This window comes from Oceanobacillus longus (genome assembly GCF_042650085.1).
GTDB classification, from domain to species: domain Bacteria; phylum Bacillota; class Bacilli; order Bacillales; family Amphibacillaceae; genus Oceanobacillus; species Oceanobacillus longus.
This window is the reverse complement of record NZ_JBHSAO010000004.1, coordinates 1-179,697: the sequence shown is the minus strand read 5'-3', so window position 1 is coordinate 179,697 and position 179,697 is coordinate 1. Positions and strand designations below refer to the sequence as shown.

General features: G+C 39.4%; 158 protein-coding genes, 23 tRNA genes, 2 rRNA genes, 8 pseudogenes and 3 riboswitches. Of the genes and pseudogenes, 135 read left to right on the top strand and 56 right to left on the bottom strand.

Going from position 1 to position 179,697, the window contains the following annotated elements; all coding sequences use genetic code 11:
* From ACFOUV_RS07585 to ACFOUV_RS07420, 34 genes are all read left to right on the top strand, one after another.
* Positions 1-113: ribosomal RNA gene (locus ACFOUV_RS07585) — 23S ribosomal RNA — on the top strand; the annotation flags it as partial.
* A 72-nt stretch (positions 114-185) separates the two neighbouring features.
* Positions 186-301, top strand: a 5S ribosomal RNA gene (gene rrf / locus ACFOUV_RS07580).
* 132 nt (positions 302-433) lie between these two features.
* Positions 434-508 (top strand) — tRNA-Glu (locus ACFOUV_RS07575).
* A gap of 4 nt (positions 509-512) precedes the next feature.
* Positions 513-588: transfer RNA gene (locus ACFOUV_RS07570), tRNA-Val, on the top strand.
* A gap of 40 nt (positions 589-628) precedes the next feature.
* Positions 629-705 (top strand) — tRNA-Met (locus tag ACFOUV_RS07565).
* Positions 706-827: 122 nt separating this feature from the next.
* Positions 828-904 (top strand) — tRNA-Asp (locus ACFOUV_RS07560).
* A gap of 5 nt (positions 905-909) precedes the next feature.
* Positions 910-985 (top strand) — tRNA-Thr (locus tag ACFOUV_RS07555).
* Positions 986-1,015: 30 nt separating this feature from the next.
* Positions 1,016-1,091, top strand: a tRNA-Lys gene (locus ACFOUV_RS07550).
* A gap of 3 nt (positions 1,092-1,094) precedes the next feature.
* Positions 1,095-1,176: transfer RNA gene (locus ACFOUV_RS07545), tRNA-Leu, on the top strand.
* 99 nt (positions 1,177-1,275) lie between these two features.
* A tRNA-Leu gene (locus ACFOUV_RS07540) sits at positions 1,276-1,364 on the top strand.
* 3 nt (positions 1,365-1,367) lie between these two features.
* Positions 1,368-1,444: transfer RNA gene (locus ACFOUV_RS07535), tRNA-Arg, on the top strand.
* An 8-nt stretch (positions 1,445-1,452) separates the two neighbouring features.
* Positions 1,453-1,529: transfer RNA gene (locus tag ACFOUV_RS07530), tRNA-Pro, on the top strand.
* Between the two features lie 8 nt (positions 1,530-1,537).
* A tRNA-Ala gene (locus tag ACFOUV_RS07525) sits at positions 1,538-1,610 on the top strand.
* A 17-nt stretch (positions 1,611-1,627) separates the two neighbouring features.
* A tRNA-Met gene (locus ACFOUV_RS07520) sits at positions 1,628-1,701 on the top strand.
* A 23-nt stretch (positions 1,702-1,724) separates the two neighbouring features.
* A tRNA-OTHER gene (locus tag ACFOUV_RS07515) sits at positions 1,725-1,794 on the top strand.
* Positions 1,795-1,819: 25 nt separating this feature from the next.
* Positions 1,820-1,893, top strand: a tRNA-Ile gene (locus tag ACFOUV_RS07510).
* 22 nt (positions 1,894-1,915) lie between these two features.
* A tRNA-Ser gene (locus ACFOUV_RS07505) sits at positions 1,916-2,008 on the top strand.
* A 26-nt stretch (positions 2,009-2,034) separates the two neighbouring features.
* Positions 2,035-2,110: transfer RNA gene (locus ACFOUV_RS07500), tRNA-Phe, on the top strand.
* A 16-nt stretch (positions 2,111-2,126) separates the two neighbouring features.
* Positions 2,127-2,212 (top strand) — tRNA-Tyr (locus ACFOUV_RS07495).
* Between the two features lie 28 nt (positions 2,213-2,240).
* Positions 2,241-2,314 (top strand) — tRNA-Gly (locus ACFOUV_RS07490).
* A gap of 14 nt (positions 2,315-2,328) precedes the next feature.
* Positions 2,329-2,402: transfer RNA gene (locus ACFOUV_RS07485), tRNA-Ile, on the top strand.
* 67 nt (positions 2,403-2,469) lie between these two features.
* Positions 2,470-2,543 (top strand) — tRNA-Arg (locus ACFOUV_RS07480).
* A 16-nt stretch (positions 2,544-2,559) separates the two neighbouring features.
* Positions 2,560-2,634 (top strand) — tRNA-Asn (locus ACFOUV_RS07475).
* Positions 2,635-2,636: 2 nt separating this feature from the next.
* A tRNA-Ser gene (locus ACFOUV_RS07470) sits at positions 2,637-2,727 on the top strand.
* 4 nt (positions 2,728-2,731) lie between these two features.
* Positions 2,732-2,806, top strand: a tRNA-Gln gene (locus ACFOUV_RS07465).
* A 773-nt stretch (positions 2,807-3,579) separates the two neighbouring features.
* Entirely contained in the window at positions 3,580-4,350 is a 771-nt protein-coding gene (locus ACFOUV_RS07460) for a gluconate 2-dehydrogenase subunit 3 family protein (protein WP_379496158.1), read from the top strand.
* Positions 4,351-4,513: 163 nt separating this feature from the next.
* Positions 4,514-6,226, top strand: a complete 1,713-nt coding sequence (locus ACFOUV_RS07455) for a GMC family oxidoreductase (protein WP_379496157.1) — start codon at positions 4,514-4,516, stop codon at positions 6,224-6,226.
* Between the two features lie 200 nt (positions 6,227-6,426).
* Entirely contained in the window at positions 6,427-7,413 is a 987-nt protein-coding gene (locus tag ACFOUV_RS07450; protein ID WP_379496156.1) for a LacI family DNA-binding transcriptional regulator, read from the top strand.
* A 37-nt stretch (positions 7,414-7,450) separates the two neighbouring features.
* A complete protein-coding gene (locus ACFOUV_RS07445; RefSeq protein WP_379496155.1) occupies positions 7,451-8,464 on the top strand; it encodes a Gfo/Idh/MocA family protein in 1,014 nt (337 codons plus the stop codon).
* Between the two features lie 158 nt (positions 8,465-8,622).
* On the top strand, positions 8,623-9,429 hold the full coding sequence (locus ACFOUV_RS07440; protein ID WP_379496154.1) for a sugar phosphate isomerase/epimerase family protein: 807 nt from the start codon (positions 8,623-8,625) through the stop codon (positions 9,427-9,429).
* Positions 9,430-9,445: 16 nt separating this feature from the next.
* Positions 9,446-10,438, top strand: a complete 993-nt coding sequence (locus ACFOUV_RS07435) for a Gfo/Idh/MocA family protein (protein ID WP_379496153.1) — start codon at positions 9,446-9,448, stop codon at positions 10,436-10,438.
* 97 nt (positions 10,439-10,535) lie between these two features.
* Entirely contained in the window at positions 10,536-11,513 is a 978-nt protein-coding gene (locus tag ACFOUV_RS07430) for an ABC transporter substrate-binding protein (RefSeq protein ID WP_379496152.1), read from the top strand.
* Positions 11,514-11,663: 150 nt separating this feature from the next.
* Positions 11,664-13,184: a sugar ABC transporter ATP-binding protein gene (locus ACFOUV_RS07425; RefSeq protein WP_379496151.1), complete on the top strand. Its 1,521-nt coding sequence runs from the start codon at positions 11,664-11,666 to the stop codon at positions 13,182-13,184.
* On the top strand, positions 13,181-14,242 hold the full coding sequence (locus tag ACFOUV_RS07420; protein ID WP_379496150.1) for an ABC transporter permease: 1,062 nt from the start codon (positions 13,181-13,183) through the stop codon (positions 14,240-14,242). The genes ACFOUV_RS07425 and ACFOUV_RS07420 overlap by 4 nt, the downstream gene beginning before the upstream one ends.
* Positions 14,243-14,477: 235 nt before the next feature.
* On the opposite strand, the gene ACFOUV_RS07415 is transcribed toward ACFOUV_RS07420, so the two are convergent.
* Both ACFOUV_RS07415 and ACFOUV_RS07410 read right to left on the bottom strand, forming a co-directional pair.
* Complete coding sequence (locus tag ACFOUV_RS07415) at positions 14,478-15,284, bottom strand: glycosyltransferase family 8 protein (protein ID WP_379496149.1); 807 nt, start codon at positions 15,282-15,284, stop codon at positions 14,478-14,480.
* A gap of 290 nt (positions 15,285-15,574) precedes the next feature.
* Complete coding sequence (locus ACFOUV_RS07410; protein WP_379496148.1) at positions 15,575-16,759, bottom strand: spr1629 family repressor/antitoxin; 1,185 nt, start codon at positions 16,757-16,759, stop codon at positions 15,575-15,577.
* A gap of 446 nt (positions 16,760-17,205) precedes the next feature.
* On the opposite strand from ACFOUV_RS07410, the gene ACFOUV_RS07405 reads away from it, so the two are divergent.
* Genes ACFOUV_RS07405 through ACFOUV_RS07395 form a run of 3 tightly spaced genes read left to right on the top strand, consistent with a single transcriptional unit; the run spans position 17,206 to position 20,040 of the window.
* Complete coding sequence (locus ACFOUV_RS07405) at positions 17,206-17,817, top strand: TetR/AcrR family transcriptional regulator (protein WP_379496147.1); 612 nt, start codon at positions 17,206-17,208, stop codon at positions 17,815-17,817.
* A 27-nt stretch (positions 17,818-17,844) separates the two neighbouring features.
* Complete coding sequence (locus ACFOUV_RS07400) at positions 17,845-19,209, top strand: phenylacetate--CoA ligase family protein (protein ID WP_379496146.1); 1,365 nt, start codon at positions 17,845-17,847, stop codon at positions 19,207-19,209.
* Positions 19,210-19,257: 48 nt separating this feature from the next.
* Complete coding sequence (locus ACFOUV_RS07395) at positions 19,258-20,040, top strand: enoyl-CoA hydratase/isomerase family protein (protein WP_379496145.1); 783 nt, start codon at positions 19,258-19,260, stop codon at positions 20,038-20,040.
* A 94-nt stretch (positions 20,041-20,134) separates the two neighbouring features.
* Here the strand turns inward: ACFOUV_RS07395 and ACFOUV_RS07390 are convergent, their stop codons facing one another.
* Positions 20,135-20,743: a TetR/AcrR family transcriptional regulator gene (locus ACFOUV_RS07390; protein WP_379496144.1), complete on the bottom strand. Its 609-nt coding sequence runs from the start codon at positions 20,741-20,743 to the stop codon at positions 20,135-20,137.
* A gap of 230 nt (positions 20,744-20,973) precedes the next feature.
* Here ACFOUV_RS07390 and ACFOUV_RS07385 point away from each other — a divergent pair, with 230 nt between their 5' ends.
* From ACFOUV_RS07385 to ilvA, 5 genes are all read left to right on the top strand, one after another.
* The gene (locus ACFOUV_RS07385) at positions 20,974-21,705 is read left to right on the top strand and encodes a glucose 1-dehydrogenase (protein WP_379496143.1); all 732 of its coding nucleotides are present in this window, start codon (positions 20,974-20,976) and stop codon (positions 21,703-21,705) included.
* Positions 21,706-21,750: 45 nt separating this feature from the next.
* Entirely contained in the window at positions 21,751-22,524 is a 774-nt protein-coding gene (locus ACFOUV_RS07380; RefSeq protein ID WP_379496142.1) for an SDR family NAD(P)-dependent oxidoreductase, read from the top strand.
* Positions 22,525-22,712: 188 nt separating this feature from the next.
* Positions 22,713-22,793 carry a putative holin-like toxin gene (locus tag ACFOUV_RS07375; protein WP_368858654.1) on the top strand — a complete coding sequence of 27 codons (81 nt, stop codon included), beginning with the start codon at positions 22,713-22,715 and terminating at the stop codon, positions 22,791-22,793.
* A 439-nt stretch (positions 22,794-23,232) separates the two neighbouring features.
* Positions 23,233-24,372 carry an N-methyl-L-tryptophan oxidase gene (solA, locus tag ACFOUV_RS07370; protein ID WP_379496141.1) on the top strand — a complete coding sequence of 380 codons (1,140 nt, stop codon included), beginning with the start codon at positions 23,233-23,235 and terminating at the stop codon, positions 24,370-24,372.
* Positions 24,373-24,553: 181 nt separating this feature from the next.
* The gene (ilvA, locus tag ACFOUV_RS07365) at positions 24,554-25,810 is read left to right on the top strand and encodes a threonine ammonia-lyase IlvA (RefSeq protein ID WP_379496140.1); all 1,257 of its coding nucleotides are present in this window, start codon (positions 24,554-24,556) and stop codon (positions 25,808-25,810) included.
* A 207-nt stretch (positions 25,811-26,017) separates the two neighbouring features.
* Here ilvA and ACFOUV_RS07360 read toward each other — a convergent pair whose 3' ends face one another.
* From ACFOUV_RS07360 to yidA, 3 genes are all read right to left on the bottom strand, one after another.
* A complete protein-coding gene (locus tag ACFOUV_RS07360) occupies positions 26,018-26,437 on the bottom strand; it encodes an OsmC family protein (RefSeq protein WP_379496139.1) in 420 nt (139 codons plus the stop codon).
* A 15-nt stretch (positions 26,438-26,452) separates the two neighbouring features.
* The gene (locus ACFOUV_RS07355) at positions 26,453-27,991 is read right to left on the bottom strand and encodes an AbgT family transporter (protein ID WP_379496138.1); all 1,539 of its coding nucleotides are present in this window, start codon (positions 27,989-27,991) and stop codon (positions 26,453-26,455) included.
* A 326-nt stretch (positions 27,992-28,317) separates the two neighbouring features.
* Positions 28,318-29,142 (bottom strand): sugar-phosphatase, encoded by an 825-nt coding sequence (gene yidA, locus ACFOUV_RS07350; protein WP_379496137.1) that lies wholly within the window; start codon positions 29,140-29,142, stop codon positions 28,318-28,320.
* Positions 29,143-29,444: 302 nt separating this feature from the next.
* Here yidA and ACFOUV_RS07345 point away from each other — a divergent pair, with 302 nt between their 5' ends.
* The 8 genes from ACFOUV_RS07345 to ACFOUV_RS07310 all read left to right on the top strand — a co-directional run bounded on the left by ACFOUV_RS07345 (position 29,445) and on the right by ACFOUV_RS07310 (position 36,240).
* Entirely contained in the window at positions 29,445-29,657 is a 213-nt protein-coding gene (locus ACFOUV_RS07345; protein ID WP_379496136.1) for a hypothetical protein, read from the top strand.
* A gap of 88 nt (positions 29,658-29,745) precedes the next feature.
* Complete coding sequence (locus ACFOUV_RS07340) at positions 29,746-30,405, top strand: hypothetical protein (protein ID WP_379496135.1); 660 nt, start codon at positions 29,746-29,748, stop codon at positions 30,403-30,405.
* A 43-nt stretch (positions 30,406-30,448) separates the two neighbouring features.
* Positions 30,449-31,303 carry a hypothetical protein gene (locus ACFOUV_RS07335; RefSeq protein ID WP_379496134.1) on the top strand — a complete coding sequence of 285 codons (855 nt, stop codon included), beginning with the start codon at positions 30,449-30,451 and terminating at the stop codon, positions 31,301-31,303.
* A 404-nt stretch (positions 31,304-31,707) separates the two neighbouring features.
* The gene (locus ACFOUV_RS07330) at positions 31,708-32,190 is read left to right on the top strand and encodes a hypothetical protein (protein WP_379496133.1); all 483 of its coding nucleotides are present in this window, start codon (positions 31,708-31,710) and stop codon (positions 32,188-32,190) included.
* Between the two features lie 112 nt (positions 32,191-32,302).
* Positions 32,303-32,509 carry a hypothetical protein gene (locus tag ACFOUV_RS07325; RefSeq protein WP_379496132.1) on the top strand — a complete coding sequence of 69 codons (207 nt, stop codon included), beginning with the start codon at positions 32,303-32,305 and terminating at the stop codon, positions 32,507-32,509.
* Positions 32,510-32,564: 55 nt separating this feature from the next.
* Positions 32,565-32,714, top strand: a complete 150-nt coding sequence (locus ACFOUV_RS07320; protein WP_379496131.1) for a hypothetical protein — start codon at positions 32,565-32,567, stop codon at positions 32,712-32,714.
* A gap of 751 nt (positions 32,715-33,465) precedes the next feature.
* Positions 33,466-35,007, top strand: coding sequence for an AbgT family transporter (locus tag ACFOUV_RS07315; RefSeq protein WP_379496130.1), 1,542 nt, complete (start codon positions 33,466-33,468; stop codon positions 35,005-35,007).
* A 66-nt stretch (positions 35,008-35,073) separates the two neighbouring features.
* Entirely contained in the window at positions 35,074-36,240 is a 1,167-nt protein-coding gene (locus ACFOUV_RS07310) for an amidohydrolase (RefSeq protein WP_379496129.1), read from the top strand.
* 241 nt (positions 36,241-36,481) lie between these two features.
* Here ACFOUV_RS07310 and tenA read toward each other — a convergent pair whose 3' ends face one another.
* The 4 genes from tenA to ACFOUV_RS07290 all read right to left on the bottom strand — a co-directional run bounded on the left by tenA (position 36,482) and on the right by ACFOUV_RS07290 (position 39,949).
* Positions 36,482-37,171 carry a thiaminase II gene (gene tenA / locus ACFOUV_RS07305; protein WP_379496128.1) on the bottom strand — a complete coding sequence of 230 codons (690 nt, stop codon included), beginning with the start codon at positions 37,169-37,171 and terminating at the stop codon, positions 36,482-36,484.
* Positions 37,172-37,229: 58 nt separating this feature from the next.
* On the bottom strand, positions 37,230-37,589 hold the full coding sequence (locus ACFOUV_RS07300; protein WP_379496127.1) for a Lin0512 family protein: 360 nt from the start codon (positions 37,587-37,589) through the stop codon (positions 37,230-37,232).
* 61 nt (positions 37,590-37,650) lie between these two features.
* A complete protein-coding gene (gene thiM / locus ACFOUV_RS07295) occupies positions 37,651-38,430 on the bottom strand; it encodes a hydroxyethylthiazole kinase (protein ID WP_379496126.1) in 780 nt (259 codons plus the stop codon).
* Between the two features lie 85 nt (positions 38,431-38,515).
* Positions 38,516-38,618, bottom strand: a riboswitch (TPP riboswitch).
* Positions 38,619-38,962: 344 nt separating this feature from the next.
* Complete coding sequence (locus ACFOUV_RS07290) at positions 38,963-39,949, bottom strand: NAD(P)H-quinone oxidoreductase (RefSeq protein WP_379496125.1); 987 nt, start codon at positions 39,947-39,949, stop codon at positions 38,963-38,965.
* A gap of 210 nt (positions 39,950-40,159) precedes the next feature.
* Here ACFOUV_RS07290 and ACFOUV_RS07285 point away from each other — a divergent pair, with 210 nt between their 5' ends.
* Complete coding sequence (locus tag ACFOUV_RS07285; RefSeq protein WP_379496124.1) at positions 40,160-40,498, top strand: DMT family transporter; 339 nt, start codon at positions 40,160-40,162, stop codon at positions 40,496-40,498.
* A 1-nt stretch (position 40,499) separates the two neighbouring features.
* Positions 40,500-40,814: a DMT family transporter gene (locus tag ACFOUV_RS07280; protein WP_379496123.1), complete on the top strand. Its 315-nt coding sequence runs from the start codon at positions 40,500-40,502 to the stop codon at positions 40,812-40,814.
* A 99-nt stretch (positions 40,815-40,913) separates the two neighbouring features.
* On the opposite strand, the gene ACFOUV_RS07275 is transcribed toward ACFOUV_RS07280, so the two are convergent.
* On the bottom strand, positions 40,914-41,840 hold the full coding sequence (locus ACFOUV_RS07275; protein WP_379496122.1) for an EamA family transporter: 927 nt from the start codon (positions 41,838-41,840) through the stop codon (positions 40,914-40,916).
* 269 nt (positions 41,841-42,109) lie between these two features.
* Here ACFOUV_RS07275 and ACFOUV_RS07270 point away from each other — a divergent pair, with 269 nt between their 5' ends.
* Positions 42,110-42,595 carry a hypothetical protein gene (locus ACFOUV_RS07270; protein WP_379496121.1) on the top strand — a complete coding sequence of 162 codons (486 nt, stop codon included), beginning with the start codon at positions 42,110-42,112 and terminating at the stop codon, positions 42,593-42,595.
* Positions 42,596-42,685: 90 nt separating this feature from the next.
* On the opposite strand, the gene ACFOUV_RS07265 is transcribed toward ACFOUV_RS07270, so the two are convergent.
* Positions 42,686-44,464, bottom strand: a complete 1,779-nt coding sequence (locus ACFOUV_RS07265) for a sulfatase-like hydrolase/transferase (RefSeq protein WP_379496120.1) — start codon at positions 44,462-44,464, stop codon at positions 42,686-42,688.
* 237 nt (positions 44,465-44,701) lie between these two features.
* Here ACFOUV_RS07265 and ACFOUV_RS07260 point away from each other — a divergent pair, with 237 nt between their 5' ends.
* The 14 genes from ACFOUV_RS07260 to ACFOUV_RS07195 all read left to right on the top strand — a co-directional run bounded on the left by ACFOUV_RS07260 (position 44,702) and on the right by ACFOUV_RS07195 (position 64,019).
* Entirely contained in the window at positions 44,702-48,103 is a 3,402-nt protein-coding gene (locus ACFOUV_RS07260; protein WP_379496119.1) for a phosphodiester glycosidase family protein, read from the top strand.
* 241 nt (positions 48,104-48,344) lie between these two features.
* Positions 48,345-49,115 carry an SDR family NAD(P)-dependent oxidoreductase gene (locus tag ACFOUV_RS07255; RefSeq protein WP_379496118.1) on the top strand — a complete coding sequence of 257 codons (771 nt, stop codon included), beginning with the start codon at positions 48,345-48,347 and terminating at the stop codon, positions 49,113-49,115.
* A 361-nt stretch (positions 49,116-49,476) separates the two neighbouring features.
* Positions 49,477-49,581: riboswitch (SAM riboswitch) on the top strand.
* A gap of 132 nt (positions 49,582-49,713) precedes the next feature.
* Complete coding sequence (locus tag ACFOUV_RS07250) at positions 49,714-51,324, top strand: sodium:solute symporter family protein (RefSeq protein WP_379496117.1); 1,611 nt, start codon at positions 49,714-49,716, stop codon at positions 51,322-51,324.
* Between the two features lie 356 nt (positions 51,325-51,680).
* Positions 51,681-52,682 (top strand): TRAP transporter substrate-binding protein, encoded by a 1,002-nt coding sequence (locus ACFOUV_RS07245; RefSeq protein ID WP_379496116.1) that lies wholly within the window; start codon positions 51,681-51,683, stop codon positions 52,680-52,682.
* A 33-nt stretch (positions 52,683-52,715) separates the two neighbouring features.
* A complete protein-coding gene (locus tag ACFOUV_RS07240; protein WP_379496115.1) occupies positions 52,716-53,228 on the top strand; it encodes a TRAP transporter small permease in 513 nt (170 codons plus the stop codon).
* The gene (locus tag ACFOUV_RS07235; RefSeq protein WP_379496114.1) at positions 53,225-54,511 is read left to right on the top strand and encodes a TRAP transporter large permease; all 1,287 of its coding nucleotides are present in this window, start codon (positions 53,225-53,227) and stop codon (positions 54,509-54,511) included. Before ACFOUV_RS07240 ends, ACFOUV_RS07235 begins: the two co-directional genes overlap by 4 nt.
* Before the next feature lie 15 nt (positions 54,512-54,526).
* Positions 54,527-55,435, top strand: a complete 909-nt coding sequence (locus ACFOUV_RS07230; RefSeq protein ID WP_379496113.1) for a hydroxymethylglutaryl-CoA lyase — start codon at positions 54,527-54,529, stop codon at positions 55,433-55,435.
* Positions 55,436-55,454: 19 nt separating this feature from the next.
* Positions 55,455-56,675, top strand: coding sequence for a CaiB/BaiF CoA transferase family protein (locus tag ACFOUV_RS07225; protein ID WP_379496112.1), 1,221 nt, complete (start codon positions 55,455-55,457; stop codon positions 56,673-56,675).
* 627 nt (positions 56,676-57,302) lie between these two features.
* Positions 57,303-57,989 carry a hypothetical protein gene (locus tag ACFOUV_RS07220; protein ID WP_379496111.1) on the top strand — a complete coding sequence of 229 codons (687 nt, stop codon included), beginning with the start codon at positions 57,303-57,305 and terminating at the stop codon, positions 57,987-57,989.
* 267 nt (positions 57,990-58,256) lie between these two features.
* Positions 58,257-59,090 (top strand): hypothetical protein, encoded by an 834-nt coding sequence (locus ACFOUV_RS07215; RefSeq protein ID WP_379496110.1) that lies wholly within the window; start codon positions 58,257-58,259, stop codon positions 59,088-59,090.
* 152 nt (positions 59,091-59,242) lie between these two features.
* A complete protein-coding gene (gene trpB / locus ACFOUV_RS07210) occupies positions 59,243-60,409 on the top strand; it encodes a tryptophan synthase subunit beta (protein WP_379496164.1) in 1,167 nt (388 codons plus the stop codon).
* Between the two features lie 145 nt (positions 60,410-60,554).
* Positions 60,555-61,949, top strand: a complete 1,395-nt coding sequence (locus tag ACFOUV_RS07205) for an L-cystine transporter (protein ID WP_379496109.1) — start codon at positions 60,555-60,557, stop codon at positions 61,947-61,949.
* 181 nt (positions 61,950-62,130) lie between these two features.
* Entirely contained in the window at positions 62,131-63,429 is a 1,299-nt protein-coding gene (locus ACFOUV_RS07200) for a M20 family metallo-hydrolase (protein ID WP_379496108.1), read from the top strand.
* A gap of 182 nt (positions 63,430-63,611) precedes the next feature.
* Positions 63,612-64,019 (top strand): VanZ family protein, encoded by a 408-nt coding sequence (locus tag ACFOUV_RS07195; RefSeq protein ID WP_379496107.1) that lies wholly within the window; start codon positions 63,612-63,614, stop codon positions 64,017-64,019.
* Between the two features lie 109 nt (positions 64,020-64,128).
* Here the strand turns inward: ACFOUV_RS07195 and ACFOUV_RS07190 are convergent, their stop codons facing one another.
* The 4 genes from ACFOUV_RS07190 to proC all read right to left on the bottom strand — a co-directional run bounded on the left by ACFOUV_RS07190 (position 64,129) and on the right by proC (position 68,677).
* Entirely contained in the window at positions 64,129-65,175 is a 1,047-nt protein-coding gene (locus ACFOUV_RS07190) for a lactonase family protein (protein WP_379496106.1), read from the bottom strand.
* Positions 65,176-65,336: 161 nt separating this feature from the next.
* Positions 65,337-66,596: a glutamate-5-semialdehyde dehydrogenase gene (locus ACFOUV_RS07185; protein WP_379496105.1), complete on the bottom strand. Its 1,260-nt coding sequence runs from the start codon at positions 66,594-66,596 to the stop codon at positions 65,337-65,339.
* 70 nt (positions 66,597-66,666) lie between these two features.
* Positions 66,667-67,800: a glutamate 5-kinase gene (proB, locus tag ACFOUV_RS07180; RefSeq protein ID WP_379496104.1), complete on the bottom strand. Its 1,134-nt coding sequence runs from the start codon at positions 67,798-67,800 to the stop codon at positions 66,667-66,669.
* A 34-nt stretch (positions 67,801-67,834) separates the two neighbouring features.
* Positions 67,835-68,677: a pyrroline-5-carboxylate reductase gene (gene proC / locus ACFOUV_RS07175; RefSeq protein WP_379496103.1), complete on the bottom strand. Its 843-nt coding sequence runs from the start codon at positions 68,675-68,677 to the stop codon at positions 67,835-67,837.
* Between the two features lie 638 nt (positions 68,678-69,315).
* Between proC and ACFOUV_RS07170 the strand changes: the two genes are divergently transcribed.
* Complete coding sequence (locus ACFOUV_RS07170) at positions 69,316-70,095, top strand: transposase (protein WP_379496102.1); 780 nt, start codon at positions 69,316-69,318, stop codon at positions 70,093-70,095.
* A gap of 91 nt (positions 70,096-70,186) precedes the next feature.
* Here the strand turns inward: ACFOUV_RS07170 and ACFOUV_RS07165 are convergent.
* The 5 genes and pseudogenes from ACFOUV_RS07165 to ACFOUV_RS07145 all read right to left on the bottom strand — a co-directional run bounded on the left by ACFOUV_RS07165 (position 70,187) and on the right by ACFOUV_RS07145 (position 73,969).
* Positions 70,187-70,969 (bottom strand): annotated as a pseudogene (locus ACFOUV_RS07165) (ABC transporter ATP-binding protein).
* Between the two features lie 108 nt (positions 70,970-71,077).
* Positions 71,078-71,800, bottom strand: a complete 723-nt coding sequence (locus ACFOUV_RS07160; protein WP_379496101.1) for an amino acid ABC transporter ATP-binding protein — start codon at positions 71,798-71,800, stop codon at positions 71,078-71,080.
* The gene (locus tag ACFOUV_RS07155) at positions 71,797-72,459 is read right to left on the bottom strand and encodes an amino acid ABC transporter permease (protein ID WP_379496100.1); all 663 of its coding nucleotides are present in this window, start codon (positions 72,457-72,459) and stop codon (positions 71,797-71,799) included. The genes ACFOUV_RS07160 and ACFOUV_RS07155 overlap by 4 nt, the downstream gene beginning before the upstream one ends.
* A gap of 117 nt (positions 72,460-72,576) precedes the next feature.
* Positions 72,577-73,425: a glutamine ABC transporter substrate-binding protein gene (locus tag ACFOUV_RS07150; protein WP_379496099.1), complete on the bottom strand. Its 849-nt coding sequence runs from the start codon at positions 73,423-73,425 to the stop codon at positions 72,577-72,579.
* 289 nt (positions 73,426-73,714) lie between these two features.
* Complete coding sequence (locus ACFOUV_RS07145; RefSeq protein ID WP_379496098.1) at positions 73,715-73,969, bottom strand: GlsB/YeaQ/YmgE family stress response membrane protein; 255 nt, start codon at positions 73,967-73,969, stop codon at positions 73,715-73,717.
* Between the two features lie 383 nt (positions 73,970-74,352).
* Between ACFOUV_RS07145 and dacB the strand changes: the two genes are divergently transcribed.
* A complete protein-coding gene (gene dacB, locus ACFOUV_RS07140; RefSeq protein WP_379496097.1) occupies positions 74,353-75,882 on the top strand; it encodes a D-alanyl-D-alanine carboxypeptidase/D-alanyl-D-alanine endopeptidase in 1,530 nt (509 codons plus the stop codon).
* A 142-nt stretch (positions 75,883-76,024) separates the two neighbouring features.
* On the opposite strand, the gene ACFOUV_RS07135 is transcribed toward dacB, so the two are convergent.
* A complete protein-coding gene (locus tag ACFOUV_RS07135; protein ID WP_379496096.1) occupies positions 76,025-77,473 on the bottom strand; it encodes an alkaline phosphatase PhoX in 1,449 nt (482 codons plus the stop codon).
* A gap of 237 nt (positions 77,474-77,710) precedes the next feature.
* Here ACFOUV_RS07135 and tatA point away from each other — a divergent pair, with 237 nt between their 5' ends.
* From tatA to ACFOUV_RS07110, 5 genes are all read left to right on the top strand, one after another.
* Positions 77,711-77,908, top strand: a complete 198-nt coding sequence (gene tatA, locus ACFOUV_RS07130) for a twin-arginine translocase TatA/TatE family subunit (RefSeq protein WP_379496095.1) — start codon at positions 77,711-77,713, stop codon at positions 77,906-77,908.
* A 129-nt stretch (positions 77,909-78,037) separates the two neighbouring features.
* Positions 78,038-79,771, top strand: coding sequence for a phospho-sugar mutase (locus ACFOUV_RS07125; RefSeq protein WP_379496094.1), 1,734 nt, complete (start codon positions 78,038-78,040; stop codon positions 79,769-79,771).
* Positions 79,772-79,923: 152 nt separating this feature from the next.
* Complete coding sequence (locus ACFOUV_RS07120; RefSeq protein ID WP_379496093.1) at positions 79,924-80,775, top strand: HAD family hydrolase; 852 nt, start codon at positions 79,924-79,926, stop codon at positions 80,773-80,775.
* A gap of 459 nt (positions 80,776-81,234) precedes the next feature.
* Positions 81,235-82,500 carry an alcohol acetyltransferase gene (locus tag ACFOUV_RS07115; RefSeq protein WP_379496092.1) on the top strand — a complete coding sequence of 422 codons (1,266 nt, stop codon included), beginning with the start codon at positions 81,235-81,237 and terminating at the stop codon, positions 82,498-82,500.
* A 5-nt stretch (positions 82,501-82,505) separates the two neighbouring features.
* Positions 82,506-83,219 carry a DUF6320 domain-containing protein gene (locus tag ACFOUV_RS07110; protein WP_379496091.1) on the top strand — a complete coding sequence of 238 codons (714 nt, stop codon included), beginning with the start codon at positions 82,506-82,508 and terminating at the stop codon, positions 83,217-83,219.
* A gap of 288 nt (positions 83,220-83,507) precedes the next feature.
* On the opposite strand, the gene ACFOUV_RS07105 is transcribed toward ACFOUV_RS07110, so the two are convergent.
* Entirely contained in the window at positions 83,508-84,005 is a 498-nt protein-coding gene (locus ACFOUV_RS07105) for a GNAT family N-acetyltransferase (protein ID WP_379496090.1), read from the bottom strand.
* A gap of 381 nt (positions 84,006-84,386) precedes the next feature.
* Between ACFOUV_RS07105 and ACFOUV_RS07100 the strand changes: the two genes are divergently transcribed.
* Genes ACFOUV_RS07100 through ACFOUV_RS07075 form a run of 6 tightly spaced genes read left to right on the top strand, consistent with a single transcriptional unit; the run spans position 84,387 to position 90,675 of the window.
* Positions 84,387-85,214, top strand: coding sequence for a PHP domain-containing protein (locus ACFOUV_RS07100; protein WP_379496089.1), 828 nt, complete (start codon positions 84,387-84,389; stop codon positions 85,212-85,214).
* Positions 85,211-86,005 (top strand): sugar phosphate isomerase/epimerase family protein, encoded by a 795-nt coding sequence (locus tag ACFOUV_RS07095; protein WP_379496088.1) that lies wholly within the window; start codon positions 85,211-85,213, stop codon positions 86,003-86,005. Before ACFOUV_RS07100 ends, ACFOUV_RS07095 begins: the two co-directional genes overlap by 4 nt.
* Positions 86,002-86,787, top strand: a complete 786-nt coding sequence (surE, locus tag ACFOUV_RS07090) for a 5'/3'-nucleotidase SurE (protein ID WP_379496087.1) — start codon at positions 86,002-86,004, stop codon at positions 86,785-86,787. The genes ACFOUV_RS07095 and surE overlap by 4 nt, the downstream gene beginning before the upstream one ends.
* The gene (locus tag ACFOUV_RS07085) at positions 86,788-87,819 is read left to right on the top strand and encodes an ABC transporter substrate-binding protein (protein WP_379496086.1); all 1,032 of its coding nucleotides are present in this window, start codon (positions 86,788-86,790) and stop codon (positions 87,817-87,819) included. It begins immediately after the preceding gene.
* A 31-nt stretch (positions 87,820-87,850) separates the two neighbouring features.
* Entirely contained in the window at positions 87,851-89,590 is a 1,740-nt protein-coding gene (locus tag ACFOUV_RS07080; RefSeq protein WP_379496085.1) for an ABC transporter permease, read from the top strand.
* On the top strand, positions 89,587-90,675 hold the full coding sequence (locus tag ACFOUV_RS07075; protein ID WP_379496084.1) for an ABC transporter ATP-binding protein: 1,089 nt from the start codon (positions 89,587-89,589) through the stop codon (positions 90,673-90,675). Before ACFOUV_RS07080 ends, ACFOUV_RS07075 begins: the two co-directional genes overlap by 4 nt.
* Before the next feature lie 393 nt (positions 90,676-91,068).
* Here the strand turns inward: ACFOUV_RS07075 and ACFOUV_RS07070 are convergent, their stop codons facing one another.
* Together ACFOUV_RS07070 and eutB are read right to left on the bottom strand one after the other, a co-directional pair.
* Positions 91,069-92,685, bottom strand: a complete 1,617-nt coding sequence (locus ACFOUV_RS07070) for a PucR family transcriptional regulator (RefSeq protein WP_379496083.1) — start codon at positions 92,683-92,685, stop codon at positions 91,069-91,071.
* 33 nt (positions 92,686-92,718) lie between these two features.
* Positions 92,719-93,720 carry a hydroxyectoine utilization dehydratase EutB gene (gene eutB, locus ACFOUV_RS07065; protein ID WP_379496082.1) on the bottom strand — a complete coding sequence of 334 codons (1,002 nt, stop codon included), beginning with the start codon at positions 93,718-93,720 and terminating at the stop codon, positions 92,719-92,721.
* A 232-nt stretch (positions 93,721-93,952) separates the two neighbouring features.
* On the opposite strand from eutB, the gene ACFOUV_RS07060 reads away from it, so the two are divergent.
* The 4 genes from ACFOUV_RS07060 to ACFOUV_RS07045 are packed head-to-tail and all read left to right on the top strand — an operon-like array spanning position 93,953 to position 98,570.
* Positions 93,953-95,167, top strand: a complete 1,215-nt coding sequence (locus ACFOUV_RS07060) for a M24 family metallopeptidase (RefSeq protein WP_379496081.1) — start codon at positions 93,953-93,955, stop codon at positions 95,165-95,167.
* Positions 95,154-96,125 (top strand): cyclodeaminase, encoded by a 972-nt coding sequence (locus ACFOUV_RS07055; RefSeq protein WP_379496080.1) that lies wholly within the window; start codon positions 95,154-95,156, stop codon positions 96,123-96,125. The genes ACFOUV_RS07060 and ACFOUV_RS07055 overlap by 14 nt, the downstream gene beginning before the upstream one ends.
* 15 nt (positions 96,126-96,140) lie before the next feature.
* Positions 96,141-97,352 carry a cystathionine gamma-synthase family protein gene (locus tag ACFOUV_RS07050; protein WP_379496079.1) on the top strand — a complete coding sequence of 404 codons (1,212 nt, stop codon included), beginning with the start codon at positions 96,141-96,143 and terminating at the stop codon, positions 97,350-97,352.
* Positions 97,353-97,358: 6 nt separating this feature from the next.
* Positions 97,359-98,570, top strand: a complete 1,212-nt coding sequence (locus ACFOUV_RS07045; protein ID WP_379496078.1) for a M20 metallopeptidase family protein — start codon at positions 97,359-97,361, stop codon at positions 98,568-98,570.
* A 95-nt stretch (positions 98,571-98,665) separates the two neighbouring features.
* On the opposite strand, the gene menC is transcribed toward ACFOUV_RS07045, so the two are convergent.
* On the bottom strand, positions 98,666-99,772 hold the full coding sequence (gene menC, locus ACFOUV_RS07040; RefSeq protein WP_379496077.1) for an o-succinylbenzoate synthase: 1,107 nt from the start codon (positions 99,770-99,772) through the stop codon (positions 98,666-98,668).
* 837 nt (positions 99,773-100,609) lie between these two features.
* Between menC and ACFOUV_RS07035 the strand changes: the two genes are divergently transcribed.
* The 5 genes from ACFOUV_RS07035 to ACFOUV_RS07015 all read left to right on the top strand — a co-directional run bounded on the left by ACFOUV_RS07035 (position 100,610) and on the right by ACFOUV_RS07015 (position 106,401).
* Positions 100,610-101,734: a M20 peptidase aminoacylase family protein gene (locus ACFOUV_RS07035; protein ID WP_379496076.1), complete on the top strand. Its 1,125-nt coding sequence runs from the start codon at positions 100,610-100,612 to the stop codon at positions 101,732-101,734.
* A gap of 156 nt (positions 101,735-101,890) precedes the next feature.
* Positions 101,891-102,991, top strand: coding sequence for a CdaR family transcriptional regulator (locus ACFOUV_RS07030; protein ID WP_379496075.1), 1,101 nt, complete (start codon positions 101,891-101,893; stop codon positions 102,989-102,991).
* A 92-nt stretch (positions 102,992-103,083) separates the two neighbouring features.
* The gene (locus ACFOUV_RS07025; RefSeq protein ID WP_379496074.1) at positions 103,084-104,229 is read left to right on the top strand and encodes a glycerate kinase; all 1,146 of its coding nucleotides are present in this window, start codon (positions 103,084-103,086) and stop codon (positions 104,227-104,229) included.
* Between the two features lie 238 nt (positions 104,230-104,467).
* Complete coding sequence (locus ACFOUV_RS07020; RefSeq protein WP_379496073.1) at positions 104,468-105,448, top strand: Gfo/Idh/MocA family protein; 981 nt, start codon at positions 104,468-104,470, stop codon at positions 105,446-105,448.
* 125 nt (positions 105,449-105,573) lie between these two features.
* The gene (locus ACFOUV_RS07015) at positions 105,574-106,401 is read left to right on the top strand and encodes a mechanosensitive ion channel family protein (RefSeq protein WP_379496072.1); all 828 of its coding nucleotides are present in this window, start codon (positions 105,574-105,576) and stop codon (positions 106,399-106,401) included.
* 107 nt (positions 106,402-106,508) lie between these two features.
* On the opposite strand, the gene ACFOUV_RS07010 is transcribed toward ACFOUV_RS07015, so the two are convergent.
* Complete coding sequence (locus ACFOUV_RS07010; protein ID WP_379496071.1) at positions 106,509-107,288, bottom strand: TSUP family transporter; 780 nt, start codon at positions 107,286-107,288, stop codon at positions 106,509-106,511.
* Between the two features lie 173 nt (positions 107,289-107,461).
* Complete coding sequence (locus ACFOUV_RS07005; protein ID WP_379496070.1) at positions 107,462-109,036, bottom strand: esterase/lipase family protein; 1,575 nt, start codon at positions 109,034-109,036, stop codon at positions 107,462-107,464.
* A gap of 606 nt (positions 109,037-109,642) precedes the next feature.
* On the opposite strand from ACFOUV_RS07005, the gene ACFOUV_RS07000 reads away from it, so the two are divergent.
* The 8 genes from ACFOUV_RS07000 (at position 109,643) to ACFOUV_RS06965 (ending at position 117,565) form a co-directional block, all read left to right on the top strand.
* Positions 109,643-110,185: a TetR/AcrR family transcriptional regulator gene (locus ACFOUV_RS07000; protein ID WP_379496069.1), complete on the top strand. Its 543-nt coding sequence runs from the start codon at positions 109,643-109,645 to the stop codon at positions 110,183-110,185.
* Positions 110,186-110,467: 282 nt separating this feature from the next.
* Positions 110,468-111,346 (top strand): BKACE family enzyme, encoded by an 879-nt coding sequence (locus ACFOUV_RS06995; RefSeq protein ID WP_379496068.1) that lies wholly within the window; start codon positions 110,468-110,470, stop codon positions 111,344-111,346.
* 12 nt (positions 111,347-111,358) lie between these two features.
* The gene (locus ACFOUV_RS06990; protein ID WP_379496067.1) at positions 111,359-112,315 is read left to right on the top strand and encodes a 3-hydroxyacyl-CoA dehydrogenase NAD-binding domain-containing protein; all 957 of its coding nucleotides are present in this window, start codon (positions 111,359-111,361) and stop codon (positions 112,313-112,315) included.
* A gap of 12 nt (positions 112,316-112,327) precedes the next feature.
* Positions 112,328-112,798, top strand: coding sequence for a thioesterase family protein (locus ACFOUV_RS06985; RefSeq protein WP_379496066.1), 471 nt, complete (start codon positions 112,328-112,330; stop codon positions 112,796-112,798).
* Between the two features lie 36 nt (positions 112,799-112,834).
* The gene (locus ACFOUV_RS06980; RefSeq protein ID WP_379496065.1) at positions 112,835-114,031 is read left to right on the top strand and encodes a quaternary amine ABC transporter ATP-binding protein; all 1,197 of its coding nucleotides are present in this window, start codon (positions 112,835-112,837) and stop codon (positions 114,029-114,031) included.
* The gene (locus ACFOUV_RS06975; RefSeq protein WP_379496064.1) at positions 114,028-114,858 is read left to right on the top strand and encodes an ABC transporter permease; all 831 of its coding nucleotides are present in this window, start codon (positions 114,028-114,030) and stop codon (positions 114,856-114,858) included. Before ACFOUV_RS06980 ends, ACFOUV_RS06975 begins: the two co-directional genes overlap by 4 nt.
* A 16-nt stretch (positions 114,859-114,874) precedes the next feature.
* On the top strand, positions 114,875-115,759 hold the full coding sequence (locus tag ACFOUV_RS06970) for a glycine betaine ABC transporter substrate-binding protein (RefSeq protein WP_379496063.1): 885 nt from the start codon (positions 114,875-114,877) through the stop codon (positions 115,757-115,759).
* A gap of 87 nt (positions 115,760-115,846) precedes the next feature.
* Positions 115,847-117,565: a CocE/NonD family hydrolase gene (locus tag ACFOUV_RS06965; RefSeq protein ID WP_379496062.1), complete on the top strand. Its 1,719-nt coding sequence runs from the start codon at positions 115,847-115,849 to the stop codon at positions 117,563-117,565.
* Between the two features lie 336 nt (positions 117,566-117,901).
* On the opposite strand, the gene ACFOUV_RS06960 is transcribed toward ACFOUV_RS06965, so the two are convergent.
* Genes ACFOUV_RS06960 through ACFOUV_RS06945 form a run of 4 tightly spaced genes read right to left on the bottom strand, consistent with a single transcriptional unit; the run spans position 117,902 to position 121,469 of the window.
* Positions 117,902-118,642 (bottom strand): energy-coupling factor transporter transmembrane component T family protein, encoded by a 741-nt coding sequence (locus tag ACFOUV_RS06960; protein WP_379496061.1) that lies wholly within the window; start codon positions 118,640-118,642, stop codon positions 117,902-117,904.
* Positions 118,623-120,287, bottom strand: coding sequence for an ABC transporter ATP-binding protein (locus ACFOUV_RS06955; RefSeq protein WP_379496060.1), 1,665 nt, complete (start codon positions 120,285-120,287; stop codon positions 118,623-118,625). The genes ACFOUV_RS06960 and ACFOUV_RS06955 overlap by 20 nt, the downstream gene beginning before the upstream one ends.
* Entirely contained in the window at positions 120,284-120,862 is a 579-nt protein-coding gene (locus ACFOUV_RS06950; RefSeq protein ID WP_379496059.1) for an ECF transporter S component, read from the bottom strand. The genes ACFOUV_RS06955 and ACFOUV_RS06950 overlap by 4 nt, the downstream gene beginning before the upstream one ends.
* A complete protein-coding gene (locus tag ACFOUV_RS06945) occupies positions 120,855-121,469 on the bottom strand; it encodes a YkoF family thiamine/hydroxymethylpyrimidine-binding protein (RefSeq protein WP_379496058.1) in 615 nt (204 codons plus the stop codon). The genes ACFOUV_RS06950 and ACFOUV_RS06945 overlap by 8 nt, the downstream gene beginning before the upstream one ends.
* 102 nt (positions 121,470-121,571) lie before the next feature.
* A riboswitch (TPP riboswitch) is annotated at positions 121,572-121,679 on the bottom strand.
* 354 nt (positions 121,680-122,033) lie between these two features.
* Between ACFOUV_RS06945 and ACFOUV_RS06940 the strand changes: the two genes are divergently transcribed.
* Complete coding sequence (locus ACFOUV_RS06940) at positions 122,034-123,998, top strand: S8 family serine peptidase (RefSeq protein ID WP_379496057.1); 1,965 nt, start codon at positions 122,034-122,036, stop codon at positions 123,996-123,998.
* Positions 123,999-124,174: 176 nt separating this feature from the next.
* Here ACFOUV_RS06940 and ACFOUV_RS06935 read toward each other — a convergent pair whose 3' ends face one another.
* Positions 124,175-124,495 (bottom strand): hypothetical protein, encoded by a 321-nt coding sequence (locus tag ACFOUV_RS06935; protein ID WP_379496056.1) that lies wholly within the window; start codon positions 124,493-124,495, stop codon positions 124,175-124,177.
* Between the two features lie 175 nt (positions 124,496-124,670).
* Between ACFOUV_RS06935 and purU the strand changes: the two genes are divergently transcribed.
* Positions 124,671-125,570: a formyltetrahydrofolate deformylase gene (gene purU / locus ACFOUV_RS06930; RefSeq protein WP_379496055.1), complete on the top strand. Its 900-nt coding sequence runs from the start codon at positions 124,671-124,673 to the stop codon at positions 125,568-125,570.
* 203 nt (positions 125,571-125,773) lie between these two features.
* Here purU and ACFOUV_RS06925 read toward each other — a convergent pair whose 3' ends face one another.
* From ACFOUV_RS06925 to gvpQ, 11 genes are all read right to left on the bottom strand, one after another.
* Positions 125,774-126,367, bottom strand: coding sequence for a YtxH domain-containing protein (locus ACFOUV_RS06925; RefSeq protein ID WP_379496054.1), 594 nt, complete (start codon positions 126,365-126,367; stop codon positions 125,774-125,776).
* Positions 126,368-126,400: 33 nt separating this feature from the next.
* A complete protein-coding gene (gene gvpJ / locus ACFOUV_RS06920) occupies positions 126,401-126,724 on the bottom strand; it encodes a gas vesicle protein (RefSeq protein ID WP_087972325.1) in 324 nt (107 codons plus the stop codon).
* A 527-nt stretch (positions 126,725-127,251) separates the two neighbouring features.
* Positions 127,252-127,572, bottom strand: coding sequence for a gas vesicle protein K (locus ACFOUV_RS06915; protein ID WP_379496163.1), 321 nt, complete (start codon positions 127,570-127,572; stop codon positions 127,252-127,254).
* On the bottom strand, positions 127,562-127,819 hold the full coding sequence (locus ACFOUV_RS06910; protein WP_379496053.1) for a gas vesicle protein: 258 nt from the start codon (positions 127,817-127,819) through the stop codon (positions 127,562-127,564). Before ACFOUV_RS06910 ends, ACFOUV_RS06915 begins: the two co-directional genes overlap by 11 nt.
* Positions 127,820-127,834: 15 nt before the next feature.
* Positions 127,835-128,671 carry a GvpL/GvpF family gas vesicle protein gene (locus tag ACFOUV_RS06905; protein WP_379496052.1) on the bottom strand — a complete coding sequence of 279 codons (837 nt, stop codon included), beginning with the start codon at positions 128,669-128,671 and terminating at the stop codon, positions 127,835-127,837.
* Positions 128,646-128,903 carry a gas vesicle protein GvpG gene (locus tag ACFOUV_RS06900; RefSeq protein WP_379496051.1) on the bottom strand — a complete coding sequence of 86 codons (258 nt, stop codon included), beginning with the start codon at positions 128,901-128,903 and terminating at the stop codon, positions 128,646-128,648. The genes ACFOUV_RS06905 and ACFOUV_RS06900 overlap by 26 nt, the downstream gene beginning before the upstream one ends.
* Positions 128,900-129,667, bottom strand: a complete 768-nt coding sequence (locus ACFOUV_RS06895; protein WP_379496050.1) for a GvpL/GvpF family gas vesicle protein — start codon at positions 129,665-129,667, stop codon at positions 128,900-128,902. Before ACFOUV_RS06895 ends, ACFOUV_RS06900 begins: the two co-directional genes overlap by 4 nt.
* Before the next feature lie 5 nt (positions 129,668-129,672).
* A complete protein-coding gene (gene gvpN, locus ACFOUV_RS06890) occupies positions 129,673-130,587 on the bottom strand; it encodes a gas vesicle protein GvpN (RefSeq protein WP_379496049.1) in 915 nt (304 codons plus the stop codon).
* Positions 130,588-130,606: 19 nt separating this feature from the next.
* The gene (gene gvpO / locus ACFOUV_RS06885) at positions 130,607-130,873 is read right to left on the bottom strand and encodes a gas vesicle protein GvpO (protein ID WP_379496048.1); all 267 of its coding nucleotides are present in this window, start codon (positions 130,871-130,873) and stop codon (positions 130,607-130,609) included.
* Between the two features lie 71 nt (positions 130,874-130,944).
* Positions 130,945-131,220, bottom strand: coding sequence for a gas vesicle structural protein GvpA (gene gvpA, locus ACFOUV_RS06880; RefSeq protein WP_379496047.1), 276 nt, complete (start codon positions 131,218-131,220; stop codon positions 130,945-130,947).
* A 62-nt stretch (positions 131,221-131,282) separates the two neighbouring features.
* The gene (gene gvpQ, locus ACFOUV_RS06875; RefSeq protein ID WP_379496046.1) at positions 131,283-131,849 is read right to left on the bottom strand and encodes a gas vesicle protein GvpQ; all 567 of its coding nucleotides are present in this window, start codon (positions 131,847-131,849) and stop codon (positions 131,283-131,285) included.
* 338 nt (positions 131,850-132,187) lie between these two features.
* On the opposite strand from gvpQ, the gene glcT reads away from it, so the two are divergent.
* Together glcT and ptsG are read left to right on the top strand one after the other, a co-directional pair.
* Complete coding sequence (glcT, locus tag ACFOUV_RS06870; protein ID WP_379496162.1) at positions 132,188-133,036, top strand: glucose PTS transporter transcription antiterminator GlcT; 849 nt, start codon at positions 132,188-132,190, stop codon at positions 133,034-133,036.
* 195 nt (positions 133,037-133,231) lie between these two features.
* Complete coding sequence (ptsG, locus tag ACFOUV_RS06865; protein WP_379496045.1) at positions 133,232-135,292, top strand: glucose-specific PTS transporter subunit IIBC; 2,061 nt, start codon at positions 133,232-133,234, stop codon at positions 135,290-135,292.
* 99 nt (positions 135,293-135,391) lie between these two features.
* Here ptsG and ACFOUV_RS06860 read toward each other — a convergent pair whose 3' ends face one another.
* The 5 genes from ACFOUV_RS06860 to pdxR form a co-directional block, all read right to left on the bottom strand.
* Complete coding sequence (locus tag ACFOUV_RS06860) at positions 135,392-136,600, bottom strand: CynX/NimT family MFS transporter (protein ID WP_379496044.1); 1,209 nt, start codon at positions 136,598-136,600, stop codon at positions 135,392-135,394.
* A 160-nt stretch (positions 136,601-136,760) separates the two neighbouring features.
* A complete protein-coding gene (locus ACFOUV_RS06855; protein WP_379496161.1) occupies positions 136,761-137,153 on the bottom strand; it encodes a helix-turn-helix domain-containing protein in 393 nt (130 codons plus the stop codon).
* Positions 137,154-137,515: 362 nt separating this feature from the next.
* The gene (locus ACFOUV_RS06850) at positions 137,516-138,964 is read right to left on the bottom strand and encodes a dipeptidase (RefSeq protein ID WP_379496043.1); all 1,449 of its coding nucleotides are present in this window, start codon (positions 138,962-138,964) and stop codon (positions 137,516-137,518) included.
* A gap of 120 nt (positions 138,965-139,084) precedes the next feature.
* Positions 139,085-140,512: an alanine/glycine:cation symporter family protein gene (locus tag ACFOUV_RS06845; protein ID WP_379496160.1), complete on the bottom strand. Its 1,428-nt coding sequence runs from the start codon at positions 140,510-140,512 to the stop codon at positions 139,085-139,087.
* 402 nt (positions 140,513-140,914) lie between these two features.
* Positions 140,915-142,351 (bottom strand): MocR-like pyridoxine biosynthesis transcription factor PdxR, encoded by a 1,437-nt coding sequence (gene pdxR, locus ACFOUV_RS06840; protein WP_379496042.1) that lies wholly within the window; start codon positions 142,349-142,351, stop codon positions 140,915-140,917.
* Between the two features lie 132 nt (positions 142,352-142,483).
* Between pdxR and pdxS the strand changes: the two genes are divergently transcribed.
* The 4 genes from pdxS to ACFOUV_RS06820 all read left to right on the top strand — a co-directional run bounded on the left by pdxS (position 142,484) and on the right by ACFOUV_RS06820 (position 145,415).
* Entirely contained in the window at positions 142,484-143,371 is an 888-nt protein-coding gene (pdxS, locus tag ACFOUV_RS06835) for a pyridoxal 5'-phosphate synthase lyase subunit PdxS (protein WP_379496041.1), read from the top strand.
* An 86-nt stretch (positions 143,372-143,457) separates the two neighbouring features.
* Positions 143,458-144,051: a pyridoxal 5'-phosphate synthase glutaminase subunit PdxT gene (pdxT, locus tag ACFOUV_RS06830; RefSeq protein ID WP_379496159.1), complete on the top strand. Its 594-nt coding sequence runs from the start codon at positions 143,458-143,460 to the stop codon at positions 144,049-144,051.
* 85 nt (positions 144,052-144,136) lie between these two features.
* Complete coding sequence (locus tag ACFOUV_RS06825) at positions 144,137-144,328, top strand: CsbD family protein (RefSeq protein WP_379496040.1); 192 nt, start codon at positions 144,137-144,139, stop codon at positions 144,326-144,328.
* Between the two features lie 187 nt (positions 144,329-144,515).
* On the top strand, positions 144,516-145,415 hold the full coding sequence (locus ACFOUV_RS06820; RefSeq protein WP_379496039.1) for a sulfurtransferase: 900 nt from the start codon (positions 144,516-144,518) through the stop codon (positions 145,413-145,415).
* A gap of 103 nt (positions 145,416-145,518) precedes the next feature.
* On the opposite strand, the gene ACFOUV_RS06815 is transcribed toward ACFOUV_RS06820, so the two are convergent.
* The gene (locus ACFOUV_RS06815; RefSeq protein WP_379496038.1) at positions 145,519-145,779 is read right to left on the bottom strand and encodes a DUF3006 domain-containing protein; all 261 of its coding nucleotides are present in this window, start codon (positions 145,777-145,779) and stop codon (positions 145,519-145,521) included.
* 80 nt (positions 145,780-145,859) lie between these two features.
* Positions 145,860-147,185: an MBL fold metallo-hydrolase gene (locus ACFOUV_RS06810; protein WP_379496037.1), complete on the bottom strand. Its 1,326-nt coding sequence runs from the start codon at positions 147,183-147,185 to the stop codon at positions 145,860-145,862.
* Between the two features lie 257 nt (positions 147,186-147,442).
* On the opposite strand from ACFOUV_RS06810, the gene ACFOUV_RS06805 reads away from it, so the two are divergent.
* From ACFOUV_RS06805 to ACFOUV_RS06790, 4 genes are all read left to right on the top strand, one after another.
* Entirely contained in the window at positions 147,443-147,742 is a 300-nt protein-coding gene (locus ACFOUV_RS06805; RefSeq protein ID WP_379496036.1) for a DUF3006 family protein, read from the top strand.
* Between the two features lie 15 nt (positions 147,743-147,757).
* Positions 147,758-148,333: a transposase gene (locus ACFOUV_RS06800; RefSeq protein ID WP_379496035.1), complete on the top strand. Its 576-nt coding sequence runs from the start codon at positions 147,758-147,760 to the stop codon at positions 148,331-148,333.
* Between the two features lie 119 nt (positions 148,334-148,452).
* Positions 148,453-149,133, top strand: coding sequence for a hypothetical protein (locus ACFOUV_RS06795; RefSeq protein ID WP_379496034.1), 681 nt, complete (start codon positions 148,453-148,455; stop codon positions 149,131-149,133).
* A 14-nt stretch (positions 149,134-149,147) separates the two neighbouring features.
* On the top strand, positions 149,148-149,906 hold the full coding sequence (locus tag ACFOUV_RS06790) for a polyphosphate kinase 2 family protein (protein ID WP_379496033.1): 759 nt from the start codon (positions 149,148-149,150) through the stop codon (positions 149,904-149,906).
* Between the two features lie 75 nt (positions 149,907-149,981).
* Here ACFOUV_RS06790 and coaW read toward each other — a convergent pair whose 3' ends face one another.
* Positions 149,982-150,782 (bottom strand): type II pantothenate kinase, encoded by an 801-nt coding sequence (gene coaW, locus ACFOUV_RS06785; protein ID WP_379496032.1) that lies wholly within the window; start codon positions 150,780-150,782, stop codon positions 149,982-149,984.
* Between the two features lie 204 nt (positions 150,783-150,986).
* Between coaW and ACFOUV_RS06780 the strand changes: the two genes are divergently transcribed.
* The 9 genes and pseudogenes from ACFOUV_RS06780 to ACFOUV_RS06740 form a co-directional block, all read left to right on the top strand.
* Positions 150,987-151,631, top strand: a complete 645-nt coding sequence (locus tag ACFOUV_RS06780) for a 5-bromo-4-chloroindolyl phosphate hydrolysis family protein (RefSeq protein WP_379496031.1) — start codon at positions 150,987-150,989, stop codon at positions 151,629-151,631.
* A complete protein-coding gene (locus ACFOUV_RS06775; protein ID WP_379496030.1) occupies positions 151,628-152,800 on the top strand; it encodes a toxic anion resistance protein in 1,173 nt (390 codons plus the stop codon). The genes ACFOUV_RS06780 and ACFOUV_RS06775 overlap by 4 nt, the downstream gene beginning before the upstream one ends.
* 391 nt (positions 152,801-153,191) lie before the next feature.
* Positions 153,192-154,412: an NRAMP family divalent metal transporter gene (locus tag ACFOUV_RS06770; protein ID WP_379496029.1), complete on the top strand. Its 1,221-nt coding sequence runs from the start codon at positions 153,192-153,194 to the stop codon at positions 154,410-154,412.
* A gap of 70 nt (positions 154,413-154,482) precedes the next feature.
* On the top strand, positions 154,483-155,205 hold the full coding sequence (gene pxpB / locus ACFOUV_RS06765; protein WP_379496028.1) for a 5-oxoprolinase subunit PxpB: 723 nt from the start codon (positions 154,483-154,485) through the stop codon (positions 155,203-155,205).
* 18 nt (positions 155,206-155,223) lie between these two features.
* Positions 155,224-155,988, top strand: coding sequence for a LamB/YcsF family protein (locus ACFOUV_RS06760; protein WP_379496027.1), 765 nt, complete (start codon positions 155,224-155,226; stop codon positions 155,986-155,988).
* Positions 155,989-156,951: a 5-oxoprolinase subunit C family protein gene (locus ACFOUV_RS06755; protein ID WP_379496026.1), complete on the top strand. Its 963-nt coding sequence runs from the start codon at positions 155,989-155,991 to the stop codon at positions 156,949-156,951.
* Between the two features lie 230 nt (positions 156,952-157,181).
* Positions 157,182-158,597 carry a hypothetical protein gene (locus tag ACFOUV_RS06750; RefSeq protein ID WP_379496025.1) on the top strand — a complete coding sequence of 472 codons (1,416 nt, stop codon included), beginning with the start codon at positions 157,182-157,184 and terminating at the stop codon, positions 158,595-158,597.
* 1,029 nt (positions 158,598-159,626) lie between these two features.
* Positions 159,627-160,385 carry a tyrosine-protein phosphatase gene (locus ACFOUV_RS06745; RefSeq protein WP_379496024.1) on the top strand — a complete coding sequence of 253 codons (759 nt, stop codon included), beginning with the start codon at positions 159,627-159,629 and terminating at the stop codon, positions 160,383-160,385.
* 265 nt (positions 160,386-160,650) lie between these two features.
* A pseudogene (locus ACFOUV_RS06740) lies at positions 160,651-161,049 on the top strand (isocitrate lyase/phosphoenolpyruvate mutase family protein); the annotation flags it as partial.
* Between the two features lie 19 nt (positions 161,050-161,068).
* Here ACFOUV_RS06740 and ACFOUV_RS06735 read toward each other — a convergent pair.
* A pseudogene (locus tag ACFOUV_RS06735) lies at positions 161,069-162,096 on the bottom strand (IS3 family transposase).
* A gap of 332 nt (positions 162,097-162,428) precedes the next feature.
* On the opposite strand from ACFOUV_RS06735, the gene ACFOUV_RS06730 reads away from it, so the two are divergent.
* Both ACFOUV_RS06730 and ACFOUV_RS06725 read left to right on the top strand, forming a co-directional pair.
* Positions 162,429-162,575: a hypothetical protein gene (locus tag ACFOUV_RS06730; RefSeq protein WP_379496023.1), complete on the top strand. Its 147-nt coding sequence runs from the start codon at positions 162,429-162,431 to the stop codon at positions 162,573-162,575.
* Between the two features lie 62 nt (positions 162,576-162,637).
* A pseudogene (locus ACFOUV_RS06725) lies at positions 162,638-162,895 on the top strand (zinc-binding dehydrogenase); the annotation flags it as partial.
* 544 nt (positions 162,896-163,439) lie between these two features.
* On the opposite strand, the pseudogene ACFOUV_RS06720 reads toward ACFOUV_RS06725, so the two are convergent.
* Positions 163,440-164,045, bottom strand: a pseudogene (locus ACFOUV_RS06720) (ISL3 family transposase); the annotation flags it as partial.
* Between the two features lie 21 nt (positions 164,046-164,066).
* Positions 164,067-164,669, bottom strand: coding sequence for a helix-turn-helix domain-containing protein (locus ACFOUV_RS06715; RefSeq protein ID WP_379496022.1), 603 nt, complete (start codon positions 164,667-164,669; stop codon positions 164,067-164,069).
* A 297-nt stretch (positions 164,670-164,966) separates the two neighbouring features.
* On the opposite strand from ACFOUV_RS06715, the gene ACFOUV_RS06710 reads away from it, so the two are divergent.
* The 15 genes and pseudogenes from ACFOUV_RS06710 to ACFOUV_RS06640 all read left to right on the top strand — a co-directional run.
* Positions 164,967-165,737, top strand: coding sequence for a GntR family transcriptional regulator (locus ACFOUV_RS06710; protein WP_379496021.1), 771 nt, complete (start codon positions 164,967-164,969; stop codon positions 165,735-165,737).
* 207 nt (positions 165,738-165,944) lie between these two features.
* Positions 165,945-166,217: a chromate transporter gene (locus ACFOUV_RS06705; RefSeq protein ID WP_379496020.1), complete on the top strand. Its 273-nt coding sequence runs from the start codon at positions 165,945-165,947 to the stop codon at positions 166,215-166,217.
* A 207-nt stretch (positions 166,218-166,424) separates the two neighbouring features.
* Positions 166,425-166,601 (top strand): hypothetical protein, encoded by a 177-nt coding sequence (locus tag ACFOUV_RS06700; RefSeq protein WP_379496019.1) that lies wholly within the window; start codon positions 166,425-166,427, stop codon positions 166,599-166,601.
* Between the two features lie 39 nt (positions 166,602-166,640).
* Positions 166,641-166,850: an FAS1-like dehydratase domain-containing protein gene (locus ACFOUV_RS06695; protein ID WP_379496018.1), complete on the top strand. Its 210-nt coding sequence runs from the start codon at positions 166,641-166,643 to the stop codon at positions 166,848-166,850.
* Positions 166,851-167,010: 160 nt separating this feature from the next.
* Positions 167,011-168,213: an acyl-CoA dehydrogenase family protein gene (locus tag ACFOUV_RS06690; RefSeq protein ID WP_379496017.1), complete on the top strand. Its 1,203-nt coding sequence runs from the start codon at positions 167,011-167,013 to the stop codon at positions 168,211-168,213.
* A 726-nt stretch (positions 168,214-168,939) separates the two neighbouring features.
* The gene (locus ACFOUV_RS06685; RefSeq protein ID WP_379496016.1) at positions 168,940-169,980 is read left to right on the top strand and encodes a tripartite tricarboxylate transporter substrate binding protein; all 1,041 of its coding nucleotides are present in this window, start codon (positions 168,940-168,942) and stop codon (positions 169,978-169,980) included.
* 287 nt (positions 169,981-170,267) lie between these two features.
* The gene (locus ACFOUV_RS06680; RefSeq protein ID WP_379496015.1) at positions 170,268-170,717 is read left to right on the top strand and encodes a tripartite tricarboxylate transporter TctB family protein; all 450 of its coding nucleotides are present in this window, start codon (positions 170,268-170,270) and stop codon (positions 170,715-170,717) included.
* Positions 170,718-170,771: 54 nt separating this feature from the next.
* Positions 170,772-172,292 carry a tripartite tricarboxylate transporter permease gene (locus ACFOUV_RS06675; RefSeq protein WP_379496014.1) on the top strand — a complete coding sequence of 507 codons (1,521 nt, stop codon included), beginning with the start codon at positions 170,772-170,774 and terminating at the stop codon, positions 172,290-172,292.
* Between the two features lie 89 nt (positions 172,293-172,381).
* Positions 172,382-172,963, top strand: a complete 582-nt coding sequence (locus ACFOUV_RS06670; RefSeq protein WP_379496013.1) for a chromate transporter — start codon at positions 172,382-172,384, stop codon at positions 172,961-172,963.
* A 17-nt stretch (positions 172,964-172,980) separates the two neighbouring features.
* Entirely contained in the window at positions 172,981-173,520 is a 540-nt protein-coding gene (locus ACFOUV_RS06665) for a chromate transporter (protein ID WP_379496012.1), read from the top strand.
* 299 nt (positions 173,521-173,819) lie between these two features.
* Positions 173,820-174,584: an enoyl-CoA hydratase/isomerase family protein gene (locus ACFOUV_RS06660; protein WP_379496011.1), complete on the top strand. Its 765-nt coding sequence runs from the start codon at positions 173,820-173,822 to the stop codon at positions 174,582-174,584.
* A 267-nt stretch (positions 174,585-174,851) separates the two neighbouring features.
* Positions 174,852-176,972 (top strand): acetate--CoA ligase family protein, encoded by a 2,121-nt coding sequence (locus tag ACFOUV_RS06655; protein ID WP_379496010.1) that lies wholly within the window; start codon positions 174,852-174,854, stop codon positions 176,970-176,972.
* 31 nt (positions 176,973-177,003) lie between these two features.
* Positions 177,004-178,074 (top strand): phosphotransferase family protein, encoded by a 1,071-nt coding sequence (locus ACFOUV_RS06650; RefSeq protein ID WP_379496009.1) that lies wholly within the window; start codon positions 177,004-177,006, stop codon positions 178,072-178,074.
* A 158-nt stretch (positions 178,075-178,232) separates the two neighbouring features.
* A pseudogene (locus tag ACFOUV_RS06645) lies at positions 178,233-178,349 on the top strand (IS4 family transposase); the annotation flags it as partial.
* 293 nt (positions 178,350-178,642) lie between these two features.
* Positions 178,643-178,777 (top strand): annotated as a pseudogene (locus tag ACFOUV_RS06640) (IS256 family transposase); the annotation flags it as partial.
* A 442-nt stretch (positions 178,778-179,219) separates the two neighbouring features.
* Here the strand turns inward: ACFOUV_RS06640 and ACFOUV_RS06635 are convergent.
* Positions 179,220-179,604 (bottom strand): annotated as a pseudogene (locus tag ACFOUV_RS06635) (transposase); the annotation flags it as partial.
* Positions 179,605-179,697 lie beyond the last annotated feature (93 nt).

The following is a 179,697-nucleotide window of genomic DNA, read 5'->3' as shown; positions in this document are numbered from 1 at the left end:
CCATCACTTCGAGTGAGTAAGATCCCTCAGAGACGATGAGGTTGATAGGTTCGAGGTGGAAGCGTGGTGACACGTGGAGCTGACGGATACTAATAGATCGAGGACTTAACTAAATTCTTTTTGATGTCTTGATTCACTCTTATTTAGTTTTTAGGGTATAAGTAATATCTTAATTTAAATAAATGTCTGGTAGCAATAGCGAAGAGGTCACACCTGTTCCCATCTCGAACACAGAAGTTAAGCTCTTCAGCGCCGATGGTAGTTGGGACTTTGTCCCTGCAAGAGTAGGACGCCGCCAGGCATAAGATTATTTCACAGTACCTTAGGTGGTAGCACAACGACGATTCGTCGATTGGTCGTAGATTCGAAATTTAGCTTTCGAATTTACCTGTGGAATTATTTATTTGTTAATAATAATTGGGAAAATTTAACTGGCCCGTTGGTCAAGTGGTTAAGACACCGCCCTTTCACGGCGGTATCACGGGTTCGAATCCCGTACGGGTCACCAACATGGAGGATTAGCTCAGCTGGGAGAGCACCTGCCTTACAAGCAGGGGGTCGCAGGTTCGAGCCCTGCATCCTCCACCATTTTTAAACATTTAGATAAATATTAATTTATCTCCCAAATCGCGGGGTGGAGCAGTCTGGTAGCTCGTTGGGCTCATAACCCAGAGGTCGTAGGTTCAAATCCTGCCCCCGCAACCAAATTATTTCAGGTTTACTACGTTGAATAGACTTCTTTGTTAATTGAAAATCAGTAGTACTTGAAGAGTGCAACCAATTAATTATTCATTAATGGTTAAGTATCATTTTCTTATTCTAAATAAGGTCCGGTAGTTCAGTTGGTTAGAATGCCTGCCTGTCACGCAGGAGGTCGCGGGTTCGAGTCCCGTCCGGACCGCCATATATGCCGGCCTAGCTCAACTGGTAGAGCAACTGACTTGTAATCAGTAGGTTGGGGGTTCAAGTCCTCTGGCCGGCACCATTTTTTTTGTGTTAGTTTAACTCACTTTGTGAGCCATTAGCTCAGTTGGTAGAGCATTTGACTTTTAATCAAAGGGTCGAAGGTTCGAATCCTTCATGGCTCACCATTTGCGGGTGTGGCGGAATTGGCAGACGCGCTAGACTTAGGATCTAGTGTCTTCGGACGTGGGGGTTCAAGTCCCTTCACCCGCATCATTTACTTGCTAATTGAAGAAGTAACTCAGTAGTAGAACATCACCTTGCTAAGGTAGGGATTGCGAGTTTGAATCCCATATTTCGCTCCAAGCCCTTGCCGGGGTGGCGGAACTGGCAGACGCACAGGACTTAAAATCCTGCGGTAGGTGACTACCGTACCGGTTCGATTCCGGTCCTCGGCACCATATGCGCCCGTAGCTCAATTGGATAGAGTACTTGACTACGAATCAAGCGGTTAGAGGTTCGACTCCTCTCGGGCGCACCATTTATTATCGGGAAGTAGCTCAGCTTGGTAGAGCACTTGGTTTGGGACCAAGGGGTCGCAGGTTCGAATCCTGTCTTCCCGACCATTCATTACGGGGCCTTAGCTCAGCTGGGAGAGCGCCTGCCTTGCACGCAGGAGGTCAGCGGTTCGATCCCGCTAGGCTCCATTTGCTTTATTATATTTGGCGGCGTAGCTCAGCTGGCGAGAGCGTACGGTTCATACCCGTGAGGTCGTGGGTTCGATCCCCTCTGCCGCTACTAAAATATATAGTTATAAGATGGCGGTCGTGGCGAAGGGGTTAACGCATGGTTTGCGCTCAGCATTCATGGGTTCAATTCCCATCGGTCGCCCTTTAATATTAAATGATTATAAATTGGACCCTTAGCTCAGTTGGTTAGAGCTATCGGCTCATAACCGATCGGTCGCAGGTTCGAATCCTGCAGGGTCCATTTGAAGTAACGATTATTATGTGGAGGTATACCCAAGTCCGGCTGAAGGGATTGGTCTTGAAAACCAACAGGCGGGTTAAACCGCGCGGGGGTTCGAATCCCTCTACCTCCTCCATACATATTGTTAGCTCATTCTTTCATGGCTTGGTAGCTCAGTCGGTAGAGCAGAGGACTGAAAATCCTTGTGTCGGCGGTTCGATTCCGTCCCGAGCCACCACTTTAGAAATAATTGTGGAGGGATAGCGAAGTTGGCCAAACGCGGCGGACTGTAAATCCGCTCCCTCAGGGTTCGTAGGTTCGAGTCCTACTCCCTCCACCATTTTATATATCATAACTTAACGTTTTATGCGGGTGTAGTTTAGTGGTAAAACCTCAGCCTTCCAAGCTGATGATGAGGGTTCGATTCCCTTCACCCGCTCCATATATTCTTTCTATGGGCCTGTAGCTCAGCTGGTTAGAGCGCACGCCTGATAAGCGTGAGGTCGGTGGTTCGAGTCCACTCAGGCCCATTTCTATAAATCTCTTCTATTTTGGTTCATACTTCATACAATTGTATGTTACTATATAATGTTCATTGTGCCCTTAGCTCAGTAGGATAGAGCAACAGCCTTCTAAGCTGTGGGTCAGAGGTTCGAATCCTCTAGGGCGCACTTAAATACTCACTATTCCACAGTAGCTCAGTGGTAGAGCAATCGGCTGTTAACCGATCGGTCGTAGGTTCGAATCCTACCTGTGGAGCCATTGGAGAAGTACTCAAGTGGCTGAAGAGGCGCCCCTGCTAAGGGTGTAGGTCGTGTAAGCGGCGCGAGAGTTCAAATCTCTCCTTCTCCGCCATTATTGGGCTATAGCCAAGCGGTAAGGCATCGGGTTTTGATCCCGTGTATCCCAGGTTCGAATCCTGGTAGCCCAGCCATTTACATACAAAAATACGAGTTGTCTACCTATAAATAAGAAATAACAGAATGAAAAACAATATATATAAATAGCCACACAAAAGCGCATGGATAATAATATCCATGCGTTTTAAATTTACTTCATTTATGGGAAATTATATAAGTACTTTTGTTTATTAATTTACAAATACTCCCATACCTAAGAAAAGAGTTATTCCTCCCACTATCTTCCACTGATATTCTTACCTTTTGTTAACAAATTGGACTTACACAACATAACTTACCGCTTTGATGCTTCATTTATCGGGGTCTTTTTAATATTGATGAATCTACCATACCTGTAGTATAATCCTCGGCCTTCTATTCACCCGTATAATCTGTAGTGACCCATTTTTATAGAAAAATATAACTATAAATATGTGTCAAGATATTGACAAATTAGCTTAATAGACCTATGCTATAATTAGCGATTATAATATAAATATTAAATTAATTGTAGTTTAATTAACTCTTTCTAAATTACCAACTTAATCGTTTTGAATCTAGCAATTTATATTATTTTTACAGAAATAAAGAGAATCTATTTTTGATAGCTTGATTACACTGTTTGATTAACGCAACCATTATTATTACTGCAATTACTTAACAGAATAAAGAAATATAGTAATCGATCATAATGAGATGAATTTACAAATTCGGGGATAACTACATAATCGCTGGGGATTAAAAATCCATAAGCGATATTTGTCACCTCTCTTTACTTCTAATTTCAAATGAATTGGAGGCTTTTTTTATGTCAACGAATGATGAAAAACAACTTGATGCAAATGGTTCCTCAAGACGTAAATTCCTGAGAAATAGTGGGATTGCTGCTGGGGGAGTGGTTGTTGGTGGAACATTAGGCGGTTTACTTGGATTTAATGATAAAGGTGAACAAGAATCCACCGCGACAGCGACAAAAGAAACACAATCTGCACAGCAGCATGATCAGGCTTTAGAATATTTTAATAATCGAGCGGATTTTGATTTGCTAGGACAGGCAACAGAGCGAATTTTTCCAGAAGATGAAAATGGTCCAGGTGCGATTGGTTTAGGCGTTCCTTACTATATTGATCACCAATTAGCAGGGAAATGGGGAATCAATGCAAAGGATTATAGGCAGGGGCCATTCTTTGAAGGGGAGCTGAACCAAGGCTATCAATCCCAATTAAAATATCATCAAATTTATGACTTAGGAATTGAAGCAATTGAAAAATATAGTCAAGCGACCTTTAATGAAGGATTTACCGCATTAGATGGTGAAAAGCAAGATGAGGTCCTAGTAGCCTTTGAAAATGATGAGGTAGACATACCTGGTATTAAATCAAGTTTCTTCTTTAATATATTACGTCAGTCGACTTTAGAGGGTGCTTATTCGGATCCGCTTTACGGTGGGAATAAAGATATGCAAGGTTGGAAGATGAAAGAGTATCCTGGTGTACAAATGAGTTATTCAGATGAACAAGTGGCATCAAAAGAATTCATTGAAATTAAACCAGCGAGCCTTCATAACACACATAACTAAAGATGCATGGAAAAAATAGAATGCTATAAGAAAGAGATTTCAAACTTGGTAGATAGGAAAGTATAAAACTTCCGCATAAGTACAACTAAAGCATTCGAAAAGGCTTGATGAATGCCAAGTTTTCTAAAGAAAAAATGAACAGCAGGAAAAGGGGTAAATGAATATGGTTACGAAACTACCTAAAACAGATGTTGTAACGGTTGGTGTAGGTTGGACAGGCGGAATTATTGCTGCTGAGGCTAGTAAAGCAGGACTAAAAGTTGTCGGATTAGAACGTGGTGAAAACCGTGGAACGGCAAACTTTGCTATGAAGCATGATGAGCTCCGTTATGCATTACGTGGTGAATTAATGCAAGATTTATCAAGAGAAACGTTAACATTTAGAAATAATAGTGATCAACGTGCATTACCAATGCGTCAATATGGATCCTTCATGTTAGGAAACGGTGTAGGAGGAGCAGGTACACATTGGAACGGAATGACAGACCGTTATAACCCATATGACTTTGAAATCAAATCAAAAACAATTGAAAGATATGGTGAGAGTAAAATTGCGGATGGGCTACTCATCCAGGATTGGGGAATTACCTACGATGAAATGGAGCCGTACTATACGAAGTTTGAAAAGATGGCAGGCATTTCTGCTGACGAGACGCCTCTTCGTGGAGAACGTTCAGAACCCTTCCCAAACCCGGCATTGAAGCATGGTCCAGAGCTTGATTTATTTAAAGAAGCAACGAAAAAGATGGGACTGGATCCTTTTACCATGCCAGCAGCTAATAACTCACAACAATATACAAACCCGGACGGTCAGACTTTAGCAAGTTGTCAAATGAACGGATTCTGTGAACGATTCGGTTGTGAATACGGTGCTAAAGCAAGTCCAAACGTTACGGTTATCCCAGCAGCATTAAAAACTGGGAACTTTGATCTTCGTCCGAATTCTGAAGTTATCGAAGTGTTACATGAAGGTGGGAAAGCAACAGGGGTTATTTATGTCGATACGCGTACAGGCGAAAAATTTGAACAACCCGCAGATATTGTTGCAATAACAAGTTATACGTTTAACAATAATCGCTTGTTACTCAATTCAAAACTTGGAACTCCTTATAACCCTGAAACTGGGAAAGGTACGATTGGCAAGAACTACTGTTACCAAGTAATTGTTGGAACAGATGGATTTTTCGATGATCGCAAGTTCAATACTGCAATTGGGTCTGGTGGCCTAGGTGCAACATTAGATAACTTTAATGCCGATAACTTTGATCATACTGATGTTGACTTTATACATGGTGGAGCAATTATCATGAATCAATCAGGAAAAAGACCGATTGACAACAACCAAGTTCCTCCAGGTACACCAAGATGGGGTAAAGAATTTAAAGAGCAATCATTAAAATACTATAACCGGATGGTGAACGTTCACACATATGGTGCAACTTTACCTCATGTGGATAACTATTTGGATTTAGATCCGACATATAAAGATGTGCACGGTAATCCACTTCTTCGCATGACGTTTGATTTTTCGGAAACTGACCGTAAACGTGGCAAGTTCTTGAACGATAAAACTAAGGAAATCATGCTGGAAATGGGAGCAACACATGTCTCTGAGAATGAATCCGTTGAGCATTATGACATTACAAAATATCAAGCGACACATAATACAGGCGGTGTTATCATGGGAGCTGACCCTGAAACGTCTGCTGTCAATAATTACCTGCAAATGTGGGAAGCGGATAATGTTTTCGTAGTTGGTGGATCAGCATATCCTCACCAAAGTGGTTACAATGCGACGCATACATTAGGAGCACTTGCTTACAGAGCATCAGAAGGAATCATCAAATTTAGTAAAGAAGGCGGCAAACTCGCTTAATAGTGAAAGGAAGCATGGGGACGGTTCTCCTGCTTCCTTTTTTTGTGGAGAGGAAGCAAAAGAACCGTCCCCGTGCTGCATTTCACAAATGCAGTATTTTTTAAATTATCACAAAATTAAATTGACAAATAAATTATTACCTTTTACAATAATAATGTAATCGATTACATTTATTGATTTTATTTGAAAGTAGGAATTACATGGCTAATATTCAACAAATTGCTCAAAAGGCAGGTGTTTCCGTAGCTACGGTTTCAAGAGTATTGAATAATGCGACCTCTGTCACCCAAAAGACAAGAAGTAAGGTAGAAAGTGCAATTAAAGAGTTAAATTATGAACCAAGTATGCTGGGACGCAATTTAAGGAAATCTGAAAGTCGTCTCATGCTCGTCCTTCTGCCTAGCATTTCCAATCCTTTTTATAATGAGATTATCAACGGAATTCAAAACACAGCTATTTCGAATAACTACAACATCCTGCTTTGCGAGACAGATTCCAAGCCGGAACGAGAAAATATTTACTTTAATATGGTCAAAAATAAACTGGCTGACGGCATTATTTCCATGGATCCAACCGTCAATATGCAAAAACTGAATGAGCTTGCCGAAAATCATCCGGTCATTCTATGCAGTGAATACGAAGAAGGTGGATGTATTCCATACGTGACCATTGATAGCGAGCTGGCAGCCTATCAAGCGGTGAAGCATCTGATTAAACTAGGGAATGAGAAAATTGCACTGATTACTTCTGACGAAAAGTTCCTCTATGCAAGACTTCGTAGGGCCGGTTATGAGCGAGCATTAAAAGAGTTCCATCTACCTATTCGAGAGGAATGGATTTACCATACAAAAGAACTGGAATTTCAAAATGGGGTACAGGCGATGCGAATATTGCTTCAGCTGGAAGAAAAACCAACAGCGGTATTTGCGGTTTCGGATACATTAGCAATTGGTGCGTTAAAAGCATTAAACGGTGGATTGAAATTGCCACATCCGATTGCTGTCGTTGGCATTGATAATATCAGTTTTTCCAATATGACCAACCCTACCCTTACAACCATTTCACAGCCGATGTATAAAATGGGTTTACTTGCAGCTGAGATGCTCATGGATCGCATGAAGGGTAAAAAGGTTGAAAGTATGATTTTGGATCATGAACTAATAATTCGTGAGTCGACCATGGGGTAGGAAAACCAAAATTTTGAATAGGAGGGAGGTTTTTGTTGTGGGATTTAATGTAGGAATTATTGGCTGTGGTTCGATTACACGATTCCGTCATGCACCCGAGTACAAAGCCAATCCGTTTGTTGAGGAGATCGTCTTTTATGATCGGAATATTGAAAGGGCAGAAAGCTTAGCTGCAGAATTTGGCGGCCGAGTCGCTGTAAAACTGGATGACCTGCTCACGGACCCGACAATTGTTGCTATTAGTGATTGTTCCTCTAATGAAGCCCATCATATTCATACATCAAAAGCGTTATTAAGTGGAAAGCATGTTTTATGTGAAAAGCCAATAGCTTTAAGTGTGAAGCATGCAGAGGAAATTGCCAGGGCAGAACGAAAATCAGGAAATAAATTAATGGTTGACCATAACCAACGATTTACAAAAGCTCACCAAAAAGCAAAGGAAATCGTAGAGAAAAAAGAGCTAGGGGAAGTACTTACCTTCAAGACAAATTTCGGCCATCAAGGCCCAGAAGAATGGGGAATTACGAAATCGAATGCTACCTGGTTTTTTAAAAAAGAGCGATCTCCCTTTGGTGTTGCCGGAGATTTAGGGATTCATAAGATTGATTTAATTCATTACTTATTGGATGACGAAATTGAGGATGCGCATGCTTTTCATGGGGCGCTTGATAAGGTAGATGAGCACGGAAATCCGATTGAGGTATGTGATAATGTTGTTTGTGTATTAAAAACAAAGAAAGGTCGATTGGGAACAGCATCTTTCTCCTGGACCTATTACGGGAAAGAAGACAACTCTACGACGATCTACTGTCAAAAAGGTATTATTAAAATCTATCATCAAGCCAATTCACAGCTAGTCATTGAAATGAACGATGGCACTGTGACCCATTATGAGTTAGAACAAATCCAAACAAATGACAATCAAACAAATACAGGTGTTATCGATGCTTTTATTGCTTGCATTGTAAATGACGAGACTCCACCTGTAACAAGTCGTGAGGCCATTGCTTCTTTGAAAGTAATTGAAAAGATACTTGATATAGAAGTATAGGAATAAAGTCACGAAAAAATATTCGAAATAATTTGACTTCTACTTGGATTTCTTTTAAGATACTTGTAACGGATTACATTTTAATAATGACAGCAGACTATTTTCAAGTAGACTTCCTTTCGTACTCGTAATCCAATCTAATTGATAGGAGGTTAGGCATGTTTCATCAGCTTGCAATCAATTCGAATACCTATCATGGATATTCCTTAGAAGATGCTGTGAAAGGGGCCAGTGAAGCTGGATTCACTCAAATTGAATTAGCTGCCGTAAAGGATCATACGGCACATGTATTGCCCGATATGACAGAGGATGAGCTCAAAGGAATTAAAGTACTACTTAAAGATTATGGAATGACCTGTGTTGGAATAGGGGCACACAGTAACCTCATGAGAGAAGAGGGAATCACTAACTTAGTTAAAAGTATAGATTTAGCCACTTTCTTTGATTGCCAATATGTTATTACGGCAACAGGTGATGCGCATAACGACTCCGATGTTATTGAAGATGAAAAAAGGTTAGTCGAAAATTTAGAACCTGTACTTAAAAAGTGTGAAGAGTTGGGTAAAACACTAACAATAGAGACCCATGGCAATAATTTTGCGACAGGTCTTACATTAATAAAACTAACTCAGGCCTTAAATAACAGGATAAAAATTAATTACGATACAGCCAATGTTATCTTATACGGGAACGTTTTACCGTATGAAGATTTAGAGTTTTGTGTAGGTGAGATTGAATTTGTTCACTTAAAGGATAAGCTAGGGGCTACGAACGAATGGAATTTCCCAGCGATTGGTGATGGGAATCTTGATTTCAACCGAATTTTTAACATCCTTGAAAAAGGGAATTATCAGGGTCCGATTAGTGTAGAAATTGAGTTTACACCAGCAGGTCCCGAGAGTCTAAGTGAAGTAAACGAAGCTGTAAAACGATCCTTCAACTATCTTAAGAGCATACGAGTTTGAGAGAGTAGGAGGTATTATGAAGACAATAGGACTGGTTGGATTAGGTAATATCGGAAAAACGCATTTAGAGGCATATCGTCATGTCCCCAATGCAAAAGTGATTGCTATTTGTACTAGAAATGGAAGGAAAGATGAATTAACTTCCTTCGATGGGTCGATTGTTTCGGAGTATGAAGAACTCCTTCGTTGTGAAGCGATTGATATTATAGATATTTGTGTACCGACGTTTTTACATGAGGAATATATCACGAAGGCTGCCAGAGCTGGTAAGCATATCTTTTGTGAAAAGCCGTTGACGTTGACGGTGGAAGCAGCGGAGCGGATTTTTCGAGTAACCGAGGAATGTGGTGTACGGTTGTTCGTTGGGCATGTTATCCGATTTTGGCCGGAATACCAAACCATTAAAGCATATAGCGAGACGGATAAATTGAGTAATATTGAAATGGTTCAAATGGGAAGATATGGCCAATTACCTAATTGGAGTAAATGGTTTCAGCATCCGGAAAAAAGCGGGGGAGCTCTATTTGATCTCCATATTCATGATATTGATTTCGTCTATTATTTGCTAGGTAAAGTTGAACGCGTCTATGCAGTAGGGCATCAGAACGAATATGGGGCATGGGACCACATTATGACAACCCTCACATTTAAAAATCAGGCAAAAGCATTTGTTGAAGGATCACAAAAAATGCCGATGGGCTATCCATTTACGATGTCACTGCGAGCACAGGCAGCAAATAGTGCTTTGGAATTCCAACTTAAAGGCGGGGCAAACATTGAGAAAATCAATGAACGCCGATTTGTTTTTTATGAAAGTGATCAGGTATCTGTGGTGAATGATGTCGTACAAGCGGATGCTTTCCAAAATGAATTAGCTTATTTTATCAGTTGCATTGAAAATGATCACGAGAACCACATTATTCCATTGAATGACGTTTTATATATTATCAAATTGCTCCAAGATATTGAAAAATCATTAAAAACAGGGCGTGAAGTTCCTGTCCTGTAATGAACTTTTATCGAATATTGTAAGCGCTTTTATTAATTGAAAGATGGTTTCACGATTTCATTCGTATAGATTTTAAAAATCAAAGGGGGTTTTTTAGTTGAAAAATTTAGTTAAATTGTTTGTTTTCCTTGTATTGATAATGGTACCGGTATTGGTTGCATGTGGAGATTCAGATGATGCATCTGGTGAGGATGGTGGAGAAAGTGATTCTGGCGATAAGTACAAAGTAGGTATTCTGGCACCTGCTGTTACCCATGGTTGGGTGGCTGCGGTTGCATATCATGCAGAATCACGTGCCGAAGAATTATCCGATGATATGGACTACCAAATTCATACAAGTACCAATGCATCCGAAATGACATCACAGCTAGATGACTTAATCACTTGGGGCGCAGAAGCGATTGTAGCATTCCCGCAGTGGGAAGGGATGGAGGTCCCCATTCAACGTGCATTGGATGAAGGAATTGAAGTGGTAAACTTTGATATTGCTATTGATGTCGACGGCGTGTATCGAGTTGCAGGTGACAACTACGATATGGGAGTACAGGGAGCTAACTATGTAGTAGATAAAATTGGTACAGAAGGTGAAGTTGTTATCTTAGAAGTGCCTTCAGCAGGTTCTGTTTCGGAGCTGAGAACGAGTGGTTTTGTTGAAACAATGGAAGAAATTGCACCAGATATGACCCTTCATACCTATGCCACACAGTTTACTAGAGAAGATGGTTTGTCAGATTTTGCTGATATTCTAACAAGTATGGACCATATTGATGCCGTATACTCCTTGGATGATGAAACGTCAATTGGCGCCCTTCAAGCAATCAACGAAGCTGGAAGAACAGACATACAAGTCGTAACAGGCGGTGGCGGTATGCAAGAATATTTCGAAATGATGCCTGAAAATGAAGATATCTGGATTCAATCTGCCCTATACAGCCCAGCTATGGTTAAAGATGCAGTAGATATCGCAGTTGATTTACTAAACGGCGAAGATGTAGAAGCAGAAACGATCATCCCAACAACCGTAGTAGACCGAGAAAACCATGAAGAATTCCTAGACGAAGAGTCCCCGTACTAGACCGGGATTCAACGAAGCGGTAAGGCTGGAAACTAATTAGAGAATAAAAATGGGGTTATGGCGTTTGCTATAGCCTCTTCTTTTCTAAAAACTATTTCTAACTCTAGTACCTACCTAGGCTTGCTATTACAAAAGTATGGATGTGATTACATGAAAATTACGATGGAAAATATACGAAAGTCTTTTGGGAGTAACGATGTCATAAAGGATGTGTCCCTTTCTGTCCAAGGTGGTGAAATTTGCGCATTGCTCGGGGAAAATGGAGCAGGTAAATCCACATTAATGAATATTCTCGGTGGCGTTCATCAATTGGATTCCGGATCGATTTTGGTCGATGGAAAAAAGGTGAACTTCGATACACCTGCCGGGTCACTAGAAGCGGGAATCGCATTTATCCATCAGGAACTGAATTTGATCAATGACTTACCTATTTATGAAAATATGTTTCTCGGTCGGGAAATCAAAACGAAACGAGGAAGCCTTGACCTAAAGCAAATGTATGATCAAACGGCAGAAATGTTTGAGCGGATGAATGTGGATTTGGACCCTGGAAAAATGGTTCGTGACTTGGATTCATCCTATAAACAAATCGTTGAAATCTGCCGTGCGATGATGACAAATGCATCCATCATCATTATGGATGAGCCCACCACATCGTTAACCGATTCAGAAATTGAACGGGTTTTTAAGATGATGGAAACGATGAAGGAGCACAACGTCGGAATCATTTTTATATCTCATAAATTAAATGAGGTAATGCAGGTTTGTAATCGATACCTCGTACTTCGGGATGGAAATTTGGCTGCTGGTGGAAATGTAAGTGATATAACGACAAAAGAGTTGGCGAGTCACATGGTAGGTTACGATGTGAGAACGGAGTCATTACGAAGAGAGAGAGACGCTGAGGAAATTGGGGAAGAAGTCTTGCGAGTGGAAGGGCTGACAGATCAGCAGTCTTTTCGCGATATTAGTTTCTCCATCAAGAGTGGTGAAATTGTTGGTGTGACAGGTCTTCTTGGAGATGGTCGAAGCGAACTTTTTCAAGCAATCTTTGGTGCGGAGAAATTGACATCTGGAAAAATTTACTTAAACGGCAAAGAAGTAAAAATCAAAAGTACGTACCAGGCCATTAAAGAAGGAATTGCGTACCTCCCTCGTAACCGAAAAGAGAATGGAATTATTAAAGATATGAATATTATCGAAAATGCCTCGATTGTTACATGGCCGATGTTTGCAAAGCGGGGAATTATTAATACAGAAAAGCATTGGCAGAAATTTGAGGAGCAGCGCGGTACTTTGCGTTTGAAGATGGGTGAACTGACCGATAGCATTACAAGTCTTTCTGGTGGAAACCAACAAAAGGTTGTTTTATCCAAATGGTTAGCTGCGAATCCAAGAATACTGATTTTAGATAATCCTACGCAGGGTGTCGATGTGGGAGCGAAGGAAGATATTTACGATATTATTTTAAAGCTTGCGGAAGAGAATATTGCCATCATTGTACTATCCAGTGAAGCGCAAGAAATTATCCGCGTATGTGATCGAGCACTTGTCATGTATCATGGCATTATTCAGGGTGAGGTTCAAGGTGAACATCGAAATGAGCATTCGATTATGAGCTTGGCTACTGGTGGGGAGCTTGATTTAGAGAGGAGAGAACAACCATTATGAAACCAGAGTTGGAGAACACACCCCCAATAAAAAAGAAAAAGACTTTTATGGAAAGATTTAAATATAAATGGTCGAATGACCCGCTATTCAGTATATTAATTGCCCTTATCATTATGGTTATTTTACAAACCTTGACATTAGGTTTTGATTACAATTCCGTTGGCGAATGGTTCCAGTCTTGGACAAGTAACTGGATTAATATTCTACGTAACAACGCTGGTGTCGGTATTGTTGCATTAGGGATGACCTTTGTTATTATGACAGGCGGGATTGACTTGGCCGTTGGTTCCACACTGGTTATTACTGGTGCATTTGCGATGTACCTCCTGGATACAGGAAGTGCAGGAATCTTAGGTGCAATCGGTGTATCTGGCGTTCCTGCTATTATTCTTACGATTATTCTAGTGATGGGATTTGGGTATCTATTAGGTGCACTTATTGGTGTGACTATCACAAAAGGAAATGTTCCCCCTTTTATCGCAACATTAGGAGCGATGATGATTTTCAGAAGTGTGACCCAGCATTTTGCACAAGGCTACAACACTTCTGTACCAATGGAATTTTTACAAATATCGAGCCTTAAAATCGGAAATTTCATGATTATGCCCATCTTTTATTGGGCTGTCATTGCTGCTATTCTATACTATGTGTCGAAGCGAACAACCTTTGGAAGGCAAATTATTGCAGTAGGATCGAATGAAAGAGCCGCAAAACTTTCTGGAATTAATGTAAACAAGGTGAAGCTACGTGTGTATGCATTAATGGGACTTCTTGTTTCGGTTGCTGCTATAATTCAAGTGTCACGTATCGGCTCCATGGACTTCTCCAACGCCGGAAGAGGAATGGAAATGGACGCCATCGCAGCAGCCGTTGTCGGTGGAACCAATATGCTAGGTGGACGAGGATTTATCCTTGGCACAGTATATGGAATGCTTATTATTGCGGTAATGAATAACCTACTAAACCTATTCGGAGTACCACCATACTTAAGAGAAGCATTCAAAGGAATAATTGTAATTGTAGCAGTATTACTACAAAGAAAAGAAAAAAATGCATAGAAAAAGGAAGCATGGGGACGGTTCTCCTGCTTCCTTTTTTGTGGAGAGGGGGAGGAATATTCTTACTAGACGCTAATAAAAGTATGTGACATGTAGGTGTATCAAGAATGAAAGAAATAATAGATCGACTCACTGTTCCCCGCCACAAATTGATTTTTGCCAAACAGGACGGAGGGCAGTTTATAGGACAATTATCCCGCTAGAAGCAAAAGAACCGTCCCCGTGCTGCATCCTTTTACCCTAACGCTAATTTTTCATAATGCTTATACAGCGCATGGAATTTCCCAGCATAGTTTTTATGCCAAGGTTTTTTCTTCCCACAAAAATGGATGATGGATGTATATCGGATAATATAATCCATATTTATTTTATTTTTACTGGAAAGCTTGTAATATAGGTAAAACCTTGCATCGAAATTATAGCGTACTTCGTCAATAGTTATGATTTCCTTCGAATATAACCCATTAATAACATCTTGATCCGGTAAAACAAGCCTTTTTTTATTTTCTTCAACGAAACGAAAAATCTCCTGTTCCTTTATTTCCTTCCGCTGTAATTCGAGATTCATTAACAGTACACCTGAATTATAGTATGCTTCGATTTCATATGCCTTCAATCTTAATTTATTAATCTCTTTAGCGGATGTGAAATCATGATAAGCCGCAGCATATAAATGGCCCGTCATATCCATATCATACAATTCTCTGATGCCATTGATTACAAGAATATCAGGGTCAATATATAATATTCTATCTAAATCACTAGGCAGAAACTTATATGCCAGTAATCGATAATACATTTCCTTCGAATAATGTTTTACTACTGGGGCATCAGCAAAATAATTCTCTTGTACCGTTAGTGCTACGAAATCATGCCCATGATCATTTATGTATTTATGGATCATTGAAAGTTCTTTCTCGTTTAAGGTTGAATGCAGCAAATAGACACAAAACACTTCATTTGAATTATTCATAAACAATGATTTCAGCATAACTTTCAATGGGTTAATATAATTTGCATTTAAAGTAACTAAGATATTCACGTAAATCAATCTCCACATCTTTTAATTTCTATTTTATTAATTATATCATGCCGAGAATGATTTATCGTGAATGGAAGCGTTGACGGTAGGAAGCACGGGGACGGTTCTCCTGCTTCCTTTTTTGTGGAGAGGGGGAGGAAAAGAACCGTCCCCGTGCTGCATTTCGTTCGTATTTCCTAATAGGAAAAAAGCAACTACCCTTTACGTCTACTTGTTGAGGCAGTTACTTTTTATACTTTAATAGTTAGTTATCTTCTTTTCATGCGGTGTTTAGTTGTATCGTTCAAATGTTAATAACTCCCGCTCTCACCGACAACAAAATCATAAACCCGTGAATGTCGGTTTTTGACCCTATGCCTCTCAAAAAACGCTTCCTCAATATCAACCAGCTCAGCCAATAGCTTAAGCTCGAACTTCGTGTAACTTAATACATCTTCAACAGAGCGTATTTCTTTTTCAAAAAGAACTTGAAAAGAGCTTCTAATTTTTCCTGGCTTCATGATAATGATTTGATCATCTAATGGCTCGATTTCCTTATAGTTATTTCGATTCAGAGAGGAATTAAAATACCTGTATTGCTGGTAAGACATTCGTTTAAGCGTATATGCTCGGTAAGCCATTGCAGCGATAGATACTTTCCATTTCTTCTTTAATTCAATATAAGCATTTGGATTTGAAATCTTACCGATCGCATCTAAGTCACTTAAAAATTCTTTTTCCGGTAATAGGAAGTTTGTAGCAAATGTGTTTGCTTCTCTTTCTATTTGCTCGTAATCTTTTTTGTTTAAGTCTGTTATATCTATCTTGTAATGTAAAAGCAGGTGTCCTAATTCATGTGCTAAATCAAAGTTACGTCGAACTGCAGATTTTTTCATATTGCCTAAAATGATGAAGGGGATATCGGCATCAGACCATGTGCTACATGCATCAACCGTATCACCGAATGACTTTTCAAAAATGAATGCCCCGTTCTTTTCGATATGAAAGAGCAAGTCTTCATTATGATCATTAGTTAAACCGATTGATTTTCTAGCCTCAGAAGCAATATGTTCAATTATTTTATCCATTTCTATTTGCTCGGCATTATTATTTTTATAGTTAATTGCATCGTCTTTAATTTTTTTTATTCTATTGTTTGGGTAGTTGATCGTTGACGAAAGATAATTGGTTATATGATTTAGGAATTCTAGATAAACGGTTTCCGATTTTGTTTTTTGTCTACTGTTGCGAACTTTGGAGCGATACGCTATATGTTGTTCATTAATTTGACTTGGCAGATCGCTTTTGGAATAAAAATATTTTGGTTGAACATGGAAGTACGTTCTCAACTTGTTAATCGCTTCTAAACTGGGGGAAATATACCCATTTTCATATTGCCAAATAGACTGTTCCGTCACATCTAACTCGCTGGCTAGCTGTCTTCTTGATAGTCCGTGGAGCAATCGTATGTTGGTTAACGTCTCACCAACAAACATGTTGCATTCCTCCTTTATGATTCTGTGTCACTAGCTTTGTCTTCCTCATCAATTACTATACCATAGTCACCGATGGATACTTGTGTCTCGATTTCCTTATCATCTGATTGGAGATATATAAATTTACCGATGAAATCAGTGAACGTCTTGTAAACGGAATCATGTAAGGTTATAAAAGTTATCTAAATGAGCGAATACAGAAAAAAGAAGAACTTTTAATTAGTAGTGCCTATGCTTGGGTTAACCCCCTCTATATTTAAATATATTATAAACTTAAGGCTGCCTATTTAAGTGAAATACTCTTTTTCATTTGATTCAGCGTTTCTCGGAAATAGCAGAAACAGACGCCAAACGTCCCATTGACAAAATTATCATAAATCTTTATTATTTAAATAATCACTCAAGTTAGTCATTACTAACCAATTTATGAAAACGAGGCTGATGATGTGGAGAAACAAAGAAAATTAGCGGCTAGTGATAGGAAAAAGATAGTCATTCGTTCAGCAATTGAAGTTTTTTCAGAATCTAATTATCGGGTGGCAAAGATCACGGATATTGCTAAACGGTCAGGGATTACGGATCCGATGATTTATAAGTTTTTCGCATCGAAGGCTGAGCTTTTTCAAGAGATCCTGAAAATAACCAGTCGGAAAACAATTGAGAATTTCCTGTCGAAGGATTTTTTTACGGAAGAGAAACTACAAACCAAAGCGCAATACCGAAAGGCAATCGAAAATAGTATGTGGACTTATTTTTCAAGTATGGAAACATACAGGCGGGAGTTGAAAATTTATTATCAAGCCATTTCCGAAGTGGATGATACAGATGTAAGGAAGGTATTAATCGATACCTATCAAAATTATGCAACTTTCTATCAATCTGTTTTAAAAGATGGAGAAGCTGAAGATATTTTAGATTTAGACATAGATGCTGAAACCATCTCATGGGATATGATTGGATTTATTATCCATCAAAGCACCTTGTTTTTAATGGATTTTTATAAGGAGGAAGATGCGCGGAAACTTCTTCAAAGCCGCGTGCAGACTTGGATTCCATAAATAAATACATATGATTGGAGAGAGAAAATGAAAAAAATGCGTTTTGTTACAGATTCCTTAAATTATATGAGTCATGATGAAATTGTTCAACACCAAGAAACGAAGCTATTGAAGCAAATGAAATATGTTTATAATAATTCTGAGTTTTACAGAGAGAAATTTAATGAAAACGGTGTGCACCCTCAAGAGATTAGGTCTATAGAGGATTTTCGGAAATTACCAATCATGATGGACAAAGATCAAGAAAGAAAAAGCCAGCAAGAATCCATGGAAAGATATGGTCATCCATTTGGTATGCATTTAAGCTGTTCACCGGATGATGTTGTTTTGACAGCGACGACGAGTGGGACAACGGGCGTACCTACGTTTACCTATACACTTGCACAAAGTGATCAAGACAATATTTCTACCGCTGTTGCTCATATGCTGGAGTATGGAAGAATTACTGCTGGAGACCGTTTATTATTCAACCATGCTTTAGGGGTTTATGCTACATCTGCAGCAATTCCAGGAATTAGACATGCAGGCGTGCTGCCAATTGATGTCGATGTAAGAGCTGGTACGTCGGAGATTCTACGCTATGCGCAATTAACGAAACCGAATGCGGCTATGATGACACCCTCTCTCGCAGAGCATCTAATCCAAAAAGCACCAGAATTGATAGGTAAAACGGTTGGTGAATTAAACTTATCTGCCCTCTATACAGTTGGAGAAATAGCGATTGGCATTCCGGAGGTCAAAAAGAAAATTGAAGATGCATATGGTTGTCGCGTATATGATTGGATTGCACCAACTGCTGGTACAGTCGCCTTTTCATGTGATTCGGATGACTACCATGGGATGCATTGTGTAACACCAGATTTCGATCTATATCCATATGATTTAGTGGACCCTGATACGAAACAAGCACTTGAGATTAAGGACGGCGTCATCGGAGAGGCAATTTATACTTCCTTAGACCGAAAAGCAGTTCCGATGTTAAGAATGGCTTCCGGTGATATTGTCCAAGTATTTACGAATGAGTGTCCGGGCTGTGGATTCAAGGGGTATCGTGTGAAGGTTGTTGGTCGCTCCGATGATATGCTTATTGTGAAAGGGGTCAATGTTTATCCTTCTGCAATTAAAAAAGTGATTAATAATTTCACTCCTCATGTGACTGGTGAAATGCGAATTGTACTAAATGATGCACCACCACGTGTTACACCACCTCTAGTCGTAAAAATGGAACATGGTCTTAATATTGATACGAATGATCTACAAAACTTAGAAGAAAAAATCAAATACGCGCTAAAACACCAAGTACGTATGACGCCAGAAATTATTTGGTGCGCGCCTGGAACATTAGAAAAATCAATGGGGAAAACACCATTATTCGAAAAGAATTATAACTAAAATAAACGGAATTGTTAAATGCTCGTCTTGAAGAGGAGATGTATACGCTTGGAAAAATATGAAACATTAAAGTTAGAAAAAGAGAATGATGTTCTAACTGTTACATTAAACCGTGAGAAAAACGCGAATGCTGTAAACACGAAGATGATTAGAGAATTAATCAAGGTAGCAGATTGGTTAAGAGAAGCGCCAGAAATTAAATTTGTTGTTTTTACAAATCAAGGGAAGATTTTCTCTGCTGGTGCGGACTTATATGAATTATATGATGGTTTGTCAGGGGTTGAGCAAACTTCTGACCAGTTAAGGAGCATGCAAATACTTGGTCAAGAAATGATGCGAAAGCTAGAAAGTATCGAACAAATAACAATTTCAGCGCTTCGTGGTAGTGCATATGGAGCCGGCGTTGCGATTCTGATGACGACTGATTTTCGAATTATGGAAGAGTCAGCTATTTTAAATTTACCAGAAACAAATGTAGGTATTTTTCTAACATGGGGCTGCACGCCAAGGCTCGTGAAAGCAGTTGGAGCTGTCAGAGCCAAGGAATTAATTATGTTATGTGAAGATGTGACTGCAGAGGAAAGCTATTCCATGGGCTTTATTAATAGAGTAGCTGCAGCTGAAAACATAGATGATGAAATCCAGCAATACGTTGAAAAAATTAGAAGCAAAGGTAACCAATCGATTCGAATGACAAAGAAATTAATTCAAGCCACAACAGCAGTTAATTTTGGTGATATCATGATTGGTGAAACAGAGCTCGTTGAGAAAGTATTGGTTTCAGGGGAGACAAAGAACAAGATGAAAGACTTTGTTGAACGGGAAAAATAATCTTTTAATGCGCCCCAGAAGTTAGAATGAAATCTGACTTCGGGGTGTTTTTTCATGGCTAAACATAGTGAGGAATTTATTATTTTTAAGGCATCTACCCCATATTTTTCGTTTCATATTTCCTCAGTGGGTGGTAGCTTATAATCTTAATTAATTCATTTGCCATCTCATGTGGAGGCGTTTTAAAATCGTCTTTTATCCATTTGACGATTAAGCCCCAGACACCGTATGCCCGATAAGTAATAAAATAATCATCATTCATATCTGTCTGTTCGTTTGGAAAGTAGATAATATCGTTTTTATGAAGTTCTATAAACGTATCGATGATTTTATCTTGAAATCCTGGTATCCCTTCTGAATCTTTCCATAGCTTGTAAAAGTCAGCATTGTTTAAAATATGCTCAAAAATAATGACATTGGAGGGAGATAGAGCGTCTACTTTAACAAAACGATTATTTTTATAGGGGAAACGAAATGCTTTGGTCAGGTCAGCTATCTTGTCATCGACTAGTTCCTGTACGAGCTCTTCTTTATCCTGGTAATGACGATAAAATGTTGCCCGATTATAATCCGCTCGATTTACAATGTCTGTAACGGTAATACTTCGGTACGTTTTTTCATTCATTAGCAAGATGAATGCTCGTTTCAGATTACTTTTTGTTCTGCGGATCCGCCGGTCTTCTGCAACATTATTTGATCGCATATACTTCCCTCCAAAGATTTTTATGAATGACGCAACAGTCTGCGTAAATCTGTTGCTTAACGATACAACGGAGTATTTATTAATGATTGAAAATATTTTCTTTACATTTAAACTAATAGTGAGTTCTAAAACAATTCGCTTAATGTAAGCGCAGTCATTACGTTGTAGTTATATTTTACCATCGTTTCACATAGTCTTCCAGCGAATGGGTGATAAAAAGGAGGAGTAATATGAATAGAGTAGAAGATAAGGTAGTTGTTGTTACAGGTGGAGCAAGGGGAATGGGAGCTAGTCATGTAAAAAGGCTGATTGCGGAAGGTGCAAAGGTTGTTGTTACAGACATATTAGAAGAGGACGGAAAGAAACTAGAAAGTGAGATTGGTAAAAACATATTATTTATCAAACATGACGTATCAAATGCATCTGACTGGGAAAATGTCATTGAGAAAGCGGAAGCGAAATTTGGACCGATTAATGTTTTGGTTAACAATGCAGGTATTGATATACCGGAAATAAATTTAGAAGAATACCCAGAAGAAACTTACCGCAAAGTGATTGATGTAAATCAGGTATCTGTTTTTCTAGGAATGAAACATGTCGTGCCATCGATGAAAAAAGCTGGGGGAGGATCGATCGTAAATATTTCCTCGCTTGCTGGAATTGTTGGAGTGAATAAAAAAGTTGCTTATACTGCCTCAAAATTTGCTGTAAGAGGAATGACAAAGGCAGCGGCCCTTGAGCTGGGGGAATATGGAATCCGTGTCAATTCCGTACATCCTGGATTTATCCGGACTCCTATGACGGAAGCCCTTATTAATGATGAATTGGTTAATATGTTTCCACTCAAAAAGGCTGGAGAACCTGAGGAAGTTACCAATCTGGTATTATATCTGGCTTCAGATGAGTCTAGTTATTCGACAGGATCTGAATTTGTGATTGATGGTGGGTTAGGCGCGCAATAATAGAAAGATAAGAGATAAACATCGTATAGAATGGGAGAGTTTTAAATGAGTAGATTAGAAGGAAAAGTAGCCATTATTACAGGTGCAGCAAGTGGTATGGGATTAGCTGGTGCAAAGTTGTTTGCAAATGAAGGAGCAAAAGTAGTTGCAACAGACGTGGTCGGTGATGTACTGGATGAAAGAGTGAAGGAAATTGTTGCGAATGGTGGAGAGGCGATTGCATATCATCTTGATGTATCCCAACCGGATTCGTGGAATGAAGTAGTTGAAAAAACAGTTGAAAAATATGGCAAAATTGATATTCTCGTTAATAATGCTGGTATTCACATGGCAAAAGGTATTTTAGAAGCTGAATTAGATGATTGGAATAAAGTAATGGCAATCAATTCTACTGGTGTATGGTTAGGAATGAAAACAGTTATCCCGCATATGCAACAAAATGGGGGAGGTTCTATTGTTAATACTTCTTCCATTGCAGCTATCGTTGGAGGTGTTGCTGATGCCGGGGGCGCAGCATATAGTGCATCAAAAGGTGCTGTTCGAGCATTAACGAAACACGCAGCCCAATGGTTTGGAACAGACAATATACGTGTAAATTCTGTTCATCCGGGAGCTATTTTTACTGGGATGGTTGAAAAGGCAGGAATTCATTCTCAGGAAGAAATGGGTTCTAATTACGATGGAAAAGCGGCTTTAAAACCATATGCAGGGGAAGCACAAGATATTGCCAATGCGTATTTATATTTAGCATCGGATGAATCAAAATATGTAACAGGTTTAGAATTAGTTGTAGACGGTGGTTGGACAACGAATTCGTAGGAAATCAAGAATCTAGTGTAATGTCAGCTCTCATTTATGGGAGCTGACTTTTTTAATAATGGTATGGTTAAAAATAGGAAAATATGGTCTGTCTATAATAACCGATTATTGTTACAATGATACTTGTACAAGAAGGCTTTCATGGGTGGTGGCTTACTCCCTTTTTTGATGAAAGGGGGTGATGCCTAATGACGGTATATGAATCGCTTGTTCTAATGATTTCATTTGGAACGTTAATCGTTGCATTGCTGTCAAGCCATAAAAAATAACCACCCTGTGAGCCTGGCAAGCAATTAGGGTGGTTATTTCTCGTTCTCTATTGTGAGCCGCCCCCTTGAAGGGCTATTGTATGTGGCCGTTAGTGTATCCGCACTAGCGGTCTCTTTCCATTTTATGCAACTAATCTACATTTATTATACCCGATATCCGTGGAAATGAAAACAGAAGTACCAAAACGGTGCCTGTCACTCCCCGAATTTTGTCGAATGTATCACACGGTGTGGGCAGAGGATTGTTGATCGAAAAAGAGCAGCTGTCGTTGTGTCCGTTTTTAGTAGCCTCAATCCGTTCTCAAATCCCTGCAATCCGTGCTATAGTAATTAAATATTAAGGATTATCGGATAGATAAACGTATTCAATGTGTTCTGAGGTATCCTCACTTTTACCTCAATTTTTACTCGATGATGAAAGACATGGGAGGAAATGGAAATGAGATATGATGTCATTATTATTGGCGCTGGTTCTATGGGAATGGCTGCTGGTTATTATCTAGCTAAAGAAGGAAAGAAAGTTGCGTTAGTTGATTCAAATGACCCGCCACATATAAAGGGTTCCCATCATGGTGAAACACGTCTAATTAGGCATGGCTATGGAGAGGGGGAGAAATACGTCCCATTAGCATTACGTTCACAAGAATTATGGTATGAGTTAGAAAATGAATCCAATCGAAAACTATTTCACAAAACGGGTGTACTAAATATAGGCACTAAAGAATCAACCTTTCTCAAAAATGTAATTCAATCTGCAAAAAGGTACGATTTAAATGCAGAAGTTTTAAATGCTGTTGATATTAATCGTCGATGGGAAGGTTATCATTTAAATGAGGATTTACTTGCTTGTTATGAGCCGAATGCCGGTGTGTTAATGAGTGAAGAGGCAATTCAAGCATATCGCGAACTAGCGATTCAATATGGAGCAGATTTGTTTCTAAATGAAAACGTTGAACGCATAGATATCCAATCTGATCATGTGACAATAGGACTGAAAGATAAACGCTTGCATGGAAACCAATTGATCATTACAGCTGGAAAAGGAACAAATAAAATAACTGCTTTATTTGAGCAAGAACTACCTCTAACCCCTATTAGAAAAACTTTTTCTTGGTTTCAGGCTGCAGAAGAAAAGTATAAAATAGGGTCCTTTCCTGCTTGGTCCTTTGATAATGGGCAAGCGGTTTTCTATGGGTTTCCTTCTATGAATAAATCCGGGCCTAAAATTGGTAGGCATGATGGAGGAATCCCTTTAACAAAGGGAGAAGAACTAGCATCCTTTGGTTCTTATACGGAAGATGAAGAGGATGTAACTGAATTTGCTAAACAAACCATGAGCGAGACATTAATCCATAAGCTGGGAAAAGTGTGTACCTATACAAATAGCCCCGACGGAGATTTTATTATCGATCGTTTCAAAGAATACCCTCATGTAATGATCGCTTGTGGTTTTTCTGGCCATGGTTTCAAATTCAGCAGTGCGATTGGTGAAGTATTAAGTCAAATGGCTATCAAAGGCAATAGTACACAGGATATATCATTTTTTAGTCTAGATCGATTTAAGCAAGGATCGTTTTGAATGGAAAAGAGAGGGCTGTAGAGTCAAGTGACAAAATCACTATATTTATTGAGTCTACAGTTTTCCAATTTATCTGATTATGGTACACTGATAAGAAATAATTGCTATTAGGAAATCAGTATACGTACAACGAAGGCTTTCCTGATGAAAGCCTTCGTTTACTAAGAAAGGATTCTATTTCATGAGTACAAAAGTAAGTCCTATACAAATTAAAGATATTATTGTTGCTAATCAAGTATTAAAAGATGTTGTCATAAAAACGCCGTTGCAGAAAGATCCGATTTTGTCGGAACGGTATGATTGCAATGTTTATTTAAAGAGGGAAGACCTGCAAGTTGTTCGCTCCTTTAAACTAAGGGGAGCCTATCATTTAATGCAAAGTTTATCACAAGAAGAATTAAAAAATGGGGTTGTTTGCGCGAGTGCGGGAAACCATGCCCAAGGTGTTGCCTATTCTTGTATGGCGCTCGGGATTCATGGGACAATATTTATGCCAAGCACGACGCCAAGGCAGAAAGTGAAGTTTGTTGAATCTTTTGGAGGATCCTTTGTAACAATTGAATTAACTGGTGATACCTTTGATGATTCTTACGAAAAAGCAAGGGAATACTGTGATGCTCATGAAATGACTTTTATTCATCCATTCGATGATTACAGAACAATTGCCGGGCAAGGAACAGTAGGCGTTGAAATATTAGACGATATGGAAAAGCCTCTATCCCATATTTTTATGTCTATTGGTGGTGGCGGACTTGTATCTGGAGTTGGCTCCTATATTAAAAGCATTAGCCCGAATACAAAAGTAATCGGTGTAGAACCTGCTGGTGCAGCGTCGATGAAAGCGTCATTTGAACAAAAAAAGGTCGTCAAGTTGGATCATATCGATAAATTTGTAGATGGTGCAAGTGTAGGGCAGGTAGGTCATCTAACGTATGAAACGTGTAAGCAGGTTGTGGATGATATTGCTGTCGTGCCGGAGGGGAAAGTATGCACAACACTGCTGGAACTATATGATAATGCAATTGTCGCAGAACCCGCTGGCGCACTACCAGTTGCAGCATTAGATTATTATAAGGATCAAATTAAAGGAAAAAACATTGTTTGTGTCATTAGTGGTGGAAATAATGATATTGATCGCATGCAGGATATTCAAGAGCGATCCCTTATTTTTGAAGGGTATAAACATTATTTCATCGTTCACTTCCCTCAACGGGCGGGCGCACTTAGAGAATTCATGGCAGATGTCCTTGGAGAAACGGATGATATTACTCGCTTCGAATACACGAAAAAGAATAATCGGGATAAAGGACCTGTCCTTGTTGGAATAGAGCTAAAACAACCAAGCGATTATGAGCCTTTAATCAATCGCATGAATAATAAAGGATTTACTTTTATTGAGATTAATAAAGATCCGAATTTATTCCATTTGTTAATTTAAATGATAGAAAAAGAGACCTGTTTATGGCTAGTAATGGCATAAGCAAGTCTCTTTTTATTTTTGGGGATAAGGAACATGTCACTAAGCCCCTTAATAATGCACTTAAAGAAAGGGGAAGGAAGCATGGGGACGGTTCTCCTGCTTCCTTTTTTGTTTGAGTGGAAGCAAAAGAACCGTCCCCGTGCTTCCACTCTCGAGCATTTTTCGTTAGGCTGATTGTTCTTCGCCATTTAGAATTAGTCGGAAAGAAATTTCTCCACTTAACGAATCGGATACAGAACAATATTTTTCCTCACCTAGATGGATTGCTCGCCATACTTTCTTACTATCAATATCACCATCGATGGTAAACGTCACTTCAATCGCTGTAAATCCTTTTGGTGCTTCTTCCTTTCGAGTGCCATTTGTTTCTATTTCTATTTTATCAACTTTATCGAGATATGGTCTAAGAATCATGGTTACATCAATCCCAATGCAGCCTGCTAATGAGCCTAAAAGCATTTCTGTTGGGGTAGCACCTTTTCCTAAACCGCCGTAAGCTTCTGTCGCGTCCATGTTTATCGCATAGCCTGAATCACCAATCGCTTCAAAGGCACGTCCACCCGTCCATGTTGTTGTTACTTTCATATCTATCATCCTTTCTTAGTACGTTAAGCTTGTCCCAGGGCCAACCGGTATACCTAGTAAATACCATATGACAAAGAAGATTGTCCAGCAAACAAGAATGACAATGGAGTATGGCAGCATCAGGGATATCACTGTTCCGACCCCATTTTTTTTCCCGTACCGCTGTGCAAAAGCAACGACCAGCGGGAAAAATGGCATCAGTGGAGAAATAATATTTGTTGAAGCATCACCAACTCGGTATGCCACCTGGGTTACTTCCGGAGATATCCCCATTTGCATAAACATCGGTACAAATACAGGAGCCATGATCGCCCATTTTGCAGAATCTGCAGCAATAAATAAATTAATTATTGTTGTAATTAGGATCAATGCGACAAGTAGTAGAGCTCCATCTAATTGAATCGCCTCTAATACGTTCGCACCTTTTACCGCGATAATGGTACCTAGATTCGTGTAATTGAAAAATGCGACAAACTGTGCTGCAAAGAAAATCAATACGATAAATCCAGTCATTGTCTCCAATGAATAACTCATTAGATTTGCAACATCTTTATCATTTTTAATCTTTTTTGTAACAATCCCATAAACCGTACCAGGTACTAAGAAGATCAGCATCATCAGGAAGATAATACTGCTCATGAAAGGGGACTCGATCAGACTTCCACCTTCACCTCGAAGTGGAGCATTTTCAGGTATGACAAGAAATGCTATAGCAATGACCGTAATCAAAATAGAGATATTTGCCCAAACTAAGCCTTTCTTTTCCACACTGGAAATTCCGTTTTCATTGTCGATAGGCTCACTGGGTACATATTTTCCTAATTTCGGTTCAATTAGCTTATCTGTGATAATGGTTCCAATGATAACAATTAAGAAAGTAGAAGCAAACATAAAGAACCAGTTATCTGTTGGGTTCACCACATAACCTGCGTCCAAAATTCGTGCAGCTTCTGTAGAAATCCCGCTTAATAATGGATCATTGGTACCTATAACTAAATTCGCTGAGTATCCCCCTGCAACCCCGGCAAAAGCAGCTGAAAGACCTGCCAGAGGATGCCGCTTAAAGCCTAAGAAGATAATAGCTCCCAGTGGTACAAGCACGACATAACCGACAGAAGCAGCAACATTCGATAACACACCCATAAGCACAACGATGGGCGTCACAAATTTCTTTGGAGCTTTCGTAACTGTATTCGTCATTAAAGCATTAATATAGCCACTTTTTTCAGCGACACCAACACCTAACATCGCAACTAATACCGGGCCTAATGCAACAAATGATGTAAAATTGGATACAATACTTGAAAACATATATGCAATACCATCAGAAGTGAGCAAACTGACTGCTCCTACTGTAAGCATTTCCGTTTCCAACGTTTCATTGTTTACCCCTTCAAACGTTACGCTCGTTCCAATCAAATAAAGAATATGAGATAAAATGATAACAATAAAAGTAAACATCATAAAAATGGTTACGGGATGAGGCAACTTATTTCCCTTTTCCTCGACAAAATTTAAAATACGAATGGACTTGGATGTGTTTGTTTTATTCATAGCTGCACCTTCTCGTAAATAGTATATTGCCCAGTATACTTATAAGATATTAAAAGTCTAGAATATTGCCTTAAACGGAAGCACGGGGACGGTTCTCCTGCTTCCGTTTTTGTGTTAAAGGAAGCAAAAGAACCGTCCCCGTGCTTCCATTTGGCTGAATATTGAGACATGTTTTCATATAAAAATAAAAGCTGCAAGAATCGAAGGGATTAACTCTCATCGATTCTCGCAGCTTTTAAAGTTTCACTTTAGTGCTTTATAACAGTGGGAGACTGTCCCATTGGATTCACTATTCCATCTGATGATTGGCAAATGAATTTTGTGTACTACTTAACTAGTAAGGGCTCTAAAACAAGTTTTTCAATTGCATACGCCACTCCGCTTTCATTATTACTCCGAGTTTGAAAATCGGCTGCTGCTTTGATTTCTGGAATGGCGTTATCCATTGCTACGCCACATCCTGCGTACTTAATCATGGATAAATCATTTCCATTATCACCGATACTCATAACTTCCTCTTGTTTAATCCCAAGTTGTTCTGCCAGCTTCTTCACTGCGTTTCCTTTGCTTGCAAGTGGATGAACAAATTCAAGGAAATAGGGTGAGCTTTGAACAATCGTATACTGTTCTTTTAAGTTATCCGGAAGTGCTTCAATGGTTTGATTTAAGCTTTCCTGCTCATCAATAAACATGATTTTCGGCATCGATAGAGTTGTAGGTATGTCGCTCACCTGACGATAACGTAATGGAATTTTATTTAAATACGATTCTAACACCGTAAATTCACTTATATCAGTGTTAGGTGTATAAAGGCCGTCCACATCAAAGAAATGCATTGATGTTTTCAATTCGATACTAAGGTCGTACAGCTTTACTAGATCATCATATCCAAGTGATAATTCAGCTACAACCTCGTTTGTGTGCGTGTCTTGCACAAATGCCCCATTATATGCGATGACAAAGTCGCCCTCTTCTTCTAAGTTTAGTGCTTTAATGTAGCTTCGCATGCCACCAATTGGGCGCCCGGAACAAAGGACAATTTTAATGCCTTGCCTTTTAGCTTCATCTAATGCGTGTTGCACATCTTCTGGTACTTCATGACGGTCATTTAAGAGCGTCCCGTCCATATCTATCGCAATTAATTTATACAATTTTCATTCTCCATTCTTGTGTCTGATACGACCATTATACGACAACAAGGACAATTTGGCATGTGACTAGTTTGGGAGGAAGCATGGGGACGGTTCTTCTGCTTCCAATTTTACGTTTATGGAAGCAAAAGAACCGTCCCCGTGCTTCCCCTTTGTTGCTATTGTGTGGCTAAAATAACGATAGGCTATTTATAAAATCTGGTCAAATTCAATTAATTTTATGTAAACTTCCATTTAATGAGACAGCAGCTTATACGTTTTCTGATAGCAGGAATAAGTTGGTATAGAAAGGAGCTGAACTAATGGCAATTCAGATGACCCCCCAGGAAGTATTTCTTCAGGCTGTGACAAATATGGAAGATTCATTAGCAAACACGTTAAATGCGGTTTCCGTGAATGCTACTCCTCAAGAGCTTGAAAGAATCTTAAAGTTAATTATAAAAAAAGAAATTGTACTAGAGTTTCTTCTAGAGGAATTTCCTATGGATATCCATAACGGGATCCCGCCTGCTTAAGTAAGGGAACGAGTGTTTCTGTCATTGGTTAAGTTAATATGATGAAAGTTAAGCAGGGCTATAGATAGACATGAAAGGAGGTGAAAATATGGCACCACGTGAAAATTTCCTTCGATCTGTAGCAAATATGGAAAATGCATTAGCAAGTGCATTAAATGCGGCTTCAGGAAATTCTACGCCAACTGAACTTGAAAGACTCTTGAAATTGATTATTAAAAAAGAGATTGTTCTAGAGTTTTTGCTGGAAGATGTGTTTCCTCCTAATGGTAATGGAGAATGCCCTTGTAAGTTTCGTTTAGGTATTGCAGGTAACGCTGCTAATGCAATGGTTACAGTAATTAACCCTGATGGAACAACGGGAACGACCTTTACGGGTACGATAAACTTCTCAGCAGTACAATGTTTTACTGGTGGACCAAACTGTAATCCGGCCGTTGATAACTTTAGAATTGCTTTCGAAGATAATGGAAACACCATTAACTTCACACAGGGAAGACGCGGTACGATTGCTTGTGTGGATAATATTGTGGCCACATTACAAGGTGGTACAGCGCAAGCAAGTGGGAATGTACTGGACGGAGACTTTACTGTTGACTTCTCATACACGATCAATCCATTAACTGATATTGCCACTGTTGTAATCACAGCAACTGGCGAGGACGGTACTGTGTTTGAAACAACATTTACTGCTGCTGTTTCTCCGCAAACGTTTATCGGGGATTGTGGCGATACAGTTGGCCCATCCTAGTATTCAGTTTTATTTATTTCATTAAATAGAAAGGAGGATGAACATGGTATTACGAGAAAATTTTATTCAATCTGTAGCAAATATGGAAGATGCATTAACTAATGCGTTAAATGCTGCTTCAGGCAATGCTACGCCGTCTGAACTTGAAAGGCTTTTGAAGTTGATTATTAAAAAGGAGATTGTATTGGAATTTCTATTAGATGAGTTTCCTGATCTTTGTCGTGTTACAACAAGCACGTTTTCCAATACAACACCGATTTTGATCCCTGCGGAGGGCTCGGAGTTCGATGAAGGACCAGCAGCTCCTTATCCTTCATCGGTCAATGTCTCTGGCTTAACAGGCGCAGTCCAAAAAGTAACTGTAACCTTTAATAATTTATCGCACACCTACCCGGCCGATATAAGTGCTCTGCTTGTTGCACCAGATGGTCAGGATACCATTCTCATGTCAACTGCAGGCGGCGGTAACGATATTAATAATGTCACGCTGACTTTTGACGATGATGCACCGACTTTACTTCCAGAATTTGACCAAATTACCTCAGGCACCTATCAACCTACCAACTATGGCGTATTTGACACCTATCCACCTCCAGCACCTACGCCATCAGGAAATACGGAATTGAGTATTTATGATAATACGGCTCCAAACGGAACATGGAACCTATATATTATTGATCAATTTCAAGCCGATGTCGGTGTGATGGCCGGTGGTTGGGAACTGAGTATTACTAGCTGTGAGCCACTTGGCAGTGTTCCAAATGGTGTACCGCAAAGTAACGTAGAAAATGCAGCGCACCAGGTAGAACAAGTTGAATCCAAACCATTGACTGAAGAAGAGCAAAGCCAAAAACAAGAAAAAATAGATTATATTAAAAAGTTGAAAAGTGAACAGTGAATAGGAAAACCAATAAGGGGTTCACTATTCTCACAACAATAGGAGGGTGACTAACCACCTGACCTGTAAAACCACCAGTACCGGTCGGTACATGGTGGTTTTATTTAATTTAAACCAATGCATTGTCTGATATCAATTAAATAGATTCTTTAGCCCTTGGGTTAACCAGTATTGGCCACATTAGGGTTTTATGCAAGATGGGGAATTTGGCAATTCGCCAATAACCCTTTCTTGAATTTTCCCATTTCCACGTTTTTCTATCCTAACTCTGTATTACATCAAGTTCTGATGCTTTGTCTGGACAAAAACCAAAAATTATATTTGTCCATAGGTAGTATGCTTATACAGGTCATTTCAACCAGGCATAAGATGAACTATATGTCACATGAAAGGGGGAAATGAACATGGTCATATACAAAAACAATAGAAAATGCAACTGTGGTAGACACCATCATTCCAAGCATACGTTTTCAGATCATCATCAACATCCGGAACATAAGCATTCGGATCATAAATACGTGGATGGCTGGTATTCAGATCATAAACATTCCTGCGAAGACAGACATGAAAAAGAACATCACAAAAAAGAAAAACCTAAAAAGACTTGCCAGGAAAGTCTTAACGAGTTTATAGCATCGGCTGCTGAGATTGAAAATGCATTGGCAAATGCAATAAATGCAGAGGTTAGTTTGATGAAAAGGCTTTCTTTATCACCGAAAGAAGCCATGAAATTTACGGAGAAACTGGAAAATTTGATTAAGTTGGCAATTAAAAAAGAGATTATACTGGAATTTTTGTTGGAAGAAACGATTGAGGCTTGTAAAGAACATGTTGAATGTAAGAAGTGCTCATCTCATCATTGCAAATGCGACAAAAAAACTTGCTAATAGTCCTTTTAATTAATGAGCCTCTTTTAAGATAAAGTAGGATATGCGCTTATACTGAGACTAAACAAGTAACATACAGTGTACTATCACAACGAAAGGGTGACATACAAAAATGCCACAAGATAATTTTTTGCATGCTGTAGCAAACATGGAGCAGGCTTTAGCGAATGCACTGGATAGTGTTTCCAGTTCAGCTTCGACTACCCCAGATGATTTTTCTCGAATACTAAAACTTATTATTAAAAAGGAAATCGTTCTTGAATTTTTATTGGAAGAATTTCCATTCCCGCAACCACCGGGATCAACACCACCAAGCTGATTGTGAAGAATGCTCTGTATTTTACAACCGTGGATTAATAGACGGAGTTTTATCTGTGCCAGGTGGGAATGACGTAGAGGGTAGGGCTGATCCATTGCGTATAAGCCTCTGTCCATTTAATAATACAGTATCGATGAATTCATTGAAACGTTCGATGAAGACTGCAATCCTGCGACAGACAATGACGATGGCCGTGGAACAATAGATGGAACAGAATACAGCTTCATATTAGATATTGATACAGATGCTGTTACTGGAGAACAAATAGTAACGTTTGTATTTACTAAAGAATAGTTTGCTGCCGGTGTTTTCGTAAATGATTTATCACTTGTACTAGAAAAATTGCGCGAACAGATCCACTTGTTGGAAAGATAATTCGTCTAAAAAAGGGAGGGACTTCTGATAGGAAAATCCTTTTTATGTGTGTGAATTGTATGCGATTTTCAGGGTCAGACCCACCATTTTAAAGCGTAAGTGAAAACATTCTAAGTTTAACCTAGTTAATTGTTTGAACTTATTTTAATGGTGCAAAAGTTGAGTAATAATTAACATGCAAAGGAAAACAAACTTCCTGATTGGTTGTCTTTGTATGCATAAGGGAAATTATGAGCATATCTCGAATTTCAAATCTTTGGATGAGTAATATCGTTCAAGGGTTTGGGGTTCGAGACTTTTTTGGTTGGAACCTGCTTGAAAGTTTATACTAAAAGTGATGGTAGACAAGAGAGACGATTGGTTTAAATAGAAGTTTTTTGAAAAATAATGTAATCGTAATCATGCAAACGGTGTCTGTATTTTAATCTTGAAGTATAGCATAATAATGAAAAAACAGGATTGACTTTAAAAGGATATACTTTTAAAATTGGATAATAATTTAGCGGTTTAACCAATTAAAGCAAGCAATTAAAGCTGAATGTATATTAAATACCAACGTAATTTTGAAATAGAACAACTAGATGGGTGGAGGATTGATTTTGGAAAAGAAAAAGAAGACGAGTTTTGTAGATGAATTTTTAAATAAAGTTGAACTTATAGGAAATAAATTACCGGATCCAATCGTAATTTTTATAAATTTAATGGGTATTATTCTTGTAGCATCCTTTATCGCATCCTTATTTAATTTGAAAGCGACTAATCCCGGAACAGGTGAAGTGGTTGAGGCTGTGAACCTAATTTCCGGTGAGGGCTTAATTCTTATTTTAACGGAGAGCATTAATAATTTTAGTGCATTCCCACCATTAGGCATGGTACTTGTCGTGATGCTAGGTATTGGAATTGCAGAGAAAACAGGTTATTTTGAGACTGTGATGAAACGAGTTATTGAAGTAGCACCACGTAAACTGATCATTCCAACGATGATTTTAGTTGCTATTATTGGAAATGTTGCTGGTGATGCAGCACCTGTCGTTCTGCCGCCGCTTGCTGCTATGGTTATGATGCGGCTTGGTTACCATCCTTTTTCAGGACTTGTGATGGCATATGCTGCATCACTTGGGGCCTTTTCAGCTAACTTCATCGTCGGGATGACAGATGCTTTAGCACTGGCTTTTACGGAACCTGCTGCACAACTTATTGATGAGAGTTATACGGGAAATATTGCGATGAACTATTACTTTATTGCTGCTTCGGCAGTATTGTTATTAATCGTAACCTACTTCGTTACAACAAAATTGACGATACCACGGTTAGGTGCGTATCATGGCGAGCAGATTTCTGAAGAAGATCTAGGTGCAGATGAGAAAAGTGCATTACGCTGGGCCAATAGTTCGTTAGTAATAACGGCTGTAATTTTTATGGCACTTGTCATTCCTGAAAATGGTATTCTTAGAAATCAGGAGACAGGCTCGATTATGAATGATTCACCGTTCATGAATTCGGTTGTTTTCATTATTACGATTTTGTTCTTTGTTCCAGGTTTAGTATATGGGTTGAAGATGAAAACAATTAAGAATTCGAGGGACTTTGGGAATGTGTTAAGTGAATCGATGGCAACAATGGGAAGCTACATTGTTCTCGTGTTTTTTGCAGCTCAGATGCTTGCATACTTTTCATGGAGTAATTTAGGTCCGATTTTAGCGATAAAAGGTGCAGATTTTCTTCAGCAGATGAATTTCACTGGAATACCGTTAATTTTAAGCTTCGTCATTATTGCTGGATTTATCAACTTACTTATTGGTAGTGCCTCTGCAAAATGGGCAATCCTTGCACCTGTATTCGTTCCGCTATTTATGCTTTTAGGCTATGATCCGGCTTTTACACAAATGATTTTCCGGATAGGGGATTCGATTACGAACCCAATTACACCAATGCTTCCATATTTGCCACTATTATTGGCATTTGCGAAAAAGTATGATAAGAATGTTGGCTTAGGTACGCTGCTTTCTAATTTACTACCGTACTCCATCGCTTTTTTCATTGTATGGTCCTTATTTTTGGTTCTTTGGTATTTATTAGGCATCCCAGTCGGTCCAGGCGGTCCTATCTTTTTACAACAGTAACCCAACCCGAATGACGGCTCCCTAGCCGCCAACAATAAGAAATAAATTTTAAATGAGGAGATACGAATGGATATGTTTAAACAAATCGAACAAGTATTACCAGCTGTTATTCAGTGGAGGAGAACGATGCACCAGCATCCAGAGCTTTCTTTTGAGGAGTACTGGACAAGTCAATATATTGAAGATGAACTTCGACAAATGGACAATATCGAATTATCTCGTCCTACGAAAACGAGTGTACTAGGCATTATTAAAGGAAAAAAACCTGGAAAGAAAATTGGGCTGCGAGCGGATATTGATGCATTACCCATTCAAGAAGAACGGGATGACCTTGATTTCGCCTCAACAAAAGAGGGTGTCATGCATGCTTGTGGGCATGATGGACATGCCGCAATGCTTCTTGGAGCGGCACGTGTTTTGTCGCAAAACGTAGACGCAATAAGTGGTGAAATTTATTTGATTTTCCAACATGCGGAGGAAGCACCTCCAGGCGGTGCACAGGAAATGGTTGCGACTGGGCTGTTCAACGACCTTGATTTCGTCTATGGGCAGCATTTATTCACACCGATTCCTATTGGTAAAATTGGAATTACCAAGGGGCCTATCACCTCAAATTCAGATACATTTGATCTCCTCATTAAAGGGAGAGGTGGACATGCATCCCAGCCTGAAGATTCGGTTGACCCGGTTATAATGAGTACGCAGATTATCAATCAATTTCAAACGATTGTATCACGAATGACCTCTCCACTCGATTCTGTCGTTATTTCAACCACACAGTTTCACGCTGGCAGTGCCACGAATATCATCCCAGATACCGCTGCATTACAGGGAAGTGTACGGACGGTCCAACAAGAAACGCGTGAATTGGTAAAAGAAAAAATGGAAAAGGCAGTTGCATCCATATGTGATTTATATGGTGCTGATTACGAGTTTAACTTCCAGTATGGCTATGATGCGGTTGTCAATGATGAGGAGAAAACCGATGCCGTTATCGATATTGCAACCAAGTTATTTGGTGATCGTGTATTCAATTATCCATTAACTATGGGTGGGGAGGATTTCGGTGCATTCTCCAAGATAATACCAGGAACATTCATATTTATTGGAGCAAGAAATGAGGAAAAGTCCTATGATTATCCCCATCACCATCCTAAATTTGCCATCGATGAAGATAGTTTAATCGACGGTGTCAGCATGATGGTTCATGTTGCATTAGAAATGGGGAAATAAAATAGTCAATTCAGAGCTCAGTTCCCTACCCGCTATCAATTTTTCTTTTAACGTCATGGTTTCTTATTAATTAGATAAAAATAGAGATAGGCTTTAATTATTGAAGCCCGTCTCTATTTTTTTATAATATTCGTGTGGATACAGCTAAGGAAATCGCGAATATACGCCTGAAATTCGTGGAATTCCAGTCTGCTCGGCATCTTATTCCAGAAATAATTGATTAATCTAGTCTAGTCTTGCTCTACACAGACGTCTCCAACTTATCCTTTTCCGATAACCATGTTTCAAATGTATACGACATTTCCCAGAATGCAAGTTCATATTCTTTGGCAATGATGAATTGATCTTTAATCTTTTTCTTTTCTGCTTCGCTTGCTTGGTCAGCTAATTCATCCATGAGGTTAATCATTTCCTGTGTTGATTCCTGGAACCAGCTACTAGCATACATGTTCAGCCAATTTTGATAGATTTCTTCGGCCGGTTTTGCATCCTTATATTGCAAGCCGATATCCGCATACAACCAGTAACATGGCAGTATAGCAGCTACAATTTGGGCCAGGCTACCGGATAATGACGCTCGGTACAAATGGGATGTATAGGCATATGCAGTCGGCGCTGGTTTAAAATTTTCTATTTCTTCATTCGTAATATTTAAAATTTCAGCATGTTCCTTGTGTACAGTCAGCTCCGCTTCAGTTGTTTTTTTTGCCTTTTCAGCAAGTCTTGCAGAAACACGAAAGTCATCCGCATGGGCAGCTGCGAAGGCATGGACTTTGCCGTAATGTTTCAAATAATAGATGTCTTGCATAATATAGTTTTTGAACGTTTCCAGCGGTAAATCTCCCTTGACAATCCCTTGTACAAACGGATGATTCAGGCTTAATTCCCAACTTTGCTTTGTTGCTTCTCTCAACGACTCTGAAAAACGCATAAAAAATTCCTCCTCTATTTTTTTCCTAATGATGAATTAGAAAATGGACATTTATTTTTTAATAGCCTACTTCTACTACAGCGTTAACGATGTACATCAAATCGTTTTTATCCTGCTGTTCTTCAAGAAAAATTCCGCTTGTTGTTGCCATGCCGCCGTCCATTACTTCAATGGTGACCGTACCATAGGGAATTAACTTTTTTATTCTATTCTGATCTAATTTTTCCAAATCCTGCGGCAAGCCTAGTTTGACATTTACGATCATCTTATTTAAGTCACCATCCGGCAAAATTTTTCTCATGCCTGGCATGGAATTGGAATGGATTGCATTCAGCACTGCCCGTTCAGCCGCAATATTTACATCCTGTCCGTGCACATCCAACCCTGTTCCTGTTTCAATAAATATGAGATTTTCCATTTTCTTTTCCTTCTTCCTTTATTAAAATAGCTTCAGGAAGGCTCCTTTGATTACGGATGTCCTAACGTTCCTGAATCTGTTTATATCTTTTTACTTTTTCATCCGTTAAGAAATAAAGCTCGTCAAGTAGTGCCAGAATAAATGTTCCAGGCCCCATTGCTTTTTTCATCGCTAATTCCGCTGCAATGCCATAACTTGCCACTGCATATACACCTGCCTGGAATTTGTCATCAGCTACACTTACAAAAGGTCCAATAATTGATGAAAGCAGGCATCCGCTGGCAGTAATGTTTTGTAACATTTCATGGCCATTTTTGCATAAAGCAGTTCGCATGCCATCGGTAATTACGTCTGTTTCGCCGGTTGAAATCACAACTGTATCATATTTTTTTGCCACAGCTTTTGCTATTTCTGGGTCATTTTTTTCAATCATGGAATCTGGTCCCTTTGCTTTTTCCAAAGCGCCTGCCAACACAGCAATTTCTCCGGCATTAGCACGAATTGCTGCAAGCTTTACAGTTGCAAGTATGTCATTAATTATTTCAGTCCGAAAAACTGTCCCACCAACTGCAATGGGGTCAAGAATAACTGGAACCCCTTTCTCATTTGCTGCCTTTCCAGCCTTTAACATTGCCTCGCCACGGTCCTCCGTTAATGTTCCAAGGTTCAACACGACTGCGTCGGCCATCGCTCCATAGTCCTGTGCTTCTCTCGGAGTATGTGACATAGCAGGGGATGCGCCAATTGCGATTAGACCGTTTGCGGCAAAATTACTCGCAACTTCATTCGTAATATTAAAAATAAATGGCTTGTCTTCTCTGATTTTTGCAATAAAATTCATCTGGACATCTCCTCTCTGATAAGTTGAAGAATTAAAAAAACCACCCCAAATGGAGTGGTTGTATATACAAATTCAGTATATGTATACGCCGCCAACTCCACTTCCCTACGCTGGTATTAACCAGTTCAGGTTCAAAGGGATCAAGAAATGAATCTTGTCTCAGCCAAACGGCACCCCTAGTGGATATTTTTAATTATTCTAACTAGAGCTTACTCCATTCTATTATAAAAGTAAAATGATATATGGCAGATGGAAGCACGGGGACGGTTCTCCTGCTTCCTTTTTGATAGTAGGAAGCAAAAGAACCGTCCCCATGCTTCTTATTGGGAGCGATAAAGTAGGACAGATGCCGATTGTATAGGCTCTGAAGATGAAAGCACGTCCACTTCATACTCTCCCAGAACAGCGATTCGCGGATAAAGTTAAATAAATCGCGGTATAAACGCCATATGCGCTGATAAATGTAGACATTCGCGGAATTCCAGTGAAGCAAGTGGAACACACAAGAAAACACACTGAAGAGCAGTGTGTTTTAGCTTGTTGGATCAACTTTTAAAATTATTTTTCCAATGTTTTTATTTTGTTCCATGTGTAAGTGTGCCTGTTGAATATTCTCAAAATCAAATACATGGTCAATTATTGGCTTAAGCTGCTTAGTTTCAAAAAGTTTTAAAGCGCTGGAGGCAAAATCAGCTGTCAGTTCTGCCTTGTACGGATCACTTCTTGGCGTGAGTAATGTGCCTGTCAGCTGAATCCTTTTCGACATCAGTTCTAACAAATTTACTTCTTCTATTTTCGCACCGCCTAGTACGCCAATTAATACCCAGCGTCCGTCTACTTTGATACTGGAGATATTTCCTTTCCAGTAAGATGCACCGATAAAGTCCAAAATCAGATCAACACCTTGCTGATTTGTCGCTTGCAATACTTCCTCAGCAAAATCTTGTTCCTTATAATTGATACAATGATCTGCGCCCAATGAACGGGCAAAATCCAGCTTCTCCTTTGACCCAGCAGTAGTGATGATTTTCGCTTCACAAAGTTGTTTTGCTAGTTGGATTGCTGCTGTTCCGACTCCGCTCCCACCGGCATGAATAAGTACTGTTTCGCCCTCTTTTAACCGTCCTAACCAAAATAACGTTTGATAAGCAGTTAAAAATACTTCTGGAATCGCTGCTGCCTCTTTAAACGATAAGCCTTCCGGAATGACCATCGCCCGCTCAGCAGGCATGACCGCATATTCTGCATAACCCCCGCCATTCACAAGTCCCATTACTCTTGTTCCGACTTCTATTTCTGTTCCCGGACCCGCTTGTTCAACAATGCCGGCAACTTCAATACCCAAATTTGGATTCTTCAAATAACCAGAACGACCTTCGCGATTGACGATGTCCGATCGGTTAACAGCAGCCGACTTTACTTTTATTAACAATTCACCTTCGTGCAGTTCCGGTTTAGGCTGTTCTGTTATTTGTAATTGCTCCGCACCACCTGGTTGTTTTACAGTGATAGCTTTCATATATAGTTTCTCCTCTCCTAAAGTATTCATCCTTCTTCGAGTAAGTGCTATTAAACTACAGGACATGAATTTCCCTTTATTTTAACCTTATCAGAAAAAGATTAAATAAACATAAGAAACGTCTTTATGTAAACCAAAGGCTAGGCGCCCATATGTGCTAAAATAGGGGAGTAACGTAAGATGTTTTCGATCAAAAAGGAGGAATTGCAATTGGCTTGGCTTTATGTTCTTTTTGCTGCAATTGTCGAAGTGTTTTGGGTCATCGGTCTGAAATATTCCGATTCACTAATAGAGTGGATCTGCACAATTATAGTCATTATTCTCAGTTTTTATTTTGTAATTAAAGCATGTGAAAAACTACCAGCCGGTACCGTTTATGCCGTTTTTACAGGATCAGGGGCAGCAGCAATTGTGTTGATCGATTTCATTTTGTTTGGAGCAGAATTTTCGGTGGCAAAGGTTTTCTTTATCGGTTTAATTATAGTGGGTGTTATTGGAATTAAAATGACCACACCAAATGATAAACCTGCAGAACAGGGAGGAGATTAAAATGGCTTGGATTTTCCTTGTTATAGCGAGTTTCGGTGAAATATTTGGAGTTATGAGCATCAATCTTTATCTTCGTAAAAAGTCAATTGGCTGGCTGCTCATGATTATCTTAACGTTTGGCAGCGGATTTGTTTTTCTTTCCCTTGCGATGAGAGATATTCCGCTAGGAACTGCCTATGCGATTTGGACAGGCTTGGGTGCAGCTGGGGCAGTGTTAATGGGTATCTTGTTCTTCAAAGAATCTGCCGGTTGGAAAAGAATCTTCTTTTTACTTTGTATTATAGCTGGTGCTGTGGGGTTGAAAGTACTTGGATGATTTTTTCGGCAATGGCCAGATCCCACTGCTTTGATACGAGAAGCGCATAAAGCGGTGGGGATTGGCACTGGGCACGTTCGCGTGGTTCCCATAGTCTGTCTAATTAACAGACTTTTTCGGTTTGATTATCATATGCCAAATGACTTTTATTTCACCGATTGTGATTGCAAGTAGGATAAGCAAAACACCGAACCATCTGGAAGGTGCGATATATTCGCCCAATCCGATATATGCAACGATTACCGATACTGGAAGCTCAATGGCACCGAGGATTGTTGCTAGGCCTGCAGATATATGTGGGGTGGATATTGCAAACATAAGTGGTGTTAAGATGAGCCCACATAGTGCAAGGCAACCAGCATAGAACCATAAACTTCCACTACTAACTGCATTGACGTTTAGTGTCACATGTGGTGGAAATATAAGAAAGATTAATAGAGCAGCACCTGTAATCATAATCGGCGTCCGAATCGTTGCCGGGACCTCAACAGCTACACGCCCGCTGAATATAACAAATGCGGAATAGGAGAATGCTGCTCCAATTCCGAGTATAAAGCCGAGAAGTGTTATCTCGGTTAGTCCTCCATTAAACGCATCTGCCGCAAATAATACACCGACCAATGTTAGTATGACAGAAAGCATCGTTCGTTTATTTGGCTTTTTTCGGCTGAAAATCCATTCAAATAATACGCCAATCCATACGAATTGAAATAGTAATACAACTGCGAGGGATGCGGGTAAATACTGCATCGAACCGTAATAAAGTACGCTTGTAAGTCCGGTAAAGCTTCCCGCAATCACGAGGGAAAGCACTGTTTTGACGTTAAGTTTTTTAATTGCTTGTGGATGTCGTCTAAGGGCAATAATTCCGATGGTCCAAAGCACGATCAAAGCAATGATGGCCTGTATTACGTTAATTTCACCGAGGGTCCAGCCCGCAGCATAACCTAATTTAATAAATAACGGGTTCAACCCAAAGAAAAATGCTCCTATTAGGAAAACGATGATAGCATGATGACGTTTCATATTAATCCTCCATTATTGTTAAATAACATGGTGTATTTCTCTGTTGTTGGAAGAAAAAAGACCATAAATACTATCATAGCATATTTAATAGGTCTTTGTGGGGGGCAGGATTGATGGAAATAAACGGGTTTTTAGGCGAAAGTAGGTTTGGCAGTAAAATTTTTTCTGTAAAGTACTTTTCTGTTATATTAGTTACTATAGGATTAGAAACAGTATGATGTAACTATTTAGTAAATAATGCGACTAATTTTCTAAGAAGAGGTGAAAAGATGAAAACAAAAAAATTGTATTTCCTATTGGTTAGTGCCTTATTTTTAGTGGTCTTAGCTGCGTGCGGAGGGACCACCGAGAATGATGAAGGAACGGAAACAGAAGAAAGTAAAGCGGATGTAACAGAGGAGTCAGCGGAACAAGAGGATATCGAAAACAACGAAGAGGCAGAAACAGAGGATTTTACCCCGGCTGATGATCAAGATGAAGCGTCCGAATCTGTAGAAGAAGAGGCAGATGAGGAAGGTACCGAATCAGAGAATGGTGATGCTGCACAAGAAACCATCAAAGAAGAAGCAACTTATAGCGGACAAGGAGATCCACATACAATAGAAGTCGAAACAGCAGACGAAACAATCGCATTACAGATAATTGAATTTATGGATGATGATTGGGCATCGTTAGAACCAGGATCACCAATGACCATTGAATACTACGAAAATGAAATGGGCCAGTTAATACTTGTTGATTACACGGTGGAATAAGGGATATGGAAGCATGGGGACGGTTCTCCTGCTTCCTTTTCTTTTTGTTATATAGGAAGCAAAAGAACCGTCCCCGTGCTTCCACCTCAGTCAAGATTCAGGGGATAGTCTTTTTTTCTGTGCTTGTTTTTCGAGGGTTTTGATTAATTTTTGCTGGATAATTTTTGTTTTTGGAGTTGCAAATTGGGGATGAGCTAAGTTTTTCTCCTCAAACGGGTCTTGCGTAACATTGTATAATTCATATTGATCTGGCACAGGATTGGTTTTTGTAGTTGATACCTTAATTGTAGTCTCCGTAGCATCTGAAAGAGATAGAGTGCTTTCTTTTAGATTAACTAGGTCCTCAACATCAGGGGTGCTCCAAAATTGAGGATTATCGAAATAACGAGATAGCTTCCATTTTTCTTCACTATCATTTTCTCCCGTCTTTAATGTGGTGATCAATGTCTCCATATGATTTGGCTGTGTGACGGACTCGTACGATTCACCCTTTTGTGACACTTGATGTAAGCCTCTTGAAAAGTCATCATCTGTCATAAAATAAAGGGCTTCATTTGCACGGGAGAATTCCTGATTACCGTGTATGAGTGGTGTAAGATCTCTACCAACGAATGGGTGCACTTCCGAATGATTCTTTCGAAGTTTGGCTTGAGCCTTTTCGGTAGGAATGTTTGCAAGTGATAATAAAGTCGGAATAACGTCTACATGGCTTGTTAACATAGTTGTTTGTTGTTTTCCAGTAAAGAGCTTTGGGCTATGGATAAGGAAAGGAACATGGATAGACTCCTCATATGCATTATGCCATTTTTGAAACAATCCTCCGTGTGAACCTAATAAATCACCATGATCAGATGTATAAACAATAATTGTATTTTCATTGAAAATTGATTTTTGAAGCGCTTGTAACACTTTAAACACTTCATTATCAACTTCTTTTTGAAGTGAATAATAAAGTTTCCTGAAAAATGGCGTATCCAAAGTGGGCTGCAAGGCTTTTTGATATGTTTTGCGATAGCTTTCCTGTGCTGTTGGTTTCGTTTGTAAAGATTCACCCGCTGTTGGAGCTTGTGTGATATCAGGAACGCTTGGATCAATTTTAAAATCAAAAGTAGGTAACAATTGAGTGAGTAGACCAAACAATGTAATATCGTGAGGGTTAATGAAAGAGGATACGATCAACCAAGGTTCACTCTCTTTGGAATGCCCTTCCTCAAGTTTCTTTAATAAAGAAACCACTTCTTCGGCATAGATAGCATCTCGTCCATCTAGACCAATTCTTGCAGATGAACCTGAATTCCTAGGGTCAGTTCCATGAGGTTCCGGACCCATCCACCCTGAAAAACCATAGGCATCAAGTCGATTTGCACGTGAATAAATTTTCTCGTTTTTATGATCTGGTACACCAGTATGCTTGTTGTAGCTTGATAATGCGTTATGTGTACCTGGAATTAGTATATCCTCATCCGATATATGCCATTTTCCTTTCCAATACGTACGATAACCAGCAGTACGAAAATAGTCTCCCAGAGTCGGAACCGTATTATGGTCAAGCCAAAACACATCCGAATCAAAAGCACCCTTTGCGGCGCCGGTTGTTTGTGTAACACCGTGAAGCGATGGATAATGCCCTGTAAAAAGAGTGGTTCTACTAGGTGAACAAGCGGTACTACCAACATAATGGTTTAAAAAAGACATACTATTTTCACGTAATCGTTCCTGTGCTTTTAAATGGACTCTGCGCCATTCCTTTAATTCATCAGATTCATACGCTGTAGGAAAGCGCTCTTCATCTACAATAATGAAAAGAAAATTTGGTCGATCTCGATTATTTTCTGATATATTAGATTGATTCTTATGTCCTTTTGCCAATGATAATCCCTCCAAAAAAATAAAAAAGATTTTAAACATAATATCCTATGAAAGAATCAGTTGGGAGGTTCCCATCTTATATTAATTATCATCGTTCTATTTCACTATAAAAATTCACAAAATTCATGAATTTATTTAATATAGCTTTGCTAGTATTGGAACTAAAGAATGGATGAAGGGAGGGATTGTACATAGTGTTGCTGCAATCTATTAAAATAAATAGGGAGGGAATTATAAATGAATCGTAAATGGTGGTTGAGTATGGTACTGATTTTTATTTTTTCTTTATTAGCAATTATGCCGGTACATGCAGACAATGAACATAATCCGATAGCAGATGCCCGTTCCGCCTCCTCAGATCGGACAGAACCAGAGATAACGGTTGGAGCCGATGGAAAAACGCTCTTATCGGAAGAAGATACAATTACGATCGGTCCGGGTATTGAATTAACAAGCTTTGAAAGATTTGATGTCCGTGGATGGTTGAACGGTGAAATCATGACAGTTGATTTGTCCAATGAAAATGTTTCAACGGAATTGCTGTTTCCAGGGGTAGTCACAAAGGCAAAAAAAGTTTCCGAAATGGCGCTTGCCTCTGGAGCAGTTGGGGCTGTAAATGGTGATTTCTTTGACATTAATAATACGAAAGCACCTTCAGGAACGATGATTAAAGATGGTAACCTATTGAAGGGTCCACAAGGCTCCCATACGTTAACAGCAGGAGTCGATGATCAAGGAAAAGGACAAATTGCGAATATCTTCCTTGAAGGTACGATTAAGCTTCCCAATGGAGATTCTATGCTTTCAGCCTTCAATCAATCTTCCATTCCAGCAAACGGAATTGGACTGTATACCTCTATATGGGGGCAAGCACAAAGACCAGCAAGTGGGTCTTCTTTATATGAAGTAACTGTCCAAGAAGGAGAAGTAGTTGCTGTATCTGAGGAGCCTGGCAGTGGAGATATCACTGAGAACACCTTTGTATTGGTTGGACGTGAACAAGGGGCTACGCTATTAAAAGAGCTATCCATAGGTGATAAAGTAAACGTGGAATACGCACCAAAAATGGATGAAGATACGTTAATGAATTTTGCAGTAGGTGGAAATGTTAAACTGGTCGAAAATGGACAAGTTCCCCCAACGATTGATGACAGTACAACAGCACCGCGTACAGCTGTTGGTTTTTCAGAAGATGGGAATACGATGATTCTTGGTCTTGTTGACGGTCGTCAAACCGATAGCCGTGGAATGACCTATAAAGAGCTTGGGGAATTGATGAAGGAATATGGTGCATATACTGCCTTAAATATCGATGGTGGTGGCTCATCGACAATGGTCGCACGTCAACCAGGTTATGAAAATGCTGAAGTGGTAAATGAACCATCGGACGGCGTTGAACGCAGTGTACCAAATGGGATTGGCATTTTTGCCGAGGCTGGCAGTGGTGAGCTCACAGCATTTTCAGTTGAAACAGTTTCTGATATGGAAAACAATGATCGTATTTTCCCTGGCTTGAGCAGAACTTTTACTGGACTCGGTTACGATGAAAATTATTCTCCTGTAGAAGTGGGAGAAATATCCTGGCAGGCTTTGCCAGCAGATGTCGGATCTTTTGATGAAAATGGAGTTTTTTATGCGAAGAAAACGGGATCTGCTGTAACGGAAGCACAAATTAAATCTGCAAAAGGAACAAAGGAGATTACCGTACTTGGAGATTTGGACCGGGTCGCGTCTTCAAGTTCCTATCTAGGACTTGAAATGGGCAGAAGCAGCAGTTTTTCTGTTACTGGTTATGATTCTAATGGGTATTCAGCTCCGATTGAAGCACGCGATGACGAGTTGGATTATGATGATTCGGTTATTACAATCGAGGAAAATCAGGATGGGAGCTTTACTGTTGAACCCTTGGAAGATGGGGCATCCACTACCATTTCAGTAACTGTACTGGATAAGGAAATAACTATTCCTGTTACGGTGGGACTTACTTCGATTAATATAGCTAATTTTGAAGATCCAGCTGGATGGAATGTAACAAAGTATCCATCCAATGTCGGTGCATCCATGGAAGTAGTAGAAGGCAGAGAGGGAAATGGCATCCAGGTAAACTATGACTTTTCGACAACTACCGCAACACGGGCAGCCTATTTACAGACATCCCCTCGTCTCGAACTCCCTGGTGATGTTCAGAAAATCGGGTTATGGGTACATGGTGATGGCAATGGTGCATGGCTTCGTACCGTTATTACGGATGCATCCGGCACAAACTATACGTTAACATTAGCAAGTAAGGTAAACTGGACAGGATGGAAATATATTGAAACATCTCTTCCAGAGGGAATAAACTATCCAGCGAAATTATGGCGTATTTATCCGGTGGAAACAGATAGAAATAAGCAGTATTCCGGACAGCTGATTTTTGATGATTTGACTGTTGAAGTTCCACCTTCTGTTGAAATACCAAAAGAAGAAGCACCAGCATCTGATCCATTGATTATCCAAAATGATTCAATAGGCAATGATCGTTGGAAATTTGCAGTGCTTACTGACAGCCAATTTACAGCGGCAGCTCCAAACAGTAATCAAGTAGAAATGGCAAGAGAATCCCTTCGCCAGATTGTCGCCGAAGATCCTGAATTTCTGGTTATCAACGGGGACCTTGTTGATACAGCATGGAAAGAGGATTTTGAGTTTGCAAAACAGATTTTAGAGGAAGAAGTAGGAGATGAGATTCCAATCTACTATATTCCTGGTAACCACGAAATTGCAGGTTCAGGGAATTTGGATAACTTTTTAGAAGTATTTGAGGAAAACCGTTATAGCTTTGACCATAATGGTACAAGATTTATTTTACTGGACACATCAACAGGAAGCTTACGAACGAGTGATTTTGACCAAATGATTGAATTGAAAGAATCTCTGGATGATGCTGCATCGGATCCTACTATTAAAAATGTGACGGTTATCGGTCACCATCCAACACGTGATCCATTACCAACAGAAAATAGTCAGCTATCTGATCGTAAAGAGGCTGATCTGTTGGAAAAATGGCTCACTGAATTCCGTCAAGAATCAAATGGAAAAGGGGCCATGTATATGAGTGGTCATGCCCACACTGTAAATCTGGAACGTGTAGAAGGTGTTCCATATATGGTTACAGGACCTGCTGGGAAGGCTCCTTATGGGGCAGCAGATAATGGCGGTTTCTATTCATGGACATTATTTGGAATCGATCCTACAGCTGTACCTGATAAGTCAAATGGTCCAGACAGAGCAGCAGAGAAAAGCAATGTGAAGGGAACAGAATGGATTCAGGCAGAGGTTCGTCCACTGCTGGGATCAGTCACACTGCACGCACCTGAATCTGTTGCGATCGGTGAAACCATTTCAATTGATGCAACTGGCCATCAAGCTGGAAATCTGGATTTTCCTTTACGCTATCCAGCATCTGTAACTTGGGAAGGAAGCAGTAATGTCTATATTGGCTCCGGAAAAGCAGCTGAACAAGCTGAAAAGTCCGGGAGCTATGCAGCTGTTTTCAATCCAGCAGATGGAAAGCTTCAAACATTGAAAGCTGGAGAAATTACATTAAAAGTAACATCAAATAACGTAAGTGGTGAGCAGCAAATTACGATTCAATAGAAATATATTTTTAATGAAAAAATGAGGAAAGATTGCAAAACATACGAAGCGGGAGGAGAAGATGCTTTCGGGGATATAAATGTTATCCCAAAAAATTGCTATGATTATCGGGGGTACTTATTCCAAAAATAAATTTGGACAATAATCCTGCCTCAGTTTCTCCATGAGCTTTTAATTTGTCCTAGTAATTTATGACTAGTATAATAGGATTGTAAACGTAATCATAGGAGGAGGAATTTAAATGGGTAGATTAGATAATAAAGTTGCAGTAATTACTGGCGGTGCTGGTGGTATAGGTAAGGTAACAGCAGAAAAGTTTTTGAAAGAAGGGGCTAAGGTCGTTTTAGTAGACTTATTCAAAGAGCCATTGGAGGAAGCGAAGAATGAACTTAAATCATTCGGTGAAGTATTAACGATTGAGGCAGATGTCTCCAAAGAAGATGATGTAAAGAAGTACGTTAAAGAGACGGTTGAGCAATTCGGAAAAGTCGACGTTTTCTTTAATAATGCAGGTATTGAAGGGAAAATTGCTCTATTAACTGATTTAGATGTGGAAGATTTTGATAAAGTAATCAATGTAAATGTCCGAGGAGTATTTTTAGGGTTGAAGCATGTATTGCCAGTCATGAGAGAGCAGGGACATGGTAGTGTAATTAACACTTCGTCTGGAGCCGGATTGATGGGTACTCCTAACCAAATTGCATACGGTGCTTCCAAGCACGCGGTGACGGGAATGACTAAAACTGCTGCATTGGAAATTGCAGATGCAAATGTTCGAGTAAATTCGATTCACCCATCACCAGTAAATACGAGAATGATGCGTTCCATTGAAGAAGGAACACTTCCTGGAAAGGGTGCAGAAGCAAAAGAAGCATTTACTCAAATCATCCCACTTGGACGCTACGGAGAGTCGGAAGATATGGCAAATCTGGTTCTGTTCCTTGCTTCAGATGAGAGTGCATTCATCACTGGTTCACAATATCGAATTGACGGTGGACTAGGTGCTAAATAGTTTGATAGATTATTATCTGTAGTATAGGAGTGGAGTATACTAAAGTAGTATATTTCCCTCCTGATTATGAAAGAAGGTTACCATTTCGTTCAATAAGTGGTAACCTTCTTTCTATTTAATTTACTCTTCTATTCTAAACTTCCCGACCTGTTCTCGCCCATAGCGTAATTTTCAACACCTGCTGAAGAAATAGCAAACGGAAATTTCTCCAATGGAAGCGTAGGGACGGTTCTCCTGCTTCCTTTTAGTTATATAGGAAGCAAAAGAACCGTCCTCGTGCTTCCCCGCTTCATATGCGACTAAATAATGATTGACTTTTTGAGCAGAACAGGGTAACTTATATAAAAATACATAAACGTACTTCTTATCAAGAGAGGTGGAGGGAAATGGCCCTTTGATACCTCGGCAGCGGGCTCGTAATGAGTACTGTGCCAATTCCGTCAGACAGTTGTCTGAAAGATAAGAAGAGGACATCGGATATTTCCACCCTCTTCTTATTATAGAAGGGGGTTTTTATTTTGGTTTAACAACCATAAATCTTTATATCTTAAAGTTGAGTATTACAATATGTTTAATAATAAAAAAAGGAGTTGTTAATATGACAGAATACGGTGTGTGGATTATTATTTTAGCAGTAGGATATACGTTTGCACTTATAGTAGCAGGGCAAATTGCAAAGCGGCGATTGACTAAAAAAGACAGTTATTTTGTAGGGAACCGAAATTTTAACAAATGGATTGTTGCATTTTGTATTACTGGATTATTTTCCGGTTCGACATTTATATCGATTCTGGAGCTATCTTACTTAAGTGGTATTTCCGCGATTTGGTATGGGATGGCAGAAATGGTTCAAATCTTTATTATCGCGTTACTGATCATCCGATCTTTCCGGAAAAAAATGCTTGTAACTGTTTCCGGCCTAATTGGTGATAAATTTGGGAGAACAGCAAAAGGGTTATCCGGTGCCATTACTGCATTTGCCTTTCCGATGTGGTCGGTTGCGACTGCGATTGCATTTGCTTCTGCTTTCCATGTATTCACTGGGATTTCCCTGAGTTTGTCTGTAGCCTTTACTGCCATCTTGCTTTTCATTTATTTGCAGGCTGGCGGTATGTGGTCCATTGCCTTTACACAGACAATGAATATGGTTTTGTTTGGCTTGATGATAGCGATCGGCATTATTGCCTTTTTCATTAATCCGGGAATTTCTGGTTTGGCAGCATTGAATTTGGAGCGTCCTGAAATGTTTGATTTTGGAAGCGTTGGTTTGCAAGTAATTGTCGTCTGGTTCGGTACTTTTCTCGTAAATGTCATTCTGGCACAGGCGGCTTTTCAGATGGCACTTTCATCCCGAACACCGGAAGAGGGACAGAAAGGCTTGATTATGGCTGGTTTTATGGCGATTCCTTTTATTGTTGGTGGTGTTCTATTCGGAATATCGGCAGCGGTAGTTGTGCCGAATGCATCGACAGGTCTCATTGCAATTCCGCTGTACCTGATGGAGGTCCTGCCTGCTCCACTCGTAGGTTTATTCTTTCTCGGAGTTTGGGGTTGTGCGCTCGGATGGGGTGGTCCATGCCAGTTCTCGGGTGCAACTAGTTTAGGGCGTGATGTTGGTAGTGCTATCAAGCCGACCGCATCCGGAGATCAACTTATCAAATATACAAAAATATCTTTATTGCTTTTAACCGGACTTATGATCCTATTTGGTTTATTGCGTACAGAGCAATCGGCATGGTGGAATGTGTTTGCCTGGACGATTAGAAACAGTGCAACGTTCGCACCGGTTGTAGCAGCCTTATTCTGGCCAGTCGTGACAAAACGTGCAGTTGTTGCATCCTTGTTTACAGGCTTTACAAGCGGTTTACTGTGGTATTACTTGGGCGGGTGGAATCCCCAAGAGTTTTATATGAATATACATCCCGTTTGGGTCGGAAGTTCCATTAACATCCTAACGATCACATTGGTGACACTTACCGATAACAAATCAGAATGGAATTTTAGAAAAACAGACAGATTTGGCTATTTAGCGTTGACTACAGGTCTCTTATTTACGATTATAAATGTCCTCTATTTTCAGACGTTCTATCAAAATGGATTATTCGGTTTATTTATGTTTGCGGCTATTTTGTGTTATTTTATTGCGGCGATAAGGTTTGTTCGCCCAGCTGAAGCGCGCGCTTTTCGGAGGGAGACTGCTGCGGTTTAATTTAACTGTTGTTGTTTTTTGTTGGTGAAAGGAAATTGATTTATAATAGATGGATTTTTATTGAAGATTTACAACCAAAAGAATAGCAGCTGAAAAATAATAATATAGAAAAAACTAAAGGCTCTCACGTTGTGTATCATGCACAATATGAGAGCCTCTTTTTTAATGCTAGGAAGCACGGGGACGGTTCTCCTGCTTCCTTTTTGTTATATAGGAAGCAAAAGAACCGTCCCCAAGCTTCCGAATTCTGATAGTTTGAAAAATTGTTGTTTACTAAATTGTTTTGCTATGGTATGATTTTTTTAATTTGCTGTTGTCGTTTTTCGACAATATTCGCGTAAAAAGGGGGGTCCATCATGAAGTATTATTTAATTTTTATGCTAACTATTATTGCTCTACTTATTTCAGGATGTGGAGATTCGGTAGCGAGTTCAAAAGAGGAAAAGTTATCACTTGTCTTCGCAACTACGATGGATGATTCAGGTATCGATAAAGATATCAAGGACTTTTTCGGTAATAAAATAACTGAATTGAGTGACGATTCTATGGAGATCGAATTTTTCATGGCTGGTCAATTAGGTGGAGAGCGTGAGGCTTTAGAACAAATGAACATGGGTGAAATTGATATCGGGTACAGCGTATTGCAAGCTGAATTGTATTATCCCGAATATAATGCGATTTCGATTCCCTTTTTATTCCAGGATCTTGATTCAATGAGAGAATTTATGGACGGGAAGGTTGGGGATGAAATCAAAGAAATTGCAAGAGAAGTAGGCGGGATTATTCCAATGGGTCTGCATGGTTATGGTGCGCGTTGGACGACCTCGAATATTCCTTTTTCAAACATTGAGGAATTACAAGGAATGAAAATAAGAATGCCGGAAATTGAGTGGTGGGTGAATGTATGGGCAGAACTGGGAGCACTCCCGACACCAATCGCTGCTACAGAAATTGTATCTGCATTACAGACCGGAACTGTGGATGCACAGGAAAATTTTCTTACTAATATCGCGGGACGTCAAATGTGGGATTATCAGGAATACTTGATGAAAACAGAACATATTCAACTGTTTCAACAATGGCTCGTCAGTGAGGATACATGGGAAAATAAGTTAACTACAGAGCAGCAAGAAATCGTCACGCAAGCAATTGATGAAACCCTCGCCTATGCGGATGAGATTGTTGCAGCTAGTAATGAAGCATTTCTTGAGGAAATCGAAGCAAATGGAATGGAGATTGTTTATCCGGATCAGGAAGAAATGAGAGAAAAAGCACAACCGGCGATTGAGGAAATTATTGAAAATGATCTAGCTCCCGGTGTGTATGAAGAAGTTCAAAAAATCATGAACAAGGAATAGTGTTGCATTCTTTTTATTAGAAGGAGGGAGAACATGCAAAATCTTTATAAGAAAATGATGGCAGGCGTTACATTTATAATTGAACATGTAGCAACAATTTTATTTATTTTATTTTTTATTGTGGTTATTCTGCAAGTGTTCTTCCGATTTGTATTGAATATGCCATTGACCTGGAGTGAAGAAGCCTCTAGATATTTGAATTTATGGTCTGTATTGCTTGGCGCGGCACTTGCAGTCAAATACAAAGATCATTTACGTGTCGATTTAATCGATAACTTGGTAAAAAAATGGCCATACAGGGCACAAGTAGGATTTTATATGTTTACGACGGTTATTTCTGCGCTTGTGGCATTGAGCTTTTTAACTGGGAGTATCAAAATGACGATTGATCGCTGGCACATCCCATTGACGATGGTTCCAATCTCTCAAGGGGTCTTATATTTAGCTTTATTTGTTAGTTCGTTGCTCATGCTTTGGTTCTTTGGGCATCAACTGGTTCGTTACATATTGGATTTCAGGAAAAATGAAGGCGGTGATGTGAAATGATTATGGTTATTATGCTACTTACTCTAGTCGTTGCGCTTATCATCGGTATTCCCGCCGTTTTCTCAATGGGAATCGCTTCACTTACATATTTTGTATTAGATCGCGGACTTTTTGAAATTCCTGATATCTTGATTGCGCAGCGTACCGTTTTTGGGTTGGATAGTTTTACATTATTGGCCATCCCTTTATTCTTATTAGTAGGTAAGGTCATGAATGAATCTAATGTGACGACCCGTTTATTTGATTTTGCAAAAGCCTTGGTAGGTCATCTAAAAGGCGGCATGGGCCAAGTAAACATTTTGGCAAGTGTTATTTTTGCCGGTATGAGTGGATCGGCAACTGCGGATGCTGCAGGACTTGGTTCAGTGGAAATTAAAGCAATGAACGATGCGAATTATCCGAAGAAATTTTCTGCAAGTATTACGGCAGCATCTTCCTTAATTGGACCGATTATTCCACCAAGTATACCTGTTGTCCTTTATGCAATTATTGCGGGTGTATCTGTCAATAAGCTGTTAGTTGCAGGAATTATTCCTGGTATATTGATGGCAGCAGCATTAAGTATTTTTGTAGCCATTCAAGCGACAAGAAATAATTTCCCAACGGAAGCCAGAGCATCGTTGAGAAAAATAGCAAGAACGGCTAAAAAGGCCTTTTTGCCAGTATTAACCCCTGTTATTTTAATTGGTGGTGTGCTTACAGGTGTGTTTACCGCCACAGAAGCAGCGGCTGTTGGAGCATTGTATGCAATTATTTTATCAACGGTTATTTACCGGACGATTTCACTTTCGCATTTATATCAAATTTTTAAAAGTACGATGCGTGATAGTGCGGTAATTATGGTTATTTTAGGAGTAGCTAATATATTTGCCTGGATTCTTATACGGGAGCGAATCCCTGTTACATTTGCCAATACGATTACAGCAATCACAGATAACTACTATCTCGTGATGGGACTCTGTCTCATATTCCTGCTTTTATTAGGAATGTTCCTATCGTCAATTGTTTCCATTACGATCGCAACGCCAGTATTGGTTCCACTGATTATGGAAGTCGGAGGAGATCCATTGCATTTTGGAATCATCATGATCGTGGCTTTAATGATCGGGGAGATTACACCGCCATTTGGCATGGTACTGTTTGCTATTACTAGAGTTGGAGAGTTACCTTATATCGAATTGGTCCGAGGTGTTGTTCCTTATATAATTCCGATTTTAATCATATTAATCGTACTCATTGTTTTCCCATCACTTGTTACATTTTTACCTGACTTATTCTTATAACGAATGGAGATGAACATGTTGGATAATGAAAAAGTACTTCTAACTGATGTTACCGGTAGAGATGGTTTTCAGATGGAAGATTGGGTTGAAACAGAAGATAAAATTAGTATTATCAATGAAATTATAGCTGCTGGAGTGAAGCGAATCGAGGCAACCTCATTCGTTTCACCAAAAGCAGTTCCGCAACTGAAGGACGCGAAAGAGGTAATCAAACATTTGAATCGCGAGAATGTAAGTATTATGACGCTTGTTCCGAATGTAAAAGGTGCGGAGTTCGCATTGGAGTCAGACGTGGATGAAGTCAATGTGGTCGTCTCAGTCAGTGAAACACATAATAGAAAAAACGTAAATAAAACAGTAGATGAATCCATTGAGGGCATTGTTGAAATAAATCGATTAATGAAAACGGGTGGTAAAAAGGTGAATGTCGGTTTAGCTACGACTTTCGGCTGCCCCTTTGAAGGATTATATGACGTGGACCGGGTCACAGAGGTGATCAAAAAATTAACCGCTCAAGGATTGGACAGCTTTATGCTTGCAGATACGACCGGCATGGCAAATCCATTGCAGATTACGAGTTTTGTAAAAGGCGTAAAAGCTGATTTTCCAGATGCGGATTTTAGTTTGCATCTTCATAATACAAGGGGAATGGGACTAGCAAACGTGATTGCTGGTTACGATGCAGGGATCCGAAACTTTGATGCATCACTCGGTGGAATCGGAGGTTGTCCGTTCGCACCAGGTGCTACCGGGAATGTGTGTTTGGAAGATGTTGCGCATATGTTGTATCAGATGAACATTCCGATGGATCCCGATTTGAATCAATTAATAACAGCTTCCAAAAGGTTAGAGAGATTATTGGGCTATAAACTACCGGGACAAGTGATGAAGGCGGGTCTATCAACTGATTTGCATCAAGCATAATAAAGGGGAGATATCATAAATGGCACTAGATAAAATCAAAGAAAAAAAACCCTTAGAAGATATTAAAGTATTGGAATTTGGTTCCTTTATTGCAGGACCTTTTTGTTCGAGGTTAATGGCAGACTTTGGAGCAGAGGTCATAAAGGTTGAATCTCCAAATAATGGGGACGCACTAAGAAATTGGGGATCGTCTAAGTATAAAGGTGAATCATTATGGTGGCCGATTCAAGCAAGAAATAAAAAGTGTATCACCTTAAATTTAAAGGGAAATGAAGGACAGGAAATAGCGAAAAAGTTAGTGAAGGAAGCGGATATCGTCATCGAAAATTTCCGTCCAGGTACGATGGAAAAATGGGGTCTCGGTTATGAAGATCTAAAAGAAATAAATCCTTCTATTATAATGGTACGAATTTCTGGCTTTGGTCAAACGGGTCCATATAAAGATAAAGCTGGATTTGGGAGTGTCGGAGAAGCAATGGGTGGGCTTAAGCACATCACTGGTTATCCGGATCGACCGCCTACTCGTGTTGGGGTTTCGATTGGTGATTCGTTGACAGCAATGTTCGGCGTGATTGGTGCGCTCATGGCACTTCATCATCGCGATCATTCACCAGATAGGCAAGGACAATTAGTTGATACCGCATTATATGAATCTGTTTTTGCGGTAATGGAAAGCAGTTTAACCGAATATATGAAAGTTGGTGCAATCAGAGAACGTACGGGAACGATATTACCAGGTGTTGCACCATCCAATAATTATCCTACTAAATCCGGCAAATGGATTGTGATCGGAGCTAATGCAGATAACATTTTCAAACGACTAACGAAAGTGATGAATATGGAAGAACTATCCGAAGATGAACGATTTTCAAGTCATAATGCACGAGGTAAGAATCAGGAGGTGCTCGATGCGATCATTTCAGACTGGACCGCACAGTATGAGTTAGAAACATTGACACAAATGCTTGATGATGCAGGAGTACCAGCGGGTGGTATTTATAATGCAGAAGATATTGCGAATGACATCCATTATCAGATGCGTGATATGATCTTACAAATTACAGACAAAAAGCTCGGTGAACTCCACATGCCAGGAATTGTACCTAAACTAAGCGAAACCCCTGGATCGGTCGAATGGACAGGCCCCGAGTTAGGTGAACACAATGAAGAAGTATATAAAGGTTTGTTGGGGTACAGTGAAAGAGAGTATGAGGAATTGAAAGCTGGCGGGGTAATTTAGAGGAGAGGAAGCATGGGGACGGTTCTCGTGCTTCCTTTTTTTGAATTATAGAAACGAAGACGGTAATTCTCTAAATAATTTATGCAGAAATGTTTTTTTTTACCAATCTATGATTGCTGGCTACCGTTTAGATTGCGGATTTATAGGGTATTCATTTAATTAATTAAATGTAAATCAAAATAAATCAGCGAGGTGATTAAGCTATGCTTAGACTTTTGCATCAGTGGAGATATAAGTATTATCTGCAACTTGCTAATGATTGCTTGAAAAGAGAAATGAAGGAAAAATTTTTGTTAAAAGCAAGTCACCACCATATGAAATATATTGAGTTGTGAACGAGTACATGCAAGTTGTCTTGGTGTGCCAAATCATAGAAAAAGCATTGCCGAATTATGGCTAGGAAACGAAGAAAGACACGGGACTAGAACAGGCGGGATGATGAACCTGACCCTCTGTCCCAAATAATCCCAGACCCGTAGTCTAAAACAGCGGGTCTGGGATTTTCTTGTACTAATCTCACCATTTCTTTCATACATATAACTTCAGCATCGGTGGGACAGGTCATTTTTCCTAATAAGAGGAAACGTGAAACTGTAAGATAAAAGACGGTGCAAGAGGGGGAACTGCATGAAAGCGTTTGTTAAAACTAAAAAGTTTTGGATTATTACCGGAGGAATTATTGGGTCTATTTTATTATTTTTTATTGCATATGTAATCGGTGAATCCGGTGCTGAGGTTGCTTTGGAAGAAGAGAAGGTCACGCATGAGGAACTGACTTCAAAAATGGAAGAATTAGAAGAAAATGTTACAGAATTAGAAGGACAGATTGCAGATGCAGAATCCACATTAGCAGATACCGAGTCAAAAGTAGCTGGTGAGGAGAAAACATTAAGTGAAAGGCAGGATGAAGTTGAAGAGGCATTGGCCTTAGTAAGTGAAAGGGATGGACTAGTAGATGAACTTACAAGGATTGAAAATGAAGTGGGCAGCAGGCAATCGGATTTGGAAGCATTAGATAGTGATATTTTAAATAAACAAGATGAACTTGCATCTCTGGAGGGACAGATTATCGAAAAATCAGGGGAACCGATTAATTTGCTGGCTGGGGAATGGATTGTAGGATTGGACCTTCCAGCTGCTAGGTATCAAGCAAGCGGCTCTTCCAATTTTGTTGTATACAGTGCGGGTGGCGGACTGGTTGTAAATACAATATTGGGAGATAGTAGTGTTGGAGACGGGGACTATGTATTTTTTGCAAAAGACGGATATAGGATTGAATCTAGCGCGCCGGCTACTTTGACGCCTGTTGAATAAGGAGACAGAAGGGACAGGATCACTTTCCCAGCTTGACTTGAATCTATATAGGAGTGATATAGGATAAATGTAAAATAACCAGCATATTCCTGCCATTGTTATCAGGGATAGGCTGGTTACTGTTTTCTACTATTATAATTGGCCATAGGATACTGCTTATCCATCTTTCTGACGGCTAGTTTAGAAGCCGTATAAGCAACTTTCGTTTGCACCAACTATTTACCGTCCCGAAAGAATGCTAATATACAAGTAAAGGGGATGAATATTTTGAGTTTACAAGTCATCGAATTATTTCATAAAGGCAAAAAAGATAAATCAGAGTTATGTGAAGATTTGTATGTATTTAATCAGCATTTTGTTGCAGTGATTGATGGTGCTACCAATATTTGGGGGAGGTACATTGGGACTAAATCTCCAGGGCGATTAGCGGCTGAAGTCATCAAGGATGCTATCGAGCAGATCGACGATGAAAAATGTACGTTGGAAGAAATGATCAATCACATCAACGCTAATTTACAAAAGGTGTATAAAGAAATTGGTATTTTTGATGAGATAGTGGAAAATCGGACACTTGCCCCAACAGCAAGTGTAGTTATATTTAGCCGCTATTATCAGGAGATTTGGCAAATTGGGGATTGCCAGGCGATGATTGATGGTCGCTTATACCAACATGAAAAAGAGTTGGACAGCATCACCGCCAATGCGAGGTCCCTATTCTTAGAAGCGGAACTGAAAAAAGGTAAAACGATAGAAGAATTACTAGTGAAGGATAGTGGATGGGAGTATATTAAACCGTTAATTCAACAGCAATACTACCTGCAAAATGCGAATGATAGTCAATATAGCTTTGAAGTCGTGGATGGTTTTGAAATTGACCTGAGTAAAGTGAAACGAGTAAAAGTCCCACGTAATGCTAAAGAAATTATCCTTGCATCGGATGGGTATCCATATGTAAAACCCTCTCTAGTGGAATCCGAATCTCTATTAAGTGAGCTGTTGGAAAACGATCCATTATGCTTCCGGCAATACAAGTGTACCAAGGGATTGCAAAAGGGAAATATCTCTTTTGATGACCGGGTATATATACGATTTGGACTTTGAAAAGGAAGCACAGGGACGGTTCTCTTGCTTCCGTAATTAGCAAAATGGAAGCAGAAGAACCGTCCCCGTGCTTCCATCCTTTGAATTATGTAATTATTCATATATAATAGTAAATAGTTTTAGTTATTATAGATTTAGGAGCTGAGGAAATGATGAGTAGAGAGAGTAAAGCTGAGCAAGGATATTTTGGTGAGTTTGGGGGCAGTTTTGTTCCAGATGAACTGAAAGTGGTTTTAGATAAGATTGGAAGTGAATTCCATACATATAAAGAGGATCCTAAATTTTTGGATGAGTATCGTTATTATTTGAAGGAATATGTAGGGCGCGAGAATCCGCTGACGTTTGCAAAGAATCTTACAGATAAGATAGGCGGAGCGAAAATTTATTTAAAACGTGAAGATTTAAACCATACCGGAGCGCACAAAATCAATAACGCACTTGGACAGATTCTTTTGGCAAAACGGATGGGCGCAAAGCGGATTATTGCGGAAACGGGTGCAGGTCAGCATGGGGTTGCAACAGCTACTGCAAGTGCCATGGTTGGATTGCCATGTACGATTTACATGGGCAAGCTGGATACGGAAAGACAAGCTTTGAATGTATTTCGGATGGAATTGCTCGGTGCTGAGGTAGTTGCGGTTGATAAAGGACGCGGGCGATTGAAGGAAGCTGTCGATGAGGCGTTTGCTGACCTTGTCGCTAATCAGGAAGATACCTTTTACTTAATTGGTTCTGCAGTGGGGCCATACCCTTATCCAGAAATGGTGAAATTTTTCCAATCCATTATTAGTGAAGAATCGAAAAAGCAAATTCTCGAAAAAGAAGGCAAGTTGCCGACAGCAGTTGTTGCCTGTACTGGCGGAGGAAGTAATGCGATTGGATCTTTTGCCAATTATTTGGAGGACAAAGAAGTTCGCTTAATTGGGGTAGAACCCGCGGAAGCTCCGTCCATTTCAGAAGGAGTTCCAGCTGTATTTCATGGCTATCGATCAATGACCTTATTAGATGAGGAAGGTAATCCAAAACCAACCAATTCCATCGCAGCAGGTCTTGATTATCAAGGTGTTGGACCAGAACATAGTTATTTAAACGCGACTGGCAGAGGGGAATATGTCACTGCCACAGGTCAGGAAGCATTGGAAGCCTTCCAGCAATTATCTAAAATAGAAGGCATCATCCCAGCACTTGAAAGTTCGCATGCTGTCGCCCATGCAATGAAACTGGCAACAGAATTAACAAAGGATGATGTGATTATCGTTAACCTCTCAGGAAGAGGCGATAAAGATGTTAATCAGGTTTATGAAATGTTGAAGAAGTAATAGATGGTGGAAGCATGGGGACGGTTCTCTTGCTTCCCTTTTTTATTTTAAAATTTCTCTTGTATTTTCCCCAAAACCGATGTATATTATTCAAAGTAAAGTCATAGGAATAATATATATGTTAGAAAATTGGGAGGTTAGTAGAATGGAAGGTTTATTTATACTGGTCAACATTGTTGTATTAGTTGCAATCATTGGTTTATTAATTTATATGCAAAAAAAGCATGTTTCCTTTTCAAAACGCGTTTTTACTGGTATGGGTCTGGGGATTGTACTAGGTGCAATTTTACAAGCGATATACGGAGTAGGTTCTGATGTTCTAGTAGGCACATTGGATTGGTATAGTATCGTTGGTAATGGGTATGTTCGCTTTCTCATGGTGATTGTTGTACCACTTGTGATGGTATCGATTATTCGAGCGATTATTAATCTGGAAAAAACGAAAGAGCTTGGAAAGATGGCTGGCTGGGTTATCGGTATTCTTATTTCTACCACACTGGTAGCAGCATTAGTTGGGATTGGTTCCGCATTTTTATTTGATTTAAATGCAGAACAAATCGAAGCGGGGCAGGCAGAAAGTGATCGTGCAGCTTCACTGGAAGAAAGTTATGCGACGATGGACGGTCAAACGACTCCACAGCGAATATTAAACTTTATTCCTAGCAATATCTTTTTAGATATGACAGGTGAACGTTCCACATCAGTTATTGCTGTTGTTATTTTCTCTATTATTGTTGGGATAGCGGTTCTCGGTGTTCGAAGGAAAGACCCAGAACAGGCTGAAATGTTCCTTAAAATCGTTAATTCGTTCTACGCAATCGTCATGCGAATCGTAACATTAATTTTACGTCTGACTCCTTTTGGTGTATTAGCACTGATGGCTAAAATGGTAGCAAGTACGAATTTTGCCGGAATTATTGAGCTAGGAAAATTTGTCCTTGCATCCTATGTAGCATTAATCGTTATGTTCATTATTCATCTCGTTCTCGTAGGCGTATTTGGTTTAAATCCAATGACTTACTTGAAAAAAGTTATTCCGGTTTTAGGATTTGCATTTACTTCCCGTTCGAGTGCAGGAACAATTCCATTAAACATTCAAGCCCAAAAAGAAGCACTTGGTGTCGATGATGGTACGGCAAATATATCCGCTTCATTTGGCGCAACAATGGGCCAAAATGGCTGTGCAGGGATTTATCCAGCAATGCTTGCGGTGATGATTGCACCAACGGTTGGAATTAATCCATTATCACCCGAATTTATTATTCAGTTAGTGCTGATTACTGCGATTAGCTCATTCGGTGTAGCTGGTGTTGGTGGCGGGGCAACATTTGCGGCAATCATTGTGCTTTCATCCATGGGTCTTCCAGTCGGATTAGCAGGTTTACTCATCTCTGTTGAAGCCATGATCGATATGGGTCGTACTGCGCTTAACGTAAATGGCTCCATGATCTCTGGAACACTAACATCTAAAATCTTAGGTAAATTGAATATGAAAAAATTTAACGACAAAGAAGCAGTAACAGAAAACACAGCAGTCTAAGGAAGCATGGGGACGGTTCTCTTGCTTCCATTTACAGAAAAAGGGAAGCAGGGGGCTAGTCCTCACGCTTCCCTTTTTTCGTATAGAAAGGAAGCAGAAGAACCGTCCCCGTGCTTCCGCAACATATGATAGAATTAGACTTAATATGTATAGAGCTGATATCAAAGGAAAGGAGATTTATATGAATTTTGCAATGAACAATTTTTTGAAAAACTTAATGGATGAATATGATATTGATTTAAATCATTCGGGGGTAAATGGGGAGCGAGTTGCTGCCAGATTAGCTAAACTTTCGCTTATTGGTGTTACTGAAGATGGTGGTATAACACGAATTGGCTATTCGAAGGAAGAGGAAGAGGCGAAGGAATTAGTCATCGGCTGGATGAAAGAAGCTGGCCTATCCGTAAGCAGGGATGGTGCTGGAAATGTTTTTGGGAGATTAGAGGGACAAAAGATTTCTCCTGCTGTCATGTCAGGTTCGCATCTTGATAGTGTACCGAACGGCGGGAACTTTGATGGCCCTTTAGGTGTTCTTGCTGCACTGGAGGTAGTCGAAGCCTGGAAATTAGCAGGGTATACGCCGCCGATTCCATATGAGGTGGTCATTTTTACAGATGAAGAGGGATCGAGATTCAAGACAGGATTAACTGGCAGTCGATCTTTTATGGGAAAAATCACAGAAGAAGAATTAGATTACATAAGAGATGGGAATGGCCAAACATTTGATGAAGTGATTGAGGCCTACGGTAGTGACCGCAAGAGCTATTTAGATGCAGATTATCAATCGGGAAATCTAAAGATGTTTGTGGAAGTCCATATCGAACAAGGGACTGTATTGGAAAAACACAACGAACCAACGGGAATAGTTAAGGGAATAGCGGGCCCTGCTGGATTGGAAGTTTCTTTTAAGGGAAAAGCAGGGCATGCAGGGAATACGCCAATGGAAAATAGAAAAGATCCGGTCATTGCAGCTGGCATGTTTGTCCAGGAAATCGAGTCTCTACCAAGGCAAGTGAGCCAAACAGCGGTAGCAACGGTCGGTAAAATGGATGTTCTACCAAATGGGATCAATGTTATTGCGCAGGAGGTCAACTTAATCGTTGATATTAGGGACATCAACGAAGAAACTCGTGACAAACTCATTAAGCTGATTTATCAAAAGGCTGAGGCCATTGCGGAAAAAAGAGGAATCGAGGTAACGTGGGATATCAATTCGAAAATAAAACCAATGCCTATTTCCCCGGCATTACAGGAAAAACTCGCAACCGTTATGAATAAGCTTGAAATCGCCCCGGTTTACATACCAAGTGGTGCCGCACATGATTCCATGATAATGGGTCAGGAAATCCCGACTGCTATGATTTTCACACGCAGCAAAGATGGTATCAGTCACAATCCAGATGAATGGTCCAGCTTAAATGATTGCGTAAAGACGATACATGTGTTGAAAGAATTTGTTGAATCGGTAATGGAGGAATAGTGTCGAAAGGAAGCATGGGGACGGTTCTCTTGCTTCCATTTACAGAAAAAGGGAAGCAGGGGGCTAGTCCTCACGCTTCCCATTTTTCGTATAGAAAGGAAGCAGAAGAACCGTCCCCGTGCTTCCACATCGTATTGTATCTCTTGATTTTGTCCATAATGGTAAAAAACGGGAGTTGGGCTATGATTTTTTTACTTGTTTTATGGATTGGGTTCATCTTTATTTGTACGTGTACAAGTGATGTTCGTGTGCTGCTTGAAACCTTTGATATAAGTTTCTCCTTTACGCCCACACCTGATTGGGGTAATTTTTTGCGGCTTTATTCTCCATCAAATGTGAGCTTATTTGAGATGGCAGGGCATTTTATATTGTTCTTTGTATTAACTTGCCTCTTGCAGGAAATTTCTAGAGATAAAGGACTTGTTATTGTAACCGCTGTTACCTTTGCTGTTTTTACTGAAGTCCTGCAGATTTTCTTTAGCCGGGGTGCGGATGTATACGATATCGTTGCTGATACGATCGGTGTATTTGTTGCGGTTGGCCTCGTCTCACTTCGATTTGTTTTTTACCGTTACATGGAAAGTGATTAGAAAGCATGGGGACGGTTCTTCTGCTTCCTCATAGAACAAAAAAGGAAGCAAGAGAACCGTCCCCATGCTTCCTTTTGACTTGCGATAAACCGTTACAGCATTTTATTTTTTAAAGGAATTTAAGACAAATAGGCTCTGGAGCAGATATATCTTTCTGTACCAATGTTAACCTACCTGTTTCTTTATCTCTTGAAAACAGGACGAGATTGTTGGATTCCTGATTTGCTGCGATTAGGAATTTTTCTGTGGGATCTAAAACAAAATCTCTCGGCCAGTTTCCCTCTGATGAAGTATTTTCCACGAAACTGAGTTTTCCAGTCTGTTCATCTGTTTTAAATACGGCAATACTATTATGTCCACGGTTTCCAGAATATACGAATTTACCGTCGGATGATACGTGAATGGCACTGCCTTGGTTGTTTTCGGTAAAGTCCTCAGGAATGGCTTTCACCGTTTGTAGGATAGAAAAGCTGCCATTTTCCGGATTATACTTTAACACGATGACACTTGAACTAAATTCAGTTACAAGGTAAGCGATATTTTTAAGTTGTGGATGAAAAGTTAAATGCCTAGGACCACTTCCGGCCGGGACAGCTAACTTAGTTACTTTATTTAATTCACCTTGTTCGCTCACACTATACGTAACTAATAAATCGCTACCCAAGTCTACAGCAACTAAATACTTTCCATCTGGAGTCATACCTGAGTAATGGACATGTGCTTTTTCCTGTCTATGATCTGGGCCACTTCCAGTATGGTTGATTGTTGAAACAGCAGGATTAACGGTTCCCTTTTCCGGATCAATTAAATAGGAATCGACTGTTCCTTTATGGTAGTTGGTACTGAACAAGTAGTGATGCCTCACATCTGTATTGACATGGCAAGGATTTGCACCAGGTGTCATTTGTTTGTTTAAAAGAGTGAGTTGTCCAGTAGTTACGTCAATGGAATAGGAGGCGATACCGCCGTTTTCTTCTTCCTTTGCGACGGAATAAAGAAATTGTTTATCATCTGTTATTTTCAAATATGTTGGGCTTCCTATGTTCGCCGCAATAGTTACATCCGATACCGTTGCTTTCTCTGTATCGAGCTCAAAAGAATAAATACCTTTGCTATCCTTTTTTGTGTAAGTTCCAATATATCCTCTATATTTCATATGTATGTTAGACGCTCCTTTTCAATTATCTTACTCCTAATCTTACCCAACTGTTCAACCTGAAGCAAGTGGAAGCACGGGGGAAGCATGGGGACGGTTCTCTTGCTTCCATCGACAGAAAAAAGGAAGCAGGAGAACCGTCCCCATGCTTCCTTTGCTTTTTATCTTGTTTGGCCGTTGCCGTTCATCATGTATTTGATGGTGGTTAGTGCTGGTAGTCCCATTGGGCCACGTGCGTGTAGCTTTTGTGTGGAAATTCCAATTTCAGCTCCGAAGCCAAGTGCGCTTCCATCGGTAAAACGGGTTGAAGCATTGTGGTACAATGCAGCTGCATCAACAAGTTTCATGAATGTGTCAGCAGTTTCCTTATTTTCTGTAATAATTGCTTCGGAGTGCTTTGTACCATAGGCATCAATGTGATCAATCGCTTCTTCCACATTGTTCACTGTCTTAATAGCGATATCTGTGCTCAAATATTCATTGGCCCAGTCATCTTCTCCTGCTGACACTGCGCCAGGGATAACTTTTACTGCCAACTCATCCCCATGAACGGCAATATTATTTTCTTTCAGTGTCTGTGTCAATGCATCCTTATTTGTGTCCAACCAATCTTTATGAATGATTGCTGTTTCTGCGGCGTTACAAACAGCGGGGCGATCTGTTTTGGCATTAACGAGAATAGCTAAAGCTTTATTCACATCTGCTTCTGCATCAATGTAAATGTGGCAGTTTCCTACACCGGTTTCCAAAACAGGAACAGTAGCATTGTTAACGACTGCTTGTATCAATGAACCACCACCACGAGGAATAAGCACATCGATATGCTTTTTCATCGTGAACAACTGTTGTGTTGCTTCCCGATCGGTACTGGCGATAAATTGAACCGCTTCTTTTGGTATTTTCGTTTGTTCCAAACCACGGTGGATAACGTCGACGATTTGCTTGTTTGAATGAATCGCAGAGGAACCACCTTTTAATACAATTGCGTTTCCAGATTTTAAAGCTAATCCACTCGCATCAACTGTCACATTTGGGCGTGCTTCATAAATCATACCGATCACTCCAAGCGGTACGGTTATCTTTTGAACATTTAATCCGTTATCCAATGTCCAATCAGAGTTCACGATTCCAGTAGGGTCTTCAAGCTTCGCGACGTCACGCAATCCCTGTGCAAACTCTTCCACTCGTTCTTTTGTAAGTGTCAATCGATCCATATATGCGTCATCGTAGCCTTTTTTTCGGCCATTTTCCAGATCCTCTTTATTGGCTGTTAAAATTGTTTCGTATTCAGCATCCAGCACATCAGCCAATGTAAGCAGTGCCGCGTTTTTTTCTTCTGTTGATAGTAAAGATAAAATCTTAGCTGCTTTTTTAGCCAGAATAGCTTGTTCTTCAACGTTCACTTTGTTCATGACTGTCATCAAATTCCTCCTGTGAAATTTTTATCCCATCTTAACGGGCAGTAAGGTTCATCGTGAAAAGAGTTACCCTTTATACCCCAGCTGGCACGGCGGTATCGAGTAGGCAGACGAGTTGTTCACTTTCAATTGCTGCTTTCTCGTACTTTTCCAAATCGATATCTGTCTCATTAATTAACTGATCCAATGCTTTGGAAGAGTAATTCACCACTCCAAGGCCAATTTCGTCACCATTTACATCAAAAATCTTCACCACAGCGCCTTTTCTGAAGCGTCCGTGAACACTGTGTACAGCAGATGGTTCCAAGCTTGTTTGGTTTTCGATAATTGCTTCTGTTGCTGAATGGTTAATGGTTACTTCGCCTTCAGGTCCAGAGTTAAACGCAATCCACTGTTTCTTCTGATTCAGATTTTGCATGTCTTCTTGCGGCTCAAAATAGGTGCCAACCGCATTTTTATAAACAGCGTCGTAAATGATTCCAACCGTACTCGATTTTCCTAAGAAGGAAGGAATTCCGGATGCCATCGTGATTTTGACAGCTTCGATTTTTGATTTCATTCCACCTGTTCCAACAGCGCTACCAGGATCGCCGGCTGATGCTTCGATTTCAGGCGTAATTTCATTTACTTCAAAGAGAAGTTTTGCATCTTCATTTTTACGTGGATCACTATCATAAAGCCCATCAATATCAGATAAAATGATTAATTGATCTGCGTCGATTAGTCCAGCTACTTTTGCTGAAAGTGTATCATTATCCCCAAATTTTAAGAAATCCATTGTAATGGTGTCATTTTCGTTTACAATTGGAACAATTCCTCGATCTAATAGGACATTGATTGTATTTCGAGCATTATTATAGCGATTTTCCTCAGAGAAATCACTACGGGTAATTAATATTTGAGAAGCTACATATCCGTGGGAGATAAAGAGATCGGAATACGTCTCGATCAGTAGACCTTGCCCAATGGATGCAGCAGCTTGTTTTTCAGATAGGGATTCGGGGCGGGTTAGACAGCCAAGCTTACGGTAACCAGCTGCAACCGCTCCTGAGGATACTAGCAATACGTCGTGACCATCGTCCTTTAAGCGAACAACTTCCTCGACTATTTTTTCCAGTTTTCTGCGGCTTAATTCTCCGTTCATACTTGTTAATGAACTACTACCAATTTTGATTACAATGCGTTTCCTGTCTGTATCAGGGGTCATGCCATCACTCCAATTTTATGATTGTTTTCTGCGTTTATTTCTGTAAAGCTAACTTTTTCTCTGGTTCTTTGCTTAATTCTTTTGAGCGAGCCGCTGCACTTTTCACAGCTTCTATAATGGCCATTCCAGCCCCATGTTTATTCAATGCATCCAATCCAGCTGCTGTTGTACCGTTTGGAGACGTAATATTTTCTCTGAGCTCTGTCGGCGTTTCTTTTTGTTCCAGTATCATTTTTGCAGCACCGTAAAGTGTTTGTGCTCCGATTTCTCGTACCAGTTCACGTTCAAATCCAGCCTGGTGGCCAACTTCTTCAATATGTTCCATCAAGTTGTAAAAATATGCCGGGCCACTGCCAGCGATACCAGTGTACATATCCATCATATCTTCATCGATAATATAAGCTTTCCCGATGCATGTCATCAGTTCTTTAGCCAGTAGTACTTGATCCATTGCTACATGCTTCCCAGGGGAGACAGCAGTTGCTGATTCCTGAATCATGCTGGAAGTATTCGGCATAACGCGGATTACTTGTTGGCTATCATTTAAGTTGGCTTCCATATAGGAAGTGGAAATACCAGCCAACACAGAAACGAGTAATTGATCAGCGGTAATTTTCCCGCGTAAATCTTCCATTACGCCATCTATATCTTTCGGTTTCATTGCCAAAATAAAAATATCTATTGTTGAATAGTCCAATTGATCTTTTGTTACTGCTTCAATATTGTATTTGCCTTTTAATTCGTTCAAACGCTCTTGATTGCTTCGGTTTGTAACGATAATTTGCTGAGGTTTCATTTTTCCTGATTGTACAAAACCTGAAATAATTGCTTCTGCCATATTCCCTGCACCTAAAAATGCGATACGTTTATTAATCAAATGAATACGCTCCTATTTATGTTTTCTTTTTTTGAACCAGTTATTAGCGTAACACTCTCAATTTATAGTTCAAGGGTTTTTACACAAGTCGGGTGGATAAAGCCGAAATAGTGATAGTAAGCGTTACCATAAAGAGATATATACCCCACATCCGCGTAGAACCGCTTAAATCCGCTAGCATCGCGAAATATGGAACTTAAGGGAAGCATGGGGACGGTTCTCTTGCTTCCATTTTTTCCCGTGTAAAGGAGAGGAAGCGGAAGAACCGTCCCCATGCTTCCTTATAGAAAAATAGATGAAAAATTTTAAAAATTATTATATGATAGATGTAGTCCAGTGTCATTACTTAAGCGTGCAAATAAGTCAGGTTTCTTCTATTATAATGGAGAAAATTCGTAAGTGATTTTAGCTGCTTATTCCACATTTTTTCTAATATTCACCTATGAAATCTCCGTAAAAATCATTCATCAAGTTTATCTTCGTAAACTCATTGCAAGAACACTCCGATTTCTTCATTTATTTAAACTTCAAACACACGACTATAGCAATTATGCTGATTTTTTCCGTCTTAATAATTTTTGTGCTAGGAGGAAGCAAAAGAACCGTCCCCGTGCTTCCTCCAAGAGGGGGGATTTGAGATGCCGCGTGGGGCTAGGAAAAGAAGTATTAGTGGGATATATCACGTTATGTTGAGAGGTGCTAATAAGCAGGAAATTTTCCATGATGATGGGGACTGTTTTAAGTTTATGGATATTGTTGAGCGATACAAAATAAAATCTGCTATGCGTATTTATGCGTGGTGTTTAATGGGAAATCATGTACATCTATTATTAAAAGAAGGTAATGAGGACATTTCGAATACGATGAAGCGAATAGGAGTAAGCTTTGTCTCGTCCTATAATTTAAAGTATAAGACAGTCGGCCATCTTTTTCAGGATCGGTTCAGAAGTGAAATAGTGGAGTCGGATAGGTCCTTATTAAGAGTCGTAAGGTATATCCACCAAAACCCGGTGAAAGCAGGCATGGCTCATCGGGTAGATGGGTGGAGGTGGAGTAGCTGCATGGAGTACTATGGTAATTCTTCGGATACAAGAAACTTGGTGGATCGTGATTTTGTACTAAGTAAGTTTTCGACTTATTTAACGGTTGCTAGGGAAAAGTTTCGAGAATATAATGAACGAGAAAGTAATGACGAATCTCTGGATCAGCGATTTGAAGAGAGAAGAAGATTAACAGATGAAGAAGCGAGCCGGCTAATTAAAGAACTGTTAGGCGAATTCGAGATAGCACAAGTGAAAAGTTTACCGAGATTAAAACGAAAGGAAACATTGCAGAAAGTAAAACAAATCAAAGGACTAACACAACGCCAAGCAGCAAGAATACTAGGAATATCAGCTAACATCATATTCAAAGCATGAAAGGAAAAATGGAAGCATGGGGACGGTTCTCTTGCTTCCGATTTTTTTGTGTAAAGAAGAGGAAGCAGAAGAACCGTCCCCATGCTTCCACCTAGTCGCGGAGGGTTATCCATGGACGTTGATGATGCCATTCTACTTGGACGTTTCTGTTAAAGAAGTGTGATAAGCGTTCATTAGTAAGCACTTCCTGTCTCGCCCCTTTATCAAAGATTTCTCCCTGGTGCAATAGAAGTGTATTTGTAAAAATAGGTAGGATTTCTTCAATATGATGGGTTACGAATATAATTGTAGGTGCATTTTCTTGAGTTGCGAGCATGTTTATGGTCACCATTAACTCTTCACGAGAGATGAAATCAAGTCCATTGGTAGGTTCATCGAGGATTAACAGGTCCGGAGAAGCCATTAATCCTCGTGCAATAAGAAGCTTCTGTTTTTCACCTTGCGAACATGTTTGATACGTACGACCTTCTAAGTGGCTGCAACCGAGATTTTCCATTATATGTATTGCTTTTTGAACGTCTTCATTCGTTGGATTTTCATACAATCCGATTGAAGCATATTTTCCACTAACAACAATAGTCTCCGTATATGCTGTATCGACTATTTTCTCCTGGAGCGAGGAACTGACCCAACCAATCGATTTCCTTAATTCTCTAATATCGGTTTTTCCAAATGGATGGCCAAGTACGCTGATTTTTCCTCATGTTGGCCATATGTAACCATTGAGCATATTAAGTAATGAAGTTTTTCCGGACCCATTTAATCCAAGGACGGCCCAGTGCTCACCACTGAATACTTTCCAGTCCACATTAGATAGAATGGTCTTGTCCTGTCTTTTCCATGAAACATTCTGCAAATCTATAATCGGCTTCATCTATTCCTCTCCTTAACTATTAATGGAACGCAAGTGGAAGCACAGGGACGGTTCTCTTGCTTCTTTTTGCACAAAAAAACGGAAGCAGGAGAACCGTCCCCATGCTTCCTATAAGATCTTGTTTAAGAATTCTTTGGTTCGTTCTGATTGTGGGTTTGTAAAAATTTGCTCCGGATCGCCCTGTTCAACAATGACGCCATCGTCCATAAACAGGACTCTGTCTCCTACTTCTTTTGCAAATCCCATTTCATGTGTGACGACGACCATTGTCATTCCTTCCAGTGCAAGTTGCTTCATTACTTCGAGCACCTCACCGACGAGTTCAGGATCTAAAGCGGAGGTTGGTTCGTCAAACAGCATCATTTTTGGCTCCATCGCAAGTGCTCTAGCGATGGCCACACGCTGCTGTTGCCCGCCAGATAGTTGGGATGGGAATTGTTCCGCTTTATCTGATAAACCAACTTTTTCTAGTAGTTTCAATCCGCGTGCTCTGGATTCTTTTTCCGAAAGTTTACGCACCTTTTGTGGAGCGAGCATAATATTTTCAATCACATTTTTATGTGGAAATAGATTAAATTGCTGAAACACCATCCCAATTTCTGTTCGTACCATATTAATATCTGTCTTTGAATCACTTAAATTATGACCATCAACAACGACATCTCCACTTGTAATGGACTCCAGCATATTCAGACAACGGAGAAACGTACTTTTCCCCGAACCACTCGGACCAATGACACAAACAACTTCCTGTGGCTCGATATGGCAATCGATTCCTTTCAGCACTTCATTGTTGCCAAACTTTTTATGTAAATCTTTTACCTTAATCATTTTATATCCAACCTTCTTTCAACAATGCGCAAGACAAAGGATAACGTCAGTGTAATAGCCAAATAGAAAACGGCAACCATTGTATAAATTTCTACTGCATTAAAATAGTTCGACGCAACCAATCTACCTTGAAACATAAGTTCCGGAACGAGAATAACAGATAATAACGACGTATCTTTTATACTGATAATAAACTGATTACCAAGTGGTGGAATCATCCGCTTAAAAGCTTGTGGCCATACAATGTAGCGCATCGCTTGACCATGACTTAACCCGAGTGAACGTCCGGCTTCCATTTGCCCTTTTTCAATAGACTGAACGGATCCACGAACAATTTCTGCAATGTAAGCACCTGAATTCAATGCGATGACAAGGATACCTGCTGTCACGGATTCCATATTATAATTCGTAATTAAGGGAAGAGCAAAAAATATCCAAATCGCCTGAACCAATACAGGAGTTCCGCGAATAACTTCAACGTATAAGGAAGCAATTCCGTATATAATTTTATTTTTGGCAATTCGCCCAAATCCAAAAATACCACCTAAAACAAACCCAATCAACAGGCCTATTACCGAAATTAACAGGGTATAATAAAGTCCAGTCCCTAACTGTGGTAAAAATTCAATAACTCCTACCCAATCAAATCTTCCTTCCATTGTTCCACCTCACATAATGAAGCTAAGGATTATCAAAGAAACAATGATAATCCTTAGCTTTTTCATTTTCTTAGAAGATTACCTCTCGTTGTGTATACATTTTACTTGCGAAAATACTTATTCTGTTGGTTCTCCAAACCATTTTGAATAGATTTCATCATAGGTGCCATTTTCTCTTAAACTAGCTAATGCCTCATTGATAGCAGTGACAAGATCTTCCTCACCTTTCGTAATCGCGATACCATAATCCTCAGCCTGGTACAAATCTCCAATTACCTTCAAACTACCTTCACCTTGAGTTTGAATATAGTAGTTAACGTTCGGTGCATCATAGAGAATCGCATCCGAGCTGCCATTTTCTACAGAAAGATAAGCTTGATCCAATTGCTCGTATTGATTTGCCTCAGCACTCTCAATATTCTCTTCAATATAAGATGCACTTGTTGAACCTAATCGAGTGGCAACTGTTTTTCCTTCAAGATCTTCTATTCCATTAATATCTTCATTATCACTTGCGACTCCGATAGCCAAACCGGATTCATAGTAAGGATCACTGTAATCGATTGCCTTTTTACGATCTTCTGTAATACTGATTCCAGCAATAGCGATGTCGAATTGCCCAGTTTGCAATCCTGGGATAATTCCATCAAAATTCGTTGTTTCTAATTCGATTTCAAATCCAGCTTCTTCTGCAATCGCATGAATCAAATCAATATCAAATCCTGTATATTCACCGTCTTCCATAAATTCAAATGGAACAAATGAAGTATCACTTACTACCGTGTATGTATCTTCTAACTCTGACCCTGTTGATGCTTCAGTGCTTTCTGTACTCTCTGAGCTTTCTGCACCCTCTGTATCTTCGGTGGTATCTGTTTCTTCCTCCGACCCACATGCAGCCAACAGAAGAATAAGCATGATAGAAATAAATACAGTAACCTGTGTTTTCCAATTTCTCTTTCTCATTTAATATCCCCCTCGTATAAAAATTTACTTGTTAGAATATAGCAACAACTACAATGTTAACAAAGATGGCACTTTTTAGAAAATTTAATATTAAACTAAATACTTGGATATAAACGCATAAAGTGGGGTTTTGGGACTTATGTCAGTCATATGCTTAGAAATATGCTGAATTACTAGTATTTCATGATGATTCTGTCGATTTGAACGAAAGCGTGAGAAAGCAAAGGGACGGTTCTCCTGCTTCCATTTTACAATCATTTGGAAGTGTAGAACCGTCCCCATACTTTATTTAAGCGCTTTTTCGCATAGCTTTCATAATTAGACTTACGATGAAAATAAGAACAATTGCACCAATTAATGCTGGAATAATGAAGAAGTCTCCAATTTCAGGTCCCCAACTTCCTAAGAGTGCAGAACCTAGCCAAGCACCAATAAAACCTGCAATAATATTACCAATAATTCCACCTGGTATATCCTTTCCAACGATCAGACTCGCGATCCAACCTAGAATACCACCAATAATTAAACTCCAAATAAATCCCATGATTATCTCTCTCCTTTTTATCGTGATGTATTATACTGTATTACCTATTTATCAAATTTTTAAACTTAAATGGGGAATTTGTTGATTGAATCAGCGAAACGAGGGAATAATGGTGCCTGTTGCTTACTACTTATCGTATGAAATGAATGGGAGGCGGTGAATATGGACTGGTTGTTAGGCGTCCATAGGGGATAGAGCAGAGGGAGCAACACACCTCATGCTCAGAAGATAACTTGCTCGAATCCTGGGAAGGAAGCACCAGAACCGTCCCCGTGCTTCCGTTTGCTTCTGAGTAGATAGAAGGATTTAATAGAAGAATGCTTTTTTCGCCCTATTTTACTGTATAATATAAATATTCAAAATATGAAGGGTGTGACATGTTCATGAAGTTAAAGTCTCGGATGAAACAAGGAGCATTATTGGTTGTAATTGCAGTTCTTGTAGGATTCTCCTTTATAGGACAGGAAGAAGCACTATTTGTAAATGCATCCGAAGAAATTACAGAAACAGAATTCGCAGAAAATGCTACGTTGGAGGAAAAATTGGCTGTCCTTCTAGAGAATGATCAGTTGGATGGAACGGTAACTGGCGTAAGCGTGAAGCATGCGGATAGTGGTGAATTGCTTTTTTCACAGGACGGAAATATTCGTCTGCACCCGGCATCCAACATGAAATTAATTACATCAGCAGCGGCTTTAGATACACTAGGTGCAGATTATCGATTCAGCACGGAGGTGTTAACGGATGGTGCGCAAAAAGGAAATATACTACATGGGGATTTGTACATAAAAGGTAAAGGTGATCCGACATTATTGAAAATAGATTTTGATCAATTTGCAACAGATTTGAAGGACCAAGGGATTAGCAAAGTTAAAGGTGATCTCGTAGGTGATGACACCTGGTATGATGATGTTCGTCTCTCCGAAGATCTAAATTGGTCGGATGAGCCCTTTTATACAGGTGCACAGATTTCTGCATTAACGCTTTCACCAAATGACGATTATGACGCTGGAACAGTTATTATCCAGGTCAGCACAAAAGAGGAAGTCGGTGGAAAAGCAGAGGTGACAGTGAGTCCGGAAACCGACTATGTGACAATAGAAAACAACACCGAAATGGTACCCGCAGGTGAGAGGAAAGATATTTCCATTGAACGGGAACATGGATCGAATAAAATTATAATAGAGGGAACGATGCCAGTAGATGGCTCTAATTCACGCTCATGGGTCTCCGTATGGGAACCGACGGGATATGCAACGGATGTATTTCGGAAAGCATTAGAAGAACAAGGCATTACATTCATTGGAAAGTCAGAGGAGAGATTCGAAGCAACTCCGGTCGATGCAACCGTACTTACCTCCAAGAAATCTATGCCACTGGAGGAATTACTGATTCCATTTATGAAATTAAGCAACAATGGCCATGGGGAAGTCTTAACGAAAGAAATGGGAAAAGTTGTCCATAACGAAGGAAGCTGGGACAAGGGCATTGAAGTGATGGAAGAAGTCATAACAGAGCTTGGTGTAAACCCAGATACGATCTTGCTTCGCGACGGATCGGGAATGTCGCATAAAAATATGATTCCAGCAAATGACCTTGCACAGCTGCTTTACACAGCACAGGAAAAGAGCTGGTTTCCAGTATTCCAACATGCTTTGCCAATTGCAGGAGAGCCGGAACGTTTCGTTGGCGGGACATTGCGTAATCGCATGACCTCAGAACCGACTAAAAGCAATGTCACAGCAAAAACAGGCTCACTAACTGGAGTATCTACACTTTCTGGCTATGTAACAACAGCCGATGGTGAGAACTTGATTTTTTCCATCATGATCAATAACTACCTCGGCTCAACTAGGAATATACAAGCAGTGGAAGATAGCATAGCAACAACACTCGCAAGACACGAATTTTAGCATATAGAAGCATAGGCGGAAGCACGGGGACGGTTCTCCTGCTTCCTTTTTTTGTGCTTAGAGGAAGCAAAAGAACCGTCCCTATGCTTCCTTCCACGTACAAAAAAAGAGCTCGATGATGAGCTCTTTTCAATGATTCTCTTTAAATGATTGGCATGCCATGGCGCTGATAGGCAGCCGCTTCGAGATATGACATTCCTTGAACTTCAGCAAATGCTGCAAGGTTTTCCGGGATTTTAGGTTCATAGTTTTTCGGTGGTGCTGCATGACCCATTCTACGCTGATTTCCAGAATTTCTGCGTGCAAATGGCCCCCAGATCGCAAGGGTTAAGCCTGGCGATTGGATATTTATGAAAAATGTTTTGCCATCAGGAGAGAAGGTAGGTCCGGCCAACTCAGAGTTATTCAACATATTTTCGGCAAAGACGTATGTTTCTCCTTCTGGCGTGATTCCTATAATGCGGTCCGTCCCATTGCCATCTTCGGCAATCCATAAATCTCCCCATGGAGTGATGGTAATGTTATCCGGCGATTCTAGATCATTCGAATTCGTTGACTCATAGAAAAGCTCTAATGTATTTGTCGCAGGAATATAACGATAAACCGTTCCTAGATTTTCACTGCCGCCAGATGTATCGGAAAACCAGAACACACCGCCTACAAAATGGCAGCCTTCCAATCGTGAGAACTGGATACAACCTTGTTGCCTTGCTTCGAGAGTAGGTTTTTCGGGGTTCACATCTTTCCAAACGATTCCAAATTTTTGCCCGGAGTAAAAATTGCTCGCCTCATCCGAACTCAATTCTTCAAAGGCAGCAGCCTGTAGTTTGCCACCTTTTTGTAACGAACCAATCTTTTGACTGCGATCTACTGGAATATAACGATAGAAATAACTCGGACCAGCATCTTCTGTCAAATAGACGATTCCCGTTGCAGGGTCAACATCCACAGCCTCGTGCGAGAATGCGCCCATTTCTCGGATTGGCGTTTTTGACAGGTTACTTTCTGGATCAAGAGGATCGACTTCAAAAACATAGCCATGTCCTTCCTCAAGTGTCTCTTCACAAGTTAGCCAAGTCCCCCATGGAGTGGCACCGCCTGCGCAATTCCGAATGGTACCTGCAGAGGTAACGTATTCCTCTTGTACTTTACGGTTTGCACCTATGAGAAGTGCCGTGGTCCCACCGGTATTATCTTTATCATAAGGATTTTTACCAATTACAGGGTTGCTCGTGTCAGTAGATAATTCGTGATTACGTACGAGAAGTGTTGAATTTTTAGGTCCGTTGAATGCGGCCATGCCATCGAACATCGACGGGATTGGACGGCCATCCGAAAGTTTTCCGCCTTCTTCAGAGATAATCCGGTATTGAAATCCTCTTGGAAGCTTGAAGACTCCGCCAGTATCATCTATCAAAGGCCCATAACCACTAAGTACACCTTTTGAATTCGCTGACGATTTTGCTGAGGCTGCTAATGCGCTATTTCCACCGAGGGAAAGGATACCTGTTGCTCCTAGTGCAATTGTTGCCGTGCTCATTCCGCCGACCTTCAAAAACTTACGCCTGTCCATATTCGATTTCTCATTCATGGAATTCCCCACCTTTAGATAGTTTTATCGCTCCTAAAATTGAAAAGTCTATGAAAGACAAATCAACTATATTAATAGACTATCAATACTTTATTAACTAGATATGTATTTGTAATGAAAATAATGTAAATTCTGTTATTATTCGCATTTTCTATTATTGGTACATGTTAAGGTTGAAAAGAAAGGACCTTGAACGAAGAAAACGTACAAAGTTTAACGAAAGAGGGGATGTTCTATATGTTGTCATCGATCGGTATACCAGGGTTAATTCTAATTTTAATTATCGCATTAATTATTTTCGGGCCAAAAAAACTTCCGGAGATTGGAAAAGCTGCAGGAGATACCTTACGTGAATTTAAAAATTCCACGAATGATTTAACAGCCGAAACTACAGCTGAAGAAGTAAAAGAAACAACACACACCTCAAAAAAATAAAACAAAAGGAAGCACGGGGACGGTTCTCCTGCTTCCTTTTTTACATTTATGGAAGCAAAAGAACCATCCCCATGCTTCCTTTTTTATAGTATAATGGCCATATTGATGAATGGATGGGGGCAGGTATTGATGGAATGGCAAACAAACTTTAGTAAATGGAATCGTTTTGAAAAATTAGAGGCAGAACTCAAGGGGAAATTGGCTGAATTGGAAAAAGATCCAAAGCAACTCGAAGACAGCTTTTACAAAACTTTGGAATTTGGTACTGGGGGAATCCGCGGGGAACTTGGACCGGGAACAAACCGGATGAACATCTACACCATCCGAAAAGCTTCAGAAGGATTAGCGCGTTACATAGAAGAAAATGGTGAGGAAGCAAAAATGCGTGGAGTTGCAATTGCATATGATTCACGTTTCAAATCGCCTGAATTTGCGATGGAAGCAGCGAAAACGCTCGCAAGTCACGGTATTCAGACATATGTATTTGAATCACTGCGTTCGACACCGGAATTATCTTTTGCAGTAAGGTACTTGCATGCATACAGTGGAATCGTTATTACTGCAAGCCACAATCCCCCGGAATACAATGGGTTTAAAGTGTATGGGGATGACGGGGCACAGCTTCCACCATTAGTAGCAGATGAAGTGATTGCAAAAGTTAATGAAGTAGACGATGAATTAACGGTAGCTGTTGGCGATGCAGAAAAACTAAAAGCTGCAGGACTTATCAACATGATTGGCGATACGGTAGATCAAGCTTATATGAAGCAGATTCAAACTATTAATGTCAACCCGGATGTGATCAAGCATGTTGCGGATGATTTCAAAATCGTGTTTACGCCATTGCATGGAACCGGGAATATTCCAGTGAGAAAAGGTTTGGAAGCAATCGGATTCAAGCATGTCCATGTTGTAAAAGAACAAGAACTGCCGGATTCCAATTTTCCCACGGTCACATCACCGAATCCGGAAGAACATGCTGCATTCGCGTTGGCCATCCAGTATGGTGAAAAATATGATGCAGATATGCTGATTGGAACCGATCCGGATGCCGATCGTGTAGGTGTAGCTGTTCGAAACAGCCAAGGAAACTACGAAGTGCTGACAGGAAATCAGGTTGGTGCACTTTTGCTACATTATTTAATTACCGAAAAACAAAAGCAGGGTGAGCTTGCATCAAATGCTACGGTCCTAAAAACAATTGTTACATCAGAAATCGGACGCGATATTGCAGCAGCACACGGTCTGGATACGATCGATACTTTAACCGGATTTAAATTTATTGGTGAGAAAATCAAGGAATATGAGCAAACTGGTAAGAGAAGCTATCTATTTGGATATGAAGAAAGCTACGGCTACTTGATTGGCGATTTTGTACGTGATAAAGATGCGGTCCAAGCATGTGTGTTGATCGCTGAAGTTGGAGCATATTACAAATCAAAGAACATGACAATTTATGAAGGGCTGTTGAATGTCTTTAAACAATATGGCTACTATAAAGAAGGTCTTGAGTCACTGACATTAAAAGGAAAAGACGGCATTGAGCAAATCAATACGATATTAACTGCATTTCGTAACAACCCTCCAGTAGAAATGGCTGGAAATGCAATTGTAGCTGTGGAAGATTATCAAACGAGTAAACGTGTAGCGGGAGATTTGGAAGAAGAAATTCTTTTGCCAAAATCAAACGTATTGAAATATAGATTAGAAGGTGGATCATGGTTCTGCCTAAGACCATCTGGCACAGAGCCAAAAATTAAATTTTACTTCGGTGTGAAAGAAGACACACTGGATGCTAGTGAAAAAGCGCTTGATGAGTTGAAAAAAGCCGTCATGCAACGGGTTAATGAAGAGATAAAATAGGAAGCACGGGGACGGTTCTTTTGCTTCCAAAAGTGAGTAATATATAATTTTAATGAAAGACTTTCTTATAAGGGGAGGTCTTTTGTTAAATTTTTTTTGCTTAACTGGGACATTATAGATAATCGTCTTTTAAATTGCCAGGAGGGACTAATATGAAACTAATTGCTATAGACTTGGATGGTACATTGCTGTCTGAAGATGGTTCGATAAGCAAAGAAAATCGAGCAGCAATACGAGAGGTACAAAGCAGGGGAGATATAATCGTGATTTCCTCGGGGCGTTCGCTGCATGATACGAAACAGATTTTGCAAGATGTAGGGCTTGAATGTCCGATTATAACTGGTAATGGAGCGGTTGCCTTTCATAGTGATGAAATACTTCAAAACCTGTACTTAGAAGCGGAAGTAATCGGAAAATTAATGGACGTTATCGACGGAGTTGGGGTCTATTATGAGCTCTATACAAATAAGGGCGTTTATATTGAAGAAAGAGGAAGGGAGATTTTGAGCAAGGAAATTCAACGGTTGCAGAAATTGGATGCCGATTTGGACATGAAAGCGGCTAATAGAATTGTTGATATCCAATACGAGCAGAACGGTCTCACCTTAGTTCCTAACTATCGGAATATAGATTATAAGCCGTTAGAAGTTTACAAAGTATTTGTTCTTTCCTTTGATCGTGGGAAACTCTTGAAGCTTCGGGATCGTTTACAGGAAAGAAGTGATATATCACTCACTACCTCCGGCCTGCAAAAGCTGGAAATCGGAAATCCTGAATCAAGCAAAGGGAATGCACTTCGATTTATTGCGAATCATTTCGGAGTACCTATGGAAAATACCGTTGCGATTGGTGATAATTTGAATGACCTTTCCATGTTTGACGTTGCTGCGATTAGTATAGCGATGGGAAATGCGGAAGAAGTAGTGAAGAAGCGAGCTACATATGTCACGAGGGATTATAGTGATGATGGAGTAGCATATGGATTGAGAGAGTATGTTGAGTGATGGAAGCATGGGGACGGTTCTCTTGCTTCCATTTTGGCTCTTTAAAATTAAGCGATACGCCTGGAAGTTGCGCGGTACCTCCTCGAAGTTGAGTGATACCCCCTCAAAGTCGCGCAAAATATGCCCTGGAAGTTGAGCGATACACCTCAGAAGTTGCGCAATACGCCCTGGAAGTTGAGCGATAATCCCTCAAAGTCGCGCAATACGCCCCCTAAGTTGAGCGATAACTGGTCAAATTCGAACAAACTCCACCAATAGTTAGGCCATATCCATTAACTCCAACCCCTCAGGTGCCTGTCACTCCCCGAGTTTTGTCAATTATTGTCGAAAAGGAAGCAGGAGAACCGTCCCCACGCTTCCACCTCCTACGCGTTTTCCAGTGCTTGCACTTTTCCTGTATGATACAATTACTGGATGACCAACAGAGGTTAATCTTTATTTGCAAAGGGGCTAAAATTGATGAAGGATGACGATTTGTGGTACCGACTTGATAATGCAGGAAAACTATATTCATCCATCATATCTTCCAGGGCGACAACTTTATTCAGGGTGTCTGCTACGCTGACGAAGTCAATTGATCCTGAGCTTTTACAAGCCGCTTTGGATGCAACACTGGAGCGATTTCCTTTTTATAAGGTGCAATTAAAGCAGGGGTTCTTTTGGTATTATTTTGAGGGGACGAATCAAACCCCGATGGTGGAGAAAGAAATTTATTATCCATGTATGAGTTTATCCATTAAAAGACGAGGGTCTTTTCCATATAGGGTGTTATATTTTAATAAGCGAATTGCCTTGGAAGTGTCTCACAGTATTACGGATGGGACAGGTGCACTTACGTTTTTACAAGAGCTTGTCACACAATATTTTCATTTGAAGGAGTCTATTCCGTTAAAAAGTGAGGCAATAAGCGAAGAACAGTTGCAATCGGAAACGGAAAATGCGTTTCGAAAGTATTATGAAAAAGATATTCCTGCTCCAAAATCGCGAGTTGGGAAATCATTTAAGCTCCCAATCCAACTGGACAGAAAAGGGCAATATCATATCATGACAGGAATTTTAAATGTAGAAACATTAAAGAAAAAGGCAAAAGCGTACGATGTTTCCATCACGATATTTCTGACTGCTATTTATATTGAGAGTCTGCTAAAAATACAAGAGGAAACAGGGGGACGTAAAAAGCCAATCGTCATTAATGTTCCCGTTAATATGCGTTCTTTTTTTGAAAGCAAGACGATGAGGAACTTTTTTGTAAGTATCACTCCTTCCATCGATGCGAGGCTTGGTGCATACGATTTTGAAGAAATTTTAGCTGAGTTAAAAATTGAGTTTAGCCGGTTACTTACTCCTAAAAAGTTAAAGCAGTATATTAAGCGGAGTGTAATCAGTGAGAAGTCTTTAGCCTTAAGATTAATGCCATCGCCAATCAAGGATATCGTGGCACCATCTATTTATTCTTTCTTTGGTGAAGGTCAATATACCAGTGGGTTGTCCAACTTGGGAATTGTCCATATGCCAAGCGAAATAAAAGACTATATTGAAAGGGTTGAATGTTATCCACCTCCTAGTATAGGGAATAAAGTAAAAGCTTTGATGATAAGCTACAATCATCATGTTTACATCTCTTTTGGAAATTTAACGAAAGACCGAATGCTGGAACGGGAGTTTTTTCGAGGTATTCGTAATCTCGGAATTGACGTGACTATAGAAACTAACGATGAGGAGTAAAAACAATGGCCTATTGTCCAAAATGTGGCATTAAAGTGGAAGGAGATAATCGACCTTGCCCATTATGCAACTTTCATATCCCAAAAGTGAATGAAGCCAAAGTAGCGGTAGAAAGAAAGTTTCCTAAAGCTGCCAACCCATACCCTGCACATCTGAGAAGGGTGCTAAACCGGATTTTTGTTTTTGTAACTTTACTGGTATTCGTCGCAGTTAGCCTCATGTTCTATATAGACTATGAGTTAAATCAGGATTTTACTTGGTCAAGATATAGCAATATTAGTATTCTGGCCGGCTGGGGGATTTTATATTTTTCATTCGGATATGTACAAAACTACTATAAAGTAATTATCGGTATCGGTTTGATTTCATTAGTACTATTATTTGGATTGGACATTTTCAGTGGAAGTCTTGATTGGTTTGTCCCGTTAGCATTTCCAATCGTTGTTGGGACCTCTGCTATCGGTATAAGCTATTGGAGTTTAATTAGAGCCCTATCCGTAAGAGGATTTAATGTCATCGGATTTTTCTTTATCGCCGTTGTCATCCTTTCTATGTGGATAAACTTTTTCATTAATCGATATCAACATGAAACGGATCTATTAAATTGGTTAATCGTCACTGCCTTGCAACTATTACCAGTAGCTCTAATTATGATCTACGTCAAATTCGCTATGCCAGAACGAATCAAACAAAAAATCGCACGAAAATTTCATTTGTAATTGGAAGCACGGGGACGGTTCTTTTGCTTCCAATCGCGTGTAGGCAAGCGTTATTTAAGAGTTTCCGGGAATGATTCAGCGGATTCCCCTCGTTTATCCGCGAATCGCACGGCTTATTCCGCGAATATGAGGATAATTCCGCAATTTCCAATGTTATATCCGCGAATGCGAATGCACTCTCCACCCGTCCTGTACACCGAACCATCCGGTGCCTGTCACTCCCCGAAATTTGTCATATATTGTCGAAAATGGAAGCAGGAGAACCGTCCCCATGCTTCCCCCTCCAGGTCACAATCGCTTTTCAAAACCGAAAAACGGCAAAGTCCGCTCTTCCATATAATACTCTCCAACCTTCTGATAACCGAGTCGCGTAAATAAACGTTCTGCTTTTTCATTAATGGAATATGTATCAATCTTCATACCAGATAAACCCAACTCTTTAAAGTATTCCTCAACAAAAGTAATCAACATGGACGCAATATTTGAATTGCGATGGTCTGCGTCAACAGTTAAACGGTGAAAAGTGCCGCATTGATCGTTGGGAAGGTTCCATTTCAAATTATCATACTCGTTCGCTAAGTTTTGATCGGCCGAAATAAAACCTAAAACAGTACCAGCGTTCTCGTATATAAATAGAGAAGAATGCTTTATATCCTCAGTAAAATGATCACCAGTTGGATACGTATCGTCCCACTGATTGCTTCCTTCTGCGTTCATTACCTCTATCGTTTTATTAGCAATCCTTACAATAGTATTTAAATCCCTCTTTGTAGCTAGCCGAATCATGCTGTTCCATCCTCCTCTTGAAGTGAACCCACTAAGTGAAGCATTATCTTCTAATGCTTTGAACATTATAATACATCATGGAATAAAGGAAAACTAACATTGCAGGGAAATTAAAAATGGAAGCAAGAGAACCGTCCCTATGCTTCCTGATGTTAATTTTTTGTAAATTCTTCATGCTAGGTTTACATGATAAAAAGGGTGTAGTGGATAAATCTCTATGAAGTGCATCGTATTGGGGTTTATTTGTAATTGGTGATTTATGTAAATTAACTCAATTGTAAAGACAATTTACATAACTAATATAGTTTCTTAAATTGTAGTTTAATTTTCCTTAACATTTGTTATCTATAATGAAATTAGGTTAAGAGGGAGGAGGATTGGATGGACAGAATGGAATTGCATATACATTCTACATTTTCAGATGGTGAACAGACGCCGGAGGAGATACTGCGTTTAGCAAAAGAAGAAAACATTCAGGTACTTTCCTTTACCGATCATGATGAAACAGGGGCTTACAAGCAGAGCCGTGAATTGGCGAGTGAGCTTGGTATTCAATTAATACCTGGAATTGAATTGAATACAGACGGTGAGGACGGTGAATTACATATACTTGGTTACTTTTTTGATCATGATCATCCTCGGATGGTTAAACATATTTCATGGCGGAAAGAAGAACGCAGGCGCTGGGCAAGGGAGATTATTGACCGACTGAATGAGTTGGGTTATATGGTTACCTTTGAGGATGTAGACAAGTATGCTTACGGAGATATTATTGTACGCACACATATTGCGAGCGCACTTTATGAGAAAAATTATTTTCCCACTTCCCAAGCTGCTTATTATTCTCTTTTAGTAAAAGAAAAGCCAGCATTCATTACACGGGAGCCTTTCTCAGCTGAAGATGCCATTGCATTAATTAAAGACTGTGGTGGAGAAGCTTACTTAGCCCATCCTGGAGCATATCCTTTTTCCATCAATGAAGAAAATATCCTTTCCTATGGGATTGATGGAATCGAAGTGTATCACTCCAAACATAGCGAGCAGGATGTGGAATACTGGAAGCGATTTGCGGACATACATCACTTGTTGATTTCCGGTGGCTCCGATAGTCATGGGCCAGCTTCCCGTAATCCTTTTCCAATAGGAAGTATTCAAATGGATGACATATCAAAAAAACATTGGTTGGGAAGGGTTGGTTCGACACGATGAAAGTCTTTTTTGCATCGTCTTTATGTTGGGATTATCCCCCGATCGAAGTGATCGCCATTGCTAAGGAATACAAGATACAAGGCTTGGAACTGTGGGCGGAGCATATCTACCATCACCAGTCAGACCCTTATGAAATCCGCTCCGCCGCTGAAAAAGAAGGTGTCACCTTATCGTTACATGCCTCGAGCTGGGATTTGAATATTTGTTCCATTAACAATGGAATTCAGGAACAATCCGTACGTGAATTAAAGAAATCTATTGATCTAGCAGAAGCACTTCAGGTTGTGCATATGACATTTCACCCTGGCAGATTCACGGTGAAAAACTATTTAGCCCACGCCCATATGCAGGCATTGGTAAAAAACACAAAGGTGATCGTGGAATATGCTGCAGCCAAAGGGGTCGTTCTTTCTCAAGAATTAATGGAGCCAATCGCAAAAGAGATGATAACGAATCCGAGAGCCATGAATACATTTCTCGAGCAAGTTGGACAGGGGCTGCACGTTACCTTGGATATTGCACATACGCCTTTGGAAGAAAGTAACATCAATTACTTGGACAATCTGGAGCGGGTAAATAGTATTCATTTAAGTGATTCCAGTAAGAAGCAGTACCATCTGCCCCTCGGGGAAGGAGAAATTGATCTTGACTCGATACTAACTTCTTTATCAAACACTGATTTTCCAGTTGTGCTAGAAGGGATGGATACTACAAGGGAATTAACTTTTTTAAAAAAGCATCTGGCATTTTTACAGAACGCTGGTTGGATAGAAGGGAAGACAAACGTTTGAAAATTTTAATTACAAATGATGATGGCATTTTTGCGCCAGGAGTAGAAGCACTGGCTGATTTACTTTCCCATTTTGGCGAAGTGGTGATCGTTTGTCCCGATACGGAAAAAAGTGCCTATAGTCATAAAATCACATTACGCCAGCCACTGAAATTAAAAAAAATTGACTTTGCTCCCAATGCGGAAGCATATGCGGTAAATGGTTCTCCGGCAGACTGTGTAAAACTTGCGATGGAAGTACTGCTGAAGGAAAAACCGGATATTGTTTTTTCGGGAATCAATATTGGGCCAAATGTCGGTCGGGATATGTATTATTCCGGAACGATTGCTGCAGCTCAGGAAGCTATGCTGTACCAGGTTCCTTCCGTCTCGGTTTCCTTAGAAACGTTTAAGACATCTAAAATTAAATTCAGTATTGTGAAGCAGCTGCTTTACAATGTTGTGGAGGTGATTCTGCAGAATAAAATAGCGAAAAATGTCATGCTGAATGTTAATTTGCCTTATACATCGAAGGAGCTTTGCAAAGGTGTCTGTGTCGTACCGATGGATCTGTCCATCTCCCGTTATAATTTTGTCGCATTAAACGATCCACAGGGACAGGATTACTATTGGCTGAAGGATAGTTATCAAGATTTAAAAGTGAATGAAGGAACCGATTATCACCTGTTGAAAGATGGTTATATTACCGTCTCACCGATTGATTTAAAGAATACGCAGAAACGAAAAATTGATCAAATAAGCCGCTGGTTCAATAAAATCAACTATATTCAGGAGGAAAACTAAATGAAAAAAAGTCTATTTCTATTACTTACCATGTTACTTCTATTGCTTGCAGCTTGTGGAGACAGTACAGAGGACGAAACAGCAGCAGACGCATCATCCGATGAATCCGGTGAACTAAGTGGAGAGTTGGAATTCTATACGTCCCAACCGGATGTGGACGCGGAACAATTAGTAGAATCATTTAATGAAACATATCCAGATGTTGAAGTTAATATTTTCCGCTCTGGTACAGAAGAAGTAATTAGTAAAATCAATGCGGAAAACCAGGCTGGAGACGTCGTTGCTGATGTCCTGTTAGTAGCAGACGCTGTCACATTTGAAGGCTTAAAGAAACAAGATATGTTAATGGAATATGTTTCCCCTGAAGCAGAAACTATCCCAGAAGCGTTTGTTGATGCAGATGGTACGTACACAGGAACAAAAATCATGGCAACTGGACTTGCCATTAATACGGAAAATGTAACAGAAGCACCAACTTCATGGCAGGTACTGACAACGGAAGAAGCAGCGGATCAAGTTGTTATGCCGAGTCCGTTATACTCCGGTGCAGCAGCTTACAATCTTGGTATATTTACACGTAACAATGCTTTTGGTTGGAATTTCTATGAAGAAATCAAAACGAATAATCCAATGATTACAGAGGGAAATGGTGCTGTCGTAGAAAATGTGGCATCTGGTCAAAAGTCGTACGGCATGGTAGTTGATTATCTAGTCGCACGTGCGGCAAATGATGGTTCCCCGGTAGAATTGGTTTATCCGGAAGAAGGCGTACCGGTTATTACAGAACCAATCGGTATTATGGAAAATACAGAACAGGAAGACATTGCAAAAGCATTTGTTGATTTCGTTCTTTCCGAAGAGGGCCAGAAACTACAAGCTGAGATTGGTTATACGCCAATACGTGAAGGAGTAGAAGCCCCAGAAGGACTAAAATCTTTGGATGAATTCGAAGTACTTAGCGCACCAATTGATGAATTATATCAGAACCGTGAAGCAGATAAACAACAATTTGACGAAATATTTTCAAAGTAAAGTCTAACGGAACTGTAGGGTGAGGATATTGATGAACAAAGAGACAAAGAATGAAATTAATCAGGAGGAAAAGCGCACTCGCGCTATTTCCTCTGCCTTTTTTAAACCCAATCTGTATAAAATGATTGCCATCGGTCTAGTAATTATCTTTTTTGTTGTCCCGATCATTCGCTTATTCATAATGAGCTTTACAAGTGATCAGGGAATCAGTCTACAATTCTATGAAGCTATTTTAAAAGATGAGCGGACATGGCAGGTATTAAAAAACACCCTGTTTGTCGTTGCTGGTTCTACAGTGATTTCTTTAATTTTAGGTACCGTTTTTGCATGGATTGTTGCCTATACGGATATTCGTTTGAAAAATATTGTACAGTTATTTGTATTTCTTCCATTTATCATCCCATCTTACATAACGTCTTTAGCTTGGGTGCAATTTTTTGGCCCGGCTGGTTTAGTGGAGAACCTTCTTGAAGGCTTATCCATTAACATTGCTGCGTGGAACTTATACAGTATGTCGGGCATCATTTTTGTTATGGGGATCAGTCATTTTCCACTCGTTTACTTGTTCACTGTCAATGTCTTTCGGCAAATTCCACGTGAAATGGAGCTGGCTGCACGGATTTCGGGAGCATCACGGTGGACATCTTTTTCAAAAATTGTCTTACCAATGGCATTGCCTGGCATTGTTGGTGGTTCATTCATCGCCTTCTTGGGGGGATTGGATAATTTCGGGATTCCTGCATTTTTAGGTACTCCAGCAAATATTTCCGTGCTTTCCACGTACATTTATCAAAAGATAATCGGATTTGGGACCTCGGCATTTCATGAAGCTGCTGTCCTGTCCGTGATTCTTGGGTTGATTGCCATGATGGGAATCAGTTTGCAATGGTTGTTATTAAGAAAGACAAAACGGATTGAGACAACCAAAATTGATTATAACCCCCGTTATTATTTAGGAAAGGGAAGGCTCACCGTCGAAATTTTGATCTGGCTGTTTTTTGCCATGACAAGTATCTTTCCTTTAATATCGATGGTCATGACCTCCTTTTTAAAGGCATATGGTCTGGATTTTGTAATGGAGAACCTTTCGTTGGAAAACTATCAATATATATTAACGAGAGAGTCAACGATTGATTCGATTTTAACAAGTGTAAAATTGGCCGGGGTAACAACCGTTATTGGGATTATTGCGGGAACGATTTTTGCCTATTACCGCGTGAGAAAAGCCAATGTCACGACAAAACTGATGGAAAATGCGATTACGATTCCTTATGCATTGCCTGGAACGGTATTGGCGCTGGCCATGATTTTTGCTTGGATGGAGCCTATTCCTGGGTGGAATCCTGGTATTTATGGTTCAGCAGCAATTCTTTATATCGCCTATATAACCCGGTTTTTAATTTTACAAGTGCGAAGTGGGATTACAGCCTTTCAGCAGGTTGATATTGAAGTGGAAGAAGCAGCACGCATTAATGGTTCCAATGGGTTTGGAAAATGGAAGAAAATTATGCTTCCATTAATCGCCCCAGGTATCTTAAATGGAGCGATGCTTGTCTTTTTGAGTGCGTTAACCGAATTGACCGTTTCCTCACTACTTTATTCATCGAAATCGGAGACGATCGGTGTATCTATCTTAAGTTTTCAGCAGTCTGGATATACCCTCTACTCCACTGCCTTTTCTAGTATTATTGTCGTATTGATTATCTTAGGTTATTTTATCTTATTTGCAGGACAAGCCGTTTGGAAAAGAAAGGTGGTAAAAAGTAAATGAGCACAACAATGGTAAACATCAATAAAAATTTTGGCAAATTCCAGGCGCTTCACCATATTGATTTAACCGTGAAGGATGGTGAATTTCTTGCGATTTTAGGTCCATCTGGTTGTGGGAAAACGACGCTATTACGATTGCTGGCAGGATTTGAATCACCAACGGATGGTACGATTGAAATCGATGGAAAGGAAGCTGCCAATTCCAAGAAAGTCATTCCACCGGAACAGCGAAATGTCAGCATGGTATTTCAGTCCTTTGCACTTTGGCCACATATGAATGTACGGGAGCATATCCAATTTGCGATGGATTATCATCGGTTTGTTGACAAGGGTTGGAAAGGGAAATCGGCTTCACGGATTGAGGAAGTATTACAAATTGTTGGGCTTGAAAAATTTGAGAAGCGGATGCCCGGTGAACTTTCCGGCGGGCAAAAACAGCGTGTCTCCCTGGCCCGTGCAATTGCCCCAGAACCAAAACTGTTGCTTATGGATGAACCACTAAGTAACTTGGATGCTGAATTACGAATGGAAATGCGTCATGAAATTCAAAAACTGCATCGATTAACGAAAGCATCCATACTGTATGTGACACATGATCAGGGGGAAGCATTGGCAATGGCTGATAGAATTGTCGTTATGAATGGCGGGAAAATTGAACAAATCGGTACGCCGGAGGATATTTATTATCATCCTGAAACACCGTTTGTTGCCACTTTTGTCGGGAAAGCGAATCTCTTTGAAGGTAGGTGGAAGAACTCTTCGTTTTCACATGTGGATAGCCCGGTCGTTTGGGAGGATGACGGATTTTCGAAGCAACTAAAGGATAAAAATATCTATCCGCTTCGTCCTGAACAAATCAATCTATCGCATCCAAGTGATAAGCAACTAACAGGAAAAATTATTACAAAACAATTCCAAGGAAAAGAATACCATTACTCCATCGACATAAACGGAAAAATAATCGTAGCCCACCTACCACTCCAAGAACAATTCCAAATCGGCCAACACGTCGCAATAACCCCAAGGAAGCACGGGGACGGTTCTCTTGCTTCCGAAATAGGGAATCCTAATGAATTGCTAGTTTGATAGCTAAAAATGTATTGATAAACGGCCTTCACCGTAACACCTAGGTGGGAGGCTGTTTTTCTTCTTTCATTGGAAGCAGGTGTGGAAGCACGGGGACGGTTCTTTTGCTTCCAATAGCGTGTAGGCAAACGTTATTTAAGAGTTTCCGGAAATGATTCCGCGTATCCAGCTCGTTTATCCGCGTATTTCCAAATTTATCGGGCAATTATACGACTTATTCCGCGAATATGAGGATATTTTCGCGATTTCCAATGTTATATCCGCGAATGCGAATGCACTCTCCACCCGCACTGACTGAACCATCCCGTGCCTGTCACTCCCCGAGTTTTGTCTTATATTGTCGAAAGTGGAAGCAGGAGAACCGTCCCCATGCTTCTCTCATGCTTCCTTTCTTCATCCTTTTTCAAATCGTACTTTCCATAGTTTTAAGCATAGATCTAGTAAAAAGACGTCGTCGGGGTCATCGAGGGTGCGGTCTGTTAGTTTTTCGATTTTCCTCAAGCGATATAAAAGGGACTGGCGATGTAAGGATAGTGTTCGGGCTGTTTGGCTGACATTTTTTTGATGGTAGATGTAAGTTGCGAGGGTGTGTAGTAAATCCAGTCCTTTATTCCTATCATAGGATGCTATATTTCCAATCGTTGCATGCATGATTTCGGTTGCTGATGGGTTATTCATGAGGGCTGCGAGCAGTTGATAGATTCCTGTGTTCGCATAGGTGAACCGAAGACCTGGCCCTTTATGGCTTCTACCGATTTCCAAAGCAGTTCTGGCGTTTTGATGACTTTGGTGGAAGGTAAATTTTCCTGCCTGGTTTTCCCCTATGCCCCAAGAAAATGCGGGAATCTCATTTTTCCCCACTGCTACATCCATTTTATCCAAAAATAGGTGGGTCTGTTGGGTTACATTTTCTTGGGTACATTCTAAAAACACGATGACAAAATGACGCTGGAATGTATAAATCACTTTTTTCCTAAGCAATGTAGCTGATGACTCGAGAATATTGGATACGGATCGTTTAAATGTTTTTTCAATTTGATTAATGGAGTCACTGCCTGAAATGGTATAAAATTCAACGAGATTCTCTGGATAACCAACCATGCATACATAGGATAACTGCACATCGAAACCTAACTTTTCCGCTTGCTTCGTAAACTCACTTTTACCTGTTGCGTTCCAGTCGCCACTCAATAAGATTTGCATAAACTCTTCTTTTTCCTTCTCTTGCTGATCTACTTTGGATTGTTCTTTAAGAATCCATAGTGAGAGAATCGTGACGGCTTGATTCAGGATTAACCACGGAATCGGTGTTGCATTTGGTGATTTGGATTGAAGATGTAGATGATAGGATTCCTGTGTTGCAAGATGCATTGGTAATGTTTGTGTAAAGTGGCCATCCTTTAAATGGTTGAGGCTTGGCTCTGCTTGGTGAAATGAAGGTAGGAGTGATTCGGATTCGATTAACTTCGTGTCCAGCCATCCGCTATCCTCGTTTTCCACAAAAATTTCCATTTTTAGTTCCTGAGATAAATAAGATACCGCCTCATCGAGTGATTGATTATCCAAATACAATTGAAGCAGCTTGCGTTGAATGATATCTGCTTTTCCTTGAGAATTTTGCTCCCATTGGTTAATTTGTTCCAAGGTGATTTTAATAATATCGCCAAATCGGAGTTCCCATGGTAATTCAATAAGCGGAAAATTTTGACCTTGGCAATAGCTGATTATTTGTTGTGGGATTTCTAAAACATGCCTGCCGGTGGAAATGGCCATGGCGGCAGCTCCGGCATTACAAATGGCCTCTACATAGGAAAGGAAAAGGTCAGGGTTGTTCCCACACCCAATCGCCGTCGTTAACACGAGTTCATTTTCCCGAACAAAATCCTCGACCGGCATTTCCATTACGGTAACCGAGTCAATGGGCTGCGAGGAAATAATCGTTTCAGCGGCCAATAGATTGGCAGAATTCAATAAGGGGTTGGTAATTAAATCCTTCACGGTATATTGCAACGAAATGACCTCCTTCTATTCATATATATATGTTTAAATATAGGATTCTATCGCTTTAAAATGGGAGACGCCATCAACATTACAACCGCTTATGATCAGAACAATATTTTCCTGACGATCAATCGGTAATAATTCATCGAGTAATGCACCAACACCAATTGCTGCAGCACCCTCTACCATGATGTGATGCTCTTTATAGAGGTAGGCCATCCCTTTTGCAATCGAATGTTCAGGGATAAGGAAAGATTTATCAACATAGTTTTTTGTCATCTGGAAAGTGTAGCGATTATTAGAACCGATTCCACCTAGCAAACTATCTGCTAATGTGGACTCCTCTGTAACAGATACAGTTTTTCCAGCTTGTAAGCTCTCGTGCATGGCAGCTCCTTTTTCCATAGAGACCCCAAAGACGCGAATGTCCGGATTGGTCTGTTTCATCACTAAACCGATGCCGGACAGAAGACCTCCACCTGATAACCCACCAATGACACAGTCAACTTGCGGTAAATCTTCCAGTATTTCAAGAGCGATCGTTCCTTGACCTGCGATGACATGTGGATGATCGAACGGTGGAATAACCGCTAAGCCTTGTTCTTTTTCCAGTTGATAACAGCGTTGTTCAGCATCATCCTGTGCCTCTCCATAAATCTCCAGTTCAGCCCCTAATTCTTTTATCGCAGCTAATTTTACGGTTGGGACATGTTTTGACACACAAATACAAGCGCGGATGCCCATTTTTTTGGCAGCTAGGGCAACAGCAAGGCCATGGTTTCCAGTTGAAAAAGTAGTGACACCATGCGCTTTCTCTTCTGCAGTTAAGTGATTGATTGCGTTGACAGCACCCCTCATTTTAAAGGCATTACTCTCATGGAGATGCTCGTACTTTAAATAAATAGTGGCCCCGTATTGTGCGGAAAGTTTCTTCGAATGAATAAGTGGCGTTTTTTTAACAACAGATTGAATCGACTTTCTGGCTTCCCAAACAGTTTGTACGGTCATCTGAAGTGTCTTTTTTTCCTTTGATGGACCTGCCATGAGTAAATCTCCCTTCGATGCATCCTATGAGATGTATTCTGACAGATAATTATCTGAAATTCCACAAAAATATAAAAATTCAACCCGAAAAGATTGCCACTATAAAATTGTCTAATAAAAATCATACAAAATGGTGAATAGTATTTTTGAATTTTAAGTTGTAAAATAATTGTAATAATTCAATTTAATAAGTTATTCGTTAATCTCATATATAAGGGGGTTGGTTTGGAAGATGACTGCTTTTGCAAATATGGAGTACAGGGAGCGCATTCGAAAGACGAAAGAAAAAATGGTGGAAAAAGGATTGGATGTGCTGCTGATTACTGACCCGGCAAACATGAATTATTTAACAGGGTATGATGGGTGGTCCTTCTACGTACACCAACTGTTAATGATACTCATAGATGAAGAGGAGCCATTTTGGATTGGGCGGGGCCAGGATTTGAATGGGGCACGGGCAACTACATGGTTAGGTGATAGCCATCTGATTGGTTATCCGGACGACTTTGTACATTCAACGGAAAAGCATCCCATGGACTTTGTCTCCAATATTTTAAAAGAAATCGGTGAGGCAAATGCGACGATTGGGATTGAAATGGATACGTATTACTTCACTGCCAAGTGCTATACCAGATTAAGAGCAGAACTAACACAAGCAACTTTCCAGGATGCTACCAATCTGGTGAATTATATTCGAATTATCAAATCAGCTAAGGAAATTGAATATATACGAAATGCGACCAAAATTGTAGAAAAGGCGATGCAGACAGGGATCGATGCCATTGAGGTTGGTGTAAGGGAGTGTGATGTTGTTGCCGCTATCATGCATGCCCAAATAAGCGGCACCGCCAGCTACGGTGGAGATTATCCTGCAATCATGCCACTTCTCCCGTCCGGCATAAAGACAGGGACCCCGCACTTAACATGGACGGATGAACCATATAAATCCGGAGACCCCGTCATCCTGGAACTGGCTGGGTGTTATAAACGATATCATTCACCACTATCCCGGACCGTTTTTATTGGGGAAACAAATCCCAAGGTCACATACTTGGCAGATGTTGTTATCGAAGGATTAAATGCGACGATTGACGCCATCAAACCGGGAATGACAGCAGAGGAGGTTGAAGCAGTTTGGAGCAAATCGATTGCCAAAAGTGGCTTTATTAAAGATACCCGTATCGGCTATTCGATGGGACTCAATTATCCGCCTGATTGGGGGGAACATACCGTAAGTTTACGCCCGGGAGATAAAACAGTATTACAGCCAAATATGACATTCCATGTGATTCCTGGAATCTGGCTTGCACAGTATGGCGTTGAAATTAGTGAATCGATTCGCATAACGGAAACGGGTTGTGAAGTCTTTGCTAATTTTCCTAGACAACTGTTTGTCAAACCTTCCGAGAAAATCTTTAAGCTGGGAGGTATGTATGAAAATATTTGACGAAAGACAGATCCGGAAGTTTGTCCATGTGAACCCAAAGGCTATTGAAATCGTGGAGGAAGGGTTCACTGCATTAGCAAGAGGAAACGTAACATTACCGCCAATCATGTCTATGGATATTCCCGAACATCATGGGGAAATCGATGTGAAAACAGCTTATATAAAGGGACTGGATACGTTTGCTGTTAAAATTTCATCGGGTTTTTTTAATAATCAATCACTCGGTTTGCCAAGTTTAAGTGGCATGATGCTCTTATTGTGCTCCAAGACGGGTCTTGCGGAGGCGATTCTGCTGGATAACGGCTATTTAACCGATATACGAACGGCAGCAGCTGGGGCGGTTGCGGCTGACTATCTGGCTAAAGAACAGGTAAAAAGCGTTGGCGTGATTGGAACCGGTACACAGGCCCGTTATCAAATGGAGGCACTCTTACAGGTAAGAGATTTCGATGTCATCTATGTATATGGTCGGAAGCGGGAGTCCGCAGAAAAGTATGCAGCGGAGATACGCGAGAAACTTGAGAAAAATGTGATCATTGCGGAGAGTGTGGAGGAAGTGATAAGGATGAGCGAGATTGTTGTGACAACTACATCTGCTACGGAACCGTTTATCAAGGAAGAATGGCTGCATCCAGGACTTCATATTACCGCGATGGGTTCTGATACAGAGCATAAGCAGGAACTCGATGCTAAGGTGTTCCAGAAGGCGGACGTTATTGTATGTGATGTGCAGTCACAGTGTTTTAGGCTTGGAGAACTTCATCACGCAATTGCACAAGGGATTGTGACGCCTATGGATCCGCGCCTTATCGAATTGGGTGAGCTCACGTCCGGTATGAAAAAATGCCGCCGGAATGATAAGCAAATTACGATTTGTGATTTAACGGGTACAGGTGTTCAGGATACCGTCATTGCAAGGTTTGCTTACGCGCAGTTACAGGAAACAACAAATCTTTAATGGGAGGCTGATTACATGACAAAGAAGAACCATGGCACTGTCGGGACGAAATCGGTTTGGGCAGGGGAAGAGGAAGTACTCGTACATGGAGCAACGCAAGTTCCAGTCATTGTAAGTGTCGCTTATAACTATGACGATATGGATGAATGGTTTGATGTCGCAGTAGGTAAAAAGAAAGGCCATATTTATGGGAGAAACACGAATCCAACGGTGCAAGCTTTTGAAGAGAAGGTTCGTATATTAGAAGGGGCAGAAGCAGCGACGAGCTTTTCAACAGGCATGGCTGCAATCAGTAACACACTGTATACGATATTAAGGCCTGGTGATCGTGTTGTTTCTATTAAAGATACGTATGGAGGCACCAATAAAATTTTCACGGAATTTTTACCGAATATAAATGTGGATGTTGCACTCTGTGAAACTGGTGATCATGAAAAAATTGAAGCGGAAGTGGAGAAGGGGTGTAAAATACTCTATTTGGAAACCCCTACAAATCCCACCGTGAAAATAACGGATATTAAGCGGATGGCGAAAAAAGGGAAAGAAGCAGGTGCGATTGTCATCGTTGATAATACATTTGCAACGCCGATTAACCAGAACCCGCTCGAACTTGGTGCAGACCTTGTTCTTCATAGTGCAACCAAATTTTTAGGTGGTCATGCCGATGCCCTTGGTGGAGTCGTATGCGGGTCAAAGGAATTAATTGAACCGATCTTTCATTACCGAGAAATTAATGGTGCGACACTTGATCCATGGGCTGCCTATTTATTATTGCGAGGAATGAAGACGTTGAAATTGCGGGTTATCCAGCAGGAAAAAAATGCGATGGAGCTTGCGAAGTATTTAGAGAAAAAGGATCTCGTTAAAGATGTTTATTATCCGGGCTTAAAAACACATGTTAATCATGATATTGCAAAGAAACAAATGAAGGGGTTTGGCGGTATGCTCAGTTTTTCGCTAAAAGGCGAGATGGATGCAGTAAGGATTCTTCTTCCAAATCTAACTTATGCAAATCGTGCTGCCAATTTAGGGGCGGTCGAAACAACTTACGGACCAGCACGGACGACAAGTCATATAGAGTGTACACCAGAAGAAAGAGCCAAAATGGGGATTCCAGAAGGGCTCGTGCGGCTATCCGCAGGGATTGAAGATACAGAAGATTTAATTCAAGATTTGGAGCAAGCATTTGCCATTTTGGAAAAAAGTTCTGTATCACTTGGAAGTTAAGAGAAGGTGAGTCGCTTGAATAACCCAGAGCTACGCGATCGTGTTCAAAAAGTAACACCAAATATAAGCCGCTGGCGCAGACAGCTTCATGCCAATCCAGAACTGAGTTTTTTGGAATATCAAACCGCAAATTTTGTATATGAAAAGTTGACAGCAATTCAAGGGATGCGAGTTGAAAAGGGTGTGGGTGCAGAAACATCTGTGATTGGTACGTTATCACGTGGTGAAGGTCCGACAATTGCTATTCGTGCGGATATGGACGCCCTTCCGATTCGGGAAGAAACAGGACACGGTTTTGCTTCCAAAAATGAAGGTGTAATGCATGCCTGTGGTCATGACGCGCATACAGCAATCGTTATCGCGGTCGCCAAAATTTTTGGTGAAATCTGGAATACATCTTTGGATTTGCAAGGGACGGTTAAATTTATCTTTCAGCCAGCCGAAGAAGATATGGATGCGTTCGGAAAAAGCGGTGCACCTTATTTAATTGAAGCTGGAGTATTGGATGGGGTGGATTTTGTGCTAGCCCTGCATGTCGATCCGGAGTATGAAGTTGGGAATGTACGTGTTCATGATGGGTACAGCATGGCAAATGTCGATGTCTTTCAAGCGACGATTAAAGGTTCAGGAGGGCACGGGGCATATCCGCATCTTGGAACAGATCCAATTTGGATGTTGGGTCCTGTGCTGCAAGCCATCCATGGAATTGTGGCAAGAAATATTTCCCCGCTGGAAGCTGCGGTCATTAGTATCGGAGAGATAAAAGCAGGATCAAGAAGCAATATTATTCCGACAGAAGTTTTCTTACAAGGCACAATGCGAAGTTACACTCCTGAAGTGAGAGATGCTTTAATTCACCGCTTAAAAAATGCTTTTTCAATTGTCGAGTCATTCGGTGGTGCTTATACCTTCGAAACAACGAAGGGAGAGCCTGCATTATTTAATCATAAAGATGTTAACATTGTTCTGAAAAAATCTATACAGGAACTCTATCCCATGCTTGTGATAAATGACATTCCTTTTGGATTGGCAGGGGAAGATTTTTCCCATATGGCAAATACAGTACCTGGAGCAATGTTCTTTCTTGGCTGTGCGTATCTGGATGGAGTGAAACGCGATCTGCACACACCGACTTTTGATATTGATGAAAGCTGTTTATCAATTGGAGCGGCAATTATGACAAAAACGGTCTTAAACTTTCTAACCGGAAACACATAGTGCCTGTCACTCCCCGAATTTTGTCCTATTATGTCGAACTGACGTTAAAAAGCCCCGCCTTCTATTAGGCGGGGCTAAATTTATTTCATTTTTAATTAGTTAAAGGACTTTACTTCAATCGTATGTTTTCTAACTTCATCTATATTCACATCATAACCAATACCAGGTTTCGTTGGTAAATGTAACACGCCGTGCTGGGCAACAACTTCTGGTTCAATAATATCCTTGTCCCAATATCTGGAAGATGATGCCGTGTCACCTGGGAGGGTAAAGTTTGCAAGGGAAGTGATAGCAATATTATGTGCTCGTCCAATTCCGGATTCAAGCATGCCACCACACCACATCGGAATACCGGCCTTTTCACACAGGTCGTGAATTTTTTTCGCCTGCGTTAATCCGCCAACTCTGGCTATCTTCATATTTATAATTCTGCCACTACCAAGCTCGATTGCTTTTCTTGCATCATCATAGGAATGAATGCTTTCATCAAGACAAATCGGTGTTTTCAATTCTTTTTGCAATTTCGCATGATCGATCAGGTCACCGGCAGTTAATGGTTGCTCAATCATCATTAAATTAAATTGGTCCAATTGCTTCAATGTATCGATATCATCCAGTGTATATGCGGAATTCGCATCTACCATCAACGGAATATCGGGAAAGTGTTCACGAATGACTTTAACAACTTCGACATCTTTACCAGGTTTGATTTTAATTTTGATTCGCTTGTAACCTTCTTCTGTTTTTTGCTTAATATTCTCAAGCAGGGTATCGATATTCTCCTCAATTCCTAAACTGATTCCGACTTCAATCGTAGTACTATCTCCACCCAATGCCTCAGCTAATGTTATCCCTTTGGACTTCGCATATAAATCCCAAACTGCAGCATCAAGGGCCGACTTCGCTAGGTTGTTGCGTTTGTAGTGTTTGAAAAATTCCTGTAACTCATCGGGATGGTTGATTTCCTTGTTTAAAATAAGCGGAATAAGGAATTTATGAAGCATAATCCAGCTGGACTCTGTAAATTCTTCTATATACAGTGGCTGCTCAGAGGTGACGCATTCTCCCCATCCGGATAAGCCTTCTTCATTTTTAATTTCCACTAACAAAAACAATCGGTCATGTTCGGTCCCAAAGCTTGTCGTGAATGGGTTTTTCATTTTCATATTAACTTTATAGAGGTTGATTTCTGTTAATTTCATGTTCGTATGCTCCTTTTATTTTTTAGGCACTTTCTACTTTGCTGCTTTTTTAACCGTCGTATTTTCTATAAACTACGAAGTAACTGCTGGTTGATTTCTATACGTATGTAGAAACTTCGGCGACCGCTCTGGGAAATATACTTCGCTTTCCACGGGCGGCTGGTGAGCCCCTTCATGCTAACGCATTTCAGGGTCTCACCTATGCCTCTCTTCCCGTTGGAGTCTCCGTATATTTCCCAGAGCTAGTTAGACTTACCTTGAAATTACTACACTTGCGGATAGCTAACAGAGCATACAACTTCACCAGTCCGGGTGAGCGGCGGGCGGTGACTCCTGCGGGAAAAGCACGTATCCGAAGACCCCGCAGAGTGGGTTTCTCGAGGAGGCTGAGGCCGTGCCCGCGGAAAGCATCCGCCCAGAGCGATCCCGGACGTCGAGATAGCAGTTACTTCGCATTTTATCTCGACTACGAGGCAGATAACAATTGGTCCCCAATCCATCATAACTGCAAAGACCAAGAATAGGATACCAATTAAATACCAGATAAGTACTAATGGAAATGCAAATTTAATCCATTTCGTCCACGGTACACCAGTAATTACCAGAATTGCCAGATTTGCCATTTTGCTTATATCTAATTTGCACTAAATTATAATGAAGTTTATACTTCAAATCAATAGTGAATAAACAAATAATTCAAAAAGGTGAAATCATGAAAAATAATAATTATGTGAAAAAAAGAAGGGAAATGCTTCCAACCCGGATAATTAACCGTACAGAAGACCGCGGGAAAATACAACCAACATATAAATACTTTATAAAGGATGGCGAAATATAATGGGAAATACGATGGAACAAAAAGTGATAGACACCTTTCATTATTTACATAATCATGCAGAAATCAGCTGGGAAGAGTTTGAAACGACGAAGTATATCAAGAGCCTATTGGAAGAAAGTGGCTGTCGTGAAACTATTTTTGATGACTGTACAGGTGTAATTGGGGAGTATGGAAACTTTGATAAAAAATTACCAGTTGTAGGAATTCGCGCAGATATGGATGCATTATGGCAGGAAGTAGATGGCAAATATCAGGCAAACCATTCTTGTGGGCATGATGCACATATGGCAATGGTTTTAGGTGTATTATGGAAGCTTAGGCAAAATCCGGAGTTAACAGAAAAAATTGCCGTGAAATTTATTTTTCAACCTGCAGAGGAAAATGGTACAGGTGCCTTGAAAATGGTAGAGAAACAGGTTGTAGATAATGTGGATTATTTATTCGGTGTTCATGTAAGGCCTTCACAGGAAGCGAAAATGGGGCAAGCAACCCCTGTTATTGTTCACGGTGCTTCGAAAATGTACAGTGCTGACATTAAGGGGGATGATGCCCATGGAGCGAGACCTCATCTTAATCACAATGCGATAGAAATTGGAGCGCAAATTGTCAATATGATCAGCCAGATTCATCTCGATCCACGTGTACCACATTCGGTTAAAATGACTAAATTCCAGGCTGGTGGAAAAAACACAAATATCATCCCGGGGAATGCATCCTTTTCCCTTGATTTAAGAGCACAAAATAATAAATTAATCGCCCAATTAGAGAAAAAGGTCAATAGTATTTTTGAATCGATTCGTAATTTGTATGATGTAGATATTGATATTACGAATGTAGGTGGGATTGCTGCTGCGGAAACGAATGATGAAGCAATTTCCATTATGCGCCAATCAATTGAAGAAACAATTGGTAAGGAAAATACGAACCCGCCATTAATTACGCCGGGTGGAGATGATTTTCATTTTTATACGATAAAAAAACCTTCATTAAAAGCAACAATGTTAGGATTAGGTTGTGATCTCGAACCAGGATTACATCACCCTAGAATGGCGTTTAATGAGAAGGCATTGATAAATGGAGTAGATATTTTACATAAGGCTGTGTTAAATACGTATAAAATATGAGGAGTCTATATTTTGTGGAATTCAAATAAAAGTATAGAAATGCAGGGAAGGAATAGCTTGAGTCTATTCTCTTTCCTGCATTTTTTTGGTAATATGATAGAAAATAGTCTGAATTTGTCGAAATGAAGGGTTTTATAAACTAATGGAGGGTTAATCTTGCAAATCACAAGCAATCTAGGCCAGGAAATTATTAAACGAGTTTTAAAATATACGGAAATAGATATCAATATCATGGACAAGGATGGAAAGATTGTCGCAAGTACCGATTTGAGTAGAATAGGGGAAATTCATGCAGGTGCCGTTGAAGTATTACATACCAAACAGGAATTGATTATTGATGAACAGCTATTAACGGATTATCCGGGTACAAAACAAGGTGTCAATCTTCCAATAATAAATAATGAAAAAATATCGGGTGTCGTAGGTGTCAGTGGTAACCCGGAAGAAATGTATAAATTTACAGGAATTATTCTCACAGCTGTTGAAGTTGTCATGGAACAGCTCCATTTAGAAAGACAAGAATATTTTCAAGAAAGACAGTTGAGTTATTGGTTACAGCAATTATTACACCCTAGTAGTTTTAATCAAGCGGAATTAGAAGAAGCAGCTGATTATTCGCTTCAGGTTAACTTCCGATCGGATTGGAGAGTTATCGTACTATATGGGGAAATAGAGCATGATGTGTTGGAAATAATCAGAAGAGAAATTAAAAGTATGAAAATGGATACATTATTTACCATGCCCTTTTTTGAAAATGAAATCATTATAACGATTCCAGCAAGCTTCGATCGGGTGGAATATTTTAGTGAAATGCTATTGGGAATGATAGGTAAGGATTCCCAAATAGGGATTGGCGAAACAGGCTTTGGACTTCCTGGGATACGTAATTCCTATATGTTGGCAAAGCAGGCATTATCTTTTGCAGAGAGAGGTCAGAGAATATCCAATAGTGCGGATTGGAAATTGGAAAGACTAATCGCGGCAATTGACGAAAATGAGTACAAGCTTGTTAGTTCTGGGTATGAACAGTCATTAATTAAACTGGACGAAATTTATCTCGAAACCATCGATATCTTTCTGCATATGAATCTCTCTATCAAAAAAACTGCAGAAGATTTGCATGTTCACCGTAATACACTTATTTACAGACTCGACCAAATTTATAAAAAAGTTGGTCTGGAACCAAGGAAATTCCATGATGCATGTATTTTAAAGATTATTAGGAATAGACAACTTTGTGCAAATATACAAAAATAGTAGTTCAATTAGTAGATATCTTCAGATAATTACATAATTGTAAACGTTATCATTGTGTAGTTAAATGGTAATAAATAGAAAAGGGGATAGGCATGAATATAATTATCGCACCAGATTCATACAAAGGAAGTCTGACAGCATCAAAGGTAGCAGAGACAATGAAAAAAGCTGTTATAGATATTAATAATACCCATGCAGTTATGCTGAAACCGATGGCCGATGGCGGAGAGGGTACGATTGATGCGATGTTATCCTCTATTAAAGGAGAAAGGATTTCCATCGACTGTACGGGACCTTTGGGAGAAAAAATTACTACTTCCTACGCTATTTTGGATTCCAAGCAGGCAGTAATTGAGTTGGCAGCTATTTCAGGTCTTGTTCAGGTTCCAGCAGACAAAAGAAATCCTGACTATACAACCACTTACGGTCTCGGAGAAGTTATACGGGATGCGCTGAATAAGGGGTGTACTTCTATTATTATTGGTTTAGGTGGAAGCGCTACCAATGATGGTGGTTTAGGAATGCTGTTGGCTTTAGGAATGCAGGCATGGGATGAAAAAGGCAATAAGTTGAAAGGTTTTGGTGCGGATTTGCATCGGGTTAAGAAAGTTAGTTTTGCAGATTTAGATGTAAGAATTTCAGCTACTGACATTAAAGTAGCATGCGATGTGAATAATCCGCTTTGTGGAAGTGAAGGAGCCAGTGTCGTATATGGCCCCCAAAAAGGAGCAAGTAAGTCTCAAGTATATGAATATAATAAAAGCCTTGATGCATATGGAAGTTTAATAGAAAAAGCAACAAAAAAATCATTAAAAGACTTTCCTGGTGCAGGGGCTGCAGGTGGAGTTGGATTTGCATTACTTGCTATTGGAGCAGATCTTGTCTCAGGGGCAAAATTACTGGCGACGACGATGCGTTTGGAAGAGGCGATTAAAAATGCAGATATTGTCATCACAGGAGAAGGTCAAAGTGATGAACAGACATTATACGGTAAAGCACCAGGCCATGTTGCAATGTTAGCAAAGAAATATGAGGTACCGGTAGTTCTGGTGTCTGGAAGCCTTTCTGGAGACTTGAATATTTTAAGAGAAAGATTCTCCGGATGTTTTTCTATTATAAATAAACCCTTATCACTTGAGGAATGCATGGCACAAGCAGAGAGCTTGTTATATGAACAAACAAAACAAGTTATTCATTTTGCATCCTCAATTGCTAAGAGAAATTTAACTAAACGATAAGTGTATTGTTGTAATTTAAATACTTCACGAAATTATAGAGTTTATGATCTTTGGAGTATTAAATGCTATTTCACTTTGGTAAGCTGATAAATTACAAAAGAAAAGTGATATTTTTCAACAATATCTGACAAAAACCGGGAAGTGACAGGCACCAGGAAGCAAAAGAACCGTCCCCGTGCTTCCTCTGTTATAATGGGGGAGAAATTTACATCGTGAGAGTTATGGAGGAGTGATTCAATTGAATATAGCAACGATTGGTACGGGTAGTATTGTAGAGTTATTTTTGTCAGCTGTAGAAGAAGTTAATGGGATGCAATGTGTGGCGGTCTATTCCAGAAAAGAGGAGACGGCTGAGGCATTAGCGGATAAATTCGACATCTCGGCGATTTACACCGATATGAATGAAATGATGGAAAATACGGCGATTGATTTTGTTTATATCGCATCACCGAACAGTTTGCATTTTGAACAGGCATACCTTGCGCTTCGACATGGGAAAAATGTGATCGTTGAAAAGCCATTTACTTCAACTGCAAAAGAAGCGGAGCAGTTAATTGAGCTGGCGAGAGAAAAGCAGTTAATGATTTTTGAAGCCATTTCAACGATACATATGCCAAATTATCGATTAATCCGGGAGTATATTGGTAGTCTTGGCCCAATTAAGTTAATTCAATGTAATTACAGTCAGTTTTCCAGTAGATACGAAAAATTGATGAATGGTGAAACACCGAATGTTTTTAACCTTAAATTCTCCGGCGGTGCGTTAGCGGATATCAACATTTATAATTTGCATTTTGTGATGAACCTTTTCGGCGCTCCGGAATCAGTGAGTTATACAGCAAATAAGCATGAAAATGGGATTGATACCTCAGGTGTTGCAGTTATGAAGTATCCCGACTTTATTGCTGAATGTGTTGGTGCTAAGGATACACAGAGTATGAATTTTGCAATGATCCAGGGTGAAAAAGGCTATTTGAATGTCGTAAATGGCGCAAACGGCTGTCAGGAGGTTAATGTTACAATTGGCGACCGGGAAGTAAGGTTGAACGCGCAGACGAAATCGAACCGTCTCTATTATGAAGTGGCTGAAATCCAGAAGATTCATCAAGCAAAAGACTTTGAGCGATGCTATGATTTATTGGAATATACGAAGACGGTTGTTGAAGTTCTCGAAGCAGCACGAAAAGATGCCGGAATCATATACCCCGCTGACGAATAGGTGCCAAATCGGTGCCTGTCACTCCCCGGATTTTGTCAAACAATGTCGATATATCGTTCTATTCATTGAACTCTTTTTTAATTTCCGCTACGATAAACACATGGATTAGTGGAAGGAGAGGGACTTTGGATATTTTTGGATATACAATTGATGTCGGGGAAATACTTGAAGCGGTAATACCGGTTATCGGACAAATCATATTATTACTTATTTTGTATGCAATTATTGTCCCAATAGGTAAGAAACTCATTGAAAGAGCATTAAACAAGGCATCCTCCAGGCAGAAAACGTCACCTGGGCGAATGAAAACGCTGGAAAAACTATTAGTTAATTTATTTTCATATGTGATGATTTTTATATTAATTGTCATGCTCTTAACAACATTAGGAATTGAAATTGGTCCGATTATCGCTGGGGCTGGGGTGGTTGGACTTGCAATTGCATTTGGTGCACAAGGGCTTGTCAGTGATATTGTAACCGGATTTTTTGTACTATTGGAACGCCAAATCGAAGTGGATGACTATATTACGACCGCTGGCTATGACGGTATCGTCGAAGAAATCGGCTTGCGCACAACTAAAATAAGAAGCTTTGATGGAACGTTAAATTATGTGCCAAACCGCTATATAGAAGGGGTGGCGAATCACTCGCGTGGTAATATGCGCGCTCTCGTGGATATTGGCATCAGTTACAATATGGATATTGACCAGGCAATTAAAGTTTTGGAAAATATTTGCGCAGAATTCCAGCTGGATGAACGATTTAAGGATGGGCCAAATGCCATCGGTGTGCAAAGCTTAGGTTCTTCCGATGTTGTTCTCCGTGTCGTTGGCCAAACCGAAAATGGGTTGCAATGGGAATGCGAACGTGATATGAAAAAACGGATCAAAGAAATATTCGACCAACAAAACATCGAAATCCCATACCCGCACCAAGTCATCTTACAGAAATAGTTTTGGTGCCTGTCACTCCCCGAATTTTGTCGAATTTATCAATTGCTCGAACATAAAAAAGATCTCAGTTTTAAATCATAGCTGAGATCTTTTTTTACATCTTGCTGTTAATACATAAATAAATTATATACGTTGATTAAAATAATCATAAGAATCGTTACATTAAATATCATTTCAATCCGTTTATTGGAAAGTTTCCTTACGAGATTACTACCGATAAAGCCACCGATTATACCGCCAACAATCATGTAACCGATCATCGATAAGTCATAAGTCGCAAACCCTGTCGTAAATGCTAATAAGACGAGTGCAGACAGCTGTGAAAAGAATATGATAAATGTGGAATTTACAACTGCATTCTTCGCATTCATCGAAAAAAGCAAATAGAGGACAGCGACATTTAGTGGTCCGCCTCCAATGCCCAAAAAGGAGGAAATTGCACCTAATAGAATCCCAACCGCCAATATAATACCTTTGTTATGCAGGTGGTAGGCTTTTATCAGTCCTTTATATCTCATGTATATAAAAATGATAATTAAAATGATGGCTAATAACCCAGATTGAAGCATGCCAATTACATTCGTTGCACTGATTTCAATAACTAAAAAATTAAATAGACCTTTTCCCAAAAAGCCTCCTATGATCGACCCTATCGCAATAAGCAATCCAATCGTCTTATCAATCTTAGCATCCATGTTTCTTACTTCAATTAAGGATACGGTAGCCATTGATAAAACAGTAGCAGCTGATAAAACGCCAATTGTTGCCAAGTCATAATGACCAAATAAATCAAGCACAGGTTTTATAATGATTCCGCCGCCTAATCCAGCCATAGCACCCAACAATGAAGCAGTAATACCGATTAAAAAGTATAAAATAAATATCATAATCATCTCCAACTAACACAAATAAAAATTTACCACATTAACTATACCATTAATCGGTGCCTGTCACTCCCCGAATTTTGTCGAATTTACCTCATAAAAAAGGAATCAGAGATATTATTCCCGATTCCTTGCAATTTGAATAATATTTTTCAAGAGAAATAACAAAGGTCGAACTATTTTGCATAGACAGAGTCCACAATCGTTCGTTTAAAAGGATTTCCTTCTTTAGTGATACCAGCTATGTCCACGGTGACGTTATAGACGGTATCGGATTTTTTGAGATCCAATTTTTGAGAAAGATTGGATTTCCCTTTGACTGTCCATTGTTTTTCATTTTGAGGATTTCTTGTTTCTGTTACATGATAGGTTGCAGTTAAGGTATCCTCGTCAAACAGATCTGCATCCATGTTTATATGGTAAAGATCATCCTGCGTGATAAAGTTTTGCGCCACATTGGTTTGTAAATATGGATTCGTTTTAAAGTCTGCTACCAATAGGTACGCATTGTCATTCTTACTCGAAAGCATTTCCAGCTGCCACTCTCCAGATTCTGGTTTATCAATTTTCATCGTGTAACTATGGGCCCCTTTAAAAATTCCTTCATCGAGACGGCTCTGCTGCACATTTGCTTGCACCTTTTTCCCGGATGATTTGGTAATTTTAAACGTGGAAATCGGTTCAGCGGTTAACAGGTTAAGTGTTAGTTTTTTAACATTTTCCTCCACTTCCACCATAAGAGCTTCTTTATTCGCTAGTGGACCGCCCTGAACCCACTGATTGTAATCAGGGGGAATTGCCTCGCTATGACCACCGGCAATCGAGAAATCATCGCTGTCTATTAAATGATCTCCAGCAAGATAATTTTCAAACACCGAAAATGTCATTCCTGTCCGAACCGTTGAATGATCCCATTCTCCAATTGCCAGTTCAAAACCGCCAGGAAGATTGCTGCTAGCTGCAGTGACGACGCCATCATTCGGTCCATACCCGGATAAATATACTCCCCCAAACCAATTAGAGGAAAATATACTTCCCCAATCAGTCCCACCAAGCGTAAAATAGTTGTTACGATAGGCATCGGGATTAGAGTCTGTCATCGACCGGAAGTTTTCCATGTAAGCCATCTGCATGGACGCAGTTCCTTCCCCTTGCATTCCAATCAAATCAGCAAGCCATCCTGCCTCAGAGCTATACGCCAGATCGGCCAGCTGTGAGCCATGATGTGGGCTGGATAACGTAATGACATTGTCGACATAGTCGGAGGCGCCATAATAGGTAAGCGCCGTTTGTGAATCCACACCTCCCTTACTATGCGCCACAATGGTTATATCTTTTCCGCTAAAGTGATTGGAAATCTCCTGAATCTTACTAGCTAGTAAACTTCCATTATCCCACATATCAGCGTTCTCGCCACCTGCATCATGCAGTTGAACAAAAGCAGTTTGATAGCCTGCTTGATAAGCGGTTTGATACATATCGTTATCTTCCCAAAATACTTGTGCAACGCTGTTTAATCCGGGAACAAATAGCAACACAGGAGTATCGGGCTGCAAATTCTCAGGTGTTTGCCCAATATACCATGCACCTGGCGTTTCCTCATTTCCATTTCCTGCTTTTCCCATCGTTGAAAACCCTGAAGATTCTTCCGCTAATACAGGCCTATCTGCTACATTTCCTGTATCCGTTTTAGCTAAAACCTGTGATGGAGAATGGAGCCCAATTGCCAGTACACTCAATAAACTAAGCATAAAAACACTCCTTAAGCTTTTCATTTTTTTCTCTCCCTTAAATAATTAATTATAGAGACATCATAAAAAAATGATGGGATTTTAAAAAAGCTCGGGTTTGTGTGATTTTCTTGAAGGTTTGTATGTGAAGTAAGTGATTCTTGGATGGGGTATCCTTAAGATGAAATTATAGATTACTAATATTAATTATATCGTAATTTTGCCTTGAATTTTATTAATTAAATACATAAAGTTTAAAACTCTACTATGGTCGTGATTCCTAATATGTAAATGAATAGAAGGTCTATCAACAAAAAGCTGAAAACGGATATGATATTTAAAAAAGCGATAGGAAGGAACTAGGGAAAAATAAATGTAAAGTACCGGCGTTTTAGATGAATGGGGAATGATTGTAAGATAGTAGGAGAAAGTAATTCAGCAAATTTTCTGGCGTAAGTTCCTTTTCTTTTTACAACAGTTTGAAGCCTCGACAAATTGTGACAAAAACCGGGGAGTGACAGGCACTGTTCGGTTTTGGGGATTTTGATTTTGGGTTTGGAGGGTTGTAATAAAACCGTCCAGCTAGTATAGTAAAATTAAAATTCATCGGAAGTAGGTGTAATGATCATGGGAAGAAATTCTCGCAAATTGGATATATTGGATGCTGCTTCAAAGATTGTAAATGATCGCGGAATCTTTAATTTGACTTTGGATGCGGTTGCGGCTGAAGCAGGGTTTAGTAAAGGTGGGCTACTCTATCATTATCCTTCAAAAGAAGCGCTCGTAAAGGGAATGGTGGAACATTTATCTGAAAATTACCAACAAAAGGTTACAGCAGATATGGAAAAAGATCCGGAAGATAAAGGGAAATGGATACGTGCCTATGTCAATGTGACGTTTAATCGGGCAAATGAGAATAAAAGTAGAAATGCAGTTCTACTTGCAGCGAAAGCAGTGGATGCTGAATTACTGGACCCAATTAGAGACGTGTACGAAGACTGGAGGGAACAGCTAGAAAATGATGGCATTGATCCAATGAAAGCAACGCTTATTCAGTTGGCAGCAGATGGAATTTGGCTTTCTGAGTTATTTGATATTAATCGGATGGAAGAAGAGAAAAAAGAAGAAGTTTTTCAATCCTTAATGGAATGGGCAAAAAGTAACAACTAAAAATGGAAATCTTTCGTTTTTGAACCATCCTCAATTGTTCATTCGCGAAAGATTTTTTTGTTTGTTTTTTTAACTATTGGGTCCAAATCACCGAATTATTCAATTTAATTATAAATTCTTTGAAGCCATACAGCATCTAGGTTGGAAGTCCTTGAAACACATTGAATCCGCTCTGTTGCCTTGAAAGGAAACAGGTATAATGTTATAGTTTCAAATGTATTTCTAAACCGTCCGGATGGTAAAGTAAAAATTAAATAATTAAAAATACATGGAGGTTTTACAATGAAAAAGGTTCTACTTACTGCAGCAGTAACTGGTGCGGGTGATACTTCAGCTAAAAGCAGCCATGTACCTGTGACGCCGAAGGAAATTGCAGATTCTGCCATCGCTTCAGCGAAAGCAGGTGCGACTGTAGCACATATCCATGCACGGGATCCAAAAACAGGCGGAATCAGTCATGACATCGAACATTACCGTGAAATTGTTGATCGAATTAGGGATTCAGAAACCGATGTGGTGATCAACATTACAGCAGGTGGTGGTGGTGATTTCATTCCAAGCCTCGACACACCAGCAATGGGAGGTACTGGTACGTTCATTCAGACGCCGGAAGAAAGACATCATCCGGTTGGAGAATTACTTCCTGAAATGTGCACATTGGATTGTGGAAGCATTAACTTTGGTAATATGATTTATTTGAGCCCAACAGATTGGCTCGAACAACAGGCAAAGCTAATTCAAGATAGCGGCGTAAAACCAGAAATGGAATGCTTTGATACGGGTCACTTGAGCTATGCGAAACATTTGATTGATCAAGGTCTTATTGATGGAGACCCGATGTTTCAATTTTGCCTTGGTATTCCGTGGGGAGCTGAGGCAGATGCAGAGACAATGTTATATATGAAAAATCGTCTACCGCAAAATGCAACCTGGTCCGCATTTGGAATTGGCCGGATGCAGTTGCCAATCGCATTACAAACAGCTCTCCTTGGCGGAAATGTTCGTGTTGGCCTCGAGGATAATCTGTACTTGGAAAAAGGCGTACTCGCAAGCAATGAACAATTGGTGGATAAGACAGTTACCATGCTTGCTCAAAATAACATCGGAATCATGTCACCAGCAGAAGCTCGTGAACAGTATGGACTACGTAAGGTAAAATAGGAGGATTATTAGATGAATAAGGAAATAAAAAACATTGCCATTATTGGTACAGGAGTTATCGGTAACGGGTGGATAGCACGTTTTATAGCAAAAGGCTACAACGTAACAGCGTTTGATCTTGCAGAAGGTGCCGAAGAGCGTACAAGAGCAATGTTAAACAGAGTTTGGCCTTCCTTAAAGGAACTTGGTATCAGTGACATTGCTTCACAAGATAACTTGTCCTTTGTAACGACATTGGAAGAAGCTGTAGCAACTGCCGATTACGTCCAGGAAAACGTACCGGAAAGAGAAGAATTGAAAAAAAGCGTACTACAATCCATTGATGCAAATACAAATCCAAACGTCATTATTGGCTCGAGTACTTCTGGTATTATGCCAAGTACATTGCAGGATGGATTGAAAAATCCGGAGCGCTTGATTGTAGCACATCCTTTTAATCCGGTTTATATTCTTCCATTGGTTGAAATTGTTGGAGGAGAAAAAACGAGCAAAGAAACAATTGAAAGAGCAGATGCATTGTTAACGGCTATCGCAATGAAGCCACTGATTGTTACAAAAGAAATTGAAGGTCATATAGCAGATCGCCTAATGGAAGCACTTTGGCGCGAAGCACTTCACCTCGTTAATGATGGGATTGCGACGACAGAAGAAGTAGATAAAGCAATTATTTATGGTGCAGGACTTCGCTGGGCACAAATGGGGCCATTTATGACATTCCACCTTGCTGGGGGAGATGCAGGTATGCGCCATATGCTTGAACAATTTGGTCCTGCATTGAAACTACCGTGGACGAAGCTCGAAGCACCAGAATTAACAGATGAATTGAAGGAACGTGTAATTACGGGTTCTGAAAAAAGTGCCGGAAATCTGTCTGTTGCAGAATTAGAAGAAAAACGAAATGAATTTTTAGTTAAACAATTGGAATTAGTAGCAGATTACTGGCCGGTATTTAGTAATAAATCAGAATAGGTGGGGAAATTTATGAATCATACATTTTTTGACTATTCATGCCATGTTTCATCTGAATGGGTCGATTATAACGGCCATATGAATGATGCTGAATATGCGAAGGTTTTCAGTCTTGCTTTGGACAAATGGATAGAAGAAATTGGTCTGGATGCAAAGGCAAGGGAACACTATAACTATACGATTTTCACATTGGAGACCCATCTTTGCTACTTACAGGAAGCACATGAAAAAGAAAAACTCACGGTAAATCTCCAACTCTTGGATATAGATGCGAAAAGAGTGCATGCAATCTTTCTAATGAATAATCAGAATGGACAATTGATTGCAACGAGCGAGCAAATGTTGATGGGGATGGATACAACGATTAATCGCCCAGCTCCATTTCCAGAAACCATAAATGAAAAAATTAGCGCGTTATATAAGCATCATGAAAGATTAGAGTGTCCCAAACAAGCGGGACGCACAATTGGAATAAAACGATAGTGATTTTTGACAGCAGGAAAAGAGGGGATATGAAGCATGAATAAGATTGAAGTGAAAAATCTAACGAAAATTTTTGGTTCCCATCCTCAACAAGGTCTTAAACGGATGAAGAATGGAGAATCCAAAGAGGATATTCTGAAAAAAACAGGCATGACAGTGGGAGTTAGCCAAGCTAATTTCGCGGTGAAGCCTGGTGAAATCTTTGTTATTATGGGACTTTCTGGGAGTGGTAAATCCACTTTGATTCGATTGGTCAATCGGTTAATCGAATCGACCAGTGGAGAAGTTTATATTGATGGGGAAGATATTACGAAAATGGATAAAAATAAACTTATTGATACCCGTCGTAAAAAGCTTGCCATGGTGTTTCAAAAATTTGGTTTATTACCTCATCGTACCGTATTAAATAATGTAGCCTATGGTTTGGAATTACAAGGGATTAAAAAAGAAGAACGTGAAAAAGTAGCTGCAAAAACAATTCAGGACGTTGGACTCAAAGGGTATGAAGACAGCTACCCAAGTCAGTTAAGTGGTGGAATGCAGCAGCGTGTTGGTCTTGCAAGGGCATTGACGAATGATAGTGATATTCTGTTAATGGATGAAGCGTTCAGTGCACTCGATCCAATTATTCGTAAAGAAATGCAGGATGAGTTAATCCGATTGCAGTCAAAACTGGAAAAAACAGTGCTATTCATTACGCATGATCTTGATGAAGCTTTAAAGCTTGGAGATCGTATTGCAATTATGAAAGACGGAGAAATTGTTCAAGTTGGAACACCTGAAGAAATTCTCGAGAATCCGGCCAATGACTATGTTTCCAGCTTTGTTAAAGATGTAGATCGTTCGAAGGTTCTCGATGCCAGTGTTGTCATGAAGAAACCAGAAGTACTCGTTACGTATAAAGATGGATTGCGCGTAGCAGTAAGAAAGATGGAAGAAGTCGGGGCATCAAGTATCTTTGTTGTGGACAAAGAAAAGAACTTTAAAGGCCTGTTAACGATTGATGATGCTATCCGTGCTTATAATGAAGGTGTACCAATGGAAGACGTACTTGTAGACAATGTTTCCGTGACCACTCCAGATACATTGCTGAATGATCTTGTCGGAATAGCGGCAGAAGCTAAATATCCAATAGCGGTTATAGATGAAGGAAAATTAAGTGGGATCGTCTCCCGTGTATCCATCCTTTCAGGTCTTGTGCTTGGTAAGGAAAAAGAGGAGGAAACAGAATGAATTATTTTAACTTCCCGCTCGAGGATATAACGAATGATTTTGTAAATAATTGGTTGCTTCCAAATTTCAGTGGTTTTTTTGATGAAATTAGTGATATACTCAGCTCATTTATTAATTCTGTCACAAATGTTTTAATTGCATCACCAGCCGAAATTATTGCAGTGATTTTTATTTTGATTGCCTGGTGGATATCTGGAAAAGGTGTTGCTCTTTTCGCCCTTATTGGTTTCCTATTTATCGGGTCAGTTGATTTATTTGAAGAGTCCATGCAGACACTGGCAATCGTCATTGTTTCTACAGTGATATCCGTCCTATTCGGTGTGCCGGTTGGTATCTTAAGTGCGACCAATTCAATCGTCGATAAAATCGTGCGGCCAATTTTGGACTTTATGCAGACATTACCAATTTTTGTATATTTGATTCCTTCCATTTTATTATTTGGTTTGGGAGGTGTGCCAGCAGTGATCGCTACATTTGTATTTGCTGCACCACCTGCTGTAAGAATGACCAGTCTTGGAATTAAACAAGTACCTGAAGAAGTGGTAGAGGCTTCTCGGGCTTATGGTTCAACAGCGAAACAATTATTATTAAAGGTGCAATTGCCACTGGCGATGCCAACGATTATGGCTGGTGTCAATCAAACGATTATGCTTGCCTTATCCATGGCAGTTGTTGCATCTATGATCGGTGCACCGGGACTTGGTTCTACCGTTCTTACCGGAATTTCTCAGGTGAATGTTGGACTTGGATTAACTGGTGGATTAGCGATTGTTGTATTGGCAATCTTGTTGGATCGTATTACTCAAGGAATTACAAAAAAAGTTTAACGTGAGGAGAAATACTATGAAAAAGAAATTATTATTATTAACAGCTTTACTAATGGTTTTCGTTTTGGCAGCATGTGGTTCTTCAGATGAAGAATCATCAGATGGTGGAGCAGGTGAAGAATCCGGTGATAAGCCGGTGATTACATTTGGTGTTACTCCATGGACAAGCACGGTTCCACCAACAGAAGTGGCAAGCTTGATCTTACAGGATATGGGTTATCAAGTAGAGCAAACGCAAGCAGATGCAGGAAATGTCTATATCGGACTTTCCCGTGGTGACATTGATGTATTTATGGATGCATGGCTTCCGGCTCATGATGTTTATTTGGATAAATACAGTGAAAATATCGAAAGTGTTGCAGTAAGCTATGATGACGCAGATGCAGGATGGGTTGTCCCAACTTATATGGAAGATTTTAATTCGATAGAAGATCTTTTAGGAAAAGAAGAATTATTTAATAATGAAATGTACTCGATTGAAGAAGGTGCAAGTGCAACTGGAATCATTGATGAAATGATCGAGGATTATGGACTGGAGATTAACCAGGTGAATTCCTCTGAAGGTGGTATGATTGCTCAGGCAATGCGCATGATGCAACAAGAAGAGCCAGTAATTTTCTATGGTTGGCGCCCACATACCATGTTTAGTAAATTTGATTTGAAATTCCTTGAAGAGGATCGCGGACATTTTGACAGTGCATCTGTAGAGGTTATCTCAAATAATGAATTAAAAGAAAATGCTCCAGATGCCTATGAGTTCCTCAGCAATTGGACGATTCCAATCGATGATGTGGAATATATGATTGAACAAATTGAAGAAGAAGATCGCGAACCTACAGAAGTGGCACAGGAATGGATTGATAATAATCAAGATTTAGTTGATCAAATGCTTGGAAATTAAAGATTTAAAAGGAGGGGACATGTTCAAGCTTTAATGGCTTTAGCATGTCTGTTTCTTTATTCTACATAAAAAGTGAGGGGTAGAAACATGAGTGAATTAAAAGAAAATGTCCAGATTATTGTAGATCGGGAAGTAGCATGTACGTTGCGGGATGGTACGAAGCTCTATGCCAATATTTATCGTCCAAGTAATGAAGGGGAATATCCAGTATTGCTTACCAGACTTCCTTATGATAAAAACCTTCCAAATTTCTCACATCGTTATATTGATCCGATTCGGATGGCGATGAGTGGTTATGTGGTTATCATTCAGGATGTGCGGGGTAGATTTGCTTCTGAGGGAGAATTTGACCCGTTTGTCCAGGAATTGAAAGATGGGTATGACACCGTTGAATGGGCAGCTGCACTTCCGTATGCCAATGGGAATCTAGGCATGTTCGGATTGTCTTATTATGCTTTTACACAATTGTATGCATTAATGGAGCAACCCCCATCGTTAAAAGCAATTTTCCCAGCAATGACAGGACATATATTCGGAGATGCATTTATACAGAATGGGGTACATATGCTGGCCTCTACGGAAACATGGGTATTGGATTCTGTAGCAGCAGATTATTTAAAGCGCAAACAGTCATCCGAGCAATATACCAATACCATAAAGGAAATAACAAATGATTTGGATCATATAAATGACTGGCATTCGTTTAAACCAGTGAAGGAATGGCCACCAATCAAAAAGCATCCGGAACTGGTAGAGTTTTTTAATAAATACTTACAACAGGAATTTACAGAACGCTCACGTGATCAAATCTCTTTTAAAGGAAATCCAAGTGAATTAGGTGTCCCAGCGTATCATCTTGCAGGTTGGTATGATAACTTTTTAGATGCTACGATCCACAATTTTGAAACGATGAAAGGGTCAACCAATAATCAGAAATTGATCATTGGACCATGGGGGCATGGCATGTTTTCTTCAGAACTTGGCGAGCGTAATTTTGGAATAAATAGTGCGGGTACTTCCATAGAAGGAAAAGAGGATATAACCGGTCTGCATATAAAGTGGTTTGATTATTGGTTAAAAGCAGGTTCTGAGCAACTTCCTGCAGATGAAGATCCTGTGAAAATATTTGTTATGGGAGAAAATAAATGGCGTTCCGAAAAAAATTGGCCACTGGAGCGGACAGCATATACACCGTATTACCTACATGAGGCTGGAACACTATCTGAAACAGAACCAAGTAAAGAGGCTCCTGATTCGTATGTGCATGATCCGAATAATCCTGTCCCAACACATGGTGGCGGTGTATTATTTTATAACGGCAGAGGTGCAGGTCCGTATGATCAGCGCGAGATTGAAAAACGGGATGATGTACTAACTTACACTACAAAAGCCTTGGATGCTCCTGTGGAAGTGACAGGATGGATAAAAATGAAACTGTGGGCTGCATATGATGCCAAAGATACAGATTTCGTCGTGAAATTAATTGACGTTTTCCCTGACGGAACTGCCTATAACCTGACTGATGGCGTTATACGTGCAAAATATCGCGACGGCAATATCGAAGAAAATCATTCAACGGCTGAAATTGTAGAGTTAGACATAGATATGTGGGCGACAAGCAATGTGTTTTTAGCTGGACACTCCATTCGGATAGAAATCTCATCAAGCAGCTACCCACGTTTCGATGTGAACCCAGGAACAGGGAAAACAACCATTGATTCAACGGAAATGGTGGAATCTAATCAACAAATTTATCATGATCAAGACCACCCATCCCATGTACTATTACCAATCATACCAAGATAGGGGTGCCTGTCACTCCCCGATTTTTGTCGAAAATGGAAGCATGGGGACGGTTCTTTTGCTTCCGAATATATTAAAAAACGCCAGCACTATTCTGCATACGGATAGTGCTGGCGTTTTTTTGTTGTTTAGGTTGTTTGGCTATAGTAATAGCGATTATTAGCACGACGACTGAGCGCTTGGTAATAAGGAAAAGCGATCGCGTTCGTGTCTTGAGCAATCGAGAAGTAGAATAAACGATAGCCCCCATAGCATGAGCCACTCGAAACAGCCACCACTCTCAATGCACCTTAGCGCGTTAAACCCAAATGGAAGCAAGAGAACCGTCCCCGTGCTTCCTTAAGAGACTAGTAGGGCGGTGAAAAAGCCGATAAGCATGATTAGTGGGAAGAGCCAGTCTGTTTTTTTAATGGTAAATTGGCGGTAGAAGGTTCTGTTTTTATCCCCTGTGAATCCTTTTGATTCCATTGCCATTGCTGTTCTTTCTGCTTTTCGGATGGCGCTTGCAAGGAGTGGGATGGAATACCGTTTATAGTTGTTCCATTTTTCCTTGATTGTTTTAGCTTGATTCACTCCACGTACGCGATGTGCATCGTGGATGATTTTTATTTCGTCGCGCATCATAGGTAAGAATCGGTAACCAGCTAGGACAGCATAGGCGATTTTTGGCGGTAGTCTTAATTGCTGCATCATGCTCAAGATAAAATGAACAATATTTGTTGTAAAAATAAACATGAGTGATAGTGCTGCAACGTTTAATACCCTTATGGAAAGTGCAAGTGCAGTTAGCACCGATTCCCGAGGATATTCCATGCCGAGCAATACAATGATTTCATCCTGATTTTTCGGTGTATCTGCAAAAATAACAGACGTCCATAGCATTCCAAAAGCAAAAATAACAAAAGGAATAAAATACAGAACATATTTCTTCCATTCCACTTTTCCAAAAATAAATGTAATTGAAATGGTCCATATCAAAAATAGCATTGGTGTTAATGGTTCAAAAATAAAAGCTAGCAACACAACAAGCATCATAATTGTCAATGCTTTTATACTTGGATTAAGATGTTGTAGAAACATAATAAGCTTCCTTTTCATAAATGTTTTGAATCTGGATAGGAACGGGAAGTTCGAGTTTCCATTCCTTCAGTTTATCAGGAGCCATTTTCCATAATCTTTCTGGTAGGCAATCGGCAACAACACTTCCGTCATTCATCACGATTACTCTTGTTGCATATTGATCAACGATTTCCATATCATGGGTGATCATTACAATGGTTGATCCTAATTGATGACGTTGCTGTAATAGGTGCATCAGCTCCGCATTTGAATGTGCATCCTGTCCGAACGTAGGCTCATCGAGGAGCAGGAAGGATTGGTCGTCAACGATCATCGTCGCAACACTCAGCCGGCGCTTTTGTCCCTGGCTTATGGAGAATGGATGTTCATTTTTTAGTTCAAGCAGTCCACAGGTTTTCAGAATCAAGTGAACTTTTTCCTTGATTGTTTCAGCAGGTTCATTTTTTATTTTTAAACTAAATGCAACCTCATCATAGACTGTGTTTGTAATAAATTGATGCTCCGGGTTTTGAAAAACATAACCAATCTCCTGCCGTAACAATGATTCCTTCCATTCATTTAAGGCATTTCCTTTTACCAGAATACTGCCGGAAGTAGGCTTTTGGATGCCGGCCAGTATCCGGGAGAGGGAAGTTTTCCCACTGCCATTTGCCCCAACAATGGCGACAAACTCTCCCTCGTAAAATGGTAGTGAAACGTCTTTTACAATGTCTTGTTTATTGGCAGACCAGAAAATAGCGCGAGTTTCCAAGATGGGAGTATTGGACCCAGGGAAATCAAGTTTTGCAGCTTCCAATTCGATGTGCCCCCATCTTGAAGGATGCTCGGAAAATTCTTCGACAGTAAGTGGAAGGTCTTTCAGTTCCGGTTTGTTTTTCATAAGATATTGTGCAACATTCGGGAGCCATATTCCTTGTTCTATCAATTGCTGACGATTATCTTTAATCGCATTTCGTAAAGAGCCATCGTAAAAAGTTTCCCCGTCACGATTTAATAGAAGGCATCGTTCCGCTAAATCTGTCCAGCCATCAAGCTTATGTTCAATGATGATCAATCCAAATGGAATTTTCACCTTTAATTTTTTGATTGTTTGAATTAAGTCTTTTGTTGCGATTGGATCCAGGTTGGCTGTTGGTTCATCCAAAATAAGCAAGGATGGTTCGAGTGCAAGGATGCATGCGAGCGCAAGCTTTTGTTTTTGCCCGCCGGATAGTGAGGCTATGGTAGATTCTTTAAAATCGAGCATCTGAACAAGTGCTAGCGATTGATCGATTTTAGCTTCCATTTCTTCATAGGAAACACCGATATTTTCGAGTCCAAAAGCTACTTCATCTTCTACAGTTAGCATACAGAACTGTGTTTCCGGATCCTGGAACACGACGCCAACTTGCTTGCTTAGTTCACCAGACCTGTAATTAGACGTTTTCTTCCCATCGATAAAAATATCACCATGCATCTCCCCATCCAATTCCCGTGGGAAGAGCCCGTTTAAACAGGAAGTTAACGTGCTTTTTCCGCAACCACTTGGGCCGAGTAACAAGACACTTTCTCCTTGACCCAATTCAAAATTTACATTGGATAAAATATCTTTTTGATTCGTTTCAAATCGTAAGCTGAGATCACGCACTTCGACAAAAGGTTTCATGCTGCATTCTTCTTTCGATGTTCTTTTCCTAAAGCGAAACTTGACAGGACACCAGTTTGCGCGAGTCCATCACTCAATGCTTTACCAAGCAGTCCAGCGATTAATGCCCCACTGATCATACGTACGATAAACATGGCGGTCACATATTCAGGGGCGAGTGCAGCATACCCACTCATAAAATACCCATAGACAAAGCTAGTTACAGCAGATCCAACCCCAGCAGCCATCAATACCCATGCTGAATAATTTTTCCAACGGGTTGCAGCAAATACTGCTTCCGCGCCAATCCCTTGAACCATCCCTGTCACAATAAGCATTGGACCAATAGCGTTTCCAATTAATACTTCGATCATCGCGGCAATGGTTTCTGATAGAAATGCGGCACCGGGTTTTCGGATGATGTAGGCAACAATAATGGATACGATGAACCAAATACCAAAGATGAAATCATAGCCAATTGGTCCGAAAAATCCAACGAGTACCCCACCAACAGGCAAAAATGCTAAGTAAACAACCCCAAAAACGACAGATAAAGCTGCCATGACAACAATTTCCTTAAATCTCCAATTAGCCATTTTTCATATCTCCTTTATGTGATGGACTATTAGCTGAGATAGAGACTGTCATGACGGTATGACTCGATCCACCTTCCACAGTTGCTTGAAAAACGTTTTCCAATCCATCGAATATGGCAACTGCCTCTCCATCCAGACGTGTTGAATAATGCGTTGGTGAGACGGATACATGTTTTTTCATTGCTTCGATTTGCGCATAGATGACATCCATATAATCTCCGCCACCAAGGGGGTAAAGTGAAAATTTAGATGCAACCGATTGTTTGATGTCTTTTACAAGACTGGAATTTAGAAGTGTTTCATCCTCGGCCATGAATGCCTCACCTTGCGAATCTCCGGGGCATCCGAGGGAGTATGTTGCCTGAAATGCCACGTGCTCACCCGTCTTTGCTGCATGAAGGAAAATCGCTTTTGTTACATCGAATACGTGTACCAGTTTTCCCCTTACCGTTGTTGTGACGTCATCCGTTTTCATATGTACCTTTGACGTGTCAACCTCTTTTAAAGCTCCCTTGATAATTTCAATGAATTGATCACTCATTGGGTGGATGGAAAAACTTACTCCTGCGATATAGCTCTTTGAACATGCTTTATTTTGATTAGTCATATTACATTCCTCCTGTTTTATATTTTTCTCCATTAAAAAAACTGCATCCCCCTGTAGGGAATGCAGTCTCATTGTATTTATCATCATAAAAAATATCGATATACACGGTCGACCGCACTTCCCCACGCTAGTATTATCTAGTTCGGGTGCAAAGGGTCAGAACAAAACAGTTCTTCTCAGCCGTTTAAAACAGCTCCCCTAGCGCTAAACAGTTATGCAATTTTCTAAATACAAACTTAACACGTAACAAGAATGTTGTAAAGGTACGCAAACAAATAACCAACCAAAACCGAACAGTGCCTGTCACTCCCCGAATTTTGTCGAATGGTTTATTGGGTTTTACCTTAGGATTCTGTTTCATTTCATTGAAAAAGTGGAAATGTAAATAGGAAACTCCAAATAATCAGAGCTGAATTAAGTAAAGCTTGCTTATCGACATATTATGACAAAAACCGGGGAGTGACAGGCACCAATTTGCATCTTTTTCCAATATTATTGCAGACAAAAATCGACATAACTGATAAAATTTATAGGGAAGATAGATAGAGAGGGAGATTAAAAGAATTGTCTAAACCAAAGTTATGTAGTATGTTGCTGTTATTTGTGATTTTCTTCATTTTATTTAACCCAGTAAACACCTTCGCAAGTAATGAGGTTGAGGCAATCATCGGTTATGAAAATGAAGCTGGAAAACAATTAATTATAGAAACAAGCAGTGAAATAGACTATGAATTTACGAATATATCTGCAATTGCTGTAACGATGAATAGCGGTGATTTAGCGGGACTCTATGAAAATCCAGATATTGCGTACATAGAGAAAAATGCAGCAGTCGAATTATCAAATAATACCCAAACGATCACAGAAGTTACAGAAGCGGATATTCTGGAAGAAACGGAACATTGGAATATTCTAACAACCGGTGTAGCATTTGCATGGGAAGAGGGTTTTACCGGCAAAAATGTTAATGTTGCAATCATTGATACAGGGATTTCCCCGCATTCTGATTTACTTATTTCAGGTGGCCATTCAACCGTCGATGATACTGGAGAATGGCTGGATGATAATGGGCATGGGATGCATATCGCTGGTATTATCGGATCAAGGAAAAATGACATTGGTGTAGTTGGAGTTGCTCCAGAAGCTAATCTTTATGCGGTGAAGGCATTGGATAGTAATGGGGAAGGAACATTAACAGATTTACTGGAAGCAATTGAATGGTCCATAAACAATAACATGGATATCATAAATCTTTCGTTAGGTACGGATGAAAATAGTGAGTCATTGGAGAAATTGTTACAAGAAGCCTATGATGCAGGAATTTTAATTGTGGGTGCAAGTGGAAATGATGGAAATAGTGTTGCCCACCCGGCAAAATATGAAAGTGTAATCGGCGTATCTGCTGTAGACGGTCGTTTGAATGTCACAGGTTTTTCTTCAACAGGCCCAGAGGTGGAATTCTCAGCACCTGGAATTAATATTATTAGCACTTATTTATATGACTCGTATGGGACAAGTAGCGGAACATCGCAGGCATCTCCACATGTGACAGGAATGCTCGCAATTCTAAAGCAGAAATACCCTGAAATGACGAATAATGAACTTCGCGCGGAACTAGTGAAGCACGTACAGGATTTAGGAAATTCAGGAAGAGATTCTCTCTATGGACATGGCTTTATTACGTATAAACCCGATGATCAAATTGCTCCAGGGGAAGTTACCAATCTGCAACTGATTGAATCTAGTTCGGATTCTCTTTTGGTAAGTTGGGAGAATCCGGTAGATGAGGACTTTGCTGAAGTGAGTGTCTATTTGAATGATTCTTTTTTAACATCTGTTACTCGTGATGAGGAGACAACCTATCTTGCTGAAGAATTGGAAGCTGATACGAAATATTCGTTTTCATTTTATACCGAAGATCGATTTGGTAATGTATCTGAAGGGAAGTTCTTTGAAACACGTACAGAGGCAGGAAAAACTGTTATAAATGAGGAAGACGTAGTTGTTAGTGAGAATAAAACAGATGATGGAAGAATAGAAAGCGAAGAAGCTGACCAGGTCCACAATAATTCCGAAGAAAAAGAGAAGGATCAAGTTGCGGTACAACGTAGTGAAGAAGAGAAGACGGGCTTGAATAGGGAAGAAACAGAAGAGGCTGGGAATCAGGAGCAAGCTGAAAAGGAATTGAAAGAAAGTCCCCTGGAAAATGAACTAACGGATGATACGGAAGAATCACTATCTCAAAAAGCATCTGCAATCGAAAAAACGGAGGAAAGCAATCGTCGAGGGGCCGCTTCTGCTGTTGATGCTGACAAAATTAACGCCTCGCTTAATTCTGGTGAAAATAATGATGATCAAAGTGAACCGAAAAAGAATGATACAGAACAAGTTGATGAAGCAATAGAAGATGATGATTCAGCTCCAGATGAAACAGAGGATGAAAACAAAAATATTTTTGTACGCTTCTTTGAATCAATCGCAAACCTATTTATCACTATCTTTGACTGGATAATTGGACTATTTACTTAAAAAAACCCATCGCAGTGCCTGTCACTCCCCGAAATATGTCGAATGAAAATAAAATGCTGCTAAGTTAAGTGTTTGCAAGTAAATACCTAACCTAGCAGCATTTTTTATGGGTTGGCAGTCGACATATTATGACAAAAACCGGGGAGTGACAGGCACCGCATTAGTGGTGCGCTTCACTAGTGGCAGATGCCCAGGTTGAAAGCTGCGATCTTTAATTGGGAAGATATTGTTAACATCCAAAGAAAAAGTCCAAAGCCATGAATCACATACCAGCGTTGCATTTTTTTTCGGAATTTTAAGAGAAGTAATGCTGCAAGAGAAATAATCGTAGCCGCTATGGTTAATCCTAGCATTGCAGTAAAAGTGGACGTCCAGTAGAAATTATTAAATAACGGTATGACAGTTGTCGGTGTATAAAAAACGGTTAAATAATAAATCCCTATGATCCATGAAATGACCATAAAACTGAATACAATATATGGTGTATATTTCTTCAATGGTCTGTGTCCCCTTTTTATAAACTTAATTCATAGTATTTTGATTGGTTTATTTCATTTTATGCAGTACTTCTGCTTTTGTCAATACCAAAAACGATGAAAATAGCCGGATTGCTTGACCCGAACCGTAGAGTAGCCTAGAGTATAATAAAAACAAAAAATGGGGTATACAATCATGAACAGCTATTCAGAAGGAAAAATAAAAGCTTATCAAGATAAAAATGAGAACCGGGCGCGCTTCCTGATTAAGTGTCCTGATCAACCAGGAATCGTTGCCGCAGTATCCAAGTACCTGTATGACCACGAGGCAAATATTGTAGCATCAGACCAATATACGGTGGACCCCGAGGGCGGAGAATTTTTTATGCGAATCGAGTTTGAATGCCCAGATTTATTAGTTAGGGCAGAGATGCTAGAAGAGGGCTTTCTTCCACTCGCAGAAAAATTTCAAATGAACTGGAAAATTATGTATGTTAGCGAACTTAAAAATATAGCGATATTTGTTTCAAAAGAGCCTCATTGCCTGCTGGAGCTTCTATGGGAATGGCAAAGCGGCGATTTGATGGCCAATATTGCACTCGTGATCAGTAATCATGAAACAGCTCGTGAAATGGTGGAGTCACTTGGCATTCCATTTTATTACATACCGGCAAATAAGGAAATACGCATCCAGGTAGAACAACAGCAGAAAGAGCTACTTGGACAATATGACGTTGACCTCATTGTACTGGCCCGCTACATGCAAATTCTCACAAATGATTTTGTGAAGGGGTACGAGAACAGAATTATCAATATTCATCATTCCTTCCTGCCAGCATTTATTGGGGCAAAGCCATATGAGCGTGCATACCAGCGTGGGGTAAAAATGATTGGTGCAACTTCACATTATGTAACAAGTGATTTGGATGAGGGACCAATCATTGAGCAAAATATCGGCAGGGTCGATCATCGGGATAATGAGGAAGGTATGAAGAAAATCGGTCAGTCGATTGAGCGTAGTGTACTGGCGAGGGCTGTGAAATGGCATTTGGATGATCGTATTATTGTCCACCGTAATAAAACAATTGTGTTTTAGAAATGGTTTGAACGTACTTTCTCTTATAATAATAGATAAGCCATATAAAAAGGCTGTTAGATTGATAGAATATCTCTCCTATCTGAATCTAACAGCTTTTAACTATTATTCGACATATTCCAACAAAAATCGGGGAGTGACAGGCACTGTTCGGCGGTTCTTGGATGTGTAGTTTCTGTTCGGTTGTTTCTCGTTAGCATGCATTATCTTGCGGTTGGTGCTTTTGTTTTATCACTTGAGCTGCTTTTTGCGCTTGTACGTCTATTTGTTGTTGGTCTTCTTTTTGTGGTCGTTCTTGATTTGGCCGCTGTTTTTGTTTGCGGTTTTGTTGCAGATTTTTTTTCGGCAGATTGATTTGCTTTTTCTTCCTGATTGTTTCCCATTGCGTCTTCCATATCATTTGATTGTAATTGGGATCCATCTTCCGTATCTTCTTCACTTTTCCCGTCATCGTTCATTTTCTTCCGGTTGGTGATTTTGCTTGTGAGTTCTTTCGTTTTATCTGTTGCGTTCGTTTTAATCGAAGTATATTTCTCTACTGTTGAATCGCTAAGCTCCTTCGATTTATCTAAAGCTATATCCTTTGCATTGCCTACTTGATAGGTTATATCTCCGCGCAGTTCCTTACCGGATTTAGGTGCAAAGAACATTGTTGTAGCTACACCAAGTGCCCATCCGATAGCTCCGCCTCTAATTATATCCTTTTTGGTATATACTTTATCAAGTACTTCTACATTTTCTTGCGCCTCTTGATTTTCCTGGTTATTTTGCTTCTCCTGGTTGTTTTGTTCAGTCATTATTTAGTCCTCCTTGAAAATAATTATTTATGATTAACGGCCGTTTCCAGCCAGTTTTCCTTCTAATTTTTCCAGTCGTTTTTGGAGCTGTTGATTCTCTTCTTTCAGCTTATCCTGTTCCTGTATTGCCGCTTGGGAGTTTAGGAAGGGATCTGTTTCCCACCAGTCCATTCCGATCTCTTTTGCCTTATCAACGGATGCGACAATCAGTCTTATTTTGATGGATAATAACTCCACATCGGCAATACCTACGCGAATATCACCAGCAATCACAACCCCTTTATCCAAAACAGTTTCGAGAACATCAACCAAATTACTTGATTGGTTAGTTGTTTGAGGAGCATTCCCTTGATTCATCTCAGCTTGACCTCCTATTCAGTGAAGCGTTGTTCTATTTCTTTTTAAATGCTTACTCTGTTCTATAGATTTGTTCCACAAAATCTATATACTGCAAAGTAAATTTAAATTAATTTCCAAGACATGTGCTTTTCTCGCCGTCCGGGATCGCTACGGGCGGATGCTTTCCGCGGGCACGGCCTCAGCCCCGAAGAGAAAACCACTCTTCTGGTCTTCGGACACGTGCTGTTTCCGCAGGAGTCACCGCCCTCCGCTCACCCGGACTGGTGAAGTTGTAGGATGCTTTTTAAGCTATTAGCAAGTGTGGTCATTTTCAGCACCCTTCTAACCAGCTCTGGGAAATACACGGTGACTCCTATGGGAAGAGAGGCATAGGTGAGACACTGAAATGCGTCAGCATGAAGGGGCTCACCAGCCGCCCATGGAAAGCAAAGTGTATTTCCCAGAGCGGTCGCCGAAGTTACTTATCTTAGCGTGCAGTCTATCTCGGACTGCAAGGATTATAAAGGAACATTAAATAGCCTAACTTAAAGTAAATTCCCCAATGGTCCAAGATCGATGTTCAAATCCTCATCATCCAGGTTAAATATTTCTTTCAACTCATCCATCTTCACATCTAAATTCATCAGTGCGACACCGAGTTTTTCAATTTCTTCTTCGGTTAAATTACCGCCGTCTACTCTCCGGATTGCTTGTCGTTCAACCAGTTGTCTTAATAGCTCGATGACAGTTAGGACGAGTTGGGCAAGGCCTTCTTCAGCACCTTCAGGGTCAAGCTGTATTCGACCACTTTTCTCAGGTTGACGGTCTAGACTCCCAAGGGATTCGGGTTGGTTATTAAGATTGATTGATGACACGATTCAACGCCTCCTTCTCTTGATCTAACTGCTTTGATGATATCGCAGCCGTTTCCTTATTCGATTCAATCAGTGTTTCAACGGAGGAGATGAGTACCCGTAAATCGAGATAGACTAAATCAATTCCTGCAATGGAGATGATGAGGTCTCCCTTTAATGCCACTCCTTTGTCAAGTACAACATCCAGAATATCAATTAGGCCAACATCTTTATTATCAAATTCACTTCTTTGTGACATGGGGTATCCTCCATATTAACTAATCTTTGCAAAATGGTAGGACGGCCATGGACCGGTAACTTCCATGTGCCAGCCAGCATCTTCCCATTTTTTTTGCTTTTCTTTAAAAGCCGATAGAAAATTATCGACTGCAGATTTTTCCAGCATATAGACACTGTTCCAGCACATCTCATCCGTCCGTCTAGTGACGTCTTTATTCCAAATCTTTTTCACTTCTGTATCTATGCTGAGTGCTGCTAGGTCGTCATGAATTTTCTCTGAGAAGGCTTGTTTTTCCTTATCAGCTTCTTGGTCAATTAATTGACCAAGCTTTCTTTTTTCTAAATATTGTCTGCCTGGTGACATTGCTGCAATTTCTTCTTTCTTCGCCTCAATCGTTTCGTTATAGCCTGCAACACTTTCTTTTACTTTGTCTGTTTCACAATATATTTTTAAAATCCATTCTTCCTTGTCTGCAATGTCTTCAAGTAGCTCCATCATGCGCTGCTTGTGTTGATTAATCGTAGTTTTTAGGCTCTCGAGATTTGCATAAATAGTGCAGAACTTCATTGGAATAATTGGATTATTTTCATACAGTTTCATTAAGGCTTCATGATGGTGAAATGCTTTTTGGTGAAGCCACTTCGCATCATTCGTTTTTTTCTCCAATTCCTTTTCACCATATTCTTCCGGGTCCAACTCGCAAACGACCGCATCGATTTCATCAAAAGATAGACGATATACATCAGACACCTCATCCAGACCTTTAAGACGAGGGAGGGGGGATGCCTCATTTTCTGCAGGTATAATTCCGTATAAATAAATTAGTTTTTCCATGGTTGATTCCTCACCTTTTGCCTTTGGTAAATTCATTAATTTGTTCCATTTCCCGTTTTTTAGCTATTTCGTAACGGAGTAACAGTTCTGTTTCCGATTGTTTGTACGATTCTTCATCTATTTCTTCCAGTTCATACATCATTTGCAGATGGATTAGCTTTTTTTGGATATGCTCCAGATCATAAAATTCCTTTTCCACTTCGTCTTGCACCTTTTCCCCGATTTTTACAATTAGGTTGATGGGAGAAGTGAAGATTTTTTGGATCATGTGGAGGGCTCCTCTACTTTCAATTTAATATTGATAAAATTATATGCTGGCCATGGTCCTGTATATTTAAAGTCCACTTTATCCTGCCAGCTGTCATGGAGTGCATTTACCTTTTCATCGAATTCCGCTTCTTTATCCCGATCAATTAAATAGGCAGCATTTAAAAGCATTTTCTCTCCAATCGGATCATTGAGCTGAGATGCTTCTGCCAGTGGTATTAGAGGCTCATGGATCTCTGACTTGATGTCACTTTGCAGCGCTTGGAAAAAGTTTTTCGCCATTTCACCAAGCTGGATTCGGTCAAAGTAGCCAGCTGCTTCTGATTTGGAATGCACGACCTGTTTTTTCTTCATAACATCTTCATTTTGGTTAATATTTTTCTCGAGCCAATACTTTTTACCGATTACTTTTAAACCAACCTCCATTTTTCCTTTAATTTGTGGAAATATTTTTTCCAACTGGGGATATAGGCTTTCCGCAAGTGCAATGACATCTGCTTCACTATGGAACATATTTCCGAAACTGATTGGTACGACCGTATCCTTTCTACCCATCACGGTTGAAAGCACTTGCTGATGCATCATCAGATTGTCTTTACTAGGATGATAGATTTTCATCGGTACTTTCGTGACGACCATTGCGGCGTCTTTGTAATGGACCGTATATATTTCTCTTTCCTGTCCTTCAAAATGAATCGTGCCAAAGGACTGATTTTCTTCTGTTTGTATTCCGCAAAACACATAAATGCCTTGTTCTTCACTCATTGTATTCACTCCACTGTAATTTTTTTGCTTTCTTGTTCGAGTTGTCTTTTTACGCGGTGTTTATGTTTATCCTCCACACATGCTTGAAGAGGAAACCATGTAATATCAAAACATAATTGGTTAAATTCTTCATTTGCACCGTCAACCGGAATGTCATAACGTTTTACCATTTCGGCAATCATAATCGATGCTCTTAGCGACGGGCCTTGAAAGTCGTGACTTGAATGACAAAGCTTACGAATTCTCATCATAAAGTGTACGATTGCTTCAGCTTTATCTCTTTCAATGGATGTTTTATTGATAACGGCAGTAATTTCTGCTTCCTGTTCCAGTGAACCAAGCGTCATTGTCACCATCCGATCCAGAAGCGCATCCTGTGACTCGTAGACACCGGCATACTCCACTGGATTACTCGTGAAAATGACCGAGAAATCAGGGTGAACCTTTATAAATGATTTCTTTTGCTTTGTTCCATAGAGTGGTAAAATCTTTTCTTCCAAAATCGGTAAAAATATATTATTCGCCTCTGGCTGGGAACGCGTAAACTCATCATATACAAGGGTATAACCTTTTTTTACTGCTTCAAGCAGTCGTCCATCTGACCAAGATTCTGTAACGTTTTCCTCGATCTTATGAACACTTCTTACATAATTATCCTTTAGTTTCCGACGTTTATAGCCTGAGAAAGCACCGACCAAATCCTCTGTGGAAAGATCTTTATTCCCATTAATCAGCATAACGGGTCGCTCTTTCTTTTTAGCAATATGGAGGGCGAGGGTTGTTTTTCCGATTCCAGATGGGCCGGTGAAATGAATTGGATATCCGGTTTCAAGGTATCGCAATGACCGCTTAATGATTCCTTTGTAATAGGATGATTGTTCATAAAGGCTTGTTTGATTTTTATCTATGTTCTCGGTCATGACTGATCCTCCTGTCCATCTACGCCTGCTCCTCTAAATCACTCCGAAACCTTAGACTAATTCTCGAAAATCCGGTAACTTCTGAATCATTATCCATAAAAACTTCATATAAGCCGACCATTTGGTCATGTGCATATTTTTTCATATAATCCTTTTCCTCTATTACTTCTACTAAAGCTCGCCAGCCGTTCTCGCCATTTTCTTCGTACTTTTTTACGGAAATAATTTTATGGGGAGGGGCAATATTTTCATTGAAAAATTCTTTGACTTCCTCTATGATTTTCATGTTTTTTCACTTCCTTTATTGCTTTTCATTAAGTATGGATGGAGCCAGCGTCACTGACTCCATATCATTATTTAGGCTTCTTCCTCTTCATATTCCAAACTATCTGAGCGGGCAGATAAACGGTCGGACAGGCCATCATCCTCAAAATCGTCCTGTAATAATCCAACAGCCTCTGCATATCGTAACCATGTATCCACACTGGCAATAACGACACGTGCCTCAACGGTAATTAATTCAATTCCTACAACGGAAACCCTCGCGAATGCATCAATTACAATCCCTTTATCCAGTATTCTATCAATTACCTCCGCCAAACTTGAACTATCAGTAGACTTTTGAATAGCCATGTAAACATGCTCCTTTCTAGTTGTGAAAATTTATATGAAAAATCTATGAAACGATTTTTGGCCTACAGATCTGAATGGTGTTTAATATACCTTGGCCCTTTTATGCTTGTTGAACTCTTTATGGAAGTGGCGCTTTTGATGTGACTTACACCTTTGATCTGATTCACACCAGGCACTCCTGTTTTGGATCTAGTTCTTTTTCCCATATTGCTCTGGAAGTCCTGACCGGTTTCTTTTGCACCTTGCACTTTATCCTTCACTTGCAATAGGGCACTTTGCATTTTGTCTTCTACTTTTTCTGCATTTGCATGAACCTTTTTCGCGTTTTCCTCTTTCTTGTTCTGCAGTTTTTCAGCGGCTTCATTCGCTTTGGACTGAATGCTTTCCGTCAGCTTGTTGCGGAATTGCTCAGCCATTTCTTCTTTCATTTCTTTTTCAGCGGCCTCTTTTAATTCCGTAGGGTCATCGGCTTCCTTGATTACATGTTTTACTTTTGGCATCGCATATTTAATCCCTTTGCGCACCTTTGGGAAGAGCAATGGTGCAGTAGAAGCTAAAAATGTAATTCCTCCGGCCATGACAGATGCCGTTACTCCAGGATGATTCATGATCTTTTTGGGTGCTCCCATAGGTAACCTCCTTTTGAGCGGTTGCCAAGTTGTTCTCTGACCCTTTTCTTATGAATACCCAGCTAAAATATTTAAGAAACTGGTTAATTTAACCTGTACTGGCTGATTATGAAAGATTCAGATCGATTGTTACAGAAAGGAAAGAATAGATTGTGTCGGGGTGTGGGTTCGGGCGAATGGTGTTACAAACATTACAATTATATTAATCTTAAAAACAAACCAAAAATCTTAAAACGGAAAACGATAGGAGAAATCGAATACTCAAAAAGCAAAGTGTTTTTAAATATGTGTATTGGTGATATAATGTTGCACATATGGTCTTTAGGGGGGGGGGAATGATGGATACATTTTCGGTTAAAAAAGTACTTAACAACAATGTGTTGATTGCAGTAGATATAAAGGGTCAGGAAGTAGTGCTCATCGGTAAGGGTATTGGTTTTAACACGAAAAAAAATGACCCCATCGCAAAAGAAACCGTTGAAAAATTATTCGCACTCCATGATGAAAAGGAACAAGAGAATTATAAAAAACTATTACAGGAGATTGATGAAGAAACGCTGAATGCGATCGTCTCATCAATTGAAATTATAAAAAAGAGATCCAAGTCCATGTTAAATGAAAATGTGCATGTTGCATTAACCGATCATATTGTGTTTGCAATCACCCGACTGTTAAAAGGAATGGCGATTCGGAATCCATTTTTGTTGGAAACGAAAGCGCTTTACCCTGGTGAATATGAAATCGCTTCTGAAGTGGTGGATTATATTAATCATGCTTTGGATATTCAATTACCAGAGGGTGAGATTGGTTTTATTGCACTTCATGTTCATAGTGCGAATACGGATACAACGATATCGGAAATCAACAAGTATTCCCAGCTGGTAACGAAATTGATTGGGGTTATCGAGGATCAGTTTCATATTGTAATCGACCGTGAAAGTATCAATTACATCCGGCTTGTTCGCCATCTTCGTTATACGGTTGAACGGGTTTTAAACGAGGAAAAGCTGGAAGAACCAAAAAAGATTGCTGAGCTATTGAAAAAAGAATATCCATCGTGTTATAATCTTTCATGGAAGCTAGTTAAAATTATGCAGCAGACATTGAAAAAGCAAGTTTACGACGCGGAGGCCGTTTATTTAACGATGCACCTTCAGCGTTTAAGTGAAAAAGTAGACACTTATTAAGGTATTATTAATAGAATATATTTCTCTTACGTGTAACTGATTCGATCAGGCATGAGTAGGGACATGAAAACGTGATAACAGGGCAGACTAATCTGCATCTGTATCCTTTTTTCGTGATCTCTGTTCATGTCTTTTTTCATGTCTTTTTTTAAAAAGTGGATGCTGCAAAACGATGATATAAAGGAGAGTACTCTTATGTTTAAAAAGGCTTTTGGTGTACTTCAAAAAGTTGGTAAAGCGTTAATGCTGCCAGTAGCACTTTTACCTGCAGCAGGTCTTTTGCTTGGGTTTGGTAATGCCGCCCAACAGGAGACAATGCTCGGTTATTTGCCATTTTTACAAGCAGATTGGATTCAATTATTAGCAACGGTTATGGAAGATGCAGGGGGAGTTATCTTTGATAATTTACCGCTTATTTTCGCCATTGGTGTTGCGATAGGACTAGCTGCTGATGGAGCAGCAGGACTAGCTGCACTTGTTGGTTATCTCGTACTGAATCAGGTAATGGGATCCTGGATGGGTGTTACACCGGATATGGTGGCAGAAGATCCAGGGTTTGCTTCTGTACTAGGTATCCCAACACTACAAACAGGCGTATTTGGCGGTATCATTGCCGGGTTAATAGCGGCGTATTGCTTTAATCGTTTCCATGATATTGAAATGCCGTCCTTTCTTGGTTTCTTTGCAGGAAAACGGTTTGTACCGATAGCAACTGCCGCGGTTTCATTTATTGTAGGACTATTATTGATGATTATTTGGCCGCCAATACAGGAAGTAATGAATTCCGCATCCTATTGGCTGATGGAAGAAGGTACGTATATTGCTGTATTTATGTTTGGCTTTATTAAACGCCTGCTTATTCCATTCGGTTTACATCATATATTCCATGCGCCATTCTGGTATGAATTTGGAACGTACACAAGTGTAGCTGGAGATTTGGTTCGTGGGGATATGACAATCTTTTTCCAACAATTAAAAGATGGGGTTGAAATTACTGCCGGGAACTTTATGGCAGGGGAATATCCAATAATGATGTTCGGTCTGCCGGCAGCAGCACTTGCCATGTATCATACAGCCCGTCCGGAAAAGAAAAAACTTGTTGCAGGATTACTTGGTTCTGGGGCACTGACATCTTTCCTGACCGGGATTACCGAACCACTCGAATTTTCATTTCTTTTTGTATCACCAATTCTTTTCTTTATCCATGCCGTATTAGATGGTTTATCATTCGTTCTGATGACATTCCTTGGTGTCAATATCGGTTACACCTTCTCGGGTGGTGCCATTGACTTTGCGTTATTTGGAATTTTACCAGGCAGGGAACCATGGTGGATAGCGATTCTGTTAGGACTCGTATTCGCAGTTCTGTACTATGTTATTTTCCGATTCTTTATTAAGAAATTCAACCTGATGACTCCTGGTCGTGAAGAAACAGAGGAGGAAGAAGGAGCGGATGGTAAAGAAGCTGAAGCAGGGGATCTTGCTTACAATGTACTTGAAGCAATGGGTGGACAGCAAAATATTGCACACTTGGATGCATGTATTACTCGTCTGCGCGTATCGGTGAATTCGATCAGCGATGTCGATAAAGATGGATTGAAAAAATTAGGTGCTGCGGGTGTTCTTGAAGTTGGGGATAATATTCAGGCAATCTTTGGACCACGTTCTGAAATTATTAAAGGTCAAATGCAGGATATTATTTCCGGCAAAAGACCACGTCCAGCTGCTAATGTTGATCAGCAAGAAGAAATTCAGCAGCAAATTGAAGAAGTGAATCCTGAAATTTTACAGAATGAAAAAGTTGATGAAGCTATTTTCTCTCCAATGAAGGGGAAAGTAGTACCGATTACCGAAGTTCCAGATGAAGTATTTGCAGGAAAAATGATGGGTGAAGGTTTTGCAATTGAACCAACTGATGGGCTTGTTGTATCACCGGTTAACGGGAAAATCATCAATGCATTCCCAACAAAGCATGCGCTTGGAATCCAATCCGAAGGCGGAAAAGAGATTTTGATTCATGTGGGAATTGATACGGTCAACTTAAAAGGTGAAGGATTTGAACTACTTGTTGAAGAAGGACAGGAAGTCAAAGTGGGACAATCCCTACTAAAAGCAGATCTTTCTTATATCAGCAAACATGCCAAATCAACCATCACACCGATCGTTTTCACAAACTTAACGGACGGAGAAACAGTCACCATCAAAAAGCAAACACAAGTAAACAGCGGAGAAGAAGGCATTATCGAAATACAATAGCCTTTGGCCAGTGCCTGTCACTTCCCAAATTATGTCGAAAAATAAAAAGCTGCTAGAACGAATTTAACTTCGCTCTAGCAGCTTTTTTTATATGAACGTTTAATCCAGAACATATTTATTTTGCCCGGCTCCCATACCAAAGAGGAAAACGAGAATGGACACAAACATAATCATAATCAGTGGGACAGTCCATGCATTCGTTAAATCGTATAAGTAACCAATTACAATTGGACCAATTGCAGCAAGTAAATAACCAATAGACTGGGCCATACCAGAAAGTTCAGCAGCTTGTTTAGGAGTTCGCGCCCGCATTCCGAGAAACGTAAGAGCTAAAGCGAACGAACCAGCCAGCGCTACACCAATCAATAGAATGCTAATCAACATGACGGCATAGGAGGTGCCTAGAAGCAGCCCGCCATATCCTACAAAGCTCGATAGTGTTAAAACGAGAACGATTCCACGCTGAGACTTAAATTTTTCCGCGATCATAGGCACGAGGAAACTTGCGGGAAGACCGATGATTTGCGTAAATGAGAGCATCCATCCTGCAGTTGCCATACTAAATCCTGAATCATGAAGAATAGCCGGGAGCCATGAAATTGTTACATAAAACAAAAATGACTGGAACCCCATAAAAGCAGCTACTTGCCAGGCGAGCGGTGAACGCCAAATTTGATTATCAGCAGATTGAATAAATTTTATTTCCGTTTGATTTTTCTTACTTTCTTTTCTGGAAAGGTAGCTCCAAACAATAATCCCTATCATGACAGGGATGGTCCAAAGTAGTAAAGCGACCTGCCATCCACCATTCATGCCATTTGCCAAAGGAACACTTAAACCGGAAGCAGTAGCAGCTAAAATCCCCATTGATGTGGAGTAAACACTCGTCATCAGCCCAACTTTATTCGGAAACTTATCTTTAATGATACCCGGTAAAAGAACATTTAAAATTGCAATCCCTAATCCGACAAACAAAGTACCCATAAAAAGGAGAAAGATTATTGAAATCGACCTTACACTGATCCCAATGAATAATAGAATGAGACCGATTAACATACTTCGTTCATTTGTAACACGATTAGCAAGGCGTGGTGCGATGGGAGACATAATCGCAAATGCAATAAGCGGCAAACTTGTAAGTAATCCTGCACTCCAATTGGAAAGTCCTATATCGTCCCTAATAATACCAATGATCGGTCCAATTGATGTAATGGCAGGGCGTAAATTAAATGCAATGATAATAATACCCGTTGTTAATAGGAAGTAATATAATCGTTTTGATTGCTGTGATTCTGATTGTAAATCCATACTATTAACTCCTTCCCCATCCATTTTATAATTTCGTTTATTCTCTGTCACTTTTTAGAAATGAATGAGTGCCTGTCACTCCCCGAATTTTGTCGACTGTGGTCCGATAATAATAAAGCACCAGTGGCATTGCATTCGGCCACTGGTGCTTTTATAGTTTCTATTCCCTCAAAGAAGCTCGATGGACAATCCATTCAAAATGATTAGTAATCTCTCTTAGATCTTCCTCATCCAACTTAGCCCATTTTTCAAGCTGCAAGAAGTAGGGTTCTTCTATTCCTGCATTCTTGAAATAGTTTAAGAGTTGTTCTATTTTCGCTGCTTTAGAATTGTCTGAAGTACGGTTATCGCTTTTCTCACCCTGTATCAAATAATCAATATCGACGTGGTAAATTTCTGCTAATTCCATAATCGTTTCAAGAGCAGGTCTTCTTTCTTCTCTTTCGTATTGCCCATATGTATTATCATGAAAACCGAGCTTGGAGCTTATTTCTTTTTTGGAATATCCGTGTTTTTCTCTCAAGTTTTCCAAGCGTCTGCCGAAGCCGTCCATCAAATAAATCTCCCCCCATTTGAGGGAAAATCTATCATAAAAGGTTTAAAGTTAATCAAAATCACTCAACATGTGTATTAAATAAAAAAAACACTCTAATTGTGTGGTTAATTAAACATAACAAATCTTTAAATTATTTGGAAATGAAAGTATAATAGTCCTAGGAAATAAGAACTGAGAAATAGGGAAAAACACTTGGCAAGGTTAAAATAAAAGTAAACTTTTGAGTAGATTTTTCAGGCAAAACGAGAAACATAACACGATAAAATATCGTACATATATGGAGCAATCAGTTAAAAATCACAGGGTGACAGAAGCCACCCTGATGTTGCACTGGAACTCCCGAATTTTCGAACCATCAATCAATTATCGATATAAAAAATTCTCGTTTCTCTATGAATTTCATTATGATCATTAGCAACTTCAAAGGTTACAACGTGAAATTTTTCCTGTAATGGTTCTTTCACTTCCAGTGTAAGGCTCGATGATTCTGAATTGTAAACAGGCTCATATGGTATGCCATCAACGATTACTCTAAGGCTATTGTTATTTATCTCCGATGTACCACTGATTTCGATATTTGCTGAAAGGATTGGAGTCGTACTGTCTATAATCTCCCCCATTTCAAACGCCGGATTAATTTTCAAGTTTGCACCGGCTCCGCTATTATACGGGCTGATCTCAGCAGCCTCCTCAACATCCATTAAAAGTCGAAGAGTGTTCTCCCCGAGCAGCTTTTCGACTTCTTCATCAGAGTAACCTCTTTTTATAAGCTCATCTGTAATTTTATGCAGGTCCGTTGCGTCATGAATATCCTTAGGCATGTCAGATCCATCAAAATCAGAACCGATGGCTACATGATCGATGCCAATGAGATCGACAGCATAGTCAATATGGTCAACGACATCTGTTACATAGGCCTCGGGATTATCTGTCAAAAATACTGGATAAAAGACTATACCGACAATACCACCGTTTTCAGAGAGAGCGATCAACTGCTCGTCGTTAAGATTACGTTGATGGTTTTTCAATGCATTGACACCAGAATGGGTTGCCATAATTGGGGCCTCCGCGACTTCAAGTACATCCCAAAAAGTATCTTCGGACATATGGGATACATCGACTATCATCCCCAATTTATTCATTTCCTTTACTACTTCTGCTCCTAGTTCGGTGAGCCCGCCCTGTGAGGGGGTTTTTGCCGGGTCACCATAAACACGATCAGCACCTTCGCCAAGTGCGTTTGAATAATTCCAGTTAAAGCCGATAGCTTTTACACCAAGGTCGTCATACTGGTGGAGCAGTTCAATGGCATTATGTTCTTGAAGCGAATAGGCACCTTCAATCGTTGGGATAGCTGCAATTTTTCCACTTTTTATTGTTTTCATTATTTCCATTGATGTCGAAGCAATCTGAAACTGATTTGGATTGTTTTGCTCTGTCCAATAAAGTGCATTTAATAAAGCAAGGGTGCGGCTGATATTTCGCGGATTATTTCCGTAATAATCAGTTGTATAAGCAGCGAAAAATGCAGCATCCAATCCACCTTCTTGGAGCTTGGGAATATCGACATGTAAGGAGGTATCTTCACCAATATCCGTCTCGGGAAGCCATGTATCTTCGTTAATGATGTTCATCATTGTATCTACGTGCCCATCAATAATTATGGATGAAGCATGGATGTCTTCGGTGCTTTCCACCTGCTGCTGCAGGGGCGGGTGGAAAGTTGAAATCAGCTTGTCTATCGTTGGCATTGGATTCGTTAAGTTAAAAAAAAGAGCAACAATGAGCCAAAAAAGTGTCAAAGGCAAACGAAACCCTCCTTTACTAAGTATGATTTGTAATTAGTACTGTTATCGTTTCGAAAAAGTGCCTGTCACTCCCCGAATTTTGTCGAATCGAATGCAACAGGCACTTCTTGTCTATCTTTCTTATTTTTGCTTTTCAGTTGTTTCTTCAATTCTTTCCCAACATTCTATTCCATCTTGATTATCCAGGATATCTTTGTAAAATACTGGGTCTTTTCCTTTTTTTCGCTGATCGAGGTAGTCCTTGAGCAAATGGTTTGCTATCTTGAAAAGCCTTGTTATTGCGTAAAGGTTAATCAATGCCATTATCGCCATGGTCAGATCAGCAAGTGCCCAAACGATATCAAAAGAAGCTAGTGTTCCAAATACGACCATAGCAAGCACAGCAATTCGGTAAATAAATAGGGCGATTTTGCTTTCCTTAATATAGGCTATATTGCTTTCCCCATAATAGTAGTTCCCTAAAATAGAGCTGAATGCGAAGAGGAAGATGGCAATTGCGATAAATACCCCAGCCCAATCCCCGAGCATTTGTGTAAACGCATTTTGGGTTATTTGAATTCCGTCAGCTTCACTACCGGCAAATCCACCGGCAGACAGAATGACAAATCCGGTTGCCGTACATACAAGAATGGTATCGAAAAATACGCCCAACGCCTGAATTAGACCTTGTTTAACTGGATGGGTTACTTCTGCTGTAGCAGCTGCATTTGGAGCAGCCCCCATACCAGCTTCATTGGAAAATAGACCACGTTTTATCCCCATCATAATTGCAGCACCAAATCCACCACCGGCTACTTGCTGTATGCCAAATGCGTTGGCAAAAATGAGTGAAAACATATCTGGTATGGCAGGTAGATTCATAAACAGAATGATGACAGCTAGGGCAATATATAATATAGCCATTACTGGAACAATAATCTGAGAAATGTTAGCAATACTTTTTAATCCGCCAAAAATGACGAGGGCTGTTAAAATAACCAAAGCAATAGCAACGATTGTAGGGTCCAAAGCAAATTGCCCTTCAAAAGCAAGGCTTATCGTATTGGATTGAACCGAGTTGAATACGAGGCCATATGTAAATGTAATGGTGACAGCAAATACAATACCAAGCCATCTATTTTTAAGACCTTTTTCGATGTAGTATGCAGGACCACCGCGGTATTGATCAGCATCCCTGACTTTATAAACTTGTGCTAGTGTACTCTCCACAAATCCTGACGCAGCACCTAAAAGAGCAATCAGCCACATCCAGAACAATGCTCCTGGTCCACCAAGTGCAACAGCTGAAGCAACACCAGCCATATTACCCGTCCCAACACGGGAAGCAGCACTGATTGCGAATGCCTGGAATGGGCTTGTCCCTTTTTTCCCCGAAGCATCGAATGCCCGCTTGTCAGTGATAACTTTAAACATTTCAGGAATCGTCCTGAACTGCACAAATTTTGTTTTAATTGTGTAGTAGAGTCCTAACCCAATCAAAACGATGATTAATATATATTCCCATAGAAAATCATTAATAATCCCAATAATTCCTTCTAAAAGTTCCAACATCAAACACTCCCTAAATAATATATGACTACAACACAGTGCCTGTCACTCCACGATTTTTGTCGAATTCTGTCAGTGCCATTCTGGGGATAATAGGCAGCAGACACATGAATAAGTTGTACAAATTCGGATAGAGACTCATTACTATAACTTGTACATACCCGTTTAGAATAATTCTATGCTTCACTTAATTGACGTCATAAGCGGTATAGACAGAAAAAAAGAACTGCTGATATAGACTCAAAAATCAGCAATATTATATCAGATTGTGGTACAAAAGAATTGTACAGGCAAAAGGTGATTAGGGCAATAAAAATATAAACAGACCGACTCCATACTAGATGAATCCCTTCCCAATACATCTCCCTAACACATTTTTCGACATAATTCGGGTGGTGCCTGTCACTGTTCGGTTTTCGACAAATTTCGGGGAGTGACAGGCACCCATATGTTGAGGAGGGTGGTGATGGCTTTTGCTAGGTTTTCTTCTGGGATGCCGGCAAAGCCGAGAATGATTTTTGGCGGGTTTTCGTAGTTTTTCCCTAAAGAGTAGCCAGAAAGGGGGTAGACCTTAATGCCAGCATCTAACGCTTGGCTTACGAGTTCCCCTTCGCTCAAGCCATTTTTTACAGAAAGCACAATATGCAGACCAGATCGCTCCCCAATCACGGATACTGTATCTTCATATGGCTTTAACATATCAATAATTTTCTCGAGCTTCCGTCGGTAGATTTTCCGCATGCGGTTTAGATGCCTCTCAAAGTCACCCTCCTTCATAAATTGAGCAAGGATGTGCTGGTCAATACGTGAAACGGAAGAATGATAGAAGGATAGTTCATCTTTATATCGCTCTAACAATTGCTTAGGCAAAACCATATAACTAATACGCAATGATGGAATAAGTGATTTGGAGAAAGATCCCAAATAGATTACATTTCCCTTTTTGTCCAAGCTTTTCAATGAAGGGATGGATTTCCCGCTGTACCGGAATTCACTATCATAGTCATCCTCTATAATGTAACGGTTCTTTTCCTCAGCAGCCCAGTTCAGAAGCTGTGTACGCCGATTAACCGAAAGCACGGTTCCGTATGGGAAATGATGTGATGGGGTCACGTACACGACATTCGGATTTGCTTTTTCAATCGGCTCGACCTGTATACCTTCCTCATCAACTTCAAGCGGGTAAACTTCATTCGGAAAGCTTTTCAGAATACGTAAAATCAAATGATATCCGGGATCCTCGACACCATATACCGTATTTTTTTCAAATAAAAGCAAAAGCTGTTGCAATAAAACTTCTACCCCTGCTCCAACAATAATATCCTCCGGGGAGCACTGAATTCCTCTGGCATGGTACAAATAGTAGGAAATTTCCTGGCGCAGTTCGAATTCCCCCCGCGCATCTCCAAGTAAAAGTAGGGAATGATTCTGTTTGTCTATTGTATTTTTCGCATACTTACGCCACTGTGCAAAAGGGAAATTTTCAGTATCAACCCAGCTTGGATGGAAATTGTACGTAACGTCTGAATGTTCTTCTTCACGAGGATCAAGTTTCGGATCTGCATCAGCAGGCTGCACGTATTCCAAATCTCCACTTGCCATTATGAAATAGCCTTTACGTGGCAAGGATTCCACATAACCTTCTGCAATGAGCTGATCATATGCAGTCTCAACCGTATTTTGGCTGATGCTGAGAAATTCAGCTAGTTTGCGTTTGGATGGAAGCTTGGAACCGTATGGCAAACGACCTTCCGTTATTTCATTTTTTATATAAATATACAACTGTTCGTATAGGGGTATTTCTATATCGCGGTTTAAATGACAGGATAGCATTTCCATTTTTATTGCTCCTTTTTGGACTGACCTTGTTATTATTTCGAAAACTGACACTTTTAATAGGTTCACATACTTTTTATAATATAGGATATATTAGAAAATTACAAACTGACATTTAGGGGATGGAGTGGAAATATGGACAAATTATTGGGTAGTGAAACAGTAAAAAGAGGAATGGCACAAATGCAAAAGGGTGGCGTCATTATGGATGTCATTAATGCAGAGCAGGCGAAAATTGCGGAGGCATCAGGTGCAGTAGCTGTAATGGCATTGGAACGTGTACCATCTGACATTCGTGCAGCTGGTGGCGTAGCAAGAATGGCGGATCCACGAATTGTAGAGGAAGTGCTCAACGCGGTATCTATTCCTGTAATGGCAAAAGCACGGATCGGGCATGTAGTAGAAGCTCGCGTGTTAGAAGCGATGGGTGTCGATTATATTGATGAAAGTGAAGTGTTAACCCCAGCGGATGAGGAATTTCATATTTTGAAAAGTGCGTATACCGTTCCTTTCGTTTGCGGATGCCGTGATTTAGGTGAAGCTGCAAGACGTATTGGTGAAGGTGCTGCAATGCTTCGTACAAAAGGGGAGCCAGGTACAGGAAACATTGTCGAGGCAGTTCGTCATATGCGTAAAGTTCAAGCCCAGGTTCGAAAAGTTGTGCATATGAACGACGATGAATTGATGACCGAAGCAAAATTATTGGGTGCTCCATATGATGTATTGAAGCAAATTAGAGCGGAAGGGAAACTCCCTGTCGTTAACTTTGCTGCCGGCGGTGTCGCTACACCAGCGGATGCTGCTTTAATGATGGAACTTGGCGCGGATGGTGTTTTCGTAGGGTCAGGAGTCTTCAAATCGGAAAATCCGGAAAAATTCGCCAGTGCCATTGTTCAGGCAACGACTTATTATAATGACTATGAACTAATTGGAAAACTATCAAAAGAACTTGGTAGCGCCATGAAAGGAATCGACATCTCCAAACTACCTGCAGAAGAAAGAATGCAAGAGCGCGGCTGGTAGGCAGAGGCAGTGCCTGTCACTTCCCGAATTTTGTCGAATAGAGATAGATAGTTAATAAGGGGGACTGAGCGTGTATGGGTGAAGGAATCATGACGATTGGCGTACTAGGGCTTCAGGGTGCAGTGGAGGAACATTTAAAGCATATTGAAGCGCTTGGTTTCCGAGGAGTCAGTGTGAAGAAAACGGAGCAGCTAAATGAAATTAGCGGATTGATTATACCTGGTGGGGAAAGTACAGCAATTAAAAACCTTATTATCAAATATGGTTTCCTTGGTGCCTTAAAGAGCTTTTCGCAAGCGGGTAAGCCAATCCTTGGAACATGCGCCGGAATGGTACTACTAGCTAAGGAAATTGCCGACGCAGAGGAATCTCATCTATATTTAATGGACATTACAGTGAGACGGAATGCATTTGGACGGCAACGTGACAGCTTTGAAGCGGATATAGAAGTGAAAGGTATAGATGGTGTGTTTCCATCCGTGTTTATTCGTGCGCCGTACATTGAATCTGTTGCTGATCATGTGGAAATATTAGCTACTTTTGATGGGAAAATTGTAGCAGCACGCCAAAAAAATCTGATCGTATGCTCGTTCCATCCTGAACTGACATCAGATACGAGATTTATAAAATTATTCACCGAAATGGTAACCTCTTCCTTTGCTGTGCCTATCACTCAATGATTAACTTTAGCGAAGCGGAAGCACCATGTTTGATATTTTCTCCAGCAGGGTAATTATATAGTATCTACAAGTTGGAGGGATTTAAATGTCAGACAACGGATTTAAAGACAAAGCAAAAGGTGTAGGTAACAAAATTAAAGGTGAAGCAAAAGATCAATGGGGTTCTGCAACTAATGATTCCAATAAAAAAGCAGATGGTAAGCTTGATAAAGTGAAAGGTGAAGTACAAGATAGTGTAGGAGATACAAAAAATAAAGATAAGAATAATAAATATTAGGATAGGTAAAATAGCAAAGCCACTGGAATAGATCCGGTGGCTTCTTTTGTCTATCGACATATTTTGACAAAACTCGGGGAGTGACAGGCACCTTAGTTGAATAAGATTAAATTACCTGTTAATATATGATTAAATCAAACTAAATAGATATGAATAATTTAGTTTAGATAATGAGGAGGAATAGGTGATGAGTAAGATCCCTTTAATTGTAAGTACGGAATGGTTAGCGGAAAGACAAGAAGATCCTAAGTTAAGGTTGTTGGACGCTACAACATTCTTAAAACAACCTGCTGAAGGTGGATATTACGATGTTTGGTCGGGAAAAGAAGCATACGAGAAAGGTCATATTCCCGGTGCCGTTTTTGCTGATTTACTTGGGGAACTTTCTGATCCGGATGCAGCATTTAAATTCACTGTGCCATCAAGAGAACGATTTGTAAATAAGATTAGTGAGCTTGGTGTTGGTGATGACACATATGTGGTAGTTTATGATCAAGGCTATGCCGTGGCAGGAGCTCCTGTCATTGCATCTGATTGGGCTTCACGTCTTGCATGGCAATTACGTTACGAAGGTTTTGACAATGTAGCAGTACTTGACGGTGGATTTCCTAAGTGGCATGAAGAAGGCCGTCCTGTTACAACAGAGTCGGGATCCTATCCTACAGCAACGTTCTCTGGTGAGCGTCGTCCGGAACTTTTAGCAACAAAAGAAGATGTAAAAAATGCACTGAACGATGAAAGTGTACTTTTGCTGAATAGCTTATCTGAAGCTGACTTTAAAGGAGAATCAGATACGTATGCTCGAAGTGGACATATTCCAGGTAGTGTAAATGTATTCTTTGGAGAACTTTCGGATATGAAAACGAAAGAACTTTATGACGAAGAAAAGTTACGTAAAAAGTTTGAAGATGTTGGTGCGCTTGATCCAAGTAAAAAGGTTATTACTTATTGTGGAAGTGGAATTGCGGCAACATGGAATGCCCTCGTTTTAAATAAACTTGGCCAAGATAATGTAGCAATGTATGATGGCTCCATGACCGAATGGGCTGCGGATCCTTCATTACCATTAGACAAGGTTGAAAAATAAGAATGATTTATAAAAAGGTTAGCTAGGATTTGTGGGTTACCCCATTCCAAAGCTAACCTTTTTTCTCGACAATATTCGCCAAAATTCGGGGAGTGACAGGCACCTACTTCTTTCCGAACTTGCTTCCGCTGCTTTTGGCTCTGAGTTTTGCCATCAAGTTAGATGATGTCTCAGCGCTGGCCTGGGTTTCCTCAGTATTAATCCTAAGTATTTTATAGTCGCCGTCATTCTCTTCCATTAAGAAAACAGTGTTCACTTTGCTGCCTGTGGGTAATTTGCTTTTCCCAACAATGAACTCTGCTTTCTGTTCTTCAATTAAAATAACAGCTTTGTCACCTTCGAATCGATCAAGAATTCCTTTCATTTTTACGTCCCCTCCTTACATCATTTATCACCTATTAACTTGCAGTAGGACGCCCCGGACCCACTAAATGAAGTTTCAAATTATGCGCATGCCAATCCTTCACTTTTTATATCCGCGATTCTCGCTGGCCCTATTCCACTAATGCGGCCTAGGTCATCGACAGAATGATAAGGTCTTAAATCAATAAGATCCTGTGCTCGTGCTGGCCCAATGTGGATAATCCCTTGAACTTCATCAACCGAAGCATTATTAATATTAATACAGGAACTGTCAGCAGGAGCATCACTGGATGAATCCGCATCAGCATCGGGTTCTTCCTCGGCCTCCGATTCTACCGGTGTCGTTGAGTCCGTATTCTCAGGACTAACTGTTCCATCTTTATTCGTCGCAATTTGATAGTTTTCCCCATCGGTAGTGACGACAATCGTGCCATGTACATCTGTTCCGTAAAGCTCGATACCTGTATTTTGGATAAGTGAAACGACTTCCGTACTGGGATGTCCATAGCTGTTGTTGGACCCGGCGCTATAAATGGCAACAGATGGATTGACTGCATCAATAAAGGCAGGATCACTGGATGTATTTGACCCGTGATGCCCGAGCTGAAGAATATCTGCCTGTATATCAATTCCACTATTCATCATTTTCAATTCATCGCTTCTGCCCGCATCGCCTGTAAATAAAAATTTCGTGCTGCCGTATGTGAAAAGTAATGAAATAGACTCCTCATTTGTCTTGCCGGATATACTGGAAGGGTAAAGCACATCAATTTCGAGCGGTCCAATTTCGAATTCCTCACCGGTTCGTGGCTCATGGAAATCTGCGCCACTGTTTATCACCGCTTCCATTCCTCTTTGAAATGTCTGTGAAGAGCTTTCATTCCCAGAAAGCCAAACCTCACCGACATCAAATGTATTCACCACTTTATCAAGTTGCCCGATATGATCGGCATCCGGGTGGCTGACAACAACCAAATCAATAGAGGAAACGTTATGTGACTGGAGATAATTTACAACCTCACTTCCTCGCCAGTCCCCTGTATCGAAAAGGATGGTATAGTCCTCGGCCTCATCCGAATACTGAAAAAGCGTTGCGTCTGCCTGCCCAACATCGATGTAATGAACCATTAAATCCGATAATGCGGCAGCCTGGCTGACCTTTTCTTCTTCTTCCACTGTTTCTGCTGTTTCTGTTGCAGCAGTCTCATCTTCTGTCTTGGCGGTCTCTTCCGATGTCTCGCTTTCTTCTTCAGGTTCTGGAACTACTTTTTCTCTATCTTCTGTTTTAACCTCGGTATGATCATCAAGATGACTATCCTCACTCGTTTGAGTTGCTCCATCCTGATCCTGACCGCATGCAACCAGAAAAACAGTTAGAATTATCATCAGTAAAAATCTCGTATTCAATTATATTCCCCCATACGTTTACATTCCCATTAAGCGTACCAAAGAATAGCAGTTAAATCTACGTGATTTTAGCCCGTGACTTTTAAAACTTAATAAAAATAGCGTTTTATGTATCGTTTTACAGGTAACTATACGATTTTATCCATAAGGAAAAATACGTTTTCAAGGTGTTTATATCCTCGGTTTTACTATTTTACAAAGATGAAAGTTTTCGAAGGAGTTGGCATAATGGAGAAAATAGGAAGGAGGAAGATTTTATGAAAAGTTCTGTGGAGGAGAGACATCCGTTGTATGTACTCCCTGTAACTGTAATAGCAGGATTCTTGGCATTTATATTATTCTCAAGCATTGTTTTTTCACAAGAAGATGCAGCAAAAGTGGAGATTACCGGCTACATAGACCGATTTGAGAATGACATGGCAGTCATCCTACTGGAAGAAGAAGGAGAAGAAATCATCCTCCCAAAAGCGCTCCTCCCACCAAACAGCAAAGCCAACACCCACCTCACCATCGAATTGGTGCCTGTCACTCCCCGAATTGTGTCGAAAAATAATTAGATAGGAGAGGGTATTATGCCAAGAAATAAGCGCGTCTGGATTCCGGATACATATTACCATGTTTCATCACGTGGCAATCGGAGGGATCTATTATTTAAGGAAGAGGCAGATTACAAAGTCTTTTTTAAGATACTACACAATGTCCACGAGAAAAGCCCATTTAAGTTAGCTTCCTACTGTCTCATGTCTAACCACTATCATTTGCTGCTTAACACGACCGAGCAACCAATATCCAAAGTGATGTCCATGGTAAATAAGCGGTATGCAGACTATTTCAACACAAAGAATAATGTAAGTGGACATGTTTTTGAAAAACGTTTTTTTGACAAACCGATTGGCACAGCATATGGCCTGCTGGAAGTTAGCCGTTACATCCACTTGAATCCTGTTGAAGCAGGAATGGTACATCGGGCAGAAAATTATCCATGGAGCAGCTACCGACACTATTACTATGATTCTCAATCACAGTTATTGAATAAAAACGATCTACTGCAATGTTTACCAAGTGATGAAATTGGAAAGAGAAGAAAGTATGATGCGTTTTTGAACAAAACAGATGAAAATATTATCCTTGCTACTGTTGGCGACTAAATTCGACAAATTTCGGGGAGTGACAGGCACTGCAGCACTGGAGAGTCCTTCCTCGAATCAGGCAGGAGTTTTCGACTTTTTAGCGAATTGTTATAGAAAAGGGAAAGTAGGTCGATTTTATGATAGATTCCATGGACATATTTGCAAAATTGGATGGTATTTTAACGAAGGAAGCGATTGATAAGGCACTGAATGGGGAACATGTGAATGAATGGCAACGGGCATCTTACCCTGTCATTATAAACTATTTCGCGAATTCTGCCGGGAAGCACTCGGAAAAAAACTGGGTGAAGCGGATCGCATTTACGTATTCCTGGCTACAGAGCGTTCCAAAGTCGGCAACACCGTCAACCATAGATGAGAATTTCATTACGATGGAAAAGCATTTCCTACATGCAAAACTAAAGAAAATCAAATTTATAGATAGCGAAGAAGAGAAAATAGTTCGCTTTAAAAAGAAGCAATACAATCTGAATGAATTTCTAATCCCAGTCAGTTCCATGATTTATGAAAAAGAAAATATCGCTAGTCAGCTCCCAACATTGACGAAAATCTTGCATTTTATGTTTCCACAGGTGTTCCCGATGTTTGAAAAAAATGTGTGCGAAAAGATTTTCGGATCGTCTTTTCAATCCTATAACAGATACTACAATTATATGGAAGGATTGAAAACGTACATGAATGATGGTGCAAATGCTGTTTATATCGAGAGAATAGCGGAGAAACAGGGAATCTCGCCGCTCTATTTGATTGATCTCACATTGAGTTCGAATTCCGATGATAAAACACCTGACGCCTAAGGAGGTCAAAATCCATGGAAATTGATTTAAGCAAACTAGATCATCATAAAAAAATGGATAAAGTAACCTATAAAAAAGAACTGGATAAATATCAAAAACGACTAATGAGCTTACAGCGGAAAATCGTCGATGAAAATCTTGGTGTCATTCTCGCATTTGAAGGGGTTGACGCGGCAGGAAAAGGTGGAGCTATTAAGCGTCTAACTTCCGAGCTAGATCCAAGAGGTGTTGCGGTACACCCGATAGCTGCACCGAAGCCACACGAACAAAGATATCATTTTATGCAGCGATTTTGGCGGAAGATTCCTCAATATGGCCAATTCGGGGTTTTTGACCGTTCCTGGTACGGTAGGGTGCTCGTTGAACGCATTGAAGGGTTTGCGACAAATGAAGAATGGAAACGGGCCTATGATGAAATAAACCACTTTGAAAAATTAGTAACAGATGATCACTACATTCTCCTAAAGTTTTGGATTCAAATATCAAAAGATGAGCAATTGGATCGCTTTGAGAAACGTCAAAATGATCCATTGAAAAGCTGGAAAATAACGGATGAAGACTGGCGAAACCGAAAAAAGTGGGATAATTACGAAACGGCAGCAACAGAAATGCTGCGGCGAACCGACCACGATTATGCACCATGGATTGTTGTTGAGGGGAATAATAAACGTTATGCGCGTGTAAAAGTTCTTAAAAGTACGGTCCAACATATAGAAGATTATTTGAAAGAGGCAAGTATCGAATTACCGGAATACGCTTTATTTGAGGAATAAGTCGGGCTACCAATCCTAGGTCAAGCCCGACTAATTTTAGCAGGGCAGGGCTTGCTTCCGGTCACCGCCAGCTGCTTACAAAAGTAAAGAGCCAATTGCACCTGCATATGGTCCCCTAGAAAGGAAAACAGGCACATAGGCCATGCGATCTTGAAAACTGCTTAATACGTCTTGAAGGGCTTTATTTCGGTCTAATGTACTACCGACAAAAACAATTTTCTGTGTATTTTTTGCAATTGCCGCTTGTCCGGCAAGTAGAATAATGGTCTCTCCAATTAACTGTATGAGTGCAGTCATATGATCCTCTGTCGTTGCGGAATCATTGTCATGTGCTTTACCAAAATTCGCTGCAGTTAGGTCACCGAAAAGTGGTGCTTCATCAGGAGCATAGATATCTTTTACTAATAGATCACTGTTTTTATGATCCCCTTTTGCGGCTAATTCGACGAGCTTGAAGAAATCTTTTTCACCTGTGATCAGTGAACCGAGCCCCATGAATGTGCCTCCACCAATACCGCTTCCCGATAATCGCTCATAATGTGTTGGTGTGACATGAAAAATTGATGTGCCTGTACCAATACTGACAATAATATATTCATTACTTGGACTATGTTTTTCCTGATCGAGCAAATAACGTGTGCCCTCTATGATTGCCTGGAATTCGTCTACGTAACGGGTTCTTTGAGTTGCAGTCATGGCCAAATAACCGCTTTTTCCACCTGTCACATGAAGTGTAGCATCAGGGGCGACACTTGTCAGCCATTGAAGAAGTTGCTCCCTATCCTGATTGGGATAGGTTTTCACATGAAGTCTACCGCTCTCCTCATAGGCAAGCTTTATCAGTGAACCCCCAGCATCAATACCAATTCTTCTCATAAATAAAACCCCCTCCAAAACATGTTTTATTCTTACCCTATCATATCGCACACATCCTCATTCGACAAAATTCGGGAAGTGACAGGCACTGTTCGGTTTTTTGGGTGAAACCTTTTGCAGGTAGCTCTCGTAGTAGTATAATAGTAGGTATAGGTTATCATTAATTAAAAGTCTTCCGGGATTTTTATATAGGAGTTGATGGATGTGAGGGCTGTATTCCAATTTATAATTCAGTCAATGACAGGTTTTGTAGGTACGGTTTCAACAGGCTTGGTCAGCTTTTTCGCTTTTGGACAAAGCCTTTTGCTCTCGAGTTTATTCGCTATTGCTGGTGGAGCGGTTGTGTACCTTACTTCCAAGCAGATCTTGGATTACCGCTATGTGAAAGTGAATGGATTGACGAGGCGGGAATATAAATTTATCGAAACGAATCTAAAAGAAGCAAAACATAAAATATCAAGACTGCAAAAGTCTCTATTTCGTGTACGGTCAATGCAGCATGCGAAGCAAAATCTCGAAATTGCACGAACTGCACAGAAAATATATGCAAACGCAAAAAAAGAACCGAAACGCTTTTATCAGGCGGAAGGATTTTTTTACAATCATCTCGATTCCCTCGTGGAACTGACGGACAAGTATGCGTATTTGTCATCCCAGCCAGCTAAAACAAGAGAAATGGAAAAACAATTGCGGGATACAAGGCAGACGGTGGGAATGCTTGGTGAATCCATCAAAAAGGACTTGCATATTATGCTCGATGATGATATCGACACATTGCACTTCGAACTTGATGTGGCCAAGCAGTCCATCAGCAGAACGAAAAAGGATAACAGGAGGTTAACGAAATGACTCAACAAAACGAAGGCAAACGATCTGAGGAAATAGATGATTTACTTGCTAATCCATTTGGCGTACTAAAAGGGGAAGAAGCCTCAGCACCTGTAACACAACCTAAACCACAAACAGACAAGCCTGAAAAGCTAATTAATAAATTACCTGAAGAAGGCAGAGAGCGGGCAATGCAACTGGCAGAGCAAATTGACCCACAAAACAATCAGTCGATTGCCCAATATGGAACAGAGGCACAATCGAAACTGTTGGAGTTTTCCCATGGCATGCTGGAACATGTCCAAAATCAGGATGTTGGTGAGATCGGATCGATTCTAACGGATCTAATGAAAAAGCTCGAGCAGGTCAATCCGGATGAACTAAAGCCAGAAAAGCGAGGTATCTTTTCCCGCGTCTTTGGGAAAATTTCTGGTTCCGTGAACGAAATCCTATCCAAGTATCAAAAAACAGGTGCCCAAATTGATCGGGTCAGCGTTAAACTGGATCGGAGCAAGGACGCATTAATGTCAGATAATACGATGCTTGAACAATTATTTGATAAAAACAGGGATTATTATGATGCCTTAAATATTTATATCGCTGCAGGTGAAGTGAAGCTGGAGGAATTGGAGAACGAGACTATTCCGAAACTGAGAAGAAAAGCAGAAGTGAGCCAAAGTCAGATGGATTTTCAGAAAGTCAACGATATGATGCAATTTGCTGATCGATTGGAAAAAAGGACACATGATCTAAAGCTGAGCAGACAGATTACGATGCAAAGTGCACCACAGATTCGACTCATACAGAATACAAACCAGGCCTTGGTTGAAAAAATTCAATCATCCATCCTAACAGCTATTCCACTTTGGAAAAATCAGGTTGCAATCGCACTAACACTACTAAGACAGCGTAGTGCAGTCGAAGCACAGAAACAAGTATCGAAAACGACCAATGATCTTCTCTTGAAAAATGCAGAGATGCTAAAAACAAATACAGTCGAAACAGCGAGAGAAAATGAAAGAGGACTGATCGATATCGATACATTAAAACAAACACAGGAACATCTTGTTTCCACGATTGAAGAAACAATCCAAATCCAATCCGAGGGACGCGAAAAACGACACCTCGCCGAAAAAGAATTACACGGAATGGAAGAAGAACTCAAACAAAAACTACTTGAACTACGGTAGTGCCTGTCACTCCCCAAATTTTGTCGAAAAATAGTAGCTGTTGGCATCTGTGCGACGCATGGAGGCTAACGGCTTTTTCGTTTAGGATGTGTGTTAAGGAAATCCGACCTTGGGAATCCCTATGTCATGCATGCTCCGTGAAGGTAGCAATTCCAAAATACTGAAAAAAAGCATCCTATGTTATAATAGTAAAACTGTTTTATAAAAGTTTGTTGTTACTGCGATGAAATCTACATACTGTGACATAACATAACGCTTCGGAGATACACTTCGTTTTCCGTGGTCATAGCTTTAGCCTCCTCCCTGATATCGATTTTTATCAATTTTATTAATAAATGAAGAATAAGGGAAACATCCTACTATACGAAGCAGAAAAAAGGAGAGTGACAACATGTCTAAAAAAGAACCAGTGATACTGTCGGAGAAAGATAAAAAGAATAGAAAAAATTCGCTGATTGGCGCTGCTTTTCTGATGGCTACCTCAGCAGTCGGACCAGGGTTTCTAACACAGACAGCTGTATTTACGGAAACCTTGCTTGCTAGTTTCGGGTTTGTTATTTTAGCATCGATATTCCTGGATATTGGTGCACAGCTAAATGTTTGGCGAATTATCGCTGTTTCCAGAATGCGCGGCCAAGAGATAGCCAATGCTGTTCTGCCGGGACTTGGTTTTGTCGTAGCGATTTTTATCGTCATTGGTGGTCTTGCTTTTAATATCGGAAATATTGGTGGTGCAGGGCTTGGTACCAATGCATTGCTGGGATTTGATCCAAGAGTTGGTGCCGTTATAACAGCCGTTATTGCGATTTTTATATTTTTATCAAAAGAAGCCGGAGCAGCGATGGATCAGATCGTAAAATGGCTTGGTGGCCTTCTAATTATTTTAATTGCGTATGTGATGTTCGTGAGTCAGCCGCCAGTCGGAGAAGCAATCTATCGTTCAGTTGTTCCTTTAGAGCTTGATTTTTATGCCATTATAACTATCGTTGGTGGTACGGTTGGTGGGTACATCACATTTTCCGGTGGACATCGCTTGCTGGATGCCGGTATTTCTGGAAAGGAAAGTATTCCTGAAGTAACGAGAACATCCGTTATGGGAATTTTGGTAGCATCATTCATCCGTATTATGCTGTTCCTTGCCGTTCTTGGAGTAGTTTCTGCAGGGGTAAATCTTGACCCAAATAACCCAGCGGCAACTGTATTCCAACATGCAGCAGGAGAAATTGGTTATCGCATGTTCGGGCTTGTGCTTTGGGTTGCGGGAATCACATCTGTTATTGGTGCGGCCTATACATCTGTCTCATTTCTTCGGTCATTCCATAAAAAAATTGAAGAATATTATCGTTATTGGATCATTGGCTTTATTATCTTTTCAACCGGTGTTTTCGTGTTTATCGGTGAGGCAGTAACATTGCTTATCCTCGCCGGTGCTGTGAATGGATTAATTTTGCCGTTGACATTAGGATCCATCCTATTGGCAGCACATAATAAAAAAATTATCGGTGATTACAAACATCCAGTATGGTTGACTGTGTTCGGTGCAATTGTCGTTCTTTTAACAACCTATCTAGGAGTTAGAACATTAATCCAGACATTGCCACAATTGTTCTAATCAAAAATGGTACAATAAAAAGACGAGAAATCCGTTTCTTCTCTTAACTCTTTATGGGTGGTGGATACGAGTGTTTCAAATTAGTACTTATGGAGATACAGGTTTACGGGTTCAATTTGGTGAAACAATCTCTAAGAACACAAATGAACAAATCCGGAATTTTTGCATGTATCTTAAAGAAGAAAATATACCAGGTGTCATCGAATGGATCCCGACGTATACAGCGGTTTCTATTATTTATGACCCTTATTACATTTTGTATGATTCGTTAAAAAAACGAATCGAATCGATGCAAAATCAATTGTCGGCAATCGAATTGCCTGCAGCTGAGGTCATTCATATTCCGGTCCTTTATGGGGGAGAAAAAGGACCGGACCTTGAACAGGTTGCATATTTAAATGGGCTTGATGAGTCAGAAGTGATTTCGATTCACTCTGGAACAGACTATTTAATCTACATGATGGGTTTTATCCCAGGTTTTCCATACTTAGGTGGCATGTCTGATAAAATTGCCGCGCCAAGGCTCTCCAATCCGCGTCCAAAAATCCCCTTAGGATCGGTTGGCATTGCCGGTGAACAGACCGGAATTTATCCACTCGAGTCGCCAGGAGGTTGGCAAATCATTGGACAAACACCATTGAAAATATATGATCCAAACCGGGAAACACCTATTTTGCTTCGAGCAGGGAACTATGTTCGATTTTTTGCAATCAATGCAGCGGAATTTGCAGCAATTGAAAAGGATATGGAAGCAGGAAATTATATTCCGCACATGGAAAAACGGAAAGAATGAAGATGGGAGAGAGGTACGATGGCACATCATGTCGACCTGAACAGCGATTTGGGAGAGAGTTTTGGTGCATATACAATTGGGCAGGATGATCTAGTGATGAACTATATATCCTCTGCCAATATTGCTTGCGGCTATCATGCCGGGGATCATAACGTTATCCAGCATACGGTAAAAAAAGCGACAGAAAAAAATGTAGGTCTTGGAGCACATCCCGGACTGCAGGATTTAATCGGCTTTGGGCGTCGTCCAATGAAAATGGATCCAGAAGAAGTCTATAATCTTGTCGTATACCAGGTAGGTGCGGTCGAAACGTTTGCCAAAATTAATGGTAACAGATTAAATCACGTAAAACCGCATGGTGCTTTATATAATATGACAGATAAAAGTCAAGAGATTTCTCAGGCAATTGCTGAGGCTGTTTATGCCATTAATCCAGGTCTTATTCTCTTTGGATTGGCAGGCAGTGAACTTGTTCATATGGGGAGAAAAACAGGACTGACTGTAGCGGAGGAAGTTTTTGCTGATCGTACATATCAACCAGATGGCTCTTTAACTTCAAGAACGCTTAAAAATGCGATGGTCGAAGATGCTGATGAGGCAGTCCACCGAGTTATTCGAATGGTGAAGGATGGAAAAGTAGAAGCTGTGGATGGCTCTGATATAGCGATTCAAGCAGACACAATCTGCATTCACGGAGATGAACCTAAATCATTAGAATTCGCAAAGAAACTGTCTAAAGAGTTGATTGCACAAGGTATTTCTATAGAAAAAGTAGGGGAGTAAATGGGGAAACTATTTGAAGTTATAAAGTCAGGATTGGCAACATCTGTTCAGGATCTTGGAAGGACAGGTTTTCAGCAATATGGTGTTGTCGAATCAGGTGCAATGGACAGTTATGCATTGCAAATTGCAAATTTACTTGTCGGCAATCGTCGGGATGAGGCTGTTCTTGAGGTCGTTATTATGGGGCCGGAGCTTTATGTCCTGGAAGATACGGTACTTGCGATTTGTGGTGCGGATTTATCCCCTGAATTGGATGGAGAACCGGTGGCTGTTTGGAAATCCTTTTCAGCTAAAAAGGGACAACGCGTAACATTTGGACAACCTAAAATTGGTAGTTATGCATATATTTCTGCAGCGGGTGGCGTTAATTCCTCTGTGGTCATGGGAAGCAAGTCTACATACACAAAAGCAGAATTAGGTGGCTACGATGGTCGCAATCTGCAAAAGGGTGATCGTCTGGAAGCGGGAGAAGCGAGGAAGCCACTGAAGCAGCTTTCCGGACGAGGCCTATCGGAACGGGCTGTGCCAGATTATGGTAGGCAGAGGAAAATCCGCGTTGTATTGGGACCGGATCTGGTTGCATTTACGGACAGTATGGTAGAAGCGTTTTGTGCGTCCCAATTTAAAATGACCACACAGTCTGATCGAATGGGCTACCGTCTTGAAGGACCGGAGCTTTCTCATGTGGATGGAGCTGACATTATTTCAGATGCCATTTTACCCGGAGCAATACAAGTTCCTGCAAATGGGCAGCCTATCATTCTATTGGCAGACAGGCAAACGACCGGTGGCTATACAAGAATCGCAACAGTTATTTCCGTTGATCTTCCCTATGTTGTCCAGAAGTTGTCCGGCAGTATATTGCAGTTTGAAGCGGTGAGCGTGGAAGATGCGCAGAGACTGTATATAGAACGGGAAATTTTATTGAGAAAGCTAAGTTTACGAGCAGGAGTACTACATTGATAGGTGGAAATCATAACAACTAACGATTTTGTCGAAGGATAAAGGTAATATACGGACAATTTTCGGCAAAATATTTCCCGGGGAATAAAAAACAGCAATTTTTTTACTCTTACGTAGAGTAGAAGAATTGCTTTTTCTAGTTAAAGAGCAGGGAACATACCAACTGCTCTAGACGAAAGATGAAATTTGTGAAAAGATAAGAATAAAAAAGTTACTTAGGAGCATTTACCATGAAGACAGTTAATCAATGGGGACTTACCATTTCCATTATCATCTTTACGATTCTGCATTTCTACACCTATTTTTATGAAAATACAATTCTACTAAATCTCCTCTCCATCAGCGGCATAGGTATTTTCTTCTTTGCTGTAATCATCTATACACCTCCTAAAATTAAAATGCCATTTGGTCTGTTTATTGTAGGAATGATCATTTTAATTTTTTCGGATACATCGATGATCCAGGGTGTGAGGGATGGGTTTTTGCAGATGCGAAATATGATTGGTTTACTCGTTATTGTTCCGATGATCAGCTGGGTCTTGCGTGAAGAACCTTATCTGGAAGCGATTATGGGTTTTGGCCATCGTCTGTTGAATACGAGCAGGAAGTTTTATTTCGGCATTATTTCTTTTACACAAATTATCGCATACTTTCTGTTGTTTGGATCGATTCCAATGATGTATCAATTTGTGAACATGATCTTAAAAGACGAGAAGGGTGAAGCGTGGGAGCATTTCAAAGGAACTGCTGTACTTCGCGGATTCGCTCTATCTGTCATGTGGGTGGTCAGCATTCCAAGTTTTGCATTTGTAGTGGAAACCATGGATGCAAACCTTGGAATAACCATTGTGCAAGGGATGATCGTATCGACTATTGGCATCTTTGTAGCGCTGATTTTTTCTAAATTCGAGGAGAAAAAATATGGCGTGGACCTGACGGCTGGGCTAACAACTGAAATAGAGGACCTCCTCAGCCATTCTTCCAACAAGAAAGAAATGAACCGTCATGTGATTGAGTTTGCTGTCTTATTTATATCGCTCTTTGGTTCGATATTTATATTAAATGCTTTTGTGGAAGTGGAGCTGCTTGTTCTAATTCCATTAGTCGTTATGGTATGGATTGGTACTTATTATGTGATCAAGCGCAAAATAAATAACTTTTTTCATACTGCAAAAAGTTATGTACAAAAGGATATGGCACGTCAATCCTATCAGCTTTGTGTCATGCTGGGCGCTGGAATACTTATTTTCGCACTGACTCAGACCGGATTTGCAAGCTTCGTTGTGAACGGTATTTATTCCATGCAGGAGATATTACCTTTCCTAAATGTATTATACTTCTTGCCATTTATGGTTATTATTCTAGGCTTTGTCGGTCTCGGACCATTAACGGTAATGGTTCTTGTTGCGGGAATCCTAGAAACTATTTACCTTCCATATCCACCGGAACTTATTGTGCTCGCAGTTACTCTTGGGAGTTCTATTTCCATCCTGTTATCTCCGGTGCTTATGCCGATTATTATTTTAAGTGGTGCCAATGGATTGAGTGGGTTTAAGAATGGGGTGCTGTTTAATTGGAAGTATGCGCTGGTTATTTATGTGCTGGTGATGGGGTATGTGCAGGGAAGGGTTTATTTGGGGTGGTAGGTGGGTATAAAACCCACCTATTTTTCTGTTTCTTTCCTTAGTCCATTTATCATTACTTCAAACAAATCCACATGTTCATCTATTAACGAAAATTCAGCTTTTTGAATACTCCAATCATATAAAATTCCTCGCATTATCTGCAGGCAAATTCCTAACATTTTTTCTGGTGAATAATCCCCGCGAAACTCATCTTCTTTTTGTCCATTTTTAAAAATTTGTAGCTCTTAAGAAGTATTTGTTTTTTGAATGATTTCGTCAACTGTAACCTGGCTAAAGCTCTCTTCTTTAAAAAGTTTTAGAGCTGTGCCAGAAATTTTGTTCATTGTTTTTAAAACTATATATTTTATTTATTCATTGTATTTATTCATTTTAGAATATTATAAAATTATTGACAAGAAGCCAACAGTCTGCGAACATATTATTAACAGAGGGGGTTTAGAAATACGTTGCAATGAGTTTAATGTAAACGTTAACAGTTAGGGTTAATCATTTTAAGGATAACTTCGTAGATTTATTAATAATAATTATTGAAAAATTTCTATTGAATTCATTTATCTTACCTATTTTAATAACCTTAAATCTCTTACAATTATTCTTAGCACTGGCTCCATGAACTAGGTTTATCAAAACCGGGGTAAAAAGATATTTGGTTAGCTTGTGGTGCACTTGGTGCAATTATCTTTCCTGTAACATTCTGATAGCAAAGGAAATTTTTATGATGATTTCTCTAGTCTCATTAAAACATGAAGACGTCATAAATGATGTTCGTATTTATTTTTATCAAGTAGTTTTTTTAGATTGGAAAAATGAAGTGAAATATATATAATGGCGTAAAAAACAGACCGTTTTCAGGGGACGAAAGAGAAGGAACAATGTACAACCAGCTGATCATGACTTTGGAAATGATTATTTAACCTCTTTTAGGATTCTGGATGTCATCATTTGGAATTGATGTTCAAAGAGAGAAAGATTACAAAAATTTTGGTTGATTGGATGGATAACAAAATAATATACATGGGGGTCATAAATGTGTCTAAATTAAAATCTAAGGATCAGCGACGCTTTGTGAGTTTAATTGGAACTCTTAATTTTCGAGATTTAGGAGGATATCCGACAACTGATGGAAAATACACCCAATGGGGAAAATATTTTCGCTCGGATTCGATTGATCGGTTACCATTAGAAAGTCAAAAAGCTCTAATTCAAAAAGGGATTGGATTAATCATCGACCTTCGATATCCACATGAAGATCCCTACTCTTTCTATGAGGAATTGGGGATCAAATATGTCAATATTCCATTTTTAAATCCTGTTAAAATAAAAGAAGAAGCACCTAAAAGTCTCCTGGAATTGTATTGCAATATTATAGATAAAAACCAAAAAAGTATTTATCAGGTCATACAACATTTTATCGCAGAGAAGGATAAAGCGGTTTTGTTTCATTGTGCAGCGGGAAAAGATCGAACAGGTATTTTTGCAGCCTTACTACTTGATTTGGTTGGTGTTTCTCAACAAATGATTGCTGAAAACTATGCACTTTCAGCCACCTATCTCCACCCACAGCTTGAGGAAAGATGGAGAAAATTGTCAGTAAGATATGGAATAGTAGACAAAGCCATCCTTGATAGTGAACCTGAAACAATGCTTGCGTTTTTACAATATATCAATAAGAAATATAAAAATACAGAAGGTTATTTAAAAGAAATAGGTATTGAAAATTGGGAAATAAAGTTACTAAAGAAAAAATTTATAGGAAATGAAACTAATGGGATTAATACAGAAGTATAGGGGGAAATTTAAAGACGTAAGCGTCCTGCGTAATTCGTAGGTCATCTACAAGATAGTCTTCTTCTCGAATGGGATAGTTACAGAGCTTAGTGATTATTAAAGTGGCGTTCAGTCGTTTTTTGAGTAGAGTTGCTTTTTCTCATAATAATTGCTGAAAATCATGAATATAAAATTAATAAGGAGGATGATGGTTCTCTTTTAGTGACTTTTTGTTCAAACTTTATAAATCCTATGATTATATTAAGGTTGAAGTGTAAATTTAAGACATCTAAATGGAAAACAGCTTGTTACAACAGAAGAAATGTCACAAAAAATTAAGGCTATCAAAGAGGTAGCCCCATCCTTAATTGTTGTAGCAAGAACGAAAGCTAAGGCTGTAGAAGGGATAGAAGCAGCCTATGAAAGAGTGCAAGCATATATTGATGCCGGTGCGGATGCAATTTCCCCTGAAGCATTACAAAATGAAGAAGAATTTCGCTTGTTTGCAAATAATATAAAAGTTCCTTTACTTGCGAATATGACGGAATTTGGTAAGACTCCGTTTATAACAGCAGATGCCTTTCAAGATATGGGATTCATTATGGTCATTTATCCCGTAACTTCGCTTCGAGTAGCTGCGAAAGCTTATGAGCGTATTTTTAGTTTAATTAAAGAGCAGGGAACTCTAGTATGTGAACACTAAATCAAACAATTTTTTTAAGGGCCATGTTTCGGCATGTTACAGACTTAAGTAACCAAGAGTGCCGTGCGTTCGGATATTATTTTGTACCAATTGACATAATCAAAAAGTTCAAGGGATAGCTGTTCAAAGGTGTCAAAGTACATATCATTTATTAATTCGGTTTTTAGTATCTTATAATGTCGTTTCGGACACCGCATTATCATAAGGGTTTCTTTTTTCGCTTAGAGAGCGTTCAATGTTATGTTCACTTAATAGTTCATCGATTCCAACATTCTTAAATTCAGAACCGCGATCTGTATGAAATACGTTCACCGCTTCTAATGGTTGTTTTACCGTTGCGAAGGCACGTTGAACTTAAGCTGCGTCCTTATGCTTTCCTACTCTGACATACGTAAATCACTAACTAACACAGACATCGCTTCATCGACGTTAAATTCCCGATCTAACAGGTTTTCAACTGCTTCTTCGTTTGGTCGAGTTGTCATTGTTTTATAGGATGGCTGTGCATATTTTGATTGAATCCCAAGTTCACTCATAAGTCTACCTATGCGCCGTATGGAAATCGTGTAACCCTCTTTTGAAAGGGAATCTTTAATTTTACGCGTCCCATATACTTTGCGGTTTTTGTTGAAATGACTAGTATCTTTTCTTTTAATTTTTGTTCTCCCGCAATTTTTTCTTGTTCTTTTTGTACTGCTATTTCTGTTTCATAGTAAAAAGTACTTCGAGCTAATTGCAGGACTTCGCACATTGCTAATACCGAATAGTTGTGACGATTTTTTTCAATCACTTCTATTTTAGTCTCATGATCAGCGCGGCTTGCTTTAAAATATCAACTTCCATTTCTAACTGCTTATTTCTATTTCTTAACTTAATCAATTCTTGTTCTTCAGGGCTTCGATTGTCTTTCTCTTTAAAAGACCCAGACTGCTGAAATTGCTTAATCCATCTGTCTAAAGCAGATGGTGTTAATTCGTATTCACTGACAATATCTTGGCGGCTTTTACCATTCTCATATAATGCAACCACTTGCTTTTTAAATTCTGTTGTAAACTTCTTCTTTTACTGGACAAAATAGATTCTCCTCACTAGCTATCTATTATTCTACTTGCCCTTTTTTTTTTTTCAACAAAGTGTAACCTATCCAATGTCGTCATATATAACTGGAGAAACATCGTATAAGAAGTAAGGGAATTATGTCATTCTTTTAAGCCTGGTGATCGGGTAGTAGCTTTGGTAATTGGAGGTGGTGGGTATGCAGAATATATATCCGTTAGCGAAGTAAAAAACACTCTAATACCTAATGAAATTACATTTGAAGAAGCAGCTGCAACCCCTTTGCAGGGACTCACAGCTATTTTATGTTACAAGAAATGGCTCGAATGAAAAATGGGGAAACAGTCCGTATTCATGCATCTGCTAGTGGAGTTGGCACTATTTCCGTTCAACTTGCCAAAACTTTTGGTGCTAAGCATGTGATTGCAACAGCAAGTACCATAATAAACTAGAATTAGCGCAATCCCTTGGTGCGGATTTATTAGTAAATTAAACCGATGATAACTGGGGAAAATCAGTTTATGAATTTACAGATGGTAAAGGAGTAGACATTATTCTAGAAATGGTTGGTAATGATATTTTCTATAAAAGTCTAAAATGTATGTCTTCTTTTGGAAGAATGATTGTATACGGTCGTTCTAGTAGAACAGAGACGTTATTCGACCCACGTCAATTAATGAAAAAAATCAGACGGTATCAGGTTTCTTTTTGGGGGATTGGAAAGATTATAAGGAAAATAACAAAGTTATACAACAATTGTTTAACTATATAAAGAAAAAGCAGTTAATAGTCAACATTGGTGGTGCTTATCCATTGGAATGATCAGCAAAGGTTCATGACCTGATGGAGGGAAGAAAAACGAAAGGGAAAATTATTCTAAAACCATAATATATGAATTCAATTTATGTACAATGTGTAATTAAATAATATTAGAGCGAGTTCAAAAAGCCACTAAAGTTTTAAAGAAATTATTCATCCAATTTGTTATTGCTTGTATTGCTACTACAAACAATAGAAGAGTTAATAATTACAAACACCGTTGCTTTTCTATCTTCGCAAAAGAGCTTGGAGAACTGTCACAATGCCTTTGTGAAATAGTGACTTGAGCTTTTTGGATTAATAGGTAAAGATTAATAAAATTTTTATATAGTCCTGCTGGTGTTTTTTTCTAGTAGGGCTTTTTTGATAGTTAAAAATACAATAAATCCTAAAAATAATTTTTGGCTCTTCGCCATATAGTGTTGAAAAAACAGTTTACTAGTACGTAGTTGAATCTATCATTCCTTGTTTGCAAGCAAACGAAGGAACAACTCTAGTCAGTGTTCAACGATTAAATCCAGCTTGTTAACCGTCGCATAGATCATGGCAATGAAGTTGTCCGTAGAACGGTATCCACGAGCTTTTCTTTTGGCAGCCTGAACTAAGCTATTTATACCCTCAAGCAAACCGTTGGTCATTTTAGTGACAAACCATCTTAAGATACCGTCTTTATGCTTTTTTAATGACTTCGCGAGCTTGATCATAGGCCCTAGTTGAGAGCGTATTGCCCAGTCATACCATGCGTCAAAATACATCTCGGAAATAAAAGGTGACCTTGTCCACATATTTTGCAGGGATAATTTCAGGCGATAGGCACGACCTGTTGCTAAGTCCATGTCCTTTAATTTGGTAAAGTTAATTTCTTGCTTTTCTGTTAAGTTTTCTTGATTTTTAAGCCACATGTAGCGTGACTTTTTTAGTAATGGTTCTGTGGCCTGTTCTTGTCTCCTTACTTGATCCAGCGCTTCATTAACCAATTTCATTACATGAAATTTATCAAAGGTGATGGACGCATCCGGGAAGTTTTCTTCAATTCCAGAAATAAATGACGGGGACATATCAGAACATATTTCTTTGATTTGAGAGGGTGAGCCCCCTTTACTATCAAGGAACTGACAAAAATCCTATAATACTTCTGAACCTTTACCTAACGTGGCAAACAATAATCGTTTAGTATCTGAATCAACAAATAATGTCACGTATTTATGCCCTTTTCTACGAGACGTTTCATCCATGGCGATACGTGAAACATTTGATATATCAATGTTTTCCATCGCTTTATAGACATAATATTTAAATACGCGCCAAAGGCGAGTATCATGTTCACCAACTTTGCGAGCCACTGCATTAACTGGCATTTCAACCATTAGCGACATAACATGGTGTTCAAAAAATAGGGAAAGCCCTGCACCTGGCCGTGCCCAGTCAATTTCGACGGTGAGTATTTTACCGCACGATTCACATTTAACTCGAGGCATTCTTGCATGAAGAATCGTTCGATATTGCCAAAAGTCAAGGTGTCTCCACGTACGATCTTGATCGAGAATATCATGAACTTTACAACTAGTGTTTCCACAATTAGGACATGAAAATACAGCGCCTGATCTGTATTCAATATAGATGTGCAATGTCTCTTCTTTAGCTAATTCATGATGAAACACATACCATGGTTCAGGTATATCCAGAGCAGATTGGAATACATTATACTTCTCTTGAAAGTCTTTCATAAGGCATACGCTCCTAAGTAATTTAATAGTTTTTACCTAGTATCGACAGCTTTATGAAACCTTAAACTAAATATTAAATAGCGAAGAAGCAAAATAATTCATAAAACTGTTTAACTCTATTGATTACTAAAAATAATATTTTAATATAATCCCATTTATCTATTTTCGCATTATTTAAAATTTAAATAAATATTTGACAATGCAAAACATTCCGTTATAATATTTTATATAAACATTGGTCCGTATAACATGTTGTTATGTTTAGTTTTAAACTAAAACTTACGAGGTGGTGAAAATATGTTAGATGAATATAGTGTTATTCCTCTTTATCATCAACTTAAAGAAATTATAAGGGAAAAAATAAAAGGAGGATATTGGAAAGAGCAGTATAAAGTGCCACCTGAAAGAGAGCTAATGGAAACGTATAATGTAAGTCGTTCTACTATTAGAAAAGCATTAGATGAATTGATTACAGAGGGACTAATTTACAGAAAGCAAGGTGTTGGAACTTTTGTTTCTAAATCAAAAATTGTTCATGATTTAATCGGGGAAATTAGTTTTAATCAGCAAGTTATGAAGAAAGGGCTAACACCAAGTTCTAAAGTGATTTATGCAGATGTAGACAGAACTTCTTCTAAACGTATTAGGGAAATTTTCCAACTAATAGATTCTGAGGAAATATACAAAATCATTCGTGTTCGTTTAGTTAACGACAATCCATTTATTCTAGAAACGATTCATATCCCATATAAATATGCACCAAAGATATTAGAACAAAACTTAGCAAGTATAGCATTTTTTGATTATCTTGAAAGAGAACTTAAATTTAACTTCACCCATTCTACCTTAGATATAGAACCTATAGCTATTAATGAATTTGAATCAAATTATTTAGAAGTAGAAATAAGGAACCCTGCATTATCTTTAGAAAGAGTTATTTACTCTGGTGAAAGCGCCATCACAATCCAAAGAAGAATAATGAGAGGAGATAAAGGAAAGTTCTCTTTTACTTTAGGTGAAAATGCTGAAGATAGGGGGAATTATATATCAGGTTTAGAATTTAATTAGTAAACAATATTTTTTCTCAAATATGTATCGTTACATCAAACAGAAGGATGATTTGATGAAGATAAAAACGAATACTCTACGGAAATTATTCTTTGTATTTTTTAAAATAAGTCCGATTACATTTGGTATAGGAAAGGAGAGTTCTAAACATAAGCTAATTTAGTGTGAATTATATAAATATACACGGCTGTTTGTAGAGGTGTGGCAATGCTTTTATTTTGCTTATTTTGGAACTTTATTATAATAGGTAGTCTCTCATTTGGTGGTGGATATGCAGCTTTACCACTTATAGATAGCCGGGTAACAAGCCAAGGTTGGATGACAACTGAACAACTAACAGATGCTATTTCAATTTCTGGTATGCTACCTGGATCAATAGGTATGAACGCTGCGATATTTGTTGGATATAAAACCGCAGGATTTGTGGGGATAATAGTTGCAACAATAGGAATGATACTACCTTCATTTATTATAATTTGATTTGACGAACAGGAGTCGATTGCGTTCAACACACCTATGGTACTGTAGGCTATCATCCGATGGTTTATTTCTATGATGGGTTTAGTTTCGATTCATTTATCTGGGCTGCACATCTTGAACTATGCAAGCTGAGGATATGGGTAACTATATTACTGAAGCAGTGCTTAGAGGTAAGGAAGCTGTTATGCCTATTACAACAATGGGCGGATGTTATGCGAAGGTCGTTTGCATGGTATTGGACATTTATATGAATCTGCATTACAGCTACGAGGTCAAGCAGAAAAATGCCAATTACCAGATGTCAACAATGGTGTTATTGCGGTTGGAGGATATAATAGTAAAGGCTTATTTGCATTACAAAACTTAGAAAATATAAAGGTTTAATATATTTAATTGTCACTTTAGTATTTAAACCGATGGAGGATGATGAAAATCAGCACAAGTATATCTGAAGAACTAGTTAATAGATTGAAAAGCATGGTTGAAACGGAACTCTACAAAATTGAAGGATATCCATTAGAAAGGGGTAAAATTCGTGAGTTTGCTAGAGCAATCAAAGAGGATAATCCTATTTTTTATGAAGAAGAAGCTGCGAGGAAATTGGGTTTTCGTTCTGCCTCTTCTTACCTATAGTCAAACTCACACTTTGATGCATATACCGGATTCTATATAGGTGGCTAACTTAATATTGCAATACACGAAATATATTCATTACTAAGAATAGAAGTAAATTAAAAGAATACTACGCTATATATTAGCGGAAAATATTTTAATGAAAAAAGGGGATGTAGAGATGTATTTTGAACACACAGACAAAGTCAAAGAATTAGAAGAGAAATTAAATGAATTTATGGAGGAGGAAATCTATCCAAATGAAAAAACTTACAAAGAACAACTAAACGAAGGGGGAAATCGTTGGAAAGCACCTCAAATCATGGAAGAATTGAAGACAAAAGCTAAAAAACAAGGACTATGGAATTTATTCCTACCAAATAGTGAATATGGTGCAGGTTTAACCAACCTAGAATATGCACCACTTGCTGAAATTATGGGGAGATCATCCATTGCATCAGAGGTTTTTAACTGTAGTGCTCCTGATACAGGAAATATGGAAGTTCTCGTTCGCTTTGGAAGTGAAGATCAGAGGAAGAAATGGTTAATTCCTTTATTAAATGGAGAAATTCGATCTGTATACTCTATGACAGAACCAGAAGTTGGTTCATCAGATGCTACTAATATAAGTACAACAATAGTAAGAGAAGGCGATGAGTACGTTATTAATGGAAGAAAGTGGTTTTCATCTGGTGCCAATGACCCGAGATGTAAAATTGCAATAGTTATGGGTAAATCGAACTTTGAAGGTTCGAAACATAAACAACATAGTCAAATTCTTGTACCACTAGATACCACTGGAGTGAATGTTAAACGCTATATACCTGTTTTAGGTTATGACGATGCACCACATGGCCATGCGGAAATTGAATATAATAACGTTCGCGTTCCTGCTTCAAATTTATTATTAGGAGAAGGTAGAGGTTTTGAAATTTCTCAAGGGCGCCTTGGACCAGGTAGAATTCACCATTGCATGAGAACAATTGGAATGGCTGAAAGGGCACTTGATTTAATGATTGAACGTGTTAAAAATAGAGTTACATTTGGAAAACTATTAGTTGATCAAGGCGTCATTAGACAATGGATTGCTGATTCAAGGATGGAAATTGAACAAGCACGGCTACTAACCTTAAAAACTGCTTATATGATAGATAAAGTTGGTGGTAAGAATGCTAGAAAAGAAATATCTATGATAAAAGTAATTGGTTCTCAAATGGTAAGTAAAGTTGTTGATAGAGCAATTCAATCATTTGGAGCTGCTGGTGTTAGTGACGATACACCTTTGGCATATATGTATGCACGAGCACGCGCACTGAGACTTGGAGATGGACCAGATGAAGTACATTGTGAAGTAGTTGCAAGATTGGAGTTAAAGGGGAAGTAGTTTTGGGTTGAAAAATAGTCTCACAGAGGATACTCCTAGAGTGTGAATCCTTATAAAATACCTGATAAGTTCCATATAATGAAATTGGTAAATGGAGTGTAGTTCAGGTAAAAAAATGCGCAGTTGGCACAACAAATTTTAAAGTAGTCAAGCTAAATGTTGCTTGAAAACCAAACAGGAAGTGCGTATCGTATAAAATTATCTCTGCAAAAGATGTGCGCCATGACTACGTTACCAGGTAGAGCCTATAATTTACAATAGCTGAATAACTAAAAAAAATTGTAAGATAGTTTGTCACCGAAAGACGAAGGCATCGCAGACAGGTTCAAGCTGTAAAAAGAAAAGCCCGTGGACATCGTACAACTGATAAATATCTTGCCATCCCTTATCCCTTAAATGCTAAAGGTTGTCAAATGCTCTCCTTGACTATCTATAAAGCACCTAAGAGAATACTGCTGGCAAATAAGGTGTGATAATTTCAACCATGGGTTATTTGTTTCTTAAACATTAAATAGCAAGCAGTCATTAAAACCTTATAAATGTTAGCGCTTGCATACCAGAGGCGGATTGTAAGACTAAGAAATTTTAAGAAGAGAGGGGGGCTTATGAGTTTGAATATTCACAATCGCAATCAATGAGGATTTCAAAATCAATACAAATAGTAATGAGAACAATAGCGGTAAAGTTTATCTATGAAAATCAAATAAGAAGAGGTGGTTTGATAATATGAAAAATAAACTTATTTTATTTATATCTATATCTATAATGATTTGGGCTCTTATAGGGTGCTCTCAATCAAAGGGTTCAGAATCAGTAGCTGACTCAGAAGAAAACTCCGGTACGGAAGAACAAGAACAAAATGCGAGTAGTGATTACCCTAACAAACCAATAGAGGTAATTATTCCTTTTCAAGCTGGTGGATCCACAGATTTAGTTGGACGAGTTATTGCAAAACATGCAAGTAAATATTTACCAAATGAGCAAACGATAGCAATTATTAATAAGCCAGGTGCTACAGGTACAGTAGGAATGACCGAGGTTCAAAATGCAGACCCTGATGGATATACTATTGGGTTAGCTACTATAGGTGCCTTGTCAATGGAACCTGCGATGGGAAATACTGTTTATTCTCATGAAGATTTTAGTCCAATAATGAGTTTAACTGCAGCTTCTCCTATCTTGCTGGTTAAAGCTGATGCGCCATGGGAAACATATCAGGAATGGTTAGAATACGTAAAAGAAAATCCAGGAGAATTTAAATATGGATGGGGTGGACTTGTTGAAAGAATTCCTATGGAAGTTATAAATCAACAAGAAGGCTTAGAAACTACACCTGTTGTCTATGATGGTAGTGGTGAATCTACCACAGCTGTTTTAGGTGGACAGATTGATGGAGCAATAATAGGGGATTCGTCCTTTGCAAAATCTTTTATTGATTCTGGCGAGATGCGTGGATTATTAATACTTAATAATCAGAAACCTGAGTCATATAGTGATATTGATATACCAATAATTACAGATATAGAAATCGAACTTAATTTGAATCCTTATGTTGGTTTCGTAGGACCAAAAGATATACCAGAAGACTATATAAATATTCTCCATGACGCTCTTCAGAAAACTCTAGATGATCCAGAAGTTACTGAGGAGTTACAGAAACTAGGGGTTGAAATCAATTACGGTGACCCTGAACAGTTCGGTGAAAACATTAATAGTTCTTATGAAACTACAAAACAAATTCTAGAAGATATCGGCATGATTGAATAATTAGCTCTTATATTCAATGAAAATATCACGTATTACTTTAAGGTGTTTTATGGGATATAAAATGGCTCGCTAATTGGTGTGTCGGATAAAGAAAAACAATAGAAACATAGTCGGTTTTACATGGAGCCAGGGTGGCATGACGAGTTTTATGGCCGATATGAAGAGGAACTGGCTCACGCAGAGAAATTCTATCATGCCAGATACTCCATGTAAAACCTCTTATTTTAACAGCCACTCTACCTATAGCAAGGGGCTATAAAATTTATGTTAGAAGGTTGGTGCAATAAATGAATATAAGATTAGCAAACTATCTATTTACACTTTCCTTAATCCTTATAACGATTGGATATTATTTAATATCAATAAATATTAAGGAAGGATTTGATCCTTCACCAATTGGACCTAGTTATTTTCCAAACTTACTATCTGTTATATTAATTATCTTTTGTCTAATAAGCTTATTCCAAACATATCGAAAAAAGGATAAAGAAAAAATTAGTTTGCCTAATAGTAAATACGTGATAACTACATTTATAATAACTGTTTTTTTTGTATTGAGTTGGGTCTACCTAGGTGTTTTCTATCTCAACTTGATCATTTTTCTGTTTGCTCTAATGATGCTTTATACAAAAAAATATGGGAGGAAAAAAAATATTGTAATAAATGCATTGATTGCTTTATTTTTAACGATAATGGTTTATCTCATATTCGGGAAAATATTAATGATTACTTTTTGATAACTTTTGGTCACGCATGTCTAGTTAAATAATTCTTAGAAAGAAGGGTGAGAATTGGATATTTTTGGGTTTGATATACTTACTCTCTTTACTTTAACTAATTTGATTGCTATTTTATTAGGAACATTTGTAGGTATCTTATTTGGTTCAGTACCTGGTCTTGGAATAGCGCTAACTCTAGTCTTATTATTACCCATCACTTATAATATGGAACCTGTAGCGGGAATTTTATTACTGCTAGCAGCTTTTCAGGGAGCTGAATATGGTGGATCCATCTCAGCAATTATGCTTAATATTCCTGGAACAGGTGCTGCGATAGTGACAACATTTGACGGACATCCTCTAGCAAAAAAGAGTTCTCCTGGGAAAGCTTTAGGATATTCCTTGGTGGCGTCAACCATAGGTGGACTAATTGGTGGGATAGCTTTAATCTTTTTATCAGTGCCTTTCGGAAAATTCGCACTACTCATATACGATCCTGAGTATTTTCTGCTTGCTCTTCTGGGTCTTATAGGTGTAATTTTTATGGGAACAGAAAAAGATAGGGTGAAAACTGTAATATCTGTTGTATTGGGATTAATGGCGGCGACAGTAGGTATGGATCTATTCACAGGTGCATCCAGATTTACGTTGGGTCAACCAGCTTTATTTGAGGGTATTAATGTTATTGCATTAATAATAGGAATGTTTGCGATTTCAGAGGTTATCGTACTAATTAGTGAAGAATTGCATAAGAAATTTAAAGCAAAAGATAAAAAAGGATTAAGCACAAGGATGTCTTTTAAAGATATAAAAAGTGTTGGTAAACCAACAGCTATAGGCTCAATTATAGGTGTTCTTATTGGAATATTCCCAGGTATGGGATCAGGTACTAGTTCGGTATTCTCTTATTCGATAGCAAAGAAAATATCTAAAAGCCCCGAAACATTTGGAAAAGGGAATCCTGAAGGTATAGCTGCAGCAGAGTCAGCAAATAATGCTACAGTTGGTGGAGCTCTAATACCTCTATTTACTTTAGGCATTCCTGGTTCGGTTGGGGTTGCAATTGTAATGGGTGGTTTTATTATCCATGGAATTCGACCTGGCCCAGGATTACTTCAGGATGATTCTAATTTAGTTTATGCAATCTTTTTTGGGTTTCTTTTAACAACTTTAGCAATGTATCTAATAGGAAGATTGATAACACCACTATTCGCGAGGATTGTAACTATACCGAATAGTATACTAATACCTGCTGTATTATGTGTTTCTCTCATTGGTGTCTATGTATCAACAAGATTGCATTTTTACTTATGGTTTGCGCTAGGTTTTGGATTGTTTAGTTATGTTTTTCGTAAATTGGGCTATTCCATGGTTGGTTTTATTATGGCTTTTATTCTTTGTCCAATAATCGAGAAGAGTTTGCGTAGAACTTTGGTATTAACGGATGGGAGTTATTCTATTTTTGTTACAAGAGGTTATTCACTTGCTATAGTTTTAGTTATTCTAGGTGTTATTGTATTCTTCATTATTCAATGGAGAAAGGATAGAAAAAATAAAAGTGGAGAAATAATTGAAAGTGAGAAGGTAATTTAGCATCCAATTAAATCTAAATAAAGTATTTTTATGAATCAATTGACGTAAAGGGTAGAGGATGTATATCGATTATACAGGGTGAATATAGAATGAAAAATGAAATGGTAACTCTATTACAATTATTTTTGACATTTCTTAAAATAAGTCCAATCACTTTTGGGGGGGGATACGCTACACTCACTTTAATTGAAAAAGAAGTAGTTCAAAAGCATAAGTGGTTTACTTCTTCAGAAATTATAAACATGTTAGCTATTGCTCAAACAGCACCAGGAGCTGTTTTAGTTAATTCGGCAATAATTATTGGCTACCGTGTAGCTGGAATTAAAGGATTGATTTCTGCGCTGTTGGGGAGCATTCTTCCCACTTCAATTATAGTAATCATGATATATACTTCGTTTAAAGTTTGGGGTGATAACCCGATTGTTAAATCAGCATTTCATGGGATCTCCGCAACAGTAATTGCAATGATATTGTACGCTGGTTATACTGTTGCGAAAAAGGTTTTTCATAATACAACATCAATATTGATTAGTGTAATTAGTTTTTTTGTATTACTAATCTTTAATATCAATCCGATAATTGTAATTCTATTTGGTATAACGTGTGGAACTACGATTGGAATAGTAATTACAAAGAGAAATGCTAAAGACAAAAAAGAGAGTGAGACCTAAAGTTTAGAGGGATAAAAGTGATTTATATTCAATTGTTTTGGACCTTTTTTATTATTGGTTGTTTTTCCTTTGGAGGTGGATATGCTATGTTACCTCTAATTGGGAAGGAAGTTATTGATGAAGGTTGGTTAACCTCTTTACAAGTTAATGAGGCATTTGCTCTTACGGGGATGTTACCTGGTTCAATAGCAATTAATAGTGCATCTTTGATAGGGTATCAAAAAGTGGGTTTATTAGGAGTTATCCTAACAACTTTTGGTATAGTGTTACCCTCCCTAATTATATTAATATTAATTGCAAAACATTATAAACGCTTTCAAGAACTTCGCTATGTTTCAGATGCAATTAATGGAATAAAGCCAGTCGTAGTATCACTTATATTCTATTCAGCAATTAAATTTGCTATTAATATGAACATTTTTACAACTGAAATCTCTTGGAATAACTTATTTTTTCTATTATTATTATGTGTGTCTTTTATCTTAATGCAGACTGAGAGAATTCATCCAATAGTAGTTATATTTATATCGGCGATAGGAGGGATAATTGTATTTTGAAAAGATTGAATATTCAATAATGAGGTTAATTTATTGATAAATGAATTCCGCACCATGTGCTGCATCCAGAAGGATTTTATCGAACTGCGTAATGGTATACAGAGGCATATGCTAGAGAAAAGGATGGATCAAGAAATCACTAACTCGGTAAATGCCGAGATTCTATATTAATTATTAGGGAGAAATAATGTTTCAAAAGTGGTTTGAGGTTTATCAACAGAATATGCTACTCCCTGTCCCTAGATAAAATATAATAAACTATAAAAATGATGCATTGATTTGCAGTTAGAGGGATTATTTTGAATTATATAGATTACCAATTAGTAGATAGAGTAGCGGTTATCACTCTAAATCGTCCACAGGCATTAAACGCACTTAGTGATGATTTAAAAAAGGAATTATTTTCAACGATTAATCAATCCTTAAAAGATGAAACAGTACGAGTTATAGTTTTAACTGGTGAAGGAAAAGGCTTTTGTGCTGGTGGAGATATAAAAGCCCAAGCAACCAGAGACAATAATGCTATTGAAAGAAGATCTATATTTAAAGAAATGAACAATATGATTAGAGCTGTCTATCAATCTCCAAAACCAATTATTTGTGCTGTTAATGGTTTTGCAATAGGTGCTGGATTAGGACTTGCTTTGATGGGGGATTTAATTGTGTCTTCTTCCAAAGCTAAGTTTTCAGCCCCATTTATAAAATTAGGATTAGTATCTGATGCAGGAGTTTCCTATATGATGTCAAGAAGAATTGGATTAGGGAAGACAAAACGCCTTTTGCTTACAGGTGAAAGCATTAATGGTGAACTCGCTGAAAAGTGGGGATTAGTTGATTGGTTGGTTGAACCTGAAGAGTTAATGACCACTACGTTAAAAATAGCGCGAGATTTAGCAAACTCATCAGAGATTGCGGTTGATATCATAAAATCCATATCAAATAATATCCAAGATGTATCTTTTGATGTTGCGCTTGACCAAGAAATGTCAAATCAAATTATGTGTTTACATTCATCAGAACATAAAGAGAGAGTTAAAGCTTTTGTAGAAAGTATAAAGAAATAACGAAAAATATAATAGAGTTGAGAGGTGGAAAAATTTCAACTATGGCACGCTACTTTGTCGATGGAAAGATTTGTTTATTCAGAAGAAAATGTAGTTGTAATCCAAGAAAGGATTATGAGAGGTGCCAAAGTGAAGTTCCCTCTAATGTTAGGTAGTCAAATAGAGAACATAAAATATTTAAGTTGAAATTTTTTATATGAATATCTAAAGAGGGACGGAATCCTCTCGCAATAATAAAGTAGCAGATATATTCGGAGGGATAAAATCATGATTGAAATAGATAGGGTAAATAGTATAAATACAATAAACAATATTTTCAATGCGAAGTCGATAGCAATAATAGGAGCGTCAAAAGACTTAACAAAAGTAGGTGGACGTCCTATTCATTTTTTGCTGAAACAAGGATATAAAGGAGAGGTTTATCCAATAAATCCTAAATATGATAAAATCGGTGGCCTAAAAGCCTACGGAAGTATATTAGATGTACCTAGTTCAGTAGAAGTAGCAATTTTAGCACTTTCTGGAGCTAGAATTATAAAGGGAATCGAAGAATGTGCTAAAAAGGGAGTTAAGACAGCAGTTATCTTTGCGGGCGGATTTGCGGAAGCTGGAGAAGAAGGAAATAGAATTCAGAATGAACTATTAAATATAGCAAAACAAAGCAAAATGCATATAGTGGGTCCTAATTGTTTAGGTGTTGCTAATCTTACTAATGGTACGATACTTAGTTTTGCTGAAGTTTTTGGTAGTTCCATAAAAGTAACGGGGTCAATTGGTTTCGTTAGCCAGAGTGGTGGAATTGGATTTAATATATTAGATCACGCTCAATATGAAAAAGTTGGATTTAATTACTGGGCAACTACAGGAAATGAGGCTGACCTTGGATTCTTAGACTTTCTAGAATATATGGTAGAACTACCAGAAGTTAAAGCTGTTGGTGGTTATATTGAATCCTTGAAAGATGGAAAAAGGTTTAGAGCAATTGCTAATCGAGCACGGAATCTCGAGAAACCTATTGTAATGTTAAAAGTAGGTACTACCGAGACTGGTCAAAAAGCAGTTACTTCACATACAGGAGCTCTAGCTGGTGAAGACTCATTATATAGTACTGCTTTTAAACAAGACGGTGTTATTAGAGTGAAAGACAGAACAGAGTTGTTAGATACATTGAAACTTTCTGTAAGTAATAAAAAACCAAAAGGAAACAGAATTGGAATACTAACTGGTTCTGGCGGAAATGGAATTATGATGGCAGATGCTGCAACAGAATATGGATTGGAAGTAGTGCCTACTTCAGATGAAATAAAAGAAAAATTAAAGAATAAATTACCATCATTTGGATCTGCTCAGAACCCTATAGATGTTACTGCTCAAGTGATGAATGATCCAAGAATTTTCAAAGAATGTTTTGAACTGTTATTACAAGAAGAACGCTTTGATTCAATTGTTGTGGTCTTAGGTGGATTAGAAGGATTTATCGAGGACTTAAAAGATGTTATACTCCAGTCCGATAAATTTGTATGCTTTGTATCACCTGTTAAGTCACAAGCTGCATTTGACGTAGCTACAAGTTATAATATTCCTTACTATGAGGATATAACAAGATGTGTAAAGGCCTTATCAAAAGTTACAGAAATTGGTCTGAACTTTCAATCTCGTATTAAAATAGATGAGGATAATTTAGAAGATTTAACTCAAATTGATTCCCGACTATCAAATTTTAATGGTGCTGTAAGTGAATGGGATACTAAACAACTATTAACAAAGTTTATTACTACACCAAATGGAGGGATTTCCTATAATGAAGGTGAAGTAGTAAATGTAGCTAGAAAAATAGGTTATCCAGTTGTTATGAAAACTAATTCTAATAAAATATCGCACAAGAGTGATGTTGGTGCAGTGAAAATCAATATAAAAAACGATGAAGAGGCTAAAGTTGCATTCACTGAAATAAAGAATAGTGTTCAAAGGTATCTAAACAGTGTTGACTTTGAGGGGGTGTTAATAGAAAGTTTTGTATCAAAAGAGGGAATTGAAGTAGTAGTTGGATTTAATAAAGACCCTGTTTTTGGTCACTCCATTACATTCGGCCTAGGTGGAATATTTGTCGAACTATTGAAAGATGTTACTACGAGGGTGCTTCCAATAGATAAGAAAGAAATCAAGACATTATTAAGAGAAGTTAAAGGGTGGCCTTTGTTGGAAGGGTATCGAGGGGATAGTACTTACGATATTGATGCTCTTTCTGATACCATTTTCAGAGTATCAAAATTTGTGGAACAAAATTCTAGTGAAATTCAAGAATTAGAGTTTAATCCAATTAAAGTTTTACCTAAGGGCGAAGGAGTAATCGCTTTAGATGCATTATTAAGAGTGAATCAAGAATAAAAATGGTTATAAAAAAAGACATAAGGAGAGAATGATATTGAATACAAGAGAAAATTTATACAGTGAAACGATACCAGTAAGAAAAGGTGCAGAAGTTGATATAAGTAAATTAGAAGGATTTTTAAAAGAAAAGATACCTAGTTTACCGAATGAACCTCTAGTTGTAGAACAGTTTGCTACAGGTAATTCTAACCTAACTTATTTGGTTCGGATTGGAGAATGGGAAGCGGTTTTGCGCAGAGCCCCAGCAGGACCCGTAAACCCAAAAGCACATAATATGGAAAGGGAATTTAACATCATTAAAGAGGTAAATCCGGTTTTTCCTATGGCGCCAAAACCGTATTTATTTTATGATGATAATTCCATAGTCGGTGCACCTTTTTATGTTATGGAACGTAGAAATGGGTTTTTGTTAGAGAAAGTAATAAAAGAAAGTGATGATAAGCCACAGTTATTTCAGTCTATATCTCAGAATATGGTAGAGACTATGGCATCTTTACATCAAATAAATTATAAAGATACAGGATTAGTAAATATGACACGTCCTGAAGGGTTCTTAGAAAGACAAGTTACAAATTGGATTAAAAGATATGATGACGTAAAAACCGAAGATTATTCAGGTGTTGAACAATTAAAAGCATGGTTAATTAAACATTTACCAACTTCACCATCTCCGTCAATTATCCATTATGATTTTCATTTCAAAAATGTAATGTTTAATAAGGAAGATAATAGCAAAATTGTTGGAGTATTTGATTGGGAATTATCGACTGTAGGGGATCCTCTTGCTGATTTAGCAACTGCTATTATCTTTTGGTTAGAGGAAAATGATCCAATAGAATTAAAAGAAATTAGTGGAAACCCCATTACTATAAAACCCGGTTTTTACTCAAGAAATCAATTTATCGAAGAATATGCTAAAAAAAGTGGCCGTGATGTTTCTAATATGAACTATTATTTAACTTTTGCCTACTTTAAAAATTCAGTTATCGCACAACAAATATATTATCGCTATAAGAGGGGATACACTCAAGACGATCGTTTTATAAATCACCACAGACGAGTAAGGGCATTACTAGAAATGGCAATGAAACAAATATAATTTTATATACCATAGCACTAGCGTTGCATTAATTAAAACCAAATATTAAAAATACCCAAAATCTTCACTAATTTAGTGTTTTGTAAAGAAAAAGTCCTTTATAATGGATATAGTCAGGTGGTAACCCGTCCAAATCCAAAAATAAAAGGACCAAACTCATGGACAAGATTACACCAAAAACTTCATTTGGACAATGGTTTTCATCAATAAATCTTCAATTATTTGAAGACAGTGTGAAAACCATGAAATTAGATTACTATACGAAAAAATTAACATAGACGATTTATGAATTTGTATATATTCTAAAACATTCCTGAAATTGCATAAATAGGGGTGCAGTTAGGAATGTAAACTAAACTGTGAAAGTAAGAGAGCGTATGACTCTTACTTCATAGTTTAGTTTTTTATCTATTGACTAAGTCAAAGCGAGATAAGAAATCAGCTAAATAATTAGCAAAACAGATTCTAGTAAGCTAGCAACCAAAGACCGTAGAAGACAGAAAGGACACAGAGTTATTTGTGGATCTATGTTTGAAGCTGTGCTATAGGGTGAAATGAATAATCATTTAGAGACGTTTCTGCGATGAATAAAGTGATTTCAATGTATGCACGTGGGATGTCTGAGAGAGATTTTTCTTCAGCCATAGAGGGAATCTTTTCTTTAGCTCATGAAATGGTTTTGGATATTACCCAGGTTCTTCCTTAGTCGGAGGATGGTTAAATGAGACAGAAAGCAAGAACGAATGGATACATAGAATTTAAATTAAAGTATTAGAAGTCAGCCGAAGCCATAGTAGTGATGAACATCATGAAAATAAATTACCTAAAATGGTTGCAGCTAGCGCACTTTTACTTGGAATGCGCTTGATAATCTCCATGGGTCTAATGTCAGGAGAGCCTCGTCTTTTGATTTGTGCCCCAGAACAGTATCAATTTCTCAATGACCAAATTCTTCCTTGTCTCGATAGATTCTGGACATTCCTCAATACTCGTTCCAAGCACCTTTTTGTTCTTACAAGATTTGGAAGTCTTTGTAGAACGGTGAAGTTTCAATGGCAAATCCATATTAATTACCGATAAAATCCCTTCATCTATCCAGTTATACAATGTCTTTGTGGAAGGGATATATTCGATGGTGTATCCTAAAAAACGGCATATTTCTTTGTTTCATATTGAATGCGAATGGTTGTATACATACAATCTGCAAATACAAACGCATAACAGTTACTTAATGAACGAGTCTGCCTTTCAGGAAGAAGCTGCTCGATAATATCGGATTCCATTTCATGAGAAACAGAAAAATCATAAATGTTGTCAATCCTTGAAGAAATATCTCGTTATGACATCCCACGTGCATACATGGAGATCACTTTACTCTCAAACGCAAAGACGTCTTTTTTCGTTTCGGTATTAGTTCAGGATTAAAGGAACCGTCGTGATCTCGTGGCACATCCACTTCACCTTAACTCGCTTTGATGGTTTTCTTTCTATACCATTCCGTCTGTTTTCTGTCTCTTTCTCCTCTTTATCGAATCAGAGCCTACCGTCCGATCTCCTGTTTAATGCATAATAAAAGTACAGAGTATTGCAACCAAAATGTTAGAAGGTTGAACAAATAAAAAA

Excerpts from the sequence above, each read along its gene's own strand:
- ACFOUV_RS07460 (WP_379496158.1), top strand. The coding sequence starts at position 3,580 with ATGTCAACGAATGATGAAAAACAACTTGATGCAAATGGTTCCTCAAGA.
- ACFOUV_RS07455 (WP_379496157.1), top strand. The coding sequence starts at position 4,514 with ATGGTTACGAAACTACCTAAAACAGATGTTGTAACGGTTGGTGTAGGT.
- ACFOUV_RS07450 (WP_379496156.1), top strand. The coding sequence starts at position 6,427 with ATGGCTAATATTCAACAAATTGCTCAAAAGGCAGGTGTTTCCGTAGCT.
- ACFOUV_RS07440 (WP_379496154.1), top strand. The coding sequence starts at position 8,623 with ATGTTTCATCAGCTTGCAATCAATTCGAATACCTATCATGGATATTCC.
- ACFOUV_RS07435 (WP_379496153.1), top strand. The coding sequence starts at position 9,446 with ATGAAGACAATAGGACTGGTTGGATTAGGTAATATCGGAAAAACGCAT.
- ACFOUV_RS07425 (WP_379496151.1), top strand. The coding sequence starts at position 11,664 with ATGAAAATTACGATGGAAAATATACGAAAGTCTTTTGGGAGTAACGAT.
- ACFOUV_RS07420 (WP_379496150.1), top strand. The coding sequence starts at position 13,181 with ATGAAACCAGAGTTGGAGAACACACCCCCAATAAAAAAGAAAAAGACT.
- ACFOUV_RS07410 (WP_379496148.1), bottom strand. The coding sequence starts at position 16,759 with ATGTTTGTTGGTGAGACGTTAACCAACATACGATTGCTCCACGGACTA.
- ACFOUV_RS07400 (WP_379496146.1), top strand. The coding sequence starts at position 17,845 with ATGAAAAAAATGCGTTTTGTTACAGATTCCTTAAATTATATGAGTCAT.
- ACFOUV_RS07390 (WP_379496144.1), bottom strand. The coding sequence starts at position 20,743 with ATGCGATCAAATAATGTTGCAGAAGACCGGCGGATCCGCAGAACAAAA.
- ACFOUV_RS07385 (WP_379496143.1), top strand. The coding sequence starts at position 20,974 with ATGAATAGAGTAGAAGATAAGGTAGTTGTTGTTACAGGTGGAGCAAGG.
- ACFOUV_RS07380 (WP_379496142.1), top strand. The coding sequence starts at position 21,751 with ATGAGTAGATTAGAAGGAAAAGTAGCCATTATTACAGGTGCAGCAAGT.
- ACFOUV_RS07375 (WP_368858654.1), top strand. The coding sequence starts at position 22,713 with ATGACGGTATATGAATCGCTTGTTCTAATGATTTCATTTGGAACGTTA.
- solA (WP_379496141.1), top strand. The coding sequence starts at position 23,233 with ATGAGATATGATGTCATTATTATTGGCGCTGGTTCTATGGGAATGGCT.
- ilvA (WP_379496140.1), top strand. The coding sequence starts at position 24,554 with ATGAGTACAAAAGTAAGTCCTATACAAATTAAAGATATTATTGTTGCT.
- ACFOUV_RS07360 (WP_379496139.1), bottom strand. The coding sequence starts at position 26,437 with ATGAAAGTAACAACAACATGGACGGGTGGACGTGCCTTTGAAGCGATT.
- ACFOUV_RS07355 (WP_379496138.1), bottom strand. The coding sequence starts at position 27,991 with ATGAATAAAACAAACACATCCAAGTCCATTCGTATTTTAAATTTTGTC.
- ACFOUV_RS07345 (WP_379496136.1), top strand. The coding sequence starts at position 29,445 with ATGGCAATTCAGATGACCCCCCAGGAAGTATTTCTTCAGGCTGTGACA.
- ACFOUV_RS07340 (WP_379496135.1), top strand. The coding sequence starts at position 29,746 with ATGGCACCACGTGAAAATTTCCTTCGATCTGTAGCAAATATGGAAAAT.
- ACFOUV_RS07335 (WP_379496134.1), top strand. The coding sequence starts at position 30,449 with ATGGTATTACGAGAAAATTTTATTCAATCTGTAGCAAATATGGAAGAT.
- ACFOUV_RS07330 (WP_379496133.1), top strand. The coding sequence starts at position 31,708 with ATGGTCATATACAAAAACAATAGAAAATGCAACTGTGGTAGACACCAT.
- ACFOUV_RS07325 (WP_379496132.1), top strand. The coding sequence starts at position 32,303 with ATGCCACAAGATAATTTTTTGCATGCTGTAGCAAACATGGAGCAGGCT.
- ACFOUV_RS07315 (WP_379496130.1), top strand. The coding sequence starts at position 33,466 with ATGGGTGGAGGATTGATTTTGGAAAAGAAAAAGAAGACGAGTTTTGTA.
- ACFOUV_RS07310 (WP_379496129.1), top strand. The coding sequence starts at position 35,074 with ATGGATATGTTTAAACAAATCGAACAAGTATTACCAGCTGTTATTCAG.
- tenA (WP_379496128.1), bottom strand. The coding sequence starts at position 37,171 with ATGCGTTTTTCAGAGTCGTTGAGAGAAGCAACAAAGCAAAGTTGGGAA.
- ACFOUV_RS07300 (WP_379496127.1), bottom strand. The coding sequence starts at position 37,589 with ATGGAAAATCTCATATTTATTGAAACAGGAACAGGGTTGGATGTGCAC.
- thiM (WP_379496126.1), bottom strand. The coding sequence starts at position 38,430 with ATGAATTTTATTGCAAAAATCAGAGAAGACAAGCCATTTATTTTTAAT.
- ACFOUV_RS07290 (WP_379496125.1), bottom strand. The coding sequence starts at position 39,949 with ATGAAAGCTATCACTGTAAAACAACCAGGTGGTGCGGAGCAATTACAA.
- ACFOUV_RS07280 (WP_379496123.1), top strand. The coding sequence starts at position 40,500 with ATGGCTTGGATTTTCCTTGTTATAGCGAGTTTCGGTGAAATATTTGGA.
- ACFOUV_RS07275 (WP_379496122.1), bottom strand. The coding sequence starts at position 41,840 with ATGAAACGTCATCATGCTATCATCGTTTTCCTAATAGGAGCATTTTTC.
- ACFOUV_RS07270 (WP_379496121.1), top strand. The coding sequence starts at position 42,110 with ATGAAAACAAAAAAATTGTATTTCCTATTGGTTAGTGCCTTATTTTTA.
- ACFOUV_RS07260 (WP_379496119.1), top strand. The coding sequence starts at position 44,702 with ATGAATCGTAAATGGTGGTTGAGTATGGTACTGATTTTTATTTTTTCT.
- ACFOUV_RS07255 (WP_379496118.1), top strand. The coding sequence starts at position 48,345 with ATGGGTAGATTAGATAATAAAGTTGCAGTAATTACTGGCGGTGCTGGT.
- ACFOUV_RS07250 (WP_379496117.1), top strand. The coding sequence starts at position 49,714 with ATGACAGAATACGGTGTGTGGATTATTATTTTAGCAGTAGGATATACG.
- ACFOUV_RS07245 (WP_379496116.1), top strand. The coding sequence starts at position 51,681 with ATGAAGTATTATTTAATTTTTATGCTAACTATTATTGCTCTACTTATT.
- ACFOUV_RS07240 (WP_379496115.1), top strand. The coding sequence starts at position 52,716 with ATGCAAAATCTTTATAAGAAAATGATGGCAGGCGTTACATTTATAATT.
- ACFOUV_RS07235 (WP_379496114.1), top strand. The coding sequence starts at position 53,225 with ATGATTATGGTTATTATGCTACTTACTCTAGTCGTTGCGCTTATCATC.
- ACFOUV_RS07230 (WP_379496113.1), top strand. The coding sequence starts at position 54,527 with ATGTTGGATAATGAAAAAGTACTTCTAACTGATGTTACCGGTAGAGAT.
- ACFOUV_RS07225 (WP_379496112.1), top strand. The coding sequence starts at position 55,455 with ATGGCACTAGATAAAATCAAAGAAAAAAAACCCTTAGAAGATATTAAA.
- ACFOUV_RS07220 (WP_379496111.1), top strand. The coding sequence starts at position 57,303 with ATGAAAGCGTTTGTTAAAACTAAAAAGTTTTGGATTATTACCGGAGGA.
- trpB (WP_379496164.1), top strand. The coding sequence starts at position 59,243 with ATGAGTAGAGAGAGTAAAGCTGAGCAAGGATATTTTGGTGAGTTTGGG.
- ACFOUV_RS07205 (WP_379496109.1), top strand. The coding sequence starts at position 60,555 with ATGGAAGGTTTATTTATACTGGTCAACATTGTTGTATTAGTTGCAATC.
- ACFOUV_RS07200 (WP_379496108.1), top strand. The coding sequence starts at position 62,131 with ATGAATTTTGCAATGAACAATTTTTTGAAAAACTTAATGGATGAATAT.
- ACFOUV_RS07195 (WP_379496107.1), top strand. The coding sequence starts at position 63,612 with ATGATTTTTTTACTTGTTTTATGGATTGGGTTCATCTTTATTTGTACG.
- ACFOUV_RS07190 (WP_379496106.1), bottom strand. The coding sequence starts at position 65,175 with ATGAAATATAGAGGATATATTGGAACTTACACAAAAAAGGATAGCAAA.
- ACFOUV_RS07185 (WP_379496105.1), bottom strand. The coding sequence starts at position 66,596 with ATGACAGTCATGAACAAAGTGAACGTTGAAGAACAAGCTATTCTGGCT.
- proB (WP_379496104.1), bottom strand. The coding sequence starts at position 67,800 with ATGACCCCTGATACAGACAGGAAACGCATTGTAATCAAAATTGGTAGT.
- ACFOUV_RS07170 (WP_379496102.1), top strand. The coding sequence starts at position 69,316 with ATGCCGCGTGGGGCTAGGAAAAGAAGTATTAGTGGGATATATCACGTT.
- ACFOUV_RS07160 (WP_379496101.1), bottom strand. The coding sequence starts at position 71,800 with ATGATTAAGGTAAAAGATTTACATAAAAAGTTTGGCAACAATGAAGTG.
- ACFOUV_RS07155 (WP_379496100.1), bottom strand. The coding sequence starts at position 72,459 with ATGGAAGGAAGATTTGATTGGGTAGGAGTTATTGAATTTTTACCACAG.
- ACFOUV_RS07150 (WP_379496099.1), bottom strand. The coding sequence starts at position 73,425 with ATGAGAAAGAGAAATTGGAAAACACAGGTTACTGTATTTATTTCTATC.
- ACFOUV_RS07145 (WP_379496098.1), bottom strand. The coding sequence starts at position 73,969 with ATGGGATTTATTTGGAGTTTAATTATTGGTGGTATTCTAGGTTGGATC.
- dacB (WP_379496097.1), top strand. The coding sequence starts at position 74,353 with ATGAAGTTAAAGTCTCGGATGAAACAAGGAGCATTATTGGTTGTAATT.
- ACFOUV_RS07135 (WP_379496096.1), bottom strand. The coding sequence starts at position 77,473 with ATGAATGAGAAATCGAATATGGACAGGCGTAAGTTTTTGAAGGTCGGC.
- tatA (WP_379496095.1), top strand. The coding sequence starts at position 77,711 with ATGTTGTCATCGATCGGTATACCAGGGTTAATTCTAATTTTAATTATC.
- ACFOUV_RS07125 (WP_379496094.1), top strand. The coding sequence starts at position 78,038 with ATGGAATGGCAAACAAACTTTAGTAAATGGAATCGTTTTGAAAAATTA.
- ACFOUV_RS07120 (WP_379496093.1), top strand. The coding sequence starts at position 79,924 with ATGAAACTAATTGCTATAGACTTGGATGGTACATTGCTGTCTGAAGAT.
- ACFOUV_RS07115 (WP_379496092.1), top strand. The coding sequence starts at position 81,235 with ATGAAGGATGACGATTTGTGGTACCGACTTGATAATGCAGGAAAACTA.
- ACFOUV_RS07110 (WP_379496091.1), top strand. The coding sequence starts at position 82,506 with ATGGCCTATTGTCCAAAATGTGGCATTAAAGTGGAAGGAGATAATCGA.
- ACFOUV_RS07105 (WP_379496090.1), bottom strand. The coding sequence starts at position 84,005 with ATGATTCGGCTAGCTACAAAGAGGGATTTAAATACTATTGTAAGGATT.
- ACFOUV_RS07100 (WP_379496089.1), top strand. The coding sequence starts at position 84,387 with ATGGACAGAATGGAATTGCATATACATTCTACATTTTCAGATGGTGAA.
- ACFOUV_RS07095 (WP_379496088.1), top strand. The coding sequence starts at position 85,211 with ATGAAAGTCTTTTTTGCATCGTCTTTATGTTGGGATTATCCCCCGATC.
- ACFOUV_RS07085 (WP_379496086.1), top strand. The coding sequence starts at position 86,788 with ATGAAAAAAAGTCTATTTCTATTACTTACCATGTTACTTCTATTGCTT.
- ACFOUV_RS07080 (WP_379496085.1), top strand. The coding sequence starts at position 87,851 with ATGAACAAAGAGACAAAGAATGAAATTAATCAGGAGGAAAAGCGCACT.
- ACFOUV_RS07075 (WP_379496084.1), top strand. The coding sequence starts at position 89,587 with ATGAGCACAACAATGGTAAACATCAATAAAAATTTTGGCAAATTCCAG.
- eutB (WP_379496082.1), bottom strand. The coding sequence starts at position 93,720 with ATGGCAGGTCCATCAAAGGAAAAAAAGACACTTCAGATGACCGTACAA.
- ACFOUV_RS07060 (WP_379496081.1), top strand. The coding sequence starts at position 93,953 with ATGACTGCTTTTGCAAATATGGAGTACAGGGAGCGCATTCGAAAGACG.
- ACFOUV_RS07055 (WP_379496080.1), top strand. The coding sequence starts at position 95,154 with ATGAAAATATTTGACGAAAGACAGATCCGGAAGTTTGTCCATGTGAAC.
- ACFOUV_RS07050 (WP_379496079.1), top strand. The coding sequence starts at position 96,141 with ATGACAAAGAAGAACCATGGCACTGTCGGGACGAAATCGGTTTGGGCA.
- menC (WP_379496077.1), bottom strand. The coding sequence starts at position 99,772 with ATGAAATTAACAGAAATCAACCTCTATAAAGTTAATATGAAAATGAAA.
- ACFOUV_RS07035 (WP_379496076.1), top strand. The coding sequence starts at position 100,610 with ATGGGAAATACGATGGAACAAAAAGTGATAGACACCTTTCATTATTTA.
- ACFOUV_RS07025 (WP_379496074.1), top strand. The coding sequence starts at position 103,084 with ATGAATATAATTATCGCACCAGATTCATACAAAGGAAGTCTGACAGCA.
- ACFOUV_RS07010 (WP_379496071.1), bottom strand. The coding sequence starts at position 107,288 with ATGATATTTATTTTATACTTTTTAATCGGTATTACTGCTTCATTGTTG.
- ACFOUV_RS07005 (WP_379496070.1), bottom strand. The coding sequence starts at position 109,036 with ATGCTTAGTTTATTGAGTGTACTGGCAATTGGGCTCCATTCTCCATCA.
- ACFOUV_RS07000 (WP_379496069.1), top strand. The coding sequence starts at position 109,643 with ATGGGAAGAAATTCTCGCAAATTGGATATATTGGATGCTGCTTCAAAG.
- ACFOUV_RS06995 (WP_379496068.1), top strand. The coding sequence starts at position 110,468 with ATGAAAAAGGTTCTACTTACTGCAGCAGTAACTGGTGCGGGTGATACT.
- ACFOUV_RS06990 (WP_379496067.1), top strand. The coding sequence starts at position 111,359 with ATGAATAAGGAAATAAAAAACATTGCCATTATTGGTACAGGAGTTATC.
- ACFOUV_RS06985 (WP_379496066.1), top strand. The coding sequence starts at position 112,328 with ATGAATCATACATTTTTTGACTATTCATGCCATGTTTCATCTGAATGG.
- ACFOUV_RS06980 (WP_379496065.1), top strand. The coding sequence starts at position 112,835 with ATGAATAAGATTGAAGTGAAAAATCTAACGAAAATTTTTGGTTCCCAT.
- ACFOUV_RS06975 (WP_379496064.1), top strand. The coding sequence starts at position 114,028 with ATGAATTATTTTAACTTCCCGCTCGAGGATATAACGAATGATTTTGTA.
- ACFOUV_RS06970 (WP_379496063.1), top strand. The coding sequence starts at position 114,875 with ATGAAAAAGAAATTATTATTATTAACAGCTTTACTAATGGTTTTCGTT.
- ACFOUV_RS06965 (WP_379496062.1), top strand. The coding sequence starts at position 115,847 with ATGAGTGAATTAAAAGAAAATGTCCAGATTATTGTAGATCGGGAAGTA.
- ACFOUV_RS06960 (WP_379496061.1), bottom strand. The coding sequence starts at position 118,642 with ATGTTTCTACAACATCTTAATCCAAGTATAAAAGCATTGACAATTATG.
- ACFOUV_RS06955 (WP_379496060.1), bottom strand. The coding sequence starts at position 120,287 with ATGAAACCTTTTGTCGAAGTGCGTGATCTCAGCTTACGATTTGAAACG.
- ACFOUV_RS06950 (WP_379496059.1), bottom strand. The coding sequence starts at position 120,862 with ATGGCTAATTGGAGATTTAAGGAAATTGTTGTCATGGCAGCTTTATCT.
- ACFOUV_RS06945 (WP_379496058.1), bottom strand. The coding sequence starts at position 121,469 with ATGACTAATCAAAATAAAGCATGTTCAAAGAGCTATATCGCAGGAGTA.
- purU (WP_379496055.1), top strand. The coding sequence starts at position 124,671 with ATGAACAGCTATTCAGAAGGAAAAATAAAAGCTTATCAAGATAAAAAT.
- ACFOUV_RS06925 (WP_379496054.1), bottom strand. The coding sequence starts at position 126,367 with ATGACTGAACAAAACAACCAGGAGAAGCAAAATAACCAGGAAAATCAA.
- gvpJ (WP_087972325.1), bottom strand. The coding sequence starts at position 126,724 with ATGAATCAAGGGAATGCTCCTCAAACAACTAACCAATCAAGTAATTTG.
- ACFOUV_RS06910 (WP_379496053.1), bottom strand. The coding sequence starts at position 127,819 with ATGTCACAAAGAAGTGAATTTGATAATAAAGATGTTGGCCTAATTGAT.
- ACFOUV_RS06905 (WP_379496052.1), bottom strand. The coding sequence starts at position 128,671 with ATGAATTTACCAAAGGCAAAAGGTGAGGAATCAACCATGGAAAAACTA.
- ACFOUV_RS06900 (WP_379496051.1), bottom strand. The coding sequence starts at position 128,903 with ATGATCCAAAAAATCTTCACTTCTCCCATCAACCTAATTGTAAAAATC.
- ACFOUV_RS06895 (WP_379496050.1), bottom strand. The coding sequence starts at position 129,667 with ATGAGTGAAGAACAAGGCATTTATGTGTTTTGCGGAATACAAACAGAA.
- gvpN (WP_379496049.1), bottom strand. The coding sequence starts at position 130,587 with ATGACCGAGAACATAGATAAAAATCAAACAAGCCTTTATGAACAATCA.
- gvpO (WP_379496048.1), bottom strand. The coding sequence starts at position 130,873 with ATGAAAATCATAGAGGAAGTCAAAGAATTTTTCAATGAAAATATTGCC.
- gvpA (WP_379496047.1), bottom strand. The coding sequence starts at position 131,220 with ATGGCTATTCAAAAGTCTACTGATAGTTCAAGTTTGGCGGAGGTAATT.
- gvpQ (WP_379496046.1), bottom strand. The coding sequence starts at position 131,849 with ATGGGAGCACCCAAAAAGATCATGAATCATCCTGGAGTAACGGCATCT.
- glcT (WP_379496162.1), top strand. The coding sequence starts at position 132,188 with ATGGATACATTTTCGGTTAAAAAAGTACTTAACAACAATGTGTTGATT.
- ptsG (WP_379496045.1), top strand. The coding sequence starts at position 133,232 with ATGTTTAAAAAGGCTTTTGGTGTACTTCAAAAAGTTGGTAAAGCGTTA.
- ACFOUV_RS06860 (WP_379496044.1), bottom strand. The coding sequence starts at position 136,600 with ATGGATTTACAATCAGAATCACAGCAATCAAAACGATTATATTACTTC.
- ACFOUV_RS06855 (WP_379496161.1), bottom strand. The coding sequence starts at position 137,153 with ATGGACGGCTTCGGCAGACGCTTGGAAAACTTGAGAGAAAAACACGGA.
- pdxR (WP_379496042.1), bottom strand. The coding sequence starts at position 142,351 with ATGGAAATGCTATCCTGTCATTTAAACCGCGATATAGAAATACCCCTA.
- pdxS (WP_379496041.1), top strand. The coding sequence starts at position 142,484 with ATGGACAAATTATTGGGTAGTGAAACAGTAAAAAGAGGAATGGCACAA.
- ACFOUV_RS06825 (WP_379496040.1), top strand. The coding sequence starts at position 144,137 with ATGTCAGACAACGGATTTAAAGACAAAGCAAAAGGTGTAGGTAACAAA.
- ACFOUV_RS06820 (WP_379496039.1), top strand. The coding sequence starts at position 144,516 with ATGAGTAAGATCCCTTTAATTGTAAGTACGGAATGGTTAGCGGAAAGA.
- ACFOUV_RS06815 (WP_379496038.1), bottom strand. The coding sequence starts at position 145,779 with ATGAAAGGAATTCTTGATCGATTCGAAGGTGACAAAGCTGTTATTTTA.
- ACFOUV_RS06805 (WP_379496036.1), top strand. The coding sequence starts at position 147,443 with ATGAAAAGTTCTGTGGAGGAGAGACATCCGTTGTATGTACTCCCTGTA.
- ACFOUV_RS06800 (WP_379496035.1), top strand. The coding sequence starts at position 147,758 with ATGCCAAGAAATAAGCGCGTCTGGATTCCGGATACATATTACCATGTT.
- ACFOUV_RS06795 (WP_379496034.1), top strand. The coding sequence starts at position 148,453 with ATGATAGATTCCATGGACATATTTGCAAAATTGGATGGTATTTTAACG.
- ACFOUV_RS06790 (WP_379496033.1), top strand. The coding sequence starts at position 149,148 with ATGGAAATTGATTTAAGCAAACTAGATCATCATAAAAAAATGGATAAA.
- coaW (WP_379496032.1), bottom strand. The coding sequence starts at position 150,782 with ATGAGAAGAATTGGTATTGATGCTGGGGGTTCACTGATAAAGCTTGCC.
- ACFOUV_RS06775 (WP_379496030.1), top strand. The coding sequence starts at position 151,628 with ATGACTCAACAAAACGAAGGCAAACGATCTGAGGAAATAGATGATTTA.
- ACFOUV_RS06770 (WP_379496029.1), top strand. The coding sequence starts at position 153,192 with ATGTCTAAAAAAGAACCAGTGATACTGTCGGAGAAAGATAAAAAGAAT.
- ACFOUV_RS06760 (WP_379496027.1), top strand. The coding sequence starts at position 155,224 with ATGGCACATCATGTCGACCTGAACAGCGATTTGGGAGAGAGTTTTGGT.
- ACFOUV_RS06755 (WP_379496026.1), top strand. The coding sequence starts at position 155,989 with ATGGGGAAACTATTTGAAGTTATAAAGTCAGGATTGGCAACATCTGTT.
- ACFOUV_RS06750 (WP_379496025.1), top strand. The coding sequence starts at position 157,182 with ATGAAGACAGTTAATCAATGGGGACTTACCATTTCCATTATCATCTTT.
- ACFOUV_RS06730 (WP_379496023.1), top strand. The coding sequence starts at position 162,429 with ATGTTACAAGAAATGGCTCGAATGAAAAATGGGGAAACAGTCCGTATT.
- ACFOUV_RS06715 (WP_379496022.1), bottom strand. The coding sequence starts at position 164,669 with ATGAAAGACTTTCAAGAGAAGTATAATGTATTCCAATCTGCTCTGGAT.
- ACFOUV_RS06710 (WP_379496021.1), top strand. The coding sequence starts at position 164,967 with ATGTTAGATGAATATAGTGTTATTCCTCTTTATCATCAACTTAAAGAA.
- ACFOUV_RS06705 (WP_379496020.1), top strand. The coding sequence starts at position 165,945 with ATGCTTTTATTTTGCTTATTTTGGAACTTTATTATAATAGGTAGTCTC.
- ACFOUV_RS06700 (WP_379496019.1), top strand. The coding sequence starts at position 166,425 with ATGTTATGCGAAGGTCGTTTGCATGGTATTGGACATTTATATGAATCT.
- ACFOUV_RS06695 (WP_379496018.1), top strand. The coding sequence starts at position 166,641 with ATGATGAAAATCAGCACAAGTATATCTGAAGAACTAGTTAATAGATTG.
- ACFOUV_RS06690 (WP_379496017.1), top strand. The coding sequence starts at position 167,011 with ATGTATTTTGAACACACAGACAAAGTCAAAGAATTAGAAGAGAAATTA.
- ACFOUV_RS06685 (WP_379496016.1), top strand. The coding sequence starts at position 168,940 with ATGAAAAATAAACTTATTTTATTTATATCTATATCTATAATGATTTGG.
- ACFOUV_RS06680 (WP_379496015.1), top strand. The coding sequence starts at position 170,268 with ATGAATATAAGATTAGCAAACTATCTATTTACACTTTCCTTAATCCTT.
- ACFOUV_RS06670 (WP_379496013.1), top strand. The coding sequence starts at position 172,382 with ATGAAAAATGAAATGGTAACTCTATTACAATTATTTTTGACATTTCTT.
- ACFOUV_RS06655 (WP_379496010.1), top strand. The coding sequence starts at position 174,852 with ATGATTGAAATAGATAGGGTAAATAGTATAAATACAATAAACAATATT.
- ACFOUV_RS06650 (WP_379496009.1), top strand. The coding sequence starts at position 177,004 with ATGATATTGAATACAAGAGAAAATTTATACAGTGAAACGATACCAGTA.